The 230,686-nt window shown below is 40.6% G+C and carries 180 protein-coding genes and 2 pseudogenes (2 of these 182 only partly in view); 79 read left to right on the top strand and 103 right to left on the bottom strand.

Annotated elements, in window-relative coordinates; translation table 11 throughout:
* The 4 genes from WH223_RS05460 to WH223_RS05475 form a co-directional block, all read right to left on the bottom strand.
* Positions 1–291, bottom strand: the beginning of a protein-coding gene (locus WH223_RS05460; RefSeq protein WP_340046527.1) for a DUF2891 domain-containing protein. It extends 810 nt beyond the left edge of the window; only the first 291 of its 1,101 coding nucleotides appear in the window; the start codon lies at positions 289–291; its stop codon lies off the left edge, out of view.
* A gap of 135 nt (positions 292–426) precedes the next feature.
* Positions 427–2,154, bottom strand: a complete 1,728-nt coding sequence (locus WH223_RS05465) for a hypothetical protein (RefSeq protein ID WP_340046528.1) — start codon at positions 2,152–2,154, stop codon at positions 427–429.
* Between the two features lie 3 nt (positions 2,155–2,157).
* Positions 2,158–3,135: a FecR family protein gene (locus WH223_RS05470; protein WP_340046529.1), complete on the bottom strand. Its 978-nt coding sequence runs from the start codon at positions 3,133–3,135 to the stop codon at positions 2,158–2,160.
* Entirely contained in the window at positions 3,132–3,665 is a 534-nt protein-coding gene (locus WH223_RS05475) for an RNA polymerase sigma-70 factor (RefSeq protein ID WP_340046530.1), read from the bottom strand. The genes WH223_RS05470 and WH223_RS05475 overlap by 4 nt, the downstream gene beginning before the upstream one ends.
* A 317-nt stretch (positions 3,666–3,982) precedes the next feature.
* Between WH223_RS05475 and WH223_RS05480 the strand changes: the two genes are divergently transcribed.
* Positions 3,983–4,342 (top strand): DUF2200 domain-containing protein, encoded by a 360-nt coding sequence (locus WH223_RS05480; protein ID WP_340046531.1) that lies wholly within the window; start codon positions 3,983–3,985, stop codon positions 4,340–4,342.
* A gap of 60 nt (positions 4,343–4,402) precedes the next feature.
* On the opposite strand, the gene WH223_RS05485 is transcribed toward WH223_RS05480, so the two are convergent.
* Entirely contained in the window at positions 4,403–5,053 is a 651-nt protein-coding gene (locus WH223_RS05485) for an HD domain-containing protein (protein ID WP_340046532.1), read from the bottom strand.
* Between the two features lie 69 nt (positions 5,054–5,122).
* Entirely contained in the window at positions 5,123–5,944 is an 822-nt protein-coding gene (locus WH223_RS05490) for a helix-turn-helix domain-containing protein (RefSeq protein ID WP_340046533.1), read from the bottom strand.
* A gap of 231 nt (positions 5,945–6,175) precedes the next feature.
* Here WH223_RS05490 and WH223_RS05495 point away from each other — a divergent pair, with 231 nt between their 5' ends.
* The 4 genes from WH223_RS05495 to WH223_RS05510 all read left to right on the top strand — a co-directional run bounded on the left by WH223_RS05495 (position 6,176) and on the right by WH223_RS05510 (position 8,898).
* The gene (locus tag WH223_RS05495; RefSeq protein ID WP_340046534.1) at positions 6,176–6,727 is read left to right on the top strand and encodes a TetR/AcrR family transcriptional regulator; all 552 of its coding nucleotides are present in this window, start codon (positions 6,176–6,178) and stop codon (positions 6,725–6,727) included.
* Between the two features lie 30 nt (positions 6,728–6,757).
* Positions 6,758–7,600, top strand: coding sequence for a sialate O-acetylesterase (locus WH223_RS05500; protein WP_340046535.1), 843 nt, complete (start codon positions 6,758–6,760; stop codon positions 7,598–7,600).
* Between the two features lie 240 nt (positions 7,601–7,840).
* Entirely contained in the window at positions 7,841–8,608 is a 768-nt protein-coding gene (locus WH223_RS05505; protein WP_340046536.1) for a lysophospholipid acyltransferase family protein, read from the top strand.
* A gap of 65 nt (positions 8,609–8,673) precedes the next feature.
* A complete protein-coding gene (locus WH223_RS05510; RefSeq protein ID WP_340046537.1) occupies positions 8,674–8,898 on the top strand; it encodes a hypothetical protein in 225 nt (74 codons plus the stop codon).
* Between the two features lie 245 nt (positions 8,899–9,143).
* Here the strand turns inward: WH223_RS05510 and WH223_RS05515 are convergent, their stop codons facing one another.
* Together WH223_RS05515 and WH223_RS05520 are read right to left on the bottom strand one after the other, a co-directional pair.
* Positions 9,144–10,634 carry an acyl-CoA dehydrogenase family protein gene (locus WH223_RS05515; protein ID WP_340046538.1) on the bottom strand — a complete coding sequence of 497 codons (1,491 nt, stop codon included), beginning with the start codon at positions 10,632–10,634 and terminating at the stop codon, positions 9,144–9,146.
* 425 nt (positions 10,635–11,059) lie between these two features.
* Positions 11,060–12,028 (bottom strand): bile acid:sodium symporter family protein, encoded by a 969-nt coding sequence (locus WH223_RS05520; RefSeq protein ID WP_340046539.1) that lies wholly within the window; start codon positions 12,026–12,028, stop codon positions 11,060–11,062.
* Positions 12,029–12,208: 180 nt separating this feature from the next.
* On the opposite strand from WH223_RS05520, the gene WH223_RS05525 reads away from it, so the two are divergent.
* Positions 12,209–13,414, top strand: a complete 1,206-nt coding sequence (locus tag WH223_RS05525; RefSeq protein ID WP_340046540.1) for a pyridoxal phosphate-dependent aminotransferase — start codon at positions 12,209–12,211, stop codon at positions 13,412–13,414.
* Between the two features lie 70 nt (positions 13,415–13,484).
* On the opposite strand, the gene WH223_RS05530 is transcribed toward WH223_RS05525, so the two are convergent.
* Positions 13,485–14,732, bottom strand: coding sequence for an ABC transporter permease (locus tag WH223_RS05530; RefSeq protein WP_340046541.1), 1,248 nt, complete (start codon positions 14,730–14,732; stop codon positions 13,485–13,487).
* 158 nt (positions 14,733–14,890) lie between these two features.
* On the opposite strand from WH223_RS05530, the gene queA reads away from it, so the two are divergent.
* Both queA and WH223_RS05540 read left to right on the top strand, forming a co-directional pair.
* Positions 14,891–15,940 carry a tRNA preQ1(34) S-adenosylmethionine ribosyltransferase-isomerase QueA gene (gene queA / locus WH223_RS05535; RefSeq protein WP_340046542.1) on the top strand — a complete coding sequence of 350 codons (1,050 nt, stop codon included), beginning with the start codon at positions 14,891–14,893 and terminating at the stop codon, positions 15,938–15,940.
* A 149-nt stretch (positions 15,941–16,089) separates the two neighbouring features.
* Entirely contained in the window at positions 16,090–16,290 is a 201-nt protein-coding gene (locus WH223_RS05540) for a hypothetical protein (RefSeq protein ID WP_340046543.1), read from the top strand.
* A gap of 274 nt (positions 16,291–16,564) precedes the next feature.
* On the opposite strand, the gene rpmA is transcribed toward WH223_RS05540, so the two are convergent.
* The 3 genes from rpmA to WH223_RS05555 all read right to left on the bottom strand — a co-directional run bounded on the left by rpmA (position 16,565) and on the right by WH223_RS05555 (position 19,182).
* A complete protein-coding gene (gene rpmA / locus WH223_RS05545; protein ID WP_340046544.1) occupies positions 16,565–16,828 on the bottom strand; it encodes a 50S ribosomal protein L27 in 264 nt (87 codons plus the stop codon).
* 48 nt (positions 16,829–16,876) lie between these two features.
* Positions 16,877–17,188, bottom strand: a complete 312-nt coding sequence (gene rplU / locus WH223_RS05550; protein WP_340046545.1) for a 50S ribosomal protein L21 — start codon at positions 17,186–17,188, stop codon at positions 16,877–16,879.
* 83 nt (positions 17,189–17,271) lie between these two features.
* A complete protein-coding gene (locus WH223_RS05555) occupies positions 17,272–19,182 on the bottom strand; it encodes an amidophosphoribosyltransferase (protein ID WP_340046546.1) in 1,911 nt (636 codons plus the stop codon).
* A gap of 238 nt (positions 19,183–19,420) precedes the next feature.
* On the opposite strand from WH223_RS05555, the gene WH223_RS05560 reads away from it, so the two are divergent.
* Entirely contained in the window at positions 19,421–19,813 is a 393-nt protein-coding gene (locus WH223_RS05560; RefSeq protein ID WP_340046547.1) for a VOC family protein, read from the top strand.
* A 131-nt stretch (positions 19,814–19,944) separates the two neighbouring features.
* On the opposite strand, the gene WH223_RS05565 is transcribed toward WH223_RS05560, so the two are convergent.
* The 3 genes and pseudogenes from WH223_RS05565 to proS all read right to left on the bottom strand — a co-directional run bounded on the left by WH223_RS05565 (position 19,945) and on the right by proS (position 23,569).
* Positions 19,945–21,090, bottom strand: coding sequence for a cystathionine gamma-synthase (locus tag WH223_RS05565; RefSeq protein WP_340046548.1), 1,146 nt, complete (start codon positions 21,088–21,090; stop codon positions 19,945–19,947).
* Between the two features lie 181 nt (positions 21,091–21,271).
* Complete coding sequence (locus tag WH223_RS05570; protein ID WP_340046549.1) at positions 21,272–22,048, bottom strand: NAD-dependent epimerase/dehydratase family protein; 777 nt, start codon at positions 22,046–22,048, stop codon at positions 21,272–21,274.
* Between the two features lie 48 nt (positions 22,049–22,096).
* A pseudogene (gene proS, locus WH223_RS05575) lies at positions 22,097–23,569 on the bottom strand (proline--tRNA ligase).
* A gap of 175 nt (positions 23,570–23,744) precedes the next feature.
* Here proS and WH223_RS05580 point away from each other — a divergent pair.
* Together WH223_RS05580 and WH223_RS05585 are read left to right on the top strand one after the other, a co-directional pair.
* Positions 23,745–24,956: a hypothetical protein gene (locus WH223_RS05580; protein WP_340046550.1), complete on the top strand. Its 1,212-nt coding sequence runs from the start codon at positions 23,745–23,747 to the stop codon at positions 24,954–24,956.
* 72 nt (positions 24,957–25,028) lie between these two features.
* Positions 25,029–26,582, top strand: a complete 1,554-nt coding sequence (locus WH223_RS05585; RefSeq protein ID WP_340046551.1) for an OmpP1/FadL family transporter — start codon at positions 25,029–25,031, stop codon at positions 26,580–26,582.
* 160 nt (positions 26,583–26,742) lie between these two features.
* On the opposite strand, the gene WH223_RS05590 is transcribed toward WH223_RS05585, so the two are convergent.
* From WH223_RS05590 to WH223_RS05610, 5 genes and pseudogenes are all read right to left on the bottom strand, one after another.
* Positions 26,743–30,138 (bottom strand): DUF1080 domain-containing protein, encoded by a 3,396-nt coding sequence (locus WH223_RS05590; RefSeq protein ID WP_340046552.1) that lies wholly within the window; start codon positions 30,136–30,138, stop codon positions 26,743–26,745.
* 78 nt (positions 30,139–30,216) lie between these two features.
* A complete protein-coding gene (locus tag WH223_RS05595; RefSeq protein WP_340046553.1) occupies positions 30,217–31,485 on the bottom strand; it encodes a Gfo/Idh/MocA family oxidoreductase in 1,269 nt (422 codons plus the stop codon).
* Between the two features lie 214 nt (positions 31,486–31,699).
* Positions 31,700–33,295 (bottom strand): RagB/SusD family nutrient uptake outer membrane protein, encoded by a 1,596-nt coding sequence (locus tag WH223_RS05600; RefSeq protein WP_340046554.1) that lies wholly within the window; start codon positions 33,293–33,295, stop codon positions 31,700–31,702.
* An 18-nt stretch (positions 33,296–33,313) separates the two neighbouring features.
* Positions 33,314–35,197, bottom strand: a pseudogene (locus WH223_RS05605) (TonB-dependent receptor domain-containing protein); the annotation flags it as partial.
* Between the two features lie 15 nt (positions 35,198–35,212).
* Positions 35,213–36,223: a carboxypeptidase-like regulatory domain-containing protein gene (locus tag WH223_RS05610; RefSeq protein WP_340046555.1), complete on the bottom strand. Its 1,011-nt coding sequence runs from the start codon at positions 36,221–36,223 to the stop codon at positions 35,213–35,215.
* Between the two features lie 215 nt (positions 36,224–36,438).
* On the opposite strand from WH223_RS05610, the gene WH223_RS05615 reads away from it, so the two are divergent.
* Positions 36,439–37,683: an ROK family transcriptional regulator gene (locus tag WH223_RS05615; protein ID WP_340046556.1), complete on the top strand. Its 1,245-nt coding sequence runs from the start codon at positions 36,439–36,441 to the stop codon at positions 37,681–37,683.
* Between the two features lie 25 nt (positions 37,684–37,708).
* Here the strand turns inward: WH223_RS05615 and WH223_RS05620 are convergent, their stop codons facing one another.
* A complete protein-coding gene (locus WH223_RS05620; protein ID WP_340046557.1) occupies positions 37,709–38,467 on the bottom strand; it encodes a DeoR/GlpR family DNA-binding transcription regulator in 759 nt (252 codons plus the stop codon).
* 124 nt (positions 38,468–38,591) lie between these two features.
* On the opposite strand from WH223_RS05620, the gene WH223_RS05625 reads away from it, so the two are divergent.
* The 9 genes from WH223_RS05625 (at position 38,592) to glpT (ending at position 53,334) form a co-directional block, all read left to right on the top strand.
* Positions 38,592–40,157, top strand: a complete 1,566-nt coding sequence (locus WH223_RS05625) for a glycerol-3-phosphate dehydrogenase/oxidase (RefSeq protein ID WP_340046558.1) — start codon at positions 38,592–38,594, stop codon at positions 40,155–40,157.
* Between the two features lie 33 nt (positions 40,158–40,190).
* The gene (gene glpK / locus WH223_RS05630) at positions 40,191–41,684 is read left to right on the top strand and encodes a glycerol kinase GlpK (protein WP_340046911.1); all 1,494 of its coding nucleotides are present in this window, start codon (positions 40,191–40,193) and stop codon (positions 41,682–41,684) included.
* A 24-nt stretch (positions 41,685–41,708) separates the two neighbouring features.
* Positions 41,709–42,434, top strand: a complete 726-nt coding sequence (locus WH223_RS05635) for an MIP/aquaporin family protein (protein ID WP_340046559.1) — start codon at positions 41,709–41,711, stop codon at positions 42,432–42,434.
* A 254-nt stretch (positions 42,435–42,688) separates the two neighbouring features.
* Positions 42,689–45,925 (top strand): SusC/RagA family TonB-linked outer membrane protein, encoded by a 3,237-nt coding sequence (locus WH223_RS05640; protein ID WP_340046560.1) that lies wholly within the window; start codon positions 42,689–42,691, stop codon positions 45,923–45,925.
* A gap of 19 nt (positions 45,926–45,944) precedes the next feature.
* Positions 45,945–47,381, top strand: coding sequence for a SusD/RagB family nutrient-binding outer membrane lipoprotein (locus tag WH223_RS05645; protein WP_340046561.1), 1,437 nt, complete (start codon positions 45,945–45,947; stop codon positions 47,379–47,381).
* Positions 47,382–47,392: 11 nt separating this feature from the next.
* Positions 47,393–48,952 carry a DUF5689 domain-containing protein gene (locus WH223_RS05650; protein ID WP_340046562.1) on the top strand — a complete coding sequence of 520 codons (1,560 nt, stop codon included), beginning with the start codon at positions 47,393–47,395 and terminating at the stop codon, positions 48,950–48,952.
* 69 nt (positions 48,953–49,021) lie between these two features.
* A complete protein-coding gene (locus WH223_RS05655) occupies positions 49,022–50,995 on the top strand; it encodes a calcineurin-like phosphoesterase family protein (protein WP_340046563.1) in 1,974 nt (657 codons plus the stop codon).
* A gap of 76 nt (positions 50,996–51,071) precedes the next feature.
* A complete protein-coding gene (locus tag WH223_RS05660) occupies positions 51,072–51,980 on the top strand; it encodes a glycerophosphodiester phosphodiesterase family protein (RefSeq protein WP_340046564.1) in 909 nt (302 codons plus the stop codon).
* A gap of 13 nt (positions 51,981–51,993) precedes the next feature.
* Complete coding sequence (gene glpT / locus WH223_RS05665) at positions 51,994–53,334, top strand: glycerol-3-phosphate transporter (RefSeq protein WP_340046565.1); 1,341 nt, start codon at positions 51,994–51,996, stop codon at positions 53,332–53,334.
* A 73-nt stretch (positions 53,335–53,407) separates the two neighbouring features.
* Here glpT and WH223_RS05670 read toward each other — a convergent pair whose 3' ends face one another.
* Positions 53,408–54,124 (bottom strand): DsbA family oxidoreductase, encoded by a 717-nt coding sequence (locus WH223_RS05670; protein ID WP_340046566.1) that lies wholly within the window; start codon positions 54,122–54,124, stop codon positions 53,408–53,410.
* Positions 54,125–54,301: 177 nt separating this feature from the next.
* Between WH223_RS05670 and WH223_RS05675 the strand changes: the two genes are divergently transcribed.
* From WH223_RS05675 to WH223_RS05690, 4 genes are all read left to right on the top strand, one after another.
* Positions 54,302–54,862 carry a helix-turn-helix domain-containing protein gene (locus WH223_RS05675; protein WP_340046567.1) on the top strand — a complete coding sequence of 187 codons (561 nt, stop codon included), beginning with the start codon at positions 54,302–54,304 and terminating at the stop codon, positions 54,860–54,862.
* Between the two features lie 108 nt (positions 54,863–54,970).
* Entirely contained in the window at positions 54,971–55,630 is a 660-nt protein-coding gene (locus tag WH223_RS05680; protein WP_340046568.1) for a class I SAM-dependent methyltransferase, read from the top strand.
* A 25-nt stretch (positions 55,631–55,655) separates the two neighbouring features.
* The gene (locus WH223_RS05685) at positions 55,656–55,868 is read left to right on the top strand and encodes a heavy-metal-associated domain-containing protein (RefSeq protein ID WP_340046569.1); all 213 of its coding nucleotides are present in this window, start codon (positions 55,656–55,658) and stop codon (positions 55,866–55,868) included.
* Between the two features lie 68 nt (positions 55,869–55,936).
* Positions 55,937–58,594 (top strand): heavy metal translocating P-type ATPase, encoded by a 2,658-nt coding sequence (locus WH223_RS05690; RefSeq protein WP_340046570.1) that lies wholly within the window; start codon positions 55,937–55,939, stop codon positions 58,592–58,594.
* 42 nt (positions 58,595–58,636) lie between these two features.
* On the opposite strand, the gene WH223_RS05695 is transcribed toward WH223_RS05690, so the two are convergent.
* From WH223_RS05695 to fabV, 5 genes are all read right to left on the bottom strand, one after another.
* On the bottom strand, positions 58,637–59,605 hold the full coding sequence (locus WH223_RS05695) for an NAD(P)H-quinone oxidoreductase (protein WP_340046571.1): 969 nt from the start codon (positions 59,603–59,605) through the stop codon (positions 58,637–58,639).
* 4 nt (positions 59,606–59,609) lie between these two features.
* The gene (locus WH223_RS05700) at positions 59,610–62,360 is read right to left on the bottom strand and encodes an outer membrane beta-barrel protein (protein WP_340046572.1); all 2,751 of its coding nucleotides are present in this window, start codon (positions 62,358–62,360) and stop codon (positions 59,610–59,612) included.
* 143 nt (positions 62,361–62,503) lie between these two features.
* Entirely contained in the window at positions 62,504–63,031 is a 528-nt protein-coding gene (locus WH223_RS05705; protein ID WP_340046573.1) for a ferritin, read from the bottom strand.
* A 164-nt stretch (positions 63,032–63,195) separates the two neighbouring features.
* A complete protein-coding gene (locus tag WH223_RS05710; protein ID WP_340046574.1) occupies positions 63,196–63,603 on the bottom strand; it encodes a hypothetical protein in 408 nt (135 codons plus the stop codon).
* 144 nt (positions 63,604–63,747) lie between these two features.
* Positions 63,748–64,947 carry an enoyl-ACP reductase FabV gene (gene fabV / locus WH223_RS05715; protein WP_340046575.1) on the bottom strand — a complete coding sequence of 400 codons (1,200 nt, stop codon included), beginning with the start codon at positions 64,945–64,947 and terminating at the stop codon, positions 63,748–63,750.
* Positions 64,948–65,257: 310 nt separating this feature from the next.
* Between fabV and WH223_RS05720 the strand changes: the two genes are divergently transcribed.
* The 5 genes from WH223_RS05720 to rimK all read left to right on the top strand — a co-directional run bounded on the left by WH223_RS05720 (position 65,258) and on the right by rimK (position 72,738).
* Entirely contained in the window at positions 65,258–68,431 is a 3,174-nt protein-coding gene (locus WH223_RS05720; RefSeq protein WP_340046576.1) for a SusC/RagA family TonB-linked outer membrane protein, read from the top strand.
* 6 nt (positions 68,432–68,437) lie between these two features.
* On the top strand, positions 68,438–69,985 hold the full coding sequence (locus WH223_RS05725; RefSeq protein WP_340046577.1) for a SusD/RagB family nutrient-binding outer membrane lipoprotein: 1,548 nt from the start codon (positions 68,438–68,440) through the stop codon (positions 69,983–69,985).
* A 131-nt stretch (positions 69,986–70,116) separates the two neighbouring features.
* Entirely contained in the window at positions 70,117–71,295 is a 1,179-nt protein-coding gene (locus WH223_RS05730) for an AIR synthase related protein (protein WP_340046578.1), read from the top strand.
* A 9-nt stretch (positions 71,296–71,304) separates the two neighbouring features.
* Entirely contained in the window at positions 71,305–71,745 is a 441-nt protein-coding gene (locus tag WH223_RS05735; protein ID WP_340046912.1) for an ATP-dependent zinc protease family protein, read from the top strand.
* Positions 71,746–71,799: 54 nt separating this feature from the next.
* On the top strand, positions 71,800–72,738 hold the full coding sequence (gene rimK / locus WH223_RS05740) for a 30S ribosomal protein S6--L-glutamate ligase (protein ID WP_340046579.1): 939 nt from the start codon (positions 71,800–71,802) through the stop codon (positions 72,736–72,738).
* 71 nt (positions 72,739–72,809) lie between these two features.
* On the opposite strand, the gene WH223_RS05745 is transcribed toward rimK, so the two are convergent.
* The 7 genes from WH223_RS05745 to thrS all read right to left on the bottom strand — a co-directional run bounded on the left by WH223_RS05745 (position 72,810) and on the right by thrS (position 87,292).
* Positions 72,810–74,768 (bottom strand): OmpA family protein, encoded by a 1,959-nt coding sequence (locus WH223_RS05745; protein WP_340046580.1) that lies wholly within the window; start codon positions 74,766–74,768, stop codon positions 72,810–72,812.
* Positions 74,769–74,792: 24 nt separating this feature from the next.
* Entirely contained in the window at positions 74,793–75,803 is a 1,011-nt protein-coding gene (locus WH223_RS05750) for a PorP/SprF family type IX secretion system membrane protein (RefSeq protein ID WP_340046581.1), read from the bottom strand.
* Positions 75,804–75,838: 35 nt separating this feature from the next.
* A complete protein-coding gene (locus WH223_RS05755) occupies positions 75,839–83,611 on the bottom strand; it encodes a T9SS type B sorting domain-containing protein (protein ID WP_340046582.1) in 7,773 nt (2,590 codons plus the stop codon).
* 504 nt (positions 83,612–84,115) lie between these two features.
* Positions 84,116–84,460 carry a 50S ribosomal protein L20 gene (rplT, locus tag WH223_RS05760; RefSeq protein WP_340046583.1) on the bottom strand — a complete coding sequence of 115 codons (345 nt, stop codon included), beginning with the start codon at positions 84,458–84,460 and terminating at the stop codon, positions 84,116–84,118.
* 96 nt (positions 84,461–84,556) lie between these two features.
* The gene (gene rpmI / locus WH223_RS05765) at positions 84,557–84,757 is read right to left on the bottom strand and encodes a 50S ribosomal protein L35 (protein WP_148907389.1); all 201 of its coding nucleotides are present in this window, start codon (positions 84,755–84,757) and stop codon (positions 84,557–84,559) included.
* Between the two features lie 37 nt (positions 84,758–84,794).
* The gene (gene infC / locus WH223_RS05770) at positions 84,795–85,319 is read right to left on the bottom strand and encodes a translation initiation factor IF-3 (protein ID WP_340046584.1); all 525 of its coding nucleotides are present in this window, start codon (positions 85,317–85,319) and stop codon (positions 84,795–84,797) included.
* Between the two features lie 47 nt (positions 85,320–85,366).
* Positions 85,367–87,292 carry a threonine--tRNA ligase gene (gene thrS / locus WH223_RS05775; RefSeq protein ID WP_340046585.1) on the bottom strand — a complete coding sequence of 642 codons (1,926 nt, stop codon included), beginning with the start codon at positions 87,290–87,292 and terminating at the stop codon, positions 85,367–85,369.
* Positions 87,293–87,867: 575 nt separating this feature from the next.
* On the opposite strand from thrS, the gene WH223_RS05780 reads away from it, so the two are divergent.
* Together WH223_RS05780 and WH223_RS05785 are read left to right on the top strand one after the other, a co-directional pair.
* Positions 87,868–88,992 carry a DEAD/DEAH box helicase gene (locus tag WH223_RS05780; RefSeq protein WP_340046586.1) on the top strand — a complete coding sequence of 375 codons (1,125 nt, stop codon included), beginning with the start codon at positions 87,868–87,870 and terminating at the stop codon, positions 88,990–88,992.
* A gap of 64 nt (positions 88,993–89,056) precedes the next feature.
* On the top strand, positions 89,057–89,251 hold the full coding sequence (locus tag WH223_RS05785) for a cold-shock protein (protein ID WP_340046587.1): 195 nt from the start codon (positions 89,057–89,059) through the stop codon (positions 89,249–89,251).
* A 127-nt stretch (positions 89,252–89,378) separates the two neighbouring features.
* On the opposite strand, the gene WH223_RS05790 is transcribed toward WH223_RS05785, so the two are convergent.
* The gene (locus tag WH223_RS05790; protein WP_340046588.1) at positions 89,379–89,813 is read right to left on the bottom strand and encodes a cold-shock protein; all 435 of its coding nucleotides are present in this window, start codon (positions 89,811–89,813) and stop codon (positions 89,379–89,381) included.
* Positions 89,814–90,135: 322 nt separating this feature from the next.
* Here WH223_RS05790 and WH223_RS05795 point away from each other — a divergent pair, with 322 nt between their 5' ends.
* From WH223_RS05795 to WH223_RS05815, 5 genes are read left to right on the top strand one after another with little or no spacing between them, the layout of a single operon-like run.
* Positions 90,136–91,260, top strand: coding sequence for a porin (locus tag WH223_RS05795; protein ID WP_340046589.1), 1,125 nt, complete (start codon positions 90,136–90,138; stop codon positions 91,258–91,260).
* A gap of 44 nt (positions 91,261–91,304) precedes the next feature.
* Positions 91,305–92,735, top strand: a complete 1,431-nt coding sequence (locus WH223_RS05800) for an anion permease (protein ID WP_340046590.1) — start codon at positions 91,305–91,307, stop codon at positions 92,733–92,735.
* A 13-nt stretch (positions 92,736–92,748) separates the two neighbouring features.
* Positions 92,749–93,399, top strand: coding sequence for a succinate dehydrogenase cytochrome b subunit (locus tag WH223_RS05805; protein WP_340046591.1), 651 nt, complete (start codon positions 92,749–92,751; stop codon positions 93,397–93,399).
* Positions 93,400–93,411: 12 nt separating this feature from the next.
* Positions 93,412–95,328, top strand: coding sequence for a fumarate reductase/succinate dehydrogenase flavoprotein subunit (locus WH223_RS05810; RefSeq protein WP_340046592.1), 1,917 nt, complete (start codon positions 93,412–93,414; stop codon positions 95,326–95,328).
* A gap of 7 nt (positions 95,329–95,335) precedes the next feature.
* Positions 95,336–96,082 (top strand): succinate dehydrogenase/fumarate reductase iron-sulfur subunit, encoded by a 747-nt coding sequence (locus WH223_RS05815; protein WP_340046593.1) that lies wholly within the window; start codon positions 95,336–95,338, stop codon positions 96,080–96,082.
* Positions 96,083–96,591: 509 nt separating this feature from the next.
* Here the strand turns inward: WH223_RS05815 and guaB are convergent.
* On the bottom strand, positions 96,592–98,067 hold the full coding sequence (gene guaB, locus WH223_RS05820) for an IMP dehydrogenase (protein ID WP_340046594.1): 1,476 nt from the start codon (positions 98,065–98,067) through the stop codon (positions 96,592–96,594).
* 219 nt (positions 98,068–98,286) lie between these two features.
* Between guaB and WH223_RS05825 the strand changes: the two genes are divergently transcribed.
* The 5 genes from WH223_RS05825 to WH223_RS05845 all read left to right on the top strand — a co-directional run bounded on the left by WH223_RS05825 (position 98,287) and on the right by WH223_RS05845 (position 104,228).
* Positions 98,287–98,766, top strand: coding sequence for a hypothetical protein (locus WH223_RS05825; RefSeq protein WP_340046595.1), 480 nt, complete (start codon positions 98,287–98,289; stop codon positions 98,764–98,766).
* A 273-nt stretch (positions 98,767–99,039) separates the two neighbouring features.
* The gene (gene secDF, locus WH223_RS05830) at positions 99,040–102,033 is read left to right on the top strand and encodes a protein translocase subunit SecDF (protein WP_340046596.1); all 2,994 of its coding nucleotides are present in this window, start codon (positions 99,040–99,042) and stop codon (positions 102,031–102,033) included.
* Between the two features lie 155 nt (positions 102,034–102,188).
* Complete coding sequence (locus WH223_RS05835) at positions 102,189–102,797, top strand: peroxiredoxin family protein (protein WP_340046597.1); 609 nt, start codon at positions 102,189–102,191, stop codon at positions 102,795–102,797.
* Positions 102,797–103,801 carry a type I glyceraldehyde-3-phosphate dehydrogenase gene (gap, locus tag WH223_RS05840; RefSeq protein ID WP_340046598.1) on the top strand — a complete coding sequence of 335 codons (1,005 nt, stop codon included), beginning with the start codon at positions 102,797–102,799 and terminating at the stop codon, positions 103,799–103,801. The genes WH223_RS05835 and gap overlap by 1 nt, the downstream gene beginning before the upstream one ends.
* A complete protein-coding gene (locus WH223_RS05845; RefSeq protein WP_340046599.1) occupies positions 103,794–104,228 on the top strand; it encodes a GNAT family N-acetyltransferase in 435 nt (144 codons plus the stop codon). The genes gap and WH223_RS05845 overlap by 8 nt, the downstream gene beginning before the upstream one ends.
* A 23-nt stretch (positions 104,229–104,251) precedes the next feature.
* Here the strand turns inward: WH223_RS05845 and WH223_RS05850 are convergent, their stop codons facing one another.
* Complete coding sequence (locus WH223_RS05850) at positions 104,252–105,076, bottom strand: TIGR02757 family protein (protein WP_340046600.1); 825 nt, start codon at positions 105,074–105,076, stop codon at positions 104,252–104,254.
* A gap of 74 nt (positions 105,077–105,150) precedes the next feature.
* Here WH223_RS05850 and rlmF point away from each other — a divergent pair, with 74 nt between their 5' ends.
* The gene (gene rlmF / locus WH223_RS05855) at positions 105,151–106,056 is read left to right on the top strand and encodes a 23S rRNA (adenine(1618)-N(6))-methyltransferase RlmF (RefSeq protein WP_340046601.1); all 906 of its coding nucleotides are present in this window, start codon (positions 105,151–105,153) and stop codon (positions 106,054–106,056) included.
* 81 nt (positions 106,057–106,137) lie between these two features.
* Here the strand turns inward: rlmF and glmM are convergent, their stop codons facing one another.
* On the bottom strand, positions 106,138–107,520 hold the full coding sequence (gene glmM / locus WH223_RS05860) for a phosphoglucosamine mutase (protein ID WP_340046602.1): 1,383 nt from the start codon (positions 107,518–107,520) through the stop codon (positions 106,138–106,140).
* A 172-nt stretch (positions 107,521–107,692) separates the two neighbouring features.
* Between glmM and WH223_RS05865 the strand changes: the two genes are divergently transcribed.
* Together WH223_RS05865 and WH223_RS05870 are read left to right on the top strand one after the other, a co-directional pair.
* Entirely contained in the window at positions 107,693–108,286 is a 594-nt protein-coding gene (locus tag WH223_RS05865; protein ID WP_340046603.1) for a phosphatase PAP2 family protein, read from the top strand.
* A gap of 3 nt (positions 108,287–108,289) precedes the next feature.
* Positions 108,290–109,099: a ZIP family metal transporter gene (locus tag WH223_RS05870; protein WP_340046604.1), complete on the top strand. Its 810-nt coding sequence runs from the start codon at positions 108,290–108,292 to the stop codon at positions 109,097–109,099.
* 19 nt (positions 109,100–109,118) lie between these two features.
* Here WH223_RS05870 and WH223_RS05875 read toward each other — a convergent pair whose 3' ends face one another.
* The gene (locus WH223_RS05875) at positions 109,119–109,586 is read right to left on the bottom strand and encodes a MarR family winged helix-turn-helix transcriptional regulator (RefSeq protein ID WP_340046605.1); all 468 of its coding nucleotides are present in this window, start codon (positions 109,584–109,586) and stop codon (positions 109,119–109,121) included.
* A gap of 129 nt (positions 109,587–109,715) precedes the next feature.
* Between WH223_RS05875 and WH223_RS05880 the strand changes: the two genes are divergently transcribed.
* Genes WH223_RS05880 through WH223_RS05890 form a run of 3 tightly spaced genes read left to right on the top strand, consistent with a single transcriptional unit; the run spans position 109,716 to position 112,227 of the window.
* Positions 109,716–109,952, top strand: coding sequence for a FeoA family protein (locus WH223_RS05880; RefSeq protein ID WP_340046606.1), 237 nt, complete (start codon positions 109,716–109,718; stop codon positions 109,950–109,952).
* 6 nt (positions 109,953–109,958) lie between these two features.
* Complete coding sequence (feoB, locus tag WH223_RS05885; RefSeq protein ID WP_340046607.1) at positions 109,959–112,061, top strand: ferrous iron transport protein B; 2,103 nt, start codon at positions 109,959–109,961, stop codon at positions 112,059–112,061.
* Between the two features lie 7 nt (positions 112,062–112,068).
* A complete protein-coding gene (locus WH223_RS05890; RefSeq protein WP_340046608.1) occupies positions 112,069–112,227 on the top strand; it encodes a hypothetical protein in 159 nt (52 codons plus the stop codon).
* A gap of 45 nt (positions 112,228–112,272) precedes the next feature.
* Here the strand turns inward: WH223_RS05890 and WH223_RS05895 are convergent, their stop codons facing one another.
* Both WH223_RS05895 and WH223_RS05900 read right to left on the bottom strand, forming a co-directional pair.
* The gene (locus tag WH223_RS05895; protein ID WP_340046609.1) at positions 112,273–113,256 is read right to left on the bottom strand and encodes a tetratricopeptide repeat protein; all 984 of its coding nucleotides are present in this window, start codon (positions 113,254–113,256) and stop codon (positions 112,273–112,275) included.
* A 26-nt stretch (positions 113,257–113,282) separates the two neighbouring features.
* Positions 113,283–114,056: a C40 family peptidase gene (locus tag WH223_RS05900; RefSeq protein WP_340046610.1), complete on the bottom strand. Its 774-nt coding sequence runs from the start codon at positions 114,054–114,056 to the stop codon at positions 113,283–113,285.
* Between the two features lie 78 nt (positions 114,057–114,134).
* Between WH223_RS05900 and WH223_RS05905 the strand changes: the two genes are divergently transcribed.
* The gene (locus WH223_RS05905) at positions 114,135–114,599 is read left to right on the top strand and encodes a universal stress protein (protein WP_340046611.1); all 465 of its coding nucleotides are present in this window, start codon (positions 114,135–114,137) and stop codon (positions 114,597–114,599) included.
* On the opposite strand, the gene WH223_RS05910 is transcribed toward WH223_RS05905, so the two are convergent.
* The 3 genes from WH223_RS05910 to guaA are packed head-to-tail and all read right to left on the bottom strand — an operon-like array spanning position 114,596 to position 118,591.
* Positions 114,596–115,789 (bottom strand): RsmB/NOP family class I SAM-dependent RNA methyltransferase, encoded by a 1,194-nt coding sequence (locus WH223_RS05910; RefSeq protein ID WP_340046612.1) that lies wholly within the window; start codon positions 115,787–115,789, stop codon positions 114,596–114,598. The two genes, WH223_RS05905 and WH223_RS05910, sit on opposite strands and share 4 nt — an antisense overlap.
* Positions 115,789–117,084: an ABC transporter substrate-binding protein gene (locus tag WH223_RS05915; RefSeq protein ID WP_340046613.1), complete on the bottom strand. Its 1,296-nt coding sequence runs from the start codon at positions 117,082–117,084 to the stop codon at positions 115,789–115,791. The genes WH223_RS05910 and WH223_RS05915 overlap by 1 nt, the downstream gene beginning before the upstream one ends.
* Positions 117,041–118,591: a glutamine-hydrolyzing GMP synthase gene (gene guaA, locus WH223_RS05920; RefSeq protein WP_340046614.1), complete on the bottom strand. Its 1,551-nt coding sequence runs from the start codon at positions 118,589–118,591 to the stop codon at positions 117,041–117,043. The genes WH223_RS05915 and guaA overlap by 44 nt, the downstream gene beginning before the upstream one ends.
* Before the next feature lie 271 nt (positions 118,592–118,862).
* Here guaA and WH223_RS05925 point away from each other — a divergent pair, with 271 nt between their 5' ends.
* Entirely contained in the window at positions 118,863–119,759 is an 897-nt protein-coding gene (locus WH223_RS05925; RefSeq protein WP_340046615.1) for a 3-hydroxyacyl-CoA dehydrogenase, read from the top strand.
* Positions 119,760–119,831: 72 nt separating this feature from the next.
* Here the strand turns inward: WH223_RS05925 and WH223_RS05930 are convergent, their stop codons facing one another.
* The 4 genes from WH223_RS05930 to WH223_RS05945 all read right to left on the bottom strand — a co-directional run bounded on the left by WH223_RS05930 (position 119,832) and on the right by WH223_RS05945 (position 122,700).
* A complete protein-coding gene (locus WH223_RS05930) occupies positions 119,832–120,815 on the bottom strand; it encodes a lipoate--protein ligase (protein ID WP_340046616.1) in 984 nt (327 codons plus the stop codon).
* 148 nt (positions 120,816–120,963) lie between these two features.
* On the bottom strand, positions 120,964–121,512 hold the full coding sequence (locus WH223_RS05935) for an NADPH-dependent FMN reductase (protein WP_340046617.1): 549 nt from the start codon (positions 121,510–121,512) through the stop codon (positions 120,964–120,966).
* Between the two features lie 43 nt (positions 121,513–121,555).
* Complete coding sequence (locus WH223_RS05940; RefSeq protein WP_340046618.1) at positions 121,556–122,059, bottom strand: DUF2480 family protein; 504 nt, start codon at positions 122,057–122,059, stop codon at positions 121,556–121,558.
* A gap of 17 nt (positions 122,060–122,076) precedes the next feature.
* Positions 122,077–122,700 (bottom strand): superoxide dismutase, encoded by a 624-nt coding sequence (locus tag WH223_RS05945; protein WP_340046619.1) that lies wholly within the window; start codon positions 122,698–122,700, stop codon positions 122,077–122,079.
* Positions 122,701–122,899: 199 nt separating this feature from the next.
* On the opposite strand from WH223_RS05945, the gene WH223_RS05950 reads away from it, so the two are divergent.
* Positions 122,900–123,532: a helix-turn-helix transcriptional regulator gene (locus tag WH223_RS05950; protein WP_340046620.1), complete on the top strand. Its 633-nt coding sequence runs from the start codon at positions 122,900–122,902 to the stop codon at positions 123,530–123,532.
* A 32-nt stretch (positions 123,533–123,564) separates the two neighbouring features.
* On the opposite strand, the gene WH223_RS05955 is transcribed toward WH223_RS05950, so the two are convergent.
* The gene (locus WH223_RS05955; protein WP_340046621.1) at positions 123,565–124,356 is read right to left on the bottom strand and encodes a hypothetical protein; all 792 of its coding nucleotides are present in this window, start codon (positions 124,354–124,356) and stop codon (positions 123,565–123,567) included.
* Positions 124,357–124,988: 632 nt separating this feature from the next.
* On the opposite strand from WH223_RS05955, the gene WH223_RS05960 reads away from it, so the two are divergent.
* The 3 genes from WH223_RS05960 (at position 124,989) to WH223_RS05970 (ending at position 127,020) form a co-directional block, all read left to right on the top strand.
* On the top strand, positions 124,989–126,014 hold the full coding sequence (locus tag WH223_RS05960; RefSeq protein ID WP_340046622.1) for a tetratricopeptide repeat protein: 1,026 nt from the start codon (positions 124,989–124,991) through the stop codon (positions 126,012–126,014).
* A gap of 36 nt (positions 126,015–126,050) precedes the next feature.
* Positions 126,051–126,293 carry a helix-turn-helix transcriptional regulator gene (locus WH223_RS05965; RefSeq protein WP_340046623.1) on the top strand — a complete coding sequence of 81 codons (243 nt, stop codon included), beginning with the start codon at positions 126,051–126,053 and terminating at the stop codon, positions 126,291–126,293.
* A gap of 91 nt (positions 126,294–126,384) precedes the next feature.
* Complete coding sequence (locus tag WH223_RS05970; RefSeq protein WP_340046624.1) at positions 126,385–127,020, top strand: NAD(P)H-dependent oxidoreductase; 636 nt, start codon at positions 126,385–126,387, stop codon at positions 127,018–127,020.
* A gap of 163 nt (positions 127,021–127,183) precedes the next feature.
* Here the strand turns inward: WH223_RS05970 and WH223_RS05975 are convergent, their stop codons facing one another.
* The 4 genes from WH223_RS05975 to WH223_RS05990 all read right to left on the bottom strand — a co-directional run bounded on the left by WH223_RS05975 (position 127,184) and on the right by WH223_RS05990 (position 131,030).
* A complete protein-coding gene (locus WH223_RS05975) occupies positions 127,184–128,146 on the bottom strand; it encodes a helix-turn-helix transcriptional regulator (RefSeq protein WP_340046625.1) in 963 nt (320 codons plus the stop codon).
* Between the two features lie 91 nt (positions 128,147–128,237).
* Positions 128,238–129,056 (bottom strand): heme ABC transporter ATP-binding protein, encoded by an 819-nt coding sequence (locus tag WH223_RS05980; protein WP_340046626.1) that lies wholly within the window; start codon positions 129,054–129,056, stop codon positions 128,238–128,240.
* 51 nt (positions 129,057–129,107) lie between these two features.
* Positions 129,108–130,139: a FecCD family ABC transporter permease gene (locus WH223_RS05985; RefSeq protein ID WP_340046627.1), complete on the bottom strand. Its 1,032-nt coding sequence runs from the start codon at positions 130,137–130,139 to the stop codon at positions 129,108–129,110.
* Positions 130,140–130,175: 36 nt separating this feature from the next.
* A complete protein-coding gene (locus WH223_RS05990; protein WP_340046628.1) occupies positions 130,176–131,030 on the bottom strand; it encodes a heme/hemin ABC transporter substrate-binding protein in 855 nt (284 codons plus the stop codon).
* Between the two features lie 327 nt (positions 131,031–131,357).
* Between WH223_RS05990 and WH223_RS05995 the strand changes: the two genes are divergently transcribed.
* The 6 genes from WH223_RS05995 (at position 131,358) to WH223_RS06020 (ending at position 138,647) form a co-directional block, all read left to right on the top strand.
* A complete protein-coding gene (locus WH223_RS05995) occupies positions 131,358–133,745 on the top strand; it encodes a TonB-dependent receptor (protein WP_340046629.1) in 2,388 nt (795 codons plus the stop codon).
* A gap of 34 nt (positions 133,746–133,779) precedes the next feature.
* Complete coding sequence (locus tag WH223_RS06000) at positions 133,780–134,532, top strand: HmuY family protein (RefSeq protein WP_340046630.1); 753 nt, start codon at positions 133,780–133,782, stop codon at positions 134,530–134,532.
* 25 nt (positions 134,533–134,557) lie between these two features.
* Positions 134,558–135,232 carry a hypothetical protein gene (locus WH223_RS06005; protein ID WP_340046631.1) on the top strand — a complete coding sequence of 225 codons (675 nt, stop codon included), beginning with the start codon at positions 134,558–134,560 and terminating at the stop codon, positions 135,230–135,232.
* Positions 135,233–135,382: 150 nt separating this feature from the next.
* The gene (locus WH223_RS06010; RefSeq protein ID WP_340046632.1) at positions 135,383–136,150 is read left to right on the top strand and encodes an HmuY family protein; all 768 of its coding nucleotides are present in this window, start codon (positions 135,383–135,385) and stop codon (positions 136,148–136,150) included.
* Between the two features lie 150 nt (positions 136,151–136,300).
* Positions 136,301–136,861 (top strand): biliverdin-producing heme oxygenase, encoded by a 561-nt coding sequence (locus WH223_RS06015; protein ID WP_340046633.1) that lies wholly within the window; start codon positions 136,301–136,303, stop codon positions 136,859–136,861.
* Positions 136,862–137,360: 499 nt separating this feature from the next.
* A complete protein-coding gene (locus WH223_RS06020; RefSeq protein ID WP_340046634.1) occupies positions 137,361–138,647 on the top strand; it encodes a sensor histidine kinase in 1,287 nt (428 codons plus the stop codon).
* 14 nt (positions 138,648–138,661) lie between these two features.
* On the opposite strand, the gene WH223_RS06025 is transcribed toward WH223_RS06020, so the two are convergent.
* Positions 138,662–140,731, bottom strand: coding sequence for a TonB-dependent receptor (locus WH223_RS06025; RefSeq protein ID WP_340046635.1), 2,070 nt, complete (start codon positions 140,729–140,731; stop codon positions 138,662–138,664).
* A 351-nt stretch (positions 140,732–141,082) separates the two neighbouring features.
* Here WH223_RS06025 and WH223_RS06030 point away from each other — a divergent pair, with 351 nt between their 5' ends.
* Positions 141,083–141,379 (top strand): hypothetical protein, encoded by a 297-nt coding sequence (locus WH223_RS06030; RefSeq protein WP_340046637.1) that lies wholly within the window; start codon positions 141,083–141,085, stop codon positions 141,377–141,379.
* Positions 141,380–141,485: 106 nt separating this feature from the next.
* On the opposite strand, the gene WH223_RS06035 is transcribed toward WH223_RS06030, so the two are convergent.
* The gene (locus tag WH223_RS06035; RefSeq protein WP_340046639.1) at positions 141,486–142,463 is read right to left on the bottom strand and encodes a DUF4377 domain-containing protein; all 978 of its coding nucleotides are present in this window, start codon (positions 142,461–142,463) and stop codon (positions 141,486–141,488) included.
* A 242-nt stretch (positions 142,464–142,705) separates the two neighbouring features.
* Between WH223_RS06035 and WH223_RS06040 the strand changes: the two genes are divergently transcribed.
* On the top strand, positions 142,706–143,560 hold the full coding sequence (locus WH223_RS06040) for a peroxiredoxin family protein (protein WP_340046641.1): 855 nt from the start codon (positions 142,706–142,708) through the stop codon (positions 143,558–143,560).
* Between the two features lie 21 nt (positions 143,561–143,581).
* Positions 143,582–146,173, top strand: coding sequence for a zinc-dependent metalloprotease (locus WH223_RS06045; protein WP_340046642.1), 2,592 nt, complete (start codon positions 143,582–143,584; stop codon positions 146,171–146,173).
* A 186-nt stretch (positions 146,174–146,359) separates the two neighbouring features.
* Here the strand turns inward: WH223_RS06045 and WH223_RS06050 are convergent, their stop codons facing one another.
* The 6 genes from WH223_RS06050 to WH223_RS06075 form a co-directional block, all read right to left on the bottom strand.
* Positions 146,360–146,938, bottom strand: a complete 579-nt coding sequence (locus WH223_RS06050; RefSeq protein WP_340046643.1) for an RNA polymerase sigma factor — start codon at positions 146,936–146,938, stop codon at positions 146,360–146,362.
* Positions 146,939–147,105: 167 nt separating this feature from the next.
* The gene (locus WH223_RS06055; protein ID WP_340046644.1) at positions 147,106–148,593 is read right to left on the bottom strand and encodes a PKD-like family lipoprotein; all 1,488 of its coding nucleotides are present in this window, start codon (positions 148,591–148,593) and stop codon (positions 147,106–147,108) included.
* 13 nt (positions 148,594–148,606) lie between these two features.
* Complete coding sequence (locus tag WH223_RS06060) at positions 148,607–149,434, bottom strand: DUF4843 domain-containing protein (protein WP_340046645.1); 828 nt, start codon at positions 149,432–149,434, stop codon at positions 148,607–148,609.
* Positions 149,435–149,441: 7 nt separating this feature from the next.
* Positions 149,442–150,932: a RagB/SusD family nutrient uptake outer membrane protein gene (locus WH223_RS06065; RefSeq protein WP_340046646.1), complete on the bottom strand. Its 1,491-nt coding sequence runs from the start codon at positions 150,930–150,932 to the stop codon at positions 149,442–149,444.
* A 17-nt stretch (positions 150,933–150,949) separates the two neighbouring features.
* On the bottom strand, positions 150,950–154,324 hold the full coding sequence (locus tag WH223_RS06070; RefSeq protein ID WP_340046647.1) for a SusC/RagA family TonB-linked outer membrane protein: 3,375 nt from the start codon (positions 154,322–154,324) through the stop codon (positions 150,950–150,952).
* A 139-nt stretch (positions 154,325–154,463) separates the two neighbouring features.
* On the bottom strand, positions 154,464–155,642 hold the full coding sequence (locus WH223_RS06075) for a FecR family protein (protein ID WP_340046648.1): 1,179 nt from the start codon (positions 155,640–155,642) through the stop codon (positions 154,464–154,466).
* A 598-nt stretch (positions 155,643–156,240) separates the two neighbouring features.
* Here WH223_RS06075 and WH223_RS06080 point away from each other — a divergent pair.
* From WH223_RS06080 to WH223_RS06095, 4 genes are all read left to right on the top strand, one after another.
* The gene (locus tag WH223_RS06080; RefSeq protein WP_340046649.1) at positions 156,241–157,221 is read left to right on the top strand and encodes a deoxyhypusine synthase family protein; all 981 of its coding nucleotides are present in this window, start codon (positions 156,241–156,243) and stop codon (positions 157,219–157,221) included.
* A 176-nt stretch (positions 157,222–157,397) separates the two neighbouring features.
* Complete coding sequence (locus WH223_RS06085; RefSeq protein ID WP_340046650.1) at positions 157,398–158,468, top strand: sensor histidine kinase; 1,071 nt, start codon at positions 157,398–157,400, stop codon at positions 158,466–158,468.
* Positions 158,465–159,226 (top strand): LytR/AlgR family response regulator transcription factor, encoded by a 762-nt coding sequence (locus tag WH223_RS06090; protein ID WP_340046651.1) that lies wholly within the window; start codon positions 158,465–158,467, stop codon positions 159,224–159,226. The genes WH223_RS06085 and WH223_RS06090 overlap by 4 nt, the downstream gene beginning before the upstream one ends.
* A 205-nt stretch (positions 159,227–159,431) precedes the next feature.
* Positions 159,432–160,169, top strand: a complete 738-nt coding sequence (locus WH223_RS06095; RefSeq protein WP_340046652.1) for a hypothetical protein — start codon at positions 159,432–159,434, stop codon at positions 160,167–160,169.
* Positions 160,170–160,330: 161 nt separating this feature from the next.
* On the opposite strand, the gene WH223_RS06100 is transcribed toward WH223_RS06095, so the two are convergent.
* Complete coding sequence (locus tag WH223_RS06100; protein WP_340046653.1) at positions 160,331–160,861, bottom strand: STM3941 family protein; 531 nt, start codon at positions 160,859–160,861, stop codon at positions 160,331–160,333.
* Between the two features lie 177 nt (positions 160,862–161,038).
* Between WH223_RS06100 and WH223_RS06105 the strand changes: the two genes are divergently transcribed.
* Positions 161,039–162,670: an ABC-F family ATP-binding cassette domain-containing protein gene (locus WH223_RS06105; RefSeq protein ID WP_340046654.1), complete on the top strand. Its 1,632-nt coding sequence runs from the start codon at positions 161,039–161,041 to the stop codon at positions 162,668–162,670.
* 125 nt (positions 162,671–162,795) lie between these two features.
* Here the strand turns inward: WH223_RS06105 and WH223_RS06110 are convergent, their stop codons facing one another.
* The 8 genes from WH223_RS06110 to WH223_RS06145 all read right to left on the bottom strand — a co-directional run bounded on the left by WH223_RS06110 (position 162,796) and on the right by WH223_RS06145 (position 176,134).
* Entirely contained in the window at positions 162,796–165,084 is a 2,289-nt protein-coding gene (locus WH223_RS06110) for a GH92 family glycosyl hydrolase (protein ID WP_340046655.1), read from the bottom strand.
* Positions 165,085–165,158: 74 nt separating this feature from the next.
* Positions 165,159–165,881: a basic secretory protein-like protein gene (locus tag WH223_RS06115; protein WP_340046656.1), complete on the bottom strand. Its 723-nt coding sequence runs from the start codon at positions 165,879–165,881 to the stop codon at positions 165,159–165,161.
* Positions 165,882–165,895: 14 nt separating this feature from the next.
* The gene (locus tag WH223_RS06120; protein ID WP_340046657.1) at positions 165,896–168,223 is read right to left on the bottom strand and encodes a GH92 family glycosyl hydrolase; all 2,328 of its coding nucleotides are present in this window, start codon (positions 168,221–168,223) and stop codon (positions 165,896–165,898) included.
* A 23-nt stretch (positions 168,224–168,246) separates the two neighbouring features.
* Positions 168,247–170,064 carry a RagB/SusD family nutrient uptake outer membrane protein gene (locus WH223_RS06125; protein ID WP_340046658.1) on the bottom strand — a complete coding sequence of 606 codons (1,818 nt, stop codon included), beginning with the start codon at positions 170,062–170,064 and terminating at the stop codon, positions 168,247–168,249.
* Between the two features lie 23 nt (positions 170,065–170,087).
* On the bottom strand, positions 170,088–173,198 hold the full coding sequence (locus WH223_RS06130) for a SusC/RagA family TonB-linked outer membrane protein (RefSeq protein WP_340046659.1): 3,111 nt from the start codon (positions 173,196–173,198) through the stop codon (positions 170,088–170,090).
* Between the two features lie 46 nt (positions 173,199–173,244).
* Positions 173,245–173,805 (bottom strand): discoidin domain-containing protein, encoded by a 561-nt coding sequence (locus WH223_RS06135; protein ID WP_340046660.1) that lies wholly within the window; start codon positions 173,803–173,805, stop codon positions 173,245–173,247.
* Positions 173,806–174,010: 205 nt separating this feature from the next.
* Positions 174,011–174,718: a response regulator transcription factor gene (locus WH223_RS06140; RefSeq protein ID WP_340046661.1), complete on the bottom strand. Its 708-nt coding sequence runs from the start codon at positions 174,716–174,718 to the stop codon at positions 174,011–174,013.
* 9 nt (positions 174,719–174,727) lie between these two features.
* Entirely contained in the window at positions 174,728–176,134 is a 1,407-nt protein-coding gene (locus WH223_RS06145; RefSeq protein ID WP_340046662.1) for a sensor histidine kinase, read from the bottom strand.
* A gap of 117 nt (positions 176,135–176,251) precedes the next feature.
* Here WH223_RS06145 and WH223_RS06150 point away from each other — a divergent pair, with 117 nt between their 5' ends.
* Positions 176,252–177,988, top strand: a complete 1,737-nt coding sequence (locus tag WH223_RS06150; protein ID WP_340046663.1) for a thiamine pyrophosphate-dependent enzyme — start codon at positions 176,252–176,254, stop codon at positions 177,986–177,988.
* Between the two features lie 42 nt (positions 177,989–178,030).
* Entirely contained in the window at positions 178,031–179,290 is a 1,260-nt protein-coding gene (locus WH223_RS06155) for an MFS transporter (protein ID WP_340046664.1), read from the top strand.
* Between the two features lie 171 nt (positions 179,291–179,461).
* Here WH223_RS06155 and WH223_RS06160 read toward each other — a convergent pair whose 3' ends face one another.
* From WH223_RS06160 to WH223_RS06195, 8 genes are all read right to left on the bottom strand, one after another.
* The gene (locus WH223_RS06160) at positions 179,462–180,628 is read right to left on the bottom strand and encodes a metallophosphoesterase (RefSeq protein ID WP_340046665.1); all 1,167 of its coding nucleotides are present in this window, start codon (positions 180,626–180,628) and stop codon (positions 179,462–179,464) included.
* Between the two features lie 10 nt (positions 180,629–180,638).
* Entirely contained in the window at positions 180,639–182,093 is a 1,455-nt protein-coding gene (locus WH223_RS06165) for a RagB/SusD family nutrient uptake outer membrane protein (protein WP_340046666.1), read from the bottom strand.
* 13 nt (positions 182,094–182,106) lie between these two features.
* The gene (locus tag WH223_RS06170) at positions 182,107–185,439 is read right to left on the bottom strand and encodes a TonB-dependent receptor (protein ID WP_340046667.1); all 3,333 of its coding nucleotides are present in this window, start codon (positions 185,437–185,439) and stop codon (positions 182,107–182,109) included.
* Between the two features lie 201 nt (positions 185,440–185,640).
* Entirely contained in the window at positions 185,641–186,822 is a 1,182-nt protein-coding gene (locus WH223_RS06175) for a FecR family protein (RefSeq protein WP_340046668.1), read from the bottom strand.
* A gap of 393 nt (positions 186,823–187,215) precedes the next feature.
* Positions 187,216–187,794: an RNA polymerase sigma factor gene (locus tag WH223_RS06180; protein ID WP_340046669.1), complete on the bottom strand. Its 579-nt coding sequence runs from the start codon at positions 187,792–187,794 to the stop codon at positions 187,216–187,218.
* A 246-nt stretch (positions 187,795–188,040) separates the two neighbouring features.
* Positions 188,041–188,547, bottom strand: a complete 507-nt coding sequence (locus tag WH223_RS06185; RefSeq protein WP_340046670.1) for a GNAT family N-acetyltransferase — start codon at positions 188,545–188,547, stop codon at positions 188,041–188,043.
* A 106-nt stretch (positions 188,548–188,653) separates the two neighbouring features.
* Positions 188,654–189,373: an FAD-binding oxidoreductase gene (locus tag WH223_RS06190; RefSeq protein WP_340046671.1), complete on the bottom strand. Its 720-nt coding sequence runs from the start codon at positions 189,371–189,373 to the stop codon at positions 188,654–188,656.
* 195 nt (positions 189,374–189,568) lie between these two features.
* Positions 189,569–190,303, bottom strand: coding sequence for a DUF3667 domain-containing protein (locus tag WH223_RS06195; RefSeq protein ID WP_340046672.1), 735 nt, complete (start codon positions 190,301–190,303; stop codon positions 189,569–189,571).
* Between the two features lie 202 nt (positions 190,304–190,505).
* On the opposite strand from WH223_RS06195, the gene WH223_RS06200 reads away from it, so the two are divergent.
* Positions 190,506–191,408 (top strand): PhzF family isomerase, encoded by a 903-nt coding sequence (locus tag WH223_RS06200; RefSeq protein WP_340046673.1) that lies wholly within the window; start codon positions 190,506–190,508, stop codon positions 191,406–191,408.
* Between the two features lie 61 nt (positions 191,409–191,469).
* Here WH223_RS06200 and WH223_RS06205 read toward each other — a convergent pair whose 3' ends face one another.
* The 8 genes from WH223_RS06205 to WH223_RS06240 form a co-directional block, all read right to left on the bottom strand.
* On the bottom strand, positions 191,470–193,827 hold the full coding sequence (locus WH223_RS06205; RefSeq protein ID WP_340046674.1) for a TonB-dependent receptor: 2,358 nt from the start codon (positions 193,825–193,827) through the stop codon (positions 191,470–191,472).
* Positions 193,828–193,834: 7 nt separating this feature from the next.
* The gene (locus tag WH223_RS06210; RefSeq protein ID WP_340046675.1) at positions 193,835–196,198 is read right to left on the bottom strand and encodes a TonB-dependent receptor; all 2,364 of its coding nucleotides are present in this window, start codon (positions 196,196–196,198) and stop codon (positions 193,835–193,837) included.
* A 33-nt stretch (positions 196,199–196,231) separates the two neighbouring features.
* On the bottom strand, positions 196,232–197,494 hold the full coding sequence (locus tag WH223_RS06215) for a hypothetical protein (RefSeq protein ID WP_340046676.1): 1,263 nt from the start codon (positions 197,492–197,494) through the stop codon (positions 196,232–196,234).
* A gap of 84 nt (positions 197,495–197,578) precedes the next feature.
* The gene (locus tag WH223_RS06220; protein WP_340046677.1) at positions 197,579–198,796 is read right to left on the bottom strand and encodes a hypothetical protein; all 1,218 of its coding nucleotides are present in this window, start codon (positions 198,794–198,796) and stop codon (positions 197,579–197,581) included.
* A gap of 14 nt (positions 198,797–198,810) precedes the next feature.
* Positions 198,811–199,908, bottom strand: coding sequence for a hypothetical protein (locus WH223_RS06225; RefSeq protein ID WP_340046678.1), 1,098 nt, complete (start codon positions 199,906–199,908; stop codon positions 198,811–198,813).
* A gap of 30 nt (positions 199,909–199,938) precedes the next feature.
* Positions 199,939–200,835 (bottom strand): hypothetical protein, encoded by an 897-nt coding sequence (locus WH223_RS06230; RefSeq protein ID WP_340046679.1) that lies wholly within the window; start codon positions 200,833–200,835, stop codon positions 199,939–199,941.
* A 101-nt stretch (positions 200,836–200,936) separates the two neighbouring features.
* Positions 200,937–201,644, bottom strand: a complete 708-nt coding sequence (locus WH223_RS06235) for an HmuY family protein (protein ID WP_340046680.1) — start codon at positions 201,642–201,644, stop codon at positions 200,937–200,939.
* Between the two features lie 171 nt (positions 201,645–201,815).
* Positions 201,816–202,376 carry a biliverdin-producing heme oxygenase gene (locus tag WH223_RS06240; RefSeq protein WP_340046681.1) on the bottom strand — a complete coding sequence of 187 codons (561 nt, stop codon included), beginning with the start codon at positions 202,374–202,376 and terminating at the stop codon, positions 201,816–201,818.
* A gap of 131 nt (positions 202,377–202,507) precedes the next feature.
* Here WH223_RS06240 and WH223_RS06245 point away from each other — a divergent pair, with 131 nt between their 5' ends.
* From WH223_RS06245 to WH223_RS06260, 4 genes are all read left to right on the top strand, one after another.
* Positions 202,508–203,353 (top strand): heme/hemin ABC transporter substrate-binding protein, encoded by an 846-nt coding sequence (locus tag WH223_RS06245; RefSeq protein WP_340046682.1) that lies wholly within the window; start codon positions 202,508–202,510, stop codon positions 203,351–203,353.
* Positions 203,354–203,360: 7 nt separating this feature from the next.
* The gene (locus WH223_RS06250; protein ID WP_340046683.1) at positions 203,361–204,401 is read left to right on the top strand and encodes a FecCD family ABC transporter permease; all 1,041 of its coding nucleotides are present in this window, start codon (positions 203,361–203,363) and stop codon (positions 204,399–204,401) included.
* A gap of 43 nt (positions 204,402–204,444) precedes the next feature.
* Entirely contained in the window at positions 204,445–205,263 is an 819-nt protein-coding gene (locus WH223_RS06255; protein ID WP_340046684.1) for a heme ABC transporter ATP-binding protein, read from the top strand.
* A gap of 78 nt (positions 205,264–205,341) precedes the next feature.
* The gene (locus tag WH223_RS06260) at positions 205,342–206,319 is read left to right on the top strand and encodes a helix-turn-helix transcriptional regulator (RefSeq protein WP_340046685.1); all 978 of its coding nucleotides are present in this window, start codon (positions 205,342–205,344) and stop codon (positions 206,317–206,319) included.
* Positions 206,320–206,428: 109 nt separating this feature from the next.
* On the opposite strand, the gene WH223_RS06265 is transcribed toward WH223_RS06260, so the two are convergent.
* Complete coding sequence (locus tag WH223_RS06265; protein ID WP_340046686.1) at positions 206,429–206,722, bottom strand: putative quinol monooxygenase; 294 nt, start codon at positions 206,720–206,722, stop codon at positions 206,429–206,431.
* A 3-nt stretch (positions 206,723–206,725) separates the two neighbouring features.
* Positions 206,726–207,331 carry an NAD(P)H-dependent oxidoreductase gene (locus tag WH223_RS06270; RefSeq protein WP_340046687.1) on the bottom strand — a complete coding sequence of 202 codons (606 nt, stop codon included), beginning with the start codon at positions 207,329–207,331 and terminating at the stop codon, positions 206,726–206,728.
* A 97-nt stretch (positions 207,332–207,428) separates the two neighbouring features.
* Here WH223_RS06270 and WH223_RS06275 point away from each other — a divergent pair, with 97 nt between their 5' ends.
* On the top strand, positions 207,429–208,340 hold the full coding sequence (locus WH223_RS06275; protein WP_340046688.1) for a LysR family transcriptional regulator: 912 nt from the start codon (positions 207,429–207,431) through the stop codon (positions 208,338–208,340).
* Positions 208,341–208,731: 391 nt separating this feature from the next.
* Here the strand turns inward: WH223_RS06275 and WH223_RS06280 are convergent, their stop codons facing one another.
* Positions 208,732–210,042, bottom strand: a complete 1,311-nt coding sequence (locus WH223_RS06280) for an MFS family transporter (protein WP_340046689.1) — start codon at positions 210,040–210,042, stop codon at positions 208,732–208,734.
* Positions 210,043–210,392: 350 nt separating this feature from the next.
* Between WH223_RS06280 and WH223_RS06285 the strand changes: the two genes are divergently transcribed.
* From WH223_RS06285 to WH223_RS06295, 3 genes are all read left to right on the top strand, one after another.
* A complete protein-coding gene (locus WH223_RS06285; RefSeq protein WP_340046690.1) occupies positions 210,393–211,958 on the top strand; it encodes an AMP-binding protein in 1,566 nt (521 codons plus the stop codon).
* Between the two features lie 186 nt (positions 211,959–212,144).
* Positions 212,145–213,194: a PDDEXK nuclease domain-containing protein gene (locus WH223_RS06290; RefSeq protein WP_340046691.1), complete on the top strand. Its 1,050-nt coding sequence runs from the start codon at positions 212,145–212,147 to the stop codon at positions 213,192–213,194.
* 258 nt (positions 213,195–213,452) lie between these two features.
* Positions 213,453–214,049, top strand: coding sequence for a hypothetical protein (locus WH223_RS06295; protein WP_340046692.1), 597 nt, complete (start codon positions 213,453–213,455; stop codon positions 214,047–214,049).
* 37 nt (positions 214,050–214,086) lie between these two features.
* Here the strand turns inward: WH223_RS06295 and WH223_RS06300 are convergent, their stop codons facing one another.
* The 14 genes from WH223_RS06300 to WH223_RS06365 all read right to left on the bottom strand — a co-directional run.
* Positions 214,087–214,986, bottom strand: coding sequence for a hypothetical protein (locus WH223_RS06300; RefSeq protein WP_340046693.1), 900 nt, complete (start codon positions 214,984–214,986; stop codon positions 214,087–214,089).
* Positions 214,986–216,419, bottom strand: coding sequence for a MutH/Sau3AI family endonuclease (locus WH223_RS06305; protein ID WP_340046694.1), 1,434 nt, complete (start codon positions 216,417–216,419; stop codon positions 214,986–214,988). The genes WH223_RS06300 and WH223_RS06305 overlap by 1 nt, the downstream gene beginning before the upstream one ends.
* 44 nt (positions 216,420–216,463) lie before the next feature.
* Positions 216,464–217,711, bottom strand: a complete 1,248-nt coding sequence (locus WH223_RS06310; protein WP_340046695.1) for a DNA cytosine methyltransferase — start codon at positions 217,709–217,711, stop codon at positions 216,464–216,466.
* Positions 217,712–217,858: 147 nt separating this feature from the next.
* Positions 217,859–218,482 carry a hypothetical protein gene (locus tag WH223_RS06315; protein WP_340046696.1) on the bottom strand — a complete coding sequence of 208 codons (624 nt, stop codon included), beginning with the start codon at positions 218,480–218,482 and terminating at the stop codon, positions 217,859–217,861.
* A gap of 237 nt (positions 218,483–218,719) precedes the next feature.
* Complete coding sequence (locus WH223_RS06320) at positions 218,720–219,814, bottom strand: phytase (RefSeq protein ID WP_340046697.1); 1,095 nt, start codon at positions 219,812–219,814, stop codon at positions 218,720–218,722.
* A 21-nt stretch (positions 219,815–219,835) separates the two neighbouring features.
* On the bottom strand, positions 219,836–221,098 hold the full coding sequence (locus WH223_RS06325) for a right-handed parallel beta-helix repeat-containing protein (protein ID WP_340046698.1): 1,263 nt from the start codon (positions 221,096–221,098) through the stop codon (positions 219,836–219,838).
* 13 nt (positions 221,099–221,111) lie between these two features.
* Entirely contained in the window at positions 221,112–223,889 is a 2,778-nt protein-coding gene (locus tag WH223_RS06330; protein ID WP_340046699.1) for a TonB-dependent receptor, read from the bottom strand.
* A 250-nt stretch (positions 223,890–224,139) separates the two neighbouring features.
* Positions 224,140–225,741 (bottom strand): tetratricopeptide repeat protein, encoded by a 1,602-nt coding sequence (locus tag WH223_RS06335; RefSeq protein WP_340046700.1) that lies wholly within the window; start codon positions 225,739–225,741, stop codon positions 224,140–224,142.
* A 506-nt stretch (positions 225,742–226,247) separates the two neighbouring features.
* The gene (locus WH223_RS06340) at positions 226,248–226,532 is read right to left on the bottom strand and encodes a GIY-YIG nuclease family protein (protein ID WP_340046701.1); all 285 of its coding nucleotides are present in this window, start codon (positions 226,530–226,532) and stop codon (positions 226,248–226,250) included.
* A gap of 111 nt (positions 226,533–226,643) precedes the next feature.
* The gene (locus tag WH223_RS06345) at positions 226,644–227,063 is read right to left on the bottom strand and encodes a luciferase domain-containing protein (protein ID WP_340046702.1); all 420 of its coding nucleotides are present in this window, start codon (positions 227,061–227,063) and stop codon (positions 226,644–226,646) included.
* Positions 227,064–228,002 (bottom strand): hypothetical protein, encoded by a 939-nt coding sequence (locus tag WH223_RS06350; RefSeq protein WP_340046703.1) that lies wholly within the window; start codon positions 228,000–228,002, stop codon positions 227,064–227,066. It abuts the gene before it with no gap.
* 222 nt (positions 228,003–228,224) lie between these two features.
* A complete protein-coding gene (locus WH223_RS06355) occupies positions 228,225–228,668 on the bottom strand; it encodes a GNAT family N-acetyltransferase (protein WP_340046704.1) in 444 nt (147 codons plus the stop codon).
* 153 nt (positions 228,669–228,821) lie between these two features.
* Positions 228,822–229,457 (bottom strand): response regulator transcription factor, encoded by a 636-nt coding sequence (locus tag WH223_RS06360; protein WP_340046705.1) that lies wholly within the window; start codon positions 229,455–229,457, stop codon positions 228,822–228,824.
* A 12-nt stretch (positions 229,458–229,469) separates the two neighbouring features.
* Positions 229,470–230,686, bottom strand: the 3' portion of a protein-coding gene (locus WH223_RS06365) for a sensor histidine kinase (protein ID WP_340046706.1). It continues 676 nt past the right edge of the window; 1,217 of the gene's 1,893 nt are visible here — the last part of the coding sequence; its start codon lies beyond the right edge, outside the window; its stop codon occupies positions 229,470–229,472.

Here is a 230,686-nt window from a genome sequence, read left to right on the forward strand (position 1 = left end):
AACAATAGACCAATAGCCATGTACCGACGAATGCCAGTCAAAACAGCCATAAAAAATAGGACGTAAAGCCTTAGGTCCTTTTAAATCTTGTGCGCTACCGAGCACCTGCCCCATTTTGTTCGGATACTCAATGCCCAAGCAGTGCGTGGGCAACTCAAAAATTACAGCAGCAGTTTCCTCCGTCAAACGAAGCGGCTCTACAGCATGTTCTCCCCCCTCCTTATTGGAAGGCTGGCAAGCCACAAAAAAACTTACCGACAGCATCCCGACTAACTTAGCGATACCTTTCATAAAATATTCTGTTTATTAGCGTTTACGAATAACAAGAATAGGCATAAAAACAGCATTTTACAACAAAATCAGGAATTCATCCGCCGAAGGCGAAACAAAAAATAAACGAATAAAGATTACATAGATAGCACCCTACTATTTAAAACGATAGAAAATACCCGCCGTTGCGCTCATATGAAAGCTATCATATTCCGGGTTTGCCTTCCAAGCTCTCCACTCCTTACGTCTCGAGGTTCTGATGCCTTCCGTTGCTTCCGTATAATTAAACGATGGCGCAACAAAAGCGTAGATATTCTTCGACAAAGACCAGGCCGGCATCAGGCGTAAAGCAACAACACGGCTATCATTCACCCGAAAATTAGATTCAAAATGTGTACGCTGCACCAGCTCTACAGCTAGCGAAAAATTAGGCTTTTGCAACAAAGAACTACCAATACCAAACTCAGCACCATACTTCAAAATCGGACGGTCGGTATACATTCCAAAGCCAAGCACACTATAAAGCACACGACCACCAGAGCGGAAATTAACACTCATAAACTTGCTTTCATCATACTGAAAAGCCAATTCTTTACGTCCATTTTTCACCAAGCTCAGTAGTGCTACGGGATAATCACTGCTATCCGCAATATTAATCAAACCAGCCATCTGGATACCCTTCACCTTCTTCGCTACGTTAAAAGCCCCTGCCAACTGGTGGTTTACGTCGCCCCCCGAAAAGTTAAACAAACCAGCCATCTGTGTCCCCTGAGCCGTTTTCACCCGATTCATAGCACCCGCCAGCTGCATCCCCTTTTTCAGGCTATCCGCCGTATTCCAAATTCCGCCGAGTTGAAAACCCTGCACATTATTAACCACCACATTGCCGGCACCAGCCAGCTGAAAGCCCTTCACATTCCCCCCTACAAGGTTGATAACACCTGCCATTTGGTTACCATGCATATCATACTGATTCACATTGAACACACCGCCAATTTCCGTCCCTTCAACACCGGCCGTAGAGCCTCCAATAATATTCAGAGAAAATGTATTTACAATCTGCGCATTAAAAAAACCATGCGTACTCAGCCCAGGCGTCAACGACACCTGAAAAGCACGGTAAGCAAAAAATCCAGCCAAGTTTAAACTCTGAATACGCTGCGAAGAGTTCGTGAAGAAACGACCGAAATAGGTATCATAAACCGTCCTATCCTGCTGATTTGCGGAATAGTAACCTGTAGAATGCCCCTTTTTATTCTTCACCACATCGATAGGCAGCAAGAGCGTAATCGACGTATCGCGATACAATTCCTTACTCAAACCCAAAGCCAACTGCTGGTCGCCGCCGCGCACATCAAGCGTAAAATAACCCTCTTGATTCGAGAGCGTAGCCGACTGGAAAGAGACACGGTCATAAACACTGGCCTGTGGAATAGCCCTTTGCGTACGAATATCGCGCACATAGCCCGTTACCATAGCCCTATTTTGCTCCACCTTCACCTCTACAGAAACATCCATCCGTTGTGGCGCATAAGTAATGATAAGGTGCGAACCTGTCTCTTTGAAGATAAACAAATCGCCAAACAAACGCTCCAAATAACTGACCATAGGACCTTGATAAGCCTTCTGCGTCACTACGCTATCCAAGTTTACCAAATTGCTGTTGTACGAAAAGTGAAAACCCTCCGACTCCTCCAGCTGGTCCAGTAGCTCCCGCAAAGGAACCCGATTGTAAGCAGGCACCTGAATGACACGCGCCAGCTTACTCTGTGCAAAAGCACTAGTATAAAATAAGCTAAGTCCTAAAAAAAACAAAAGCAACCCCAATCTATACCCCATCGCAAGCATAAACGCTTTCAAAGTAAATCTACAAGCTAACGTCATCTATTAATTAATATAGTAGGTATTACCCTTTTTCTCGATTTTCAAATTAAAGGTCGTTAAAATTACCTCGACAATTTCTTTCAAATTTTGCTGCTCAAAACGAGCCGTATACAACAGCTTCTTATGCACCGGGTTTAGCACAAATTGTTGCCCATAAGCTCTACCCAATACCTCAAAAACACGAGGTAAAGGTGTATTTTCAAAAATAAACTCTTGGTGAATATAATAACGATACAACTGGTCGGGAACCGTGTCCGGCTGCACCACCTTCGTTGTCGTATCCGCAATCGTCACATGCTGATTGGCCGTAAGAAACACTTTCTCTTTACCATATTGTACACAGACCTTCCCACTCGCCACGATAACCTCCGTTTGGTTTTCACCCTTACGCACATTAAAACTCGTCCCCAACACTGTAATCGTCTGCTTACCACTCTGTATCACAAACGGATGCGCCTCATCATGCTTCACCTGAAAAAAAGCTTCACCTTTAGCCAAAGTCACCTGTCGCTCACGCCCAAGCCAAGCTTTATGGTAGCGTAAATCACTAGCCTTATTCAGGCTAACGTGGCTACCATCGGGCAAATCCATATGCTCCACCGCACCCCAAGTCGTCAGCTGCTTATCCTCCGTAAGGCCAAAATGTAAAGCCATAAAAGATAAACCACAGACCAATAATACCGAAGCAGCTACTTGAAAAATACGGGTAGCACCTAAGCGACGCACAGGCTTTACAGCCTCCGGAATTTCGTCAGCCCTTTCCGCAGCACGACCGGCCCGCAAGTCGACAAAACGCGACCAAGCCTGGTCAATATCGACAGGCTGATAATCCATTTTCCGCTCCGTAAGGCCCCATATTTTTTTCAATTCGAGGTATTGCGCCTCATGCTCCGGATTTTCCTCAATCCAAGCCGCTATCTTTTTATTATCTTCCGGACTCGTCTCCCCCAGAATATAATTTACAATCCATTCATTTTTCATCGTCCAGCAATTAAGGTTAGTAATAAAACCGTCAGGTATTCCACCAAATGTATACGCAGGTGGCGTAGCGCCTTGCTCATGTGGCCTTCCACCGTTTTTACGGAAAGCTCCAGCAAAGAAGCTATCTCTTGGTACTTAAGCTCGTGAAAACGGCTCATCTCAAAAACGGTGCGTGTCTTTTCGGGCAGTTTAGCGAGCGCCAACTGTAGCTGTTCGCGCAACTCCCCATCCCCTTGGTCGAGCAGAGAAATCCCCTCACCTTGATGCAAAAGATGGTCACTATAACGCTGCTTCACCCGCCTGCGCTGAATCAAATTCAACCCTTCATGGTAAACAGCCTTATACAAATACGCCCGCAAAGAGGTATGAACCTCCTTTTCCCAATCTTTTTCCCAGAGCTTCAGAAATACCTGTTGCACCACTTCTTCCGCCGCATCGGCATCCTCAAGCAGCTTAAACACATAATAATGAAGCTCCTTAAAATGCGCACGAAAGACAGCTTCGAATTTTTTTTCCTTTTCTACGCACATAAAATGTTAACCTAATACATTCAAAAAAAAACAATATTGCGCTTTTTTAAATTAAGACAAACTGAACGGCCCTTACCCTTATTTATTTTGTAAAAAAAATTGCTCTACAGCGCAAAGGTAGAAAAAAGGATTTGGGCGGCACCCTTCGGGTCGGGCTTTCCGCTCTATCTTTTTCGGGCTGCTTAGGCATGCCCGAAAAAGGATGCCGCTCCACTCCCTGCCGCAAGATTGGCCACTGCAAAATAGAATCACAGCCCTACACAAAAGAAGAAATAACTATCTTTAATACGATATTAGCTAAGCAATAGTCCTACAATATGAAAACAACACCTGAACACGACGCGCGCATTGCAAAAATGACCTTTGCTTCCGTGTATCCCCATTATCTTAAAAAAGTAGAAACCAAAGGACGCACCAAAGAAGAACTACACCAAGTCATCACCTGGTTGACCGGATTTGAGGAGCAACAGCTAGCCCAACTTATTACAGACAAGGTAACCTTCGCTACTTTTTTTGATAAAGCAACCCTCCATCCGCATGCCGACCAAATAAAAGGTGTCATCTGTGGGTACCGAATTGAAGAAATAGAAAATCCGCTGACACGGAAAACACGCTACTTAGACAAGCTCATTGATGAGCTAGCCAAAGGCAAGAAAATGGATAAGATATTAAGATAAAAAAAGTCCTCAGTAAAAATACCAAGGACTTACACCTATTAATAAGGAGTAGGTGATTATTTATTCATGCCAAGGCGAATGAAGAATACAATCGCAGAAGTTCTTGCGTTCAAAATTCGGAATCATGAAAGCACATACGTCTGCTTTGATATTTCCGAAAGTTGTATCCGTCTTATGCGCAAAGCCAGAAAAGAAAGTAGGAATAATATTCTTTTTGAAATCCGTACGCGGGAAAGCCGTAATAATCGCTTCGCGATGTTCGGTGGATAGGTGCTCATAGCCCTCACCCATCACATCCAAACCCACCCCCGAATAGAGCAAAGCTACTTCCGCCTCTTTATGTTCTGCAATACCAATAGACGTGTGCAGCGCAATGGTATCCCACACCAACTGCAAGCTTTTATCAGGCAAGCCATAGCTGCGCAGAAAATCGCGGGCCGCATTAGCACCGTCCACCTCAAAGCGCAAATCCGCACTACTATACTGCTTCGTTAATCCCAAATCATGAAATACAGACGAAATGTACAAGAGTTCCGCATCGTGTGCAATATGCTGACGCGTAGCATTTAAAGTCGCAAAAAGATAAACACGCAAAGAATGGTTGTACAAGAATTCTGTACCATGCGTTAACAATAAATCGGTAGCCGCTTTCGCGAGGCTGCTATCAGGAATCGTAATCCCTGCAATCGTTTTTGGATGTTGTAGTGACATAGTTTTTAACAGTTTAACACTGTAAAAGTAACCCAAAAAAGAAAGCATGTAAATGCCTAAACCAACCGATTAGATACCAATTTCTACAAAGCCTTTACGATAACCATCGGGCGATATTTGCATGCACTTCTTAAAGAAGTTGCTAAAGTGATAAGGCGTAGAAAAATGTAAATCCACAGCTATTTCCTTAATCGGTTTATCCGAAAACTGTAGACTTTTTTTAGCCTCCGAAAGTAGATTTGCTGAAATAAGCTCCTTCGCCTGCGCTCCTTGTTTCCTACATATTTGAGCCAACTTGCGCGGACTAATATTCATTTTCTCCGCATAGGCCTCCACCTTATGCCAACGTATCCCCTCTTCTTGAATCAAGGTTAAAAAATGATGATATTGTTTTGTATCAAAATCACCACTATCTGCTTTTATCAATCGATAAATATTAGCAATACGGATAACGATAATTTTCAAAAATGCAGCCAACACATCCGGTTGGTTCGCATAAGGAAGCTCCAGTACATCTGCATAAACCAAAGCCAGCATCGCTTGAAGTTTACTAAAATCAGCTTTCCCCAAATTAAACAATACCTCCTCGCGATTGCTCGTAAACAAAAGCTCCTTACAGTTATTAGCGCTGACGGGCGTTTTCAACCAAAAAGCATCATCAAATTGAAGTAGATAGCCATCGGCAGCAATAGCGACCTCCGTAAAAACCTGCTCTCGCGAAAATAGAAATAAACGATAGGCCCCTACATCAAATGCTATTTTATCTACGACCAAAGAACCGTCACCACGCCTAACCAAAAGAATCTTATGGAAATCACTTCGGAAATCCGATAAAACCGTAGGAACGCCCAGCTCCAATTGGTGAATACTAAAAAATGATGCGATATCCATATGATGTGCCTTCCACTAAAACAACTATTAAATAAAAATCAGCTAAAAAGGCGTGAAGCATTTTCAACCTCCACACAAAACTACAAAATTAAGTACGCTCCCGATAAAACAGAAACACCCCATCCCCAAAATCCAATTTTCAGCCTTCTCCCTAACTACGAACAGACTAAAACAAAATAAAAAAACAAAAATGTCACTATATTGAGACATTTGTTTTACTTTTGTGTCATCATGAGCAAACAGAAGATTATAGAAAGTGCAATTTTCATTTTCAATGCAGATTTTTCAGCATCATTAGATAAAGTAGCTACGCACGCCTCCGTTAGTCGCCGCACCTTGCATCGTCATTTCAAAGACCGACAAGACCTCTTAGATGCCTGCATCTTTGAAATGATGAAAACTTGGCAAGCGGCCATGCTCGTAGCCTTCAAAAATAGTACAGACCCCATCAAGCAATTGGAAGAAATGCTCTATGCAGGTATCGACTGTGGTGTAAAGTATGCCTTCTTGACCAAGCTACAAAACCGCGCCGAGGAACTTAGCGCATTGCCTACCGGCGATAGTGAAGCCTACACAAAAGCACGCGACCGTTGGTTTAGCTTTATCCCGGACCTTGGCGCTAAGAAAATAATAAACAACAACCTGTCGATAGCATGGATTCGTATTCTATTTACCCATATGATTATGGCCGCCGTAGATGCCTTGCAATCCGGTGATGTTGCTCCAAATACAATTAAAGAAAACGCATGGTACTCCTTCCGCAGAAGCATCGGAATGGACTAAAACCCTGTTTAATAGCTAAAATAACACGAAATGAAATCCATATTACTTATAGGCCAATCCAATATGTCAGGCCGCGGATTCCAATCCGAAGTACCCATTCTTTTTAATGCCAATACTAAAGTGTTGCGAAACGGGCGCTGGCAATTTGCTAACGACCCTTTACATAATGACCGTATTTTTTCTGGTGTAGGCCTTGCGCCAGCTTTTGCCGCAGCTTGGCATATTGATGAGCCCGCACAAGAAATAGGCTTTATACCCTGTGCCGATGGTGGTACATCGCTCGACGACTGGGCTGTTGGCGGCGCCCTATTTGACCATGCCCTAGCGCAAGCAAAACTAGCACAACGCAGCAGTGAGTTAGTTGCTATATTATGGCATCAAGGAGAAAATGACGCTATGCCTGAAAAGGCCATTTCTTATGCGAAAAAGTTCAACCAAATTGTTTCCGAATTCCGCAAAGAACTCGGCGTTCCCACGATACCACTTATCGTAGGTGGACTGGGCGATTTCTTACCTACAGGCACCTATGGCGCTTATTTCGCCGGCTACAAAGAGGTTAATGATGCTTTATTTGCTTATGCACAACAGCAAGAAAACTGCTATTTTGTAACCGCAGAAGGCTTAGTCGCAAATGAAGACCAAATACACTTCAATTCAATTTCCTTACGCAAATTCGGCACTCGTTATTACCAAGCTTTTGCGAATCGCACACATGTCGTAGACGTCCCAAAAGAAGAAGATTCGCTACTAAAACAAATACATGAACGTCGGCAAACACAACAGGAAGCGCAGTTATTACTCGAATTTCAGTATGCACTCGGCGAAATAGATGCTACAACTTTAAATGATAAAGTTACAGCGCTGAAAAGCTAATCGATAAGCGGCTACACTAGCCTAACAAACCCCGTTGAACCACAATTCAACGGGGTTTTTATTTTTTTACATTTTCGCTAAGGGTATAGCCTATCTTCCTTGTCTTACTTAAAAACGCCCTACCATGGAACAGATGTTATACATTAGCATAGCGAGCTTTATCGTACTTTTTAGCCTGATGGCTTATGTTGTTTATAGCTGGATAAAATGTATGCACGAAAGTGCCGATTAACGAAAGACATGAGACAGTTTTACAATGCCTTAGGCTTCGTTATCGGCGATTTATTTCGCTATCGCTACCGTGTATCATTACAAAATTTAGCAAGAGCTTTCCCCTCTGCTTCCTATGCAGAAATCAACCAACAGCATCGGCTATTTTATCGTAATATTGCACGCGTGCTCACGGAAAGCCTATGCCCACGCATACAACAGCTAGAGATGGAAAGTGAAAGTATCGACCTGCTGCGTACCGCACAGGCGACAGGAAAACCAATCATCTTGCTCACAGGACATTACGGCAACTGGGAGGTGCTAAATAAGCTGCCGCTACAACTAGGTACACCTATACAGGCACTATACAAACCGCTGAAAAGTAAATTCTGGGACCGCATGTTTCGTAAGATACGCTGCACAAATGGCGTGCGCCTTCTTCCAGCTCAGCAGGCATCACGCATTCTCATTCGTGAGAAAGAGCAGCAGCATATCACCATCTTTATTGCGGACCAATTTCCTGGAAAAAATAACGGGCTAGCGATAGACTTTTTATCGCAAGACACCCATATGTTTACGGGTGCTGAGCAACTTGCCAAGCGATTGGACGCCGCCGTATTCTACCTACAGCTAAACCCTAAAGACACCAGAAGTTGGTCTGTCTCGCTACAAGCAATTTGCACGCAGGCAAGCCTAACAACTGATGGTCAAATCACAAAAAGCTATACCCGAAAGCTGGAGGAAAGCATCCGCCAAAACCCATCATTATGGCTATGGACACATAAAAGATGGAAATAAAATAAGGGTAAAAGCTTCATAAGCTGTCTCTCTCTTAAACAGCTTAAAAACTAAAAATGACGAAGATGAAAAAACAAATTAGCTATGGTATCTTGCTTATTGCGTTAGGTTTTTACATAGCAGAAGTTCACAAAATAACCTTTATCGACCTCGGTAGATTGGTAGAAAAAATCCATAGCTTGCCCGCTTACGAAAATAAAACGACAAGCAACAGCAAGGCATATGCATCCGAGCCACAGCCTGGATTCAAGCATAAATTACCCAGAATATTTCCAAGACCAGCCTTGTAAAAAGGTCTAAAATAGATAAAGAATAAAAGGGAAAAACGAGAAGCCGAAAACTATCTGTAAGGTACAGATTCGGGGTAATCGTTAAAAAATGTTAAGAGAAAAATAGCGAAACAATATCCCTAAACAATAAACGTTTAAAGGGTATAATTTCATAAAATAAGTTAATAATTGGTTTGTAAACATCCTGAAGCTCTCCGCCTCAGGATGTTTCTTTTTATAAGCTTTTCAACTAGCTTATCCTTGCATTACGCAAAAGACAACCAATCAGAATTTTCTTTATATTCTAAAACAGAATTGCTATCGTTGTACGCTAAAAGATTCGTTAACAACTCTTTCAAGTCCATATTTACATGTTTGAATGCATTCAAGTATAAATCCTGACGGAAACCTTTCTCTGCCAATTCATCCACAAACTGCAAACATACTAAACGAGCAATAGCTTTACCCAATACCACCAACTGACGTTGTGCTAAGGTATCGTTCAAACTGAAGTCTAACAGCTCTTTGAAGCGAGGTGCTACACGCGCTGTTAAATCGTAGCCCGTCAAATAACGACCGAAGTGAAGTTCTTTGGTCTTCTTCATTTGCTTCACAACACCTTCTGCAATCTGGCTGTACAACATCTCGTTGGAGCCTTCAAAAATTTGGAAAGGACGGCTATCAACAATACCACGACCAGCAACATGCTCAATTTTGTAACCACTAGAACCGGATAGCTGCACGCAGATTTGCGCTGACTCTTGCATCAAGTCGGTTACTAAAGCTTTCATACTGTTTGCCGCAATACCTTGTCCAGAAACATCATGCTCAATAGAACTCATCGTCGTACTATGCGCACACATACCTGAACATAGAGCAAATGATGACTGAATACGTGACAATTGGAATTGTACCGAATCCATCACGGCTAACTTCTGTCCACCTACTTTACGGTTTTCACAGTGCTGTAAAGCCTCGTCCAGCATACGCTGAATAAAGCCCATTCCCATACCTGGGAACTGTAAACGGCTACGGTGTAATATATCAAGCATCATTTTGATACCTGTACTCGTTTGTTGTAACTTCTGATTCGTTGGTACGGTAAGGTCGATTGTATTTAATCCATAAGGAATCATGTACAAGCCTAAGTTATTAAAGTAATGTTCTACTTTAATATGCTGATCCGACTTACTGTTATCCGTAACGAAGAAATCGATATCACGAGCAAGCTCGCCATTATCCATTTTCTTACGAGCAGCCACGATCCAATAATCAGCCATACCAGTCAAGCCTTGCCAATGCTTCTGCCCTTTTAGGGTGTAGCTATCAGCATCAGCCATAAACTGCGTACGCATGTTTAAAGCATCACTACCATAATCAGGCTCGGTGATCATCAGTCCACCCATAGCCCCCTTCGTCATAAACTGTTTAAAGATATCAGCTTTGATATCCTCATGGCCGTATTTCGCCAATGGTTCTAGAAAAAGTGCTATATTAATTCCAAAAGTTAAGGAAAGTGGTAGCGATTCATAGGAAGCAGCAGCTAGCAATCCAAGACATTCTTTCACCTGCGCACCGCGACCAGCGTAGGCTGTTGGCACAGCTACCGCCAATGGGTTAACATCCATAATGCCTTTCCATACCTCTTCCGGAAGTCCTCTTTGTAAGCTCAACGCATTAATATCAGACTTCGTGTGAAACAATTCCACCAACCGCTCTTTGAAACGGTTTATAAAAACTTCAAAAGTTTCATTCATACAACATTCTTCTTTAAAGATTTATTTTGCATTCAAAAATACAATTATTTTCGGGCGCAAATTATGCAAAAAACCCAAGAATAAAGATGATAATTGTCATTTAATTGTATCTGCACCGCTAATAGTGCTGATAATCTACCCTCAAGTGCTCCAACAGAAGAAACTAGCGACCAAAAAATAGCGAAATAAAAAAAATATAAAAAAGATTTGCCTTAGTGTAAAAAATACACTATATTTGTACTATCATAATTTAGGTTTATAATTGGTTAGTAAAGGTTTCCATTCTCCCCGTTTGGAAACCTTTCTTTTTTTATCGAGACCCCAACCTAAAAACCCCTTTAAAAGCATTTAAAACAAGAAAAGCCGACACGAGGCCGACCTTTCATTTTAGCCTTTCAGCTAAGGAAGTATCTTTTTATAGTCCTTTATTTTTTCTGCGAAGCATAGCGCTGCGCGATAATAGTGACCACTAAAATTTGAAAAGCATGATAAATCATCAACGGCAGAAAGTATAAACCAGCTCCTGCGGCATGCGAAAATATAAACTTACCAAACACGGAACCGTGGGTTAAAGATTTCTTAGACCCGCAAAATAACGCCGTTATTTGGTCTTCTCTATTGAACTTAAAGACATAGCGCGCCAGCAGATAAATCAATCCGTAGACAAATACAAAGAAAACGACAACGCCTAGAAACACAAGAATCAAATAGCTTTTTCCAATACTATCAAACACCCCACTCACAAAAGACTCTGCAAAACTCGCATATACAATTAATAAAATAACGAGCTTATCAAACTTATTCAAAGGCTTACTATACTTCGTTCCCCATTTACCCCAGTATGGCTGCAAGAAAAGGCCTAAAATAACGGGCAGGATAATCTCTAATATCAAACCACCGTAGATATCGCCGAGTACAGCTACCTCTCCAAAATCCATAAAAAACTGCATCCAAAGGGGTGTCACCACGACACCAATTAATCCGGATATACTCGCATTAAAAATAGCCGCCGGAATATTACCTTTCGCTATCGACACCATCACCACCGAAGAAGATACCGTAGAAGGTAAAGCCGCCAAGAAGAAAAATGAAAGCCAAAAGTCATGCTGAATACTACTTTTCACCAAGGGATAAAAAGGAAGCAAGACCAATGGAAAAAGTATAAACGTAGAGGCCTGCACCAAAAGATGTAAACGCCAATTTTTCAACCCCGCCTTAATTTGTGGGAAGCTAAGCTTCAAACCGTAGAAAAAGAAAATGAGCGAAACACCGATGGTCGTCGCCCAAGAGAGCACTTTTCCATCTTCCCACGTGTAGAGCTGCGGAAAGAAATAAGCTAAAGCAATGAATAGAAACAACGCTAAAATAAAGGTATCAAACTTACTTTTCTTCATGATTTTACTAGATTATAAATCGAAGATAGGACATTTCAGTAAGTGTTTTTGCAACATTTCCGTTGGTTTGAGCCTTTGAGCAACATAGCCATTAGCATTTTCATTTAAACTACTTAAATATTTTTTGTTTTTATCAATAATTTATCCAAATAAATGAAGAGGATGTAATATCTTTGTACTATGAGTACGACATCATATTTATCGGAAAGGATTAACAATTTATCCGAGTCCGCGACTTTAAAGATGACCAAATTAGGTCGTGAATTAGCCTCTAAAGGTATTAATGTTATTAGTCTAAGTGTGGGTGAGCCCGACTTTAATACACCGGACGATGTGAAGCAGGCAGCAAAGCAGGCATTGGATGATAATTTCACCCGTTACTCTCCTGTTCCTGGTTATCCGGAATTACGTCAAGCAATCGTGCAGAAACTGAAAACTGAAAACGGATTGGATTACGATCCTTCTCAGATTGTTGTTTCTACTGGTGCTAAGCAATCCTTATCGAATGTCATTCTAACATTAATTAACCCAGGCGACGAAGTTATCATCCCTACTCCTTATTGGGTTTCCTATTCGGAGATGGTTATATTGGCAGAAGGAAAATCGGTGTTTATCAATACAGATATCGATTCAGATTTCAAAATTACGCCGGCACAACTAGAGGCCGCGATTACGCCGAAAACGAAACTTTTCATGTTCTCTTCGCCATGTAACCCTACAGGTTCCGTATATAGCAGAGAAGAATTAGCCGCTTTAGCAGCTGTTTTTGAGAAGCATCCAAACATCTTTATCCTTTCGGATGAGATTTATGAGCACATTAACTTCGTGGATAAACACGAGTCTATCGCTCAGTTTGCAAGCATCAAAGATCGCGTAATCATTGTAAATGGCTTCTCTAAAGCTTATGCAATGACTGGATGGCGCTTAGGCTACATTGCCGCTAGCAAAGAGATTGCAGCAGCAAACGATAAGCTTCAAGGACAAACGACTTCAGGTACATGTTCAATCGCACAGCGCGCAGGTATCGTTGCTTACAACGGTGGCTTAGAAAGCGTGTTGAAGATGAAGGAAGCATTCGCTCGTCGTCGTCAATTGGTATACGACCTATTGAATGCTATCCCAGGTGTTAAAACAAACCTTCCAGAAGGAGCTTTCTATTTCTTCCCACAAATCAGCTCTTTCTTCGGCAAGAAAGATTTGCAGGGCAATGTAATCAGCAACTCTTCGGAACTAGCGTTATACCTATTAAATGAAGGTCACGTAGCAACAGTTGGCGGTGACTCCTTCGGAAATGACAACTACATCCGTCTTTCTTATGCAGCGTCAGACGAAAGCTTAGTAGAAGCATTACGCAGAATTAAAGAAGCATTAGCGAAACTTAGCTAATACCTAATACACATATAAAAAAAGGGTTTTGCACTGCAAAACCCTTTTTTTATGTAGGTTAACTATCTTTTTACTTACTACGAATTGCTTCTACGGGATCTAGACGCGAAGCATTCATGGCCGGAATAATGCCGGCAATCAACCCGATAAAGGTAGACAGTAAGGAGGTGATAACCACCATCTTCATACTTACCACCACGGTCACATCAAAAGCCAACTTCGCTATACCTGCTAGACCAAAGACAAAACCTAAGCCGATTGCTCCACCAATAAGACACAGCAGAATACTTTCAATTAAAAACTGAGACAAGATAAAGAAGTTCTTCGCTCCTAACGCTTTCTGTATACCGATTAAGTTTGTACGCTCTTTCACGCTCACAAACATGATATTAGCAATTCCAAAGCCTCCTACCAAAATGGAGAATATACCAATACAAAAGCCGGCTAAATTAATAACGACAAATAGCTGATCCAGCTGTGCTGTAATTAAGGTCGTCTTGTTGACGGAAAAATCATCCTCTCGCTGTGGAGGCAGGCGGCGCGTAGAGCGCATCAAGCCTATCAGCTCGCTCTCCGCCTCTTCAAGGCTATACTGTGGTTTTACTTCAATAGAGATACTCGGCGAGTTCTGCTCGTAGTTCACTAAGTTACGCCCCAAGGTAAAAGGAATATAAGCAGCATCGTCATTAGATACATTAATCAAAACTCCCGACCCTTCTTTCTTTAGCACGCCGATAACTTGAATCTTACGCCCCATAAGCGTAATATATTGGCCTATAACATTGCCGTGTGGAAATAGACCCTCGGCAATAGTAGCGCCTAAGATAACGGCATTACCACCCGAACGAGATTCCTGCTCCGTAAAATAACGGCCTTCAACAATATCAAGGTTTCTAATTTTATACAAATCATGTGTGCCCGCTACGACATTGATATTCGAGGCCGAGTTATTATTAAACTTGGCCGTCTTACCTCCAATATTAATAAAATAACCAACCGCCTCGGCAGTTGTCATGCGATCACGAACAGATTCATAGTCGGAAAACTTGGGTTCCGGTCTATTTAAGTATTTCCACCAAGGAAAATCAGGACCACCATCCCACGGCCATTTTTCAACGTACAGGGTGCGGCTACCTATTTTTTTGACAGATTCCTCCAGGTTGTTGCGCAAGGTATCAACAGCGGAAAAAACACCAATAATCGTCATAATACCGATTGTGACCCCTAAGAGTGATAAAAGTGTACGTGTACGGTTATCCTTGAGTGCCGATAACGCAAACAAGAAGCTTTCCTTAAGCAATCGAATGACTAAAAACATAATACCAATAAATATAGGTTATTTCCGGAATAGTTGAATAATAAAGTGAAAATAGCTTTTTTTGTTTTATTTTCGTATCTTTGTAAGCCTTTTTGAAACCTTTTAAACAGGTAGTTTGTTAAGTTTTCAAAAACATTAAATATAGCTAAGAATAAGAGATGAAGTTATCACAGTTTAAATTCAACTTGCCCGAATCTTTGTTAGCATCAGAACCATCCGAGCAGCGCGATGAGTCTCGCTTAATGGTCTTGCATAAAGATTCAGGAAAAATAGAACATAGAATTTTTAAAGACGTCTTAGAATACTTCGATGATCAGGATGTCATGATTTTGAATGACACTAAAGTTTTCCCTGCCCGTATGTACGGAAATAAGGAAAAAACAGGTGCTACAATTGAAGTGTTCTTATTAAGAGAATTGAACAAAGAGCTTCGCCTTTGGGATGTATTGGTTGATCCAGCGCGTAAAATCCGTGTAGGTAATAAATTATACTTCGGTGACGATGATTTATTGGTTGCTGAGGTTGTGGACAATACCACATCTAGAGGTCGTACAATCCGTTTCCTTTTTGATGGTACAGACGAAGAATTCCGTCGTAACATCGAGATTTTAGGTGAAACACCTCTTCCTAAATACATCAAGCGTAAAGCTACACCAGAGGACAAGTTCCGCTACCAAACCATCTACGCAAAGAATGAAGGAGCTGTAGCAGCACCAACGGCTGGTTTACACTTCTCGCGCGAGTTGATGAAGCGTTTAGAACTTAAAGGAATTAACTTTGCTGAAGTTACTTTACACGTAGGTCTAGGTACATTCCGTACAGTTGAAGTGGAAGATTTAACGAAGCACAAGATGGATTCAGAGCAAATCATCATTACGGATGAGGCTGCTCGTATCGTAAATAAAGGTATTGACCAAAAACGTCGTGTATGTGCCGTAGGTACTACATCTATGCGCGCTATTGAATCTTCTGTATCTGCAGATAGACACTTAAAAGCTGCTAACGACTGGACAAGTAAATTTATTTACCCTCCTTACGATTTCAGTATTGCAAATAGCATGATTACAAACTTCCATACGCCAGAATCTACCTTATTGGTAATGATTGCTGCATTCGCAGGCTATGAAAATGTAATGAACGCTTACGAAGTAGCGGTTAAAGAAAAATACAGATTCTACTCCTACGGAGATGCGATGTTAATTATCTAATTAAATTCGTACCCATAAAATATAGAAGCCTGAGATCTTGATCTCGGGCTTTTTTTGTGACCTAAACTCCCCGAGTATACGGTAAAATGTATAAAATTTGTTCTTGTGAAAAAAAACTTTATATTTACGTAACACGTATAACCCTAAAGATGAGTACCACAGGAAAAATATTAATAGCAGCCAGTATGGTATTGTGCTTTACTTGGCTATCGCAGTTCAATAAGATTAATGAACATCAAACGATAGAAGCAGGCCGATTGTACTTATACAGTGCCTTTCCCCTCTTCCTCACAGGCCTTCTTGTCTATTTCAAAGGCAAAGCCAACTTGAGCAAGAAGTCTAGCCTATAAAGAGCGCTAAGAGCTTATACAAGGTAAAGAAAGATAGGTTCGTTACTTTATTGGATGGAGAATCCTACGTAAAGATGTAATCATGTAGCTGTTTTAGCGAGAGCAGCTCGGGTAGCGTACATAATTTTCAAGCCTGTGCTTATCCCAAAACAGGCTTCTTGAAAAAAGATAAGTTATACAACAAAGACTGAACACCATAAACTAAACAAAAATACAAACAACAAAAAAGGGTTACTGCATGCAGTAACCCTTTTTATTAAAGATCTTATTTTCCTTAGTTTTGCTCTACAGGAAGTACAGAAACGTACGACTTGTTGTTAGCTTTCTTACGGAAAACTACTGTACCATCTACTAAAGCGTATAATGTGTGGTCTTTACCTACACCTACGTTAGCATCTGGATTGTGAACAGTACCACGTTGACGAACGATGATGTTACCAGCAATAGCTTTTTGACCACCGAAAATTTTGATACCTAATCTCTTACTATGTGACTCACGGCCGTTTTTCGAACTACCCGCACCTTTTTTATGTGCCATATCTTTATTACTCTTTTAAGACTCCAAAGAGTCAAATTAAAAATTCAATTATAAACTGATACCAGTGATCTGGATTTTGGTGAACTGTTGACGGTGACCGTTTTTCTTCTTGTAACCTTTACGGCGTTTTTTCTTGAAGACAATAACTTTATCACCTTTCAAATGAGACAAAATCTTAGCTGAAACTTTAGCTCCTTCAATGCTAGGCGTACCTACAGTGAATTTACCTCCGTTTTCTGCTAACAATACCTTGTCAAATTCAATACTAGCGCCTTCGTCTCCTTGTAAACGGTGCACAAAAAGAAACTGGTCTTTAGCAACTTTAAATTGCTGTCCTGCTATATTTACTATTGCGTACATTGTTATATAATAAAATTGTTAATATTTAATAAGCTGCAAAGATACAATAAAAAGCATATTATTAAAACTAAAAGTGAAAAATATTAGCTACTGAAGTAAGCACGTACATTTTTACCTTCCACCCAGTTCATAAATGCTTTATTCACGACCTTGTTACCTCCTGGCGTCGGATAATCTCCAGAGAAATACCAGTCTCCCTTATGATTAGGACAAGCTACATGTAGATTTTCCAATGTTTGGTAAATCACTTGCAACTCTGCCTTCAAGTTATGCGGGCGAACGATATTGGCAATTTCTTCTGAAATTTCCTCGTCAGTAAATGGTTCATAGATCGCTTTCACGTAGTTCTCAATCTCTTCCACCGGTTGGGTGATTGACTGCAAACAACGCTGATATACTTCATCCACGATATGTGCAAGACCTTTTCTTTTCAAAAGGTTAATCGCTGCTTCAAAAGCAACAAACTCACCCATACGGGACATATCGATACCGTAACAATCTGGGTAACGAATCTGAGGCGCCGAAGATACGATAACGATTTTCTTCGGGTTCAAACGGTCCAGAATAGTTAGAATACTTTGTTTAAGTGTTGTTCCACGAACGATAGAGTCATCAATAGCGACAATAGTATCTTCATGGTCACGCACAATACCGTAGGTAGTATCGTAAACATGTTGTACCATATCTGTACGGTCAGCATCCTGTGTAATAAAGGTACGAAGCTTCGCATCTTTAACATTCAACTTCTCGAAACGTGGTGTGATACTGATAACATCTTCTAATTCAGCGTCCGAAATTTTATCAGAACGGTTCAATAAGGCGTCACGTTGGAAATCACGTACGTAGGTGTTAATACCTTCCATCATCCCGTAATACGACACCTCTGCTGTATTCGGAATAAAAGAAAATACGGTATTTTTAATATCATTACCAATAGATTCTAAAACCTGCGGGCATAATAAACGACCTAATTCTTTACGTTCTTTATAGATATCGGCATCCGACCCTCTAGAGAAGTAGATACGCTCGAATGAACATGATTTTTGTTCTATTGGCTGACGGAACATCTCTTCTGTTACCGTTCCATCTTTCTTAGCGATTAAAGCATGACCAGGCTTGATCTCTTTCACGGCATCCAATGGAATGTTAAAAGCCGTTTGGATAACAGGACGCTCGGATGCTACCACCAATACTTCATCATCTTGGTAGTAGAATGCTGGACGAATACCTGCTGGATCACGCATTACAAAAGCATCACCATGACCAAATATACCAGCAATGGTATAACCGCCATCCCATGTTTTTGCTGAACGCGTTAAGATTTTAGCAACATCAAGGTTGCGTGCGATATGCGCGCTAATCTCTACGTTAGAAAAACCATCTTGCTTAAATTTATCGAAAAGCTCTTGGTTTTCATCATCTAAGAAATGACCAATTTTTTCCAATACAGTAACCGTATCGGCTTGTTCTTTTGGATGCTGCCCTAGCTCATATAGCTGTTGCAATAATTCATCCACATTGGTCATATTGAAGTTACCTGCCACCACAAGGTTACGGCTCATCCAGTTGTTCTGTCTGAGGAAAGGGTGACAACTCTCAATACTATTCTTACCATGCGTACCGTAGCGTAAATGCCCTAAAAGCACCTCGCCCGTGAAACTAACATGATCTTTTAACCATTGCGTATCCTTGGATTCCGTTGGATAGGCTTTATTAACGGCAGCGAATTTCTTCTGCACATATTCAAAAATATCTGCTACAGCAGATGACCCCATTGCTCGGTAGCGCGAAATATAACGGTTGCCGGGTTTTACGTCGAATTTAATCGTCGCAATACCTGCTCCATCCTGGCCTCTGTTATGCTGTTTCTCCATAAGGAGGTACAACTTATTGATACCATAATAGGGCGTGCCGTATTTTTCTTGATAATAAGATAGGGGTTTTAACAGTCGAATAAGTGCAATGCCGCACTCATGTTTTATAGCGTCACTCATAGCTTGAATTGATGCTGCAAAGGTACATATAATTTGCAAAATAAAACGAAGAATAAATCCTGCAAACTGTTTTTTTTCATTGTGTTCCTTAGCGCTATTCCCGTATGCCATACGCCTATCCCCCTCCTAGCCTATAAAAATGGAAATCCAAACCAGCGACACCTCCACACGGAATCTCTTTTTTTACATATCTTTGATTTTAAACCTCAACAAAGGCAATATTCTTTTGAGCAACGACATGGTAAAATTTGGATATACAATATTATATGTAGCAGACGTAGCTGCATCGGTAAATTTTTATGAAAAGGCTTTTGGCTTTCAGCGTAAGTTTGTAACGCCCGAAAATGATTATGCTGAGCTACTTAGCGGAGAAACAACCCTAGCCTTTGCTTCCAAAACATTGGCCAGCAGCAACCTCAAGAAAGGTTTTATAGCGAGTGATAAAACACAGCAGCCTTTTGCGATAGAGATAGGCTTCGTGACCGAAAATCCAGCAGCTGTATTGGCACATGCCGTAGAACAAGGAGCTACTATCGAAGAAGATGTGCTCACCAAACCGTGGGGACAGACCGTAGCTTACCTTCGCGACATCGATGGTTTTCTTATTGAGCTCTGCAGCCCGATGGGCTAGTGTTCAGAGGAAAAATGAATCCCTGATTAATACGAAAAACTACAAAAGCCTCAAAACAGCTCACTTTAAGCGGCTATTTTGAGGCTTCTATAGCATAAACAAGCGCTACAAAAGCTTGCTATTACACCAATTTAGGCTAATACCTGCTCTAAATCGGCGATTAAATCATCGACATCTTCAATACCTACCGACAAACGAAGTAAGTTGTCCACGACACCCACACTTTCTCTAATCTCTTTCGGAATTGAACCATGCGTCATCGTTGCTGGATGATTGATCAAAGACTCTACGCCACCTAAGGACTCCGCTAAAGTAAACACCTTGAAACGTGATGCTATGCGGAACGTTTCCTGCAAATCAGCTCCTTTTAATACGATAGAAATCATACCACCGAAATCACGCATCTGCTTTTTAGCAATTTCATGCCCCGGATGGTCCGTAAAACCTGGCCAGTAAATCTTGTCTACTTTAGGATGATCTTTCAAGAAGGCAGCAATTTTATGAGCATTCTCGCAATGTGCTTTCATACGCACGTGCAATGTTTTCAATCCGCGTAGCGCTAAGAAGGCATCCTGAGGGCCTGGTGTTCCACCAACAGCATTGTAGTAAAACCACAATTGCTTGTATAGGTCTTCATCATTTAAGATTAAAGCGCCCATCACCACGTCAGAGTGTCCATTTAAGTATTTCGTTGCGGAGTGCATAACAATATCAGCTCCTAAATCCAATGGATTCTGTAAGTAAGGAGAAGCGAAAGTATTGTCTACAACATATAAAACCTTATTTTCCTTAGCAATATCGCCTACGGCTTTAATATCGGTAAGTTTCAAGGTCGGGTTGGATGGTGTTTCAATCCAAATTAACTTTGTTTTCGGTGTAATAGCCGCACGTACCTCTTCCGCATCAGCGGTATTTACAAAGACGAAGCGAATACCATATTGCTCATATACCTTCGTAAAAATACGGTATGAACCACCATATAAATCATCACCTGTTACGACTTCATCACCTGGTTTTAGGAGACGTAGAACGGTATCCGTTGCCGCCATACCACTCGCGAAAGCTAAGCCAAAACGGCCATTTTCAAGCGCTGCCAAACAATCTTCTAATGCTTTACGTGTAGGGTTGGTACCTCTAGAGTACTCATATCCTTTATGATCACCAGGGGAAGCCTGTTTATAAGTGGATGTTTGATAAATTGGCGTCATCACAGCTCCTGTTGTAGGATCTGCTTCTTGCCCTGCATGAATTGCCTTTGTTGCAAATTTATAGCTCATGATAATATAAAAATCAATGTATTTACGATATAATTAAACGACAGACCATTTCATTAATAAATGGAATATGGAGTGACTACCGTAAAGGTATCAAAAAAACAAAGGCCTTACAAAACAATTGCTAAATCATATTCTCAACTGAATGTCAGGTTTTAAGAGCTAATAAATGAATGGGTATTTTTTAGAAATCTAAAGGCGACACATATATATAGGTATAGCGTAAAGCATTTGTGAGTGCCTCTCCCAACACCAGCTTTTGAAAACTGTCCGTAGGCTCAAATGCTGCTGGCTCTTGGAAGCCATACTTCTTTGCGGATGCTAGAATGACTTCTTCTTTTGTGGGATGTGCTGGTGCAACGACATTATAAACAGCATCGGCTAAATGCTTCTCAAAACCGAGTAGTAGCAGCTCTACGACATCATCTTGATGTACAAAATTGGCCAACTGACCGCCTGTGGTACATACCTTACCTTGAAAATATTTAGCAAAAATACGTTCCTGCCCAAATAAGCCTCCCAGGCGGTATACATGGGTACGGGGCAGCCTAAGCATAGCGCTTTCAGCATGCGCCAAATTGCTATCCACCAAAAGTGGCCCTAACTCCGTGAAGGTAGCATCGGTATCGGGGTAGATACCAATAGAACTCAAAAAAATATGCTTCTTATAAACTAAGATGTCAAGAAGCCTTGTTACCTCTTGAAAGCGAGAATCTAAAATAGCCGATTCAAAGCGCTGGCTAGCGGGAACAGAATTTAAAACATAGTCCACCTCTGCTGGAAATTGACCGAGGTCTACCCCTGCATCAAAGTTGGCCTGTATAGCAAAAATACCATCGGCTTGCAGCCGATGGTATTTCTCTACTTGGGTCGTTGTGGCATATACTTCATGTCCTCGTGCTTTCAGCTGTTTCGCAAAAGCCTCACCTATCCATCCACAACCTAAAATTAAATAACGCATAACGAACCCTATATCAAAGACTGATAATTTTGTCTTATTCTATTTATATTAATAAGCTTTAGCAAAAAGAACACGTTTTGTAGAAGGCTTACCGGTGAAGATACAAACGCCTTCTTCATCTTTCGCATCCAAAGGAATACAACGAATTGTCGCTTTAGTCTCGTCTTTCACACGTTTCTCTGTTTCTACTGTACCGTCCCAGTGGCAAGAGATAAAACCTGCTTTACTTTCCAACACTTCTTTAAATTCTTCGTAAGAATTTACTTCCGTTGTATGCTCCGCTCTGAAGTTTAAAGCTTTGTTGTAAATATTGTCTTGAATTTCTACTAACAACTGCTCAATTGTAGCTGCTAAACCATCTTGCTGTACTGTTTCTTTAGTTTGCGTATCACGTCTCGCCAATTCCACTGTACCATTTTGCATATCACGCGCACCGATAGCTACACGTAGTGGCACACCTTTCAATTCCCATTCTGCAAATTTGAATCCTGGGCGTTGCGTATCACGGTCGTCATACTTAACGGAGATATCTTTACCTTTCAATTACGCACGTAAAGCGTTTACGAACGTATCAATTTGTTCTTTCTCTTCGTCTGTTTTGTAAATCGGAACGACAACAACTTGAATAGGCGCTAATTTTGGAGGCAATACCAAACCTTGGTCGTCAGAGTGCGCCATAATCAAAGCCCCCATTAAACGTGTAGATACTCCCCAAGAAGTAGCCCATACATATTCTTGCTGTCCTTCTTTAGAAGTAAACTTCACATCGAAAGCTTTAGCGAAATTCTGTCCCAAGAAGTGAGAAGTACCAGCCTGTAGTGCTTTACCATCTTGCATTAACGCTTCAATACAGTACGTATCTAAAGCACCTGCAAAACGCTCATTTTCTGTTTTACGTCCGCGTACCACAGGAACGGCTAAGTATTGCTCGGCAAAGTCAGCGTAAACGCCCAACATTTTCTCCGTCTCCTCAATAGCTTCCTCTTTAGTAGCATGCGCTGTATGGCCTTCTTGCCATAAAAACTCTGCCGTACGCAAGAATAAACGCGTACGCATTTCCCAACGCACAACATTCGCCCACTGGTTTACCAAGATTGGTAAATCACGGTACGACTGAATCCATCCTCTATAGGTATTCCAAATAATTGTCTCCGACGTAGGACGAACGATAAGCTCTTCATCCAATTTAGCGTCCTCATCTACGATGATATTACCATTACCATCATTTTTCAAACGATAGTGTGTTACCACCGCACATTCAGTTGCGAAGCCTTCTACGTGTGATGCCTCTTTAGAGAAGAAAGACTTGGGGATAAACAAGGGGAAATATGCATTACTATGACCTGTTTCTTTAAACTCTCTATCAAGAACAGCTTGCATACGCTCCCATATCGCATAACCGTAGGGCTTAATGACCATACATCCTCTAACAGCTGAATGCTCTGCTAGATCGGCCTTAACCACTAAGTCATTGTACCATTGTGAATAATCCTCACTACGACTTGTTATTCCTTTTCCCATTATTAACCTTTAATTTTACTGTAACAATCTATGTAATATTATCGTCTAATTCTGAAGATAAATAGCCTAAACTAAATTTTATATATATTTTTGATTAGGGATTAAACCTCTCCAGAAAAGATGGGTCTAAGATAGTAATAAAGACTTACATTATCGAAGTTTAACTGTATTGGAAATGATGAAAACAAATAGATTATTATTCGGAAGTTTGACATTAGTAGCGGCATTGGCCCTTACTTCTTGTTCGACAAGTAGACAGGTTGTCTACCGCGATGACGTATATAATAATCAATCCAAAGCTCCGCAAAATTATCAGAGTCCGGATTATTATTATACCAACGGACAAGCGGAGCAATATTCACAAAATAATTACTACGCAGATGATTATTCCGACCAGGATTATGTGGAAGGTTACTCAACTGACGGCGATTTAGAATATGCAAGCCGCATTAACAGATTTTATTACTCAAGTCCAGCAATGGGCTACTACGACCCTTGGTTTGACCCTTGGTCTGGCTACGGTGGCATGGGAATGGGCTTAGGCTATTCCAACTGGGGCTGGGGATCAAGATGGTCAATCGGCATCGGTTTTGGTTTCGGCGGTGGTTATGGTTGGGGCAACCCGTACTATGGCGGACGTTGGGGCTGGGGCTACCCTTATGGTGGTGGTGGATACTGGGGTGGTTACAACTCTTGGGGACATCCATACTATGGTGGTGGTTACTGGGGCGGTGGTGGATACTGGGGCGGAGGCTACTATAGTGGCGGCCACGGTGGAAATCGCTACAGCGTAAGACCAGCGAACTCATCTGTTCGTTCTGGCACTCGCGATGGCTACAACTCTAGAGTTGGTGGCAGTTCATCACGCGTTGGTGGTGTTAGTAGAGATGGCAATGGCCGTATTGTTACTGGCGACCGCGTATCAACAAGAGGTGGAAACGGAGCGCCTAGCCGTGGTGATGGCACGAACTCTCGTATTGGCGATCGTTCCACAACATCAGGACGTTCACGCGATAATGATGGTGGATTCAGCAGACCTACTCGCGAAGGTGCTGGCTCCCGCGTAGGAACGCGTGAAAACACACGTGATAATAATGGTGGTTTCACTAGACCTACTCGTGAGAGCTCAGGTTCTGGCGTAACAAGACCAGGTGGTTCCGATTACCCATCACGCAGCACAACACGTAGCTCTGGTACAGCAGCACCAGCACGTAGTGTTGAACCTAGTAGAAGCTCAGAATCAAGCAGAGGTTCTTCTTACACACCATCACGCAGCAGCGGCTCCATGTCTAGTGGAGGCGGTATGTCAAGAGGCTCGAGCTCTGGTAGCTCTGGCGGTGGTGGCGGCGGCGGCGCAAGATCAAGCGGTGGCGGAAGAACTAGATAATATTTCATCTTATCGAGTAGCCAATATATTTTTGTATTGGCTACTCTTACTTTATAATCACACTATAAATTTATGCAGTTAAAAAATATACTCTTTACATCGCTATTGGTTTCTGCGTTAACCTATTCTGCAAAGGCACAATTTGTTGGAGACGCATTAACCTTTTCACAAGAAAATAATGGCGGAACTGCGCGTTTCAAAGGTTTAGGAAACGCAAAAACAGCGCTTGGTGGTGATATAAGCAGCATCACAGGTAACCCTGCCGGTTTAGGATTCTTCCGTCAATCGGATATCTCTGTGACAGCAAATTACCTGAACGCAAATAATAAAGGCACATACTTCGGTACAAATACGACGAAAAACAAAGGTCGTGTAGGTATTGAAAATGCAGGTGTTGTTTTCTATTTCCCTACCAACGAAGGCTACCACGGATGGCAGAACTTTAACGTAGGTATCTCTTATGAGAACACAAATACTTTTACAAATAATGTACGTTATGAAGGTGTTAACCCGAATAACACCATTGTACAGCGTTATTCTGATTTAATGGAAAACCCGCAAAATGGTGCTTGGGGTGATAAACTATTCAAGACCGTTTTAGTCGAGGAATCGCTAGATCCAAAAAATGGCTACTTCCCTGTTGTTGGTGAAGCCGTAAATAAAAATCAAGTTAGCGACATCCTAACAACGGGTTACAACTCCAGAACAGCTTTAGCTTTTGGTGCGAACTACAACAATAAATTGTATATCGGTGGTAATATTGGATTCACCGCATTCCGTTACGATACATCACAGCAGTTTTCTGAAGGTGGATGGACTAAAAATCGTGCAGAGATATTGGCTAAAAATCCAAACTCAACGATTGCTGACCCTACTCATGATGACTACAAATATGTGGAAGCAAACTATGAGTTGCTTGACGACTATTCGCAGCGCACAGAGGGTTCAGGTATTGATTTCAAAATTGGTGCTATCTATAAACCAACCACAGACTGGAATATTGGTGCTACCATCACCTCTCCTACTTGGCTGACGGTTGATGATTATACAAGCAGCTACATACGCGTAGACTACTACGATAAAGAAACAGATGCAAAACCATTCATCACAAAAGAAGTGCTTACTGATCCTACGGAAGATTCTTACCGCTTGATTACGCCATGGAAATTTAGCGTAGGTTTATCAAAATTCTTTAGCCGTGGTTTATTATCTGCGGACGTAGAATATGTTGACTATAGCACGAACAAACTTAGAACAATTGGTGGAAGCAATAGATCGCGTGAAAAAGCATGGGATCAGGACATGAAAGATAGCTACAAAGCAGTAGTGAATGTACGTGTCGGTGGTGAGATTTTGTTAACAAATACGGTAAGTGCACGTGCCGGCTTTAACTATTTTGGAAACCCGTACAAAAATGCGGATAACAAACAATACAGTGGTAGCTTAGGTCTTGGATTTAAATTATCGCAAAATGTTTACATGGATTTAGCCGTTGTTCATTTAGTAAACGACTACAAAGTTAGCCCTTACGCTATCGATGAGAACCACTGGAAATCACAATCTCCAGTAGCCGACATCAAACATCAACGTACTAATGCCGTACTTACTTTAGGTGCTAAATTCTAATTAGCCCTAACCAGATAAAAAAGAGGTAAACAATGTTTACCTCTTTTTTTATGGATTTATTCCAGAGCATAAAAGCTTACAGAAATCCGTATCGGAAATGCTCTACTAAAAATGGCCAGACTATTTTACGAGTCTGGCCATTATATAATTCATTAGGCTTTTATAAAGTTTTAACACGAATGTTGCGGAAGAACACCTCCGAACCATGCCCTAAGAAACCGATATGTCCTGATTTACGTGATAAACCGGGATGATTTTTCTTGTCTAGCGTTCCATTTTTGGATGCTTCGCGCAAATCGCCTGTTAAAATCAAGTGCCCGTTTAAGATAACTTTAATCTTATCTCCTTGCACATGTATCTCCTCTGTATTCCATTCGCCGATAGGCTTCATTCCTGAGCGTGCTGCAGGAATAATGCCATAAGCCGATCCATGGTATTGGTAAGGCTGTAGGCTTTTGTAAATATCAGCATCATTATCTAAGATTTGAATTTCTGTACCTACGTAGGCAGCATCGCCCTCCAAAGGAGTACGAATACCGACACCATTGTTAGCGCCTGGGGTAAGCTTAAACTCAAAGCGGTACACAAAGTTTGCGTACTCCTTTTTTGTATATAGATTCTTACCGAACTTCGCATCTGGATTTGCACGTAGGTATCCTTCAGGATTAATCTCATAGGCAGGGCTTTCGGTCCATTTATCAAGATTAGTACCATCGAACAACATTTCGAAGCCTTCTGCTTTTTCAGCTGCGCTTAAGCTATATACCTCTTTGCGCGGAAGCTCCTTGATATATAAATCACGGTACCATACACGAGAGCCATGCGCTTGCAATTCAATCTGCTCTGTAGGGAAAATAGATTGGTTACGATCCCAGTAGTTCTCCAACGTTACATTGTCTACTACAAGCTCACCGTTTAACCAAACCCATACCTTCTCGCCTACCATGCGTATTTTAAAAGTATTCCATTCGCCAAGCGGATTGTCGGCTACCTTCAACGGATCTTTAGCATTCGTCTTATTATTGTAAAGACCACCAGACCCTACTTGAGCACCAACATTGGTACGAGAGATATCCCAAATTTGTACCTGTGGTGTGCCACGCAGATAAATACCGGCATCAGGCTCTTTACCTTTAGGATCAAGCTTCCAGTCGACTAGCATTTCGAAATCGCCATATTTCTTTACCGTAGCCATGTTATCGCCATGCCCGCTAAAGACAATATCGCCATCAATGGCAGACCATGTTTCGCGCATCTTCTGATCGGCTACCGCTTGCTTTTCCGCAAGTTCTTTAGCGCTCATCTGTGCACGTTTTATTGGGTTCTCCACAAGACCTTTCCAGCCCGTCAAGTTTACGCCATTAAACATAGACACGAAGCCATCGCCTTGAGGCATTTCCGCCAAATGACGAACAATAGCTTCTCGAAGGTAGGAACTTTCGCCCCCCGATAGGTTAGCCATAGCACCTTCTAGAACACGACGTACATCTGGACCGACAAAGCTTTTATCATCCATCGCAATATTCATGGCTGTATTTGTCGCTGTGCCCTTCAGCTCGGCATCGTTCAAAAATTTGGATGCGAACAACATCGCTTGGTATGTACCTGTTGCTTGCAGACTTCCCAATACGGTTTTCTTCTGCGCAGCATTTGCTGCTAATGTAAAAGCATCTTTCAAGAACAGGGTTTTCTGATCAGCAGTATGAGCGCTAGCATTGATTTGAGAAATTAAGCCCTTAAATATACTATCGAAATTCGCCGTTCCCTTTTCTTTACGTGATAAGTCAACCAAGGTTGGTAGAACCTCCGAATTCGACCAATTTGATAAAGCTACAATCGCTTGGTTCTTCAAAGCGTCTTGATCCAGTCCGTTCTTCACCACCGCCAAAGCATCAGTCCCCCCTACACCAGCAAAAACTGGAAAGTATTTCCCCGCACTAGGTGAAGCAGAAATGGTAATATTTTTCGCTAGACGTTGAACTTTAGCATCTTTATCGGCACTTTCTTTTAAAGCGGTAACAAGTGCACGCTGCACATAAGGTGCATCAGACTCTGCGGTATTAGGTAGTAAACTAACCAATGCCTCAAAATCATCAGCCTGCACCACATTTGGTAAAGCCAAGAAAGCAGCTGTTTTCACCGAATTATCGGCTACGGACAGCAAAGGCAATACTACTTTTGAAGAGGCTGTATTGGTACGTTTAGCCAAGACACGCAATAGGACAACCTGCGTTTTAGCATCTGCCTTAGGCAATGCTTCATTAACAGCAGTTATCGTATTAGCATCAGGTGCCGAAAGCAATAATGTTTCTATAGCTGACGCTGTTACTTCATCGGCACCAGCGATAGCTTTAATTAGGCTATTGCTATTCGTGCCGCCCGTCAATTTTGACAAGGTCGTTAGCGCTGCGATTTTCGCTTGCACGGCACGAATGCTACCTAGATTTTTTTCAATAGCAGGTGCATCAGCACTTGTTCCTTTGTTAGCCAAAAAGTGAAGGATACTTTCTTGCACATCAGGCGCCGCACCTTTTAGGCTGCTGATTAGTTTTTTTGTATCGGCAACAGAGCCATGCTTACCTAAAAGCTCTAAAGCGGTAGTTCTGTATAAGGCGTTATTGCTCGTCGCGGCTTTCATCAGCTGCTTGCGTGCTGCCGCAGGGTCTACCTGTGCCAACAACTGCAAAGCTCCAACTTGCACCGTCGTTGCTCCCGCAATATGCGCTTCGCGCGATACCGTATTGATAACGGATGTCGCCAAGGCTGTTTGCCCGTTGTTTAGTAAGTTATGTGCATAGTCTAGCGTTAAACCGCCGATATTACTTTTATCAAACTGATAATTAACCGCCTTTAGTTTCGCCAACAAAACGGGGGCAGATTTAGCACCTGCAATTTTACTTAGCGCCGTATAAGCTGTAAACTGATAGTTATCCGAGGTATAAGTACTTAAGCTCGCGATGATGGCTTCTTCGTCATCTTTCGATCTTAAATCTCCTAGAGCAGCGGCAATAGCGGTAGCTGCTTGTTCATTTTTAGCGTTGGCAAACGCTTTAGAGAGAGCTAATCGAGCTTGTTCAGAACGTATACCATTCAGCGCTAAAGCAGCTTTATCGACAAGATAAGGATCGCTCAAATAAGGCACAATAGCAGCGATAGCCTCATCGCGCGAGTTTTGTTTCATCAACTGCAAGACGAAACCTTTATTATTTTTATCGGTAAGTTTATCTAGCGCTTGCACTAAGCCTTGAGAAAACACCGTACGCTGTCCATCTCTTCCGGGTTGCATGCTGTAAAAACCGTAGGAATTTGCGGCATATTCAATGGCTGCATTATCACCACCTTGCGGTTTAAGTCCGAGCAATAGTTGCGTAATATCATCGGCTGTAAAACTTTCTATTTCACGCATTGCGGCCAAAAACTTGGCTTGCTCTTCAGCAGGCTGCTGCGCTAAAACATCGGCAATCTTCGTCGCCGAACTTCGGTTAGCGGGCTGCTGTGCATATGCCGTTACCTGCAATAATAAGAGGGCAGATAAGGTATTATATACTTTCTTCATTAGATACATTATTTAGGCTTGAATCCGATTGTGTCGCCTGCTTAAAAAGCGGGGCATTGGATTCATTTATCGGGTCTATTAAATTGTCCAAGGTCCACGCATCGGTTGATCAATCAGGCGATTTGCGGCATCATCATTAAGAAACACTTGCTTCTGCGAATCAAAATGCAAGGTTCTGTTAAGACGTAAAGCCGCTAAGCCTAAATTCACTAAAGTTGCGGAGTAATAACCATTCTGCTCATTTAAGGCAAATTTCTGACGCGTGCGACAAGCTTCAACAAAGTCTGTCACCTGCGGCGCAGGGTCTGGATATTGTGCTAATTTGCGCTCCATATCAGGGATATCACAGATAAAGCCTTTAAACAATTTTCCTTTAGGCCCTTCAATATAAGCCTGACCTTCTTCAGTACCGGCTCCATCCAATATGATTTGGCAGCCATCGGCATAGGTATAGGTAATTTTACGCCATGTCCCTACCGCATCATAATGTTGCTGTGGAGCATCAACTTCTACCTTGATTGGGCTTTCTTCATCTTTACCTAAGAAATACTGAACAGGATCTAGGTAATGTTGGCCCATATCTCCTAAACCACCACCATCATAATCCCAGTATCCTCTAAATGTAGTGTGTACACGATGCGTACTGTAAGGCTTGTAAGCTGCAGGCCCCAACCACATTTCATAATCTAATTCTTTTGGTGCTTGCTCAACAGGCAAGTTCTCTTTTCCCACCCAATAGAATTTCCAATCAAAACCAGTATGCTTGCTAATGGTTACTTTTAAAGGCCACCCTAACATACCTGTATCGACTAATTTTTTAACCTTTTTTACGGGTACATTTAAGCCATAAAAATTGGAATCAAAGCGGAACCAGGTATTCAGACGGAAGATATTGCCATGTTGAGCAATAGCTTCTTTAACTTTTTTACCCTCGCCTATGGTGCGTGTCATTGGTTTTTCACACCAAATATCTTTACCCGAGCGGGCAGCTTCTACAGCCATAATACCATGCCAGTGTGGCGGCGTTGCGATATGTACAATATCGACTTCTGCATTTTGGATAAGATCACGAAAATCGTGGTGCTCCTTTACACCTCCCCCAAGTGCATTTTGTGCTAAAGCGAGATGGCGGGTATCGACATCACAAATAGCAACAGTTTTTGTTCCAGCGTAATTGAAATGTCCGCGTCCCATGGATCCAACGCCGATCACTCCTTTTGTCAGATGATCACTTGGCGCCAAAAAGCCCTGACCGCCCAACACATGTCGAGGAACGATCGTAAAAGCTGCAGCACCAATCAATGATTTTTTGATAAAATCACGTCTAGAATTGGTTGATTCTTTCATTATTAGATTTATAGTTATAAGTTTACTGCCCTAATTTAGCATATTTTATAGTCAATACCTAGATTATCAAATAATTGTTGCAATAAATTACGGCCTTTTTTGCAAGAGCTGTAATTAACGACGAGAATGGTGAGTATATACAAAAAAACAATCATCCGTTCCTGGTTATGCTATATGCTTATCGCACATCGTACACTCGAAAAAAGTTTAAGCCCTAATATCCAGGATTTTGAACTAAACCAGGCTCCACACGCAGGCTATTTTCATGAAATGGCCACAAGTAGTTATAAGATTTAAAAGATCTATCTTCAATTTTCAGCGACTCGAGTTTATCGTTCACAAGCCTTGTATGCCCTAGAGCAGGCTCATTAAGCACCTTTTCGGCAATCTGCCAACGAAGGATGTCATCATAACGAATACCTTCGCCTGCCAATTCTGTACGTCGTTCGTTACGAATTAGCGCAATCCACTCCTCTTGCGTTTTCGCCGTCAGCCCTACGTTGGCCACCGACATATCTAGCCCTGCCCTACTGCGAACAGCGTTGATAGCGCTTTTGGCAAGGTCATCAACATCGTTCAGCATGATTTTAGCCTCCGCATAGGTTAACAATACTTCAGCATAACGCAGCAAGGAGAAATGCATATTCCCTCCTGTTTTAAAGGCGTCGGTCTCATCGACAAGCTTCTTAAACCAAAACCCCGATTTACTGCTCCTTTGATTCTCGAAATATAAAGGACTACTCGGGTTGTAAACATCAATTTTATCACCATAAAAAATATCCCCTTGCCCGAAGATACTTGCCGCATAGCGAGGGTCTCTGTTGAGTTTAGGATTGAGTTCATAAACGCTTTTGGTATGCAATGGGCAAGTAGCAATGGGTCTTCCTTGTAAAGTCCAATACGAATCAACCAAAGATTTTGTAGGTACAAGATAAGATTGCCCATTGCCTGTACGATACTGAGGGGCTAAATCACGAAATGAATTCGTTGCGGAATTGGCATGGCTCTCCATATCGAACTTCATAATAAACTCTTTGTTCACTTTATCCGCTTTGTAGGAAAACAAATCAGAATAGACAGGGTGCAACTGATATTTCCCGCTATCCATTATCTCCTTTGCTATTCGCGCGGCCAACTCAAATCGTCCATTATATAAGGCATAGCGCATAATCAAAGCTTTAAATGAATACCTATTAAACATATAGGCGTCAGACCCATATTCATTTTCAGGCAGGCGATTAGCGATTTCCTCAGCCAATGGGAATAACGTATTCAAGATTTCTTCTTTTGACTTTGGCGGCTGTATCGCCGACTCTATCGTTGCAGGTTCCAAATAAAAAGGAACATTAGCCCAGCGACTGGTCAGCTTAAAATAATGCCAAACACGTAGTGCTTCCAAGATACTTTTAAACTTTACCCGTACCTCTTCATTTTCCACATAAGGCACATGCACGTTAGCAATGAACGTATTCAACCGACCTAAATGCTTCATCTGCAATTCGTAGTAATATAAAAAAGCAGCCGTATTTGCATTAAAATTCCCGTTGGCTATGCGTTGATGATGGTCTCCGTCAATTCTACTGTAGGCATTATCGGTTTTTCCATCTTCCATATAGAAAAGGATAGCACGGTCGCCGACAGACGTAAACACATCCACATAACTACTGTACACCACACGGCGCAAATCTTCTTCCGTATTAAAAAACTCCTCAAATGAAGTTGCTGTAGGGTCTGTTTTATTTAAAAAGCTCTCACAGCCGTACCATAGCACCGTGGTAAGCAATAGTATAACAGTTATTAATTTTTTCATCTTTATACACTTTTAGGTTTAAAAAATAGTTGCCTTTATGCCAAAGCTATAGGTTGCCATTCTGGGATAATTACCACTACCGCCATTACGCTCAGGCTCCAATCCTTCATATTTCGTAAACGTTATGGCATCCTGCGCATTTACATAGAAACGTACATTACGGAAGCTGCTGCCAATCTTTGCGACGGTATAGCCTAGCTGGAGCATTTTCACCCGAAAGAAAGAGGCGTCGCTCAGCCAAACATCACTAAGGAACGCATTGGTGCTAGCACCCGTCCACACCCGTGGAAATCGGCTATCTTGGCTGTCTGGTGTCCATCTGTTATCGGCATATTCAACGCGGGGTGTACCCAGCGCATTGCTACCTCCATCGACCAAAACGGGATAGCCCTCAAGCCCATTTAAACGACCGAGACGCCTGCCTACCCCTTGTCCGAGCATAGCAAAGTCCCATTTTTTATACGACAAATTAAGGTTAATAGCATAATTTAAATGCGGGAATGGATCGCCTAGATTTACGCGGTCGGCATCATTAATGACGCCATCGCCGTTCTGATCAACATATTTAATATCTCCGGGCAGGGTGTTAGGCAGCTTAGCGACCGTTCCGTCGACATCCGCTTTATCGCTAAAAAAACCATTGCTTTTAAAGCCGTAGAAGTTATCAATAGCAATGCCGTTGTACCATATTTTATCGTTGTTATCTTTAAAGATTAAGGTATCACTACTGTTGTAACCAGCTTTTAAAACGGTATTTTTATTATCGAAGAACATACCGCCAATGGTATAGGATACATTACCAATTTTATCAGACCAATTGGCAGAGAACTCATACCCTTTGTTTCTTACCTCACCGATATTGATAGCAGAATTCAAGTAGTACGACCCTGTAAGTGGAGGAACAGGAAAATTAGCATAGATTAAATCGTAGGAGAACTTATTATAAAACTCTGCAGTGAAACTCAACCTATTGTTCAGCAGCGCCACATCGGCACCTACGTTCCACTGTCTTTGTTTTTCCCATGAGAAATTAGGATTAGGTACACGCATGGTCCATCCCCAGGTGTTAACGACCTCCTGCCATAAATAAGGGTTTACGTTTTCATTACCTATCAATCCATAGGAGCCTCGAATCTTTAAGTTTGAGATGATACCACCCTCACGAAGACCAGCCATAAAGGACTCGTTGTGCATATTCCATGCGACCGCCGCAGATGGAAAAAAGCCCCATCTTTTACCAGGTGCAAATTTAGAGCTCTCATCAGAGCGTCCTGTTAACTCCAGCAGGTACCGGTTATCAAAAGCATAGTTCATCTTTCCGAAGAAAGAAACTTTATTTACCTCTCTATAATCGGTATAGGTGAAATTCATGATTTCTGCCCCTGCGGTGAAGTAAAGCTTATCCTTATTTTCACGCAGATCTTTCGTGTAGTTTAAGAGGGCTCTTGCCGTTAGCTGCGATTCGCTCACTCCTTGGTTTGCGGAGACTTCATTGCCCCAAATCGTTGTCGGTTTTCCTTTGGCATCATAGAATTTAAAGGTGTTGCGAACCGCCTTGTCTGCCGACTTATTTATCATGTAGGAGACGTTACCTTCAATATTTAAGTTTTCATTGATAAAATATTTAGGACGAAGGTTTATGGTGCTACGATCGTGCATATAATTTTTTGTGCCGCCTCTATTTATGGATGCAATAGGATTCATATTGTTATGCAATATATAATGCTCATCAATGTCGGAATCATAATAGATTTGTTGTGTAGGATTCATCCGCCATGCGATTTGATAAAGCCCATTACCATCGTCATTAGCCTTTAATCGGTCCACCTGTAGGCGGTGGGCATAGAAGTCGGCAAGAAGCACAAACTTATTTGCGATGTTCACATTGGTATTAAATCGGGCCGAAAACTTACGTGATCAATCTATTGAATTTAATCCGCTTTGCTGAAGATGGCCAACCATCAGGTTAAAAGTACCAACCCCACCGCCGCCAGAGACACTCGCTGTCTCATTTTGTGCAAACGACCTTTTCTGTATAACCTCGTCCAGCCAATTGACACTGCCCGTTTCGCCGCTTTCAGCTTTGCGTATATCCTCGTCAGTAAAAAGAGGCGCCTGCCCTTGGAAGTTCTTCGCCTCGTTGTTAAGCTTCATATAGCGTGTGGCATCGACAAAATTCGGCAGGTCAATTGGATTATCAACGGCGGCCCATGCATTCAGATCAACTTTAAACTGCCCTGTGCTACCACGTTCTGTTTCAATAATGATAACTCCATTTGCTCCGCGCGAACCATACATAGAGGCCGATGCCGCATCTTTCAAAACCGTAAGGCTTTTTACCTGCGCGGGATCAATGTCGGTCAACGACTGCTCCATACCGTCAACAATAACTAAAGGAGCCGCATTTTGTAAGGTGCTGACTCCACGTATCGTAATATTGCCGGGAACACTGCCTGGGAGGTTGTTTCCTTGCATCATCGTTACACCGGCAATGGTGCCACTAAATGCTTGTTGCATTTTAAAAATAGGTCTTGTTTTGACAACCGTCATATCCATCTGTGCCACGGATGAGGCTACGTGCTTCTTGTCGACCGTGGAATACCCCATAACGACGACTTCATCAATACCCATATTTTTCTCCTGGAGGATAACATTGATATTATCTTTTCTAGCGACGGAGACTTCCTGATCTTCATAACCAACTCCAGAAAAAATAAGGATGCCTGTAGATCCAGCCATTGGAATTTTAAAATTCCCACCAGCATCAGTCATGGCACCAATATTAGAGCCTTTTACGAGTACACTTATGCTAGGAATGGGTCGATTTAGATTGTCTTTTACTGTTCCGGAAATCAGTTTCTCTTCTTGAGCATGCAGCTTTGGTATCCACAATACTGCGAATAACATAAATAACAATAACCTTCTCATAATCTGGTAGTAATTAAAAATTTATAATTAGTTCATTAGGTAGTAGTTTGATGTATAGGGGAAAAATCAAACTATTAAATTGTAAAATCAAAATAAAGTTAATCTATTTTTTATTAAAACAACAAAAACTTTAAACAAATTTTTATAAAAGTAAACATTAGCTTTTAATTACCTTAGTCCTATTCTAGATATTATTAACATTTTCTATGCTCTTAATGAAAATCCTCTTTAGCAATGAGGTAGCAAACACGCCTAAAAAAAGAAAAAACAACATTCTAAAACTTAAGGTCCTCAAAACCATCTTTGAGAACCGCACAATAGCAATTAATGAGATTGCGGCTAAAGTAAACCTAAGCCTACCAACGCTCAACTTAATAGTCAATGAACTCATCAATGAGGGTCTTTTAGAACAAAAAGATAAAGGTGATTCTATAGGTGGTCGTAAGCCAAATCTATACCAAGTTAAGAATCAAACATTAAATGTTTTAAGCATTGAAATTGATCGGTTTAATATCCGGATTGTAGTTATAGATAATAATAATTCAATCGTTCATAAGTCTAGAAAATACCAACACCAACTATCGAAAGAAGCTATTGACATTCAAAATGTTGTAGACCTTATTTACCGTTACGCTTCTGAAGAAAATATTGATTGGACAAAGATTACGGTTATGGGCATCTTAATGCCTGGCCTGATCAACGCTGAGACGGGCGAAAACCTTACCTATTATCAAGGAGCAGGCTTCAACCTCCAAAAGCACCTAGAAAAGATATTCAGAAAGGATGTTTACCTTCTTAATGATGTGAAATCCGCCGCTTTAAGTGAACTTAAATATGGGGCCGCGATTGGCCAGCGGAATGTGCTTATTATACAAATGGACTGGGGGATCGGCCTTGGCATTATTATAAATGGCGAGGTTTACATGGGCAACGAAGGCTTCTCTGGCGAAGTAGGCCATATGATGTTTGCGGAAGATGGCCAGCTCTGCTACTGTGGGAAAAGAGGCTGTTTAGAAACTGTTGCATCGGGCATTGCCCTAGTTAATACGGCAAAAAGGGATATCTTGGCAGCAAAACCAACGCTCCTTAGCAGTAAATATGATGTCGATAATTTGTTGCCTACTGATATTATTGAAGCGGCAAATTTGGGGGATCAATATGCTATAGACTTAATCAACACATTGGGAAGCAACCTTGGCAAGGCCTTTTCTCAGCTTATTCAGCTTTTTAATCCACAGCGCATCGTGATTAGTGGAAAATTCGTAGAGGCAGGCTCGCTGATTACGCTTCCTATACAGTTAACTATCGAAACGTACACTATGAATGCCCTAAAGAAAAACTGTACTTTGCATCTCTCTACTTTAGGAGAAAACGGAGCTGTAAAAGGTATTATCTTATACAGTATAAATAAGTATTTCGACGATTTGATAAGAAAAATGGAGCATGAACCACTGCATTAAGCCACGACCTTAACGTGGCTTGGTTTTAGCATATTTTATATTCAATCCCTAGGTTGTCAAACAATTGTTGGTACTTAAGGGGGATATTGTCACTGATAATCATATCAATCTTCGATAGATCAGATATTTTACCTAGACTTTTACGGTCAAATTTCGAAGAATCGGCCAGCACAATGGTTTTATGCGCCGAGTTCATCATCTTCCGATTCAGCAAGGCTTCATGTGCATTTGTTGTCGTGATACCAAAGTCAAAGTCTATACCATCAACCCCGATAAAAACCTTTGAACAGAAAAAATCGCTCAATAGATCTTCGGCATAGCTACCTATTATAGAGGAAGAAGTTCTTCGTACAGGTCCGCCAAGCTGAATAATATCGACATGCTCATGCTTGATCAGCTCAAGTGTCACATTAATAGCAGATGTAATAACAGTTAAGGCTCCTTGAGGATGAATCTCTTTCGCAAAATATTGCATCGTTGTACCTGAAGCGATAATAATAGAGTCGTTAGGTTCCACCATTTTAGCAGCCTCCCGACCGATGCGTTGCTTAACGTCGGCATGAATATTTGCTTTTTCATTGATTGGTCTATCCTTCTGGTAAGGATTTACGTTTGTTGCACCGCCATGCGTACGGAATAAGATACCTGCATCTTCCAAAAACTGTAAGTCCTTCCGTATGGTTACAGACGAAACTTTTAAACTATCGCAAAGGTCAACAACCGAAACATGGCCGTTTCGTTCAATCTGCTTGAGTATATACTGGTGTCTCTCAACGTTATTCATCGGTACAAGATAAAGAAAGGATTGGAGATGCGTATATTAAAAACAAAATTCTTCACAATATTTCGTTTGTTTACGTTTTTTACTATATTTACTATATAATTATAAACAAACGAAAGTATTCAAAATGAATTTTAGACGCGACGACGCTATAAAAGCCGTTAAATCAACAACGGAATGGGATATCACCATTATTGGAGGTGGTGCAACAGGTCTTGGTATTGCAGTTGATGCTGCTTCTCGAGGATACAAAACTTTGCTTGTGGAGAAGCATGACTTTGCGAATGGCACATCGAGCAAGAGCACCAAGCTGGTGCATGGCGGTGTACGCTACTTAGCCAATGGAGATGTCAAACTGGTATACTCAGCTTTAAAAGAAAGAGGGCTTATCTTTCAGAATGCGCCTCATGTTTCCTTTGTGCAGAGTTTTGTTATTCCTTCCTACAGCTGGTTTAACAAGCTAAAATTCCTCATAGGCTTGAAGCTTTACGACTGGATGGCGGGGAGCCTTCGTATTGGTAAATCGGTATTACTAAGTAAAGATCAGGTGGTAGAAAAGCTACCGCACATAAAAACTAAAAAACTAATTGGAGGTGTCCAATATTTTGATGGTCAATTTGATGATGCTCGCCTAGCGATCAACCTAGCACAAACAGCATCCGAATATGGAGCGACCCTTATAAACTACAGTGATGTTATTGAAATTAGTAAAAACGAAAGCGGACAGGTCAACGGCCTTACTTTTCGGGATCGTGAAAGCCAAGAAAGCCATACCGTAAAGTCCAAATCTGTCATAAATGCGACAGGAATTTTCGTTGATGATATTCTAAAATTAGATACCCCTACCCATAAAAACCTCGTACGGCCAAGTCAAGGGGCACATATTGTTGTTGACAAGCATTTCTTAGGGAATGTAGATGCCTTGATGATTCCGGAAACCAGTGATGGACGTGTTCTATTCGGTGTGCCATGGCATGACAAAGTACTGCTTGGAACAACAGATACGCCTATTGATGCGCATCAAATTGAGCCACGCCCACTGGAAGAGGAGATTAATTTTATTCTAACGACGGCACAACAATATTTGGAAAATGCGCCTACCCGTAAAGATATACTGAGTATATTCGCCGGTTTACGACCATTAGCTGCGCCGACCAATGGAGATGGTAATAGTACGAAAGAAATATCACGTGATCATAAGTTGATAAAAAGCGACTCTAACCTCATCACAATTACAGGAGGTAAGTGGACAACCTATCGAAAGATGGGTGAAGAGACCGTTGATCTATGTGTCAAAACAACAGGCTTAGCAGCGAAGCCATGCAAAACAACGCATTTAGCTATTCACGGTAGTACGACCATTAAAAACGAAGGGCATTGGCAGGTGTATGGTAGTGACCTACCCCATATACAAGCGCTTATGCGCGATCAACCGGAGCTAGCGGAAAAGCTACATGAAAATTATGACTTCCGCCTAGCTGAAGTTGTATGGTCTTGCCAAGCGGAAATGGTCGTAAAATTAGCCGACTTTATGGCCCGTCGTATTCGCTTTTTACTCTTAGATGCACATGCTTCTTTAGCGGCGGCACCTAAGGTAGCGCAAGTGATGGCTCAACAGCTCGGTAAGGATGACCAATGGATAGCTAAAGAGCTTAATGACTACACGACATTGGTTAAGAATTACACGATATAACAGAATAAAAACCTAATAAACCAAGATAATATGATGAAAGAGTATATTCTAGCACTCGATCAAGGAACAACCAGTTCACGCGCCATACTTTTCAATAAATCAGGGAATATTGTGCATACCGCACAACAAGAGTTTACGCAATTTTTCCCTAAGTCGGGATGGGTAGAACATGACCCAGCCGAGATTTGGTCTACACAATTGGAAGTACTTAAGGAAGCGCTAGCGACCGCAAATAAGCAAGAAGCAAAAATCAGAGCCATAGGTATTACCAACCAAAGGGAGACAACTATCGTTTGGAATAGGAAAACAGGCCTTCCGATTTACCATGCTATCGTATGGCAAGATCGCCGTACGGCGGACTATTGCAAAAGCTTAGTAGAAAAAGGTCTTGCACAGCAGATACAGGAAAAGACAGGCTTACTTATCGACTCTTATTTCTCGGCATCCAAAATCAACTGGATCTTAAAGCATGTCGATGGAGCTCGGACTTTGGCCGAACAAGGCGATTTGGCCTTCGGCACGGTAGACTCCTGGCTCGTATACAACCTAACGGATAAACAAAAACATATTACCGATGTGAGTAATGCTTCGCGCACGCTACTCTTCAATATTCATACCCTTGAATGGGATAAAGAATTACTAGACATCTTCGAAATACCGGCTTCCATGCTTCCTACAGTATGTAGCAGCTCTGAAGAATACGGAGATACAACGACGGAACTAACAGGCTCCCCTATTCCTATTGCTGGCATTGCCGGCGATCAGCAGGCAGCACTATTCGGGCAGCTATGTACACAAAAAGGAATGGTTAAGAACACCTATGGAACCGGCTGTTTCATGCTGATGAACATCGGTAAAGAGCCCGTTATCTCCACCAATAAATTAGTAACGACGATTGCTTGGAAAATAGGAAATGAAGTTACCTATGCCTTGGAAGGCAGTGTTTTTATTGCTGGCGCCGTGGTGCAATGGTTACGTGACGAATTGGGGATTATCACGCAGTCGGATGCTGTAGAGTCGTTGGCGACACAGGTGGAAGATACACAAGGGGTATATTTTGTACCTGCCTTCTCAGGCCTTGGCGCTCCACACTGGAATGCAGAAGCACGAGGCACTTTACTAGGGCTATCGCGTGGGACGAGCGATGCACACATCGCGCGTGCGGCACTGGAAAGTATCGCCTATCAAACATATGACATCCTTAAAGCGATGGAGGAAGACGCCCAAACAACCATTACCGAGCTACGTGTTGATGGTGGAGCAACAGCCAATACCTTCTTAATGCAATTTCAAGCCGACATCCTGCAAACGGCAGTGATACGCCCCGCTATTACGGAAACTACAGCCCTGGGTGCTGCATTTCTGGCTGGGCTTGCTACGGGTTTCTGGGATAACATAGCGGCGTTGCAGCAGCTATGGGAGGAAGAGAAAGTATTTAAAGCGCAATCAGATTCACGCCTTAAAGAGCGTCTACATGAATGGAAAAGAGCAACAGAAACGGCAAACTTCTGGGCTAATTACCAATAATAACTAACCTAATAAACTAAAATTATGAATGCATTTACAGCAGAACTTATAGGCACTGCTGCCATGATTCTTCTAGGTGGAGGAGTTGTTGCGAACGTTGCCCTTCAAAAGACGAAAGGCAACAACGGGGGGTGGATTGTTATTTGTACAGCCTGGGCCTTAGCGGTGTTTGTGGGCGTCACTATTGCTGGCCCTTATAGCGGTGCGCACCTAAACTGCGCCGTTACGCTAGCCAACTTAGTACTGGGGAAGATGACGCTGGATATAGCGCTCTCTTATATGCTGGCTCAGCTTATTGGTGCCATGCTTGGTGCCTTTCTAGTGTGGCTCGTCTACAAGGATCATTTTGACCAAACGGATGATGCTGGAGCAAAGCAGGCTGTTTTTTGTACAGCCCCTGCGATACGCAACTTGCCAATCAACTTAATCAGCGAGGTGGTGGGCACCTTGGTATTAATATTCACCATTTTCCATTTTACGGAAGCCAAAATTGACGCTTCAACAAGCATCGGATTGGGATCTATAGGCGCTATTCCGGTTACCTTTGTGGTATGGGTAATTGGTCTTTCCCTAGGGGGAACAACAGGCTATGCTATTAATCCAGCACGTGATTTGGGGCCACGCATCATGCATGCGCTACTTCCCATTAAAAATAAAGCCGATTTTAACCTTAGCTACGCATGGGTGCCCGTTGTAGGCCCTTTTATTGGTGCGTTGCTAGCTAGTTTACTATATATGATATTGTACTAAAGGCACAGAGATATTCCTAAAAAAATAACGCCAATTTCTATTTCATGAAGATGAACAGGAATTCCTATGCCTAAAAAGTCACACCTATTTATGAAGAAAAACCGACGATAAACATAATTTATCGTTTTAAGTCAACACTATATTATTGGTTATTTATGCCTCGAATTTGCTCCTATAGCCAATTTGAGCTATAAGTAATCAACTAAAGCCATGCTACCAATTTTATAAATCATAATTATTAAATGGATATCCCTATGTCACAAAAAAAGCACAACAAGGTAAAGCCATCCACAAAGCTTAACAGCATATTTTGGCTTGCCTTAGCCAGTTCATGCTATTCCGGAAGCCATGTGTATGCCAATCAATCCCATTCTTTTGAAAGAACAACGTTTCAAGAGAAAATCAAAATCCAAGGCCTCGTCGTCGATAAAAATACGAACAAGCCTCTGGCCAGTACCTCCATCCTAGTGAATGGAAAAAGTATAGGCTCGACCGATTTAAAAGGAGCCTTCTCCATCGAAATCACTAGCGGTTCACTCGTAACCTTTCAGCTTATCGGCTATGAAAACTTTACGCATAAATACCAAACAGCAGCGGATAATATCACCATCCGATTGGGTGAAAACATCGAAGGAATTGAAGAGGTAATCGTTACTGCCCTAGGAATTAAAAGAGAGCAAAAATCTTTAGGTTATGCTGCTACAGAAGTTAAGGGCGAACAGCTGACGGATGCTATCTCCAACAACTGGACGGATGCCCTATCTGGAAAGGTGGCTGGTGTCAACTTGGTTCGTTCGGGTGGTGGTCCTGCTGGTACTAACAAAATCATATTAAGAGGAGAAAACAACCTAACAGGCGACAACAATGCCTTAATCATTGTGGATGGTATTATTACGAGTTCAAGCAGTGGCAAGATGACTGGGGGAAGCAGCGGTGCTTATCTATCGGACGACTCTCCTACCGACTACGGGTCGGGCCTATCGGACATCAATCCCGAGGACATAGAAAACATCACCGTCCTAAAAGGACCAAATGCGACGGCACTATATGGTGAGCGTGGTGCTGGTGGGGCCATTATTATTACGACGAAGTCGGGAAAAAATAGGAAAGGAATTGGGGTTACGCTAACGTCCAACACCACCATTGAATCTATATCGCGATGGCCAGACTATCAATATGAGTATGGTCAGGGTGATGAAGGTATTAATTACTACTCTTTCTTAGCTGGTGGCGGACTAGCCAGCACACGAAGCACTAGCTCCGCTTGGGGTCCTAAATTTGATGGGCAGTCTTTTTTTCAGTACGACCCCGTTACGCAGGCACGTGGCAAAGAGGCTACCCCATGGGTACCTTATCCAAATGCGCGTAAGGATTTCTTCGATAACGGAAGGACGTTCACCAATTCGGTAACATTGGATGGCGGTAATGATAAAACAACGATGCGTTTTTCGTATACCAACCTCAACAACAAATGGATAATCCCAAACACAGGTTTCGACCGCAATACGGTATCTATCAATGCGAGCCATAAAGTCACCGATAAATTAAAAATACAAACTCGCGTAAATTATAAACAAAACCAAAGTGACAACCTGCCATCGACAGGCTACAACAACCAATCCTTGATGTATTGGAACATATTTTGGGTTCCTAATGCACCACTCAGCTACCTGACAGACTATTGGATAAAAGGCAAGGAGAATGAGGTACAAAGTTATCCCTTCAGCTCTTACCCCGACAACCCTTATCTTATAGCTTATGAGATGCTTAACAAAAATAAGCGTCAAGGTATAACAGGAAATGTAGAAGCTACTTATACCATCTCGGATAATTTAAGCATCATGGCACGCACCAACTTAGATTTCGGCATTGAAAGGCGCTCACAACAACGTCCTTTTGACACCGAGAAGTTTAAGAAAGGTATGTTCCGTACACAATCTATTCAAAACCAGGAGGCAAGTACGGACTTCATGGTGAATTATAATAAGGATATCAACCCGTCTATAAAAACCTCACTATCCGTTGGCGGAAGCACCCTACGCAACGAGCGCTATCAAGAAAGAAACTCGGCGGATTCCCTTTCTGTTCCGGGTAACTTTACCCTCGCTAATGCTTCGGGAATTGTTGTTGCCTCCCCTTATCAGGAGCAATTTGTGATGAATAGCTTATATGCCTTGGGAACATTTTCATACAAGGAGTTTGTTTTCGTCGATGTATCGGCGCGTAATGACTGGAACAGCACCTTAGCGACGCCTGAACGTAAAGGAAACTCCTCTTTCTTCTATCCTTCTGCCAATTTAAGCTTAATTCTAAACGAGATGTTCACCTTGCCTAAAGAGGTTTCTTACTTAAAACTAAGATCTTCTATCGCTAGTGTTGGAAGTGGAGGAACGGTTCCTTATCAAACGTCGTATACCTACAACCCTGAAGTTATATTTCCCGGAGGAGCCTCCAACCCTACGCTCCTCCCCAATCCGGACCTAAAACCACTGCGAACGGTAAGTTTTGAAATTGGAACGGACATGCGTTTGTTCAAGAATAGATTTACGCTAGGGCTGACTTATTACAAAGCGAACACCTATAATCAACACCTACGTGCAACGACAGACCGCGGTTCGGGCTATTCAACAGTACTTCTAAATGCGGGAGAGATTCAAAACTCCGGAATAGAAATCGAGGCTGGTGCTCAAATCATTAGGAAGAAGGATTTCCAATGGAATGTCAATGGAACCTATACTGCTAATAGAAACAAGGTAATCGAACTGACAGATATCCTTCCACAGATCATCCTACAGAACGGACCTGGTAGCCGTGGTGCTATTATAGCAAATGTTGGTGGTAGTATGGGGGATTTATATGGGCGAGGTTACAAACGCTCTCCTCAAGGTGACATCATCTATCAAAATGGTATCCCTATGCTTGATGAAAATATGAAATATATTGGTAATACCAATCCAAAATGGAAAGCTTCCTTGAACAATGAGTTTAAATACAAGCAGTTTAGAGCAAGCTTCCTCTTTGATGTTCAGCTTGGTGCTGTTGCTTATTCCCTAACCGCAGCAAACCTAGCCGAGCAAGGGAAGACGAAAAATACCTTACCGGGTCGATACAACGGCATCATTGGTAACGGTGTTGTCGAAAATGGAGATGGCAGTTACAGCCCTAACACCTTTATCACGGAGAATATATGGAACTACTATGCGGCACATCTAGGTAAAGACAATGTCGAAGGGACAACCTATTCTACGGACTTTTTAAAACTGAGAGAAGCACGCTTAGACTATTCCATTTCAAAAAGACAACTGGAAAAAATTGGTCTGCAAAGAGCTACAATAGGTGTTTTTGGTCGTGATTTATTTATGTGGACCAAGTGGCCAATATTCGACCCTGAATTTGGAACATTAAGTGGTTCAGACATCAATAAAGGTTTTGAGCTAGGGCAATTTCCTGCTACACGAACTTTTGGTCTTAACATAGTTATTGGTATTTAACCTGATAGGAGACAAAAAAATGAAAAAGATACATATACTTTTTGCATTGCCTTTGCTATTTGCGCTAAGCTCTTGCAACAAAAATTTTGAAGATATTAACACTAATCCCAACGGATTAAGTAAAGTGACACCAGCCAACTTACTGGCTCCAGCCTTAAAAAAGACCGTTGAATACAACATGAGCCGTTCACAACGTGTAACCAATGAATTAATGCAGGTGACGGTAAATATGGGCGATGGTGACGGAAAAATATTTAGGTATGAAATTCGCGCCAGTGAAGCAGACTACTTGTACAACAACCTATTCCTTCAATTAACAAATTTTAAAGATATCTACGACCTTGCCGAAAAAGCAGGCAACAAATCCTATATGGGCGTATCTTTAATATGCCAAGCTTGGTTATACGCGATACTGACCGATACCTATGGTGATATCCCCTACGCTAATTCGATAAAAGGAAGAGAGCTCAACATCAGTCCTGAATTTGACCGTCAGGAAGATATCTACAAAGGGCTTTTTCAATCTTTAGATAGTGCCAATGTTTTCCTTCAAGGGGCCGCGAACCTAGACAATGGATCCGACCCTGTTTATGGCGGAAATGTGACGCTATGGCGAAAATTTGGGAACTCCCTATACCTACGTCTGCTGATGCGCGTTTCGCAAAAAGCAGCTATGGATGCCCCAAGACAGATTAAAAAAATGATTGATACACAGGCGGCAAACTATCCGATCATTGGTAGCAATAGCGAATCTGCTATTCTTCGTTGGACAGGCTCAGCACCTTATACGTCACCATTCTCTACCTGGCGCCCTGGCGACTGGTACACGCCTCGACTAACAACGTTCTTCGTCAACAATCTGAATGAATGGTCGGACCCGCGCATCCAAAAATGGGCTTCACTATATGATGGTGAATATGCTGGTGTACCGAGTGGATACCCTATTGGCACAAATCCGGTTGGAAAATCGGCCTTACTGACCACCTTGATGACAGAGCCATTACTAGGCAATATCCTAAACTACAGCGAGCTACAATTCACATTAGCGGAAGCCGCAGTAAAGGGATGGATAAATGCTAAAACCGCTAAGGAGTATTATGAGGCGGGGACAAAAAGTGCCATCGAATTATGGAGCCTAGAGCTGCCTGCCAACTACCTCCTTGGAGAGCATGTGGTATGGAATGAGGCAGCCAGCCTAAGCCAAAAAATGCAACTTATACACCAACAGAAATACTATAGTTTATTTTTCACTGATCTACAGTCATGGTTTGAATTTAGACGTACCGGATATCCAGAACTGCCAATTTTATCGGGCCACTTAAACAATGGTATTATGCCAGCACGTTTGAATTATCCCGTTTATCTTCAGTCTGCTAATCCAATCAATTATAATGCTGCCCTACAAAATCAAGGTCCTGACAATATCAACACGTTGGTTTGGTGGCAAAAACCTTAATGAAACGCACCATGAAAAATAACATACACAAAAAAGCAGTAAAACGTGGGTTTCTGCTGCTTTTCGCCGCTATCGGTATCTTCCAAAGCTGTGAACAAAAAGATAAAGAATATTTGGGTGAACTAAGTCCATACATCGCCTTGGAGGATGTCCGCGCACTGCATAAAGGTGCTGATGTAAATCTAAGTAAACAGGCACTATCGGGGGCATCCATGATTTACGGAACTGTCATTTCGGACCATAAAGGCGGTAATGTCCCTGAGGGTACCATCGTTCTTCAACAATCGAAACGTAACCGTATTCGTGGCATGGCTATTCAAATTGGCCCTACTGCTGCTGATTACAAACCGGGAGACTCTATTGTTGTCAATATTGAAAACAAAACGTTGTCAAGAAACGGCTTTTTAATGGTTACAGGATTAGGAGCGACCGACGTCAAAAAAATATCATCAGGAAATGCGGTTTACATGACGACAACGACGGCTTCCAACGTAAATAACTCGCCTCAAAATTTCGAAGGAACATTGATTCGGATGATTGGCGGACAAATGTATCCTCGTCCTGCCGTGGACGATAAATTTGAAGGTAATAGACGTATGATAAATGGTGCTGATACCATCAGTATCACGACGCGTCCTACTGCCGAATTTGCGGACCTACATGTTCCTCGAAACATTACCGTTACAGGAATTATGCTGGGCGCCCCAACGGATGCACAGGCAAAAAACAGTATTTACCCAAGATACAAAGGCGACATCATTGATGTATCGGACCCTGAAGTACCGGAGTACATCGGTTCGACACCAATTATTATTACAGGTTTTTGTGCGGATCCAACAGGAGCCGATGCGAACTATGAATATGTTCAGCTAAAAGCGAATGTCGACATCGACTTCAGCCAAGTTCCTTTCACGCTTGTCACAAGCACCAATGCTGGAACGGTACTTCACAACGCTGGATGGGCTAGTGGCGGCGGCCGCAGTTATAAATTTAACCTGACGACGGGCTCCGTAAAAAAGGGAGAATACTTTTATGTAGGCGGTCATCAACGCCGTATCAATGGAGCCAACTCTACGGTTATTTCTTCCGCCAATTGGATAAGATACATTCAGTATAGCACCAATGCTGGTGACGGTTTCGGAGACCCTAGTTCAGGACTACTACCTAACAGTGGTAACGCTGGTGGTATCTCCTTATTTATCGGAACCAATATTGCGGAGCAGTCTGTCCCTATTGATGTAGTCTTCTATGGCGGAAATGGAATAGCTTCCATCATCAGTCCGGACAAAACGTTGGGCTATCGCATTGGTAATACCGATAACTATTCACAGTACAACGCAGAAACAGGAGATGCTACTCCATTTTTCTCCATGGGTGATGGCAATAATGATTTTAGATTTCCACATTCAACACCTCCAGATATTGGGGCCTTTTACAAGCTTGGCGGGAAGTTTAATACGACAACACGTAAATGGATAGAAAAAAGAACACAAACATTTGTGGTAATGACGAAACAGTCTGTCTTAACGGAGATTGAAACTGGTGAGGGTATTACTGTCCAAATAGATTAAACGAAATAGCATGGCTAGGTTAGCTTAGCCATGCTATTTTTATGCATCAACTTTTATCAACCTAAAAAAATGAATATCAAAAACATACAAAAAACATTACTTACGCTTTGTGCGTTGGTTATTCTCTTCAATTATTCGTGTAAGAATAAAAATGCAATAGTCCCTAAAGGACATGAAACCACAGTGGTTTCCTTCGAACTCACAAACTTCAACGTCCCTGCAACCTACTATATTTCACAAGATGTAGAATTAGCCATCAAAGGTCAAGGGTTCCAGAAGGACGATATTATTTCTTTTGTACCCAGGGATAGCCAATCGCCTGTAATAAATATTGCGATTAAGACGCTTTCTACAGAAAGCATCATCCTAGCACCAACAAATGAGCTGAAAAATGGCGTATACACGGTCTTAATTCAGCGCGGAAATGCGCAGCGTCAACTAGGGAAAACGACAATATATGCTGTATTCAACCCTAATATTCCGGATAAGGAAGGAATGACGGTAAAAGGAAGTGTCTTTAGCGACGGTAAAGGAATTGCCAATGTTGTTGTTTCCGATGGTAACGAAGTGACAAAAACCGACGATAAAGGAATCTACTATTTACCTTCAAAAAAGCAAACGGGTTATGTTTTCATTTCTGTTCCTGCTAACTATGAGGTTGTAAACAACAATGGTAACCTACCTGTTTTTTATCATTTTTTAAATGCCATAGAAAACTCCGTTGAGATAAAAGACTTTGAATTAAAAGACGTCAACAATGAAAACCACATCGTTCTCAGTTTGGCAGATTTACACCTAGCCAATAGAACGAATGATATAGCGCAATTTCAAAATGGCTTCGTCAAGGATATCAATGCGCAAATAGCCGCTTTTCAAGGCCAAGGCAAAAAGGTATATGGACTTACACTTGGCGACCTGACTTGGGATACGTACTGGTACAGCAATAGCTTTATGATTCCAGAATATGTGAAGCAAATTAGTCATGTGAATGCCCCTATCTTCAATGTAATAGGAAACCATGATAATGATCCTTACATCGCTAACGACTGGGCATCAGAAAATGCTTTTCGTAATGCTTTAGGCCCTACTTATTATTCCTTCAATCTGGGTAAAGTACATTACATCGTCCTGGATGATACAGAATATATTAATGCCGGCGGAGCAACAGGAATAGTTGGTAGCCGCAATTATAATGGTAAAATAACAGACCAGCAGATGGCTTGGCTTGCCAAAGACTTAGAAACAGTAACACCAAATACACCAGTTATTGTGGCGACACATATACAAATACACAATGCGCCTAATGAAAAAAATAACCTACCGGGGTTTAGGATAAGTAATGGTGACAAACTGGTCAGCATGTTAAGCAAATTTAATGAGGTACATATCCTTACAGGACATACCCACGTCAATTATAGAGTGGAGCGTGACAACAAGCTGATGGAGCATAACACGGCGGCAGTATGCGCTACATGGTGGTGGACGGGAAACAAAGGCTACGCAGATAATCATATTGCTCCGGATGGAAGTCCGGGTGGCTATGGCATATGGGAGATGAACGGAGACAAAATTAAGTGGCAATACAAATCTATCGGTTATGAACCGAACTATCAGTTTAGATCCTACGACTTGAACAACGTACATATTACCGCCGACAATTACACCAAAAATGCAAATGACCAATTCAAAAAACTAGTACCTACGTATGCGTTCAGCTTTGCAACAGCGAACAAAAATAATGAAGTACTAATCAATGTATGGGGATATGATCCTAAATGGACTGTGACAGTAAAAGAAAATGGCACGCCTCTGAAAGTAGAAAGAGTAAGCTCACGCGACCCTTTACACATCATATCTTACGGGATGAAACGTTTAGACCTCAATGCAGAACCGTCTTTCGACTCTGCCAACAGCTCACACATGTTCAAAGTAAAAGCTAGCAGCGCCAACAGCACCTTAGATATAAGTGTCACCGATCGCTTTGGAAAAGAGTATACAGAGCGCATGATTCGTCCTAAAGCCTTTTCCTATACGATGCGTTAATAGCGCTATTTATTAACAAAAAGGTAATATACGAGGACTCATATTTTAACTAATTTTCCGGCCCGAAAGGAGATAAATGAAACATTTAGAAAAAACACTACTAATTATTGCAAGTAGCCTAGCCTTGAGCTGCTCTATTCAAAAAGAAAACCTTAACCATGCTGAAAGCCATCCATCGTTCTCTTATGAAGGGCACCGTGGTGCGCGCGGCCTATACCCGGAGAATTCTATCGGTGCTATGAAGGTGGCTATTGATTTGCCTAAGGTGACGACCTTGGAGATGGACTGTCACATCACGAAAGACAACAGAGTCGTTGTCTATCATGATCACTACCTGAATCCTAAATTTGTACAGTACACTAATGGGAAGCCTCTTCAAGGGATCGACGACAAAGGATTAATCTATGCCTACACTTATGGTGAACTGGGTAAGTTCGATATTGGCACAAAATACTACACAGATTTTCCTGAGCAGAAGAAAGTAAAAACCACAATTTCTTTACTTTCCGACTTAATCGACGAGGCGGAAAGCTACGCCAAGGAAAAGCGTAAAAAGCCCATGTTCTACAACATAGAAACGAAAAGTAAAGACGGCAAAGACGGTGAATATCATCCTAGCCCTCAAGAATTTTCGGATCTTATCTTACAGGTGCTTACAGAAAAAGGAATCGTTGCACGAACAGTTATACAGTCTTTTGATAAGCGTACAATCCAATACATCAACAAGGTATATCCGCAGGTTAAACTATCATACCTCATAGATGCCAAGAACGAACAACCTATTCAAGAAATTATTGACGAATTGGGGTTCACTCCTTTTATTATCAGTCCTAACTTTAAACTAGTGACCAAAGCTTTTATGCAGGAAGCGCATAAACATAACATCAAGGTTATTCCTTGGACTGTCAATGACAAGAATGAAATTCAACGCCTACAATCCCTTAAAGTGGATGGTATAATTAGCGACTATCCAAACCTTTTTTAACCTTTTATCTTGCATGTTAAACTTTTTTAAACCAGCGGCTCATCAGCCGCAACTACCTGCTAACCGTATTGATCCGGAATATAAAAAGCTACGCTTTCAGGTCTTCTTAGGTATTTTTCTAGGCTATGCTGCTTATTATTTTGTGCGTAAGAACTTCTCGTTTTCCATTAAAGACTTACAGGACAACCTAGGCTATACGAAGGCACAACTGGGCTTTGCCATGTCTGCCCTATCGATTGCCTACGGACTTAGCAAGTTCTTTATGGGCAATGTATCGGACCGTAGTAATGCTCGTTACTTCTTAGCTACAGGACTTATACTATCGTCGTTAACAATGATTTTCATGGGATTCTCGAGCTTTGCTACTTCTTCGGTAACGATTATGTTTATCCTTCTTTTCATCAATGGATGGGTACAAGGAATGGGCTGGCCTGCATGTGGACGTGTGGTTGTACACTGGTACTCGACGAAAGAGCGCGGCACAGCTATGTCGATTTGGAATTTAGCACACAACGTAGGTGGATTTCTAGTAGGTCCCTTAACCATATGGGGTGTGGAGCTCTTTATGGATTGGCAAGCGCGCCTTTACTTTCCGGGTATGGCGGCTATCGTGGTCGCTTTCATCAGTATATTGCTTATTAGAGATACCCCACAATCCTGTGGACTGCCACCTATTGAAGAGTATAATAATGACTATCCGAAAAGCTATACTGCAGAGCAAGAGAAAGAACTGAGTGCCAAGACGATTTTCTTTACTTATGTGCTCAACAATAAGATGCTTTGGTTTATCGCTATCGCGAATGCTTTCGTCTATCTGGTGCGTAATGGAATCATCAACTGGGCGCCTACTTTTTTACAGGAAGCCAAACATTTTTCCGTCTCGGAAGCGGCTTGGTCAGCTTCCTTCTATGAGCTAGCCGCTATTCCAGGTACTATATTGTGTGGTGTACTCAGTGATAAAGTATTTAATGGGCGTCGTGCCCCCGTAACCATTATCTACATGACGCTTACACTGATAGCGACCTATGTATACTGGACCGCAACAGGCGATAACATTTGGGTGGTTAACATCTCACTATGGGCAATAGGTTTCTTAATCTATGGGCCAGTGATGCTTATTGGTGTACAAGCGTTAGACCTTGTCCCTAAGAAAGCAGCAGGAACCGCCGCCGGATTAACAGGGTTATTTGGCTACTTTATTGGTGACCTACTGGCAAATGCGGCTTTAGGCTCTATCGTTGATAAGACGGGTTGGAATACGGCATTCGAGGTGATATTAGGCGCTTGTGTGCTCGCTATTTTCTTTACCGCCTTAACTTGGAAAAGAGAAAAAAAGCTGCTGCTAAGTAAATAACCTATTGTCCCATCTATAGCAGAACAAGACATCATTAAAATAAAAAAGGGAAGTTTAAAACTTCCCTTTTTTATTATTCACAGCCTTCCGGACCGCAACTAGGTCCTTCAACTACTTCTAAAGTCTTATTTACATTTTCTTTTTGCCATTCGTCGAAAGCTTTATGCATCGTTTGGCGAAATACTTCTTCGTCTTGTGCTCCCGAAATACCATACTTGCGGTTGTACACAAAGAAAGGTACGCTACGCACGCCTATCTGTTGAGCTTCATAGATATCCTCACGCACAGCATCCTGATAGGTACGTGCATTTAGTTCTTTCTCTAACGTGTCGGCATCTAAGCCTAACTCTAGCGCTAGCTCCTTCAATATAGCGATATCGTCGATATTCTTACCTTCGGTGAAGTAGGCTCTGAAAAGGCGCTCTTCAGCAGCATCTTGCTTGCCCTGTTGCTTCGCGTAGTGTGAGAACTCCTGCGCACGGAAACTATTAGCAACAACAGCTTTATCAAAATCGAAATCTAAGTCTACTGCTTTCGCCATCGTAGCCACCTGATCACACATCGCTTTAGCCTGTTCCACAGGCATATTTTTGCTAGATGCCAAATAGGAATATGTTGTCTCTTGCAGATTTGTCTCTAAGTCAGGATTCAGTTGATAACTTTTCCATTCTAGCGTCACTTGGTCAGCAAAAGGAAGGTCTTTTAAGACAGCTTCATAACGTCGCTTACCAATATAACAGAAGGGACACATGATATCGCTCCAAACTTCAATTTTCATTTTATTAGCCATTGCATTTATTTTTCGACAACAAAATTACGCATTCAGTCGTAAACATGCGTTTTATCGAGCGAAATATGACGATAAGAAAAGATAAAAGATGCCCTTGGTAATCTTGATGTCAGATCTTCTCATAATTTTCGCATCACTTTCTTTTTTTGTACTTTTAACTCATTATTACTTCTCTCCATGGAATTATTTGTAAAAAATATGGTGTGCGATCGTTGCTTGATGGCTGTTAAAAATGAATTTAACAAGCTTGGGCTTACGGTATTGTCTATGGAGCTTGGCAAGATAAGTATCCAAGAAGAAGATATAAGTTCCGTAAAGGAAGACCTAGCCCAAAATTTGGAATCTCTGGGTTTTGAGCTTATGGTCGACAAAAAAACACAAACAGTAGAGCGTATAAAAAATCTTATCGTGGAGATGATTCATCAAAACAATGAAAATCTACGCACCAACCTCTCCCAATACTTAGCAGAAAAGCTTGATAAAGACTATAACAGCTTAAGTAGCCTTTTCCGCGAGGTGGAAGACTCCACCATTGAAAAGTTCTACATTAGTCAGCGTATAGAAAGAGTTAAAGAACTGATCAGCTATGATGAGCTCAACCTCAACGAAATTGCGTTGCAGCTTCATTACAGCAGTGTGGCCCACTTGAGTAGCCAATTCAAAAAAACAACAGGCTTCTCTCCTTCAGCTTTCAAAAAGCAAACGGCAACAAGCCGTGTTCCTCTAGACAAATTGTAAAAGTTAGTTTTTCGCTAAATTATATAAACCATCCTATAAATTATATAACATTTCCGACTGTTGATTGTTGACCTTTGTATTAGGTTTAAACGTTAACATCAGCTCGCTATGACTCCTTCGGAAAAGCTTAAAGAAATTGCTAATCAGCTGCGCCATCCCCACGGAAGTAAGGGAATGGAGATGGCGACCATGATGCAAGAGACGAATGCCAACATGACGGCGCAAGCGATATCAGCATTGGCGATTGGAACTCATGATGCTATTTTAGAAATCGGTCATGGTAACGCTGCACATGTCTTAAACTTATGCAACACCTACCCTAGCATACACTACCAAGGATTAGAGGTTTCCACACTAATGCATGATCTCGCAAAAGAAAACAACCTAAAGCTAATCGACGAAGGTCGTGCTGCCTTTACGTTGTATAATGCCGACTCGCCTCTTCCTTATGCGAACGACACATTCGACAAAATATTTACGGTAAACACGCATTATTTTTGGGAAGAACCGCGCCTCATGTTTGCGGATATATACCGTGTATTACAACCGAGGGGGGCTTTTGCGCTTACTTTCGGACTCAAGCATTTTATGCAAGAGCTCCCTTTTACAGCCTATCACTTTAAGCTTTATGAAGTTGAAGAGCTTCAAGAAATGGCGGTGACTAGTGGATTTAAAAATCAGGCTTTCCTACAAGATACAGAACGCATACCGAGTAAAACAGGCGAATGGGTAAATCGTCAATTTGCAACCTTAGTTTTCATAAAATAGATAACATCAATTAAAATATACCACAATGAAAAAATTATATAAAATTCTAGGCATGACTTGCAACGGCTGTCGTGCTACCGTAGAGGATAAGCTTAACACCTTGTCAGACGTTCAAGCTAATGTAAACTTAGAAAGCGGAACGGCTGAAATTGATATGTCCAGCTATTATAGCTTGGATGAGTTGCAAGCGCAGCTTGGTGTAGACAGTCATTATTCCATTTTGGAAATGGATGCTTAAAAGCTAAAGGTCGCCCTTATGCTGACTGAAATAGCTTAAAGAAAAACACAACAATAGGATAAATAATAATGAATAAACAATATAAAGTTTTAGGCATGACTTGTGGAGGTTGTCGTTCCACCGTCGAAAAACAACTGAATGCCTTGCCTGGTGTTCAAGCGAATGTAAGCTTAGAAAAAGGCACTGTAGACTTAACCATGGATCAAGATTACAGCCTTGATGATCTTCAAGCACAATTGGGTGCCGGCAGCCACTACTCCATCGTTGAGCTAGACTCGACAGCAAAGGCCAAAGAGGTAACCATTGATGATTCTCCGAGTAGCACCTACATCTGTCCGATGTTTTGTGAAGGACATGACCACAGCTATACAGAAAAAGGTAGATGCCCGGTTTGTAACATGTTTTTAGTTCCTATAGAGTCTTTAAAAGATAAGCCTCAACATGGGCATCATCATGTTTCAGCTCCCCCAATGCAGGCTAACGCCTCTAATGCGGGCAAGTATTATTGCCCCATGATGTGTGAAGGTGATAAAATTTACGATGAGTTTGGTTCCTGTCCAGTTTGCGGGATGAACTTGGAGAAAATTCCAGCACTAACACTTAAGGTGGAATACAGCTGCCCGATGCACCCCGAAGTTGTGCAGGACCATCCCGGCAACTGCCCAATCTGTGGTATGGACCTTGTGGCCAACCAGATTGATGAGGAAGGCGACGAAGTATACGCAGGTTTAAAGAAGAAACTATGGATTAGTATTGCTTTGACCTTACCTGTTTTCTTGTTGGCGATGGGCGATATGCTCCCTGGAGCTCCCGTTAGTCAGGTGATATCACCAAAGACAAATGGATGGATACAGTTTATACTGACCATACCTATTGTTTTTGGTACCTGTTGGATGTTTTTCCAACGGGCGTGGACTTCCTTTAAAACTTGGAACCTAAATATGTTTAGCCTCATAGGCCTCGGTGCTGGAGCGGCTTTCGTATATAGTGTTATTGCGCTACTCTTCCCGCAGCTTTTTCCGGAAGAGCTGCTTGGCCACCATGGTGACGTAGCCCTCTACTTTGAGTCGGTCGGTGTTATCCTAACCCTTGTGCTGCTAGGGCAGGTTATGGAGGCCAAAGCACATTCTAAAACAAACACCGCGGTAAAGGAGCTTATCAAGCTATCGCCTGCGGAGGCTATTTTAGTGAAAGATGGTGTAGATACAAAAATCGCCGTATCGGCTATTCAAGTAGACGACACCTTGCGTGTACGTCCTGGGGATAAAATCCCGATTGATGGTGTTATTTTGGAAGGATTCAGCAGCATTGATGAGTCTATGATTACGGGAGAACCTATTCCAATGGAAAAAACAGTGGGTGACGACGTTATCGGCGGCACGATTAATGGCAATCAAACCTTCTTGATGCAGGCTAAGCATGTAGGTGGAGCGACGCTATTATCTCAAATCATACAATTGGTGAATGAGGCTAGCCGTAGCCAAGCCCCTATTCAAAAGCTGACGGACAAGGTATCGCGTATTTTCGTTCCTATCGTTATGTTCATCGCTGCCATCGCATTTGTTGCTTGGTATTTCAGCGGCATCGACAATCATATAGCCTTTGCCTTCACGAATCTATTGGCCGTTCTGATTGTAGCCTGCCCATGTGCTTTAGGCCTAGCAACACCAATGTCGGTGATGGTGGGTGTCGGCAAGGGTGCGAAAAATGGAATTCTGATTAAAAATGCAGCAGCCTTAGAGCGACTGCAAAAAGTAGATACCCTTATCGTCGATAAAACAGGAACATTAACAGAAGGTAGACCTAGTGTTTCCAACATCAGCGTCGCTGAAAATGGAAATTTTAAAAGTCAAGATATTTTACAAATTGCGGCTTCCATCAACAATAGCAGCTCTCACCCCTTGGCCGAAGCTATGGTAAAGCAAGCTAAAGACGAAGGCCTAGGCTTATTGGATGTACACAATTTCGAGAACATCACCGGTAAAGGTGTATCTGGAAAAATACACCATATGTCGGTATTGCTAGGTACGAAGAAGCTTATGGAAGAGGAAGGCGTGGAATTGCCGGAGAGCCTGAAAACAGAAATTGTACAAGCACAAAAACTGGGTAACAGTATTTCTATTGTTGCCGTGGATAAGCAGTATGCAGGTCTTTTAACGATTATCGACCAAGTAAAAGCAAGTAGCCAAGAAGCCATTAAGCAAATTCAAGAGCAAGGCATTGAGGTGTATATGTTTACTGGCGACAATGAGCATACCGCAAAAGTGGTGGCCGATAAAACGGGAATCCACCATATCAAAGCGAATATGCTTCCTGCAGACAAACTAAATGAGATAAAAAAACTACAACAAGAAGGCAAAGTTGTTGCGATGGCGGGCGATGGTATTAACGATGCCCCTGCTTTGACACAAGCTGATATTGGTATCGCTATGGGAACAGGTACTGACATTGCCATTCAAAGTTCGGAAGTTACCCTCGTGAAAGGCGACCTCAAAGGTGTCAATAAAGCCATTGTACTGAGTCATAAAATGATGCGTAACGTCAAACAAAATTTATTGTTTGCTTTTCTATACAATGTGATTGGAATTCCTATCGCAGCGGGTATTTTATACCCTAGTTTTGGCATCTTGATGTCGCCAATGATTGCGGCGGCAGCGATGAGCCTAAGCTCTGTATCGGTTATTTTGAACTCGCTGAAGCTCAATGCAGCCTCACTAGACCATTAATAAAAATGGGCGCTAATTTTAGCGCCCATTTTTATTAATGGTCTAAACTACAAATACCAACTTTCCTAGAAAATCGCCTTCCTCCATCTGCGTATGTGCCTGCACAGCTTCATCAAAGGTGTATGTCTGATGAATTTGCGGACGAAAAGCATCCCCCATCAAAGGCCAGACGGCATTCCGAATTTCTTGTGTAAGCTCCGCTTTAAATGCGGTATCGCGCGCACGAAGCGTGCTCCCCGTCACCTGAATTCGCTTCTGCATCAGCTGCATGATATTCAACGTTACCTTTGCTCCTGCCATAGCATTTATCTGTACCAGCCTACCATCAGGTTCTAAAAGGGTCAGGTGTTTTTCAAAGTAAGAGCCACCAATACTGTCTAGCACAACATGCACAGGCTTGCCTTTAAGGGCTTCCACAAAATCTTCCGTTTTATAATTGATTGTAATCGTTGCACCAAGTTTTTTGCAGAAATCTGCTTTCTCTGCACTGCTAACGGTAGTATATACCTGCGCACCGAAAGCCTTTGCCAATTGAATTGCCGTAGAGCCTATTCCGCCAGATCCCCCTTGAATTAAAATACCTTCATTGGCTTTCAGCTTCCCTCTTCTAAAGACATTATCCCAAACGGTGTATACCGTTTCTGGCAAACAAGCGGCTTCAGCAAAGCTGAAACCTTCGGGAATAGGTAAGCATACGGCTGCTGGAGCCTTCACATATTCGGCGTAACCGCCCCCAGCAATTAAACAACAAACGGCATCGCCTAACTGTAGGCCGCTAACATGGCTACCAAGCTCAACAATAATACCCGATACTTCTAATCCTGGAATATCCGCAATAGCCCCTGCTGGCGCAGGATAACTACCTTTACGCTGAATGACGTCCGGAAAATTAATACCGGCAGCCTTCACCTGTATTAAAACCTCCTCCGTGCCTATAGTCGGCTTCTCACGCTCCTGAACAGCCAACACCGATGGTGCTCCTGGTTCGCGCATAACGACAGCTTTCATCATAGTTTTATTTTTTAGGGTATTTTTGCAACCTTATATTTAAACTCACCATAAAGTAACGTCCCAATCGGTTGTTACGTGCTTCATATAAATCGTTACCTATATACTCACTGTAGGTACCCATATTTTTATTTTGGTCTAACAAATCGTACCCTTGAATACGGAGTAGCGCCATTTTATTACGCAAGAAAGAGACCTCTAGGTACGCATTGATAGTCGTCGGGTTGTTATTCATAAAGCTACTTTCGTAACCTACATTAAAACGCTGCGACATCTCCGCCCCTAGTGTGACATAATCACCAATATAACCTTTGGTAGCAGCACCAAGCAACACACTTTGTGCATTGATGGTATTTGTAAAAGGCCATGTATAATGGGCGTTGTTCATCAGGTAGTTTCCATTAAACACCGATTCAAAATAGTCACTCCATGAGTAACGTACCTGCACAGATTGAGAATAGACAAACTGTTTAGTGGTGTTACGCTTATCATTCACGTAGGCCAAATTGTTGTAATAATCTGTGTTTCCCACAACATCTAGCTGTACATTTTCGCTGAACAGCGGGGTATTAAATAAGAAATACCACTTCAAATCATAGTAGCCATCGGTATTACGGAAGGTCGTCTGTTGAATGGTAGAGTTAAGAATCGCTTTTTTATCGGATACAATTTTGTTCGTTACAAAATTATAAGCAAAATTAGTCTCGAAATACTGACCTCGTGAGGTTATAAATCGCCTAAACATGGTCGTAATACGGTTGGAGAACTCCGCTTTCAAATTCGGGTTTCCCACAATAATATTTTGTAGGTTGGTATTATCCGTTACCGGGATGATGTGTAAGAAGCTTGGCTGATTATTCTTACCGACATAGTCGACACTCCAATCTGTTTCTGGATTAAAGCGCCATTTAAATCCTGTGGTAGGTACCAGATTCACATTGGAATATTCATATACCTGATCATCATTAGGCAAATTACCACTCAACACAATAGGCTGCACTGCAAAACCTACATTCGCCCGAAACTTCTTGTTCGGGGTATATTGATAGTTCAGTCCCACACGGCTGCTATTGAAGCTATAGTTATAATGAACGCCTAAGGAATCGACAAAGTAAGGCGTACCCAATTCTGCCGTTTTCAACTTATCCTCCACTTTACGCAAGGTATACATATTCGTCATTTCGTAATCGTAAACGATTTCCAAAAGGCTTGCTGGAGAAAAAGGCTCGATATAAGAAACAGAGGCTTTCACCCCATTGCTGCTATTATTTTGCTGAACAAATAGCTCCTGCGATACATTGGTACGTCTAGGATTAACATGTGACGAATCAATTAACAGGTAGCCATCACTCACATCTTCTGTCTTATCTTGACTATTAAAATTAACAACGAAGCTACCCAATAATTTACGACCTGGCTTTTTAAAGGCTTTGGCATAAACGATATCAACATCCAAGTTGGGACTTTCCGTCAAGGCAGTATCGCGGTAAGTACCAAAAGTAAATACGCGATTGTTGCTAATGAGTCGTTTTTTTGTATTCCCTGTGTATACGCGATTGTAGGACAAAGTAGGTTTAACCTCTAGGACATCATTATTCTTAAAACGATGCTTAAATTCTGTGGCGAACTTATGAAAATGATCGTCATTATTACGCTGATAATTTTCTTCGTTAGAGATCGTATTACCTACGTAAGAAGATCGCAAAACGGAATTACCTTGCGTTACATTTTCACGACGTGTATAACTGTAGTTAGTACTAAACTGTGTTTTTTCGGCAAGGTTGTCCGCAAAGCTAATGCCTAGCGACTTTACATTATTGAGCCCATCTGTAGGATCGACGAAGTCCATCACATCCATCAATGACTTTTCACGCTCGCCGGCTCCATTGGGAGAGCCGAAAGAAAAAAGACTTGTATTCGTGTTATTCACAGAGCCCAAAATAGAAAGCTCTTGCCCATCATTAAAGCGATTGAGGCCGAGGCTCCCCAGATAACGGTCGCGCGTTCCCCCTCCGGCAGTAACCTGACCAAAAGAAATACGCTTACTATCCTCCTTCAGCACAATGTTTAGCACCTTCTCTGGTTCTTCATTACGCATCCCCTTATCGGTAGCATAATCGCCATAATAGTTAATGACTTGTACTTTACGGATGAAATCGGCCGGCAAATTCCGTGTCGCTGTCAGCACATCACCACCGAAGAATTTTTTACCATCGACCTGTACGGAGGAAATGGCCTTCCCATAGGCATAAACAGTACCATCACGAGCCACCTGTATGCCGGGGAGTTGCTTCAAAGCCTCTTCGAGGAGAGAGCCTGTTCGAAACTTGAAGGCATCCATATTATATTGAATGGTATCTTGCGAATAAACGACGGGTATTGTTTTAACGATATACACATCTTCAATCAACGAATTCTGTGGTTCAAGAATCACATTCGGGATTAAGATATTATTTGACTCAGTGGTTACGGGGAGCGTTTTAGAAAATATCTTATAGCCCAACATGCTACAGGAAATCCGTAGGTTGGTTCCTTTCACATTCTTAAAGCTATAATAACCTGCTGCCGAACTGATCATCAATAAGGTATCCGAGCTGGTGGTTAAGCGTACAGTAACCCCCTTGAGGCTTACTCCGGCGGTATCCAACACATAGCCGTGCACTTGCTTCAAATGTGGCTGAGCATCAGCAATACCCCAGTTACAAAGCACCAAGCTACAGGTCAACAGGAATAATATCAGATGCTTCTTTCTTGACACAAAAACGTTTCTAAAACTCCAAAGCTCAATATACAAAAAACTCAGGAAAGACTAAGCTAAGAACGGCAAAATAACAGCTTTTCGTATAAACAAAAGCGGGTTGTCTCGTTGAGACAACCCGCTTTCCCTATTATGGGGTATTTTTATTCACCGTCAAAGGTAACCTTTACTAAGTGTTTGTCAATTTCCCAACGTCCAGTACCGTCTTCACCGATAACATCGAACAACTCAAGGATACGACGTGCTACGTATTCTTCTTCTACTTGTTCCGCTAAGAACCATTGTACGAAGTTGAAAGTAACATAGTCTTTGCTTTTCGCACATTTATCAGCGATATTGTTGAATTGCTCTGTTACGAACATCTCTTGCTCCAATGTTTGTTCGAAAACACCACGGAAAGAATCAAAGTCTACTGGGATATTAGTAACCTCAGGAGAGATAGCACGACCACCACGGTTGCTGATGTAGTTAAACAATTTCAACATGTGTGTACGCTCTTCGTCTGCTTGTTTAGCGAAGAATGAAGCTGAATTATCTAATCCTTGGTCATCACACCAAGCAGACATCGCTAAGTATAGTGCAGACGCATGTGCTTCAACCTTAACTTGTGCGTTTAATATATTTTCGATTTCCTCTGATAAAGATGATTTCAATTTTAATAGATCTTTCATATCTTTTATTTCTTAAGTTCTTAAATTATAATAAAGCCAATACGAGCTCAGCCTTAACTCTTACAAAGATAATGCAGAAAGTGACGAAAGTCATGAAAAATATACAATACAAATTCAGTCTAAATTAGACGAACAAAAAGGTAAGTTATTTGGAATCAATACAATTAAAAGACAAGAACTGCGTCACGGCGAAGTAACTTCTTAAGCTCACTATTAAACTCAATCATAAATTTAGAGCCGGCTAAGATCTCTCTTAAGTTTAAAATATCTTGTACAGACAACATAAAACAACGATCTGTACGGTGTGGCATAACAAGTTCGAAATCGGAAGTGCGCGAAGTATCAGCAAGCATAGCTTCTACATTGATGGAGTCAATACGCTTCTTGAAAAGGAAGAAGTCGGAAACCTTAAAAGCCGTCGTGGTCTCATTAAATTCTAACCAATAGCAATTCTTACGGCTACATTGATATACCGCTCCATGCACTGATGAAAAAACCTCTTCTACTTCTGCTAAAGGACAAACCATCTCTATCTTCTTGTAATGTTGTTGCGCAAATATAGAGCTTATCAAGATTTAATCCAAATAAAAAACCACAATTAGCAAAATGAATATATAGCACAGCGAATTGCAGCTAAATTGGGGGAACAGCACAAAAAAAAGCAGATAACCATGGTGGTTATCTGCTTTTAAAATAAAGTATATTAGGTATACTACTTATGCTTGGATACTTGGCACTTGTACCAACTCATCCGATTCAGCTTCGTAATTTACCGCATCAAAGTTAAATCCAAATAAATGGAAGAACTCATCTCTGTATCCTTCGATGTCAGAAAGCTCCGCTAAGTTTTCTGTTGTGATTTGCGTCCATAAAGCCGCTACTTCAGCCTGTACATCAGCGCGCATTTCCAAATCGTCAACACGGATTCTTCCTTGTGCGTCCAATTGAAGGTCTGCATTATTGTATAATCTTTCTGCGAATAAACGTTGCATCTGCTCGATTGTACCTTCGTGGATACCTTTCTCTTTCATTACTTTGTAAAGTAAAGAGATGTATAAAGGTACTACAGGGATTGCCGAGCTTGATTGTGTAACCAAAGCTTTGTTTACCGAAACATAACTAACACCACCTAAGTCACTCAACAAATCGTTAAGCACAGGAACAGTAGCTTCTAAATTGTCTTTAGCACGACCGATTGTTCCGTTTCTATAGATAGGGTATGTAAGCTCAGGGCCGATATAAGAATAAGCAACAGTTTTAACGCCTTCAGCAAGAACACCAGCAGCTTTCAAATCTTCAATCCAGAATTTCCAGTCTTCACCCCCCATTACAGCAACTGTATGCTCGATATCATCCTCGTTCTCGATAGGCTGAATAGAGATATCAGAAACAACACCTGAGTGGAAGTCTACCGTTTTATCCGTGAATGGCTGAGCAATAGGCTTCAAAACTGAAGCATGTGCAACACCAGTTTTAGGATGTGTACGTCTTGGCGAAGCCAAAGAATAAACAACTAAATCTACTTGACCAAGTTCTTCTTTAATTAAAGCGATAGTTTGCGCTTTGATCTCATCAGAAAAAGCATCACCATTGATACTCTTTGCATATAACCCAGCAGCTTGTGCTTCTTTTTCGAAGGCTGCAGAATTATACCAACCAGCCGTACCTGGTTTGCCAGGAGCAGCAGGTTTTTCGAAGAAAACACCAATTGTAGCCGCTTGCGAACCGAATGCCGCAGTAATACGAGATGCTAAACCAAAACCGGTAGAAGCACCAATAACTAAAACTTTCTTCGGGCCATCTTTAATTTCTCCCTTTGATTTGACGTATTCTATCTGTTCTTTAACATTTTGCGCTGTTCCTTCAGGATGCGAAGTCAAGCAGATAAAACCTCTTACACGTGGTTGTATAATCATATCCTTTTATTGTCTATTCAAAATAACGATGCAAAGTAACTAAAATTAATACAATAATGGCAAAGTTACAATACACTTTATGCACATAGCGCTGAAAAAGAACCTTTTTCAAAAAAACATAAAATAGTTAATCTATTAATAAGGTGGATTTAATATATTTGCACTCTCAAATTAAAAAAAACATGCATACGGATATACACACATGCTTTGTAAAACGAATGTCACTAGGAGATTAAACGACTGTTTTTTTCTCCTATAATCCTTATTTATTCGTTAAACAACCCAGTTTTTCACTTTTTATTTCATACCTATGAATACAAAAATTCATACTATACTTGTTATCTTATTAACTTTTTCGAGCCAGCTCCTTTTTGGGCAGCAAGCGGTCAATGGTCGTGTGGTATCGAACAACAATGAAGCGCTAGCAGGCGTTACGCTTACTTACGCCAATGGAAGCACACAAACGGCTGCGGATGGTGTTTTCCACTTAAACTTCACTTCTTTTCCGCAAACAGTTACTATTTCTTACCTCGGTTATGAGAAACAAACTCTCCAAATCGTTGATAATCGTCCGTTAACAATTAACCTTGTACCTAGTGCTAATTCTATTAACGAAGTGGTGGTTACCGCTTTAGGTATTTCCAGAGAGAAAAAAGCCTTAGGCTACTCGGTACAAGAGGTGAAATCTACGGAATTTCAAACACGCCCAGCAAATGCTATTAGTGCTATTTCTGGTAAAATAGCTGGTCTACAAGTTATCTCGTCGGGAGGTAACATGGGCGGATCTAGCCGCGTACTAATTCGTGGTATCAACTCTATCGCAGGAAATAACCAACCGCTTTATGTGATCAACGGTACGCCTATTGATAACGGAGACTTCAACAACTCTTCAACGGTAAACGGTAGCGCTGGTAAGGATTTAGGAAACGTTATTCAGGATTTAAACCCTGATGATATCGAAAACATATCGGTATTGAAAGGTCCTTCGGCAGCAGCTTTATACGGCTCACGTGCAGCAAACGGCGTGATTTTAATCACTACAAAAAAAGGAACTAAAGGTGATAAGGTCGAAATATCCGTTAATACAGGCCTTGATTTCGAAAATATTGTACGTCTACCGAAAAGACAAAAACTTTATGGTCAAGGTTATTCCACAACATTTGCTAATGCAACGATAAACGGACAGAATTTTAAAATTGTTGACTACGCATCTGACGAAAGCTGGGGGCCAAAATTAGATGGTACGCCGGTTTTACAATGGTATGCTTTAGATCCAGAGAGTCCAGAGAAATACTTAAAAGAGACACCTTGGGAATACCCAAAACACGATGTATCGTACTTCTTCAAGACAGGTATTTCAAATAGCAACAACATTTCTTTAAGTGGCTCTAGCGGTGAAACCAACTACCGTCTATCCTATACCAACAAAAATGTAGGTGGAACAACGCCTAACGCATCGCTAAATAAAAACACCTTAAACTTAGCTGGTAGTACACGTATTGGAAAATTAGTGGTTAACTCCAACTTGACCTACGTGAGAACAGGCTCTACAGGTAAGCCGTGGACAGGTGCTACCAACCGTGGTATCATGTTGAACGCCTTTCAATGGGGTGGCGTACAGGTAGACTTTAAAGAATTATCCAACTATAAACGTGCCGATGGCACACAAATTTCGTGGAACAGAACAAGCTTTGACAATACTGCTCAAGGGGAAGCTACACGCTTCATTGACAACCCATACTGGGCCGCTTATGAAAGCTACTTAGAAGAGAAAAGGGATCGTTTTTATGGAAACTTCGGCTTAACCTATGAAGCAACAGACTGGTTAACAATCGGAGCACGTGTACATGGTGATATTTCCACCTTTGACACGCAAGACCGTATTGCCGTTTACTCGCGTTCTACGTCTCAATATGAAGAGAATAGCAATAAGCTTAATGAATACAATTACGAGTTCCTAGCAACAGCGAAGAAAAACTGGCAAGATATCTCGTTAATTGTTAACGTTGGTGCCAACCTTAGAGATCAACAAAAACAAATAAACAACGCGATTACACAATCGGGCTTGACTATTCCAAATTACTACAATTTAAAGAATGCTGCATCTGTACTTGTTGACAACAACAAATACCATAAGCGTGTAGGCTCTATTTATGGAAGTGCATCCGTAGGTTATAAAGATTTTCTTTACCTAGATGCTACCATCCGTAATGATAGATCGTCTACCCTACCTATCCAAAACAACTCATACGTGTACCCTTCGGCGACAGGAAGTTTCGTATTTAGCCAGTTAGATGCTGTAAAAGAACTTTCGTGGTTATCCTTTGGTAAAGTACGTTTAGGTTGGGCGCAAGTGGGTAACGATACCGATCCATATCAATTGTATAAAGTATACAAAGCACAACAATCTTTTGAAGGCCTTCCTTCCTACGCTTTACCAAAAACACTTAACAATGCTTTGTTAAAGCCTGAGATGACTAAATCATGGGAAACAGGTATCAACCTACAATTCCTTAAAAATAGAATTGGTTTAGATGTTACTTATTACAACAACAACTCACATAACCAAATCTTACCTGTACCTGTATCACAAGCTGTTGGTTATGAGTTTAAGGTCTTAAATGCTGGAAAGATAAACAACAAAGGTATTGAGGTTACGTTAAATGCAACACCTGTTAAGACGGATTCTTTTGAATGGAACAGTACCATCAACTGGTCAAAAAACAGAAACAAAGTGGTTGAGTTGGATGAACTTGTGAACACCTTGACTTTAAGCAGCACCTTAGTAAGCTTAGTGGCTCGTGAGCAAGAGTCCTATGGTCAGATTTTAGGAACAGACTTCGTGTATGCTCCGGATGGTCAACGCGTTGTTAAAGCTGATGGAACCTACATGAATACGACACAATTGGTGCCCTTAGGTTCTGTATTGCCAGACTACTTATTTGGTTTCCAGAATCATTTCCGCTACAAGAACTTCAACTTCGGTTTCTTAATCGATGGTCGTGTAGGTGGTAAATTCTTCTCGCAAACCTATAAAGTGGGTATGTATGCTGGTATTCTTGATAAAACAGCTGCTAATAATGTACGTGAGACTGGCGTTGTCTTAGACGGTGTAAAAGCCAATGTAGACTTCCATTCTGATGGAACCTATACAGTTAGCAATGCGACGAAAAACGAAACCAATGTATCCGCACAGCAATGGGCACGTAACGAGTACAACGGCCCTACGGCATTCTCTGTGTTCGATGCAACCTTTGTAAAACTACGTGAAGTAACTTTCGGTTATACCATCCCACTTAAGCCAAACAAGTTTGCTAAAAACTTAGGTGTATCCGTTTACGGCAGAAACTTATGGAATATTTACACGAAGAGTAAATACATCGACCCAGAGGCTACGAGCGGCAGTGGTAATGTTCAAGGTATTGAAGGCGGAAATATTCCGACACCTCTATCTTACGGTTTCAATATTAACGTTAAATTCTAGTTTACGATGAAAATTTTCAATTCACTCTCTTATATATTTGTCGGTGTGTCCAGCTTAGTAATCAGCAGCTGTTCAGACAGCACATTTACAGACATCAATACCGACCCAAACAATCCACCTGCGGTACCTACGACGACATTAATTGTCAACGCACAAAAACAGGCTATAGATGCTATCCGTAGTGAAGGCATCAACTTGCGTGGCGCGCAATTGTTTTCGCAGTTTTATGCGCAAAATATTTATACAGATCCTTCACGCTATATCATTCCGACGAGTGCGTCGGATGACTTCTGGAAAGACTCTTACTTAGCTTTGAATAATATCAATGAGATTGTCAAGCTGAATAGCGATGAGAAAACAAAAGCTATCGTGAGTGCTGGTACGGCAGGTACAAACAGCAATCAGATTGCAATTGCACGCATCCTAAAATCATTTGTATTCCATCACCTAACGGATGTTTTCGGAAATATCCCTTATGAATCTTATGGTAATAAGGATCCTGAATTTCAGGCTTTGCAGCAAAATCCAGATAACTTAACACCTAAGTATGCTAAGCAAGAAAAAATATACTTAGATATTTTAAACGAATTGGACCAAGCGGCGGACACCTTATATAAGTATCAAGATCAAAATACCTTCGGTAAGGCTGATGTCATCTTCCAAGGGAATAATAAAAAATGGTATAAGTTTGCCAATAGCTTACGTCTACGCTTGGCAACACGCATCCTCAGCAAATCTAACACGATTGCTAAGCAACATATTGACGACGCTATAGCGCAAGGTGTATTTACATCCAACAGCGACAACGCGGTTTTTAACTACTCCGCAACATCGCCTAATCAAGCACCTCTGTTCAAGGCTACAGTTATTGCCAACCGTAAAGATTTTGCAGTATCCAACGTAATTGTAGAGACATTGACTGGTAAGCGTGGTCCTTTTACAACGCTTGACCCTCGTCTAGCGAAATACAGCAATAAAAATGATGAAGATAAATATGTAGGTCAGCCTTACGGCCTTCCACTAGAAGCAGGTAACGTATTACCATTTAACAAAGTTTCTTTACCAGGAACAATCGTTAATGCAGCCAACTTTGGCGAAGTGCTTCAAGAGTATGCTGAAGTAGAATTCTTAATCTCCGAATATAAAAACTGGGATCAAGACCACTACGTAAAAGGCGTTAAAGCTTCGCTTGAAAAATGGGGCGTAGCGCCTGCCGACTACAGCGCTTATGTGCAAGCATTACCAGCGGCAACACAAGCAAATGTGTTAAGCCAAAAATATATCGCCCTATACACGCAGGGTATTGAAGGATGGACAGAAATCAGAAGAACAGGCTACCCTAAATTCTTAGTGAAGAAAGGTGACCTGCTATGGAAAGGACTTGTTGGTGGCGTAGAAAAAAGCTTCTACTTCACACCTGAATTTAGCGATGCTATTCCAAATAGATTAGTATATCCATTGAACGAGCAACGTACAAATAGAAACAACTACCAGGAATCCTTGGCACAGCAAGGCGATGATGTTATCACGACAAAATTGTGGTGGAATAAATAAGCAACACCAGCTTCCTTGTTCGTGGTTTATCCTTATAAAAAGCCCAATATCTACAATGATATTGGGCTTTTCTCGTATTTATCATTTTGGATTACTAGAATATCATTGGGTTTATTATTTTTGCATACGAGATGTCAGATTTAAAATACAACCAAAGAGGTGTATCCGCTGGGAAAGAGGATGTACACAACGCAATCAAGAATATTGATAAAGGGGTATTCCCGCAAGCTTTTTGTAAAATCGTACCCGATATTTTAGGGGGCGACGAAGCTTGGTGCAATATTATGCATGCCGATGGCGCAGGTACAAAATCGTCCTTAGCATACGCTTACTGGAAAGAAACAGGTGATATCTCCGTATGGAGAGGTATTGCGCAAGATGCCATCATTATGAATCTAGATGATTTATTATGTGTTGGTGCTATCGACAATATCCTTTTATCATCTACCATTGGTCGTAACAAAAACGTTATCCCTGGAGAGGTTCTTGCGGAGATTATCAATGGAACGGAAGAAATTTTAAGTCAACTTCGTGCTTTAGGCATTGGCATCCACTCTACAGGTGGAGAAACAGCTGATGTAGGCGATTTAGTACGTACCATCATTGTAGATAGTACAGTTACCTGTCGCATGAAGCGTGAAGATGTTATCTCTAACCACCGCATCCAAGCAGGTAATGTTATCGTTGGTTTGGCTTCTTATGGTCAAGCGACTTACGAAACAGAATATAATGGCGGTATGGGTTCCAACGGATTGACGTCAGCACGTCATGATGTATTCCACAAATATATCGCAGAGAAATACCCAGAGACTTTTGACCCAGCTGTTCCTTACGATTTAGTTTTCGCTGGTGGCTGCAAGTTGACGGATTTAATCGATGTAGAATCAGGAGAACAAATTACTGCAGGTAAATTGGTGCTCTCCCCTACACGTACGTATGCGCCTGTTATCAAATCTATCTTAGATAAATACCGTTCTCAGATTGATGGTATGGTACACTGCTCGGGTGGAGCACAAACAAAAGTGTTGCACTTCGTAGAGAAAGTTCATGTTATTAAAGACAATCTTTTCCCTATTCCGGCGTTATTTGATTTGATTCAAAAACAATCGAATACAAGCTGGGAAGAAATGTATAAAGTATTTAACATGGGACACCGTATGGAGCTTTATGTATCCGAAGAAATTGCGGCTGATATCATCGCTATCTCAGAATCATTCGGTATTCCTGCTCAAATTATAGGCCGCGTAGAGGCTGCAGAAAAGAAAAAAGTAACTATTCGCGCCAATACGGGTGAGTTTATATACGAATAAGTTTTGAAAGTGCCGAAAGAAAAGCGTATCATTGGAAGCATAGAAACGGTAGACCTGCCCGAGCTGGGCCTGTTCCGCATCTATGCTAAAATTGATACTGGAGCAGAAACTTCGGTCTTACATTGCGAAGGTTTTGAAGTTTTTGAAGAAAAAGGTCATCGCTATATACGTTGTTATATCGATGCCCACCCTGAGAAAGAGCAATCAGAGATTCAGCAGTTTGTTTTCCCTATACATCGCGAACGGGTAATCAAGAGCTCTTTTGGACAAGCAGAGACTAGACATATATTTTTAACAAAAATAAAATTATTCGATCAAGAATTCGATATTAAGCTCTCCGTAAGAGATCGCTCATCGATGGCATACCCGATGCTATTGGGTAAAAATTTTATAAGTGGAAAGTTCTTAGTTGATGTTGCTAAGAAACACCTAGCCCGAGGAAACGGCTAGCATCAATCCCACAATCTATACATAAAAAAACAAAAATTCTAAATAAAGTATTCCGTGAATATTGCTGTATTATCAACGAATAGGAACCTCTATTCTACACGACGCCTCGTAGAGGCTGCCGTTTCGAGGGGACATGATTGTCAAGTGATTGACCATAGCAAGTGCTATGTAGGCATTCAGCAAGGCAAGCCAACGATTCACTTTAAAGGACAAGATTTAGCACATATCGATGCTATTATTCCGCGTATTGGTTCTTCATTAACCTTTTACGGATCGGCTATTGTCCGCCAATTTGAAGTGATGAACGTCGTATCGGCCAACCCTAGCCAAGCGATTACACGCTCACGTGATAAGCTGCGCTGCATGCAAATCCTTTCAGGTGCTGGCTTAGGCCTTCCAATAACGGGTTTTGCGCGTTCGGTATCGGATGTAGACGACTTAATCAACATGGTGGGTGGCGCGCCTTTAGTTATTAAGCTATTGGAAGGAACGCAAGGTATCGGTGTCGTACTCGCAGAAACTAAGAAAGCAGCTTCTTCTGTTATTGAGGCTTTCTATGGCTTAGGCAATAACATCTTGATTCAAGAATATATTAAAGAAGCTAAAGGAACTGACATCCGTGCTTTCGTTGTTGATGGCAAAGTAATTGGTGCGATGAAACGTACAGCAAAAGAAGGTGAATTCCGCTCTAACTTACACCGTGGAGGAACAGCAGAAATTTTCAAGCTGACTCGTGAAGAGAAAGCAACAGCCATTTCAGCGGCCAAAGCAATGGGATTAACCGTTGCGGGCGTAGATATGCTGCCTTCGGCACGTGGGCCGTTGATCTTAGAGGTGAACTCCTCTCCTGGTCTACAAGGCATTGAGACTGCTACAGGAAAAGATATTGCTATTGAGGTTATCAAATACCTAGAAAGACAGCATGAAGTACAACAGGCGGCCAAACAAACGTTGAGCAGCACCCGTAAGGTCAAAAAAGAAAGTAAGCTTTAAGCCTACTTTTAAAACATAAAAAAAGAGCACTGTTCAAAAAAACAGTGCTCTTTTTTATTGTCTTTATGCCTTTAGAAAGCCAACACTTCAACTTCTGTACGACGATTTGCCTGATGCTCATCATCAGAACATTTAACGCCATTTGCACAGTGGTTAATTAAGCGTGTCTCCCCATAGCCACGAGCAACCAACCGGTCGCGATCTATACCTTGACTAATGATATAATCTACAGCTGCCTGCGCTCTACGCTGTGATAATGCCATATTGTAATTGTCATTACCACGGCTATCCGTATGACTAGAAAGTTCTATTTTCAACGTTGGGTTATCACGCATCGTGCGCACCAACTGATCAAGCACCAAGGCAGCATCCGGACGGATATTATGCTTATCAAAGTCATAGTAAATATTCTCTAATACAAACTTATCCCCTACCGTAAAGACAGGTTCTAAGGCTAGCGTAACCTTTACTACAGTATCTTTATTCGCTTTTATAGGGCCTACACGTAGCGAATCGGCATGAAAACCTTCCTTCTCAGCGAATAGCTTATAATTTTCATTCTCCTCTATCGGGAAGGTAAACAAGGCACTACCATCGCTCTGTACTTTTCCTAGCAACTGACGATTTGCAGCAAAAAGGGAAACTGTAGCTCCTGGAATAATCTCTTTTGTCTTCTTATTAATCGTTAATCCCTCTAGACGAATGGTAATTTTAGGTCGTACATAACCAAAAGCGTAAATATCATCATTACCTTTACCTCCGGAACGATTGGACGATAAATAGCCATGTGCTTCATGTTCATCTTTGTGGCTCACCACAAAGGCAAAGTCGTCGCCAGCAGAGTTAATCGGGAAGCGTAAATTCACGCGTCCATTGAAACTACCTTTAGCCCCTTTAGCACGGAAGATATCCAAACCACCCATCCCCGCAAAACCATTGCTGGAAAAATAAAAATCATCACCATAAACGGTAGGGAACATTTCATCACCTGCAGAGTTAATAACAGCGCCTGCATTCTGAGGTTTACCCCATGAGCCGTCGGACTGCAATTCGGAATACCATATATCTACTCCACCAAGGCCGCCGGGCATATCAGAAGCAAAGTATAATGTTTGTTCATCAGCACTTAAAGCCGCATGCCCTAAAGAATAATCTTTAACATTGTTGTACGGGAAATTAACTTCCGTCCATCCGTTATTATTCTTTTTATAAATTTTAAGCTCTAAGTTCTTTCTCTTCACTGTTTTGCCGTAAGCACGATAACGTTCTGCATCAGCCCCAGGGTAAGTACGTGTTACAAATAGCACATCACCCTCCTTATTACTGATTACAGGACCAACATGGTATGCCGCTTCATTAAATAAGCCTACCACTTGCTTTCCTTGATCTAGATTGGCATTAGCAGCACCTTTATCCGTAGAGAAAATTTTAAGATAGGACTCTCCCGTCATACCGCTACGCTTTTTATGATCCAATGTAGGTTCTGCAGTATACAACAAGCCTAAGTTTTGACTAGGAAAAGCGCCAAACTCAGCTTTATCTGTATTTAAGTGTTCTTCATTACGAATTACATGTCCTGTTGGTTTCTCAAGCCATACAAGAGCTGAATCGGCCCCTGCAATGGCTAACGTTACCTCTGGCAAGGCACCAAATTCACTTTCATATTTTTGAAATTGAACTTTAGCTTCCCTGTATTTACCATTTTGTTTTAGCGCTTCAGCATAGTTCAGCAGGGACTCTTTTTTATAATCCGTACGTTGCACCACACGTGCATACCAATTTTCGGCAGCCCCATAATTCTTAAGGTACAAGTAGCTATCGGCAAGTCTTTCCAAATTTAAGGTCGAAGGGTTTTTCTTCGACGCTATCGGAAGGAGAACCTTAATGGCATTGGCATACTCATTACGTCGGATATAATTTTCTGCTTTGGAGGCAGCACTAGGTTGTTCCTGCGCTATTGTTTCTCCAGACCATAAACTTGCCGTAAGCAAGCATAGGGCTAAGCATATTTTTATTTTTTTATTTATCATGTTCATATACTTTCTGGATTTATATTAGAAGAAGCGTGGACTCAACAACTGCTTAACCTGGCCGAATGTCACACCCAACGTAAGCTCGTGGCTACCATTTTGCAATCCACTCATTTTATTAAGCATGATATCATAAGAATAACCTATACGCAATTTATCCGTTGCATAAAGCTGAACAATACCGGTTATTGCATTTGTCGCTGACAGCTTCAACGGCGATTGATCAAAATATTCTCTATTAAATATCCGTGCACGTGTGCGATAGCCTGCGCCTATCCAAAATTTATTATTGAAGATAAACATCGCATTAATATCCAAGGAAGTAGGTCCTTTGAAGTCATCCTTCACCAAGAAACTAGGTCTGAAATATAAACCCTGATCAAATTCAAACATCGCTCCACCGATAACATAAAGACTTATCTTTTTGTACAAGCTTTCCAATGAATTTTCATTAAAACGGAATTCATCATTCTTACTAGCATCGGAGAATAAATCCTGTACCGAGGCCCCTAAATACCAACGTGGATTGTAGTAATAAACCCCCAAGCGGATATCAGGTCTCCAGGTGCTAATTTTTCCTGGAGGGATAACAACATCACCTGTTTCTACGGCTTGCAGCTTATTTCCATCCAATCCATACTGCGTAAAACCACCGGCGATACCTAAAGATAAACGTTGTGTATCTTCATCATTCAGCTGCAAGCGCAATGCATAATTCGCATACACTGCCGTCGCCGATTGTGCCCCTAATTGGTCGGCCGTGACTTGTAGGCCTACACCATGACGCTTACCGATAGGGTCCACAACACCATCAATAGATATAGAACCTGTCTTTGGTGCTCCATCCCAACCTGTCCACTGGCTCCGTAAAGCCATCTGTCCAAACCACTCTTCTTTGTATCCGGTATAAGCCGGGTTCACACTTACAGAGTTAAATATATATTGTGTAAACTGAATACTTTGTTGTGCATAACTCTTCCCCAAGAACAGCGCCGTAGCACAGCATAACAAAACTTTTAAACCTTGACTTTTCATATGTATATCTCGTCTTTTAAAGATCATATCCTAAATTATTTTGTTTTGATGATTACCCATCCTTTTACTACCCTTTGTGTACCCGACTTATGCAGGGTAATGATGTAGTAATAGGTACCTTCATTCAATCCGCGTCCTGCCCATTTATTATCATAACTTTCATTACGATAGACCTCGTTACCCCAACGATTTAGAATAGTCAGTGCTACCCGATCAAAGCCTTCAATACCGACAATCTCGAACGTATCATTGGTACCATCACCATTAGGTGTGAAGATATTAGGTATGAATAAGTCGTTCGCTACAATTGTTATCGTTACTGTTGCCTCATTACTCCAGTAGCCCAATTCATCTTTCACGCGGTATACAAAAGTATCTTCACCTACGAAGCCATGGTTTGGTGTATACACCACTTTACCGTTGGCATCAATCGTAATACGTCCATTCTTCGGTTGACTAATAATTTCTACTGAACTAGGTACCAATGGACTATTTGACAATCCAGGTCTATCATTATTCAGAATCAAGATATCAACAGGTGTATTGGCATTCGTTGTCTCCTTATCATCGACAGCTATTGGCGGCGATGGCAATGGCACTGGTGTTACTGAAGACTCGTTATTTGTTAAATCAGGATCTTTCTCATTTCCGGTCACGGTTGCTTGATTCTTGTAGATACCTACTGGTGCTACCTTGACAACAATCGTTAATGTTGCAGATGTTCCCACAACCAGATCACCAACGGTCCAAATTCCAGATGCAGCAACATAACTTCCTTTGGTTGCTGTAGCGTTCACATAGGTATAGCCATTTGGCAATACATCCGTTACTTTCACTCCTGTAGCATCACTAGGCCCATTATTCGTCACCTTAATCGTAAACGTTGTTTCTGTTCCAACTACTGGCTTCGCATTGCTCACCGTTTTTACTACAACTAAATCAGTATTACGATCCGTTAGAATTGTTTCCTCATCATGGTTATTTGTTAAATCAGGATCGGTGACACCATCTGGCACACTTACATCTACCGTATTAACAATACTACTTCCTACGGTCGTTGATGCTAACAATTTAGCTTTTACGATGAGACGTACGAAAGCGCCATTTTCAAGATTCTTAGCCAGCGTCAATTTCTGTGTCTGCGCATTGAAAGTTCCATCAGGTGATGTAAAGGTTACTTGCGTTAATGCGGTAGGAAGCGACTCTTTAACACCAATCGCCTCACCAGCAAGCAAATGACTTAATCCATTATTTGTTACTGTAATGGTATAGGTAACAAATTCACCAGCCACAACCGTAGCTTTATCGGCTACCTTAGTAACAGCAAGATCTACGATTCTATCAACTGTTGTTATTTCCTCGTCATGATTGTTATCTGGGTCAGGATCCGTAACACCATCTGGAACTGTAACATCTACTTTATTAATCAGACTAGCACCTGAAGCTGCAGAACCAAGAACTTTTGCATTCACTATTAGCTGTATTGAAGTACCGCTTAAGAAGTCCTTAGCAAGAGTGAATTCTTGTTTATTAAAGTCATAATCACCATCTGGCGAGCTGAAAGTCACTTGGGTCAACGCCTCAGGTAGAGATTCTTTAATACCGATTACCTCACCTGCATTTAAATGACTTGGCCCTTGGTTATTAACAGTAATAACATAGCTGATAAGATCTCCTGCAATAGAGATGGCTTTATCAGCCGTTTTCGTTACAGCAAGATCTACGGTACGTATCACTTTTGTTGTTTCTTCCGAATGATTATTATCTGGATTAGGGTCTAGAACTCCATCGGGAACTGAAACATCAACTTTGTTAATCAAAATAGCATTCACATTTGCCGAAGGTAAAACTTTAGCTTTTACAATTAATGCTATAGAAGAGCCACTTAATAAATCTTTAGAAAGTGTAAAACTTTGATTATTAAAATCATAAACACCATCCAAAGAGCTAAAGCTTACCTCAGTCAACGAGTTAGGAAGAGACTCCTTAATCCCAATAACCTCGCCCAGATATAAATTACTTAAACCTAAGTTACTAACGGTAATAGTATACGTAATAAAGTCTCCTTCGTTAACTTGCGTTTTATCTGCTTTTTTAATAACGGTAAGATCGACTACACGATTGATTTTCGTTACTTCTTCGGCATGATTATTATTCAGCTCTGGATCTGTAACTTCATCAGGAACAGAAACATCCACTTGATTAACTAAATTAGAAACCAACGAACTAGATGCTGTAAGTTTAGCCTTAACAATCAACGTTAGCATATCTCCATTATTAAAATCATTTGCTAAAGTCAATTCTTGCTTCTGCTCATCATAGCTGCCACTGGTCGTCGTATAGGTAACTTCTGTTAATCCAATCGGAAGAGATTCTTTAATACCAATAACCTCACCCGCATATAGACGACTTGGTCCTTGGTTACTCACCGTAATGGTATAGGTAATAAAATCTCCCTCATTAACTTCTGTTTTGTCGGCTACCTTAGTAACTGCAAGATCTACAACACGCGTTACGGCTGTTGTTTCTTCATCATCATTATTTGTGTCATCTGGATCAATTACATCTACCGGCGGCTCTACATGCACCTTATTGGTGATGGTTGTGCCTTCATAAGTTGGTGCTATCGTAGCAGCAACAACCAGACTTACGGAGTTTGTCGGTAATACATCCGCCGAAGGCGTAAACATTCCGCTAGCTACATCATAGCTACCGTTACTTGCTGTGAATACAGGATTTAACAAACCTGTAGGCAAAGTCTCTTGCAGTAGGAATGGCTCATCTTTAAATAAGGTACCTGGCCCATTATTCGTTACCGTAATGGTATAGGTGATTGTTTCTCCAACTTGATACGTTGTTTTATCTGCTTTTTTATCGACTACTAAATCGGCGATACGTGCAAATTTCAACTGAACGGAGTCCGTAGCCTCACATGTACCGTTGGTAACTGTCCATTTTAAATCTACTGTTGCTCCCACTGGTACCGTAACCGTTGTATTATATAAAGTAGGGTTGGCAATAAGCACCGGTGTCAAGTTTGTACTTACAACAGTCCACAATCCTGTTTGGTTACCTGTAGGCTGGCTTCCATTTAAGGTAAATGTGCCACTGTTATAGCTTACTTGATCCGTACCTGCAGTTACGACAGGTTCTGCATCGAGATTAATCGTTACCGGAATGCGATCGCTAGCGCAAAGTGCACCTTCTACGAAATGATTCGATACATAATATGTTTTACCAGCTTCCAATACCGTTGTAGCAGGCAATTCGTTAAGATCTGCTTGCGAAGCAAACCATGAAGGGTAGCTTGCATCTGTAAGCACGATATCTGCTAAAGTAGCGCCAGCAGTCTCACAGAATACCTGTGTCGATTGTGCTGCAGGTGGCGTAGGCTGTTGCAATACAAAGTCTGTAAAATGCTCTGCCGTCAGCAAGTTCATTTTACAATCGTTTGGTAGTGGACAGTCAGACTCCGGCGTAAACTCGGCCAGTACCTGCTCATGAATACGTCCGAAAACATAACCACATGCTAAAGTCGCGGCGTCATTAGCTCTATAAATAAGGCGAATATGCTCAACATCTATTTCCTGCCCCGCCTCTATTGTTTGGTTAATTTGGAAAGCATAGCCTTTACCAGGTATTTTACCTAGGTAAGTAGCCTTGTTTGGTGCAATAAGCTCCTGCTGGGTATCATCAATTTCCCATCCCGCAGGTAGGTCTATGGCGAAACTATATACAGGTACATTTCCTAGTGGGTTATTAGCACGTGCTGCCTGCCCAGTAATTGGTACGGCAAAAGCTCCTGTACCTGTGTTGGCAACACGCAGGTTGTATTCCGCATAAAGATGTGTACCATCTGTAGCTGCTTTAACATCTACGCTAGAGCTAAACGTAATGACAGGCTCTTCGTCTGGCGCGCCTTTCATAATAATACGATTGGACTGTGCCGAAGAAATACGGTCTTCCGTAATTGGACTACCACAGAAGTTCTTTCCTCCAGGGGTAACATTGATCGCATGGCCACTTTCAAAATCACATTCTTTAACGACTAGCTGGAAGCTAATGTAGAAGCGATTTCCTTGATCCAATTTTGGCAACACCGAAGTAGGAATACTAAGGCGTAGCCCGTTAGCACCATTCGTTACATTACCTTGGTCATCAACAGCCGTGAATGCAGGATTAGTCTGTCCACTTGGATAAGCTCCTGAAACACGTAATGAACCAGGCACATATTCTAAGCCTGCGAGCTCATGAATTGGAATATCTAAGAATAATTCTTTTGCTTGTCCTCCAGCGTTGTTGATTTCAACAACATATTCAAAAGGAGCACATAATTTAGGATTTGAGGCACCTGCCGGTTGCTTCGTAATAACCGTTTGCAAGTTTGCCTGCTCTGGCACGTAGCTCAGTTTCAGTAAATCAGACTTACATTCAACCGTTGCTACATCTGTTGGATATCCGGCACAATCATTTCCGTAAACAACTTCAATATCGCCAGGACCACAGTGGCTGAAGTTCGCAGTCAGCATGTAAAAGACTGTTGCATTAGCAGCTACAGCCCCTACTTGAAATAAATCATCTGTAAGCAATATCGGTGCTCCAATATGTGTCGTATCGGTTAAAGAGGTTATACGCTGTAAGCGAACGCCTTGCGTACTCGCTACTCCGCCTACTTTTGCTAGCCATAAATTTTGGAACGTATGGAACGTCGACGTGTTTCTTACGGTCAATCTCCAATTCGCCTCTGCTGTAATGGTATTAACGCTCGCTTGAGCGGCCGTTACGACTAATTTTTCATTATCGGTGTTATAAACCAAACTTATCGGTCCTGTAGCAACATCTGTTGCGTTATAATAATCGGCACCACTATAACGGAAAGTACCATCGACTACACCATTTACAATGATGGTTTCTGTATTTTTAGCATCACAATTTACACTTACAGTCGGACGTATATGAACGATAAAGCCTTCATCAAGATAACCACCTGTTGTTCCTCCTTTAAGACTTTCTATAATAGGTTTTAAATCAGCTTCATAATTACCACCAGAGAAAGGCGTAATTGGTACATTTTGAGTCAACGTACCTGTAGCAGCATTATTGACAATCTCTACCCTATAACCGGTTAATGTTAACCCTTGAGGTACGGTGAATGTAACTTTTTTCAGTGTTGCCAACTGTCTAAACTCATTGAAAAACAAGGCATTTCTATTACTACGTCCTCCAATACTTAAATTAGTCGTGAAAGCCGGCCCTGCTGTACCAGTAGAACAACCAGGCACATTATAAGAAGCTGCCGTGCGCGAGGTCGTGAGTGTTGTGGATCCATAATAGCCACTCGCCCGATAACCAGCTGCACAACTATAATCTATTCCGTTATAGGTTAATGATGATGTCGCTGGAAATATTTTCAACTCGCTCGTTGCGTTATGTGTTTTTACCTTAACCTGTAAAGCCGACTCAATAATATCACCATTTAAGAAGTTAAAGTTAGCGGGTAAATTATGCGTAACTGCTGGATCAATTAACCAATTGGCAATATTAAAACTTACTTGATATAAATTACCATTCTTTGTGACAGGGATATTGCTCACTGTATAGGTATTTGATCCACGGGTTATTTTTACCGTTCCACCATTTGGCACCTGCTCTACTTGTGGTAGTGCTTGAAAATTAACGACAAACTTACCATTATTCCATATACCGGAAGGGTTTACTTTAAATCCATCATCTCCACCAGCTACGGTACTCTTTTGATATATTTCGATAATATCTCCACCTACGAAAGAACGCTCTTCAATAGCCGAAAGATTACCGTTTGGATCCAACGGTATGTTATTATCTGGTTTAGCATCATTATTCGCGTCAGCGAAGCCTAGTGTAATTCTCTTTAATTTAGCAACCCCATTCGCAAGGCCTCCTCCTGGACAAGTACCATCACAATGTGCTGTAATGTCAACACGTGAAGGACAGTTGAAGGATACAGTAGCACAGGTTCCTCCTTTATTTAAACCTGTCGATATTTCATAATAGAACTCTGGAGCTGGACAGGTAAGCGTTAACGGAAATTGTAAACGCATAGATCCATCGGTCGAGCTAAATGCTTGACCTGAAGGCCAAGCCGGCGTACCATAGTAAACACGCAAAGAATACTCATTATTTCCTAAAGGAATCATTTGAAAACCATTCGCCCCGTTTGGTATAAAATCCTGTCCTTTAAACAATTTAACAGCACTAGGATCAAAATTTTGAATATTAGGGGATAGTTTTATTTTCATCTCAAAGAAAGCTCCTGGCGCTAAGCCTTCAATTGGAATACCTAAATTATCAATTTTAAAGTCAGCCTCATAAGGGGTTCCTTCAACGATATCTACCTCGCCAATATTCCCTCCGGCAAAGCTATAGTCTAACTTTGATCGTAGGTTGGTTTTCGCTATAGTGTATGCTGGTGGGTTTCCCTGCTCGTCACAGGTCATACTATTAACATAAGCCGCCGAATAATAGGTATCGCCGCGCGTATATAAATTTGGTAAGGTGCTACAGTTAACACTGTTCAATACAGGCGTAGCATAATATTGGTCAAACATTAAGGTAACACTTCCTCCAGCCGGAATAAGTGGAATCTTCACTAGCTGAGAAGCATATTGACCTGTGGTACCATATAAATCACCTGCTGCAGTACCAATCAACGTACTTCCAGGACCTGGCACAAGTGTTGAACCATTTAATTTAACCGAGTTACCGACAATATAAGATGAACCAGCGCCATCAGCTGTACCAACGGTAAAATTAACATCTATGGCATCAACGGTTCCTGTGTTTTCGATGGTTATGCTATAGCTATAAAAAGTATTAAAACAGGTTATCTCAGGTAGTACCCCAGTGACAACTCGCAAATTAGGTCGTTTGGTTAAGCTCATTTTTATGGTAGCCGTTACCGGCGTTCCTGATCCATCCACACATTCAGTAGTACAACCATAATAGGCACGATAGGTAGATGTCAGGTTATCACAACTTAAAATTTTCACCCTTTCTACAAACGAAACCGATGAACCGATAGCGCCTGATTGCAAAGTGCCGTTGTAACGGTAAACCTGCTGTGCAGGATCATAAGTCCATCCATTAGTTTCTCCTCCAGAAATACGCTGTAAACCATTGCCATGCGTAGCAGGTACTGTAAATCCCGTGATTGTACCATTACCATTGTTCTTAACCGTTATGGTGCGCACAATTTCATCCCCCAGTATACCTTCGGCTAAATCGGGGGTAACAGAAACCTGTAATACCGCAGATAGAATAGTGATGGCATTACTTGTACCGTTCTGCACACCATTACAACCATTCAGTGTATAAGCTATGGCTAATCCTGATGGTGATGAAAGAGATTCACATTTTGCACGTGCTTGAAACGTAATTTTTACAGACTCCGTACGTGGGCCTGCTGGAACATTAACAGCGATGCTTGCTCCTGTAAGGCTAACGTTAGCCTCCGCAACAGTAAGCCCATCTACCTTGGCGCTTCCCGCCACATATTCTAGACCTGCGGGAACATGAATCACCAATTGTCCATTCGGACAGGCAGCTTGTCCCTTATCTATACGAACGGTAAACTCTTGAGCATCACTACAAGCGGACAAACGTGGGACATCATCATTGACATTCAACGTCTGAGCTTGCAATTGACTAGGGTTAAATACCATAAAGGTGAGCCAAGAGAGCAATAAGAAGTAAAAAAAAGATTGGATTCGTCCTTTTTTACGTTCCAAAGCCAATATACTACAGTCGGCCATTAAAAATGTTCGTTTCATTTCTTCCATATAAGATTAACTTTAAGGATGATTTCATAACCAAAAACGAGTCTTTCCTGATAACAGTAATAACCATTAAACCCAACACAGGTTAATAAGACAGATACATTGGTTCCTTAAATTCATTAAATAATGCTAGTTAGTAAGATGAAGGCTTCTTTTTATTAATTTATTGTAAAACAATTAATCTTTAAGAATTATTCTTTACCTATAAACAACAAACCATCGAAACATGAATTTGTTTTAATTAATATTATTTTTAATTGCAAAACAATAACATTACATAACTATTAACAAAATCAAATAGATATAGTCTATTATAGTACAACGGAGAGCAACAAGAAATTAAGGTAAGTTAGAAAGCGACTAGGCCTATTGAAATGGACAAAACAAGGACTAGAGACAAAAGAGGACAAAAGGGAGGACAACAGTCCTTTCAAACAAAAAAGGGAATCCAAAATGGACTCCCTTCAATATCTAACAAATTGATTGCGGTTTAAAACTTTATTTTACGGCGTCAATTACTGCTTTGAAAGCATCAGGATTGTTTAAAGCTAAGTCAGCTAAAACCTTACGGTTTAAGCCAATGTTTTTAGCTGTTAATTTACCAATCAACTGAGAATAAGAAATTCCGTGTTGACGAGCACCTGCATTGATACGTTGAATCCATAAAGCTCTGAATTCGCGTTTTTTAGTTTTACGGTCGCGGTAAGCGTACTGTAAACCTTTTTCTACTGTATTTTTAGCAATAGTATAAACTTTGCTTCTTGATCCGAAATAGCCTTTGGCTAATTTCAAGATTCTTTTTCTTCTTCTTCTCGAAGCTACTGCGTTAACCGAACGTGGCATAGTAATTAAATTTAGTTTGGTATGAGGCGTTACGTATTTCAGTAAACTTACGACCTAATACCCGGTTACAAATTATTGTTATTAAATTAAGTGGACTTATTTTCCGATAGCAAGCATACGCTTAACGTTACCCATATCGGCATCGTGTACGTAACTTGTAGTCGTCAAATTGCGTTTCTGCTTAGTCGTTTTCTTTGTCAAGATGTGGCTTTTGTAAGCGTTTTTTCTTGCAATTTTACCTGTTCCAGTCAATTTAAAGCGTTTTTTCGCGCTGGAATTGGTTTTTACTTTTGGCATAATAAATTATATTTTATATCAATCTGTTAGATTCTTTTTATTTCTTCGCGAGTTTGGGAGCAATCGTAATAAACATACGTTTACCTTCCAATTTCGGGAACAACTCTACTTTTCCGAAGTCTTCTAATGCCTGTGCAAAGCGTAGCAACAAGATTTCTCCTTGTTCTTTAAAAACAATCGCACGACCTTTAAAGTGTACGTATGCACGTACTTTCTCACCACTCTCTAAAAATTTCATCGCATGTTTCAGCTTGAAATCAAAATCGTGGTCACTTGTATTCGGTCCGAAACGAATCTCTTTAATGACTGTTTGCTTCGCATTCGCCTTGATTTCCTTCTGTTTCTTCTTTTGCTCGTATACAAACTTACTGTAGTCGATAATCTTACAAACAGGAGGAACAGCATTTGGCGAAATCTCCACTAAATCAAGCTCCAACTCATTGGCCAGCTCCAATGCTTTACGCGTTGGAAAAACGCCTTGCTCTACATTATCCCCCACTAAACGTACCTCAGGTACCCTTATTAGTTCATTAATGCGGTGATCTGGTTCTTTCTTTCTCATTGGTGGTCTTGGACCACTCGATCTTTTTAATGCCAAATGTTTAAAAATTAAACGGTTATTTCTTTAATTAATACTTCTCTAAACTCATCTGCGGTCATAGATCCTAAATCTACAGACCCGTGTTTACGAACAGAAACTGTGCCACTTTCGATCTCTTTTTCCCCTATAATCAACATATAAGGTAACTTTTTAACCTCAGCGTCACGAATTTTACGACCTACCTTCTCATCACGAAGATCAATCAGTCCGCGAATATCGGAATTATTTAACGATTCCAAAAGATTTTTCGCATATTCTTCGTATTTCTCTGATACTGGAAGGATGATAAACTGCTCTGGTGCAAGCCATAACGGGAATTGACCCGCACAGTGCTCAATCAATACAGCTACGAAACGCTCTAATGAACCAAATGGAGCACGGTGAATCATCACCGGACGGTGCTTCATATTATCGCTACCCGTGTATTCTAGCTCAAAACGCTCCGGCAAGTTGTAATCCACCTGAATCGTTCCTAGCTGCCATTTACGTCCTAGGGCATCCTTCACCATGAAGTCTAACTTAGGTCCATAAAATGCGGCTTCGCCGTATTCCACCACTGTATTCAGTCCTTTTTCTGCTGCTGCTTCAATGATAGCAGACTCTGCTAAAGCCCAGTTTTCATCAGTACCGATATATTTAGTACGGTTTTCTGGATCACGTAGGGAAACCTGAGCCGTATAATCTTCAAAGCCTAAAGCTCCAAAAACATACAATACCAAGTCGATAACTTTCTTAAACTCATCCTTCACTTGATCAGGACGACAGAATAAGTGGGCATCATCTTGCGTAAACCCACGAACACGTGTTAATCCATGCAACTCGCCCGATTGCTCGTAACGGTATACTGTTCCGAACTCTGCAAAACGCACAGGCAAATCTTTATAAGAACGAGGTTTCGTCTTGTAAATCTCACAGTGGTGTGGACAGTTCATCGGTTTTAGGAAAAACTCTTCTCCTTCAACTGGTGTGTGTATCGGCTGAAATGCATCAGCACCATATTTCTCGTAGTGACCAGAAGTCACATACAATTGTTTATGTCCAATGTGTGGCGTGATAACAGGCTCGTAACCTGCTTTCAATTGTGCCTTTTGTAAGAAATCTGTTAATTTCTGACGTAGCGCAGCCCCTTTTGGCAACCATAATGGTAAACCGGCACCCACTTTTTCAGAAAAAGCAAATAACTCCAACTCTTTACCTAGCTTACGGTGGTCTCTCTTCTTAGCTTCTTCAATAAACTTAATGTATTCAGTCAGTTCAGAAGCTTTCGGGAAAGTTACTCCATAAATACGTGTCAACTGTTTGCGTGACTCATCCCCTCTCCAGTAAGCACCAGCTACGTTTGTAAGCTTGATTGCTTTTATAAATCCTGTATTAGGAATGTGTGGACCACGACAAAGATCGGTAAAGTTACCTTGGGTATAGAAAGTAATTTTTCCATCCTCTAGGTCTTTCAATAAATCCAACTTGTACTCATCGCCTTTTTCTTCGAAATAAGCGATAGCATCAGCTTTAGATACAGCTTTACGCTCAAACAATTCTTTTTGCTTAGCCAAAGCTAACATCTTGTCTTCGATTTGTTTGAAGTCGTCAGAAGAGATTTCGTGATCGCCAAAATCGACGTCATAGTAGAAACCTGTTTCGATAGACGGACCTATACCAAACTTAGCACCTGGGTACAAAGCTTCAAGCGCTTCGGCCAACAAGTGAGCTGAAGAATGCCAAAAGGTAGATTTACCTTTATCGTCATTCCATGTCAATAGTTTTACGGTTGCATCATTCTCGATAGCACGAGAAGCATCCCAAACCTCACCATTTACTTCAGCGGCTAATACATTTCTAGCTAATCCTTCTGAAATCGATAGAGCAACCTGCATAGCAGTTGTTCCTTTTTCAAACTGACGTACGGAGCCGTCAGGCAATGTAATGTTAATCATCAACGAATATGATTTTATTTGTTAAATAAGTAATGTAAAGCGACGCACAAATCGCCAGCATACTAGGCTGTAAAATATTTGTGAAGCTTTTAGTTGAAAACCCTGTTTAGGATAGTCACTAAGCAAAGATACCCAATATCTTTAACAAACGCTAGTTTCCTTTAAAATAAAAGAATACAGCCCTATTTAAGCGGTTCTACATCGGCGCAGGAAAGCAGAAAACTGGACAACGTAAATACCCCAAAGGCTATCACATGCGCAAAACACAAAAGGACGTTCTTTTCTTAGTACTCGTAGACAGCCCCTTACAAAAACAACACATTAATTCTTGTATGTTAATTTTTTAAACTACCTTTGTAGCTTATAATAGGCCACTGCCTTTGCTTTATCTGTTGTAGTTTTAAACTATGTAGTTCAGTTTTCGCTTTTTCAGCTGCCGCTAATTTACATTATTGCATGCGCATTTTTCACGGCAACGTGGTTGGAAAACAACAAACAAAACAGGTTAAATCCTATTCAGCTAATCAGCTGATAAATAGCCAGACGACTAGTCGTGGTCCTTTCTATACATTCTCATGATTTTCAAAGACTTAAATATTATTTCGCCTATTTTACAGGCGATTCAAGCCATAGGCTATAACACCCCTACCCCCATTCAAGAGGCGGCGATTCCCATTATTTTATCCGGAAGTGACATTATAGGCTGTGCACAAACAGGAACAGGTAAGACAGCAGCTTTTGCTATCCCTACTCTACAGCTATTATCTGCAAAAAAGAAAGATAGCAGTAAGCCTCGTGTTTTGGTATTGACACCAACACGCGAACTTGCTTTACAAGTATTCGAGAACTTCGTAAACTACGGTAAACATCTTCCTTTCAAACAAACGGTTATTTATGGTGGTGTTTCGCAAGTAAACCAAGTAAAACAACTGAAAAATGGTGTAGACATTATTGTCGCTACACCTGGTCGTTTACTAGACCTTGCAAACCAAAGACTTCTTGACTTATCGGGTATCGAAACGCTTATCCTTGATGAGGCCGACAACATGCTTGACATGGGCTTTATCCATGATATCAAGAAAGTATTGGCGAAGATTCCGGCTAAACGCCAGACATTGTTCTTCTCCGCTACAATGCCTCCTGCTATTCGTAAATTTGCAAGCTCAATCTTAAACAATCCGCAAGAAATCAGCGTAAACCCTGTTTCTTCGGCTTCAGGTTTCATTGATCAGTCTGTTTATAAGGTTGAAAAAGGAGATAAAACAAGCTTGCTTATCAAGATTATTAAAGAAGAAGGCATTAAGCAATCGCTCGTTTTCACACGTACGAAGCATGGCGCCGACCGTTTAGTAAAGCAGCTGGGCAAAGCAAAAATAAACGCTATGGCAATCCACGGCAACAAATCACAAAATGCTAGACAAAGAGCATTGAATGATTTCAAAAATGGAGCGCTTCAAATTTTAGTAGCAACCGATATCGCTGCTCGTGGTATCGATATCGATGAACTACCGCATGTAGTCAACTATGAATTGCCTGATGTATCAGAGACCTACGTTCACCGTATTGGTAGAACAGGTAGATCTGGAAAAGATGGTACAGCAATTGCATTTTGTAGTTCCGAAGAAAACGGTAACTTAGCTAATATAGAAAAGCTAATAGGGCAAAAAATTGCCATCAAAAAATTCAAGTCAAAACGCTAGGTAGCGTTACGATTATAAAAGAACTGGTTTAAACAGTATTATTAATTATTTAAAAAGCAACAAAATGCAAGAAGGAAAAGTTAAATTTTTCAACCCAACAAAAGGTTTCGGATTTATTACACCTACAAACGGTGGTGCAGATATCTTTGTTCACACAACAGGTCTTATTGACGAAATTTACGAAAATGATACCGTAACTTTCGAGGTTGAAAATGGTAAAAAAGGTCTTAACGCCGTTAAAGTAAAAGTTGTTCAATAAAAACAACTAAAGTTTGCATAAGCACCTGTGTTTATGCAAACTTACCAAAAAAAAGAAGGTACCTAATTGGATACCTTCTTTTTTTTGTGCCTAACCTAAGCTAGGCTTTATTCTTCACGTGTAAACTTTAGTTACCGTCTATAATTACTTCAGAAACCTGATCACCTTGCTTGCTACGAATAGATTTGTAACGTACGCGTTGATCGATTTTTAAGGTCATACCAACCAATTTATCATTAAAGTAAACTGTTTGTTTTGTTTCATTATCGCGGATAAAACCATAATGTCCTTCATGGTTGTAATACGATACTTTACCATGGCGGTACTCTTCTTCTGCCGCTTCTGGTCTTGTTAAGTGCTCTTCTTTGAACTCGTATTTTTTCTCCGGAGGGGTATCCGTTAAGTTACCAAATTCATCAACATAAGCGAACAACTCCTCTAAAGCTTTCCCTTTGTCGTTATTCGACTTGTTTAGTTCTTTTTTCTCAAGCTTTTGCTGTTTCTTCTGTTGTTGTTTCTTTGCTCGTTCTTTTTTGTTTGAAGTGATTTGGTTTCTAGCCATTCATTGAATATAATAAATTAAAAATCAGATATATACTTTTCGTGCAGATGAATCCTTTTTTTAATTCAAAAAAGGCTGTATTCGGGGTATCTCCATCAAAGGTACTATTTTTTTTGACCATAAAAAAACAAACCTGCTCTTCCAGCATTATCTTTAAATAATGACCATGCTCTATTGGGTAAAGATATCATGAGGAGATAAAATTACGGGCTATTAATTAATTGTTTAATAATTAATAAAAACAAGTAAACATTTTTATTATTCACTTGTTATATCATAAAGGAATTACCAAAATACCTTTAGAAAATACCTTTACTCTGCTATGAAGAAGAATATTATTTTGTTTTTGTTGGCGCTCGCCTCTTTACAAAGCTATGCACAAGTACCTGACAGTACATGGGGAAAAGAGTTTGATAACTACCCCACATTTAAATTTAAAGGCCTATTTCAGGCTCGCTACACCTCCAGCCTCGCGAAAGATGTAGACATCAGTGGTTTACACCATGAGGCCGGGAAATACACCAGTAATTCCTTTGCACTTAAGTATATGCGTGTGCAAGTACAGGCTGCAATCAGTAGACGAACTGAAGTTGTAGCTCTTGTTAATTTAGCCGATTTTAAATCGGACCCTAAAACAAAGGTTTTGGAAAACGCCTATATCAAATACACCTTTGGTCCAGCACTAGGAATTACTGTTGGACAGTTTAGACCGTGGTTTGGTATTGAGGAGACCTACCCTGTTGATATTATTAAATCTTTAGATTGGTCCAACCAATACAGCGAGTTCGGAAAAAATGGATGGACGAGCTTCCAAATCGGTGTTTCAGCAAGCGGAAAGACGCTCGTAGGTAAGATGCCCCTACAGTATGCACTATCTCTGGTGAATGGAAATGGTAAAAACCAAATTATGGACAACAATAGTGGCAAACAATACTTGCTACGAACGGTTGCCACCCTATCCCAAAAATATGCCGTTCACTTCGGCTTAAATGGTGGTGTAGGCCATGTACCTGCTGGCGATGTCTATGCTTGGGGACTTGATGTAACAAGCACTATCCCCCTATCAAGGAAGTTCTTTTTCGACGTACAAATAGAAGGAAAACAAGCCCTTAACCATGCGCTACAAGCTGCAACAGAAGACCCAGGGCCACTTGGAGATTATCGTATGCGCGGGGTTTATGTATTACCCAACTTGCGTTATGAAATTAAATACAAAAACCTTGGCGCCATCGAAGCGTCCTGCCGCTATGAATACTTCGACCCTAATTTCCACCTTAATTCTAACCCTCGACAAACCTATACGCCCATGTTAGGTCTGGAATTTCTAAAAAATTATGGAGCCCGCATTCAGGTAGGTCTTCAAATAGATCGCTACAAACATCAATTTAAAAATACCAATACCCATAACGGTAATTTACTCATATTCCAAGTGCAGAGTAGACTCTGACGAAATACAAATATTTATAAAACAGAATGCTAAAATAATGATTGATGAGAGAAATTAATCTTAAAAACGCAGGCATCACCCTTATAATAGGTCTCGTGATAGCCTTTATCCCAGCTCCTGCTGGTGTAACAATTGAAGCATGGCGCCTCTTTGCCATCTTCGCTGCAACCATCCTCGGTATCATTTTAAAAGCTGCCCCGATGGGTACAATGTGTATGCTTGCCGTGGCGCTTACAGCGTCCACACAAGTGTTGGCTCCAGGAAATCCGAGCGCCTCTATCGTAAAGTCACTGAGCGGATTTGGCGACAAAGTAATTTGGCTAATCGGTATCTCCTTTTTTATCGCACGCGGTTTCATTAAAACAGGATTAGGTGATCGCATCGCTTTCCTTTTTATCCGTCTGTTTGGAAAAAGCACGCTAGGCCTAGCTTATGGCTTAGGCTTGGCCGATTTATGCCTTGCTCCTGCGATTCCGAGCAACACGGCGCGTGGTGGTGGTATCATTTACCCCATTATGAAGTCGATGGCGATGAGCTTCGGGTCCGTACCGGAAGACCCAAAAACCCACCGAAAGCTCGGCTCGTACCTCACTTTGAACAGCTATTACATGAACCTCATTACTTCGTCTATGTTCCTAACCGGTACAGCGAGTAATCCGATGTGTCAAAAATTTGCAGCCAACTTAGGTATCAACATCACGTGGTTATCGTGGGCTGCAGCGGGCTTTGTTCCAGGCCTTGTTGCCTTTCTTGTTGTTCCTTTTATTCTGTACAAAATATATCCACCAGAATTAAAGAAAACAGGCGATGCCCCTAAAATTGCTAGCGAAAAACTCCGCGAGATGGGTGCTATTAAACGTAATGAATGGCTAATGCTTCTTGCTTTTGCCATCCTGTTGACGTTATGGATATTTGGCGACAAACTATCTGTGGATGCTACCACTACGGCTTTCATAGGCTTGTGTGTTCTACTATTGACTTCGGTGCTTACCTGGGAAGATATAAAAGCAGAAAAAGGAGCTTGGGATACGATTGTATGGTTTGCGGTACTGGTTATGATGGCCAGCTCCCTTAATGAGCTTGGCTTTATCAGTTGGTTTAGCGAATTGGTAAGAAAAGAAATAGGTATGTTGAGCTGGGTCGTTGCCTTCCCGGTTATCATTTTAGTATATTTCTTCAGTCATTATATTTTTGCCAGTGCCACCGCCCATGTGGCAGCCATGTATGCAGCCCTCTTAGGTGTCGGCGTTTCACTGGGTATACCGCCTATGCTGCTCGCTATGATGCTTGGTTTTATGGGTTCTATCTACGGAGTGTTAACCCATTACGGGCATGGCCCTGCTCCAGTTTTCTTCGGAAGCAACTATGTAGAGCTTAAGGCCTGGTGGGTCAAAGGATTAGAAATAGGTATTGTTCTTTTAATCATCTACATGGGTATAGGTGGTTTATGGATGAAAGTTATTGGTTATTATTAAGCTTAAAAACAGCATGCAGACAACTTTAACACGAAAAATAATCATCGCTATAACGGGTTTATTTTTAGCATTTTTCCTCACGATACATTTTCTAGGAAACATGCAGCTTTTTCTACCTGTAGAAAAAGCAAGGCTACAATTTAATTGGTACTCACAACTGCTATCCAAAAATGGATTAATCAAAATTGTTTCTTATGTGCTTTACTTAAGCATCTTGGCACATGCCTTTTTTGCACTCAAAGTAACGCTAACGAACAAAAAATCTAGTGGCGCTTATCGCCAAGATAAACGTGGGCGAGCAAGTAAATGGTATAGCCGAAATATGGGTATACTAGGAAGTATCATTCTTATATTTTTGGTTATCCATTTCAAAAACTTCTGGTATGTATACAAGTTTGGAACGGTGCCTTTAGATGCCGATGGACAAAAGGACCTCTATGAGATTGTGGTTACTACTTTTAAAGAATGGTGGTATGTGGTGATATATGTATTAGCTATGATTGCTTTATGCTACCACCTTATTCATGGCATTCACAGCGCTATACGCAGCTTTGGTCTTTACCATCCGAAGTATGGCAAGTGGGTACAATATATTGGCATCACCTTCTCCGTGCTGGTATGTACCGGATTTGCACTCATGCCTATTTACATCTATTTACGTTAAGCTACTCAAGCTATGGAATTAAACGCACGTATTCCCGAAGGCTCTCTAGCCGATAAATGGGATAACTATAAAAAAACTGCTAAACTCGTCAATCCGGCGAATCGCAAAAAATTGGACGTTATTGTTGTAGGTACCGGCCTTGCTGGCGCCTCTTTAGCGGCCTCCTTGGGTGAAATGGGCTACAATGTTAGTACCTATTGTTTTCAAGACAGCCCGCGGCGCGCCCACTCGGTCGCTGCGCAAGGTGGTGTGAACGCTGCCAAGAATTATAAAAATGATGGCGATAGCGTCTTCCGGATGTTTGTTGACACCATTAAAGGTGGTGACTTTAGGTCGCGTGAAGCCAATGTATATCGCATGGCTGAATGTTCATTAAACTTAATCGACCAGGCGGTAGCACAAGGTGTTCCCTTTGGTCGTGAATATGGAGGCTACCTAAACAACCGCTCTTTTGGTGGCGTTCAGGTAAGCCGCACTTTTTATGCTCGCGGGCAAACAGGACAACAGTTGCTGCTAGGCTCCTACCAAGCGATGATGCGACAGGTGCAAAAAGGATCGGTAAAACTACATGCCCGTCATGAAATGTTGGACTTAGTGGTTGTAGACGGTAAAGCACGAGGTATTATCGTGCGCAACCTAGATACAGGTGCTATAGAAAGGCATTCCGCTCATGCTGTAGTCCTCGCCACTGGTGGTTATGGAAAAATATACTACCTATCGACCTTAGCGATGGGCTGTAATGGATCGGCGATTTGGCGTGCCCACAAAAAGGGAGCTTACATGGCTAGTCCAAGTTGGATTCAGATACACCCTACCTCACTCCCACAATCGGGGGATTATCAATCTAAGCTTACGCTGATGTCGGAATCACTGCGTAATGACGGAAGGATATGGGTACCTAAGCTTAAGGACGAAAACAGAAATGCGAATGATATACCTGAGGAGGAACGCGACTATTATTTAGAGCGCCGCTACCCTGCTTTTGGAAACTTAGCGCCACGTGATATTTCATCCCGCGCAGCGAAAGAACGTATTGATGCGGGTTTCGGTATTGGGCCCCTCAAGAATGCGGTATACCTTGACTTTGGAAAAGCTATTCGGGAACAAGGGCTTCCAAAAATCAAAGAAAAGTATGGCAACCTGTTCGATATGTACCTTAAAATAACAGGATACAATGCTTATGAAGTACCGATGATGATTTCGCCTTCAGCGCATTTCTCTATGGGCGGGCTGTGGGTAGATTATGACCTAATGAGCACCATTCCTGGTCTTTTCGCACTGGGCGAAGCTAATTTTGCAGATCATGGTGCCAACCGATTAGGGGCAAACTCTTTACTACAAGCATCTGTTGATGGTTATTTCATTGCTCCCTATACGTTGAGCAACTACTTGTCCAATGAAATTCACACAGGAAAAATAAGTACTGATCACCCTGCTTTTCAACAGGCGGAAGCCGATGTGAAAGCGAAGCTCGAGCAGCTACTTAAAATTCAAGGCAATAAAACGGTAGATCATTACCACAAAGCGGTCGGTAAAATTTTATATGACTACTGTGGACTTAGCCGTACGGAGGAAGGTTTAAAAAAGGCCATCCAAAGTATTCAAGACTTACGTCAAGATTTTTATCAACATGTAAAAATACCAGGCACCCCGCAGACGATCAACAATGAGCTCGAAAAGGCTGGCCGTGTGGCCGATTACCTAGAGATTGCTGAATTGATGTGTCATGATGCCTTAAGTAGAAATGAATCCTGCGGAGCACATTTCAGAGAAGAATATCAAACCGAAGATGGCGAAGCTATGCGTAACGATGAGGCTTACCAATTTATATCAGCTTGGGAATGGAATGAAAAACCCGAGCAGCCAATTCTACATAAAGAACAGCTAAACTTCGAATTTATCAAACCAACTGTAAGAAGTTACAAATAAGTACACGATGAAACTCACGCTAAAAATATGGCGCCAGCAAAACCAATCAGATCCTGGCGAACTAAAATCCTACCTATTAGAAGAGCTCAATCCGCATATGTCTTTCTTAGAAATGCTGGACAGTCTTAATGAAAAACTTATTTTGGAAGATGAAGACCCGGTAGCCTTTGACCACGATTGTCGTGAAGGTATCTGTGGGCAATGTGGCATGATGATTAATGGTATCGCGCATGGTCCGCTAGAAAATACAACGACCTGCCAGCTGCACCTTCGTTCTTTTAAAGATGAAGATACGGTTTACTTAGAGCCTTTCCGCTCTGGTGCTTTCCCTGTCCGCAAAGACCTCAGTGTAGATCGCTCGGCAATGGATCACATCATTTCAGCAGGAGGCTACATATCCACCAATACAGGACAAGCTCCCGATGCACTTGCATTACCTATCGGCCATCCGACGGCAGAGGCCGCCTTCGACTCCGCAGCCTGCATTGGTTGTGGCGCTTGTATAGCAACCTGTAAAAATGGTAGTGCGGCCTTGTTCACTTCGGCAAAGATCACTCACCTCAGTCTGCTGCCGCAAGGCGACATTGAAAGGTCAGCACGTGTCACCAACATGGTAAATGCTATGGATGAAGCTGGTTTCGGTCATTGTAGCAATACTGAAGCCTGTGAAGTAGAATGTCCACAAGGGATATCCGTGCTTAATATTGCTCGCATGAATTATGAATTTATCCGTGCAAAACTACGTTCGAAATAAAATAACGAACTATTAATAAAGAAGAGAGAAATCGAATTCATTAGCCTGCGGAGCCTGATCTTAGTATCAACTCTGCAGGCTTTATGCAAAACCCAGCGACAGCTAGAGTCCCCCCTCTCGCTACTTTTATTACCAACAATCAAAAAATCAGCTTACACATCTAATATGGCATACATCGATGCCTCCTTAGCTTCCTTTTCCGAGGTCATCTACCCAGCAAGAACAGCCCAACAATAGGTCTGCTATCCGCAACTTAGCAACGAGTAGACAGCAAAGCTTTAGCCAGCAAAACAAGTACTTAGCATAATAAAACAAGAATAAACTAAGGAAATCCGCTTTAGAACTTATGGCCGAGATAATTAGCCTTAAAAAAAGAAAAGTTCGAGGCAGGAGCCTCGAACTTTATCTAAACCAATTATTAACCTAAATTACGAATCTTTCTTTATGTTAATAACGTTAAACTTTATATAAAATTATATATAACTGAAAGAAAGTCAAACTTTTTTCAATTAGCCTCTACTGTTGTAGTTTGGCGCTTCTTTCGTAATCGAAATATTGTGTGGGTGCGACTCACGTAAGCCAGCTCCTGTGATACGTACAAACTGTGCTTCTTTAAGACGCTCGATGCTTCCAGCACCACAGTAGCCCATTGATGCACGTAAACCACCAATATATTGATAAACAACTTCAGCTAAGGTACCTTTGTAAGGCACTCGACCAACGATACCTTCAGGCACTAATTTTTTAATATCTTCTTCTACATCTTGGAAGTAACGATCTTTCGACCCTTTCTCCATAGCCTCCAATGAACCCATACCACGGTACGATTTAAATTTACGTCCTTCATAGATAATGGTTTCTCCTGGTGCCTCTTCTACCCCTGCGAAAAGTGAACCTGCCATAATTGTGTCTGCCCCTGCTGCGATAGCTTTAGCGATATCACCTGTTTGTTTGATACCGCCATCCGCAATTAAAGGAACTCCAGTACCCTTTAATGCTTTAGCAACTTCATACACAGCATATAATTGAGGTACCCCAACACCAGCAATAATACGCGTTGTACAGATTGAACCAGGTCCAATACCTACTTTCACAGCATCTGCTCCCGCATCAGCTAATGCTTTGGCTGCTGCACCTGTAGCAATGTTACCTACGATAACTTGTAAATCAGGGAATGCCGCTTTCACTTCTTTCAACTTCACAATAACACCTTTAGAGTGTCCATGTGCTGTATCAATCGTTACAACATCTACACCTGCATGTACCAATGCTTCCACACGCTCTAAGGTATCTGCTGTTACACCAACAGCGGCACCTACTAATAAACGGCCGTGGCTATCTTTAGCAGCATTTGGGTAGTGTTTATATTTCTGGATATCTTTAAAGGTAATTAATCCTTTAAGGAAGCCGTTTTCATCAACGACCGGTAATTTTTCGATTTTTTGATTTTGTAAGATTTCCTCCGCTTGGATTAAGTCGGTTCCTACAGGTGCAATAACAAGGTCTGTTTTTGTCATCAACTCCACAATAGGTTTCGTCATATCTTTCTGGAAGCGTAAGTCACGGTTAGTAACGATACCTACAAGCTTACCTGCCGCATCGATAATTGGAATACCACCAATCTTATGGTCGCGCATAATTTTAAAAGCGTCACCTACGGTTGCTCCTTGCTCTAGCGTTACTGGATCTTGGATCATCCCACTTTCTGAACGTTTTACTTTACGCACTTCAGCAGCTTGCTCAGCAATGCTCATATTTTTGTGCAACATACCGATACCACCAGCCTGCGCAATAGCAATAGCCAATTCAGCACCCGTCACCGTATCCATAGCAGCAGATACTAAAGGGATGTTCAATCGAATATTTCTCGTTAATTGTGTACTTGTATCAACGTCGCGAGGTAAAATTTCCGAGTAAGCTGGAATTAATAAAACGTCATCGTATGTAAGGCCTTCGGCTACGAATTTTTGTGGGTCTAACTGCATAGGGCAAATATTTTGGAGTTTCTATTTGCCAGGCAAAACTACACAATTTTCGTGAAAACGCAAACAAAATTCTTTTTTTATCAAAACGATGACATTCAAATTAAAAAAACATCTTTTTTACGTTTTTGTGCATGTTTGGCAAGCTATTTGCAAACAATCCGTCCAAGGATTAACTGAACAACAGGTGTCCCCCTACATTACAAAACAAATTATATACACATGAAAAAAGTAATTTTACCTTTATTAACTGTTACTGCTTTAACTATCGGATTAAATGAAGCAAAAGCACAAACACCATACAAGTCCGCAATTGGTATTGTGTTTGACGGAAGTGACGGCGCTAATGCAGGTATTCAGTACAAGACAGCGTTAACAGGTACTTCAGCAGCACAGTTCCAAGCTGCTTTTGGTAGCAACTGGATCTCGTTGGGTGCTGACTGGTTATACCAAAGAGCAATTCCTGAAGCACAAGGTCTTTCTTGGTATGCTGGTGCTGGTGCGCAAGTAGGCTTCCATACGGGTAGCTATGTAGGCGATAAAGTATGGTTAGGTGTACGTCCACAAGCAGGTTTGGAGTTTAAACTTCCTACGCTTCCTCTAGCTGTTCACTTAGATTACAAACCTTACATCGGTTTCAATAAAGGTACAGGATTTAACGGTGATGGATTCACTTTTGGTGTTAAATACATCATCAAATAAACGTTATTTTAACAAAACAAACACGTACGTAAAGCCCAATTTTTCCAGTGATGGAAGGTTGGGCTTTACAATTTTATAGGCAAGGCTTAACATTTTTTTAACAGCTGTTTATCAAGGGCTAAGGACAAGACAATCCTTTTTATTTTGATAAATAGCCAATAATCTTTTGATTCTGCAAAATTTTTATACCTTTGCCAATCGTGGTTCTTATACCATTAGACTTAAATCAGAAATAGATATTAAACTAAATAACTTAATACACGAATACAGACAATGCAGAGTAAAGGGCTGATTAAATTCTTGGTGATAGTGGTATCAATAGCATGCCTCTATTCCCTATCATTCACGTTTGTTACACGTAAAGTGGAACGCGACGCTGCTGAATATGCGAAAGGCGATATGGCCAAAGAAAAAGCATATTTAGATTCTATGGCTGGTGAAGAGGTTTATAATCTTGGACTAGCGAAGTTTACCTATAGAGAAGCTAAAGCACATGAGTTGGCTTTAGGTCTTGACCTTAAAGGAGGTATGAACGTAACCATGGAAATATCCTTGGACGAGCTTATCAAAAACTTAGCTAATAATCCTAAAGATGAAAAATTCAATGCTTCCGTTGCTAACGCACTTCAGAAGAGTAAGTCTGTAAACAAAAGTGTTGTTGATTTATTTGTTGAAGATTATAAAGCTTCAGGAGCTACAACTCCATTAGCTTCTTTCTTCGCTACAAAAGATAACTCTACGTTAATCAAAGCGTCAAGCTCTGATGCGGAAGTACGTAACTTCTTAACGAAAGAGTCGGACAATGCTATCCAAAATTCATACAAAGTATTACGTACGCGTATTGATAAATTTGGTGTTGCATCGCCTAACATTCAGATTCAACAAGGTACAAACCGTATTTTGATTGAACTTCCTGGTGTAAACGATGAGGCTCGTGTACGTAAATTACTTCAAGGTTCTGCGAAGTTAGAATTCTACGAAACACACAGCAACTTCCAAGTTTACCCATTATTGGAGAACATCAACGGTATTTTAGCATCTTCATTGAAATCTACAACGGCTACTACAGCTACGGCTAAAGATAGCGTTGCTACAGATTCAACGAAACGTGATGATAACTTATTAGCAAACTTAGGTGCTGCTAAGAACGAAAAGAAAGATTCTGCAGCGACAGTTAGTCCTGAGGTTGCAGCAAACAATCCTTTGTTCAGCATCTTAAGCCCTGCTACCTACATGGAGCAAAATGGTCAGCCTCAATTGGCACCAGGCCCAATGGTAGGTATGGCGAACCTTAAAGACACCGCTCGTGTAAACGCCTACTTAAACCGTCCAGAAGTTAAAGCTAACATTCCTGCTAACTTAAAACTTTTATGGGCTGTTAAACCAGAACAAAGAACACCAAACTTCCTTTCTTTATATGCTATTAAATTAGCATCTACAGAAACAGGTGCGGTAATGACAGGTGATGTTGTTACAGATGCACGTGATAACTTTGACCAACACAACAATCCTGTTGTCTCTATGGAGATGAACATGGATGGTGCGCGTCAATGGCGTAGAGTAACGGCACAAGCGGCTCAAAACCGCGAGGCTATCGCTATCGTATTGGATGGTGTTGTATACTCTGCTCCTTCTGTTAACGAAGAAATTCCTAATGGTAACTCACAAATCTCGGGTAGCTTCACCATTGAAGATACGAAAGATTTAGCTAACGTATTGAAAGCAGGTCGTCTACCGGCTACAGCTAAAATCGTTGAAGAGGCTATCGTAGGTCCTTCATTAGGTCAAGCAGCAATCGACGCAGGTATCAACTCTGCGGTAATCGGTATCGTAGTTGTTATGATCTTCATGATTTCTTACTACAACCGTGCTGGTATCGCAGCTAACATTGCGGTATTATTCAACGTATTCTTCTTGATGGGTATCTTAGCATCTTTAAATGCTGTACTTACGCTTCCTGGTATTGCTGGTATCGTATTAACGATGGGTACGGCGGTAGATGCCAACGTACTTATCTATGAGCGTATCCGTGAGGAATTAAGAGGTGGAAAAAGCATTCGTCAAGCAATCAGTGATGGTTACAAACATGCGATGCCTTCTATCTTAGATTCGCAGATTACGACGTTCTTAGTAGGTTTAGTGTTATTCTTCTTCGGTAGTGGACCAATCTTAGGTTTTGCAACAACATTAATGATTGGTATCGCAACATCATTGTTCACCTCTATCTTTATCTCTCGTATTATTTTCGAATACATGTTGAGTAAAGACATGAAGATCTCTGTGTCTTACCCTTGGTCGGCAAACACATTGTTGAACGCGAACTTCCAATTCATCAAGAAACGTAAAACATTCTATGCTATCTCTGTTGTAGCTATGATTATCTGTGTGGCTTCTATCTTCACAAAAGGATTCACATTAGGTGTTGACTTCCGTGGTGGTCGTACGTTCACTGTAGCTTACGAGAAGCCAGTAGATTTAGAAGATGTACGTAAGAACTTAGATGAGACTTTCGCTTCATCTACAGAGGTTAAAACGTTCGGTAGTGAAAACCAAGTTCGTGTAACAACGACTTACCATATCGATGAGACTAGTGACGAAGCTGATAAAGAAGTATTAGCTAAGTTGAACGAAGGTTTATCAAAAATTTCAGGTAACAAGCATGAGATCTTATCTTCACAAAAAGTAGGTCCTTCTATTGCTACAGATATTAAAGACAGAGCGATTTGGTCGGGTATCTTCTCTATCATTATCATTGCTGCCTACATCTTAGTTCGTTTCCACAAATGGCAATACTCTATCGGAGCAGCCTTTGCGACGATCCACGATGGTGTTATCTTGTTAGGTTTATTCTCTATTTTGGATGGTATCGTACCTTTCTCTTTAGATATTGACCAACACTTTGTGGCTGCAATCCTAACGGTACTAGCCTACTCGGTGAATGATACGGTTGTTGTATTTGACCGTATTCGTGAAGACCTTGGCAAGCCAGGTGCACACAGCAAAAACTTCGGTGATGTTATTAACCATGCGATCAACACCACTTTAAGCCGTACGGTAATTACTTCCTTAACGATTATCTTCGTATTGGTTGTGTTATTCATCTTCGGTGGTGATGTTATCCGTGGATTCTCTTTCGCTATCTTAATCGGTATCGTTGTGGGTACGTACTCTTCAATCGTACTTGCTGCTCCTTCGGTTTACGATTTAGGACGTGGAAAACACATTACAGAAGAAAAAACAGAAGAAGCAAAAGTAGTTACTCCATAAGAATACTACCTTCATCATAGAAAACAGGGCTTATCAAATTGATAAGCCCTGTTTTTTTTGTGTAACAATTAATCTCATATTAGCATCATTAAATCATTTCCCCTCCTCCATTCATCTTATTTTGACTAATTTTGCTTAGATAAAAATAGATGGAAATGAAATACATATTTAGTGCTCTTGCTTTATGTGGCTTGGTAAACTTGACCGGCTGTCAATCAAACAATCAAGAAAAAACTGCTCAACAGGAAACTACACAAGAAGCATCGAATGGTGCTCATGCGCAAACTCCAGAACATGCGGAAGGTGCTGCATCACAACAAATGCCTCCTTTAGCAAAAGAAGCGGCAGCAAGTATTCCTGACTTTAAATTTTTCAAAGTTAAATCTGGTATTGGCTTTACCAAAGAGGATATCAAAGCAGGTAGAAATACCGTATTTGTTCTTTTTGACCCTAACTGTGGCCATTGCCAACAAGAAGCTGGAATCTTAGCGAAGAACTATGACAAGCTAAAAAATGTAAACATTTACTTCGTGTCTATGAATGACCCAGCCTTGATGTCTTCATTCTTAGAAACTTTCGGTAAAGAGCTTGTTGACAAACCTAACGTTGAAGTTCTGTACGATCGTAACCAAGACTTTATTCAAAAAATACACGTCCCTAATCAATTTCCTGCAAACTACGTTTACGGTGCTGATGGACAGCTAAAAAGTAATTGGGAGGGTGACAAAACAGTAGATTTTATCCTTTCTAACTACACAAAATAATGAAAATTGCGATCAACGGTTTTGGGCGTATTGGTAGAAATACGTTGCGAAATCTGTACCGCCGTCATGCTGAAGGCAGCATTGACATTATCGCCATAAATGATCTAGCGGACACAAAGACGCTAGCTCATTTACTGAAGTATGATTCGGTACATGGTCCTTTTGATCAACACGTTAATCATGATGATCAACATATCTACATCAACGGTAAAGCTATTCGCATCCTGAGTGAATCGAATCCGGCCAACCTACCATGGGCAGCCATGGATATCGATGTTGTCGTTGAGTCTACCGGTTTTTTCACAAGCAAAGAGAAGGCTTCTTTACACCTGCAAGCAGGCGCTAAGCAGACCATTATCTCTGCACCATCGCCCGATAAGGAGGTACCTACGGTAGTTCTGGGGATTAACGATGCTGATTTTGACTGGCGTACACCACTTTTCTCTAATGCTTCATGCACCACGAATAATGTGGCTCCACTGGTTAAGATTCTCGATGAAAACTGGGGCATCAAAGATGGCTATATCACTACGGTACACTCCATGACGGGCGATCAAAACTTGCACGATGCTCCACACCGCGATTTGCGCCGCGCAAGAGCTGCCTCTTCGTCTATTATACCGACAAGCACTGGAGCAGCGAAAGCCATCACCAATGTTTTTCCTCATCTAGCTGGAAACTTAGGTGGTGCAGGTATCCGTGTTCCCGTTCTAAACGGTTCCCTGACAGATTTCACCTGTACGCTAAAAGCTGAAACAACGGTTGAGGAAATCAATCTGAAATTTAAAGAAGCCGCAGCGGGAGACTTAAAGAACGTACTGTTCTATACGGAAGACCCGATTGTATCAGTGGATATTATCAACAACCCCTACTCCTGCGTGTTTGATGCAGAGCTAACGTCTATTGTAGGCGGATTGGTAAAAGTTGTTGGTTGGTATGATAATGAATATGGCTACTCCAACAGAATGGTAGACTTATTACAAAAAATTCAAGCGCATGGTTAGGTTTATTCATCCTAACCAAACGCTTCCCTTGCGGAGCTTAGTCTTGCGCAATGGCATGGCTGAATCGTCCTGTATCAATGCGGAAGATAGTGAGCCTAGCACCTTCCACCTGGGCTACTTCACCGAGGAGCAGGAGCTCGTTTGCGTACTGAGCTGCCAGTTGGATAAGCATGGAAAGCTGAATGGTACAACCTACCGTCTTCGCGGTATGGCTACACATCCCGACCATATCCGTAAAGGCTATGCTAAGGCTTTGGTAGAGGCGGCAGAGATCCATTTAAGTACGCAACTTGATGCGCGCTATTTATGGTTCAATGCACGCGAGATAGCCTTTCCTTTCTATGAGGCGTTGGGCTATGAATTTATGTCGGATAGTTTTGATATCCCCGGTATTGGCCCACATAAAGAAATGTTTAAATTACTCTAATCGAAGCCTAGGCTTCGATTTTTTTATATCTCCCCTTCAACACCTAATCCAAAAAGGGCGAAATCATATTTAACAGGATCCGAGGGGTCAAAAGCTTTTAAATTATCCGTCAGCTCGACGGCTGTCTTCCAGTTCAGTTTGTCGGCTGTCAGCAGCCCGAAACGACGTGCCACACGCTCTACATGCACATCACATGGGCAGATTAAATCGGCTGGCTGAATGCGCTTCCAAATTCCAAAGTCTACTCCTTGCTGATCCTGACGCACCATCCAGCGTAAATACATGTTCAGCCGCTTGCAGCTTGATTTCTGACGTGGCGCACTGACATGCTTTCGTGTACGAATTGGATAGTCGGGCAGGCTGAAGAAATAATCTTTAAAATGATTTAAGGCGCTCTCCATCGTAAACGGCTGTCCCTCTTCTGTTCCTAACAAAAAAGCATCCTCTAAGCTGTCAAAATGGGTATAGTGAAAACGTAGAAAAGCCACAAAATAGAGCAAATCGACCTCATTAAAGGTGCGGTGTTTGAAGCCTAACAGTTGCTTTAGGTCCTCATCGGCATGGCCAACAATAAATTCATGAGGAGAGCCGTTAAACCGTTCAATCAGCTCCTTACATTTATTGATAATGGTTTTACGCTGCCCCCAAGCCAGTATAGAAGCAAAGAAACCCATGATTTCAATATCCTGCTTCTTCGTGAAAAGATGCGGAATAACGATGGGGTCATTGGGTATAAAATCAGGTTGATTAAATTGTAGAACCTTCTTATCGAGAAACTCTTGTATATTAAAATCTGCCACAGTGCTATATTTCCAACAAACATAAGTAAAAAAATAGTTTTCGTACATTTCGCGAAAGGCACGAAAACCAAATTAGGAATCAGGGATAATTATGGTAACTTTGCAAAAATATTCTTTAACACATGGACATAACGCAATACGATAAACATTTACACCCTAGAAATCTGCATAATAAAGGCTACGATTTTCAAAAACTTCAACGCGTTCATGCCCCGCTAAAAGAGTACATCATTGAAGCACAGCACGGTAACGCATCTATCGACTTTGCAAATCCGGATGCTATCGTTGAATTGAATAAAGCATTACTTAAGCAATACTATCAGATTGACCAATGGTCTATCCCTAAAAATAGCCTTTGCCCACCAATACCTGGTCGTGCAGACTATATCCATTACTTGGCCGACCTTATCAATGAAAATAAAGAAGAGAAACACCCTACAGGTGCAGATATCCGCATCCTTGATATCGGTACTGGTGCTTCATGTATATACCCAATCTTAGGCCAGCGCATCAACCAATGGAGCTTTGTAGCGACAGATATTGATGAATCAGCAGTACAGGCGGCGCAGACGAATGTAAAGTCAAACGGTGGACTTAAAAAACAAATTGAGGTTCGTATTCAGCGTGATCGTACGCATATTTTTCAAGATATCATTTCTAAAACCGACCGTTTTGATGCTGTTATGTGTAACCCACCGTTCTACAAATCGCGTGAGGAAAACTGGCAAAAGACGACAAAGAAGTTTAACAACCTGAACAAAAAAACGGATAAGCTTCCTGTTCAAAATTTTGGTGGACACCCGAATGAGTTATGGTGTGAAGGTGGAGAGCGCCAATTTGTGCGCACCATGATTTACGAAAGTATGCCATTCAAAGATCGTTTAGGATGGATCACGACTTTAATCTCTGATAAAGAAAACTTAAAACCACTTATCGCCGTATTGGAATACAATAAAGCGAGCAAAGTGGAGGTTATCACGATGCGTCAAGGCCATAAAGTGGTGCGTATCCTTGCTTGGAAATGGTAAGTAGTATAACCGAATAGATAATAAACAGAAAGGCCTGATCGATGATCAGGCCTTTTCTATATACGTTATACACGCGGTGGATTAACCAACAATCGCTTGTATTTCTTGCATAATTTTTTGTGCAATAGCATCTGCTGCCTCTTGCGTTGGACCTTCCGAATAAATACGGATGATAGGCTCTGTATTTGATTTACGTAAGTGCACCCACTCGTTTTCAAAATCGATTTTTAAACCATCGATATTAGTGAAGGTTTCATGCTTATATTTTTCTTCCATCTGAACCAATAGCGCATCGATGTCTAAACCTGGCGTCAGCGTAATTTTATTTTTTGACATGTAGTACTGTGGTAAGCTAGCACGGTAAGCTGAAACTTTCACGTTTAACTTCGCTAAATGCGTTAAGAATAATGCAACACCAACAAGTGCGTCACGTCCGTAATGCGAGTCTGGATAAATAATACCTCCGTTACCCTCACCACCAATCACTGCTTCTACCTCTTTCATTTTCGTCACGACATTGACCTCTCCTACTGCTGCTGCAGAATAGGTGCCGCCATGTGCTTGCGTCACATCACGTAAAGCACGTGTAGACGATAAGTTAGAAACCGTATTTCCTGGGGTATGTTGCAAGATATAATCGGCTACAGCGACTAATGTATACTCCTCACCAAAAAGCTCGCCATCTTCCATCATGAAGACCAAACGGTCAACATCAGGATCTACAGCGATACCTAAATCAGCTTTATTAGCGGTAACGGCTTCGGAAAGATCCGTTAAATGCTCTTTTAAAGGCTCAGGGTTGTGTGGAAACTGCCCATTGGGCTCACAGTGTATCTTATAGATGGTCTCTACACCTAGCGCTTCTAATAGCGCAGGAATAAAGGTTCCTCCGGTACTGTTCACCGCGTCTACCGCAATCTTGAAGCCTGCATTTTTAATGGCTGCTACATCGACTAAAGGTAACGCTAAAACAGCGTCGATATGTTTTTGTTGGTAGCTATCATCTATTTTTACCGTGCCTAATTGTTCCACTTCGGCAAAGTCAAAGTCTAGACTTTCGCCCAAAGACAAGACCGCTTGTCCTTCGGCGTCATTAATAAATTCACCTTTAGCATTCAACAGCTTCAAGGCGTTCCATTGTGCTGGGTTGTGCGAAGCCGTCAAGATAATACCTCCCGCCGCCTGCTCAGCAGGTACAGCAAGTTCCACCGTTGGCGTCGTGGATAGGCCTAAATCTATAACGTTAGCTCCAATACTTTGCAGCGTTCCAACTACCAAATTACTCACCATCTCACCAGATAAACGTGCATCACGGCCTACTACTATCGTTTTACTGTTTGATTTCTCTAACAATATTTTGCCAAAAGCAGCAGTGAACTTTACAATATCAATAGGAGTCAAACCTTCACTAGCTCGTCCTCCAATCGTACCACGAATACCTGAAATCGATTTTATTAATGTCATATTGGATTAATTTATGTGTAAAAATAGCTTTATATCCTAAATTATCATATAAATCTTTTCAAATTACAAAGGAAATACTATCTTTGTTGCAACTTAGTTTCATTTAGTTAAATACTAAGGATGTTTAGTTTTATTCATTATTTTTGAAAATTACAAACATCTGCAAAAATCTATGCTGAATCAATTAATTCATTTTGACCAAGAGGTTTTTTTAGCCATTAATCAAGGATTGAGTAATCCTTTTTTTGATTGGCTATTGCCTATTCTTCGAAATCCATATACGTGGGCGCCTTTATATCTATTTCTCATTATCTTCTTTATTAAGCATTATGGGAAAATGGGGATTATCATCGTTGCGTTTACATTAGCGAATTTCGGTATTTCTGATGCTGTTTCTTCGCACTTAATTAAAAAGAATGTCAACCGTGTTCGTCCGTGTAATGACCTTGTTTTTAAGGAAAATGTAAACATCCGCGTACGCTGTGGTTCGGGCATGAGCTTTACCTCTTCCCACGCCACCAACCATTTCGCTATGGCTTTCTTTTGGATTGCTCTTTTCCGTCGTAAATGGAAACATACCCTTTGGTTAAGTATCACATGGGCTTCCTTGATTAGCATTTCGCAAATCTATGTAGGCGTCCATTATCCTGCTGATGTGCTCTGTGGCGCATTGCTCGGCATATTGATTGGAACAGGCGTAGGCTATTTATTTAAGCGCGTTTTCCCGAGCTTTATGGCTACCGAAGAAAATCTCACAACAACATAATATATGAGTTCATTTTTAATCGTATCGATTCTTTTCCTTTCGGCCTTTATCAGTGGTCTAGCGGTTTTCTTTGTAAAAAGAACAAACGCCAGCCTGTTGAAGCTTATTTTATCTTTTAGTGGAGCCTATCTATTCAGTATTACCGTGCTGCATTTGATTCCCCACGTGTATATAAGCAATACCACCAGTCCGGAAGTAATAGGTCTATATATCTTGGGCGGTTTCTTGTTTCAGCTGTTTTTAGAGCAGTTTTCGCAAGGCATCGAGCATGGTCATATTCATCACCACGATTACAATATTTTCCCCTTAGGCATTATGATTAGTCTGTGTCTGCATGCTTTCTTAGAGGGTATGCCGTTAGCTGCAGGCTTGCGCTCCGAATTGGTATTCGGCATCGCTATTCATCATATACCGGCGGCTTTTGCTTTGGGTAGTTTGTTAATTAACACACGCCTTAGCAAGACAAAAATCGGTTTTTTCCTCTTACTGTTCGCTGCTATGACGCCATTAGGTTTCTTGACGAGCAAAGGCATTAGCGACGGTGAGATTGGTAATATCTCGCAGTACTTTGATAAGATCATGGCCATTGTTATCGGTATCTTCTTACACATCTCGACGACAATCTTATTTGAATCGGGATCTGCAGATCACCATCATTTTAACAAAAAGAAAATGCTAGCCGTCTTACTTGGCGTATTGGTATCCCTAGCGAACTTCTTCTTCGATGGCCACAGCCATGATCATGGAGATGGCTCGCATGGACATTCACACGAGCATCACGACCATGACCATAGTCATGATCATAATCACTAAAATTTAGGCTAGCCTCGGGCTAGCCTTTTTCGTTATAATTACCTCTGAATTTATCTAGCAATTCGCTAAGCGCAAAAGCCTCTTCCTCGGATATATGGTTTGGCAACACATCCGTCATCATCATTTCGGTTTCAATTTCTTCCAGTAGTTCCATCCCTTTAGGAGTGATGTATAAATCTACGGCGCGCTTATCTTCTCTATTTTTCTCGCGCGATACCAGTCCTTTTGTAACAATACGATCCACTAGGCGTGATATATCGGGCATACTCGTAATCATACGTGATTTGATGAGGCTATTCGTCGATGGATTGGGGAATTGGCCTCTAAGAATCCGTAATACATTAAATTGCTGTAAGGTTATTTGCTTTTTTGCGGCTCTTTTCTCGAGGATTAGATTCAACCAATTTGCCGTAAAGGCAATATTAATTGAGGCGCGCTGCCAATCACTGGAGAATTTTCTCACTTTTATTTCTTCATCTATTTTCATGCTATTTTCCTAATTAAAACAAAAGTGTGACACCTTTAAACCGTAGAATCAATCTAAATTAACTATATTTGGAACAAACGTGTTTAAATACATCCCGAATATAAAGTATATAATTTTTTAAACGAAAAAATGCAGAAAAGTTTCAGTTTAGCTATACTGGCAATAGGAGAAAAAGCAGTGATAAGTGCTGCTAGTTCGAATGAAATTCCGTCGAAATTTCTAGAAATGGGTTTATTGCCAGGCAGCCTGGTAGAAATAAAACATAAAGCCCCTTTCAATGGTCCAATTGGTATTCATATTCACAGCTCGAATACCTTAATCGCTATCCGTACTTCTGAAGCCTGTCAAATTTTCGTTGAAAAATAAAAAAATATGAGTAATCCGATTATAGCCCTACTGGGGAATCCTAACGTAGGAAAAACATCTGTATTCAACCGTATCACTAAATCGCACCAACAGGTAGGTAACTACCCTGGAATTACAGTCGAAAAAAGAGAAGGAACGGTTAAAGCAAATGGTAAAACCTACACTTTAATTGACTTACCGGGTACCTACACCCTTTTTCCAACTTCTCTGGATGAAGAAATTGTGTACCGTGTATTGGGCGATAAAGAGAATAAATCGCACCCTGACTTAGTGGTAGTCATTAGTGAACCGAACAATATTAAACGTTCTATCGTTCTCTATCAACAAGCGCGTGAGCTTGGCGTACCGGCTCTATTTGTCATCAATATGATTGATGAGGCGAAAGATAAAGGTATGGAGATTGATTACCAACTCCTTGAAAAATACTTAAACACGAAGGTTTACACCACTGACGCACGTAATAAGCATGGTATACAAGAGCTTATCCAAGCTTTTGATGAACGTCCATCCTACTACGTTAGTTCTTTCGGGATTGACCCTAAATATAATGATGCGCTGGAGGAGGCTAAAAAATTATTCCCCCTACAGACAGAATATCAAACGTGGCAATACCTAGCGCAAGAATATGTAGCTTTCTTAAAAGAAGATCAGCAAACAGCGCTTGCCGCCATACGCACAAAATATAACGTTACAACGGCTGAATTACAAAAGTCGGAATCAATCTTACGTAACAACAAGATTGATAAAGACCTTGAAGATATCGTTTTCCGTAAGGAGAACTTACACCTCAGCAAAACAAACAAAATAGATAAAGTTTTATTGCACCCGGTTTGGGGATATGCGATTTTCTTTGCTGTTTTATTTTTCATCTTTCAGATGGTATTCATCTTGGCTACGCCAATTATGGATTTCATCGATGAATCTTTCTCGGACTTCATCAGCTATGCATCAACGGTACTGCCTGAAGGACCAATATCAGATTTGCTTACGCAAGGGGTATTAACTGGTATTGCGGGTATCGTAATCTTCGTTCCACAAATTGCGATCCTCTTCTTGTTGGTTTCCATCATGGAGGAAACGGGCTATATGAGCCGTGTGGTCTTTTTAATGGACCGTTGGCTACGTCCGTATGGATTGAATGGTAAATCTGTTATCCCATTGATGTCGGGTGTTGGCTGTGCTATTCCAGCGATTATGTCTGCCCGTAATATTGAGAACACTAAAGAGCGCTTAATAACCATGTTGGTTACACCGTTCATGACCTGTTCGGCACGTTTACCAATCTACATTGTATTGATTGGTCTAGTTATTCCTGACGAAACATTTTTGGGATTTGGTCTTCAAGGTCTAGTCTTAAACTTACTATATATCTTGGGTGTTGTAGCGGCTTTATTGTCGGCATGGATATTAAACAAGATTATCAAAAACAAACATAAGTCGTTCTTAATTTTCGAATTGCCGTCCTATAAGACGCCCGATTGGATGAACGTAGCGACAAATGTATGGGATAAAACCTCCAGCTTCTTGTTTGGTGCCGGTAAGATTATCCTTTCGATGGCCATCGTACTTTGGGTATTAGGAAGCTTCGGGCCTAACGATAAGTTTGAAAATGCGGAGCAATATGTATTGAGAGATCAGCCTAACCTTCCGGAAGAAGACTTAAGCCAAGAAGTGGCGGCCTACAAATTGGAGCATTCTTTCTTAGGCTATATTGGCATGGGTATTGAGCCTATTGTTAAACCACTGGGCTACGACTGGAAAATGGGTATCGGCTTGGTATCTTCCTTTGCTGCACGTGAGGTATTCGTTTCGACAATGGCTACTGTGTACAGCTTAGGTGACGATGTAGATGTGGAAGATGAAGAGCAGCAGGCTACGATTCTTGCAAAAATGAAAACTGAAATTAATAGAAATACCGGCTTGCCGGCTTATAACTTAGCATCAGGTATATCATTACTTTTATTCTACGCCTTTGCGATGCAATGTATGAGTACGATTGCTACGGTAAAACGCGAAACAGGCTCTTGGAAGTGGACGCTACTTCAAACGGGAATGATGACCGGCTTGGCTTATGTAGTTGCTTTTATCGCCTATCAATTACTAAAATAAAACGCTTATGGACGCTATCAGCATTCAATACGGAATAATCGGCCTTATCTTTATAATAGCCGTTATCTACTTGGTTAAACGTTTTCTACCTAGCAAAGGTGGGAAATCTGGAGGCTGTGGAAAAGGATGTTCTTGTGCTGTAGAAGAGACCGTGATAAAAAAATAGAATAAACAATAAGGGACGATGTAAAAAATCGTCCCTTATTTGTTATTAATCTTCGTCAGCTTCAATTTCCTCATATTTGAGGCGATCGGCTATAGCGCCTTCAACATCGCCTAGCTTCTCCTTTATCTCTGCCCTATAGGCATATAAATCAGAATAATAAGGGTTAAATTCTATAGCCTTATCATAGTCTGCTAAGGCATACTGCCAGTTTTCCATTTTCTCAAATAAATCAGCACGCAGCGCGAAAACATAAAAATCTTCCGGCAAAAGGGTAACTAGGCTATTAAAATCTAGAATCGCCTTTTCGTACACTCCTTTTTCCATCAGGAAGTTGCCGCGCTCCTCATACCCGAGGCTATTCTCAGGCTCCTGTGCTATGGCTGCTGCGAAGTCTACTAGCGCGAGCTCCTGCTCGCGAATAGCTAAGTAGAGCTTAGCACGAGAAATTAACGCATGGAAATGTGTCTCCTGTAGTGCTAGTGCTTCCTGAAAATCGGCTAGCGCCAAATCATACTGCACCAAACGCATATACAAGCGTCCACGATAAACGAGGACGTCAGCATCGGCACCAAAGCGCGTCAAAGCCTCCGTGTAGCAAGCCAAGGCATAGCTATAATCAAACTCTTGCACCGCCCGAAGGGCATGGTCTAGAAGCTCCTTTTGGGAGTTGACTCCAGGAATAGACTCTTGTTCAAAAGGACGGTTCTCTAGCCATTCTAAAAAAGTATAGTAGTTGAAGTCTAGCCCTTTTGCGGCTTGATAATCATAAAAAGCCCCCTCTTCATCGTCTAGTTTCTCATTTATAATCGAGCGACAAGCATAGAAGAAAGCGTGGTCTGGAAACTGCTCGATAGCCTTGCTATAAACGGTCAATGCATATTCAGGTGTTTCCTTAAGGTAAGCATCAAGTGCTTCGGCAGCGACTTTCAAAACAGGGATATCCGTTTGCAAAGAAGATACATCGGCTGCTAACGAAGGAAAAAATTGTGAACTGGCTACTGCCAAATAAGCGTTGTTCGATTCAATCATATCAAAATTAAGGCTTTATTACCTTCTTAAAAATAACGTTTTACAATGCGCAATTTATGCGTATAGCGATTTAATTCTTTATTAAAGATTCCTTCAGAATCCATCTTATCAATGCGTACACGTGCCGAAGCGTGCAAAATCGTCTCCGCATCAATCATAATACCTACATGGGTAATTTTGCCATCCTCATTATCAAAGAAGGCTAAATCGCCGGCTTTTATTTCCGTCAAAAAGTCAACCACTTCTCCATATTCAGCCTGCTGGTAGGCATCACGTGGTAAGTCTACACCAAAGTGGCGATATATCGCTAAGCTTAATCCAGAGCAATCTATTCCATATTGCGAACGCCCGCCCCATAGGTAAGGTACGTTTTTATAATGTGCGATTAACTTTGGAAACTCGGTTTCAAAATCACGCAACGTAGGCATGCGAAGTTTACCATCAAGCTCAAACCAATCGATAACACTGCTACTATAATCGTTGATAACAATCGTTGTACCAGGCACCAAAGTAACGTGTAAATCTTTACTTTGCCCTACAGCACCAGAAAGATCAACCACAAACACACGGCGTCCCTCTTTGCTTCCTCCTTCTACGGGGTCCAATAAGCTGTACTGCCCATTTTGAATCCATCCTTCATAGCCAGGGCTAAACAAACGAATACGTGTCCAATCTTGTGTTTCTTCTAAAATCTCAAACTCTTCACCAAAAAGAACTTGACTTACCATCTCACTACGGTGTGCTGCTTCGGCCCTTAGGGGCACAATAGAAAGGTTACATCGTCCAGATACCATTTTCATATACATTTGATAAAACAAACCACAATCATTTGTTGTTTTTCTAATACGAAGATATGTTTTTCTATAAATCAAACGATCATGAAACAAAGATTTAATCGAATTTTAGTAGCTGTTGATGATAGTCCTTGCACAGAAAAAGCTATCGAATATGCAAAAGATATCGCACAAGAGTTTAACTCTGTTGTAGCCTTGATAACGGTAGTACCCCCAAATACGGTAAGCAATATCGGCGCCGACCCTATTATGGGGCAGCAACCCATCATTATTCCGGAGGCCCTAGAGATTCAAATGGAATCTGCTTCCGATGAACTCCGTAAATTGGCTGCTGAATTTACGGGAGCACAAGAAGTTTTTGTCTTTAATAAGGTGGGTGGTATTCGCGACGAGATTATCGATACTGCCGCCAGCTGGTCGGCAGATTTAATCATCATGGGCTCTAACGGGCGTACCGGCTTTGAGCACCTTATTTCGGGCAGCGTATCGGAGTCTGTCATCCGTAAAGCGAGCTGCCCGGTTTTGGTGATTCCGAACAAGTGCGATTAAGCGTTCGGAATTGATTTTCTTAAACGAGCAATAAACATGCTGTCCGCCTTTTGGGTATAGCCTTGGAGAACTTGTACTTCTTCCACGACAAGACCGAACTGCGCTGTTAGGTAAGCGAGTACGCCTTCATTTTCCTGTTCATAAACTGAGCAGGTGATATAAATAAGTGATGCCCCTGGCTTTAAGAAGGTGACCACATTGGCTGCTATTTCCTTTTGCAAAGCAACGAAGCTTTCTATTTTAGCTGTAGAGAACTGCTGAATCATCTCCGGAGTACGTCCCCAGGTGCCTGAGCCCGAACATGGAACATCCAACAGAATACCATCAAACTTTACGGAGCCTAGCTTTTCGGACAAATCGGACGTCAAGTCGAGCACCTTCTTACGGTAGGAAAATGTCGGAATTCCGGCTTGGTCAAATCGCTCATCTAGGTTGCGTAGAATACTTAAACGTATATCAGAAACCAATAGGTTAAGCTTAGGATAGCGGTCTAATAACATCAGTGCTTTTCCTCCCGAGGCTGCACAGGCATCCCACCAGCTCGCTGTTTCTTCTGTTTGCACAAATTCTGCCGTTCTTTGCGACGAAAAATCTTGTACTTCGTACTTCCCTGCTATTCCTTTAACATCATTCAAGCGACTTCCATTGGCTAAGCGAAAACAAGTGTTTGTTTCTTGCACAAAGGAAATATCATGCTTGTCTAATAGTTTCTTTACCGCATCGACTTCTTTGGCCTTTACGCGGATAAACAAATCGGGCTGCTGCAGCTGGCTCAACGCAAACTCACGCTGGTCGATTGCCGGAGATAGTCCTTCTGTAAACGGAAAAATAGCCACCAGCGCATCGATGCCTAAGCTGGCCAAAAAGGCAACTTTAGCTTCCGTATCCTGCTGAATATGGTTATTCCACTCGGGTTGATGGATAGCTACTAAATCGCTTTTTTCTTCACATAGAAATTCAGCTACGCAGAGACGTTTCAAGGTCTCCATGTCTTTTAGCGCATGCCCCAAGCGGAACCAATTATAGCACAAACGGGAGGTCATCCGTCTATCGGATGACCCCATTTGTTTATTTTCTTTGAAAAATCGTGTTAGATATCGTGCGAAAGGTTCTTGCTCATTATACTCGGCAAGTGCACGCTCAAAACCGCGCAGATGTTGCCCTACGCGATGTGGATTTATTTCTGGCATTAATTTAATTGAAAAGAAGTGCCTTTATACTCTTTGAAAGACACCGCGTTGTTAATATAGCCGGCGTTATTATTTTTCTCAAACTGGTAGGAGCTAAATAAACCATCAAAGGTTTCTTTGCTCAGATGCTTCGCATATTCAGGACCGTATTTATTCAATAAAGAACCGAAGTAGCGCGCTACATCATATCCTTTATACGAATGGTCTGATGGATTCACCCCATAAGCAGTATAATAGCTGTCCTTGAAGTTCTTCACCGCTACTGTCCACGATTTGATGTGGTTCTCCGAAGAGATAGTCGGTCTAAAGTGTTCAAAGTTTTCATAGGCGCTAAAATCGATTTTATCCCATAGTGGGTGTCCAAAGATTTTAAAGCTGTAGAATCCTTCTTTTTCCTTTTTATCAAGATTATTCAAGAAGTTGCGTAGCTCATTCTTATCCGTTGTGCCAATAGCGATAAGGTTGTTACCTACATTTGATAAGGCATCGTTAAGCTGCGTTACATTATTTACAGACTGCAACTTTGCGCTAGGATTCGTTTTACGAACTTCCGCAGCAAAGCCTGCTAGAAATTGCTTTCCATCTGCATCCGTTGTGTTATAGATAAAAATAATATCGCCTGATTTATAATCACGAGCCATTTTTTGCGCTACCGCACGGGTATGTATACTCAACGATGGTGTCAATGTCACCAAGTTTGGAATATTGTAGTCCGTTGGGTTTGATGCTGCCAATGGGTTCACCTGTAAAACAGCTTTATCATTTAAGTTAGCACCAAAAGCGCGTATCTCTTTCGGATAAACAGGACCTACAACTAGGGAAGCATTCACCACATCGGCCGACTTCGCAATAATACCATTGTAGTTTTCATCATCGCGCGAGTCGATAACGTCCAACACAAAAGACTTGCTACGTTTAGCTACCTCATCGAGACCCAACTGGAAACCTTGATAGAAATCCAATGCCAGCGAAGAGCGGGTAACATCATTCTTAGAAAGGTTATTGGGGTCGAGTTTATCCAACTGAAAAGGCAACACTAAAGCGATACCATTGTGGTTACGGCGCTTTTCAAGCATAGCTTCCGCCTCTTTACGCTCTTTCTCTGCTGCTACCTCTGTAGACGATAATACTTTGTTATCGTCTTGTGTTTGGCCAGTTTGGCCTCCCACATGACCTGGAGCCCTTAGGACTCCGGTAGTTTTGGGCGAGCATGCTCCCATTGCGAGGAGCATGCTTAAAGCCACTAATAATTTATTCCCACTCAATCGTTGCTGGTGGTTTTGAACTGATATCATAGACAACTCTGTTGATTCCTTTAACATGATTGATGATTTCATTAGAAATTTTAGCTAATAAATCATACGGTAAGTGTATCCAATCTGCTGTCATGCCGTCTAATGAACCTACAGCACGTAAAGCAACTACATGCTCGTACGTACGCTCATCGCCCATAACACCTACAGATTGAACGGGTAAAAAGATGGTACCTGCCTGCCATACTTTTTCATACCATCCGCTTTCTTTAAGATTGCGCATGTATATGTCATCAGCTTCCTGCAAAATGCGTACCTTTTCTTCTGTAATGTCTCCTAAAATACGAATTCCTAAACCTGGACCTGGGAAAGGATGTCTTCCTAGGATGTTTGGGTCGATTTCTAAGGTCTTACCAACACGGCGTACTTCGTCTTTAAACAATGTTTTTAAAGGCTCTACAACTTTAAGTTTCATAAAGTCAGGAAGACCGCCTACGTTGTGGTGTGATTTGATGGTTGCTGAAGGACCTTTAACAGATACCGACTCGATAATATCTGGGTAAATAGTACCCTGACCTAACCATTTCACCTCTACACCTTCCGGTAATTCTGCTTGAACGGCTTTCGCTGCTTCATCGAATACATCGATAAAAGCACCACCTATAATTTTACGTTTTTGCTCAGGCTCTGAGAAACCAGCTAATTTACCATAGAAAAGTTCTTTAGCGTTTATTCCTCTGATATTTAAGCCCATATTTTTGTACGAGTCTAATACTTGCTCATACTCATTTTTGCGTAACAAACCGTGGTCTACAAACACACAGTGTAAGTTTTTGCCAATAGCATGGTGTAATAATACCGCCGCTACTGTAGAGTCAACACCGCCCGAAAGTGCCATGATTACATGGTCGTTGCCTACTTGTTCTTTCAATTCAGCAATCGTCGTTTCTACGAAAGCATCTGAAGTCCAATCTTGTGCACAACCACAGATATCTACCACGAAGTTCTTAATCAACACTTGTCCATCAGTACTGTGTGTCACCTCTGGGTGAAACTGAATACCGAAAGTCGTTGTTCCTGGAATGTGGTATGCTGCTACGCGTACTTTATCAGTACTTGCGATAATGTTGAAATTGCTAGGCACTTCTTTGATGGTATCACCATGCGACATCCATACTTGTGATTGTACAGGAACTCCTTTTAACAAGATGTTTTCTGCATCAACAAATTGAAGGTTAGCACGACCGTATTCTCTAATCTCTGAAGGTAAAACCTCGCCACCTGATTGCTGTGCGATGTATTGAGCTCCATAACATACCCCTAACAATGGAAAACGCGCCTGAATAGATTGGAAGTCAATCTGTGGCGCATCCTCTTGTCTTACCGAATATGGACTCCCCGAAAGGATAACCCCTTTAACGCTGTCATCAAAGGTAGGTAGGTTGTTGAATGGATGAATTTCACAATAAACATTAAGCTCACGAACGCGACGCGCGATTAACTGCGTGTACTGCGAACCAAAATCAAGGATGATAATTTTTTCAGACATGCCGCAAAGTTACGTATTCGTTATGTAATTTATGAGAGGAAGGCGCTAAAACTTTCTATTTTATAGCTAGAATTAAACTGTTTTTTATAATTGACCAACAAAATGCGTATAAAATTGTAATAAAGGTACAAATGTGACTTTGGTCATGAACCAAAACCCTTGAAGAATGTACATTTACAAATGAGCGATTAAGCGTACATAAGATGTTCTTTAAGGTTTAAACAAAGAATATTTAAGCAAAAACTCAAACGTTAATTTAATAGAGTATATCATGGAAATAAAAAATGTTACCGTTGCGGGCAGCGGTGTTTTAGGTTACCAAATAGCCTTCCAAACAGCCTTTCATGGCTTTCAAGTGACTGTTTACGATATTAATGATGAAGTCCTATCGAAAGCCAAGGAAAAATTCGACATTTTGAGCGACAGCTACAAGCAGGACCTTAAAGCGACGAAGGAACAATTGGATGCTACATTCAAACGTTTAAGCTATTCTTCAGATTTAGGAAAGGCTGTTCAGGATGCCGACTTAATCATTGAGGCTGTCCCTGAAAACCCAGCGATAAAAATTGACTTCTACCACAAACTAGCGGCTGTTGCTCCGGCGAAGACGCTCTTTGCAACGAATAGCTCTACGCTTCTTCCTAGCCAATTTGCGCATGAAACAGGTAGACCAGAAAAATTCCTAGCGCTCCATTTTGCTAATGAAATTTGGAAACACAATACGGCAGAAATCATGGGCCATCCCAACACGGATAAAAAAGTGTTCGACACAATTGTAGCCTTTGCTAAAGCTATCGGTATGATTGCCCTTCCTTTAAGTAAGGAACAACCGGGTTATATTGTAAACTCCTTATTGGTGCCATTATTGGATGCGGCGACCAACCTATGGATTAATGATGTAGCCGACCCGATTACGATTGATAAAACATGGATGGCGGCAACGGGTGCTCCTACAGGCCCTTTCGGCATCTTAGATGTTGTGGGGATCACAACGGCTTATAATATTAATAAAATGGCGGCTGATGCTACAGGCGACCCTTTGAAAGTGAAAACGGTAGAATACTTGAAAAAGAATTTCATCGATAAGAACAAACTTGGTGTCGCTACGGGTGAAGGTTTCTACACCTACCCGAATCCGGCCTACAAAGACCCTGATTTTCTATCTTAATTAAAAAAGGGTTTTAGCTGTTCAACAGCTAAAACCCTTTTTCCTTTACTAAACTACGGTTTAGTTTACCTATTAACTAAAAAGCGCTACAATCTCCTCGGCCGTCACTTTCCCGAAGTACCCTTGTATATCAATACTCTCTAGCAAGGTCGTTAGGGCTGCACGTTCGTGTTTCACCCCTACCAATAGACTTTCCAATTCTTCAATTGGCTTTGCGGCGAAGAAATCGCCGAATATTTTAGCCTGCTTGATATAACCTTTATCGACATCTAAATGGACCTCTATAAATCCGGCTGGCACTTTTGCGGCTTTCTTAAAGTTGTAGTTGGGCGAAAAACCAAAGTTCCAATCCCAAGTATTATATTTTTCTGTCGCTAGACGTTGGATAGCGTCTATATCTTCTGGAGTCAACTGATAGAGCTCTGCGCCAGGATTTGCCTTCACAATTTCGGCAATTAACCATTCTTTCAGCGTTTCAGTATCGGTACCTACAGCCAGGTAGTCTATCAAATTGGTAACCCGTGAGCGATTCGATTTTACGGCTTTATCGATAAACTTCAGCGGATTTACTTTAAGCGCATCGGCAAGTACTTCCATCTGAGAGTTTAGTAGAATAGTTCCGTGCTGAATCATCTTACCGTTTTTCGCAAATTTAGCATTGCCACTGAACTTCTTACCGTCGAGTAGCAAATCATTGCGCCCTTCCAGCTTGGCTGGCACCCCTAGCCCATTGAGCAGGCTTAGCACAGGTGCTGTGAAAGTAGAAAAGTCTAAGAAATCATTCCCTTCAAAAAGGGTATGAAAAGAAAAATTTAGATTACCTAAATCGTGGTAAACGGTACCGCCTCCCGACATACGTCGCACCACCTTAATTCCTTTTTCATCGACATAGTCTAGATTAATCTCGGCTAGTGTATTTTGAAATTTACCTACAATAATAGAGGGCGCATTTACATAGAGTAAAAACAAATCCGCTGTAGGATATTTATATAAAAGATACTCTTCGGAAGCTATATTAAAATAAGCATCATGTGATGGTGAATCAATAATAATCATGGGCTAACGTATTTATACAAACATAACATTTTTAGCAGTCCTATGAAACATGCCTTTATCTGCTATCACAAAAGGTCCTGCAACGAAACAAGCCGATTATTTCTGTAATCGGCTTGTTTGGGTATATATTCTTACTCGCTTGTCCATGCTATTTAAACGCGGGCAATCCTTTTGTCAACAGCTGCAGAAACAAATCAAAACGTTGGTCATACTTCAGGTCTACTTCATCGTTTTCATCAAACAAGTCTTTTCGCTGAATGGGCACATGCAAAGGTAGCGTCCATGCGCGTAACGCTTTGGCTACAGCCTCCATCCCATTGATACCTTGCATGGCTTGCACGCCATCGGCCCAGCAAACTAAGCCGACAATTTTGCCGGTAAGATAAGCTTGTGGCAACCGCGCGCTACACTCCATCCAATCGAGGCAATTTTTCATCACGCCGGTCATGCTACCATGATAGAGTGGCGATAGCCAAATATGAACATCAGCATCACGAAATACGATATTCATGCGTTCGACCGCATTAGGCACTTTATTTAGGCTCATGTCAAACAGCGGAATTCCAGAATCGACTACCCTAAAGGTATCTACTGTTATGCCTAACTTTTCTAATTTAGCCTGCAAATAACGGGTTAAACGTTCGGAGGTTGCATTTTCTCTTCTATCCAGCGCACCATTAAAGATTAAAGCTTTCATATTTTTGTCTCTCGTTTATAAGCTTTTTAAATTTACAATTTAACTACACATTTTTAGCAATAACCTTCGGCATGCCTGCTTCTCCGTACATTAAGGTGGACACCACAGGAAGCAAACGTAACGTCGCTTGCATGTATAGAGCTGGGGCAACATCAGGACGTGCACGCACAACTACTTTTTCACCCTGGTATTTTGCAAGGTCGGCCTCACGCAGGTTTTGCTGCCAACGTTTATTATCGAGCTCTTCGACGGTACAATAATCGACAATGGTGTCTAAGCCAGCCAACTTTTGAGCAAGCATCATGTAAACCCAGGTAGGAATAATGGTATCCTCCGTACAGACTATAGCTACAGCCTTACCTCGCAAATGCTCCCAACCATAGGCAGACAAGGCGGCCTTAAATTCTTTTTCTTTTACAATCAATCCGAGGTAGAGAAAATCCTTAATATCGACCAAAGCTGCGGCCTCTTGTGGTTTAAAGTCATAGAGGTCAAACGTTATAATTCCGGTAGCTTCAACTTTATTGATAAATAGTGGCTCTTCCATATCATCTGCTTTTAACATTAACCTAAACGCTGTATGCTAGTTCTGTAAAGGTCTTCTACAACCGACCAATCCAATACAGACCAAAAGGCATCGATAAAATCGGCTCTTTTATTCTGATACTTAAGGTAGTAAGCATGTTCCCACACATCGATTCCTAAAATCGGGTAACCCTGATTGGTAAGATTAGTATCCATCAAGGGGTTATCTTGATTAGCGGTGCTTGAAACAGCTAATGTACCATTATGCTTCACAAACAACCATACCCAGCCGGAACCGAACTGTGCTAATCCTGTTTTCTTAATCTCTGCTTTCAGCAAGTCTAGGCTCCCGAACACCTCCTTAATCTTTTCAGCAAGTTCGCCTGTAGGCACCAATTTCGGAGCGGGAGCTATTATTTTCCAGAAAAGGCTATGGTTATAATGCCCGCCAGCGTTATTACGTATGGCTGGACTAAATTGACTAACCTTGCGCAAGGTGGTCTCTAAATCAAAACCTTCTGCGGCGGTACCAACGATAGCTTTATTTAAATTATCGATATAAGCTTGATGATGACGCTGGTGGTGAACCATCATGGTTACGGCATCAAAATGAGGTTCTAATGCATTATAATCGTATGATAAGCTTGGCAATATGTAAGTCATAGTGTATATATATTAAGGTGTTCACAAATTTCATGGTTCAAAGGTAGAAAAGGTTTTTAATAAAACAAGTAATTACTTGTTTTATTAAAAACGATAAACCAATATTTTACTACACACCGCTATTTAGAGCGCTATACAGGCTCAAAATAAATCTAAAAAAGAATTGTACCTTTGTATAAAACAAGTATACTATTGCGTAATGAGTAAAAAAGACAACATCAATGAACTGTTAATTACTATCAAAATGAAAGCGGAGTCTAGCCTAGCTAGCTTAGCGGCATCGCTAGGAATTAGCAAAGAAGGTGTTCGTCAGCATCTCGCAAAGCTTACGGACGAGGGATTGGTGGAGGTTTGGCATCAAGCGGAAGGTGTAGGACGACCAACGGCTTACTACCGGTTGACGGCTCAGGGACAAGCACGCTTCCCGGATAGTCATGCGCAAATTACGGTTGACATCCTACAATCGGTAAAAAATTTACTGGGTGATAATGCATTAGACTTGCTCATTGCTGACCGGGAGAAACAAACCTATGCGCGTTACGCTTCGGCAACACGGGGACAAGAAAATATAGCCGATAAATTGCAGACCTTAACGGAGCTACGCACGCAAGAAGGCTATATGGCCACATGGCACCAGGAGGATGACTATTTTTTCTTCACCGAAAACCATTGCCCTATTTGTGCGGCAGCCACGGAGTGTCAAGGCTTCTGTCGGGCGGAATTAAAGAATTTCCAAGAGCTATTTGGTCAAGCTTATGCGGTGGAGCGCACCCAACATATCATCAGTGATGGGCAACGCTGCGTATATCGTATCACACCTAAAATAGCGTAAGCACTAATTGCCAAAAATTACAATTAGCAGGTTTAATTCGTTTTGTAGAATATTCCTTCTAGGGATGCATTATGCCCAAACATACCTGAACAGTCTCCTTTACTATAGCGTATATGTGCAAAATCCTTATAAAACTGAACCTTAACTTCACAATTATCCGTTGAAGGCACCGCATAGGTAAAGCTTGTACCTTTGCTAATAATGGTATCGGTATCTACTAAAGCTATATTTCGGGCAGGTTCGTCTGTTAAAGAAAGAATAGAAAATTCAAGCTTGTCATCATCCAGCCTACGTACTTTTAGTATGCCTTTGCGTCCTTTTCGTCCATACTGATAGTAATATTGTCCCGCTACATCTTTTGGAGAAACGGCTTGTGAAGGAAGAGCTAAGAGGGTATCTATTCTTTTTAAATCGAGTGTATATTCATTTCTCGTCTTCGGTGAAAACCAAGAACCTAACCACTTGTCTTGAATAGGCGTTCCTGACAGAATCCCTATAATATTTCCGGTACTGTCTATTTCCAAAATCCGATGTTCTTCAGATTCTTCAATTTCACCAATAAGCTTTACAGGTTTTCTTTCTGTATTTCCCAAATAAACCAACTCACCCACGAGAAGGCTATCTATCATCTGGTAATGCAAGAGTACAGGAATACGCTCAGCGACCATCCCTGACCAATAAATTTGCTGCTTCAGGCTGTCCGCAGAAGCATTACCTCCTACAGTATCTGTATGTAAGCCTGCTGCTGAAGTCTCACTTTTTGATGCGTTTCTTGTACAAGCGCATATGATAATAAGAAAGAAAAAATAACTGATTTTTTTCATACAATGTTTAACTAATACTTCACAAAATTTAGACTTTTCAGCAACATAAAAGCCGCCTCTCTCGAAGCAGCTTTTTTTCATAAAACATACCCAAAACCTTCCTTTATACCAATTTTTTTATTCAATCGTTACATCAGAACTTTTCTTTGGGTTCCTTTTCATAAACAGTCAATTGGTTAATTGGTACAATGCTTTTATCTAGAATATAGACTGGGGGTTTCGTTTAAAAATTAAACCCCATATCTATTCTTACCTAAGAATCATCTTGTGAGGCAAACTGCTGTCTACCGAATTTATTAACAAAGCTGCAATAAACTACCTAGTATAACAACATTTAACTAGGTAGTTAAAGGGTAGTTTGTACCCTTCCTTTCGGGTAGTATACCCTATCTTTATGGGGGACAAAATAGGGACACGTCCATAAAAAGAATAGCAAAAAGAGGACAACAAGGAGACACAAAAACCTACTAATCAACACATAGAAGACCAAAAAAGACAACAAAAAATTAAGCTAAAAGCAAGATACAATTCTGCCTTACGAAGTTGCCTACTAACATCCGTTCGACGTTTTCATTTTTTTCATATACACGAAAAATTAAGTAATTTAGTAGAACTTAAGAAAACTATTAACCGTGAATTGCCCATTAATAAATAACAGTAAAGAGAAAAAACAATCTCATTCTACCCAGCGTTTGCCTATTTTCCAGACCTTGTGTATACTCCTACTGTGTATTATATTTTCAACCGTATCCGCACAATCGATTGATTCCACGGACTTAGAAGACCAAATTGCCAATTCAAACGATAATCATCGCTACGAAGAGTCTATCCTTTTGTTAGAATCGATTATTAGCAATCCGAAATCAAATCATTACGACCGTAGCAACGCCTATATCCAAAAGGCACTGACTTATAAGAGACTTTACAACTATAATCTAGCTTTAAATAATTTAGACTTAGCTTTCACGGAAAGCACCTTGATTCAACAGCAACGGAAAGAGGTACAGACGCGTATTTTAGTGGAGCGTATGTTTGTCTATTTCGACTTGCAAAGGAATGAGGAATCTCAAGAGCTGCTTGCGCAGATTGACCAGAAAGACCTTAAATATATTAAGCGAGAGACTACGGCTTTTTTCAAATCTATGCTGGGCATCATAGCGATGCGCAAAAAGGATTATCAAGAAGCGGAACAGCTATTTAATGAAGCTATTACTATTTTAGAGAAGGAAAATCCGAAACACCTGCCTAATGTGTATAGGGCTAAGATTATCCTTTATGGGGAGCTTAAAGACCATAAAAAGGCGATGGAGGCATTCGATACGGGGATGTCTTATGCAAATAAGTACAACTCTGATATCTACAAAATTATCATGTATGAGGCGGCTACATTATACTACCGCCACAAAGGAGATTACAAAAATGCGTTGGCTTACCAAGAGAAGGTTAGTGCGCAGCGCACCAAGTATAACGCAAATAATGTGATTGGCAACCTCAATTTGCTAGAAAAAGACTTGCTTAAACAACGCAATAAGCTGGAAATTGAGCTGGAGAAAAAAATACGCTACTATTTAATTGCGATAGCTCTTATCTTGGTTATTCTCTTGTTTACGCTATGGAAGCTCTTGCTAACTACAAAAAAAAAAAAAAAAATTATTTAAAAGCAACACGACCGCGTTCGTAATGCTATTGAGCAGTTGACGAATACGGATGCTATAAAATCAAATATCGCTGTAGACCGCAACATGTATGGCTTGACGGACCGACAACTTGAGGTGATTAACCTGGTGAAGCTCGGTAAGACGAATAAGCAAATTGGTGCTGAATTGTTTATTTCTGAGAATACGGTTAAGTATCACTTGAAAACGATTTATGATAAAATAGGTATTGTAAGCCGGTCGGAACTTGGTTTTATCTCTCCTACCTCAACATCTGTTTAGCCTGCAACAGCAGGAGCCCCCGTGATAATGCATAGCCAGGCTAACAAAATGTCCTAAAATATGTTTATATTAATGAATAAACATATATAACATGGCTTTATTAGAAGACTTACAATGGCGTCATGCCACTAAAGCATATGACCCTTCCAAAAAGGTTAGCGATGCAGATTTACACAAAATTATTGAAGCTGCGCGCCTAGCGCCTACTTCTTCTGGATTGCAACCCTTCAAAGTTATTGTGGTTAAGAATGCTGCTATTCGTGAACAGCTGATTCCTGGCGCGCTTAATCCGGAAGTTATGCGCGATTGTTCGCATGTATTGGTGTTTGCAGCTTGGGACACATATACGGAAGAACGCATTGACAAGGTATACGATTTAACGACTGATGAGCGCGGATTACCTAGGGGTCGTTTTTCAAGCTACACTGACAAACTAAAACAAATATTTGCTGCGCAAAATGAAGAACAACATTTTGGACATAGCGCTCGTCAGAGCTATATCGCGCTGGGCATGGCACTAGCGCAAGCGGCAGAATTACGCATCGACAGCACGCCTGCCGAAGGTTTTAACAATAAGCTGGTGGATGAGGTGTTGGGACTGAAAGAACAAGGCTTAAAGAGCGTATGCCTGCTTTATGTAGGTTATGCTGACCAGCAAAATGATTGGTTGGCGACCATGAAGAAAGTACGTATACCGCTAACGGATTTCGTCATTAATTTCGATTAATCATAAGGTATTGTGGGCTTCGGTCGCGCTAGGGATTGGAGCAACTGTTTGAGCTCTTTTTACACCGCGGTAGCGGATGGAAAAAAGCGAGTGCGGAAAGCCCGCCGTATGGGGCGTTATCAAAAAACGCTCCATACGAAGCGCCCACATAAAGCTATATAGCTTACATCTTTAATTCGCCGGGCGATATACCGTAATATTTTTTAAAGGCGCTACTAAAGTTATTTTGATGGCCAAAGCCGGTCAGTAAAGCGACCTCATAGACCGATAATCGTTCTTCTAAAAGGTATGCACGTGCTTTCTCCATGCGCAGACGGGTCAGATAATCGTGTATCGTAACAGAAAAATATTCCTTAAAGTCTTTACGCAGCTTACTTTCACTCATCAACACCTCGGAGGCCAGCTCCTTTTGCGTTGGTGGATTAGCAATGCGTTGTTCCAAAATTTGGCGTGCCATTTCTAGCCGTTCTATGTCTTCCTCATTAAACATAGACTCTTGATTATTCATCTTCTCGTTGTACTGTTCAAACTGATACATAAGGAGCTCCACAATGCGTGATTCGGTATGTAGGCGGCGTATTTCGCCTGACTTTTTGGACTCTACAAGCTCGGCAATGGTGTGCTGCATCTCGTAGGTGGCCATGAGGTCTTCGGCGGAGAAGGACACGTAATCTCCTTTTTCGATATCTTCGACAAAATGCTTGTGTAGCAGGGAATCTCGTTTTATGAGATTGAGGTAGTAGGACTTGGAAATTACCGCTATAAAATAGGTGTAGGATACGCCTTCACGTACTTCTTGCGATGTTTTTACGGATGGAAAATAGCGTATATTATGACGGCTCATGCCGTATGGCAGCTTGCTATCGGGTGTTTTGAAGAATATAAACTGGCTGGTGATGGCCTCTCCTTCTATTTCGGTATGGATGCGTACGGGCTTATCGAAGGTCATCTGTGCGTGCACAATAAAGAGCCCGCTGGTTGACAACTGAAAATTGCGCAGGTGCACGGGCGACTTGGATATCTCCACTCGCTTCTCAATCAAGGGCTTATCCGGCGAATATGAATCTGGGATTTCTTCGCTGAAAAGCCATTCATCCAATCCCTCAATTTTACTCTTTATCACCATACCTTTAATCCTTCATGGAGTATCTCCAAGCTTAAAGATACGAACTTTAAGACGAAGAAACTAGTTTATTTATATCCTTTCTAAACAATAATTACATCTTGTTGATTTCTCGTTTCCAGATATCTGTTTCGAGCTTCATTTCTTCGAGCTGTACGACGGGTTTTAATATCTTGGGATTGAGCTCTACGGCTGTTTCTACAGAAAAAACAGTATATAGATTTGATTTATTGAGCACTTCAATTGGGGTTCCGTCGTAAAGTTTACGTCCATTTTTCAGCATCAAGATACGGTCGGCGTAGATGGCTGCAAAATTAACATCGTGCACAACCATAACGACCATAAACCCTTTACGGGACAAGGCTTTAGCAATAGCCAACACTTTCTGCTGGTAGTGCATGTCTAAGGCTGAAATAGGCTCATCGAGCAAAAGTAGGCTTTCTTTACTGTCCCAAACTTGTGCCAAAACGCGCGCTAATTGGACACGTTGCTGTTCTCCTCCGGACAGGCTCATGTATACTCGGTCGCTCATCTCGGTGATGCCACAAATGGTCATCACCTCCTCTACGATGTCTAAATCGCGCTGCGAAGGGCTTGCTTTATAATGTGGATATCGGCCCATCAGCACGATTTCGCCTACCTTAAAGGCGAGGGTGACATGCTGCTGCTGGCTCATCAAAGCGCGGCATTTGGCGAGCTCTCGGGTATCGTAGTCGTGCATAGCCTTACCATGCAGCTTGACGATGCCTGTATGTGTTTTACACTCACCACAAAGAATCTGCATGAGTGTTGACTTTCCGGCCCCATTGGCGCCAAGAATTGCGAGCACTTCGCCGGGGCGCACCTGAAAAGATATTTCTTTTAACAGTTTACGTCCTTGTATTTCAAAGGATACTTTCTCAACACGTAGCATAAGGGCACTTTACAATTTTTGATAGACTATATTTCATTGCTGAACTCAACACTATTTTTCCTTTATCAGGATATACATAAACACGGGCGTTCCGAGGAGCGCTGTGATAACACCGATGGGCAACTCTATGGGCGCTACGACCGTCCTTGCGAGCACATCGGCGAGGGTCAAAACGAGGGCGCCCATCAACATGGAGGCTGGCAATACAAATCGATGGTCGACGCCGCCTAGCAAACGAATACTGTGGGGCACGAGGAGGCCTACAAATCCGATGATTCCCGACACGGCCACGGAGGCACCTACCGCTAGGGTTGATAATATAACTACCCAACGCTTGATGGCATCCGTGCGCATTCCCAACAAATCGGCTTGCGTTTCGCCAAGCGCAAATGCGTTAAGTCCTTTTCCATAAAAAGAAAGGGCCACTAGCGCTAGTATAATAAATGGAGCTACGACGGTTACATTTTCCCAAGAGGCTCCGCCAAGGCTACCGAGCATCCAGAAAGTGATACTCCGTAGCTGCTGCTCGCTGGCTAAGTAGGTCATCAAGCCTGTGAGGGCGCCTGCAAAACCGTTGATGGCGATACCCGCCAAGAGCATGGTCGTGACATTGGACCTCCCCTCTTTCATAGAGATTCGATACACCAACAAAGCGGTGAGTCCAGCACCGACGAAGGCTCCAAACACCAATAGATAATAGCCTAGCCAAGCGGAAAGGCTCACGAACAAAACGGTTTCAAAGGCGATTACTAAAACCGCAAATAGAGATGCTCCTGCGGAGATACCAATTAGGCTAGGCTCGGCCAATGGGTTTCTGAATATCCCTTGAATGGCTGCTCCAGACATCCCTAAGGCTGCACCAACGAGCAGACCTAATAGGACGCGCGGTAGGCGGACGACAAAAAGTACATCTTGCTGTAAAGGTTCTACGGCCCCAGCGCTAGCTAAGCCTACCTTTTGCAATAGCAATCGGCATACATCCCATGCGGGAATATGATAGGCTCCTAAGCCGAGCGCCAAAATGGTCGCAACAACCAACAATAACACCAACACCCCAATAATCAATCGTTGTTTCTTCTGCACCTTATCTGTCTTGTATAATAAATATCTTGCATAAAATTAGTCGGCTGTCAAGCTATTGAAACCTTTATTAAGCTCAATAATTGCTTCGGGCAGGCGTGTACTGAAGTTAACCAATAAGGAAGCATTCATGACTAAAATTCGTTTGTTTTTTCCGGCTTGTGTGAGGGCTATACCAGGCATCTTTAGGATAGACTCTTTACCGCCAAGGCTGCTGGCACCAAAATCGAACATTAAGATGATATCTGGATTGGCTTGCACCATGGCTTCGGTGGTATAGGGTTTGAAGTCTGCAAATTCTTGAATAGCGTTTTTACCACCTGCGAGGCTTATCATCGCATCTAGGCTACTTCCTTTTCCTGCAACACTCATTGTTCCCGCTCCGCGGGCATAAATAAAGAGTACTTTAGGTGCTTTTTTGCCTTTCTGCTTTTCTTGTTGTATATTCTCCATGACACGGTCGTAGGTGAGCTTGGTACGCTGCACGACTGTCTTACCTGTTTCTGTAGCATCTACGGCATCGGCAACGTCTTGTATAAAGCGGAATGCTCCTTTTGCTGTGAATTCCTGTTTTAATTGGACAACGTTAATGCCTGCTTGGTGTAGCTGCTGTTGTACTGTTTTTGACATATCACCTTCGGCTACCAAAACGACTGTAGGCTTAAAGGCCATAATGCCTTCGGCAGAATACGAACGATTTTGGCTTACCCGAGGAAGGCCTGCTGCTGCCTTAGGCGAGATACTGGTTACATCGGTGGCAACAATAGACTCGCCTAGCCCTAGTCCGAAAACAGTTTCTGTGATTGCACTGTTTAGGGTTATGATGCGTTGTTCTTTGGCAAATAGAAATTGGCCAATAAATAGGTATACGAATAATAAAAAGCTTCTTAGCATAAGACCATGTGTGTGGGTAAAAAATGCAGATGTACTGGGTAAAGTTATTTAACAGAATAATGTAAATATACTTGCCTTTCCATCATTAATGACACAAAAATCATTAATAATCAGTCTAAATACAAATAAATTCGAAGATTTGACAAATGGTGAGAAATAGAAAACAAAGAGTAAACAAAATGAAAATCAACTATTTACGTAAAATAAAAATGAAATACCGGAATGTAACAAACCAGTTTGCATAGAAGATATGACATTTTTCATATAGAAAAATTCAAATCGAATGACGTCTTTTGTCCTACTATTTAGATTAATTAAAAATAATTAATGCCAAAGCGCATCTATATATCCATTAAACGCATCAGTCTGTTTTGTACAGTGCTGTGTCCCATGTTTGTTCTTGCACAACAGCGAAAGTTGCAGGGCCGCGTGTTTGATTCACAACACCGTGGCCCATTGAACGAAACAACCGTTACCCTCCTTCCCGACAATAAAGTGTACCGCACCGATAAAAAGGGAGGTTTCCAATTCAGCAACCTCTACGATGGCGAATATAAACTAGAAATACAACGCGTAGGTTATCCTAATGAGACCCTAACTGTTGCGCTTGCTGGGCGCGATACCAGCTTAAACATTTACCTTGTTGGTGTTCCTGTTCCTAAAAATATTGAGTCGGTCACGGTAAAAGGGAAAGTTACGGCTGTCGACAACCTTATTCAAGCGGAAAGTGCTGCCATGCCTGTTAAAGTAATCACCCGTAGGGAGATTGAGTTGATGGGTAGTCGCCGTTTGGACGAAGTGATGAAAGAGCAGACGGGTGTTGCTGTTGTGAATGATATTTCGGGTGGCGCGCGTGCTGTTGGTGTTCAGATTCAAGGATTCAGCAGTAACTACGTGATGGTGCTCATCGACGGTCAGCCTATGCTGGGCCGTAACAACGGTAATTTCGACTTATCGCGTATTTCGGTTACGAATATTGAGCGTATTGAAATCATTAAGGGCGCTTCTTCCTGTTTATATGGTAGTGATGCTTTGGGGGGTGCGATTAATATTATTACTCGCCATGGTGCAATACAGCCACAGGCGCAAGCTTCACTCCTTTATGGTAGTCTCAATATTGTGGATGCGACGCTGGAGGCGGAAGCACCTTTCCACAACAACCGTGGTTCGGCGGTATTCTCGGGTAACTACTACCGTACGGACGGTTTTAATACGGATAAAAACTACTTGTCGGGCGGAACTACCGTTCAGCCTTATGATAATTATAGCTTTCAGGGGCGTGTGCGCTACCGCACGAGCAAGGAAGGTACTGTGGGCGTGACAGCCCGCTATGCGGAGCGTTCATCGACGATGCTTAATAGCTGGTCGGAAACGTTGCAACTTCATGATAAACAAAAGGACCAGGATTTAAACTTATCGGTGAATTATGACCATCAGTTTAGTTCGGGCTTACGCAGCATGTCGCGCTATTATTTCACGCATTACCAAACGGAAATGCAGGCGGAATGGATTCGCCAAAGTGCCTTAATTAGTGCGGAACGTTTCGGACAGCAGGTACATCGCTTTGAACAGCAGTTTGCCTATGCGCCGGATAAGGACTTGAAATTTACAGGTGGTCTTGGTGGTAGTCTCGAAATGATGGACAATCAGGACTTGGGTAATAATAAGCACCTGAATAGTGCCTTTGCCTACTTACAGAGTGAGTGGCACCCGATGGAGCGCTTGCAGACAACTTTGGGCTTACGCTACGACTATAGCAATGTGTACAACGGCCACTTGAGCCCTAGCTTTGGCTTGCAGTACCGCATCAGTTCGAATTTATTGGCTAAAGGTGGTATTGGTGCTGGTTTTAAAGCACCTGACTACAAGATGCGCTACCAGGTATTTTTCAACCCTGCGGCCAACTATATGCTTGTGGGTACTGACCGTGTGCGCGATATTATTCAAGCGATGGATGACAATGGTCAGCTGAGCTACAAAAACAGCTACATGCTGAACCTCGTTGCCAACAATTTGAAAGCGGAAAAAAGCTTATCCAACAATGTAGGTTTGGTATGGTCTTCTGCGAATAAAAAGGTTAATGCAGAGGTCTCTGCTTTTTACCACCGCATCGATAATCAGATAAATTCTATTTCGGTGGGTGTAGGTACGCAAGTCGGACAGATTTACAGCTACCGCAACTTGCCTAAAGCGGTAAACAAGGGCTTTGAAGTTTCTGCTTCTTACCGTGTAACGAAGGACTTAGAGCTTTCTGGAGGTTACCAATATTTAGTTGCGAAGGATTTATCGGTATTGGATAGCATTCGTGCTGGCAAATACCCTTACAACCAACTCCTCAACAATCCGGTGACGGGCGAATCGAGACCGGTGACGACGAAAGATTACTGGGGTATTGAGGACCGCTCACGCCATATGGTGAATTTGAAAGCCTTATATGAGTACCAACCTTGGGGCATGAACTTCAACCTGCGTGCTAACATCCGCGGGAAGTATCCTTTCCAAGAAATCAATGGCAACCAGTTTATCGACAAGTATGATGCTTTTGTGCCTGACCATGTGTTGCTGAACTTAACGATTGAGAAGAGCTTGATGAACCGTCGTCTGACGCTTCGCTTAGTGGCCGACAATATGTTGAATTATACCCATCGCTACATGCCGGGACAGCCGGGACGTGTTATCCTTGGCGGTGTAAGCTACCGATGGTTTAAAGATTAAAAAATTAGAGAAGAGTAATATAAATATGCGTAGTATGAGAACATTAACAATCATTCGTGATACCTTCAGCGACTGGACCAACTGGACTAAGCTTTGCTCCTTTGCTGCTTTATTTGTTTCCTTAGCGAGCTTTAGTGCCTGCAGTAAGGATGATAAAGATGAACGTCCTTCCTTGGAAGACGGAAAGAGCACGGTCGTTTATGACCTTGCCGGCGATACAGAAGCTTCTATGGGAAGCACTGCTCCGGGAAAGCAAACGCGTGAGTTTTACACGTTCCTTTACCGTTTTCGCGACCAGCGTCAAATTTGGATTAAGACAAAAGCAGATTCTACACAATGGCTGAAGAGTAAAGACTGGGATTTAGCCTTCACGGGCCCTTACAACTCGGAGGTTTATGTGAACAACGCTAAGCAAACAGGAAATCCAGGCTTCGATGGTGCTGCTACACAAACGGCTGTGGTATTGATTGAAAATGCCTATCCAACGGTGAGTACAGCGCCTAGCGACCAAGATTTTGACCAAAGTACATTAGGTAAAATTGGCGCTGCGGCTTCACTTTCTTCTAAAGGATGGTTTCAGTACAATGAACAAAGCCACTTGATGCAGGCATTACCAAACCGTACGTATGCAATTCGTCTGCCTGATGGCAAATATGCGAAGCTGCAACTGGTTTCGGCTTATAAAGGTAATCCACCTGTCGTTACGAATGTTAACTGGCCTGCGCCCTACTATACGTTCCGCTTTTTTGTGCAGCAAGATGGTAGTAAGAACTTAAAAACTCAATAACACATACACTTTTAACTAATTAAAAATGAATAAACTATTCAAAACTGCCGCTTTTGCTGTTGTATTAGCAATCGGCTTTACTTCATGTAGCAAGGATTCAGACAATGAAGAGCCAGAATACGCGGCGAAAGTGACACTTAAAGATGGTGAAACGAAAGATTTATCAACAGTAGCAAGCGCAAAAAATACAGTCGGTACCATTAACCGTAAAGGAAATGTCTATGGCATTCGTAACTTCAGACAATTAACTTTAGGTCAAGATGGTAAACCAACAACTACTGCTGAAAGAGAATTTTTCTTTGACTTCAAAGAAAATGATGCTACAGCAGCAACTGATGCTATGGTTTCTTTCACAGGCTATGACCGTGCTCCAAACTTAAAATCAAATGTTGCCAAAGGTTTTACTTTATCATACATCGATAAAGCTTTTGATTCTGTTTTGGCCAATGACCAATTTATAGCAGCTAAAGATAATTCTCTAGGTCTTAATTCTGCTAGCGTAGTGGGTTGGGCGAACTATTCAGGAGCTCCAAATCATCAAATACTTCCTGTTGCAAACAGAACTTTCGTTATCATTAAAGATGGAAAGGCTTTATTCAAATTTAAAATTAACAGTGTTTACTCAAATGAGAAACCTGAAAAAGATGTACAACCAACAAACTACTTCTTCTACTCTGTAGATTACAAAGAGTTTAAATAAGAAATATAAATAAGGTTGAGTTTTTAAAAAGCTCAACCTTATTTTTTTACAACGCTATACAACATTCATAAACGAAAAAGCGTTTTTCATAGAGCAACTTTCCAGAAATAACTTACCTTTGTTATTATTTAGAATTAATATAAATAAACCATGAAACAGATTAGTACATTCCGAAGCTCCTTCTCTACGTTCAAATATGTTTTGGCTGCTGGCTTGCTTATTGGCACTTTAGGTTCTTGCAGCAAGAGTAAAGATGATGAGCCTACGGTAACTTACGATGATGACCATACGCCGATTGACGAAAGCATGCTTAACAAAGTTATTTTGGCTAAAAATATAGGCGTTGAGTCTAATTCTTCGAACTCGACCTTGATTACTAAAGTTTTGTTCAGTCTGGAGAAAAACCAACTCATTGACCTTACAAAAGATAAAAGCAACCGTTGGGATATCAGTGTGGGTAGTACCTTCGATAGCTTTATTGGTGGGAATAATGGTAAAGATGCGAAGAATATTGCAGCAGGCGGCTCGGGTATCGGCGGTGTTGTTTGTTTAAAGAAGCCTTTCAATGAGGTTATTGACATCCCTAAAGATGCTGATTTCCAAACAGGCTCTCACCTTATTGGTACGGATGACTTGGGCGACTTGGGTGCTGGTATCGGTTATTATATTTATGACTTTGATGGTAAAATTAAGGGCGACGGCAGTGAGGAGAAAAAACACGTTGCTTATGCGATGCCTGAAGATAGAACAATCGTTGTAAAAACGGCGAAAGGAAACTATGCTAAAATACAGGTTCTTTCGTTATATAAAGACTTAATGAACCCTGCAGACTGGAAGCGTAACTCACCGCATACGTTCCTAACGTTCAACTATATGCTAGCAAAAGCTGGTAGCACAAAATTTGCTACCCTTAAATAGTTTGTTCTAAAAATGAGCCTAGCTTTATTCTGTTGATTATAGGTAGCAGATTGAGCGATTTTCATATACTATTGAGCAAATATCAGCATACAAGCAGGCTAATTAATACGAATCTTTGTATAGAATCGTTTTAAATAAAAATAAAGCATTATGTTACATCATAATATTAAAGAAAACACAACCGCAGCGCACCAGAAGTTAGAAGGTACCGTTGTTAGACAGTTGAAAGCTATACGTTCGAATGCCGATTACGCTGAAGTTCTTAAGAACTTCTACAACTATTTCCAAGCTGTTGAGCAGGCTATCGCTCCTTATATCACGACGGAAGTATTGCCTGACTACAGTGAGCGTAGAAACTCAAGCCATATCAAACAAGACATTATTGAATTGGGTGGTACGGTAGACAACTTACCTGCTGTTCAAGCACCAGCAGTATCCAATGCTTTGGAAGCATTATCAGCACTTTACGTATTGGAAGGCTCTATTATGGGTGGTCCATACATCGTACAGATGCTTAACAAATATGGTATTACACAAGGTACATCTTTCTTCTCTGGTTATGGAGAGGACACTGGTAAAATGTGGGGTTCTTTTACCGCTACTTTAAACAAATACGGTGAGGATGAAAGTACGCATGCTCGTGCTGTTGAAGTCGCTAATGAGACTTTCACGCGCTTTGGCGATACTTTTGCTGTACTCGTTAGCGAGTAAGGCATTGCCTATTTCTAAATTTCTACATGAAAGAAAACAAAAAAACATGGTTAAAGCGCGCCGGTATTGGCGCGTTTTTATTCTTTTTAGCCAAAGGCCTAATATGGCTGGCTGTATTTTACTTTGCGGCGAACTCTTGCTCGTAAAGTAGTGCCTTGATTTTTAGACTTGGATGGTCTTCCTGGAGTCGTAAAAATTCAAGGCTTCTTTTTTCGAATACATGAATTAAGAGAAGCCTCTTCCTTATCCCCGTATACGTTTACTTGATTGGCACACTGCTATTGATAAAATCCTTTTTACAGCTCCCTTAAGCTCACTTTTCATTAATTATTTTATCAATTTAAGCCATATAATTTTCGTTATAGATAACTACTCGATATTCCTTAAAATAAATAAATCGCTAGCCTGCTAGACATGCCTTTTTATCTTTTAAAAGATGTACTTTCGTCTTAACAATACCTGTTGATTATTACCTTAAGCACGCAAATACGAAAACCAAATGAAAAAATTCTGGAAGTATTTGAAGACCATTGAAACCATTGGTGTTCATGCTGACATGTCATATTTAGACATCCGGAAAACAAAGATGCTTAACCAAGTAGTTTTGGTCTGTATCCCTTTAACTTTATTTTTTTCTATTGCGAATTTTATCGAGGACAGACCTGTGCTCGCTTTGATTAACTTTGCCAACTTCTTAACGTCTTCCTCGGTACTGCTGCTCCATGCCTACAACCGCTATATCGCTGCGCGATATGTATTGCTGTGTTTCAACTCTTTATTTTTTGGTTTAGGGGCTTACTTTTTTCATAATGGTGCGGAGTATTTTCTATTTAGCTCGCTCATCTTAGCGATGCTTATTTTTGAAAAACACTGGATACAAATTCTTTCGAGTACCCTATTAATCGGTGCTATACTCATTATCTTGTTCTTGCCTATCGCTATCCCTACAGAGCAAATGGTTCCTAATGGGCGGTTGGTTTTTAATGTGATTGGCTCTTTTGCTTTTATCGCTTTTACCTTGGTCGTTTTTAAAAATATCCAATCGAGTTATCAGCATATCATCGAAGAGCAAAGTGCCAAGCTACAGGATATGAATACCAATATGGAGAAATTATTCTCTATCATTGCACATGACCTCCGTAGCCCTATCAGCTCTACACAAACCTTGCTCACGCTATTTCAGCAGGATATTATCTCTGAAAAGGCTACGCTAGACGGTTTAAATGTCATTAACAACCGCTTAGGACAGCTGGATGAAACGCTGGATAACCTTTTAAAATGGAGCATCCGTAATCGTGTTGGCATTCAAGCAAAAGCGGAGCCTGTTGTATTGGATACGCTCATCGCTAAAGTTTATTCCTTTTTAGAGCCACAGGCCGTGGCTAAAGGTATTCACTTGCACAAAGCTATAGACCCGAATACGATTATCTTGGTGGATGCGGAGCAGCTGATTGTTGTGTTACGCAATATCATCAGTAACGCGATTAAATTTAGCTTTCATGATGGTACCGTCATCACGCGAACCATCACAGAGGCAACAAAAGTGAAAATAGAAATTCAGGATAGCGGCATGGGTATCCCACAGAGCAAAATAGACCAGCTTCTTCATTCTATGCAGACGCCAGCATTCGGTACGGAGGGTGAGCGGGGCAGTGGCCTAGGCTTGCTGCTTTGTCAGGAGTTGCTTCGCATGAATGACGGCGACCTTTATATTCAAAGCAGCCCCGATAAGGGCTCTACTTTTACGATAGAGCTGCCTTTAAGTAGTGAAATCATTATGACGTAGCCCTAAAACCAACTTTACAAGACGAGTTTTACACCACCATAGAAGTTACGCGTTGGCGCTGGATTAAAAAAGCGATTGCCAAAAGCATTGATATCGTTGCCTAGGCTATAACGTTCATTCAACAGGTTATCTCCACCGGCAAACAGCTCCATCTGCACTTGTTTCGTTAACGCAAAGGTGTAACCGACCTTTGCTTGCAAAAGATTATACTTCTCAGCAAAGACTGTATTGGCGTCATTCAAAGGCATACGTGATACCCAATTATGGAGAACATTAAGGTTGAAACCTCCCGCTGCGGCTAAGAAAAGATTATTTGAAGCGGTCCATTTCGGTACGGCTGTTATTTGATTACCACTAAAATCTAATGCTCCTCGCTTGTAGGTATCAAACGTATAAAATTGACGCGCTAGGCTTCCTTGATAGCTTAAACTACGAATAATGCCTTCTTTACGTAAAGGAATTAATTGAGCCGAGAAGGTGGCTTCAATCCCCTTTTGGTCCATTATTCCGCCGTTGAGGTAATAATCTGCTCCTTGCTCATTCACCTGACGGATGATACCGTTTTTCATCTTGTAGCTATAGAAGGCTACATCGGCTGTCCAACGTCTGCTGGCTCCTTCTAAGCGTGCTCCTACTTCGTAATTTGTTCCTTGCTCGGCCTCTAAATCTGTATTTATACGGTTGTCGGAGGCACGTACCTCTGCCAACGTGGGTGGCGAATAGCCTTTAGAAACGGAAGCCCGCAGGGCAAACGTATTTGTCAATAAATAAGATGTGGCTAAGCGAGGCATCCAAATACTTCCGAAATCAATCGTCCCCGTATGGTTATCGACAACAGGATACTGCTGCGTGTAGCCTACAGATGCTGTATTCCAGCTTAACGAACCTTCTATAGTCCATCGTTCATACAATTTCAGCATCGCACGATAGAAAGCCGTATACTGACCATTATTTAGCTTATCCTTGGCCTGCATCGCTGCCGGTTCTCCTTTATCGTTATTAAAGTTTTCAATTTTATTCCATCCCTTCTGTCCTTCAAAACCGAGCTGCATCTGCCATTGAACATGAGCTTGGTCATTATCATGGTAGGAAAAGTAGGTACGTAAGCCTAGATTTTTCTCATCTCTTTTTTCATAATTGGTGATAAAAGGATTTGTGAAATCGGTGATAGACCCAAACACACGAACGCTATGTTGTAATTTTTTCGAAAGCTGCATATCATGCCCTACTCCACCATAGAATGTTTTATTATAGATTCCGGCTTTCTGTTCTTCTGCTCCTGGCGTTGGTCCTGCTTTTGGTCGGGCCATCCTTGGGTTTTCCGCTAGCTGCGCAGCGGTCAGTCCGCCAGGTGTGCGATAGCCTAAATCCGTGTATAAGGCAAGTAGGCTTAGTCGGTAATTCGGGGCATAATCCCACTGATGAGCGGTTTGAAAAGTCTTTTTGTTGACCGAAGAATTGTCACGATAACCATCTGAGCGCAAGAATGACTGATTTATGGAAAACCTATACTTCTCATTCACGTTATGTTGCAACGATAGCTGCTCCTGAAACAGTCCGTAGGCCCCTGCGGTAAGCAGCAATTCGGCTTTATTATCTTGTGCGGTAAGCCCTTTGGGCTCCAAGAGAATAACGCCACCAGAGTTTGCCCCAAACAAGGAGCCGTCGGGCCCTTTTAGCACTAAAATAGAAGCCAAAGAAAGTGGGTCGATGAGATTTAAGTAAGTGTTCCCACCAGCATCGGTTAATGGGAAATCGCCTAAATATATTTTAGTATTACGAACACCAAAAGGAGAACGAATGGTGCTTCCACGAAGTGCAATTCTATAGCTCCCTGGGGAACGCTCTTCCATCCGTAGGCCAGCGACCATATTTAAGGCAGGTAGTAAGGTGGTTGTTTGTTGTTGTTGGATGTGCCCTTCATGAAGCACTTGCGCTGCGCTAGTCAATCCGATAATTGGTTGCTTGGTAAAATAAGCCTGCACGTCGACGGTTTTAATATAGGTCGTATCGACGACGGTTTGCGCTTGAACAAATCCAGCAGTCAAAGAAAAGATTGATAGTAAGCGTAGTTTAATATTCATGATTTTAGGTTACCCTTCCAAGGTAAATAAAAAAGTGTGAAAGGCAACTTTGTCGAGGTAATTTTTATAGTACAAGCAGCACTCATCCCTTTTTACAACTGTTAAAAACGGACTTTTAAAACCCCAAACAATTGCTTATATCATTTATTTTCAGTATATTGTAAAAAGCCCCTGTATAACTACGTTTTTCGTAGCGGTTCTGATTTCCATCAGAATTAAAAAAAGCATCGTAAATGCTATTTTGCCTTATATCTAGCCACATTTATCTGGTTAAGATTGATTTATCGTAGGCAAAAAAACGGAAGGTACTAAAGCGGGGGATTAAAAACATTGTTACATAAATAATTAAATATGAAGTATAGCATTAATGTGAGCTTCCCGAAAGCAAACTCAACACCCATCAACGTACATTACAAAATTACTAAAGAAGGTAACTTAAAGACTATTACCTGTAAAGTAGCCAGTAGTGAGAGTATCCCAGGTTGGTTGGAGTTGACAAAATTCGAATTAGTGGGTTTAAAATCTGAGGACAGCTACGACTTACTTTTTCAAATTAAAAAGTATGAGAAAAATTTAGATACTGTTTTGTTCATGGATAAAGTTTTTGAGCGCATCATCAACACCCAAGACCGTGCGACGATTCAATAAATTTGACAGCTGCTCTCCCCTTTTACGCATTAAACAAGAGCAAGAGGAATGCAAAAAGCCTCGGCCATATGAATGGCCGAGGCTTTTTATTTTCCGTTGTAATTCCTTACTTATCTTTTGGTGCAAAGGCGAACATCGCCACAAGCTTATTGGATTGGTAGAGATTAAACGTTTGCTCAGCGATATCGAATCGCAAATCGTTACTTCCTAAAATACGAAGTACCTCATTCTCTACATTCGCATGTAAACAAGCACGCTCCGTGGAGGCCAATTGTTTAAAAACAATCTGCTCGCCATGAATAGCTACTCCACCGGTGAAATTGTTGCATCCAGCATTACCACTTACACGTGATTCCTTAGCATCAAAATTCATAAAAACGCCATTTTCATCCAAGGTCTTTCCATTCAATTGAATAAGCTTCCACTTATGCTTGCCTAGAAAGGTTAGCGCCTGTGTGTTGGTTGCTTGATTTTTATCTTTATTATGGTTATTAACTTTCTGCTTCTTTAAAACCTCGATAAGCTTATAGGTCTTACTTGAAGCATCTGCCGGTGTATTTACACGGTCCGATTCGCTGATTTTCAACTTATACAGATAGCCTTCTTCATAGGTAAACCCTTCGATGCTACTGTAAAAATAGGTCCACTCTTTTTGTCCAGGGAACTTTACCTGCATACATTTCATAGGACCAACACCGGTACAATCAACCAAGTTCTCTTTCACATCAATCACCAATACACGTCCTTCCTTGGCATTACCATCAATTTTACGTTTACTTTGCACTTTAATCACGCGATAGCTGTAGCTGGGGGCATCTGCTGGAACGTTCTGTTTTTTCGTGCGCTGCACCAGTACCTTATAACGATAGCCCTCTTCATAATTAAAATTATCTATTGGGGCATAGAAATTCTCCCAATCTTTACTGTTATGATACTTCACCAGATAACAGGATTGTTTGACAACACCTGTACAATCGCCTTTATTTTCTTTAATCTCCATCGTAAGCTTATTGCTTTGCGCAAAAAGCGTACTACTTACTAACACACCTATACACAAGGTGAAAATTCTAACTAGTGATTTCATAAGCTATTTTTTAATTCTAACAGTCTAAACAGCATATAGTTTACCCTTTTTATTCATCTATTCCAACTATTTACCGACTAATTTAATAGGAACGTACTGATTTCGTAAACCTATGCTAAACAAATAGAAGCAAAAGGTGAACCACAAATATAAAAACAGGATTTTTCATCCTGCTGTCACCCCATACCAGGGATAGGTCGTATATAGGGTATAACATAATCATACCAAATCATAATCAACTAATGAATTACTCCAAACTAAACCGAATTACAGGCATGTTTATGTTTGTGCTTTTAGGCTATACTGCCGTAGCACAAACGACAGAAAAAAACAAATTGGAGCAGCTTTCTGCCCCTTTTGAAGTACGTATAAAGGAACGTTCCGAAGTATACTATGAAGCGCAGAAAAAGAAAACTGGCTATGACACCATTGGCTTAGCATCTTTCAGAGGCGATATTGCCAAAATTAAAACAGCGCGTAAAACGGCTCTTATCGGTTTTATTAAGAAAAATCCGAAATCTAACTTAAGTCTAGATGCGTTGACAGATGTCATCGGGCATCTTCCTGACGATATCAAAGCATACGATAAACTATACAAAGGACTGAACAAGTCGGTAACCAATAGCGACCAAGGTTTAAAACTGCGTAAGACCATTGATAAATTCTTGACCGTTGCTTTAGGCGCTGTAGCACCAGAGTTTGTGATGAACGACCCTAATGGCAAGGCTGTAGCTTTAAGCAGCTTCCGTGGCAAGTATTTGCTAATCGATTTCTGGGCGAGCTGGTGTGGCCCTTGTCGGGAGGAGAACCCACATGTTGTAGCTGCTTACAACAAATTTAAAGACCGCAACTTTGAAATTCTAGGCGTCTCGCTAGACCAAAGCAATGCTAAAGATGCTTGGCTGGCAGCCATTGAGAAAGATGGATTGACATGGACACAGGTATCAGATTTAAAATTCTGGGACTGTGAAGCAGCGAAGCTTTATGCTGTTCGTTCTATCCCACAGAACTTCCTATTAGACCCTAATGGGGTTATCATCGCGGTAAACTTACGTGGTGATGCTTTAACTGAAAAATTAGCCGAATTACTGAAATAAAACACAATCAACAATCCTAAAATGTTAAAAACGAAGTTCATGTTCATGGTAGCTTTAGGGCTAACGGTGAACACCTATGCGCAAAAAACAACGAAAACTCCGCCAGCGAAAAAAACAAAGGCTGAAACGGTTGTAGCAAAGGATGCAAAAGACACAAAAGACAAGACTAACAAAACCGATAGCGTAGCGAAAGCTACTCCGAAAGCTGGTGCCTTAAAGCCCTATCAGGAAATTATAACCGCCAAAGCGGTTTCCAAATTCGGAATGATTGGTATTCATAAAATTGAAGATAAATACTTCTTCGAGATTGCAGACACGCTTTTAAACCGTGATATTTTGGTTGTCAATCGCGTTGCGAGTGCACCAGCAGGTTTACGCCCACAGAAGCATGTATATGGTGGTGACCAAATTTCGGAGAATGTTATCAGCTTTGAAAAAGGACCGGATAACAAAGTTTTTATCAGACGACGTATTTTTGCGGAGCAATCTAAAGATAGCACAGAGAATGGTATGTATGCTTCATTATTGAAGTCCAATGTACAACCTATTGTTGCTTCATTCCCTATTAAAGCCTTGGGTAAAGATAGCGTAAATAAGTCTTATGTAATTGAGGTTACGGACTTCTTAAATCAAGATACGGAACTTTTATACTTCAATGAAGCTGCTAAGAAAGGGTTAAACATTGGAGGCTACCAAGCTGACAAATCGTACGTCGAGAAAATACAGTCTTTCCCTATGAATGTGGAAGTGCAGGCCGTAAAGAGCTACCTTGTGGCAGGCTCAGCATCTACCCTACCGTTTACCTATGAACTAAATAGCTCGTTGGTATTATTGCCTAAGGTACCGATGAAAACACGCTTTGCCGATGCACGTGTTGGTTTCTTTGGTCGTGGAGTTGTTGATTTCGACAAAAACCCACAAGGGGTAAAGAATGTATACTATGCGACGAGATGGCGCATGGAGCCGAAAGAAGAGGATGTTGAAAGATATCTACGTGGTGAATTGGTGGAGCCTAAGAAACCTATCGTTTACTACATCGACCCTGCTACACCTAAAAAATGGGTTCCTTTCTTGATTGCTGGTGTTGACGATTGGCAAAGTGCTTTTGAGGCTGCTGGTTTCAAAAATGCTATCCGTGCAGAATTAGCACCAACAAATGATTCTACCTGGAATATCAATGATGCACGCAACAGTGCTATTGTATATAAGCCGTCGGCTATTCCTAATGCAAGTGGTCCACATGTGCATGACCCTAGAAGTGGTGAAATCATTGAATCGCATATCAACTGGTACCACAACATTATGTATGTGTTGCGCAACTGGTATATGATTCAGGTGGGTGCTATCGATTCTAGAGCACGCAAAATGGTACTAGACGATGCGTTAATGGGTGAACTAATCCGCTTTGTATCTTCGCATGAGGTAGGTCATACCTTAGGATTAATGCATAATTTTGGTTCTAGCTCTACCGTACCTGTTGACTCTTTACGTAGCCGTACGTTCACGGATAAATATGGCCATACACCATCTATCATGGACTATGCACGTTTCAACTATGTGGCGCAGCCGGAAGATGGTATCAGCGAAAAAGGTATCTTCCCTCGCATTGGTGACTATGATAAATGGGCTATCCAATGGGGATATAAATGGTTGCCTGACTTCAAAAACGAAGAAGAGGAAATAGCCTACCAAAACAAGCTAATCATCGACAGCCTAAGTGCTAACAAGCGTCTTTTCTTTGGTGCTGAATATGAATACTACGACCCTCGCTCGCAGAGTGAGGATCTGGGCGACGACAATGTAAAAGCAAATACTTATGGTATTGCAAACTTGAAGCGCATCCTTCCGAACTTGCTAAGCTGGACACGCGTGCCAAATGAAGGTTACAATGATACAGAGGTAATGTATAAAACCTTGCTTGATCAATTCAAACTGTACAATGTACAGGTCATGAAGAATATTGGTGGCAAATACCGCACACTAAAGAGCGTTGAACAAGCAGGGCCCGTTTTTGAACAAGTTTCTTATGAAAAACAAAAAGCGGCTATGCGCTTCTTAGATGAACAGTTATTCCAAACACCTGAGTGGTTGGTAAACGACACATTAAAGACGTTAATTAACACAGACGCTTATTCACAAATAGCTGGTGCACAGTTTACCGTATTGTTCAGACTTATGGGCACGGGGATGATCTTAAACATGATTGAAAACACAAACAATACCACAAAGAAAAGTACAGAAAAGCTATATGGTATTGATGAGTACATGAATGATTTACGCAGCTCTATCTGGAAAGAATTGTACAACAATCAGGATATTACAACACCAAGAAGAAATCTTCAAAAAATGTATGTAAATCAAGCTTTCAGAAGCTTCTTACAAACAAATGAACTGGTTGGACGTAATGATGGTAATGGTACAATCTTTTATGTGAACCCTGACCCGACTTCAGGTGATGCCATGAGTTACATGCGCACGCACCTAACAGCGTTGAATAAAGATATCAAAAAGGCCGCAGGACGCAAGAAGGGATTGGCGAAAGCACATCTTGAAGACTTGTCTTTACGTATCGAAGAGCAGTTAAAAAAACAAATCAATCAGGTGGGTAAATAATCCGGATGATTTCAAGATAATTTTTTGTTTCAATGTTTAGTTTTAGCAGTTGGCCTTCATGGGCCAGCTGCTTTTTTTATGAAACCTTATTGAGATAAATAGCGACAAGCTGTTATTCTATGAATAATAGCGGATGGACGCCTAGCGAGAGCTAAGGTCAAATTAAGGTCGTAGCTATAGATTTTATTAAGCCGCAGCGATACTCAAGCTATAGAAGCTTAAAATAAGAATAGTCAAAATCAGGAGTTCACTATACGAATCGGATAGCTCTTGACGTAGCTTCTCATAGGCGCGCTTTTTCAAGGTCTTCACGGTGTTGATAGATATATCGAGTTCTCGCGCTATTTCTTCGTTGCTCATCTCCTCCATGCTCAGCTCGATAATGGATTTCTCCCGTGGGCTCAATTGGTTCAACGCATTTTTTATGATTGCCATGCTCTCTATGTAGGTAATATCTTTCAAGAAATTACGATTATCCTCCTCCGCGAAGGGGTTGCTATCAAAATAACCTTGCTTTACTTTTTGGTGTTTTAAATAGTCGAGAGAAAGGTTTTTAGCCACAGTGTAAGCGTAAGCCTTACTATGGATTTCATTTTCAAACTGATCTCTACGTTCGTAGAGCTTCATGAAGGTATCTTGCATAAGATCCTTGGCGATAGCCTCATCATGGACATAACGAGCAATAAATTGATGAATATTTCCAGCCGTTTTTTTAAAAAACAGTCCAAAACCATCCACATCATTTATGTTAGACCACTTAGCCATTACAATTCAAAAAAAATATATGCTAGATTATAGGTTAACACATCTGTCGGCAGACAGATAAAGGTTTTAGCCTAGCTATCAGCGCATAAAAGTACACAATTTTACGCAAAAAGAATGGTCCTGCAAATAATGTTTGCAGGACCATAGCTAAATTCTGTTTTCTACGACTAAAAAGTGCGTGACCCTTCGCCATTTTCGAGATAAGTGACGCAAGTTACGCGTCCAGAACCTTGAAAATCGGGTGTTGTTTTAGGTACCAAGCGTCCTAAACTATTTATACTGAATAACCAAACTTTGTAACGACCATTTGCATATGTGGCTACAGCTAGGTAATTTATTTTATTTACCACATTTGCTCCAGGAACTGGATATTTTATGTGCTGTATTAACGTTATCTTTTCATCTAGTCCAAAAGTCGTTTGCAATGTACTTTCTAATGAACTATAATCCATAGCGAACAACTGATTTCCTTTAGCATAATACAAAATATCATTATCATAACTTCCACCAATGATATCAGCTGATAATATCGGGAATGTACTTGCTATTAATGTATCTTTAGTCACTAATGTCCTTGAGGCAGTACCTACATCAGTTGGATTCGATGCGATTTTAATTAATCGACCAGTCTTGGTTGTTGGATTTTTTAAAAGTAGACTTGTGGAATTTCTTGGATATACATATCCCTCCATCCATAACAAATCCATTCCTGTATTTTTCAACGTATTACCATTTGATAAAAATTCACGAAAATTAAGACCACTTAGATAGATAAGCGATTTACTACGGTCATCAAAATAGATATCAATAGCAGAAATTGCAGCTTTATTAGCAATACGATAGCTATTTATTGCAGCATCACCAAAATAACTTCCTCTATACATGATATTTGCCTGACTATCATTTATCATAACCAAAGTTCCACCCATTGACATATAAAGATTCTCGGGCTTTCTTATCGCAGGTTTAACAAAGAACATATTATCATACCTATACTGAACGGATCCATCTGCTAATTTGTAGATTCCCGCATCTTTGTCCGTCAATACGCCCAGAGCACCAAACAAATCTGTAGAACTGATTTTTGTTTTCATACCAGGGACGAAAATCGTCTTTATGCTATTTCCAGGTAAACTTTTCCCTCCGTTGAAGTAAGCTATCCAGTTACGGATTTCACCTTTAGCATGAAAAAAATCAAGGTCAGTTTCATTATTTTCATCCTTTAATAAATACCATCCATTCATTGTCCGAGTAGATATTGTCACATCATATCTTGTAATATTAATTATCCCAGACTCTTTATGTTTGATGTTAAACGTTAGAATATATTTCCCTGGCTTTTGAACAATAAAATACGCTAGATCTTTGTTATTTCCTAACGTGTCAGCTTTCGCTAATTCCGTATTCGCTGGATTATGATTTGTGGTATACAACAACCACTGATACGTATAAGCATCTGCGTTGACGTCTTCGGCTAAAACTGGCTTTATTTTCAAAGTATCCACTAGAGATGTTAGTATATACTCTGGGTTAACATTACTATAACGCACTTCAGGGATGTTCATTATCGCCGATGTACTCTCATCTTTATAGCAGGACTGCAATAAACTACATAGTGCTATAAATAATATATATAAGAATTTACTATTTTTCATATACGTCTAGATATTAAGGAAAAGTGATTACTGGACTCGTAGGTCCCCCTTCACGTAAAGGAGCTTTACCAGAAGCCAAATTTTCGGGGTTACTATTAAACTCATTAAGGGCTTTTTTTACCATGATTTGATACTGCGATGTTCCTTGAATAGCTAAAACTCCTTGATACCATGCTTCGTCAATTGGCTCCCCTATTACATCATATATAAATTGATGTTTAGCCGTGCTATATTTACCGAAAGTAATAAAGGCTTGGGCTACGCCTGTATCAAACCGCCAAGAATAAAAGCGTTCCAAACCATCGGAAAACCTCAATGTCATCGCTAAACTTTTCTTTTCACCGAGTTCAAATTCTGAATTTGGGGCAAGTGCAATACGTAATCTATAGGAGGCTTTTTTTAAGGAAGGATCTCGCAATAAGATTATAGGGATTTTAGCATCCACACGTCCAGCTTTGATTACCGCTGCAGCTTGCATTTCAGGACTATCAAACGCTACATAATGTACGCCTGCCTGGGCAGGATTAGCTAAAGGAATTTTTACGGTATCAATGGGTAATTTAGTAATAGCATCAAAAACAACTGAATCACGGTATTCCGATTCCTGCACGAGGCGGATTGGTCTATCGGCATTCGTCAAACCGCCTACTGTTCTGACAGGTAAGAAAAAGGTATCTCTTACTACTGTTTGTGGCCGATAAAAAAAAGTGTAAGCTGAAGATAAGGAGTCTAATAATTGAATACGCATAACATCGTTATACATTTGTATTTCAGATTTCTTACAACTCCCAAAGAAACATATCAGGCCTAGTAAAATTAAACTATATATAGAAGTTTTCATTGTTTTCTTATTTATTGTAATCGATTTCACGTAATGGTTTAGGGACAACATATCTAGCTTCAGACCCAACGTAGTAAGTATTCGTCCAAGAGGACGGCAAATTTATTACATTCAAACGTTTGTAGTTAAGGAAACTTTTCCCTTCCGCATAAAACTCACGTACATATTCACGTATTAATTTATTACGACGATCTGTTTCCCAGTTTCCTGCCGTAAAAGCTATAAATGGAAACCCCTTCGCGTCTGCAAAAACACGATAGTATTGCTCTGCAGTTTGTTTGTCAATAGCAAACTCTGTAGCAATAAGATACATCTCACTCAAACGAATAATAGGTATCCTATTTATCTTATCTGCCGAACGAGGCATAAACTTCATGTAACGCACATACCCAGTTTCGCCCGGTTTTGTTTTATTAAACCACATATCTTTAAAACGAATATCATTATTACGTTCATTGGCTGGGAATAGGTTACCTAAATAGAACCAACTAGATGAATTTCCAAAATCTGCACGCATCAAAGAACCATCTTCCCCAAAAATACCATTCATACGTTCGTCCATTTTAAACATATCGATAGCAAAAAGATGCTCTGGAGACATCGTATAATCGCCTGCAACACGATCCGCATCAAGACCTAGACGAACTACCTTTTGTCCCTTCGTAGTGGCATCAATAACCAGCTTAGCATATTTCAATGCCTCAGCACCATACTGAGGATCAGCAGCAGCCATCCATTGATAAACACGCGCTTTTAAAGCTAGAATACTAAAATAATTTAAACGTGTGTCCCGAAAGCTTAAAAACGGATCAATCAAGAATGGTTTATCTCCTTCAGGTCTTAACTCTTTAAAGGTATAGTTACGAATCGGATCATGCTCTGCTAATAATACTTCCGCAGCATCTAAATCAGCAAGTATTGCCTGCATAAAACTGCGGAAGTCTAGACCTTCATGAATATCTTTCGTTATTTCTTTTACATAGGGCAACCACTTTTTACTGGTTGGGTTGGATGGCACGGGTCCAAACATACGCATTGCCTCAAAATGCGCTAAGGCACGCAACGCTAAAGATTCTCCTTTAATAAGTTCATAATAATCTTTTTCAAAGACACTTTGTTTGGCGTCAATCTTAGACAGGATACCATTGACATCAAGTATTACCTTATAATTCTCTTCAAAAATATTATCGAGTATTTCCCTTACTCCTTCATCCGAATATCGACCAGCTCGCAAAGCAATATTCACATTGTTAACATTGGATGCTAAAGGATCCCAATTCAAAGCCATTTGCTCAACTGCTCCCCAACCAAGATTACTTCCATAAAGTCGATCCGATTTAATACGGATATATGCACCTGTCAAGGCATCTTTAAATCCCTTTTGAGTACTAAATAATTTATCTTCTGTAGATTGCCCTTGGGGTTCTACTTCCAGCCATTTACTGCAACTACTCAAAACTAGTGCAGAACTTATCAATAGTATAGCTATTTTTTTCATGAATATATGCTTAAAGACTAAAACAAAACGGATACATTAAGAGCTACTTGACGAGAAAAAGGATAACCCGTACCACGCTCTTGTCGGATACTAGACCAGTAGAATAATTCTCCTGTATTTGCGCCTACAGATAAGGTGTTTATACCTGCTTTTTTAAGCCAATTTCTATCTCGAATATCATAGTTCACATTTATATTCTGCAAAAACAACGAGGTTTCATTTTGCACAAAACGAGAAGAACCTACTTTAACAGAATTATTATTTATACCCCTAAATGGAACATGATCTCCAGGGTTAATCCAACGATCCGTTAATACTCTTCTATCCACATTAAAATATTTATCAGCAAATTCAACCTTATCCATCAGGGTAGCGTTGTACAATTGACCGCCTGCACGGAAACCAAAAGAAGCATTAAAAGTTACTGTTTTATAGCGCACCATAGTACTAAAATTACCACGGTATTTTGGTGTCGAAAGTCCCGCAGCGACACGATAGTCTGCCCGCCAATCGTACGTAATTTCATCCTTATCAGTTAAGAAAAGCTCCTTACCATTACTCGGATCTATCCCCAATGAACGTACCACATAAATTGTGTTTTGAGAAGCTCCTTCTAATATAATCTTGTTTGGGTTGGACGATGTACTCTTCAATAATTTCGCATTCGCATCTTTCATAGCTTGGGAGAGCTTGGTAATACGATCTATATTATGAGCCACATTACCTGTAACTGACCAAGACCAATTAGCCCCTCTATTTGGTAGAATCCAAACGCTAGTACTTAATTCAAATCCATCTTCGCGTAGACCTCCAATATTCTCATTATAGCTTGTAAAACCATTCGAGAAAGGCAAATCTAAAGAAGACAACAGGTTATTCGTATTTTTACGGTACATATCACCAGTAAAGCTCACCCTTCCTTTTAGCACCTGCACCTCTAATCCTACGTTGTATTGATCTGTCGTTTGCCATGCCAAATCAGGGTTTCCTAAAGCATATTGATAAGCACCTAACATACCATTATAGCTGTTGCTCATATAATATTGGTAAACAGACTGCGATTGATAAGCAGAGAACTGGGTAGAACCTGTTTTACCGAAGGATGCTCTAAATTTAAGATGATTGACAACGGGTAAATACTCGCGCATAAAATCCTCCATATGAGCATTCCAAGCAACAGCGGTAGACCAAAATGGAGCAAAGCGACGATTAGCGCCAAATTGAGAAGCACCATCTAAACGGTAGGAAGCATCGAATATATATTTGTTTTTAAACGCATAGTTTAAACTAGAAACTACCCCAACACGACGCGTTGTCGACTCGTTACCATCAGGTTTACCACCACGTTCATACTGCAATGCCATTCCTAAAAAGTCAACACTCTCATCCGGAAACCCTTGCGCTTTAAACGTATAGCCTACACTCTCACTTTGTGCCATTTCGACATTTACACCTAGATAAATACCATGATTTTCAGCAAATACTCGTGAATAGTTTGTCGTAAAACTACCCGTATATTGAGTCCCTTTTCCTGATCCGTAGATATATCTTCCTTTTAAGAAAAGATCATCAGCAGAGTACTCATTAAACATCGAATGATTTGCAGGTTTAAAATTATCTGAAGTTCTGTTTTCATTTGTTAATCCTAAACCACCACGAACAAAAAGACCAACGATAGGACGCCATTCAATCTGAAAATTATTACTAATATTCGTTGTATTGCTATTTTCATAGGTATTTAGTGTCGCATCATACATCGGATTACCATATGGAGCTTTAATCACACCTGCCCAGTACTGCCTTTCATAAGGTTCAAAAGTGCGAACAATATTACCTTGAGCATCATATGGACTCCAATACGGATTTAATTTCGCATAATCGGCAAATGAACCATACGGAGATTCGGTGGTACGTGTATTTCCTATAATAGTATTATTACGAAAAGTGATTTTGTCATACTCGTAGGATAGGTTGATTGAACCATTAAAATTCTTCCTTCCGGAGCCTTTCATTACCCCTTGTACGTCATTATAGGTTGCTCCAAGTGAATAACGAAATGAACGATCACCACCATCAAGGCGTACATTATGATTCTGATCAACTCCATTACGCAACGGTTTTGAAAGCCAATCGGTGTCAACTCCTTCTTCCACATTTTGCTTTACCTTATTATAGTATTGTGTTACTAAAATTTGTTGCCAAGGTTCTTTGGATGGAGTCCCATAAAAGCCTGATAAACGTTCTAATTCCAGCTTATCGCGAGCATTTAATAAATTATAACTACTCAATTCTGGCAAATTCAAGTTTATTCCAGCTTTGTAGTATAAACGTAATTTACCCGCGACTGGCGGTTTTGTTTTTATAACAATTACTCCATTAGCACCGCGCGAACCATACAAAGCCGTTGCAGAGCCATCTTTTAATAAAGTAATGGATTCTACTTCATTTACATCCAGATCCATCATACGACGAATCGTTGTCTCAAAATTATCCAAAATAACTAATGGAGCATTTAAATTAGCAGCAGTAGCATCTTGCAATTGATTTATATTTGGCAGAGAGCTCGTACCACGTAATTGTACGTCAGGAATTAAGTTTGGATTTGACCCTTGATTATTATTCGGAACTACATAAAAAGCCGGATCAATATTACCTAATGTTACAAATAAGTTACGCCCTTTAAACTGTTCCAATTCAACTGCTGTAATTTCTTTTGATGCTCCGGTATATGTAGCCTTCGACTTATTGAAAATACCTGTTACCACGACATCCTCCAAGGCTTGTACCTCATCTTCCAAGGTCACATTTATCTCTTTACGGTCTTTTAGCTCAATCTCTTGCGCTTTTTTACCGATTAAAGAAACACGTATCTTAGCCTGCTGTATATCTTGAGGATAGGCCAATGAGAAACGTCCCGTTTGATCGGTCACTGTTTTTAGTTCAGTCCCTAAAAGGTGGATAATCACACCACTGAGCGGTTTTCCATCTTGTCCTTTTATGGTACCCGAAACTTGCTTTGCCGCTTGGACCGTTATCGTCATCTGCGCAGGTGCAGGCTTCGGTTTGATAATGATAGTTTTACTATCAACGGTATACGTAAAGTTCGTTCCTGAAAGACAAGCGTCTAGCACTTGATTCACGGTAGCATCTTTCAATTGAACACTTACATTTTTCAGTCTTTTGATGGCGTCACTATCAAATACAAAAGAATATTCACTGTTGGATCGGATATGTTGAATGACTTCTACAACAGGGACATTTTTTTTATTGATATCTAATTTTTGTTGAGCTATTGCAAGCGAATTACTAAGCAAGAGCATCGCAGTAGAAACTGCAATTTTTGCGCGTTGCGCATGGGAATCCCGCCAAAATCCCCACAGTTTTTTGTTCATTGATTCGGTTAATAAATCCTTCATGGTTTACCTTAATAATAGTTTAGTTTGTTAGGTTGAAATTAATTTAGAGTTGATTTTTGTGTTTTCTGTTCGTTAAATTGTAGGTTAAGGATTAATGATTTAGGTTGATTTTTTTCTATTCTGTTATGCGCACGTGCTTGCCCGAAATCTGGAAGCGTACACGTCCTGTTTGTTCAATTTTATCTAATAGCGATTGTAAGCTCTCATCACGCTCCAGCTGTAGCGTAAAGCGTGCATTCTTCGCATCCGGCGATATAAAAGCATAGCTTACATCATACCAACGGCTTAGTTTTAGCATGATATCGTCTAGCTTAACATCGGTAAACTCAAAGCGTCCTTTTGTCCATTGAATACGCTCGTTGGCATCTACCTGCTGCTTGCGTACCGAACCATCATGAAGAGCTACCAGCTGCTCATTAGGTTTTAGCAGGATTTTCTGGTTATTGAAATCCACTTCTACTTTACCACGAACGAGTGTCGTCACCGTATTTCTACCGGCATAGGCTTCCACATTGAAAAGTGTCCCCAGTACGGTTACACGTTGCTTTGGCGTATGAACAATAAAAGGTTGTTCTGCATCATGAAAAACATCTAAACAGACCTCTCCTTCGATAGCTATTTCACGATTGCCCCCAGTAAAGCGTGATGGAAAAGATAGTTTAGACTCCGAGTTTAGCCACGCTATGGTACCATCAGGAAGACGTACTTTAAATTCTGCCCCCCGTGGAATGATAAGCGTATTCATCTTCGGCTTTCCCTCTACACGTGTCTCTGTAGCCGCATTATCCGTCAACAAATTATTCAAATCATAAACCGTCTCTTGGTCACCACCTTCAGCAAGCAGCTCTCTGGATTCATCATCACTTAAAAGCACGACACCTTTATACTGCTTCTTGATGGGTGCTTCTACCCGCTTAAACTGCTGTACGATTTCTTGTTGATTATTTCCTGCTAAACGCGGATACATTAAATAGGAACCCACAATAAGCAATACGGCTGCTGCAGAGGCATATGACCATACATTTATACGGAAGCGCTTAGGTTCTTTACCAAGCTTCACTTGCTTGAAATCAGCCCACCATTGTTCTGTCTCATCAACAGCAGTAGTATTCTTAAGTCCTTGTTGAACATCAGATTTTATAGCTTCATAGAGTTGCTTATTATCGATAGATTGTGCTAACCAATGCTGCAAACGTTCTTTTTCTTTAGGACTAAGCAGACCTAAGCGTTCTTTAGCAATTAATCGACTTATGATGATATGTTCTTGTATATTCTCCATGATATAGTCCTTCATAAAAGGGTTATTCTTATCTAATACGACGCTTTGTAATAAAAGGGTGACAAAGCATTATCTTTTTGTAAAAAAAACAGTGATAAATGCCAAACAAACAAGTTGTCTATTTAACAATCCCAAGATTAAAGTCTACAAGACATGGTCGAATAGTATAGAAGACAAAGCCTTCTAAAAAAGAGGTTAATATTTCTTTCAACGGGTAGATTGAAACGGCTTTTAAAGGATAAAAGCATTTTACAAGCAAGAATAACACTTTAAACGGATAAATCGAATCGATTTTACATAAAAAAAATATAGATTTCAGTCTTCATATTGAAACACAATAAATACATAAATAAAAGAGTAGTGCTTAGAAAAAAAATAGTTGCTAAAAACAACTTTATAAAACAATATTTTAGGCTAAAAAGACAACCTTTTACCTAATAATTATTGAAAAAGAAAATTTCACCAAGGGAAAGGCTATTTTTTAACATATGTAAAAAGAAAAACTAATATGAATCAGGACTTTTGTCCATACTATCAAAAGAGGTCAATAATTACGAAGCTGCAGAAAGGCCTTTTTTATAGTTAGCATTCCATTTTAGCAAAAATTAATCAGATGAAACAAAATACAGGTGCTGTTCGCTCCTTTTTAGCGAACAATTTTCTACATTTCAACGCAGCGAGTTTAGTAGATGCCGCCAAAGGCTACGAAGATCATTTGGCCAAAGGCGGTAAAATGTTGGTTTCCCTTGCTGGCGCAATGAGCACCGCAGAACTAGGTATCAGCCTCGCGGAAATGATACGCCAAGATAAAATAGCCATCATCAGCTGTACAGGAGCCAATCTCGAGGAAGATATCATGAACCTCGTCGCTCATTCTCATTACAAGAGAATACCAAACTATCGCGACCTTACGCCGCAAGATGAACTGGAACTATTGAACAACAAATATAACCGTGTAACGGATACCTGCATTCCAGAAGAAGAGGCTTTCCGTAAAATTCAAGGACATATTGAAAAAATATGGAAAGATGCAGAGGCCGCCGGAGAGCGCTATTTTCCACACGAATATATGTACCAGCTACTACGCTCTGGGGTGTTGGAACACGAATACGAGATAGACCCGAAAAACTCATGGATGCTAGCGGCGGCTGAAAAAAATATTCCTATCGTGGTACCGGGATGGGAAGATTCTACTATGGGTAATATCTTCGCTTCTTATGTTATCAAAGGAGAGCTTCAAGCATCAACGGTGAAGAGCGGCATTGAATACATGATTTGGCTAGCAGGCTTCTACCAGACGCACGCACGTAATCAAGGTATTGGGTTTTTCCAAATCGGTGGTGGTATTGCTGGTGACTTTGCCATGTGTGTAGCACCAATGCTAGAACAAGACCTAGAAGTTGAAGGGCTATGCAAATGGACATACTACTGTCAAATCACGGATTCAACTACTTCTTACGGCTCCTACTCCGGCTGTATTCCCAATGAAAAAATAACATGGGGTAAACTAGATGTAGAGACCCCAAGCTACGTCATTGAATCGGATGCAACAATTGTTGCTCCATTAATTTTCGCATGGATTTTAAATCAATAGGTTTGTATCACAGGGTTCTAAAACCCTGTGATACTTCCCCTTCTATTTTTATAAAAACTATTTAACTTTTCATTCGTTATGCTGTAACAAAAAAACGCTTCTAGCGACTTATAGGCAAAGATTTCTCACCTTATTAAAAATACTTTGTGAATAGTCTAGACAGCATATACAACAGCATGAGTAGAACGAAAAACAAGCGCATACTACTAGTTATTTTCAGCTTCATAGGCTCTTACTTAACTTTATTTTTAATTTTCCCGTGGAGCTACTGGGAGGCTTACTTTTCACTTTCTTTCCCAAGATTGTCTTTAGAGTTGTTCATGAATCTCATCTTTTGTGCGCTTATTATCGAGCTCAGTCTTTTCATTGACAAACGCTTAGAAAAGCGCATCCCTTGGTTAAAAAAGCCATTAAAGCGATTAGTATTACAAACTATATTTCAGATCATTGGGGTTATCCTTCTCGTTATTGTCATGGCTATCATCTATCAGTTTGTTGCCAATCCGATTCAAATACAACCCGGCTCAATCAATATTCGACAAAGTCTTTATTCAATTATCGCTATCATCCTCTGGGCGCTGATGATTAGCGCTTTCAACACCGGCGATTACCTACTACGCAGCTGGAAGAAAACAATATTACAGGCCGCAGATTTTGAAATCAAAGCTGCCCAACATAAACAACTAGCAAGTGAAGTAGAGCTGCAAGCCTTAAAACTACAATTAGACCCTCATTTTGTGTTCAATAACTTAAGTGTATTATCAGAATTGATTTTACAGGACCAACAACTGGGGTATGAATACACCGAAAATTTCACAAAAGTATATCGCTACCTCTTACTAAATGCGAAGAAAAAGCTCATCCCTTTACGAGAGGAGCTTGATTTCTTAGAAACCTATATCTTCCTTATCCGTATACGTATGGGCGACGGTAGTCGTTTTAACATTCACATCGATTCCGAGAAACAGGATATGCTTATCCCGCCACTTACGTTACAGCTGCTTATTGAAAATGCACTAAAATATAACCGCACCGATGAGGAGGATCCCTTGCAAATAGATATCTACGTCAATGCGGATGATGAATTGGTGGTATCCAACAGACTGCTTCCGCTTATCCAACGGTCTAGCTCTACAGGAATAGGTCTAAACAACATTATCAGTCGCTATGCGCTGCTGGGCGATAAAATCCCATCTATCGAAAAAGACGACACTACGTTTACAATTAAAGTACCTTTGCTCAGATGAATACATTAAATAGGATTTTAATACTCGAGGACGAAAAGTTAAATGCGGATCGTTTGCAACGATTGATTCTTAAGATAAGACCACAAACGGAAATATTAGGTGTACTCAGCAGTGTCACAAAAGCAGAAAACTGGTTGAATGAGCATGAATCGCCCGACTTAATCATGATGGATATTCAACTCAGCGATGGGCTTAGCTTCGAACTATTTAATCGAGTAGCTATCAGCTGTCCGGTTATTTTCACAACAGCACATGATGAATACGCTATAAAAGCTTTTAAATATAACAGCATCGACTATCTACTCAAGCCTATCGAAGAAGAGCCTTTAGCGGCGGCGTTCGTAAAGTTTGAACAAAGCAAGCAACAATCGCAGACACCACTACTGGAAAAGCTTATGGCACAAATGCTGCCTAAGTCTTACCGTACACGTTTCTTACTTCCTTTTAGAGATGGCTACAGGAAGATCAATGTAGAAGATATTGCTTTCTTCTACTCGCATTTAAACATCAACTATGCGCATCTATTTAAGGAGGAAGAGGTTGTGGTACCACAAACGCTAGAAACCTTAGAACAGGAGCTTGACCCTAAAGAATTTTTTCGCGTAAACAGACAATATATAGTCCACGTTAATGCGATTGAGAAAGTACATAACTACTTCAATGGTAAGCTTAAGCTCCAACTGAAGAATTGTAATGACGATGAAATTTTAGTGAGCCGCACGAAGGCTCCGCTATTTAAAACATGGTTAGACTATTAGTCTGACCATGTTTATTTTACAGCATTTCACTATCCCCATTTCCTTCAAAAAATAATTACTTCAACTTATCTTCACCGGCTAATCGTTTCAACTACCCTACACCGCAATTCACTAGATAATTTAGGCACTTCACTTCTTTTACGCCCTATCCCGACTACTATTCCATCTACTTTTGTTTCAACAAAACGATAAAACAAAATTAGTCATGAAGAAAAAACAGGCAATCGCTTTTACACAAGGATCAACAAAAAGCACCATCAAATCGATACTTACGGTATGCTTTGTTGCAGTAGCTGCTATGAGCGCCTCTGCACAAAAATCAGTGATAGAAGATGCTTTTTCAAAATATCAAATAGATACGAAGCTTTTAGATGCTGAATATTTACAGCAGCCTACTAATTACGCTTACGACATGAAACAAACATTATCTGCCGCAGGCAAAGAGACGGTAACGGTTGCTACTTTTGATCCTACAAGACCAAAAGATGAACAATGGAATGTGCTTTCCATTAATGGCAAGGCGGCGTCAAAATCTGACGTAAACTCTTTCCGCAAGACAAGAGAAAAACCCGCTGAGACCAACAGAGCTGACGATGCCACCTATAAAATAGACAAAGAAACAGCCGATTATTTAGTAATAAGCTTCAAATTAGACCCAAGTTCTTTGCCGAAAGAAGCTTCTTTCATGAAAGACTGTAGAATGGTGATGACCATCAATCTAAAAACAAAACGCTTAGAAAAAACACAAGCATTCAATGAGAAACCTGTACGTATCAAAATTCTTACGGCCGACAAATTTGAGCTTACGGTAAAACATGTATGGAATGACCAAGCACAGCGTTACTTTACTACTGGTGACGATTTAAATATGTTAGCTAAGTTTATCGGTCAGGAGACAAACGTGCGTACAACATCTGAATACAGCAACTTCGCTAAAAAATAAATGCCCTACTTCTATTTTCTAAAAAACAACAAGCACCTTTAGATATATTTTCATTCGGCCTCACGCTAGCTATGCTGACGTGGGGCTTTTCCCTTAAAGTCTATAAAATAACAAAGCCAGAATAGTACGATTATTCTGGCTTTATTATTTTATGTTTTTCTTTACGATACTTGACTTTCTTTCCAGTAGGAAACGAAAGTCTTATACAGCTCGTCGATAGTCATATCTATTTCAGATGCAGAATAACTTACGTGCAGTTCGTTCGTATTTTTGTCATAAGCCATGTTAAAAAACATCTTCGATAGCTTCGTTTTATAGTACTCCGCGTTGATCAAGTTAACAACGACTAAGGTGTCTCCTCCTATTTTAGCCTTATCAATTGCCTGCACATCTTTCCAAAAGAATTCACCCAATGCTTTTGGCAAAGGCGCTGTTTTACCATTTCCTGTCTCTTTGGTTAAAGCGATAATTGGGGATTTATCATTTAAATCTGCAACGGACTTAAACAACAATATTAACATGAAAAGACATAATATCCCACTAACGGCAGCCACTTTAGCTTTAAAAATAGCATCAAACACCCCTAACCCATAAATGAAAGTTAATCCTAAAATTACACAGACACCTGCCGACATCAACAATAAATTCCGTGTTTTCTTCTTGTTTCTATAAATGTTTAAATCTGCCAACATAGGTGCTAAATAGTATTAAATAAGGCTCAAAGATAGTTTTTTGGAGCTACAAATTGAATATTTTCTTACTTGTATTGCTAAAAACCGCTACAAGATAGGTAATAAATAAGGGCAAATTTTCCGCCTAAACTAATTGGATTCGCTTATCTTTGCATTTCATTTTAAAGCGATCATATAGTGATAAATGTAAATAACGTTTCCGTATCGTTTGGCGGAACAACTCTTTTTAGCGATGTATCTTTTTCAATCAATGAAAACGATAAAATCGCACTTATGGGTAAAAATGGTGCTGGTAAATCTACTTTATTGAAGATTATTGCTGGTGCCGGAAAACCAACAACCGGAAATGTCAGTGGTCCAAAGGAAGCTGTTATTGCCTACTTACCGCAACATTTATTGACCAAAGATAATGTTACCGTATTTGAAGAAACGTCGAAAGCATTCGACGAAGTCTATAAAATGCGTGATGAATTGGAAGAACTCAATGAGCAATTGAATATCCGTACCGACTATGAGACGGATGATTACATGAACCTTATCGAGCGTGTTTCTGAATTGAGCGAGAAATACTACTCTATTGAAGATGTAAACTACGATGCTGAAGTAGAAAAGGTATTGAAAGGTTTAGGCTTTGAGCGTACTGATTTCGGCAGACAGACGTCAGAATTTTCTGGTGGCTGGCGTATGCGTATCGAGTTGGCCAAAATCTTATTGAAGAAACCTGATTTAATTTTACTCGATGAGCCTACCAACCACATGGATATTGAGAGTATCCAATGGTTAGAAGATTTCTTATTGAATTCGGCGAAAGCCGTAATTGTCATTTCCCATGACCGTGCCTTCGTTGATAACATTACCAACCGTACCATTGAGGTGACGATGGGTAGAATCTACGACTATAAAGCGAAATATAGCCATTACTTAGAGTTGCGTAAAGACCGTCGCTTACATCAGCTGAAAGCTTATGAAGAGCAACAACGCTTCATCGCCGACAACCAAGAATTTATCGACCGCTTCCGCGGTACATACTCCAAAACATTGCAAGTACAATCGCGTGTTAAGATGTTGGAGAAATTGGAAGTTATCGAGATTGATGAGGTCGATACTTCAGCATTACGCTTGAAATTCCCGCCTTCCCCACGTTCGGGTCAATACCCTGTTATCGTGGAAGACTTAACGAAAGTATATGGTGACCATGTTGTTTTCGAAAAAGCAGCTATGGTGATTGAACGTGGCGAGAAAGTAGCTTTCGTCGGTAAAAATGGAGAAGGTAAATCGACCATGATTAAAGCTATCATGGGTGAGATAGATTTTGAAGGTACTTTGAAGGTTGGTCATAATGCTAAAATCGGTTATTTCGCACAGAACCAAGCGGCTTTACTTGATGAGGACTTAACTGTTTTTGATACAATCGACCAGATTGCTGTAGGCGATGTACGCGTGAAGATTAAAGACCTATTGGGTGCTTTTATGTTCAGTGGCGATGATACGACGAAGAAAGTAAAGGTACTTTCTGGAGGTGAGAAGACACGTTTAGCCATGATTAAACTGCTTCTTGAGCCTGTTAATGTTCTTATTCTCGATGAGCCTACCAACCACTTGGATATGAAAACGAAAGATATCATTAAAGATGCACTGCAAGACTTTGATGGAACGCTAATCTTAGTATCTCACGATCGTGACTTCCTAGATGGGCTTGCTTCTAAGGTTTTTGAATTTGGTAATAAGCGTGTTCGTGAGCACTTTGAGGATATCAAAGGATTCTTGGAATACAAAAAAATGGCGAGCTTAAAAGATATAGAACGCTAAACATAATAGAACTAAGGAAAGGTCTGCATTTGAAGAAAAGCAGGCCTTTTTTTAGCTTTGCCTAAAAATAAAAAGGGCTTCTTTCTCAAGAAGCCCTCTCCAATTTATAAACAACAAACAAATTCTTATTTATGCTTAGCTGCCATTTCGAAGACTAAGTCTCCGCCTTTCACTAAGTCATCATGCTTTAAGATAAAGTTGGTAATTTCCTTACCATTTAAACTTACCTTTTTCACATATACATTTTTATCAGATTGATTTTTAGCGGTTATACGCAATGTTTTCCCGTTACCTAGGTTCATCGTTGCCGCTTGAACTGCTGGCGACCCAATCCAGTATTCATCAGATGCCGGTGACACAGGGTAGAAACCTAAAGAACTGAAAATGTACCAAGCAGACATCTGACCACAATCATCATTACCACCTAGGCCATCAGCCCCATTATGGTATTGATTTTTCATAATCATACGTACTTTCTCTTGCGTTTTCCAAGGCTGTTTCGTGATGTTATATAAGTAAGCTACGTGGTGTGATGGCTCATTACCGTGTACATAGTTACCAATAATCCCCTCACGGGTGATATCTTCTGTATGCTCAAAAAACTCATCTGGCAAGTGCATGGTGAATAAAGAATCAAGGTAACGTACCAAACGTTTCTCCCCCCCCATATTATTCATCATTCCTACAGGGTCATGCGGTACATACAAACTAAAGTTCCAAGTATTCCCTTCGATGAAACCTTGTCCATGCGTATCTAGAACATCAAATTTCTCACGGAATACACCATCTTTCGATTTAGGACGCATGAAGCCGATACGTTCATCATACAAGTTTTTCCAGTTTTCAGAACGTTTGATAAAGGTATCGTACACATCTTGTTTACCTAGTTTTTTTGCCAATTGCGCGATACACCAATCGTCATATGCATACTCTAAGGTATTAGACACGGAAGTACCCGAATTTTCATCAGGTACAAAACCGTAGTCGATATAGGCACCAATACCTTCGTAATCACGTTTGTTGGCCGTCTGCACACAAGCAGCTAAAGCAGCCTCAGCATCGCCAGTATAAACGCCTTTTATAATCGCATCTGCAATAACCGATACGGAATGGTAACCACTCATACACCAGTTATCATTGGCATAGTGCGACCAAATAGGCAACATTTTTAAAACAGACTGATCATAGTGTGCCATCATGGAAGCTACCATATCGGCATTACGCTTAGGATCAATTAAGTTCATATACGGGTGGAAAGCACGGAATGTATCCCACAAAGAGAACGAAGTATAATTTGTAAATCCTTCTGCTTTATGCACTTCTTGGTCCAATCCTTTGTATTCGCCATTGCGATCCATATAAACGGTAGGCATTAATGCCGCATGATACATCGCTGTGTAGAAGTTGACATAGTCTTCTATAGCTGGCAATTGAACTTGAATTTTATTTAATTCATCGTTCCATTTTTGCTGTCCAGCCAATTTAACTTCGTTGAAGTCCCAGCCTGGCACTTCCTCTTCCATATTCGCTAGCGCATTACGCATACTAACTGGAGAAAGAGCAAATTTAATTTGAATTTCTTCTTGATCTTGTGTCTCAAAATCAAAGTGCATACGTAGGTTATGACCAGCTTGATCAGGGAAGTTGTTTGCTTGATCAAATTTACGCCAGAACCCTTGGTAAACCTGCTTACCATCATTCTTCTGCGTACCGTACTTTTTAAATGGCTTAGAGAAGCGCATGGCGAAGTATACAGTCTTTGTGCGTGCCCAACCATGCGTTTGCTTATAGCCCGTAATTAAGGTATCGTTCACCACACGAACAACAGTCCATACATTCTTGCCGTCATAGTTGTAGATACCCGACATTAGGTCTAAAATAATATGCGACTGATCCGACTTCGGAAATGTATACTTGTGAAAACCTACACGCTCGGATGTCGTTAGTTCAGCCAACACATTATAGTCTTGTAGTTTCACCTTGTAGTAGTTCGCATCCGCTTGCTCCTCCTCATGGCTAAAACGCGAACGGTAGCCTGTTTCTGGCGCTGTAGCGGTACCAGGATTCATCTGCACCTTACCAACCGTTGGCATGATTAGAAAATCACCCAAATCGGAATGTCCTGTACCACTAAAGTGGGTATGGCTAAAGCCTACAATGGTAGGATCTGCATATTGATAACCTGCACAATATTTATAAACGTCGCCATTATAGCGACCATTAACGGCATAAGGAATGGTATCGGTATCAGGGCTCAACTGCACTGCACCAAAGGGAACCGTAGCTCCCGGAAAGGTGTGTCCCATCTTGGCTGTACCAATGATTGGCTTTACATATTGCACCAACGGTTTTTGTTGTGCCATGGTCACCAGCGGTAAAAATAACCCTACTAAAATGCGAAGTGATTTCTTCATGTTTTTGCTTCTATATAAGAAAGACATTATGGAATGACTTCCATAATGTCTTTTATCGTTAAAAAGTACTAGACTTAAATTTTAGGATTTTTCTTGTATTCATCCCATAATTGATCTACCGTTTTACCGGTATTAGCTTTCCAGAATTCATCTGTATAGGTTTTCGAACGCATCGCTGCATCTAGTTTCTGTACAAATCCTTTCTTTTTGTTTTTCTCTATCCAGTAAAGAAAACGTGCTGTAATACGGTAAGCATTGGTATAGGATTGTGATTCTTGAAACTCAGGAAGAGACCAATTGGCACCTTTATTATCCACACCCATCGTAAAACGAACATAGTCAGCAATACCTTCGGTGATCCAGCCTGGGCCAGCACCGTTTGGATACGATTGTACTAAGTGCATAGTCTCGTGTGTCACGATATCTACATCACCTGGATTTTTCTTAAACCAAGCAGGATTGAAGCGAATCACCCCACCGCCGGCTGCAGCAATACCATCGTACGCTGGATCCATCACAAAGATGACCTTCTCCATTGTATTTTTGTTGTATAGCTTTGCTTGTTTCGGATAGTTGATAAAGAAGATATCTTCTAACCTTTTCTTTATAGCCAAATCAAAATCTGCTGATTTGTTAATAAAGACAAGGGTGTATTTACCTTTTTTCAAGGTATCTACGGATACCGCCTTTTCGATATCTTTATCAGTCCTACTCCACCCATCTTGCGCAAAAGCACTGCTTACTAAACATAAGCCAAATGCCGCTGCTGCTGCCAGTCTTTTAAAATTTAGATTCATATTAATGGTTGTACTTAAAATTTGTTTTTATCGGTAGTGAAAGAATACGGGTATGCCGACTCTTTTGTACCTCTTGTTTTGTTGGCTTTGCTATCCATATCAAACTTCAACACACCGCCTTTGAAAATTTGGTCGTGCTTAATAAAGTTTTGATCGAAATTTTTACCGTTTAATGTTGCTGCTTTTACGTAAAGATTCTCTTCGTTGTTTGCTGGAGCCTCAATTGTAAATGTTTTACCATTTTCTAAAGTAACTGTCGCTTTTTTGAACAAAGGAGCACCTAATACATACTCATCCATTGCTGGACATACGGGATAGAAACCTAAAGCAGAGAACACATACCAAGCTGAAGTTTGACCGTTATCTTCATCACCACAGTAACCATCAGGTGTTGCAGAATACATACGGTTTAACACTTCGCGTGTCCAGTATTGTGTTTTCCAAGGCTCACCTGCATAGTTGTACAAGTAAATCATGTGCTGAATAGGCTGGTTACCATGTGCATATTGTCCCATATCCGCAATCTGCATCTCACGAATTTCGTGAATAACACCACCGTAGTAGCTTTCATCATATGCTGGAGATTGGTTAAATACAGAGTCTAGCATGTTTACGAAAGTCTTTTTACCACCCATCAAGTCAATTAAACCTTGAACATCGTGGAATACAGACCAGGAGTAATGCCAGCTGTTACCTTCGGTGAAAGCATCTCCCCATTTCAACGGGTTGAATGGCGACTGGAATGAGCCGTCTTTATTCTTACCACGCATTAAGTTTGTCGACGGATCGAATAACTTTTTGTAGTTCTGGCTACGCTTAGCGTACAATTCGATTTCTTCTTTCGGACGGTTTAGCGCTTTCGCCAAACGGTAGATTGCGAAGTCATCGTATGCATATTCTAAACTACGTGCTGCATTTTCGTTGATTCCAACATCGTAAGGAACATATCCTAAATCATTATAGTAAGCTACGCCTTTACGACCTACAGCCGTCATCGGACCTTCATTGTTTGCACCATGTTGTAATGCTTCATACAAGGTATTGATGTCGTAACCACGAAGACCTTTTAAGTAGGCTTCTGCTACTACGGATGCCGAGTTGTTACCCACCATGATGTCTGCAAAACCTGGACTACTCCACTCTGGTAAGAAACCACCTTCTTTGTAGCAGTTTAATAAACCTTCTTGCATCTCCTTGTTGATTGATGGGTATACCATATTTAACAAAGGATATAAAGCACGGAAAGTATCCCAGAATCCTGTTCCTCCGAACATGTAACCTGGTAACACTTTTCCATTGTAAGGGCTCCAGTGTACAATTTCACCTGCAGCATTGATCTCATACAATTTGTTCGGGAAGAACAACGTACGGTACAAAGAGCTATAGAAAGTACGCATCTCATCAACGGTACCACCTTCTACTTTCAATTGACCTAACTTTTTGTTCCAAATATCGCGACCTTTTTGTGCTACTTGATCAAAGCTATCTTGTCCTAGCTCTTTCAAGTTTTGAACTGCTTGCTCAGGACTGATAAAAGAAGATGCTACACGCGCATGAATAATGTCGGACTTTCCTTTAGACTTGAAGCCTACGATTGCACCAACATGCTCTGCTTGTAATTTAAGCACACCATTCTTTTTCTCTTTACCTTCCCAAATGCTGTAGTTCGTAAATGGTTTGTCGAAAACGATAACGAAATAGTTTTTGAAATTGGTTAATTTTCCACGGCTGTAACGTGAAGAGTAACCAATAATCATGTTTTTCTCTGGTATAATCTGCACCTCAGAACCACGATCAAAAGCATCTAATACCACAAAAGCACTATCCGTTTTATTGAACGAGAAGCGGAACATCGCAGCACGCTCTGTCGGCGTAATCTCCGCCGTCACGTCGTGGTCTGCTAAGTAAACGCTATAATAGTAAGGCTTAGCGATTTCTGCTTTATGCGAAAACCAACTTGCGCGTTCATCTTGGTCGAACACACCTTTCCCAGAAACAGGCATCAAGGAGAACTGACCGTAATCATTCATCCAAGGGGAAGGCTGGTGCGTCTGCTTTAAACCACGGATTTTATCCGAAGCGTAAGTGTACTGCCATCCATCTCCCATTTTACCGGTTTGTGGTGTCCACATGTTCATTCCCCAAGGAAGTCCAACCGCAGGGTAGGTATTTCCATTGGATAGCGAACCTTTAGAATCCGTACCCATTAAAGGGTTAACGAAGTCTACAGGATCCTTCTCTTTGACACGAAACGTCTGTGCCACGGCTTGTGAGGCCGTGAAACACAACGTTAGGGCTACTGAGGCATTTAATAACCTCGATTTTAACGTACTTATATTCATTATCTGTTAACTTGTTTCTACGCTTACCAACCTTTGTTTTGTACAAGGTTTTCGTTTCTTAGAATTTCATTGTTAGGTACAGGAAATAAATAATCCCTTTCCTTTTTGAAAACTCTGGTTTCAATTAATGTTTTCTTGTAGAAATCATCGCCATTAGCGGCCATGTTCATACCATAAAAGTCACCAGCATCTGTGTTTTCAGCAATTTTCCAACGACGTGTATCGAAATAACGTACATTTTCAAAGGCCAATTCTACTTTTCTTTCTTTGCGAATCAACTCACGGACAGTAGCTTGATCTGTTGCTGTAGCAACTTGTCCAGCACCTCCTCCATAAATTGGAACCCCCGCTCTTTCACGAATCAAATTTACGTATTTTAATATATCCGCATTACCTGGATCTGACTCATTCAAAGCTTCGGCATAATTTAAGTAAACATTTGCTAAACGCAACAATAAAGCACCTCTGCTATTACCAGTTGTCGCAACATTTTTACGCACCGTATATCCCGTTGGTGTAACATCAGATGTACTTTGTGAACGTCCTGAGTTACCAGAGAAGTTAAACAACGATAACACAGGTGTGCTACTTTGTGCTTGATTTAACCAGTAACTACCGTTATATGTGATACCCACATAGAAACGAGGCTCTCTATTAGTCCAAGGATTATAAGTCGTACGACTTGCCACATCATATGGAGCCTTATATGATCCAAATCCTGAGGCTACATAACCCGATGTAGGATCATCAATAGAACGACCATTAGCTGTAAAATAGGCGTCTACCATCTTTTGTGTTGCCCCTAAAGCACCTCCACCTTGTGCCGCAGAAGGAAAACCAACATGTTTAGGTGTGCGGTCATACTGTGCATTATTTCCACTAATAGAACGTGCAAAGATCCATTCCGAATTCCAGTCTGTCGTCATTACATTACGACATGATAAGTAAGCCGCAATAAAAGGGTCAGCATTCGTCACTTTATATAAGCTATAATAGTTTGGAACGAATTCATCAATGAAGGCTTTAGAAGCCTGAGCAGCTTCTCTCCACTTATTGACGTCATTACTTGTGCTAAACAAAGGTGTTCCGTCAACATTCTTAACACTAGCAAAGTCAGGGTTCCCATTAAATAATGGACTCGCTTTCAACAACAATGCTTCCGCGACATATGCTTTAGCAACTCCCTTTGTGATACGACCATACTCTTCAGATTCAGGCAAATATGGTAAGTTGGCATAAGCTGCATTAAGCTCCGTCACCACAAAATTAATCACATCATCAAAAGGAGCACGAGACAGTTTAAGATCACTCAAAGGTGCGTTAAGGTCTAGATAATTTTCGCCAATCACGGGAACTGGTCCATAGGTACGTGCTAAATAAAAATAATACAAAGCGCGTAAAGCTCTAGCCTCTGCTTTAAAAGTAGCCTTCATGACGTCTGTCACTTCAGGTGTTGCTTTATCAATATTCTGAATAAAATAAGTAGCATTACGAATCCCTTTATAGTAATTAGACCAGTAACTCGCTACCACGCCGTCGGTATTACTCCATACAGAACGGTTCATATTATTACTATAATTGAAATCCCAAGTATATTTAGCCTCATCGGAAGAGGCTGTCCAAACACCGGAGTTCTCATTTGCCGCAAAACGTTGCGTTAACTCATTGGGTAATACGTTATAAATATTCGCGAGAAATTTATCGGTATTATCTTTTGACTTGAAGATATCTTCTACGGTCAATACATCATCAGGCACCTGGCTCAAATATTTCTCACAGGAGCTCATACTGGTTAAAGTTGCACAACCTAGCAGTATATATATAATTTTTTTTATTTTCATGTTTTAAGGCTTAATTTGAGAGGTTAAAAATTAGCTTGAATACCTAACGTAATGTTTCTGATATTTGGATATTTTGTACCATTCCCTGTATTCAATTCTGGATCCCAAAGTTTAAACGGACTCCAATACCATAAGTTCATACCTTGAACAAAAACACGCCCACTACGTAATCCAATTTTATCAAACGTTCCCTTCTTTATATTATAGCCAAAATCTAAGGTCTTCAAGCGAACAAAACTAATGTCTTTTATCCACCATGTAGAGGCTACAGCATTATTTCTATTTGCCGTGTTTCCATAAGCTAAACGCGGATAAAAAGCATTAGGGTTAGGATTTTCAGGTGTCCAACGATCTTCAGCAACCGTGAATAAGTTGGAACGTTCAGCACCCGTACTGTTGTTAAAAGGAATAACACCATCGCCATTCAATTGCGTATCGGCTCCAGAAACACCTTGGAAGAAAGCACCAAAATAAAACTGTTTCCATGAAACATTAAAACCAGCACCAAATACCATTCTAGGCACATCACCATTACCAATACGTGTTCTATCATTCGCATCGACAATGCCGTCACCGTTTAAGTCTTTGTATTTTAAATCACCAACACGAGGGGCTCCTAATGCAGATTGGTTAGCATGTGCATCGATTTCGCCTTGACTCTGGAAGATTCCTTCAGCAATGTAGCCAAAACGGGAAAGGTAATTTACCCCTCTACGCTCCATGTATGAAAATGGTTGTTTTGGTGAATCATTCTCAATTACGTTATCTTTATTGTAGGTAAATGTACCACGCATATCAAGATAAACATTACCAATCTTTGTTGGTGATAACTCAATCGTAGCATCGATACCTTTATTATCTAAAATACCTAGATTTCCCCAAGGACGACTATTCAATCCAACGACATCAGGCAAAGACTCTCTTTGCAAGAAAATACCTGTTCTACGCTCTTTAAACACATCAACGTTAACCGATAATTTAGAATTCAAGGTTTTAAATTCCAAACCTAAATTTTGCTTATGCGATTCAGCCCAGTGAACGTCCGTTCCATAATCTGAAATAGCCGTACCACCAATTGTTCTGTTATTGGTACCATTACCAAAGGTATAGCCAGAAGCATCTGTCTTAACAATCGTCATAAAGCCAAAACGACGTCCGCCATTCCCTCCATCTCCAACGATACCGTTTGAATATCTAATTTTTAAGAAATCAACTTTATCTTTAAACGATTCATAGAATTTTTCATTTGAAATAACCCAAGCAGCACCAAAAGAAGGGAAGAAACCGAATTTATTGCCTGGGGCAAAGTTTTCAGAACCATTATATCCAAAGTTAGCTTCAACAAAATATCGTTCGTCAAATGAGTAGGTACCACGACCTGCCAAACCTTGACTACGATAAGGCAAAGAAGAAGTTACATCATTGGCAAAAGCAAAAACTTGCTCGCGCTGATTGAATAAAAACATTGCCGATAGCTGATGTTTCTCATTAATCGTCTTCGTATAATTTAACGCTGCTTCGGCATAAAACTGTCTTTTTGAATCATTCGCCTTATAAAACTCCAAATTATCTGAACCTGGAGCAATTAAATTTAAAATCAAATTACCCTGGTCATCATAAGGGAACAAACGATTAACCAAATACTGACTTCTACTTCTGAATCTACGAATCGTGTGTGAGTTCCAAATATCAAATGAAAACAAACCATAAGCTGATAAACCTGGAGTTATGAATTTCAAATCTTGAGTCAATTTTGCATTAGACATGACTTGGTTTCCAAACACATTTGATGTACCCGTTTGTGTCACCATTGCATAAGGGTTAGGTTGTGCACCACGTGAACTTACCCCTGGTACCAAATTCCCTGGATACATAATAGGATACAAAACAGGATTTGTTTGCATCACGGCAGCAAAGGCATCATTTGGTCCAATACCGGGTGTATTTGTTCCTGCAATATAACCTTGGATACCTAGGTCAAATTTCGTAGTGGATGTTAAATTCATCGAAGTATTCGATGTGAAATTATAACGTTTAAAGCGTGTTGATGCATCGTACTTTTGAGACTTATCCGTTCTTAACAAACTTTCCTCATCATAATAAGCAACAGAAACATAATAGTTTGCAAAATCAGACCCACCTCGTGCACTAAAATTTGCTCTTCTATTTTGTGCTGTATTTGTAAATAAAGCATCCATCCAGTTCACATTAGGATATAGATATGGATCTTCCCCAAGAATCGTAGAGTTAATATAATTATTAGAATACTCTTTATCCATTCCTGAAGCCAAACGCGCTTCATTACGTAACAGCATATAGCCAACCCCGTCCATCAACTCAGGTCTCTTTGTGAAAGAAGTAATACCTTGATTATAGGACACCATTAAACTAGGTTTCCCATTAACACCCTTTTTTGTGGTAATTAAGATTACACCATTTGCACCAGCCACACCATAGACAGCTGTAGCCGAAGCATCTTTCAAAATGGTAAAAGAAGAAATATCTTCTGCATCCAAACTATTCAAATCTCGGCCTTGCACCCCATCCACAACAATTAAAGGAGAAGCATTATTTCCCGACCCATTGAATGTTGAAATACCACGAATCCATAAGTCAGCACCATCGGACCCTGGCAACCCCGACCTTTGTACGCCTACAAGACCAGAGATACGTCCTGCTAAAGCCGCACTTAAATTTGCCACCGGAACCTTAAGATCTTCGACATTTACGCTAGACTGTGATCCCACAAGACTTATTTTCTTCTGTTGTCCAAAGCCTACAACAACAACTTCGTTAAGACTGTTGCTTAAAGCTTTTAGCACAATATTCAAACTAATAGTTGTATTGATTGCTGTTTTATATTCCTGAAAACCAACATGGCTTACTTGAAGAGAATCACCTCGTTGTGCCAAAATACTGAAGAAGCCCTTTGCGTCAGTGCTAACTGTTACTTTAGAGTTTAAGTTCGTCACGCTGACTGCGATCAAAGCAGCATTCAACTCGTCTTTCACAATACCTTGCACTTGCATATTTGTATTTTGTGCATAGGTTTGTTGAAATGAGCTTGTGCATATAATTCCCAAAGTAAATAGCATAGTAGCTGCTACTCTATGGAGTAAAATTTTATGTTTCATTTAGATTTGATTAGTTTTTGGTTTGAAATGTATTGATTAACGCTAGTTAGTTACCTGGAGCATTGATCAAACGAAATTCGGACAGCTGGAACAAGCTCTCACCACCGTTACTCAAGATGTTAATTCGGTAGAATTTAAAGCTTTCTGTAGTCGTAATTTGAAATCTTCGTGTTTCATTTCTACCAGCAAATTTTTCATCTTTACGTTCATCAACAATTTTCCAAGTCGTACCATCTGCGGAACCAGTAATCGTCCAATCTTTAGGATCACGCCCGGGGGCATCATTTCCCGAAGTCAAGGTATAAGCACCTAACTTAATAGTACCAGGAAAACCAAGCTGGATGTACATATCATTTTGATAAGGGTTAATCAAATACTTTGATTTATAATCCTCATCAACAACCTTTAGCGAACCCTCTCCGCCATCTTTACCATTTGCGTTTTCTCGATTTACTTTGAGCACGCCATAGGCCGTAATATCCATCTCCTTTTCCTGTTCTTCTGGAAGGAGCGGATAATCCTTTGTTTTGTCTTTACTACATGCTGTACCCAATAGGCCTAAAAGCAGGTAAAAAGACATTCTAGTTAACTTTTTCTGTGTATTCATAATTGTAAAATGGTCAGTTTTAACACTTTTCATAATTCAAATCAGCCCATTAAGGCTAATTCGTTTTAGCTTAGTAATGTTAAAATTAGGTATTAATAGAAAAGGAAGCTGTTAACCCAATCCTAACAAAATGTTAATGAAATGTTAAAGAGAATAGAAAATGATAAATAACTTAATAAAAGACAATTACAAGAAAGAAATTAGTTTACACAGATAGTTTGAAAATAAAACCAACACCATAGATATTGTCAATGCGTACGGTTTTAGACTTACTTAAAATTTTGCGTAGCCGAGAAATAAATACATCAAGGCTCCGTCCCATGAAGTAATCATTTTCTCCCCAGAGTTCGGTTAATATTTGTTCCCTTTTAAGGACTTTATTTCTATTTTGATAGAATATTTCGAGAAGGTTCACCTCTCGCTGTGTGAGCACGACATCTTTACCCGCAATACTAAGCTGCATTAAATCGGCATCAAAGACCACGTCATCCGTTTGGAACGAGTTATCATTGGTCGCTTTATTTTCTACTTGTGTCATTTGAAAACCCGAGCGTCTCAAAATCATTTTTATACGTAGGATAAGCTCATCAATATCAAAAGGCTTTGTTATGTAATCATCCGCACCAAGTGCCAATCCATTTATTTTATCTACCTTTTCTTTACGGGCCGTTAAAAATAAAAAACAGGAATCAGCGGCATGTATCTGAATTTTGCGCGCTAACTCAAAACCATCATAATCTGGAAGTTGAACATCAAAAAGCATCAAATCAAAATGTTCGTTCGCTTTGACGCGTTCATAAGCTTCTGTCGCATTAAGCATCCATACAACTTCAAAGTTGTTCAATTCTAAATATTGCTTTACAACATTGCCTAAATCAATCTCATCTTCGACAAATAGTAACTTAGCTTTCATTCTTCTAATTTATTCGACAATTTTCATTTTGATTTCGAAGGTAGACCCCTTCCCTACTTCGGACTGAACGAGTAAATCCCATTGATGTAATTTAACAACTTGCTGCACATAATATAGGCCCAAACCTAAGCCATCGGCTTGAATGGAGTGTTTACCGCGGTAGAATCTATTGTAAATATAAGCTAAAGTTTCGGGAGCTATACCAACTCCATTATCAATAATTGATAAAATCAATTGATTTTCTTCCATCCTTAGGCGCACAACCACTTGTTTTGCCTTACTGCTATTATACTTAATAGCATTATCTAACAAATTGTAAAGCATCGTCGTAAACAAAAACTTATTGAGCAACACCTCTCCATGCGCATCTGTCATTTCAGGATCAAGCTGCACTGTATGATCAAGCTTCAGGCTATAGTCAGCTAAAGACTCCAATAATAGTGGCACAAATTCAACGGTTGTTTTATCCAAATTAACATCCGATAACTTCGTGATAGTCAACGACTGTTTAATCAACTTCTTTAGTCGCTGCGCTTGCCTATCAATAACGGCAGACAACTCTTTAACCTTCCGTGCATCTTTAATAATCTCGTCCTTAAGTAGGCTATGATTTGCGACCAATATCGTCGCTACAGGGGTATTGAACTCATGAGATATGCTATTTAAAAAATCAGAGGTCATCGCCGTAAGCTTCTTCTGCTCCATCCAATTTTTATAGGTCTTATAGTAAATGCCGATTACAAACAAAATTGACCCTACAGCTAAAAGAAAGGTAGGGAGCATATCTTCCAAAATTTGCAACGTACGATTATTATGATCCACATACATAGAGAAAGAAATCTGATAGGAATCTTTTAGTGGCGAGTTGACAATATAGGCGGAAACCAGATTTTGCTTATCAAAATCGCGTAAACTTCCTGCGACAATTTCACCATATATAGCAGATGGATTTTTCGCTTTAGCATCAAAAATGGGAATATAGCTTATCCCATCAAACGTATAACTAATCTGAGAGATGGTAATCGCATAGCGTAGGTTTGGATTTAAATTATTCTCTACTACCATCGCAGAAAATAATTTATCCATATCCTTTCTCGACTTCAACTCTTCGAGAATACCACTGGAAATTTTATCCTTTAACTCTGCTAATCGTGCATTAGCCCGGTTATAGTAGGTATATTTCAGCTCATCCATCAATCCATAAATATGGCGATCAATGATAGCCTGCGCTCCTGGATAAACTTTATCGTTGCGAACGAGCACTGAGTAAGCATCGTTCAGCGTCTTCTTCTCTTTGAGATAATACTGATTATTTTTCAGCTCAAACGTATTGTAGATGAGTTTAAATTGTACAGCAACTAAGATCAAGAGACTTGATATAGCTATAATACGATAAGCCTTTTCAGAAGTTTTCATAAGGGTATACGGTCCACTCGGTAAAGCGAATGTAAGCTATTTTTCTCTTTTGTTTAGAAAAAGAGGAAAACCTTATAGCTCCTTTAACTGTTTTTAAAGTAAAAACAAGGAGAAATCATGAGTAAAATAGTCGCAGAACAATTAGTAGAGATGTTAATAGACGCTGGTGTAAAGCGCGTTTATGCCGTTACGGGCGATAGTTTGAACCATTTTAATGATGCAGTACGCAAGAGTGGGAAAATCAAATGGATTCATGTTAGACATGAGGAAGTAGGCGCTTATGCCGCTGCCGCGGAAGCTGAACTTGATGGTTTTGCGGTATGTGCAGGCAGTTGCGGACCTGGTCATGTACATTTAATCAACGGATTGTACGATGCTCACCGTTCCCATGTTCCGTTACTGGCTATTGCTTCCACAATTAATACCGATGAAATGGGGATGGATTATTTCCAAGAGACGAATACCATTAAACTTTTTGATGATTGCTCCCATTACAACCAGATGATTGTAAATGCGGAACAAGCACCACGAATTATTCAAACAGCTATACAACATGCTTTAAGCAAAAAAGGAGTATCCGTTATTGGCTTGCCAGGAGACGTATCACAATTACCAGCAGTAGAGACACATACTTCTACTCAATTTTTCCATTGCAAGCCGGTTATTAGACCTTCAGACAATGAGCTTCACAGCCTAGCATCGGCCATAAACAGTTGCCCTAAAATCACAATTTACTGTGGTATAGGCGCCGAACATGCACATGCACAAGTTGTCCAACTGGCCAAACATCTGCAAGCCCCCGTTGGTTACTCTTTCCGTGGGAAGATGAGCATACAGCCTAATAATCCTTACGAAATTGGTATGACAGGGCTCCTAGGGCAGCCATCAGCCTACCATAGTATGCATGAGGCCGACCTAGTACTGCTATTAGGTACGGATTTCCCTTACGATAAATTCATGCCGGAGAAAAATAAAATTATACAGATAGACACCAGTGCCGAACGCTTAGGTAGACGTGCGAACCTACATCTAGGACTTTGTGGAGATATTGCCGACACCATTGATGCACTACTTCCGCTCCTAAAAGAAAAAACAGATAGCAGCTTCCTTAATGCACAGTTAGACTTTTATGAAAAGGTAAAAGCAAATATGCTCACCTACGTAAAAGAGCAAGGAAAAGAAGATAATATCCAACCTGAATATGTAGCACACACTATTGATGCTCTAGCCAGCCACAACGCTATTTTTACCGTCGATACGGGAATGACCTGTGTTTGGGGAGCACGATTTATCCATGGCACAGGCGAACGAAAAATGCTCGGCTCCTTCAATCACGGTTCTATGGCCAATGCAATGCCAATGGCTATTGGTGCCGCTCTGGCCCACCCAGAAAGACAGGTGATAGCCATGTGTGGTGATGGTGGACTTTCCATGCTGCTGGGCGATCTAGCAACCATTCAACAATACCAGATTCCTGTGAAAATTATTGTGTTCAATAATAGAGCGCTAGGCATGGTGAAAGTAGAGATGCAAGTAATTGGTTTACCAGACAACGAAACGGATATGGTGAACCCTGATTTCAGCCGCATTGCGCAAGCGATGGGCTTTCAAGGGCTCAATGTACATAGCCCTGAAGAAGTGGAGCCTGCCTTGAAGCAAGCGTTTACTCATCCAGGTCCTTTTTTATTGAATATTTTCACAAACCCGAACGCACTAGCTATGCCTCCTAAAGTAGAGTTTGCACAGGTCGTGGGAATGGCTAAATCTATGACTAAGCTTATGTTAGGCGGAAAAATGGAAGAAGTATTGGATACTATAAAATCAAATTACAAGCATCTAAAAGAAAGTCTTTAAAATAGGTCGCAAAACCTTACCTTCGTTATTAAAAACTATAACATGGAAATAAGTAGCCATAAAACGACTAATAAACTTTACATCATAGCTTGGGTATTCGGCCTACTCTTTTACTTTTTAGACTATGTTATTCGTTCCGCACCAGCGGTGATGATACCACAGTTGTCACAACAATTTAATGTAACATCAGTAGGACTTATCACGATTATCGGAACCTATTACTATACCTATTCCACCTGTAGCTTGGTGGCAGGAATTGCACTCGATAAATTCGGAGCAAAGTATTCCCTCTTCATCGGGACTTTAATTCTGGGTATAGGCTGTTTACTTTTCTTAGCATCGACCGCTTTTGTCGGTACGACAGGGCGACTACTACAAGGTGCTGGATGTGCATTCGCTTTTCCTGGGTGTGTGTATCTGGCCAGTAAAGGATTCTCAGCGAAATCTTTAGCTACAGCTATTGGTTTTACCCAATGTTTAGGGATGCTTGGCGGTTCTGCGGGACAGTTTATTGTAGCTCCAATGCTGGAAAAGGGGATGCACATAGACACTTTCTGGTTAGTGATAGGTGTTATTACTATTGTTGTAGCAATTGGCTTAGGCATCGTTATTCCGGGTCAGAAAAAAAACAACGCAACAGCGGAAACAAAAAATGCTCCGCAGCAGAAAACAGGATTATTACATCCCTACAAAATTGTATTTAGCAATCCACAATCGTGGTTATGTGGTGTAATATCGGGTTTGCTATTTGCACCTACGACCATTTTTGCAATGACTTGGGCTGTGGCCTTTTTTCAGGAAGATCGTGCCTTTGATTACCACAGCGCTTCGATAAGCAGTGCGATGGTAGCCTTTGGTTGGGCCTTCGGCTGTCCAATTTTAGGCTATGTAACCGATAAAATTGGTCGAAGAAAGCCTGTTCTGCGCTTTGGTGCTTTGATGATGATTGGTAGCTTAATACTACTTCTTTACTTCCCGAATCTTATCCCTGAAAGTTACAGTATGTTCTTATTGGGGGTAGGCTCAGGAGCTGCTATGATTCCATATTCAATAATTAAAGAAGCAAATCCGGATGAAGTAAAAGGTAGTGCAACAGGTGCTATCAACTTTATCACTTTCTCTATCACCACGCTATTGAGCCCGCTATTTACCCATCTATTTGGGAAAACATTAGCGACAACGACACATAAAGCCTTGCACTTTCAACAAGCTGGTTTATTTTGGGTCGCCTCAATTGCTTTGGCTATACTTTTGAGCTATATCTTAAAAGAAACAGGAAGAGGTAAAACGGTAGCTGCCTAAAACAGTTATTTCAAACAAAAACTCCGAGCGACAATAAGTCTCTCGGAGTTTTTTATGCCTTATATTTTTTAATAAAAGAAGTATAACCCAGAATCCAAAAATAGAAATACCCACCTAAAATAAATTTTAAGCGGGTATTTTCCTGTTTTTCATAGATAGGATAAATAATTTCTACTTATCTATTTCTATGTTTTTAGTTGGATCATCAAAGATCAGGTAGGTTTTACCTTTTCTAAGTAATAGTCCTCTACTGCGGCCTTTTTCACGGTTGGAACGATTATTTACGTTTACAGCAAATACCCTGTTCGCATAAAAAGTCGTCACCTCTGGAAAGATAGTATGCCCCACATACACCTCTTTCACGCCATAGTACACTAAAAGCTTTTGTAAATCTTGCTCAGCCAAAGGCTCGTATTTTTCCTCATCACGCACCATACCGCGGTACCACAACGGCCCAATACTACCGAAAAGAAACTTTGCGGCGGGAGATTGTTCACGTTCAGCTTTGGTCTTGAAAATATTATTCCTCACCGAATCATTCACAGCAGGAATCGTCCATTTGTCCGTCAAGAGCTGACTACTCAAACCTGCATGAACAAAAAGTCTATCACCAATTTTCTCCATGGTGTTACGAGAAAGTAACCAACGTCCTAGCTCAGAATTAGCAGACCATAAATCACGATACTCCATACCCAGCTTATCTTTCAAAGCAAGATATTTAGATTCGTTATATTTTAAGTTCTCGCGTAAAATCATTTCCTCATGGTTGCCAAATAGGAAATGTACTTTACCTCCTGCTTTCTCCGCCTCTGCTTCCAGCTTATAAATCAACCAAAAGATAGGTAGCACATCGACGCCACGATCGAACACATCACCAATAATTACAAGCTGATTTTTGCCGAATGTCCATTGATAATTGCCCCCAATGACCTGCTGTGCTCGTAAGATGGAATAGAAAGATTCAAAATCGGCATGTGGATCCGACAAGACAAGAATATCACCTTTGGACTTGTAAGACCAATCTGGTTTTTTAATTGGATGTAAAGCTACCTCAAAATGATGCTGCCCATTCTCCGTCATCACGGATAGAGAAGCTTTATTAGGTAATGCTGAAGTCTCTAATTTACCAGCTCGAACCTGGATAAGCTTGCTTGTGCCCTCCCCATACAAAACATAGGGACCATCTTGTTCAGATAGTCCCTCTTTTACTTGGCTAAGTGCGGGCTGGGCGTAGAACAGCCCTACACTTAAACCGAAGCTTAAAATTATGCTTGTACGAATCAACGAGCGGTAGTATTTTTTACTTTTTGAAAGTGTTAAACAAACGCTAGGATTCATATTTTTTTAATTAATAGCCATCATTTTGTGTAATATTCGGATTCGCATCCATCTCAATACGCGGAACAGCCATCAAAATTTTCGAAAATGTACGATCAAATGATTTCGTTTGTGCCGTCAATGAAGGAGAAGAATGACTTGTGCTTTTACGCTCAATACGTAAATTATTACGCATCGCATCAAATAAACGATGACCTTCACCAACCAACTCTCTACGACGCTCTTCCATAACACGTGCCAACGTTACCGTTCCTGTAACCGACTTAGCAGGATTAGCACGCGTAACAATTGCGTTTAAGTATTTCAAAGCATCGGCATTGTTGCCCAACTTAACAGCTGCTTCAGCAGCGATTAAATAAGCCTCCGAAAGACGTAATACCGGAATATCAGCTTGCTCTGGATTTTCACCTAAAGCTGTGTTTCCTGGGTATTTATTCGAATAATAAAAATCTACTTTTTTGCTATCCGTGAATTTCGTGATTACCTTCAGACGTACGTCATTAGCATCTTGGTTTAACAAAGCCATATAGTCTCCTGAAAGAATGATATCGTTGTAACCCGAACGCCAGAACAAGTTGCCGACACCTTCTTTACCTGGTCCACTTTCTGTTTTCGTAACGGACAATTGGAATAAGATTTCATTAGTAAAATCTTTAGCCCACACGGAGGTGTACTCATCATTTTTCCAAAGAATATATTGTCCTTTCGTTGCCGTTTTAACTCCCGCAGCAGCATCAATCATCTTTGTTGCCGTATTGAAAGCTTTCAAATCTTGACCCGTGAACAAGTAGGCTCTCGCCAACAATTGATCCGCAGCAAACTTATTGATTTTACCATCATTACGTGCAGGACTTAATAAGATACTAGCAGCCTCCAAATCACTAATCACCTGCGCATAAACCTCTTTTACCGTATTGCGGCTTGGTTTATTCGTTGGGACATGCTTAGCTGTCTCGATTGGCACCCCCGTAGAAGCTCCCTCATCTTGTGTGAATGGTTTACCATATACTTTAACTAAGTCGAAGTGTGCCATAGCACGGATAGTCAAAGCTTGTCCTTTAACATCATTCAACTCCGCAGATAACGAACCTTCAGGTTGACTATTTACATAGTCAAGAATTCCGTTTGCATTACGGATAGCACGATAAGGCTGGTACCATAAGGAAGAAGGTGCATTATCTTTGTTGTAATCAAAAAGATAGAATTTAGCGGCTCTTTTTGTATCGCCATTCGCCAACATATCTTCCCCCGTTACATCGGCGTAATAGGTCATACGTGCACCGTAGTAGTCACTACCACGTAAGATATCGTAAATACCATTCAACGCATATTGCGCATCACGTGGTGAAGTAATTGCTTTTTCGCTATCTGTAGAGGTACTTGGTTGTGCTTTTTCTAACCAAGAATTTCCACATCCGCTAAATAATATACTGGCAGCAGCTGCCATTGAAAATATATTTTTCATCTCGTTTTAATCTTTAGAACTTAATATCCAAACCAAAAGTTACCGTCTTCATTTTAGGCGACTCAAAATAAACAGAACCATCCACAGGAATCTCTGGATCGTAGTTTTTGTAAGCTGCCAATGTTAACAAGTTCACACCCGAACAGTATGCTCTAATGCTGCTCACTTTAAGCTGACGAGCGATGTCTTTAGGAACCGTTACACCGAAGGTTAGATTTTTCAAACGAATATGATCTGTACTGTGTACACGACGGGTGTTAGCCACACTACTCATGTCGTAAGCATTACCTACCATGAACATTTCGATATCCGTTTCATCACCTGGTTTCTGCCATCTTCTTGAATAATATTGTGGGATATTATCAAATCCTGTTTTTCCAGCCAAGTCAGTTTTACTAGCTCCCTGATCGTAAGAATATCCACCTAAAGAGTATGACATTGTAAAGTTTAGATCAATAAATTTGTAACGGAAACTATTGGTGAAACCACCTACTAATTTAGCATCTACATTTTTGTATAAAATACGGTTTGCTTTACTCGATACCTCTGTGATCTCGCGTGAATCCATATTCGCTGGATCATTCACATAGTATTGTGGAACCCCCGTTTCTTTGTTGATACCCGCAAATTCGATCAAGTAGTAGCTATTCCAAGGTTTACCTACACGGTGAATCAAGGTACCATCTCTCAACTCATCACTTCCATCAGCTAAAGAGATCGTTTTGTTTCTGTTCATACCGAAGTTTAAAGCTGTATTCCATTTGAAATCTCCTTTTTGGAAGATATCAGCGTTCAAATCAACCTCAAATCCACGGTTACGAATAGCACCAATGTTGGTTAAGTACGAAGCGAAACCTGTTGTGTATGAAGTTGGCATACTGTTCAACAAATCTGCTGACTCTCTATTGTACCACTCCAACGTAACATTAACACGGTTTAACAAGCGGAAATCTAAACCTACGTTTACATTATTTTGCTTCTCCCATTTCAACTTCGTATTACCAATTTGTGTCTCGCGGATACCTGGATTACCGAAATAAGGGAAACCAAATCCCGTTAAGTCCATATAGGTAAATAGACTCGATGGTAATGTACCATTTGTACCATAAGATACGCGAACTTTTGCATCGCCAATAATATCTTCAATAGGCTGCATAAACTCTTCATTAGAGAATTTCCAAGCACCAGAAAGTGACCAGAATTTACCCCAACGGCTATCGCTATGTAAACGGGAACTACCGTCCATACGAATACTAGCACCTAAGAAATATTTATTATCGTAGTTATAGTTTGCGCGAGAAAGGTAAGATAATAAACGCCATTCTTGCTGCGCTCCTGAAAAATCAGTAATTACAGAACCGTTAGATGGATAAATCTTATCATACGAAGGGAAATTATCTTTTCCTCCCGAAAGGTCTTCACGCGTATATTTATTTACCTCATAACCGGCTAACAAATCAACATTATGCTTATCAAATTTCTTTATGTAGGTCAAACTATTTTTCCAAACCATTTGGTTATAGTCTCTGTAGCTTGAACTTAAAGAACCGTTTGCTTTCTCACCATCTGATGAACGAGGGTCAGACCAAGCATTGTATCTTGTTGTTGTGTGATCTAAACTGAAAGTCGTATTGAATAATAAACCGTCAATCAATTTATAGTTCATAAACAAGGTATTGAACGAACGGCTAGCTTTTTCCTTACGGTAGTTGTACAGTGATGCAGCTTTAGGATTACGCTCTCCATTAGAGAAGAAATCAGTAAAGAACGTCTTGCTACCATCTGGGTTAACAACATAAACAGGCTCAGAACCCGTTACTTTATGACGAGAAGCATAAATTGGGGAAGTATATGTACCACCTTCAGCATTTACATCTTGCTCTACATTGGAATACAAGATATTAGCTCCTAATTCTACTTTATCGCTCATTTTATACTTCACATTCAAACGGCCTGAAAGACGCTCGAAATCTGATTGGTACGACAAACCTGTTTGGTTCATGTACGACAAAGAGTTGAAGTATGACAATTTAGGATCACCACCAGAAGCAGAGAAATCTAAACTTTTAAATGGTGCTGTCGAACGGAATAATTCTTTTTTCCAATCTACCCAACCATCTTTTGGCTCTGGTGCATATTTATCGATATTATCGGTTGCAAATTGATTAATTAAAGTAGGATCAGTAATATTTTTTAAATAACGGGCTTGATTACGCAAACCTTCCAACAACATCTCACGACGATCAGGGCCGCTCATTACCTCTCTATAATCTGTAGCTTGGCTTGACAAACCATAATCTGCTTTAACGCCAAATACAGGTTTACCTGCTTTACCAGACTTCGTCGTAATTAAAACAACACCGGCCGCAGCACGTGAACCATACAATGAAGCTGCTGCTGCATCTTTGATCACCGTAATCTGCTCGATATCCGCTGTGTTTAACGTAGACATCACATCAAAACCAGCATTATTAGCGGTGCTTGACGCCATATTTCCAGACATAACAGGAACACCGTCAATTACGAATAAAGGCTGGTTGGATGCATTAATAGAACCCATACCACGAATACGGATATCCGTAGAACCTCCTGGCTGACCAGAAAGAGAGTTTACTTGCACACCTGGAGCATTACCTTGCAACATGGTTGAGAAATCTACAGCAGGAATATCACCCATACGATCCGTACGAACAACAGAAGCTGAACCTGTATATTCTGATTTTTTGAACGTACCGTAACCTGTCACGATAACCTCCTCCAAACCAAAATCAACAGCTTTCAAAGAAGCATTTACAACAGATGCCGTAACTTCTACTTCTTTCTTTTCGAAACCGATAATCGTAAAGACAAGAACAGCACCACGGTCAGCGTGAAGGCTGAATGCCCCTTGCTCGTTTGTAGATGTAGCCCCTTTACCACCTTTCACGGTAACACTAACGCCTGAAAGCGCTTTACCATCGCTATCGGTCACTTTACCATGAACCTCTTTTTGCTCTGCCGCAACAACCTTTACAGGTGCTTTTTCTTCTTTAGCAACGCGTGTTACTTCTGGTGCAGCTTTAACTACGATAGATTTTCCTTCAACGGCATACGTTAAACCATAGGTTGGAAGAAACGTGTTCAAAGCTTTTTCCAAACCGATATTATCAAAATTAACACTCACATTAGGTGTATTTTTAATAACATCAGCTTTACATAAAACGGTATATCCCGTTTGTTTTTTTATCTCACGAAAGACATCAACGATGGAGCTATTACTCTTCTTGATAGACAAGGTCTGGGCAAAAGTTGACGCTTGGAGCTGGCTGGCCGTCACAACGATCAGCGCAACAATCATTTTTATCATAATGAGGCATTTACTAATGGGAATAAATAACTTATTTCCCCACGTCAAAAAATTTTTTTTCATTACATTTGATTGGTTTAGTATTATATTAATTAACAGTCACAAAAATTTTTATTGATTCCGAACCGTATGCCGGGAAAGTGCCACCTTTCTCGGTTTTTTTATGCCTTACGGTTACGAAATTCGGGATAAATCCCCCCTCTATTTCATAAGTCGAACCTTCCTCCCATCAAGGTTAATTTTAATGTTATCATCGGTCATTTTAATCACTTTTAAAACCTTATCGAAATTGTCTAGGCGTGATACCGTTCCCCAAAGGGTGATATCAGCCAAGGCTGGATCTACTTGAATATCGATATCATACCAACGTGAAACCTGACGTAAAGCAGTACGAAGTGTTTCATTATTGAACATAAATTCACCATTCTTCCAAGCGATAATCTCATCTAAGTTCACTTCTTGAACACGAATACGCTCGCCACGAACGACTGTTTGTTGCCCCGGATTAAGTACCTTCTCGCCTCCTTGCGGAACTGAAACACGTACCTTCCCTTCCAACAAAGAAACTTTGGATTCATGGTCATCAGCATAGGCATTCACATTAAAGTGTGTACCCATTACTTCTACCTTCTCGTTACGTGTGCTCACAATAAAAGGCTTCAGCTTATTTTTAGCCACCTCAAAATAAGCTTCACCATCAAGTTCTACCTCACGAACATCCCCCGTAAAAGTCTTCGGATATTGTAATTTACTTCCTGCATTTAACCAAACTTTGGTACCATCAGCCAAAACAATCTGATACTGACCTCCTTTAGGTGTGCTCAATATCAACATCACAGCAGCCTCTTTATCGGATAATAAAACAGAGCCATCATCATAGGTAATATCATCGCCCATTACAATGCCGACCTTATCCTCGTTCAACGTCAAGGCCGTTCCATCAGAAGCTGTCAAGACTGCACGGTTGCCACCCGGCGTAAGCTGTCCAGCTAACTCAAGCGTTTCTTCTTCACTATAAACAGGCTTTTCCTTTATTTTTCGAAAGGTCAAACCTATAGCCAACAAAACACAAGCAGCAACAGCAGCATAAAGCAGTAACGTCAATTGTTTGTTTTTAACTTTAGGTTGAGGTGCAACCTCCACTTGTTGTAGGATACGGTCTAGAATACGCTGCTCTTGAACGGCAGCATCTAGTGTATTAAGCTGCTTAAAAGCAACTAAGGTAGACTCCAGCTGTGCTGGATCTTCGAGCTCATTGACGATAAGCAATAAATCAGGATATTTCTCAAAAAGTTGTTGAAGGCCGACATGGCTTTCGGGATGTATAGTCCCTTCCAAGTATCTTTTTAATAATTCGGTAATCTCCGTTATGGTTGTATACATTGTATGTATTGGCGTCGTAAATTTTGTAATAGATACACGGATCAAACACAAACCTTACAGCAAAAAAACACAAAAATCACAAACATCTATATGTCAGGTATTTAATTTTACAATCTATTTAATAATTAGGAGAAATTATATTCTAAAAATACAGCAACGCAACAGAAAAGTAAGCTATATTTCATACATAAAAAAAAATAAATTAGTAAAACACCAAAGAGGACATGCTTTAAAGCGTAGGTAGAAGACAGTAAAAAATACAGTGCTAGGTTTCACTCTTTAGGCAATACAAATTTTAGCGTAATAGATTACAAACATCACCGATAATAAGGCAGAGACGTAAAAACTAAAATAAACCGTAAGGATTGATAATTGTGCTAATAAACGTTCTACTTATCGCACAAAAAAATACAAAAAGGGAAGTACAGGAAGAGCATTTTTCATCTTCATAATTTGACGAACGGTACTAATTGCGCGCGAGCGGTTAGCATAAACGGCAGCATGACTCATCGATAATGCCTCCGCAATCTCGTCGACAGTCTTATCCTCTTGGAACGTTAGGTTAAAAACATCTCGTTGACGTTCTGGCAATCGTTCTACTTCGAGAAAAATAGACTGAATAAGTTCTCCGTGAACCATCTTGCTAAACATATCTGAATCTTCGCACCACAACTCTTCAATTTCAGACAGCGGTGCTGAAGCTAAATTCAGCTTGTCATCACGAATAGCATTCAAACTAGCATTCTTAGCCGAAATGTATAAAAAAGCACGTAGGTTATCAGGTGATTGAAATTCTGTTCTGCGCGTCCATACTTTCATAAAGACATCCGCTAGAATTTCTTCCGCACGTTCGGTACTTTTCACATAACGAAGAATAAAAAAATGCAGAGGCTTATAGAAATGATGATAGACAGCGACAAAGCCCTCTTGATCACCTTTTTGTAAATTTTCTATAAGTATAAATTCATTCATATTTTTAGCAACTAGCGTATCTGCTAACGATTTGTAAAACGACTACGATTCACTAAAACCAAGGTAGACATTGACTTTCGGAGTGCTAAAGTAGAAAAGACTTTCTAATTTAACAACAGCCCCTCCAAAACTTCATATTAATTTAATAAAGACAAAAGGGTTATAAATAGTAATTATATGGCTATCTGTAGGTTCTAAGGAATATTTTCAAGAAATAATTAACTAGCTAATAATTATTAGAAACATCTATTTTACTGTAACGCTCTTTCGTAAAATCAATTTTTCGGTAGGAACATCATCCTCAATACCGACAAAGAAGCTTACAAAACCAAACTTCTCTAAAAGACGTTTCGACGCACTATTTTCGGGATCAATAATACCCAAAATATCCACCTGTGGATACAATCGTTCTGCCCGCTCCAGAAGAATACGGCAAATGGAGGAACCAAAGCCCTTTCCCCAAAAGTCTTTCTTTAAAATATAACCTATCTCCAGAAAACTAGGATCATGTTTATATCGCTCTAACTTGGCATCACCGATAAAAAGTCCTTTATCATCGCTTACCTTAAAGTAGCCTAAATGTTCATCAGCAGCATTAATCTCTAAAATAGAATCAAACTTTGTGCGTGCTTCAGTGACTGTTAAACCATCACCAGAAATATACTGCATAACGTCACCATCGGCCACCAAAACCTGGTAATCATCAAAATCTGCTTGTATATATTTAAATAAGGAAAGATTAGCGTTATTCATTTACTACCATATAAGCCCGCAAATTATGAATTTCCAACAACACTTTCCTTTTTTATGATAAATTTTAAATATATCTCGCTTTCTAAAACATATTAGTCTCTAGATGCTACAGTGCCTTCTTTCCAGCCAACCAATAGCCTTTACTATAAATTTTGTTAGCCAAAGTTTCATTTTTCACAAGCTTTCGTAAGGTTTGCACCGAGTTCACATTACCCGTGATTATAAAATTCGCAGACTGCCAATCAGCGAAACAAAAGTCTGACTGCTGCTCCATCCATGTTTGATCAACCAAAGAACCATCCTTAGGAAAAACTGTATAATTAGACAAACCTAATAATGCAGGGCTATTTTTATTCTCGGCCTCCAGCTCAAAACAATAATGAAAATCATGCTTATGCTTTTTAAAAAAGGGTAAAAGAGAAACGGCAAAGCCTAAGGCCGTTTCATCACCAAAAAACACCTGTTTTTTGACCGATGCATCGTAAAAACTCTTCCCTCTAGGGATACTCACTTGCACCTCAGCACCAAGCTGCAAATGTTCAAAAAAATGACTCGCAGGACCATTTCCATGGATATGTGCTACAATATCTAGAAAACCTAAATTCAAATCGACAAAAGCAGCTGTATAATTTCGAAGCTTGCGCTCCCCCACTAAGACAGCCACCGCATCGCCTAACTGAAAATTAAACCCTTTTAGATTTCCTTGCAACCGTGTTATTTTCACCTTAGGTGTTACAAAACGACTCTCTACAACCGTTAAACGACGCATAAAAGAGCCTATTAAGCCTTCAAAGGCTTGATTCATCAAACTTGTTCCGTTAAACATAAACATGCATTTTTATTGCTAACAAAGTTCGTTTGAAGGCCTCTGTTTATCAAGAGAACTAACGTTGTAATGACTGGACAAATCGTGGTTTTCACCATCAAATATGATGGTAAAAAACATCAAAATAAAGAAAATAAAAAGGCTCATTGTTTTATCAATGAGCCTTCTCAACATCTTAAATAATTTTATAAAAACTTATGCTGCAAAATTCTTAATCAAAAAGTCAATAAAGAGACCAAGAAATGCAACAAGAAAAGAGAAACTAAGCATACCTAAAAGGTAAGCGCCTAATGCTTTAAAATAGTTTTTCTTTTTTGACCCATCAAAGAAATCACCAATAGCCCAAGTGGCATATATCAAAAAGATGACAGACCCAGTAATATAAAAAGAGACATGCGTTAGGCCTTGCAGGACAGTAGCAATTGAAAAAACTAACATACACACCCCCATCACGAAACACAAAAGGATTAAGATTTCATAGAGGTTATAATCATAATTCCTAAAGAACAACCTGATCCACAAACCAATAAAAATGCTCATCATCAGATTTGAATAGCCGTAATGGTCGTTAACCCATTTATCCAAATAATTAACAGCGCTACCCCCATCCGTATTTTGAAAACTGATATAGCTCGTCTCCACATGGAAAGCATGACTCAATAAAGAATAAATCAAAGAGGTAACGATAACAAAAATAATCGGTTTAACCAGTCGGGTTCTATTCTCAGAAATAAAAGAACGCACCGTCTTCCCCGGACGTAAAATCAGCTCCTTCACGGTATAAAAAATTCCTTTTTCTAAGTGTAAAACATGCTCAATCTCATGTTTAATATAATGACCATTAATGCGGTCTAATTTAGCTTTCTGACCACAATTTGAGCAATACTTCCCAGTAATTACTTCATTGCAGCTCAAACAATTTTCGGCCATATAATTTCAAATATGTTAATTTTTTAAGAATGGTATAGTGGGAGCAAATATACTGATTTAGGTAATTCGCTGATATTCGTTTGAACATTAAATCGATAGTTTTTTTCATCAAGAAAATAGTAACACAGCAAAACATGCACGACTAAATGAGTCGATTTATGTAGCTTTACGATAAAAGCCTACAGCGTAATAAAAATAGACCATGCAAAAACCTATCATATACCAAATTGACTCCTTTACAAGACAAAAATTTAAGGGTAACCCAGCAGGCGTTGTGCGTCATGCCGAACAATTGAATGAACATGAAATGCAGGATATAGCACGCGAACTGAATAATTCAGAAACCGCTTTTATCCTTGCCTCTACGAATGCTGATTACGATTACCACATCCGCTATTTCACGCCGACAACAGAAGTACCAATTTGTGGACATGCAACCATTGCGGCCCTCTATGCCGTAGCACTAGAGGATGAGCTATCAACCTGCACCTTGCATATTAAAACACAAATAGGTATCCTTCCAATCTTTGTCGAAAAGATAGACGACGACTATGAAATCACAATGACCCAAGGTAAATTTGAATTAAGCCCAGAGCTTTCACTCGAAAACCAAGCGAGACTCCTACAGGGCTTAGGGCTAGACATCGCCGACCTTGCCGATAATTGCCCTATACAAATTGCCTCGACAGGACATTCGAAAGTCATGATAGGCATTAAAAGCCGTAAAAAGCTAAATCAGCTTCAGCCCAGCGCGGAAGCACTAACAGTACTCAGTGAAGTCATCAATTGCAATGGTTATTTCGTGTTCACCTTAGACACTGATCAGGCCGCTGTGTTTAGCTATGGCCGAATGTTCGCACCTGCGATTGGCATAACCGAAGATCCCGTGACCGGAAATGCGCACGGCCCACTAGGAGGCTACCTCGTGCAGCACGGACTTATCCCTATAACTGGAGATACCGTAAAATTTACTGGTCGCCAAGGCGAAGCTATTCACCGACTAGGTGAAGTACATGTCACTGTAAACCTTGAAAATGGAGTCCCTTCACGTGTACAAATCAAAGGACAAGCGGTTGCGATCTTTAGAACCTCACTCCTATCGTAAAAAGACAAAAGCGTCCTTTCACAAATCGGAAAGGACGCTTAAAATAGAAAAAGAAAAGAGATTAACGTTGTATACGGTATCGTGCACCAACCATCCAAGTTCTCCCTGCCTGTCCAGGCATCAGCTCATGCTTAAAATCAAGTATATTATCCACATTAAAGCGTAAACTCACACGATCACGCAAAATAGACTTCTCTACATAAGCATGAAGTAATAAGTGCTCAGGCACAAAAATATCATAGCGGTCAATAAAACCATTATTATTGTAATCCGCAAAAGGGTACTTACCCCGGTAATTGGCGCGCAAGGAAGCGTTCATCTGCAAAGGCTTAAACTGATAGAATAATCGTGCATTAAACATATGACGCGAGCGATTCAGCATTCCCCAATAATCAGCAGCAGTAGGCTCTTTAGAAACCCCTGTTTTAGGATCATGAATTTTCTGATTGTAAGGCCAGTTTCCGGCACGTATACTATCTTTCACACTCAAATCTTTCGCCATTAAATATTGATAGCCTAGCTGAAATTGCAAATCTTCTGTCACCTGCCACTGCACACTGGTTTCAACCCCTTTATTCGTTGCTTTAGGCAAATTCTGATAACTATAGATTTGACTTATCTGCGTCCCTGTCGCTACAGGAACGGCATCAATCTGGTTACGCAGATAATGGTAGAACAGACCTGCTTCAATCAGCACAGAAGCCGTCGGTTTCCATTGTGTGCCCAAATTATACGAAGTACTGCGCTCCGGTTTAAGGTTTTGATTTAAACGATCCGCCAAATGAAATACCTCACTAATTTGTCCAGCTTCTTGCATCTGCCCTAATGTCTCTTTCAACAGCTCATTACCAATAACCATATAATTGGCCGAAGGGTTATAAAACACCAAGTAGCGCATGCGATAGTCTGGCGCTTTAAATCCAGCACCGATGCCTCCTTTTACGGAGATATGCTCATCAAAATAATATTGAAAACCAAAGCTCGGGTTAACTTTACCACCATAACTATTTGTACGGTCATAACGCAATCCACCGCGTAAGTCTAGCTTTTCACCGATACGCTTATCCGCTTGTAGGTAAGCAAACATCGTTGACAAAGTCGGCACTTTTCCCATAGCGCGGTCGTTCATATCCTCAAGGCTTCCACCAAGCCCCCCCGTAAGATTAAGCCCACTACGGAAGTTCTTCGCAAACTGTTGCTCCACACGATGTACCGTTTGGATAAACTTTAACCCCGTACTTCCCTCCTCACCTTTCCACGTATTATACTGGTCTACATTATAATTGGACAGATAATAGCGACTCACCGAGCGTATGCCCGAACGAAAGGTATGGTCCAAGCTCAAGGAAAAGTTAATATCACGTTCATCTTGGGTATCTTTCGCTTGCCAATCGCTATCCCAATTTTTCTGCATATCAGAACTCCGAGCACCATAACGGATGTTCGTACCGATGTAAGTATTTTTATGTAGCTGATAGCGCACGCGCGACTGTAAGTCCAAATTTCGATACGGAGGACTCGACTGTCCCGACTGTAAATAAGGATTTGTATTGAAGCCATCTGTTCGGTAATAATTGGCACTAAAGTGGGCCGATCCACGCTGATGATCAAAAGGAGTTTCCGCATCCAATGTCGCATCCAACATGTTAAAGCTCCCGTAGTTTAAAGCAAGCTGCGCCTGCGGCTCTATCGCCCCATAGCGGGTAATAATATTAATAGCGCCACCCATAGCATCACTCCCAAAAAGACAAGAAGAAGCTCCTTTGACAATCTCAATACGTTCAATATTGCTGACAGAAATACGTGATAAATCGAAATTACCATTATTACGCCCCACCATCGGTTGGCCGTCAATCAATACCATCACATACTCACTACCGAAACCCTGCAATTGAACACCTACCGATCGGCTGCCGCCGGAAATATTATTCACGATGGCAATACCTGTTTGTTCCTTCAGCACCTCGTCTAGGCGTCGGCTTCCCATCAGCTCAATCGTACGACGCGTTATCACTTGCACCGGCATAGCCGAACGGCTAAGCTTCAACAATTGATCGGGTGACTCCTGCTCATTCATCTTTTGCTTGACAAGAACCTCCTCGATACTTTTACCCTGACTAGCCACCTGTATCCACTTCACCGCATCCTTCCCCACTTCAATAAGCACCGTATCTACAAAATCCGGATAGTCGATATGACTAATCCGGATGCTATACGTGCCAGGATAAAGATTAGGAATAGAAAAATTCCCATCCTTATCTGTTGTTGTCCAATGTTTATCGGGTTCCAAAGCTACTGTAGCACCCCGAAGCGCTACAGTATGCTGGTTATACACCTTTCCTTGCAAGTTGCCCGTTTGCGCCCAACTCGTTGTTTGCAAACCCAACAAAAACAGGAGACTTAAAAATAATATACGCATCTGTCTCCTAGTTATCTTTATATACTTGATATGTTAACCCAACAAAATATACACGCCCTGGCTGGAAAGGCATCTTCTGATCCACAAAGTTCAACATGTTCTCACTCGATGCACGTATAGCTAAGCGCTGTGCAGGAAACTTCTTCTCTACCCCAGCATTTACCAAATAATGACCACGCACGAACGTATCGAAACGATCTAAATACCCATTATTATTGCGATCCGCAAACGCATACTTACCACGGTAGTTCATGCGTACATTGAAGGTCATGTCCAACGGTTGGTACGTATAAAAAACACGTGCATTAAACATATGGTTGGAGCGATTCTCCATGCCCCAATAGTCTTTAGCGGATGGCGTATAATTCACCGTGCCTCCTTTAGGATCAAACAATGGCGAATAGAATTTCCCACCTTCACGAATCTCGCGTGCAATGCTACGATCTTTCGCAATCAGATATTGGTAGCCTCCACTAATCTGCAAAGCAGGTATAGGGCTATAAGAAAACGAAAAATCACCTCCTTTATAGTAAGCTTCCGGATTGTTACGATACGAATAGATTAATCCGCCAGAAACATCGGTACCAATCAACACACGGTTGATTTGATTTTTGATATCATGATAAAAAGCACTCGCCTCGGCACGCAACTTACGATCTGAACTTTCCCAGATTAAGCTAAAATTATAAGACTTACTCATCTCTGCATTTAGCGCTTTACCCTTGATTTCATCATAAATAGGCTCTAGCTCATACTGACTTACTCTACCGCTTTCGCGTAAGGTATTGATAACATCACGCATCGTATATGTCCCCAACAACATACTATTGATACTAGGATCGTAAGAAACTTGGTAAAGCTTTTTCATATCAGGAGCTTTAAAAGCTGTTCCATAAGCCATTTTTGCCGTTAAGTTGGGCAAAATCTGGTAACGTAAAGCGGCACTAGGATCCAAGCGCCAACCGTAATCTACAATCTGATCGTAACGCAAACCAAGAGTAAGCTCCAATTTTGGTAAGATATTCCAATTGGCTTGCGAATAAGCGAAATAAGCTTTAATCTTATTGTTGTTGGTTAATATATTTTGATCAATCTGCTCCAAAGTACCACCAAAACCAGTAATCACATTTAAACGATCTGGAATGGTATAGGCTACTTGCTGCTCAAAACGGTGTAAATTCTGACCGAAGTTAGTCTGATTAAGACTATCCCCCTGACTTAAAGCTACAAACATATCCACATCAAAACGTGTATAGTAGTAACGTGTCATACTGCGCCAACGTTCGTTAAAACGGTGATCAAAATTGACCATTAAGTTCAAATCTTTCTCGTCCAGCACATCTTGTGATTGATACTTGGTGCCCGAAAAAGCTTTATCCATAAAACTACGTCGTAAACCATAGCGCACACTAGTAGAGAAAGTATTATGCTCATCAAACTTATAACGGAATCGTCCATGCGCCGCATAATTATCATAAGGAGGCAATGTGCTTCCTTTGATTAATCCTTTTGACGTATTGAAACCGCCTGTATGGTAATAGTTTCCTCCTGCGGAGAATGTACCTTTCCCATTAAGAATTGGCGCTTCACCATCCAAAGAGATATCTGCCGTTTCGTTACTGCCGTAGCTTCCCGAGAAAACAGCCTGTGGAGCGGTCACCACCTGGCGGGTAATCACGTTGATAGTACCTCCCAAAGCATCGCCACCATAAATAACAGCAGCCGATCCTTTTGTAATTTCTACCCGTTCGATATTAGTCACACTTATACGCGACAAATCAAGGTTACCATTGTTACGCCCTACGATAGGCTGTCCATCAATCAAGACCAAGATATATTCACTCCCAAATCCTTGCATCTGTACCCCTACGGCACGAGCGCCTCCACCGATATCGTTCACAATAGCAATACCCGTTTGCTCCTTCAGCACCTCATCCAAACGTCGACTACCCATCAATTCGATGGTACGACGATCGATAACCGTTACCGGCATGATAGAGTGTTCGATTTTAACTAAAGTTTCTGTGTTTGCATTGATCTTACGGCCTTGCACCGTCACCTGATCAATTTGTTGCTGATCGACCTGCAAAACAATAGTTTCATTATTTTTCGCACGCGACAAGTTAAGCAGGATACTTTTATAACCTATTGCTGTCACACGGACAGCTTGTGTTGCTTTACTTAACGTCAATGCATAGCTCCCCAGAGAATCCGTCTGTGTAGAAACCGTTGATCCCTCGAGGCTTAATGTGGCCCCTTGAATGCCATGCCCCTGCGCATCAACGACCTTTCCTTTAACCAGTGCCTGCTGTGCCTTTAATGTCGTCGTCATCGAAAAAACGAAGACCAAAAGGGTTATATATAATTTCATAATCTAATCAATTGTTATAGCGATGATTCCCTTTTATTTTTTCGTTTTCAGATTCCTGCTACCATCCTTTTGAATAAAGTAGCGGAAGGTCATAAATGGACTTGGCCAATTAGCATCAGTCAACACCTCTGGCGCTCCTTTATACATACTAATCAACTGCATCTTACCATACAGATAGCTCCCATCAGGCTGTTGTAAACGCAGGTAATACGCACGATATGGATAGGGTTTCGCAATAGACGTGCTCCCCATCTGATACCAAGCATTTACGCCCGTACCAAACTGTGATGCATAGCTAATCAATAAATTATCAGCCGGTCGGCTATCAAAAAACTCATCTTCAGGAGCTTCGTCCATAAAATCATAACCATATTCATACATGATAAGCGACGATTTAGTAATAGGGCTCCCCGTGCTAGGTCCCATTTTGTTACGGCCGTTATTCAAGAAGATGGTGCTATTCATCTCCCCTGTGAAAGCGATATCCCATTCATCCGTTTTCAGGAAACGCGCCGAATCGGCCGCATCACGCACAAAATGTTGCCATCCATCTTTAAATCGGAAAACAAACAAACTATACATCCCGGCAGCTTTACCACTTTTACTAAAATGCAACTGAATAAAATTCTTGTTTTGATTGTAATCTGCATTTTGTGTCATCAGTTCCCATGCCTTCCCGTTGTACATATAAACCCGTAAGTTTTCGTTATCACGGTATGCCCAACCTACAGCAGGCCCCACAGGTGGCGTACTCAAGAAACCTCGCCAATTGACTTTTATATTTTCTTTCTGCGCGGCCTGCGGTGCTACCTTGATCTCCATCTGATACCAGTTGTTGCTCCTACGGATATAGTGTAAGTTGTCGCTCGTGTTTAGATATGCCTCGTTGTTTGCGGCTGTCGCCGGATGCGCGGTCGCATTAGGCAGCCATTTTATAGCTTTCTCGCGAGCACGAACTTCCGCTTTCCACGTTTCTGCAAGCTTTCCTTCCGGATCGACATCACTACCCTCAGCAGCGTTGATAACCTCATTCCCTCGGCCCACAAAACGAATAGAATCCGTCCAGCTCGACGTATAATAACGCTGGCGTAAGTAAAGATCGCCCGCCTCGAGGCGTTCTTCCCAACCATCGGTCGCCAACGTATCACCAGGTAAATCATACACTACCGTGCTATTGGCATCTTCGAAGTTGGGCGTTAAATCTTCTAGCTTATAACATGCACTAGCCAAGATCAGGACCAAGCACATCCCAAACACCTTCTGAAGGCCACGTTGTTTAAAAAATTTGATTTTCATAATCGTAGATAAGGTGTGCCGTCATCATCTATTGATGAGGACGGCACACTTTCGTATAGATAACTTTGAAATAATCCCTACAGCTTAGTTAGCCTTTAAAAAAAAGGTGCCTGCTGGCATCGGGAAAGCCTTCTTTGCAACAGTTGTTCCTTTGATATAGAAAACAAAGTTTACTGCCATCAAAGGGTGTGGAGAATTAAGCAATGGTGCTGTTGCTTTATGCTTCACTTCACTACCATTAATCGTTAAATCCTTCGCTGCAACATTTAAGAACGACATAGACGAAGAGCCTGATGTATGGAATACATACTCCACACGTACTAGATCTTTCAGCTTATAATAGCTTGCTATTTTACCATCATAATCGTCACGTATATTTTCAAAACTTAACAAAACATCATCACCAACACGTAAAGGTGTTTTAAGCGAAGGGAATTTGAAATCTCCTTTTAAGTAAGAAGGTGCTGGCGGGCCAATATTTACTTTATCGCCTTCTACCGTATAACCGTTCATCTTTAGGATCATCTGGTGAATCCCCGTATCTTGTACGGAAGTGAACTTCGGAAACGCCGATACAATTTTGTTCTCCGTAAGCGTCTCTATTTCCGACTCCACCTCAAAACCATCTTTCAAACGCTTGATAAACATGCGGAAATCTTTCTTATCTCCTTGTCCTGTCAAGAAATACTCCCCTTCAACGGTAAATTTTTGAGGCGTAACAAACGTGCTCAATGGCATCGACACCACTTTCCCACTGATGGAATATTGCATATCAACATTTGCAGCCGTTGGGTCATTACCAACAAAGAAATAAAGACCAGTTGGGTTTGGTGCCCGTAGCGTGTAATAACTATCCAACAAGGCATATCCCCAGTTTACCATTGGGCCTATATTCGCCTTACGGTAAATAACAGGTACCGGGTGGTTCGTTTGCGGTGCTAAACGGTAAGTTTTCGTTGTCCCATTTTCTGCAGTCACTGTAAATACAGTTTTGTTATTGAAAGGAACAGATTGTCCAGAAGCTGGAAGTACTGTTGCCCCCGCTGCTACTTGAATATGAGGTGTAATAGATGCTGGCAATGGTGTCGCTGGATCCCAATAAATGCTAATACTATCACCCGATATAACAGCATTTAAAGAGTCAATTCCTTTATATTCACTGGCTATTTTAAAACTTAACACATCCGTGTAAGGTCTTTTTAGTTGTTCATAGTTTGTCTTTTGACAAGACAAGAAGAATAGGGACGAACAGGCTATACCAACACCCCACTTTATTATACTTTTCGTATTTATATTTTTCATCTTTCTTTTGCGTTTTAGTTGGCCTTAGCTTTTATTTCAATATCTCCATTAATAACTACGGTACGTACATCCTTTCCATAACTATGTGCATAGTCGAAGTACATAATCATCTGGTTACCTTCAATTTGATATTGACCTAAAGGCACTTCTGGCATTAATAATTTCACTTCTCTACGCGTCTGACTAACCACTTTTACTGGAATTGCAGTTTTCATAAGCGATGCTGGGAATGTTGAAGGAACTTTCTTAACATCCTCAAATTTTAAATAAACGCGATCTAGCTCAACATAAACACCTTGGCCTGAAGTAGCGCCAAATGCGTTCGGAATGATGGATAAGGTATCGCCAACATGATACGTTTTGGGAGCTGAACTATTAAAGAATGTAGGGAATGGCTGTCTGTACACAATCTTCATATCAGGCAACTGTGTTGTACGACCTTGGTGCTCTACCTCAACTTTGTAATCACCTGCCATCGCTTCGGGAACTAAGGCAACCGTCATTGTATATACATCTGCACTTGGGGCAACGGACACAATGTTGGTAAAATCTTTATATACTTTCCCTGTCGCTTTATCTGTGAACTTGAACTTCGCAAAAGTGCTTGTGGAAGCAAAATTCCCATATACATAAAACCAATAAGTCGGTGCACTTTCTATCGGGTTAGTATCCGCACCCGTCTTTGTATAACCAGCCTTTAATGGTGTATTAAAAGGTAAAAACTGCTGCGTCATCGTGTACGTACGGATGGTATTATCCTCCCCTTTAACACGGTAAGTAGCCTCAGAACCTACCCATACCGGATCTACACCTCCATCTAAGTTGATATCGTTACCTGCCTCATCTACGAGCTTCGCGCCCTTATCTAGCTTAATTGCAGGAACCAACATATCCAAACCAAGATAGTATGGAATATAAACATTGATTGTATTTTTATCTTGATCAATAGCCGCCAAAAGCTGCTGTTGACTATTTGTAATTTTAAATTCTAAAATTTTGTTTGATGACTCTTTTTCGAAATCTATCTCTTTAGTCTTGGTACAAGATAAAAGAGTCATAAATCCAACGATACCAATAAAGGCTATTTGGATACGATGCATTACTTGTTTCATTAATGTTATAGTTAATGTAATTAAATCAGTTTATAGTTTTTCTTTTCCGACCGTCACGGAGTTGTTAGACATATTGACGGTTAATGATTGCTTGCGTGCAACAAAGCCAAAACGAGCTTCATCCGCTTTAATCACCATATAACGGAAGGCATAAATAGGCACTTCATACCCTCTACGCATCTGCAATGGGTCGGTAATCCCTTTGTAGATAGACTGTGTTTCAAGCTTCACATAATTGCCTCGCGCAGTTTTGATGATTAACGTACGCGGACGCAAGGGTTTTCCTTGCAAGTTTTTTGCTTTCGGAAAAGTTTTAATCAAATCTTCAGAAAGACAGTATAACATATGGCGATATTGATTAGCCTCTTGGCTTGCCACAGGATCATTCTCATCGTATCCTGTTACTTTATCAGGACGCACAAAATTTCCACCGAAGGTGTATATAACATGCCCCATCTGGTAGGATATTGTTCCTTGCGCATCCAGTCCAATTTCACCAGGTGCTTGGAACAGCAAATTCTCGGGCACATGGGTCACTTTGCTATAAGGTGTATCAAGCACCGCAATTTCAGCAACTGCCGAACTACCATAGCCAATACCTGCCGTACGCCCGTTATTTACACCAATATTACTTCTGAAGATTCCAGAAAACGATAAATCCCAACGTTCAGTCGTTTTATAAAAAAGATTAATCGAAGAGAATCGCTCTAAGCTAAAGAGCATCGGGTCCATAGCATCCAAAGGATTATGACCTGCAGGCAAATTATCACCATAATTGCGGATATATATTTCTCGATTAAAAACCGAGTCACTCATAGGTGTCTCGGGCTCCCAATCATGGCCATTCAGATCGTAAACTTTTCCACAGGATATAAAAGTTAATATCAGCCCAAATAGAAAAAGGGTAATTTTTGTTCTTGGGTGCATACATTGTTTGTAAAATTTCATGTGTAGTATAGGGTTAATAAGGTCCCAGGTCATGCATAAATGCATAACGATATAGCTCCAGTAACTGGTTTTATCAGAAACTAATTTGTATTTAGATTTTTGCTTCCATCAGCCTGTACAAAGTACTTAAATGTTAAATAAGGAGCTGGCCAAAACATATCTGTCACTGCTGGCGGATTGCCCTTATAAACATTTACCAATTGAAGTTTTGCATACTTACCGCTTGGCAAACGTAAAACATAGGTACGGTTGGAATAGGGCTTAAAGATGTGGCTCGTCATATCATAACTATACCAACCTGTTGATTGTGCTCCCCCTACCATACCAATACTACTGATTTGACTTTTATCAAACTCACTGTCGGCAGGTGCTTGCGTAACTTTCTCATACGCTTCCGCAATCATCACAATAGCAGAACGCTCAACAGGACCACCAAAGCCTGGCGTTCCTTCATATTTACGGTTATTAATTTGCACTTCTCCGTTGTAATTACCGGCAAAAGCAATATCCCAAGTGTTCGTCTTTAGATGCGTCGCCGAATCAGATGCCGTACGAATCCAAATCTGACGCTTCTGCTCCAAGCTGTACAAAAATGTATAGAAAGGACGCTTCTCCTTCCCATCAATACCACTCGCAATCGAAGCTTTCGTATCGCCAGCTAAATCTTTCACCAAGACACTCTTCCCATCCTCAAGCCCACGATCGGTGGATTCGTCTTTCTTACAAGCTACAAGCAAAGTTAATGTAGCGATGGTTAAAATCTTATTTAATCTAATTCTAAATAACATATCGCAAATGTGCTTATTATTCCTAAAACTTTATATATGCAATCCGTATTATTTTATAGACGCATTGTATTAAATCCGCCAAATGCGACCTTTTTTGTCAAAATATGACATAATAAGTCTACATAAGACAGGAAGTACTGCAAGAACAGTACTTCCTGCTTGAAGCTCGTATTAAACAGCTGCTTCGATTAAAAATAGATCTCCAAAGCGAGAGAAAGTATCATCCGCAGACTGTAACATTTCTTGCTCATCCGCCTCACTTTGTGGAATAGCGTTGAAAACGGCCAAAAATGAACCCCACATTTGCCCACTATTTTCGCCGTAGCCTGAGAAGAAGTTAAATCCTTTGCTTAAGCCATATTTTTGCAACATCTGTACAATATAAGGACCACCCATAATAGAACCTTCCAATACGTATAGCGCGCCAAAAGCTTGTGCTACGTTTTGTATAGCTGGTGCTGTGGCAGTAGGCAATTCTTCTACTGTAGATCCTAATTCTTCAATATCCGTCTTTAAATAGCTAGAATCTCTTCTTTCCGCACGATCAGGCAAAATAGCAGCTGTGATAAATGGAGCTACCGCCTGCTCTACAGCACGGAAGTAAGCATAAAACTTTTTCAATACTTCAGCATAGTCTTTATCACTACGAATGCTCTTCAGCTGTAGAATCACAGCTTTCTCTAAGGTTTGGTGGGCTTCTTTCGTTGCCTCTTTGATTTTGGTGCTTATCATGTTACAAAAATGGTCAAGACTTCTCGTAGGCCTTATATGCCATCCGTATTTCTTTATATGCAATCCGTATTATTTTTAATTAGTCTATATAAATCCTTGGTTTTACTTCGCAATAACCATTTCTTTGCAGCATGATGAAGCGATACCTTTTACTCTTTAGCGTACTCATAGGCCTGAGCAGCCCGACGAGTGCCCTCGCACAGAAGCGGATTATCACCTTAAGCAGTGCCTTGAGCGAAACCGTACATGCACTCGGAAAAGGGGCTAATATCGTGGCCGTAGATGTAACCAGTGAATATCCGGCCGCCATCAAACAGAAACCTCGTGCCAGCCGTGACCGTACCTTTTCCTTAGAAGGTTTATTAGCCTTTCGGCCGGACTTAATACTCGCTACAAAAAACGATATCAACTATAATTTAGAAGTTAAATTAAAGCAACTGGGTGTCAAGGTTCAAATCATCGAGCAAGAGTATTCTGTAAAAGGTGCCGAGCGCTTTATCAAAACGGTGGCTGATGCCGTAGCTGCCACAAAAGAGGGAGATGCACTAATCACCCAGTTCCGTGCCGACTTAAAATCCGTGCAAAGCACCATTGCTAGCAATAAGAAGAAACCTACCGTTTTGTTTATCTATGCGCGTGGTGTAGGCGTGATGAGTGTAGCCGGAAAAGGTAGTTCGCTAGATGCTTTAATCACATTGGCCGGAGGCCGCAATGCGGTATTGGAGTTCAACGATTTTAAGCCATATACCACAGAGGCGCTAATAAAATCTAACCCCGATGCACTTTTACTCTTCGATTTTGGAAGTAGCAGCCTCGGTGGTAAACAGGCAATCCTCAATATGCCCGGCGTATCGCTTACCAATGCAGGAAAAACAAAAACTGTTCTTTCCATTGATGGTCCCCTATCGGTGAATTTTTCGACACGCTTACCACAAGCCATCCGAGAGTTGAGTAACCAATTGAATGCCCTTAAATAAATAGCTCTTGAAGAAAAAATTAGTGTTTCTAGGCTTAAGCATCATTTTACTTATAGCCACTTTGTTATCCCTTAGTTTAGGGGCTTTTACCATTCCTATCGCTGATATTTGGAAAAATATGCTACACACCTTGCACCTTTCCAGCCAAGAGCCGCAAGACCCTCTATACAGTGGTATCATCCATTTGGTACGCTGGCCACGCACTTTGCTGGGTATTTTGGTGGGTGCTACCTTAGGCATCTGCGGAGCATCCATACAAGCCGTATTCCGCAACCCGCTCGCTGAACCTGGTCTTATTGGTATTTCGGCTGGTGCCTCCTTAGCAGCAGCAAGCATCATTGCTTTTGAAGGTCTTCTATTTGCGACCTTAGGTCCTCTTTTTGGGCATTATATACTTGCCTTTGGTGCCTTCTTTGGGGCTGGCATAGCTACCTTTTTAGTCTATAGCATCTCCCTGCACGACGGCAAACCACATATAGGCACTATGATTTTAGCCGGCGTAGCTATCAACGCTTTGGCGGGATCCCTAACGGGAATGATTTCCTTTATCTCAGATGAACAACAGCTACGCTCCATCACCTTCTGGATGTTGGGTAGCTTAGGTGGTGCCAACTGGGATACCGTATGGACCGTATTGCCCTGCACAGCTTTAGCCTTAGTAGCTCTCCCTTGGATGGCCAAGGCACTTAACAGCTTTTCGCTAGGTGAGCAAGAAGCTTACCAACTAGGGCAAAGCCCCAGCAAAAATAAAATACGGGTAATCTTTGTCGTAACCTTAGCCGTAGGTGCTGCCGTTTCCGTATCGGGAATTATTGGTTTTGTAGGCCTTCTCGTGCCTCATGCGGTCCGCATGATTGGCGGTGCTGACAACCGCTATGTTTTGCCTGCATCGGCGCTACTAGGAAGTACAATCCTTACTATTGCCGATCTTATCGCACGCACCGTAGCCATCCCTTCAGAAGTACCTATAGGGGTCGTGACAGCGCTGCTCGGGACTCCCCTATTTTTATTTATTTTAATCCGTGACAAGAAAAAAATTGTGGCTTAATGCCTGCATAAGAATCGATACATTTTAAATCTATTCATCAACAATGCTTATTGCAGAAAACTTAACGTATACCCTTAAAAAACACAGCATCCTCAAAGGAATCAACTTTGCCATTCGCCCGGGAGAGATGGTTGCGCTTTTAGGGGCCAACGGAGCCGGCAAATCAAGCCTGATTCATTTGCTCAATGCGGAGAAAAAACCTTCAGAAGGCTGCATTCACTTTTGTGGAACGAACCTTAAAGCCTATTCTCCGATTGCGCTATCAACGATGCGCGCCACACTGGCGCAGCAACCTTCGGTATCATCAGATTTCAGCGTTAGAGAGGTGGTCATGATGGGGCGTTATCCTCATTTTAATCAAAAGCCTGGCGAAAAAGACCTAGCGGTAGTTGAAGAAACGATGTTGCTGTGTGGTGTTCAACATTTGGAAGATAGGTCGATTTTAAGCCTCTCCGGTGGCGAGAAACAAAGGGTCCACCTTGCGCGTGTATTAGCACAAATATGGCATCAGCCCAATGCACTACTCCTTTTAGATGAGCCTATCTCGGCAATGGATATTAAATTTCAACACCAAACCTTAGCTTTAGCAAGAGCTTTGGCCGATAAAGGATGGATGGTGATGGCTGTTTTGCACGATATCAACCTCGCGGCACAGTATGCAGACCGACTTTTCTTAATGAAAAATGGAAGAAAGTTGATGGATGGAACTCCTTCCGAAGTCATAACCGCACGAAACATCTATACTATTTTTGGAATAGATGCAGAAGTAAAGGTTGATCCGGGCACCTTGCATAGCTATATTGTACCCAAACCGGTGAAACCAACGATGTTTGCAAAAGCGTCGGTTGACATAAATTTGTAATATTAAACCAGTTTATTTAGAATCATTTTAAATAACAATTATAATTGTATATTTGTACCGATAGAATGGAATTGTAGCATGTTAATCAAATCACGCATTGAAGGGCTTAGCGACTGGCTTTTTGAAGAAAATGTCCCAGACGCCTATGTGCCAAACTACAGTTTGGCCGAAAAGTCCGTATCTATACAGCAAGGAGCTATTTCATTAGCTAATAAGCAATTCACTTCGGGTGGCTTATTTCTGATGCACTCTGAGATGCGCTTTGATACCCCGACCTCCATTTATACCGAAGTAAACGGAGAAACGATTACCAGTCAATTTATATTTTATAAAAAAGCCGCTGAGCAGAGCAAAGGAAAATCCAATGCGCTCTATGGACGTAGCCGTCATAACATACGCTACATCCCGACCACGAGTACCGAGCATGAAGTAAAAGAAGGCATTGACTATATGTATTTCCTGATAGTGCTCAGTAAAGATTACTACTTTAATTTAATCGACCGCCATTCTATCTTACATGAAGACTTTGTTCGCGAAATCGAACAAGGAAACTACACTTCTTTTTCATCGGAAGACTTCTTTGTCACACTGGAGATGCGCAGGGTGATAGATGATATGATTACCTGTAAACAAATTGGCGAACTGAAACGTATGCATACCGAAGCACGCATCTTAGAGTTGCTCATGTACCAACTGGAACAGCTGGGCGGCAATGGACAAGAACAAGAATTAATTAAAGGAGATGATATCCTCAAGCTTGAACAAGCGCGTGAACTGCTGAAGCAACGTTATGCAGCTCCGCCTACGCAAAAAGATTTATCACGCGCGGTAGGGTTGAACGAGTTTAAACTACGTCGTGGTTTTAAGGAATACTTCGGCATCACGGTTTACGATTTCATCACACGACTGCGTATGGAAAAAGCCCGCAAACTACTTATCGAAGAACAATTACCCATTGCCGAAGTGAGCTCCTTCGTCGGATTTTCACATCAAAATAATTTTAGTATTGCCTTCAAAAAATACTTTGGCCTACCGCCTAGCGAATTTAAAGGCTAGAAAAAGTACCTTTATAGAACGACAAAAAAAGCCCGATGATACATCGAGCTCCCTTAAAAGAGTTTCTACATTCGTGTATAACACAAACTTCACCTATCGCTAAAAACAATTAGGCTTCCCACTTCTTCGTGAAGTGTAATACAGGTTTTTCTGCCAATTTATCTGCGGCCAAAGTTTGAAAAGCTTTAATATAAGGCTTCTCGTTATGGACATCTAGCCCTGCTTGACTTTGCCAACGCTCATGGAAGATAAATACATCTTGATCGTCTCTTCCTTGGTGCAAATCATACTGTAAACAAGCTTCTTCTTTATGCGATTCACGCACCATATTTTGCAAAGCTGCTGCCACTTCTTCTCGAAATTCAGGCTTCGCCTTGATGATAACCGTTAATTCAATTTCCATATTTTATAGTTGAGGGATAAGTACCTTATTTATATGTTCAATATAAGCTTTTCGATAGTTTTCTATACGCTCTGGCGTTGCATTTTTTTCTAAATCATGAAAATGCATTCCTGCGATACGTGTCAAGCCGGCAAATTGATTCATCTTGTGAAAGCCAAACAAGATACCTTCATCAGGTGTATGCTGATCAAAAAACTCATCGGGCAAGGTAAAAGCAGTATCTGGCGCATTCCAGCTGCTGGTCACCATATACTTTTTGCCTTGCATTAATCCACCCGTACCATAATTAATTTCTGGATTACGACGGCTACGTCCATCACTACTGTAGATACCGTTGTTGTGACCAGCAGTAAATACTTCGTCGATGTATTTTTTTAATAAATAAGGTACTTGGAACCACCAAATCGGTGTGTGGTAAACAATTACATCTGCCCATTTAAAATTTTCAGCCTCATCAAAAGGATCATATGCATCATTTACAGAAGTCACTCGAACAGAAAACCCTTGTTCCTCAAAGGTTTCCTTGGTCCAATTTGTCAAGCTATTATTAAATAATCCACCAGAATGGGCGAAAGTTTGCCCACCATTGATAATAAATATATTCTTCATTTCTATTACTTTTCTAATTAATGATACAAATTTCTATCATTTTTATACACAATCAAAATAACTTAAGTTGTATATTTGTATCATAATAATGATAACTATGCGTTGGAATTTAGAATGGATTCGCACCTTTAAAGCGATTTACGAAACCGGAACATTGTCTGCAGCAGCACAAGAGTTGTTTATATCCCAACCGGGTGTGAGTCTACATCTCAACTCCTTAGAAGCATTTACAGGCAGTAAGCTTTTTGATCGTGCAGCACGAAAGATGGTGCCTACCGAAAAAGGAAAAATATTATACAATTGCATCCTAGAGCCGATGAAAAAGATGGAAGTAGCGGAGCAACATTTCCACAAACGGGCCCAGAATGAGCGCGTTACTATTAGTGTAGGTATGTGTTTTGAGACTTTTCAATATACACTAGAAGAGCATATCGCATCGCTTCCCTTCAACTTGATTATTGAGTTTGGTGAATACCCTAAAATGCAACAGGATTTGGACAATGGATTACTAGACTTAATTATCACACCACAAAAAGGAAATCAGCAAAATTTGATGTATGATGCTTTCTCTAAAGAGCGAATCGTGCTCGTTGCAGGGGCAGAAACAGATACTTCAGCCATAGAAGAACTGCTGGAAGCCAACAAAATAAAAGAGGTAGCAAAGCTTCTGAGACAACAGTTGTGGTATAGCACTGCTGCCGACATGGAGCATCTTAAAAACTTCTGGATGAAACACTTTGGGGTGCATCCCGACTTTAGCCCCAACTTTATCGTTCCAAACATCAGCTCTATCATCCGCTGCCTAAGTGGTGCCAACGGTTTCTCTGTTGTACCCGACTTTTTATGTGCGGAAGCTATTGCCTCGGGCAAAATAAAACTTATCTGGGAAGGTGAAAACCCACTAGAAAATACACTCTACTTCGGTACACGCAAGAAAACAATGTATCAAAAAGAAATTGAACAACTCGAAGAGCTTTTAGAAAATAAATGGGAAGCAATTGCGCAATAAGCGCTAATAAAAAAATATACCTTTCCTGCTTCTTTCTATCCAGTCACATTCCATTGTCAGGATAAATAGAAAATAGCAAGATTTGCAAGACAAAAAAGAAGGTTTTCAATTCAGCAGATACTGTCTGCTGAATTGAAAACCTTCTTTAAACATTACTACTTCGTGAAATACTCAAAAAGAGAAGTGATGACTTTGTAGATAAGAATACCTAAAGCCGCGTAGATAAACTTAGTCTTTGTTTCTTTCTTCATTAAATAATTAGGTGTTTGATTAAATTAGATTCATAAAATCCGTAAACAGAAACAAAATTAATAAATTTATCTAAACCGCCTCCTGCTGATTAACGACGAGAATACAAAAAAGAAGTCTAATCTTGTAGGTCATCATCAACCTATCGATGTTCGTTATCATGCAAGTATACTGCTTTCTTAGGTATGCGTAAGCTCACAAAAAAGGCGATAACGAGCATAACCGTAATATAAAGATAGAACAGATTCTCGCTACTATGCTCTTTCAAACTCAAGGCCACAAACTCAGCACTACCTCCAAAAACAGCATTAGCAATGGCATAAGACAAACCAACACCTAAGGCACGAATCTCCACCGGAAACATTTCTGACTTTACAATTCCTGCAATAGAGGTGTAAAAACTGATGATGCAAAAAGCTAATGCGATGAGTACAAAAGCGAGGTAAGGATTTTGATTAATATGATTTAGGCATAAAATAATCGGATAGGTAAAAACGGCACCCAAACTGGAAAATAACAACATGGATTTTCTTCGACCGATATGATCGGAGAGTATCCCGAATAAGGGCTGCACCAACATAAATACAAACAAAGAAGCCACCATAATCCGCGTTGCGGTGGTTACCTCAAAATGCACTGTATTGATTAAATACTTTTGCATATACGTAGAGAAGGTATAAAAAATTAAAGACCCACCTGCCGTATAACCAAGCACCGTAAAGAAAGAACGGCTATGTTTCGTAAAAAGCTCTTTTAGCGTGCCTGCACCTTCATGTTTACGAGCCTCTTCGGGCGCAGTCTCTTTGAGGTGTCGACGTAGATAAAGCGAAGCGAGCGCCGCTAGTGCCCCCACAACAAAAGGAATACGCCAAGCCCAAGTAGTCATATCCTCTTTACTGACGGTAAGCTCCAGTATCAACAAAACAAGCGAGGCCAATAGCTGACCTCCAATAAGAGTTACATATTGAAAAGAAGACAAAAAGCCACGCCGCTTAGGCAAGGCTACCTCACTCATGTAGGTGGCTGTAGCTCCATACTCACCACCAACAGATAAACCTTGAATCAATCGGGCTACAAGTAGCAGGATAGGTGCAAAAATGCCTATCTGTGTATAGGTAGGTAAACAAGCAATCATCACAGAGCCAAAAAACATCATGACGATGGAAGTAACCATCGACTTTTTACGACCATGCCTATCGGCTATCCTTCCGAAAATCCAGCCACCAATCGGTCGCATAAGAAAACCTACAGCAAAAATAGCTGCTGTCTTTATTAACTGTGAGGTACTATTGTCTTCGGGAAAGAAGAGATGTGCGAAGTAAATAGAGGAAAAGGCATAAATGTAAAAATCGAACCATTCAACCAAATTTCCAGAGGAGGCACTAACGATTGCTATAATACTTTTTTTTTCGAGTTCGATATAGCTTTTGTCTTTGTCAAGCGTTGTTTTCATAACCTGCTATGCTATTAAATAAATTTAAGAGATAAATAAGCATCTCTTTTTCATTAGCCTGCTGCGGGCACAGCAAAATATCACCAACTAAAAACAAATTAGCTATAAAAAATAAATAAACAAATTCTTTTAAACTACCTTCAAAAAAACAGTTGTATCGATTATATGAGCACCTTATCAATTTCCCTTTGTAACAAAATTCAAATAAACGATAAACAATTTAAAACAGCATACATCATAGGATTAGCATTTGTTAAAAACCTTTTTATCAAAAATAAACCGTAACTTCCTCTTAGCAGATGCACTCCGCCCGGCCTAGCATCTAGCGTTGACCATTAAAAACGTATCCTATGTTAAACCTAAATAGCTTTCTAAGTTACAACGCCCGCAATCACCCCAACAAAATTGCTTTTATACAAGGAGATCAATCCATCACCTATGCTGAGCTAGAAAAACAGATAAATAAAGTTGCCAACGGACTAGTGGCTTTGGGTATACAACCTGGAGATAAAATAGCTGTAAGCTGCCCCAATCGGTTCTATTTTCCAATCATCAATTATGGTGCTTTGAAAATAGGAGCTATAGCCGTACCCTTTAGCATCTTACTAAAAGCGCACGAAATCAGCCATCAGCTTAAACATTCAGATAGCAAAGTGTATTTCTGCTATGAAGATACGCCACAACTCAGCATGGGGACTGACGGCCTTGAAGGTTTCAAAAGTAGCCACTCTTGTACACATTTTATTTCCATTCCCGTAGACGTTGGTAATCCTCAACATATAGAAGGTTATAAAAACTATGTCAATCTCATTGAAGGACAATCGGATGAATTTACATGTTACCCAACCACAGAAACTGATACAGCGATTATCCTTTATACCTCCGGTACAACGGCCGATCCAAAAGGTGTTGAAATTAGTCACTCTGCCATCGTGTGGAATGCACGTGCTTGCCTAAGCACCTTCAGAGGTACGGTAGACGATATTATCCTGACAGCACTGCCCCTCTTCCACATCTTTGGCTATAGCTGCAATATGAATGCTGCTATCATGGGTGGATTAACGAATGTATTACTCGAGAGGTTCAACCCTGTAGAGACATTAAAAGCAATGTACAGCCACAAAGTAAACATATTGACAGCCGTCCCGACCATGTTTTGGCAATTGGTACACTCGGGAAGAACTGACGAAACGAAAGATTTAATCCCCTCCATTAAAAAGAATATACGCCTCTGCGCAGGTGGTGCTGCCAAGGTTCCACCGCAACTCAGTAAGGACTTTCAAGAGCTTTTCGGTATTAAAATATATGAAGGCATGGGCATTTCCGAGAGTGCTGGTATCGTCTCCCTTTGCGACATCAGTAAAGAACCGATATTAGGATCTATTGGCATCCCAATTGTAGGCACAGAATTTAAAATTATTACTACGGACTTCTTGGAGGCCTCCCCTCAAGTCATTGGTGAATTGTGCATCCGAGGTGTTTCAGTGATGAAAGGTTACTATAAAAATCCTGAGGCTACTTTTGCTAACTTCCTGGAAGGCGGTTGGTTTAGAACTGGAGATTTAGCATATATGGATGAACATGGCAATTATTTCTTAGTAGACCGTATTAAAGATTTGATTATTCGTGGAGGCCGTAATATCTATCCTAAAGAAATAGAAGAAGTCTTAATGACTCATCCTGCTATATCCATGGTTGCCGTTATCGGCATTCCAGACCAGCAATATGGAGAAGAGGTTAAGGCTTTTATCGTCCTGAAGCCACACACAAACCTTTCCGAGCATGATTTAAGCCTTTGGGCCAGGAAGGAACTTTCTGCCTACAAATATCCGCGAATTATAAGCTTCGTAGATAGCCTGCCACTTACGGCATCGGGAAAGATAGCTAAGAAAGAATTAAAAGCTAGAGAAGCCTAATTTATACATATTTCCGTTCTTCATCCTCGTAGATAACAAACATAAAGAAGAGAAATACAAGATATAGGTACCTTGCTATACTACATGCCCAATAGTATAAAGATATAAACCAAAAGAAGTAGAATCTGCCCCACCTCTTCTTGAATACATCTAAATTCATTTAAACCAATTTTAAACTACCTTTCCATGGATAAGAATTATATACAGTTGTTAAAAAACATCAAAGAGAAAATTCACCAAGCCCAACGCAAGGCTGCACTATCTGTAAACACAGAAATGCTACAATTATACTGGACTATTGGTAATGAGATTTCTACAAAAATTAAAGAAGCTGGTTGGGGTACAAAAGTTACAACACAAATTGCTAAGGATTTAAAATCTGAATTCCCTGAAATGAGTGGCTTTTCACCACGCAATCTTCGCTACATGCGGAGCTTCGCAGAGGCTTATCCTCTAATTTTGCAACCGTCGGTTGCAAAATTACAAACATCTAACAATCAATTACATACAAATAATTATGATGTTATTTGCAAAATTCCGTGGACGCATCACACCATCATTTTAGATAGAATAAAATCAGCGGACCAGCGCTTTTTTTACATCAGAAAAACAGCTGAAAATGGATGGACAAAAAACATTCTATCTCTCCAAATAGAAGGGAAACTTCCTGAAAGACACGGACAAGCTATTACAAATTTTGACAGTACTCTCCCCTTATCACAATCAAACTTAGCTAGAGAAACCTTAAAAAACCCTTACCTCTTTGACTTTTTAAGCATTGGGGAAAACATGCAAGAACGTGAGTTAGAAAAAGCACTAGTTCAACATATGAAAAAATTTCTTCTCGAACTAGGTAAAGGGTTTGCATACGTTGGAAATCAACAACATTTACAGGTCGCAAATGAGGACTTTTATATGGATTTACTATTCTACAACTTTCACCTTCACTGCTTCGTAGTTTTTGAACTGAAACTAGGAGACTTTAAACCGGAATATGTAGGGAAACTAAATTTTTATGTTAATTCAATAGACGAACAAATCAAAAGTGAAATAGATAATCAAACAATTGGCGTATTGCTTTGTAAGACACCTAACGAAACAGTAATTAAATACTCCTTACAAGGGCTGAAATCGCCTTTAGGAATAGCCGACTACCAACTACCAAAAAATCTAAAGACAGACCTACCAACAATAAAAGAATTAGAATCAGCATTGAAGTCTCTTAAAGATTCCTAAACAAAAACCACAAACCTTACTTCTAAAGATTATACGAGCTCAAAATAGTAATCCCTACCTTAAAGAGTCTAAATACAAGAGGTCAAAAATATGTTGGCTACGCAAAACCAAACTAAAACGGTGGTTTACAAATTATCAATTATGTATGAATACTAAACTGTTGCTACCACTAATTTGTATATTATAAAACAACAGCTTAAGAAGAGTATAAACCAAATTACTAAAATAGATATGTACAAAAGTTTTAGAAAAAAAGACATGAAACAAGAGCGCATTGTCGCGGACTTCTTGGACCAAAAGCTCTACACTATAAAAACTATATTTGACAGTGTACAAAGAATAAATGATTATACGAATCAGCTATTAGGTTGTGATGTAAAAATTTCAATCAAAAGTGAGAATATGATAAATTCAATTGTAGATGAAAAAGCTCAATTATACTATTTAAATGGAGGTCTACCCACATTCGCTTTTGAATTAAGCTTTTTCATAAGCACTGGAAAAATAGTAGAAGGCTGGCTAACTAGTCAGAGCAAAACAACGGAGTTTTATCAATTGCTTTGGCTTACTGCAGAAGAGAATTTTGATGAAGTAACTAAAATCAAAAAAATAGAATACGCACTATTGTCTAGAAACAGACTTTTGAAGTATCTTGAAGAAGAAGGGTTAACTATTAAGGACTTAAGAGAAAAAGCAATAACCATTTCTAAAATGGAAGCTGGTGCTCATGAAAAGGAACCTCATAAACATTTTTGGTTTTTTAATTCAACACATCTAGCCGAAAAGCCTGTAAACATAGTGATTAAGAAAGAGGTTATAAAAAAACTAGCTATACGTTCTGGCTTTGTAGAATAGCATATAATTAAACAATCCTTTTATTTGAACAAATTTTTTAGTTCTTTTTATCAATGATAAGTACCAACATTAAATTTTCTAGAGTATACCTTCTGTAAAATTTAAGATATCCAAGATAAAAAACATAAGTCATTGAACAAATAGAAAAAAGACAGACTAGAAAAAGAAAAAAATTTTTCAATCCATCAAAGTTAAACAGAAATGGATGAGCATACATATACTTAATTACGATGCAGTTAAGAAATAAACATGAAATCAATGTAATAACTCGTAAGAAGCCATATAAAGAAACGTAATTCATTAATTTGTGACCATGATATTTCGTAAATTCATAATTGTAATGAATTAATAATTGATGAAAATTATTTTTAGAATCTTCAAACAAATTTCCCTTATATCCAATTTCTGCAAATACCTCACTAATTCGTTTCTTTACAAGTAAATTATATGGCTCGTCTATTCTCTTTAAGTAAGTATGATTAAACTTTAACATGCGAACCATGAAGATGTCATAAATAATTAAAGGCCATATTAAAAGAAACAAAATAAACCTCAATACGCTAAAATTTTTAAAACACTTCTTTTTAAATCTAAAATTTCTAAAACTATCTTTTTTAAATTTGAAAAGACTTCTTTGTTGAAAATCGTCATTCGCTAAAAGTAATTTTGAAGGGTCGTCATATATTATCCTTGTGTATTTCTCAATAGTCAATGCAGAGAAAAAACTTAAAAAATGGCCTAAGCAATAGGATATAATTACATAAAAAAGAACTATGTATATTGGTAATTCAAGAAAAACTTTATTTTTTTCATAAAAAAAGTCTTTATTAAAGTAATACTGAATATCACTTTGAAATAAAACAAATAGGTATAGAGCTAAAGCTCCTGGGATAAAATATCCCATAAAATCATAAAGTGAGAAAGGTCCTTTTTCCATTATTTTAAAATACGTTTAATATAGCCTGCATTTAACCAATAAGCCTTTTTTTTCTCCATGCGGCCTAAAGCTGTTTCCATCAGATCGGCAGCATTTTGCGCTTTAGGGCGGATATGACAAATTTGATTATCAGAAATCTTAATAAAATTATTAAAATCCTCATCAACAATTTTTTGCTTAGTATCCTGCCAAAAATGTTCAGCTACTTCCAAATCATGGTTAGGCATTGTCCAAAATAAAACCTTCACTAATCGAGGTACATTACGGTCATCTTTTTGAAAAACAACAAAGAAAAAACGTTTAGTTAAAACTTGATAAAAATAAGACTCCTCCCAACTTTCCAATACGATTTCTTTGTACTTTATCTGCTGAAAGGACATACTTTCCCTCAATGTGCCATTATTTTGAAGAACAACCGTTTTAAGGACAACATCTCCTTTTTCAAATTCTTCAATTTTCTTCCCAGTTACGCCCATTATTCGATTGCAGATTACCTGATATCGATTCTTTGCTTGTGGATTAATTTCAATTTCAAAGTGATTGATTAACTCAATTTCTGACCATCCTTTAAATTCATCAAACTTAGTAATTACTAATTCTTCAAATGTTTGTCCATCTTTATAATCTTGTATCGATTTTACAATAGGCTCAAATCCATCGGTTGCTACTTTTTTAGAATATTCGTAATCTTCCCTACTTAATTCGGATTCGCTCAACAGGTAAGCATACTCAGATTCATCAATTTGCTGCTCAATTCCTTGAAAGGATTGTTCAATAATAAAATTAAGATACTTCGATTTAAGGGAAAATGCTCGCTGCATAGCTTTCTCTTCAGAGAAAGGCTGAGCACGTAAACTTGCCTTTGAAGCTCCCTTCGTGCAAGCACCTAAATAAATTGTGTCTCCTTCAGATAATTCGTGAGCTTTACCCTCTCGAATTTTGGTAACAATCGTATTCCAGTCATCGATGATAATTTTAAGATCCATGGGCGGAAAACGCCATAGTCGAACAATTTTAAAAATGTAATCTACAGCATTCTTGTCATTATCATGAAGATAGAATAACAAAAGAAGTTCCGCGTTTTTTTTACAGAAAGAGCTAGTTTTAAAAACTTCTTTATGCTCTTCCATGTAATTTATTATATTAAAAACAAGGCGTTCTTTAGATACCAGTCCATTCTTCGAAACCTTTAGAGGAGTTGTTTTTAGCTCAATACCTACTTCAGGAAAATCTGCTTGTGCATCACTATTAGGAGCATAATGAAAATAAAACTCTTCAACCATATTTCCAAATCCTCCTTTTCCTGCACGATGAGCCTTCGTTTCATCAAACTTATCACCCAAAACTTCTCTTAGCGACTTATCCTTTAATTGGCTAGCATATTCAAATATTGATGTCTTCTCATTTTTATTATAAGGGAATATATCGGTCATTTTTAATTGGCATCTTTTATTGAAGATAATAAAAAAAGGATTTCTTACGAAATCCTTTTTTCTAATACTTTTCCAATCTTCTCTATTACCCCTACGACAAGTGCGTTTCCCATAAAAAAAGCTCTTTTAACATCAGTTCCTTCTTTCGTGTGATTATCAGGAAACATATTCAGTCGTTCCAATTCAACAGGTGTTAATCTTCTTAATCGCCCTGTTTTAGTCGTTACTACATGTTTAAATCTTGAAGGAGAAGCTCCACCTTCACCCGTAATAATAGTTCTAGATGGCTTATCTAAAGCATCAGGGAAAATCATCGGTCCTTCAGCATAGTTATACGTAAATCCACTGGCCTTGTTTACACGTTGCTCAGATTTACCTCCTTTTAAATAATTCCATTTATCTAAATCATCCGCATTAATAAAATAAGATACCGGAACCTCGTCCTCTGGAATAAGTATATCGGATAGCTTTACATAAGCCCCATTATAATCAGGTAATGATTTAAAGGTAAATACATGGCGATCAATCATCACCCCTGCATTTTCAAAAGGACTTTCAGCAATACTCCGATTTTTATTAAAATCTTGCGTTACAATATCCAGATTACCTTCAATATCAAACTCTCTAACATTAGTATATTCAGTTGATGCAGGGAAAGCCTCACCAATAATTCCTTCAGTCAAAATCCAATCTTTCTTATCGCGCGTAGCTATTTGATCATACAACGTCGTTCCTTTCAAATAAGCCATTATAAAAATACGGCGTCTACGCTGTGGAAAACCATACTCTGCGGCATTGATAATACGCCACTCTACAGCATAGCCTAAATCGGATAATGATGCGAGCATAATAGCAAAATCACGTCCTCTTTGCTTAGCTGGAGATTTTAAAAGACGATCTACATTTTCTAAAAACAAATATTTAGGTTTATCCTTACCTTTTTTATTTATGATATTATAGATAGACCACCATAAAACCCCTTTTTTCCCTTCAATTCCTCCTGAACGATTTAAGGTACTAGCGACAGAATAATCTTGACAAGGAAACCCTCCTACTAACAAATCATGATTAGGAATTTCTTCAAACTTATCTTCAATAACCGCAGCTATATCTTCGTTAGCGTGATTAGTTTCTGGAAATCTTAATCTATAGATTTCAGAAGCAGGTTGACTCTTCGTTGAAGGTTCCCATTGATTGCTCCAAACCACTTCAAATTTTTTGGAGGCTTGAGTTAACCCCAAATGAAATCCACCAACACCAGCGAATAGCTCAATTACATTAATCTTCTTCATATTTGTACGACAAATATAAAGAAAATAAACATTCATAAGTCAATATAAATGCTAAAATTATTAGCAATTCAAGTCTTTTATTTTCACGTTTAAGACATCCCTTGATACGGACTTACAGTAATTGGTTAACGATGAGTATATTCTAGCCTACTGTCCTAAATTTTCTCTTTCTACTCTTTCCATATAAAACCTGGTTTTCGTCTGGCTCCGGTTTAGTTTTATAAAGGAAGTGAGTAAAAGGTATAATAATATACATATAACCAAAACGAAAGGATCAAACCATTCATCGAGCACCTCAGTAGCGCCATCAATGTTACGGATAAAACCAAAAGAAAACCCTCCCTCTTGAACAAAAAAACCGGTCTGTGCAGGAAATAATATACGAGCAATGACGAGTACAGCAACAGAAAAAACCAAAATATAAAGCACAAAAAAAACAGTATACTTCAGACTAGTTTTTGCCGACTGAAACAGCTGTAACAAAATAGGCCCAAGATTATAGGATTTGAGCGCTTTATCCAATTTATTGTCCACGACAAATTGTTTAAGGTAAACATAAGGACTGCCAAGTTCGTGGATAATCTGCTCCATTTTTACAAGCTCCCTATCCTCTTCCATTTTGTCCATACCTTTTTGAATATAGTTATGCACTTCTACGAGAATCATATTCCGAAATTCCTTTTCCGTCCCTTCCATTGCATTTGATACTTTAGACATATAGCCTGCATACATATCTTGGGCAGCATTATCCGTAAATAAGATTGCTTTCATTGGTCATTTTTCATTGGTTGAATAATCAATGTACACAATAAAACAAGACAAAATTCACAAAGAGGCCTCCATTCATAAAAGAAGCATATTAGCTGAAACGAAGTGTTACATTTCGGGGCTTAACCCACCATTAAAACCTTTTTAGGTAGTTACAAAACAAGTGAAAACAAATTCTTAGCATATAAAAAAAGGGACAAACGTTGCCGTTTGCCCCTTTAGTAAATATGGGTAAAAATGTTATTTCTTTACTTGTAATTCTTTTCCCGCGATATCTTCCCATCTGTAGTAGTGGAATGTTTTATCATCGCTCATAGCAACAAACAATCCATGTTTAAAGGTATCGTTAAGACGTACATTTACCACATCAGAACCATCACTCTGGCGTGCTGCCACAGGAACAGTTTTCAGCAGTTTATGATCGTATGGGTTCTCTTTCGTCCCTTGGCGGCTAAACACTTGGAAACGGTTGGCTCCTTGATCTGACACCAAGATATAACCCGTGCTATCCGTTAGTTTATAGATAGAAATACCTTCATGATCTTCTTTAAAGCCTGTTGTGCCAAAAAGGGCCAATTGCTTATTTCCTTTTTCAGGATCAGCATAATACTGACGGATACCTGTTTGCTCATCAGAATAGTATATGTAACCAAGCTCATTATCGACAGCGATAGCTTCGATTTCTTTCTTACCGGAGTATTCACCAAACTTACGAACTAAAGTAGCCTTCACCTGTCCTTTACCATCATCCTCCAATAAGTATTGCCATAAGTAACCATCTTTAGGACCATTTTTACGGCCTACGATTGCATACATTTTGCCTGTTGGCGCAGTATATATAGCGATACCCATTAGGTCACGGTAATCTTTTCCCGTTTCCCCTTCGAATACAGGTATACCACCGTTATCTACAGGTTTCATATCAGGCAGCGAGAAGATACGTAGTTTATGCGTAAAACGCTCCGTCGTGATAGCAATATCCGTAGGCTTACCATTCAACGATAAGCCGTAAGCTAAATCCACATTGTTAGGGCGCTTAAGGTCACGTACCACTTTGTCGTGCACAATTTTACCCTGCAAGTCGAACACATACAATGCGCCATTCTCGTCTTTATCCGTTCCTAAGATTAAGCTTTTGGAAGGATCTTCTTTATTAATCCAAATGGCAGGATCGTCCGAATCAAACTGCACGGTATCCGTGATGATAACCGGTTGCACCTCGCTGCTATCTGTCGCAACTACCGCAGCCTCTTGTTTTACCGCTTGCTGGCACGCAGACTGGCTCATTAAGATTAATGCCAGTGCCGCCACATTTAATTTTTGTAATTTGTTCATGGTGTTATGCTGTATTTCTTCTTATAATTTTGCGCCGTAAGCACCTACATAAGTAGCTGGTTCTGGCGAGCTGTAACGTGTTCCGTTTTCAAGGACTAAACCATCTTTGAAATGACGTTTGAAATTCGTGACACCTTTCATCAATGCAGGCGAGTTTCCTTGTAAGTGGAAGTCCCACGCTTTGTTGTAGTCGGCTTGCGTCATCGAAGTATTCATTGGATAGTTCACAAACTTAGGGTCGTTATCGCCGGCTTTTTTTACGATAATATCGTTAACACCACCTACTACATCATTCTTACCGGGTTGGAACTGATCTACCGTTGCTTGATCGAAGCCATAGTACCAATTATTGCTATATACCGAACGGTTATCTTCAGGTTTCTTTGGATCGCGCTTCACACCGAAACGCGTATTCGCAAATAGGTTGTTGTACAAATCAGCACGTACCGTCGACTCCAACCATACCGATCCACCTTTAGCCGTAGGGCGTCTCCAGCCTGTCACCACCATCGTATTGTTGTAGGCAATGATGTAAGCCTGTGGCGTACGATCTCCAGCATTAGACAATTTCAAGGCATTAGAGTTCATGCCATAAACCATATTATAAGCCACGTCGGCCAAAGAACCCGACTTAAAGTTCATCGCGTCACCACCAGTCAAGCCATTTGTATAAAATTCATTGTTAGAGAAAATAATCTTCCCACCATCGATATAAGTACAGTCCTCTTGGAAGTGACGGAAAATACTGTGCTGTACGATAAGCTTACCATTCACGTTAGAAAACCAAATAGCAGGTAGGTTTTCTCCTGGTTTACTTTTGTACAAGCCCATCTTCACAGATGTGGAAGCATCTGAAGTGGTGCTACCACCATATTCTAAAATTGTGTAGTCCAATACTAATTCTTTACACGAGGGTGCAGCCAAAATCCCGCCCCATAGCTTACCAAATTTATTAGCATCAGTGCGATAAGGCTCCGAAATTGTGAACTTAACTGGATTTTCGGCTGTACCGAAAGCGTACAAGTTACCTTTCACAATGATTTCTGGCTTCGCAACCGTATCCATAATGATCGTAACCCCTTCCTCAATCGTCAATGATTGCCCTTCGGGAATGATAATATCACCTTTAATAACTTGTGTACTTCCTTTTGCCCATACACCTGACACTTCACCCAAAGCGGAACCGTCGGCAGGACGCGTGTCGACATCAATATTTGCTTTTTCACAGCTCGCTAATCCTAGGACAGCAGCAAAAACAGCGATTAGTTTAAAATACTTTTTCATGATCTATGACAGATTAGTTTAATTTATAACGAAGACCTACTAAATAACTCTGACCGTAGTAATCACTACGAATTAAAGTTTGACCATTGGACACCAATTTCTCGGCAATCTTATCGTTTTCTGGGTTGGTACCTTTTATAAATAATTTCATTGGTGTATTCAACAAGTTGTTAGCTTTAACAAATACGGTTAAGCCATGACCAAAACGTTTCTCAGCAGAAAAATCCATCTGAATAAATCCTTTTTGCCAAAGGTCATTATTCAAGAACTGCGATACCGTATTGATACGTGGACCTGTAAATGCTCCCGCTAATTGGGCATCCCAACCTGTCTTAGTATCCTTAAACAATAGGGCTAGGTTGGCAATGTGGGCCGACTGACCGAATAGAGGACGCGACTGATCAACAGAAAATGGCTCAATATCGCCCGATTCTGGGTTGATACGTCGAATAGTTTTAGGCGTTGTGATACGCGAATGTGTATACGTGTAGTTCGCTTTTATTCCGAACTTATTGATGTACTTGATATAGTCAATCTCAGCACCGAAGTTTTTCGCATTGCCGAAGTTTCTAGGGCTATAGTAGATATCTTGACCACGTGTAGCATCTGCTTGGAACGTATATTCAATTGGGTTTTTAATCTTCTTGAAGAAAGCACCTATTAAAAGTTGCTCCGATGCACCAGGAAACAGCTCATAGCGTAAGTCGAAGTTATCCGCTAAAGCACGTTTCAACTCTGGGTTTCCACGCTCTTGGTATTCTTCATTAACAATCTTGCTAGGCACAATTTCGTAAAATCCTGGTCTATTTAAAGATTTAGCATACGAAGCGTGCAACTGCGACTTACTATCGAACAAGTATTTCAAAGTTAAGCTCGGCAAGAAGTCTGTATACACCTGGCTTCCAACAGGGTTTTTCTCCCCTGCGGGGAATAGAAGATTATAACCTTGGTTATTGTGCTCTACACGTAACCCACCAATCGCTTGAATACGCTCCGTCTGGTAGTTAAACATCAAATAACCTGATGTCGTCTTCTCGGTAGCATCATACGTCAATGGATTGCTTACTGCTCCGGTAGGATTGGTGACACGTAGTTTCAGGTCGGTATAATTTTGGTAGTCTACGCCATATACTTTACTAGTATCGCTCTCCGCAGGTGCCAATGTATAGTTATTGTAGAAGCTACTTCTTTGCTTATTACGGTAAAGACCACCTGCAGAAAGCTCTAACTTAGCATCTTTAACATCTAGCTTGTATTTTAAATCTAAGTAAGCCGCTTTGTCCTCATCTGTATTACGCTCCCAACGGTAGCTAACGGGTGCAGTGTTTACCAAAGTCGTTCTACGACGCTGAAAGTTTTCTTCCAAACCGTTTAAGCTTATTTGTGTGTTTTCTGGCACATCATTCATCGCTGAAGAGTAAACTGCAGCCCAACGGATATTAAATTTATCGTCTAACAAGTTGTGGTTACCCTGTAATGTTCCGTTGTAAATTTTTTGATCAGTTTTGCGACTACGTGTTTGATATACCAATTCCGCTTTTCCAATTGTTGGGTTATAAACACCGTTATAGTTTGTCGTAACTGACTCACGTACTTGGTCGTTCACTAAGTTAACGTACATATTGTAGAAACTGAACTTATTGTTCTTATCCAATACGTAATCTACTTTAGAGTGTAAACCTAGACGTTTTTGTTGTTCTGAATATTGACGTTCTGCTTTACTGGTAACTACCGCATATTCATCTTTACCCGTTACTGCATTATTATAGAAAGTACTGGTGCTTCCACGGTAGGTATTTTGGTAACTACCAGCGACGATAACGCCTAATTTATTATTTAAGAAACGTTGTCCGATGGATAGGCTACTTAAAATATTAGGCGCTGGATTTTTACTCGTGTAGTCTAATGTTCCTTTGCTAAAGTCTGCTTGTGTAGCTTTATAATCACGTCCGTTTAACTCCGATGGTGATTTAGCATGCGTACTTCCCGCATTGAACGAAGTAAACTTGTTATCAATGAACAACTGGCTATAGCCTGTAGAAATATTAGCATTAATTTGTAATTTCTCAGGGGCATTCTTCATCAACATATTTACCGCTCCACCGATAGCATCTCCTTCCATATTAGGCGTTAAGCTTTTGTATACTTCTAAACGCTCTAATAAATCAGAAGGAAAAATATCCAAAGGAATATAACGGTATTTATTATCTGGCGAAGGTAACTTCACGCCATTCACCAACGTATAGTTGTAACGCTTATCCATACCACGTAGAATAGCATACTGACCATCACCATTGCTGTTACGCTCTAGAGAAACGCCTGATACACGCTGCATCACGTTAGCCACGGTTAAGTCTGGCGACAGTTCTATGGCTTTACCCGAGATAATGTTCATCACTTGGGATGCATTTTGCTCAATACGACGCGCTTCACCATCGCTAGAGCCCGCTCCTTTACCTTTGATGGAAACCTCCATCAACTGAATAGATTTCGATACTAAATAGAATGCAAGTGGTGGCGTATCTTCCTTCAACACTTCTACTTCTTGCACAACGCCTTCATAATTTAAATAAGAAACCTGTACGGTTTCCTTCCCTGCCGACAAGCCTTTGATCTCGAAAGATCCATCTAAGCCTGTGCTGGCAGATTTACCACTCTTTTCTAAAACAATAGTAGCACCCACGAGGGCTTCACCACTCTGCTTGTCGAAAACTTTACCTTTTATCTTTGTGGCATGCGCGAGGATGACACAAAAGAATAATGGAATAAAAACTGCAAATAATTTCTTCATTGCTTTTTGAATAATGGTCTGTTAAAAAAGACGACGCAAAGGTGAAAAAACATTTGGAACTGCAAGAATATCTAACGTTACAGGAAGGCAACACCGTTACAAAAGGCGTATACAAAACAGCAACAACAATAATTAAATATCTAAAAATCAATATTTTATGATTATAAAAAATCTCCATTACCGTTACATGATGTTTACGTTAAGAAATTATTAATAACCGTAAATCGCTAAAAAAAGCCCCTAATGGGGCTTATAATGATTGTATAAAAAAGGTGAGGTTATCCCCTTGTTCGATGTTTAGCTTCTTTCGTAAACGGTAGCGTGCCACACGCAAACTGTCTGTAGAGATGCCGAGCATCACCGCTATTTCTGCCGAGCTAAGATTCATCTTCATTAACGCGATTAAGCGCAAATCGGCAGGTGTCAAGTCGGCGCTGTAGCTTTTCAGTTTATCGAAAAACTCTTGATGCACCTGATCGAAGGCTTGTGCAAATTCTTTCCAATGTTGCTCCTCACCAAATGAATTATCTATCTCCTGAATCAGCTGTTTAATTTGTTTTTTCTGATCACGACGGTCATCCTTCACCATGGCTAACAAATCGCTACGCAGCTGTTCTAATAACTGTTTATTCTTAATCAAGTTGAGCGTATGCGCCGAGAGTTCACGTCCTTTTACAATGAGCTGCTCCTTGAGGAGCTCCTCTTCCAACACTTTATTTTCAAGCTGAAGCTGCACCAAGGCATGTTCGGCCTCTTGCTTCTCGGTGGTAATTTTCTGGTCTCTAATTTTTAATCGCTGTCTACTAAAGGTCAAAAAGATTAAAACACCAACCAGTATGGCACCTATCCCAAAAGAAATCATCAAAATACGATTAACCGTACGTTCTCCGTTAAGCCTCTCAATTTCGTCCGCTTGCTTATTCATGTCGTAAAGCACTTGCAGAAAAGACGTTTGTTTCAATACATCTTGCGAATAGACGTCTAGACTAAGTGTGCGACTACGCTCTGCATAGTGGTAGGCACTATCCAATTGCTTCATCAATCCATAGGTTTTCCCTAAATCCTTAGCCGCAGAAGCCATTTGATAGGTATTTTTTGTTTTCTCCGCTAAGTGTAACGCTTCCTTCGTTTTGGCAATACTAGCGCTATACTGCCCTGTCTTGCGCAAAATATCACCCAAATTATTAATGACCTCAATGGTGCCCACTTCATTATTTGCAGCTGTATAAAGGGCTAAAGACTGCTGAAAGTTGGTTAACGCTTCGCTATATTTTTCTAAATCTTCGTAGATACTACCTAGGTTTTCATAAATCTTTGCTGCACCTTCTTTATTATTGCACAACTGAAACTTACTTAACGCCAAATTTTGGTAATAAAAGGCGCTATCGTACAGCTGTCGCTTCTCATACACCTGACCAATACTTCCTAAGATATGAGCCTGTCCCTCTTCATTATTTGTCTTCTTGTACAATTCAAGAGCCTGAGTAAACACTTCCTGTGCTTTATCGTGCTGCTTATTATAAAAGTAAAGGATGCCCATCTTCCCAAAAGTCTGCGCTATCTTATCCGACCTCCCCGCCTTATCGAAAGCCTTTTCGGCATCAAAATAAAACTCCATAGCTTGCTGATAATGGCCTTGATGGAAACATATCTCCCCCATTGCTTGTAGGTACTCCCCTTGCATTGACGTGTCTCCCGCCTTCTTCGACTCCCCATACAGTTCCCGTAGCGAGCGTAAAGCGGTATCAGGCTGTTGCTGAGCGAGCTCCTGCAATCGAGATAACCTATCCTGCTGACCATACAACATATGCCCCAACAGCAACAAGAAACAAAAACTATAAACGCGAATCATAAACCTGCCTGTTAATTTTATGCAAAGTAAGGGATACAGTATGAAGTTAATGTTAAGTTGTGTGTTTACGGAAAACATGTCACCTAAAGTCAGTCGAAGGACAGCATGACAATTTGGAAAAGTCTTTGCAGGAAAAAATAGTCGTTTCTATAAATCAAATTCAATCGAAGCATGTCACCCTGAGCCTGTCGAAGGGTCTAGCATTAATTACGCTAAAAATCTTTATAAATGATGCTTCGACAGGCTCAGCAGGACAATTTGGAAAAGCCTCTGCAAGAAAAAATAGTCGTTTCTATAAATCAAATTCAATCGAAGCATGTCACCCTGAGCTTGTCGAAGGGTCTAGCATTAATTACGCTAAAAATCTTTATAAATGATGCTTCGACTTGTCATCCTGAGCCTGTCGAAGGACAGCATGACAATTTGGAAATGCCTCTGCAAGAAAAAATAATTGTTTCTATAAATCAAATTCAATCGAAGCATACCTCCCCCAGCCTGTCGAAGGGTTATGAATGTTTCGATAATCCTGGCAAATCCTCCCATCGATCATTAATAAGAGCTTCTTTTTTCCTACGACTCCATCCCTTAACTTGTTTTTCGAAGTTTATGGCTTGGTTTACATCCTGAAATCCAAGAGAAAACAAAAGAACAACTGGTCTTCTTTTAAACGTATAACTCGCGGGCTTAAACTCAGTATTATGCTCATACAACCGCTGTTCTAGATTATTTGTTATTCCTGTATAATAAGAACCATCCCTACACTTTAAAATATAAACAAAATATAAATCCATAAGCCCCTTTTTAAATCACTACATAGAAGATAAAATTACTATTTACATTATTCTTAACGTTACAAAAGAGAACGATATGGCCAACAACTTTTCGTTCCTTCGACTCAAAGCCTAACGTGCTACTTTTAGGTCATAGGCACGTCTGAGTAATTCTATAGCATAAGCAACATCACATTCGTTCTTTACATAAAAACTAATCCAACCAGAGTTCTCAAAAACATGGTGGTCTTGTATTCGTCCTTCACGTAGGAGTTCTTTTTTCAACTTTTGCGAAAATAAAATATCCAATAGGCCATTGCTATGGAGATGCGCAAATTCCTTATCGCAGTAATTAAATTGCGTTCCACCATATTTATGGAGTTGTATATCGGTACCTGGGAATTGTAGTACCTCATCTTCAATAGCATCAATCCAGTTCAACATCTGGGGATTGGCAACAAGTATCCAAAGTTTAAGCAGGCTATCGTAGAAGATGGCCAGGAAGGGAATATGCTTCAGAAATCCGAGTCTGTTTACAACAAAAGAAAACATCTACTTTGCTTCAGCTAACGTTTTAATATGTTTCATCACACGAAAGTGAACATTACGTGTAATACTTTCTGCCCATAAATCATAATACCATGATGGAAACACATGGAGCTTATACCAGCTGTTACCAATTAAAGTTGTCGTGCCATCACCATTATCTTGTAATAAAAACTGGCCCCGTTTGATATCGATATGTCCCATAATTTCAGGATCCTGCGGTTGACCAATAATATCGAACGTTAAGTCCTTATTAACATCGTAGCGAACGATGGTTTCATCAAAAATATAACCATTGCTAAAAATACATTTGCGATTAGCACCAAGTTCGCGAGCAGAAACTGTGGTTGCCATCGGGCTAGGCATACCTATATTAAAAAGCCAGTAATCGGCTGGTTTTTCTATTTTATCAAAAGCGACAACATGGGACCATATTTCTGCCGGAGAGGCATTAATAAGAAGTTCATCTGACACTAAATTCTCATGATCATGATCCGACAAAGAATCGGCTACAAACACTAAAACTAATAGACTGATAATACTTACATTCACCGTTTGGTTACGTTTTTTGAACATTACCTTACCCATAAAAGCTCCTGTGATGACAAAGCTAAAAATCAAAGGTGACACAATAAGCAAGCATATAATACCTTCACCCAAAAAGATACTACTCAGCAAAATACCTAGCAAGCCGTTAAGAACCGCATACCCAACGATAGTGCTACTTTTCAGTCCTAGATTGCGCCAATACCAAGCGGTGATAATACCCATTAATACGGGCACGATAACAAACTCCGAAAAGACGAGTACGCCCGCTCCGCTACTATTCTCCTGTATAAAAGCATTCTGCAATCCGATAATCGTCATTGCAAAAACATTAGCAAGCAATATCCCTTGCACAATTGGAGAAGGGATGAAACGGTCAATTATCTTTTTAAACTTCATATAATTCTATCGCGGTAATTCGGTACTATTAGCGGTCTAAAGATAAATGAAATTCTAGGTTAAACAACATAGCCAAGATTTAAAAGAATCATTTTAACGGACAACATCTACTAAAATGATTCTTTTACCTTATATTTTTTTCAGCTTTACAAAAGCTATACTCCTGCATCCTCGTTTACAACGAGGACAGTTAAAGATGACTATTTATTTAAAACAACAACCTTAAATCACGTAGTTATAAAATTTAAAAGTACTTTGCTTGAAGCCTAATTTTTCATACAGAAATTGTGCTGTATTGTCTTTCGCGGTGCTCAACGAAACACGCGAACATCCTTCTTGGCGCGCTATCTCTATCGCCTCTTCTATGAGAAGCTTGGCGACTCCCCTTCCACGCTGGTCTTCCCCAACGAAAAGATCATTCAAGATGTATACTTTCTTCATAACGGAAGATGAAAAAGTAGGAAAAAGCTGCGTAAAACCAACGACTTCAACTCCTTCTTTTGCATAGATGATAATAGACTCTTTGTTCGTCAGTCGAGCTGTCAAAAATTGGCTTGCTCCTTCTTTATCACTTTCCATACCATAAAATTCACGGTATAGATTAAACAAAGGTTCGATAGATGGAATGTCTGCTAAAGTCGCTAAGTGTGTACTAACTGTCGCCATATTAAAAGATTAATTACGTATAGAAAAGGTTGTTCAACCCATCATATTGGGGTGCAATCTAATTTAGTAATTAAAAGAAAAGAGACACGTATATTTTTACAAAACTATGGATAGCCACGCATCATTAAGAAGCGGCACCTAGGAACCTTTCCGCTAAAATTGAAATTTATGGGCGAAGGCAATAAGCTCCGCGGTACTCTGCACCTGCAGCTTACGATTAATATTTTTTCGATGCGTTTCTACTGTATAAGTACTTAATTCCAAAATCGCAGCAATTTGCTTCGTTGCATTTCCTTCTCGAATAAGTCTTATAATATCAATTTCCCGTTGAGATAACTTATAATTACGTAAAAAAGGATCTGCATTAGCCAACTCATTATCCAACGCAGCATTCGTTGCAGACACCAAGAAAGTAGGTATTCCTTTTTTTGTATTTAGTATAGACTCCTTTAGCACCGAAGCTGTAATATCTTTCATCACATAGCCCATGGCTCCAATTTCCTTTGCTTGCTTGATAAGCTCTGCATTATGATACATGCTGATGAACAAAATTTTCACCGATGGATATAGCTGTAAAATACGCTTCGTAGCTTCAATACCATTCAAATGCGGCATATTGATATCCATCAGAATAATATCGGGCACTGTCGCATTTAATTTCTGCATCAGCAATTTGCCATCAGTCACCTTTGCAATAACCTCAAATCCATCTAGCGACTGCACAATCTGCTCAAGTCCGTCTGCAAATAAAGCATGATCATCCGCAATTATAATTTTTGTATTCTCCATACTAGCTACTATTTACAAAGGAATATCAATGATAATCGTCGTTCCTTGGTTATTGTTATCAATGTTTATTTTCCCATTTAGAAAAGCTACCCGTGAATGTATATTCTTCAAGCCTATACCTTTCTGAGATTGACTTTCTGTAAAACCTATACCATCATCTTCAAAAACTAAGGTTATTTCCTTATCTGCGATTACCAAATCAATATTTACCTGCGAAGCTTTAGCATGTTTGATGGCATTATTAATAAGCTCATTAACGATACGGTACAAGTTGATAGATTGGTTTTCATGGAGGAAACGGTCGTCACCATCCATATTAAGCCAAAATCGGGTAGCTGTAAAGTTGTACAACTCGTCGACACGATTACGTAGCGCTTGAAATAGATGGATAGTTGCAAAATCTTTAGGCAACAAGTCATGCGAAATATGCCGTAGGTCGACCAATGCTTTTTGCGTAATAGCAAGCGTACGCTCTTGATAAGGACTATTTAACCAAGGTTCCGTTTTATTCGTAATATGAAGTAATAAGGTGCTTAATGTAGCGCCTAAATCATCATGTAAATCTTGTGCCAACCGTTTTCGTTCTTCTTCCTGTGCGGCCATGATATTCTGTGTCATCGCAATCTTTTGATCGATTAGCTTTAACTCTAAGTTCTCGCGTTCTTTTTTCAAGACAGCGTACCGGTAAATGATACTCGCAAAGATGATTAAAGACTCGACAATTAACCCAATTTGTATACTGGTGGGTGGCGACATCAATATCGATAAATTATTGGTTACTAAAATCACATAGCACACGCTAATAATATTAAGGGTTAGGTAAACGATGGCCGCCAAATAAAACCATGCTGGTTTAAATCCTTTCCGAACGCAAATAATAGCTGCCCAAGTAATGGAAAAAGCAATCCCTGCAATAGCTAACATATAGGAATTACTAATAACCTTATTAAGCAACCCTTGCTGCGGATGTAACATATACAAACCCACTTTAGCCAGTAGGACAAGGATCAATAAACCTTTAAATACATATAAAGAATAATAAGCGACAAGGCTATGCTGCTTCAATTTAAGAAAAACAACAGCAAGCTGTGCCATCAGGAGCATGGTTATAGCGCCTGCCACGAACTGAGAAATCTTAAAGATTGCTGGATAATCGGGAAAAAGAAATTGATAGTCTAAACCGACGCTGCTGAACACCCAAGCGAGTGTCGCTAAAACATAGGCCGCAT

This window comes from Sphingobacterium sp. MYb382 (assembly GCF_037572665.1).
Classification (GTDB): Bacteria; Bacteroidota; Bacteroidia; order Sphingobacteriales; family Sphingobacteriaceae; genus Sphingobacterium.

Coding starts and splice junctions, on each gene's coding strand:
- WH223_RS05465 (WP_340046528.1), bottom strand. CDS start 2,154: ATGACGTTAGCTTGTAGATTTACTTTGAAAGCGTTTATGCTTGCGATG.
- WH223_RS05470 (WP_340046529.1), bottom strand. CDS start 3,135: ATGAAAAATGAATGGATTGTAAATTATATTCTGGGGGAGACGAGTCCG.
- WH223_RS05475 (WP_340046530.1), bottom strand. CDS start 3,665: ATGTGCGTAGAAAAGGAAAAAAAATTCGAAGCTGTCTTTCGTGCGCAT.
- WH223_RS05480 (WP_340046531.1), top strand. CDS start 3,983: ATGAAAACAACACCTGAACACGACGCGCGCATTGCAAAAATGACCTTT.
- WH223_RS05485 (WP_340046532.1), bottom strand. CDS start 5,053: ATGTCACTACAACATCCAAAAACGATTGCAGGGATTACGATTCCTGAT.
- WH223_RS05490 (WP_340046533.1), bottom strand. CDS start 5,944: ATGGATATCGCATCATTTTTTAGTATTCACCAATTGGAGCTGGGCGTT.
- WH223_RS05495 (WP_340046534.1), top strand. CDS start 6,176: ATGAGCAAACAGAAGATTATAGAAAGTGCAATTTTCATTTTCAATGCA.
- WH223_RS05500 (WP_340046535.1), top strand. CDS start 6,758: ATGAAATCCATATTACTTATAGGCCAATCCAATATGTCAGGCCGCGGA.
- WH223_RS05505 (WP_340046536.1), top strand. CDS start 7,841: ATGAGACAGTTTTACAATGCCTTAGGCTTCGTTATCGGCGATTTATTT.
- WH223_RS05510 (WP_340046537.1), top strand. CDS start 8,674: ATGAAAAAACAAATTAGCTATGGTATCTTGCTTATTGCGTTAGGTTTT.
- WH223_RS05515 (WP_340046538.1), bottom strand. CDS start 10,634: ATGAATGAAACTTTTGAAGTTTTTATAAACCGTTTCAAAGAGCGGTTG.
- WH223_RS05520 (WP_340046539.1), bottom strand. CDS start 12,028: ATGAAGAAAAGTAAGTTTGATACCTTTATTTTAGCGTTGTTTCTATTC.
- WH223_RS05525 (WP_340046540.1), top strand. CDS start 12,209: ATGAGTACGACATCATATTTATCGGAAAGGATTAACAATTTATCCGAG.
- WH223_RS05530 (WP_340046541.1), bottom strand. CDS start 14,732: ATGTTTTTAGTCATTCGATTGCTTAAGGAAAGCTTCTTGTTTGCGTTA.
- queA (WP_340046542.1), top strand. CDS start 14,891: ATGAAGTTATCACAGTTTAAATTCAACTTGCCCGAATCTTTGTTAGCA.
- WH223_RS05540 (WP_340046543.1), top strand. CDS start 16,090: ATGAGTACCACAGGAAAAATATTAATAGCAGCCAGTATGGTATTGTGC.
- rpmA (WP_340046544.1), bottom strand. CDS start 16,828: ATGGCACATAAAAAAGGTGCGGGTAGTTCGAAAAACGGCCGTGAGTCA.
- rplU (WP_340046545.1), bottom strand. CDS start 17,188: ATGTACGCAATAGTAAATATAGCAGGACAGCAATTTAAAGTTGCTAAA.
- WH223_RS05555 (WP_340046546.1), bottom strand. CDS start 19,182: ATGAGTGACGCTATAAAACATGAGTGCGGCATTGCACTTATTCGACTG.
- WH223_RS05560 (WP_340046547.1), top strand. CDS start 19,421: ATGGTAAAATTTGGATATACAATATTATATGTAGCAGACGTAGCTGCA.
- WH223_RS05565 (WP_340046548.1), bottom strand. CDS start 21,090: ATGAGCTATAAATTTGCAACAAAGGCAATTCATGCAGGGCAAGAAGCA.
- WH223_RS05570 (WP_340046549.1), bottom strand. CDS start 22,048: ATGCGTTATTTAATTTTAGGTTGTGGATGGATAGGTGAGGCTTTTGCG.
- WH223_RS05580 (WP_340046550.1), top strand. CDS start 23,745: ATGATGAAAACAAATAGATTATTATTCGGAAGTTTGACATTAGTAGCG.
- WH223_RS05585 (WP_340046551.1), top strand. CDS start 25,029: ATGCAGTTAAAAAATATACTCTTTACATCGCTATTGGTTTCTGCGTTA.
- WH223_RS05590 (WP_340046552.1), bottom strand. CDS start 30,138: ATGAAGAAAGTATATAATACCTTATCTGCCCTCTTATTATTGCAGGTA.
- WH223_RS05595 (WP_340046553.1), bottom strand. CDS start 31,485: ATGAAAGAATCAACCAATTCTAGACGTGATTTTATCAAAAAATCATTG.
- WH223_RS05600 (WP_340046554.1), bottom strand. CDS start 33,295: ATGAAAAAATTAATAACTGTTATACTATTGCTTACCACGGTGCTATGG.
- WH223_RS05610 (WP_340046555.1), bottom strand. CDS start 36,223: ATGAGAAGGTTATTGTTATTTATGTTATTCGCAGTATTGTGGATACCA.
- WH223_RS05615 (WP_340046556.1), top strand. CDS start 36,439: ATGAAAATCCTCTTTAGCAATGAGGTAGCAAACACGCCTAAAAAAAGA.
- WH223_RS05620 (WP_340046557.1), bottom strand. CDS start 38,467: ATGAATAACGTTGAGAGACACCAGTATATACTCAAGCAGATTGAACGA.
- WH223_RS05625 (WP_340046558.1), top strand. CDS start 38,592: ATGAATTTTAGACGCGACGACGCTATAAAAGCCGTTAAATCAACAACG.
- glpK (WP_340046911.1), top strand. CDS start 40,191: ATGAAAGAGTATATTCTAGCACTCGATCAAGGAACAACCAGTTCACGC.
- WH223_RS05635 (WP_340046559.1), top strand. CDS start 41,709: ATGAATGCATTTACAGCAGAACTTATAGGCACTGCTGCCATGATTCTT.
- WH223_RS05640 (WP_340046560.1), top strand. CDS start 42,689: ATGTCACAAAAAAAGCACAACAAGGTAAAGCCATCCACAAAGCTTAAC.
- WH223_RS05645 (WP_340046561.1), top strand. CDS start 45,945: ATGAAAAAGATACATATACTTTTTGCATTGCCTTTGCTATTTGCGCTA.
- WH223_RS05650 (WP_340046562.1), top strand. CDS start 47,393: ATGAAAAATAACATACACAAAAAAGCAGTAAAACGTGGGTTTCTGCTG.
- WH223_RS05655 (WP_340046563.1), top strand. CDS start 49,022: ATGAATATCAAAAACATACAAAAAACATTACTTACGCTTTGTGCGTTG.
- WH223_RS05660 (WP_340046564.1), top strand. CDS start 51,072: ATGAAACATTTAGAAAAAACACTACTAATTATTGCAAGTAGCCTAGCC.
- glpT (WP_340046565.1), top strand. CDS start 51,994: ATGTTAAACTTTTTTAAACCAGCGGCTCATCAGCCGCAACTACCTGCT.
- WH223_RS05670 (WP_340046566.1), bottom strand. CDS start 54,124: ATGGCTAATAAAATGAAAATTGAAGTTTGGAGCGATATCATGTGTCCC.
- WH223_RS05675 (WP_340046567.1), top strand. CDS start 54,302: ATGGAATTATTTGTAAAAAATATGGTGTGCGATCGTTGCTTGATGGCT.
- WH223_RS05680 (WP_340046568.1), top strand. CDS start 54,971: ATGACTCCTTCGGAAAAGCTTAAAGAAATTGCTAATCAGCTGCGCCAT.
- WH223_RS05685 (WP_340046569.1), top strand. CDS start 55,656: ATGAAAAAATTATATAAAATTCTAGGCATGACTTGCAACGGCTGTCGT.
- WH223_RS05690 (WP_340046570.1), top strand. CDS start 55,937: ATGAATAAACAATATAAAGTTTTAGGCATGACTTGTGGAGGTTGTCGT.
- WH223_RS05695 (WP_340046571.1), bottom strand. CDS start 59,605: ATGATGAAAGCTGTCGTTATGCGCGAACCAGGAGCACCATCGGTGTTG.
- WH223_RS05705 (WP_340046573.1), bottom strand. CDS start 63,031: ATGAAAGATCTATTAAAATTGAAATCATCTTTATCAGAGGAAATCGAA.
- fabV (WP_340046575.1), bottom strand. CDS start 64,947: ATGATTATACAACCACGTGTAAGAGGTTTTATCTGCTTGACTTCGCAT.
- WH223_RS05720 (WP_340046576.1), top strand. CDS start 65,258: ATGAATACAAAAATTCATACTATACTTGTTATCTTATTAACTTTTTCG.
- WH223_RS05725 (WP_340046577.1), top strand. CDS start 68,438: ATGAAAATTTTCAATTCACTCTCTTATATATTTGTCGGTGTGTCCAGC.
- WH223_RS05730 (WP_340046578.1), top strand. CDS start 70,117: ATGTCAGATTTAAAATACAACCAAAGAGGTGTATCCGCTGGGAAAGAG.
- WH223_RS05745 (WP_340046580.1), bottom strand. CDS start 74,768: ATGATAAATAAAAAAATAAAAATATGCTTAGCCCTATGCTTGCTTACG.
- WH223_RS05750 (WP_340046581.1), bottom strand. CDS start 75,803: ATGAAAAGTCAAGGTTTAAAAGTTTTGTTATGCTGTGCTACGGCGCTG.
- WH223_RS05755 (WP_340046582.1), bottom strand. CDS start 83,611: ATGAAACGAACATTTTTAATGGCCGACTGTAGTATATTGGCTTTGGAA.
- rplT (WP_340046583.1), bottom strand. CDS start 84,460: ATGCCACGTTCGGTTAACGCAGTAGCTTCGAGAAGAAGAAGAAAAAGA.
- rpmI (WP_148907389.1), bottom strand. CDS start 84,757: ATGCCAAAAGTAAAAACCAATTCCAGCGCGAAAAAACGCTTTAAATTG.
- infC (WP_340046584.1), bottom strand. CDS start 85,319: ATGAGAAAGAAAGAACCAGATCACCGCATTAATGAACTAATAAGGGTA.
- thrS (WP_340046585.1), bottom strand. CDS start 87,292: ATGATTAACATTACATTGCCTGACGGCTCCGTACGTCAGTTTGAAAAA.
- WH223_RS05780 (WP_340046586.1), top strand. CDS start 87,868: ATGATTTTCAAAGACTTAAATATTATTTCGCCTATTTTACAGGCGATT.
- WH223_RS05785 (WP_340046587.1), top strand. CDS start 89,057: ATGCAAGAAGGAAAAGTTAAATTTTTCAACCCAACAAAAGGTTTCGGA.
- WH223_RS05790 (WP_340046588.1), bottom strand. CDS start 89,813: ATGGCTAGAAACCAAATCACTTCAAACAAAAAAGAACGAGCAAAGAAA.
- WH223_RS05795 (WP_340046589.1), top strand. CDS start 90,136: ATGAAGAAGAATATTATTTTGTTTTTGTTGGCGCTCGCCTCTTTACAA.
- WH223_RS05800 (WP_340046590.1), top strand. CDS start 91,305: ATGAGAGAAATTAATCTTAAAAACGCAGGCATCACCCTTATAATAGGT.
- WH223_RS05805 (WP_340046591.1), top strand. CDS start 92,749: ATGCAGACAACTTTAACACGAAAAATAATCATCGCTATAACGGGTTTA.
- WH223_RS05810 (WP_340046592.1), top strand. CDS start 93,412: ATGGAATTAAACGCACGTATTCCCGAAGGCTCTCTAGCCGATAAATGG.
- WH223_RS05815 (WP_340046593.1), top strand. CDS start 95,336: ATGAAACTCACGCTAAAAATATGGCGCCAGCAAAACCAATCAGATCCT.
- guaB (WP_340046594.1), bottom strand. CDS start 98,067: ATGCAGTTAGACCCACAAAAATTCGTAGCCGAAGGCCTTACATACGAT.
- WH223_RS05825 (WP_340046595.1), top strand. CDS start 98,287: ATGAAAAAAGTAATTTTACCTTTATTAACTGTTACTGCTTTAACTATC.
- secDF (WP_340046596.1), top strand. CDS start 99,040: ATGCAGAGTAAAGGGCTGATTAAATTCTTGGTGATAGTGGTATCAATA.
- WH223_RS05835 (WP_340046597.1), top strand. CDS start 102,189: ATGAAATACATATTTAGTGCTCTTGCTTTATGTGGCTTGGTAAACTTG.
- gap (WP_340046598.1), top strand. CDS start 102,797: ATGAAAATTGCGATCAACGGTTTTGGGCGTATTGGTAGAAATACGTTG.
- WH223_RS05845 (WP_340046599.1), top strand. CDS start 103,794: ATGGTTAGGTTTATTCATCCTAACCAAACGCTTCCCTTGCGGAGCTTA.
- WH223_RS05850 (WP_340046600.1), bottom strand. CDS start 105,076: ATGTACGAAAACTATTTTTTTACTTATGTTTGTTGGAAATATAGCACT.
- rlmF (WP_340046601.1), top strand. CDS start 105,151: ATGGACATAACGCAATACGATAAACATTTACACCCTAGAAATCTGCAT.
- glmM (WP_340046602.1), bottom strand. CDS start 107,520: ATGACATTAATAAAATCGATTTCAGGTATTCGTGGTACGATTGGAGGA.
- WH223_RS05865 (WP_340046603.1), top strand. CDS start 107,693: ATGCTGAATCAATTAATTCATTTTGACCAAGAGGTTTTTTTAGCCATT.
- WH223_RS05870 (WP_340046604.1), top strand. CDS start 108,290: ATGAGTTCATTTTTAATCGTATCGATTCTTTTCCTTTCGGCCTTTATC.
- WH223_RS05875 (WP_340046605.1), bottom strand. CDS start 109,586: ATGAAAATAGATGAAGAAATAAAAGTGAGAAAATTCTCCAGTGATTGG.
- WH223_RS05880 (WP_340046606.1), top strand. CDS start 109,716: ATGCAGAAAAGTTTCAGTTTAGCTATACTGGCAATAGGAGAAAAAGCA.
- feoB (WP_340046607.1), top strand. CDS start 109,959: ATGAGTAATCCGATTATAGCCCTACTGGGGAATCCTAACGTAGGAAAA.
- WH223_RS05890 (WP_340046608.1), top strand. CDS start 112,069: ATGGACGCTATCAGCATTCAATACGGAATAATCGGCCTTATCTTTATA.
- WH223_RS05895 (WP_340046609.1), bottom strand. CDS start 113,256: ATGATTGAATCGAACAACGCTTATTTGGCAGTAGCCAGTTCACAATTT.
- WH223_RS05900 (WP_340046610.1), bottom strand. CDS start 114,056: ATGAAAATGGTATCTGGACGATGTAACCTTTCTATTGTGCCCCTAAGG.
- WH223_RS05905 (WP_340046611.1), top strand. CDS start 114,135: ATGAAACAAAGATTTAATCGAATTTTAGTAGCTGTTGATGATAGTCCT.
- WH223_RS05910 (WP_340046612.1), bottom strand. CDS start 115,789: ATGCCAGAAATAAATCCACATCGCGTAGGGCAACATCTGCGCGGTTTT.
- WH223_RS05915 (WP_340046613.1), bottom strand. CDS start 117,084: ATGATATCAGTTCAAAACCACCAGCAACGATTGAGTGGGAATAAATTA.
- guaA (WP_340046614.1), bottom strand. CDS start 118,591: ATGTCTGAAAAAATTATCATCCTTGATTTTGGTTCGCAGTACACGCAG.
- WH223_RS05925 (WP_340046615.1), top strand. CDS start 118,863: ATGGAAATAAAAAATGTTACCGTTGCGGGCAGCGGTGTTTTAGGTTAC.
- WH223_RS05930 (WP_340046616.1), bottom strand. CDS start 120,815: ATGATTATTATTGATTCACCATCACATGATGCTTATTTTAATATAGCT.
- WH223_RS05935 (WP_340046617.1), bottom strand. CDS start 121,512: ATGAAAGCTTTAATCTTTAATGGTGCGCTGGATAGAAGAGAAAATGCA.
- WH223_RS05940 (WP_340046618.1), bottom strand. CDS start 122,059: ATGGAAGAGCCACTATTTATCAATAAAGTTGAAGCTACCGGAATTATA.
- WH223_RS05945 (WP_340046619.1), bottom strand. CDS start 122,700: ATGACTTACATATTGCCAAGCTTATCATACGATTATAATGCATTAGAA.
- WH223_RS05950 (WP_340046620.1), top strand. CDS start 122,900: ATGAGTAAAAAAGACAACATCAATGAACTGTTAATTACTATCAAAATG.
- WH223_RS05955 (WP_340046621.1), bottom strand. CDS start 124,356: ATGAAAAAAATCAGTTATTTTTTCTTTCTTATTATCATATGCGCTTGT.
- WH223_RS05970 (WP_340046624.1), top strand. CDS start 126,385: ATGGCTTTATTAGAAGACTTACAATGGCGTCATGCCACTAAAGCATAT.
- WH223_RS05975 (WP_340046625.1), bottom strand. CDS start 128,146: ATGGTGATAAAGAGTAAAATTGAGGGATTGGATGAATGGCTTTTCAGC.
- WH223_RS05980 (WP_340046626.1), bottom strand. CDS start 129,056: ATGCTACGTGTTGAGAAAGTATCCTTTGAAATACAAGGACGTAAACTG.
- WH223_RS05990 (WP_340046628.1), bottom strand. CDS start 131,030: ATGCTAAGAAGCTTTTTATTATTCGTATACCTATTTATTGGCCAATTT.
- WH223_RS05995 (WP_340046629.1), top strand. CDS start 131,358: ATGCCAAAGCGCATCTATATATCCATTAAACGCATCAGTCTGTTTTGT.
- WH223_RS06000 (WP_340046630.1), top strand. CDS start 133,780: ATGAGAACATTAACAATCATTCGTGATACCTTCAGCGACTGGACCAAC.
- WH223_RS06005 (WP_340046631.1), top strand. CDS start 134,558: ATGAATAAACTATTCAAAACTGCCGCTTTTGCTGTTGTATTAGCAATC.
- WH223_RS06010 (WP_340046632.1), top strand. CDS start 135,383: ATGAAACAGATTAGTACATTCCGAAGCTCCTTCTCTACGTTCAAATAT.
- WH223_RS06015 (WP_340046633.1), top strand. CDS start 136,301: ATGTTACATCATAATATTAAAGAAAACACAACCGCAGCGCACCAGAAG.
- WH223_RS06020 (WP_340046634.1), top strand. CDS start 137,361: ATGAAAAAATTCTGGAAGTATTTGAAGACCATTGAAACCATTGGTGTT.
- WH223_RS06025 (WP_340046635.1), bottom strand. CDS start 140,731: ATGAATATTAAACTACGCTTACTATCAATCTTTTCTTTGACTGCTGGA.
- WH223_RS06030 (WP_340046637.1), top strand. CDS start 141,083: ATGAAGTATAGCATTAATGTGAGCTTCCCGAAAGCAAACTCAACACCC.
- WH223_RS06035 (WP_340046639.1), bottom strand. CDS start 142,463: ATGAAATCACTAGTTAGAATTTTCACCTTGTGTATAGGTGTGTTAGTA.
- WH223_RS06040 (WP_340046641.1), top strand. CDS start 142,706: ATGAATTACTCCAAACTAAACCGAATTACAGGCATGTTTATGTTTGTG.
- WH223_RS06045 (WP_340046642.1), top strand. CDS start 143,582: ATGTTAAAAACGAAGTTCATGTTCATGGTAGCTTTAGGGCTAACGGTG.
- WH223_RS06050 (WP_340046643.1), bottom strand. CDS start 146,938: ATGGCTAAGTGGTCTAACATAAATGATGTGGATGGTTTTGGACTGTTT.
- WH223_RS06055 (WP_340046644.1), bottom strand. CDS start 148,593: ATGAAAAATAGTAAATTCTTATATATATTATTTATAGCACTATGTAGT.
- WH223_RS06060 (WP_340046645.1), bottom strand. CDS start 149,434: ATGAAAACTTCTATATATAGTTTAATTTTACTAGGCCTGATATGTTTC.
- WH223_RS06065 (WP_340046646.1), bottom strand. CDS start 150,932: ATGAAAAAAATAGCTATACTATTGATAAGTTCTGCACTAGTTTTGAGT.
- WH223_RS06070 (WP_340046647.1), bottom strand. CDS start 154,324: ATGAACAAAAAACTGTGGGGATTTTGGCGGGATTCCCATGCGCAACGC.
- WH223_RS06075 (WP_340046648.1), bottom strand. CDS start 155,642: ATGAAGGACTATATCATGGAGAATATACAAGAACATATCATCATAAGT.
- WH223_RS06080 (WP_340046649.1), top strand. CDS start 156,241: ATGAAACAAAATACAGGTGCTGTTCGCTCCTTTTTAGCGAACAATTTT.
- WH223_RS06085 (WP_340046650.1), top strand. CDS start 157,398: ATGAGTAGAACGAAAAACAAGCGCATACTACTAGTTATTTTCAGCTTC.
- WH223_RS06090 (WP_340046651.1), top strand. CDS start 158,465: ATGAATACATTAAATAGGATTTTAATACTCGAGGACGAAAAGTTAAAT.
- WH223_RS06095 (WP_340046652.1), top strand. CDS start 159,432: ATGAAGAAAAAACAGGCAATCGCTTTTACACAAGGATCAACAAAAAGC.
- WH223_RS06100 (WP_340046653.1), bottom strand. CDS start 160,861: ATGTTGGCAGATTTAAACATTTATAGAAACAAGAAGAAAACACGGAAT.
- WH223_RS06110 (WP_340046655.1), bottom strand. CDS start 165,084: ATGAAGAAATCACTTCGCATTTTAGTAGGGTTATTTTTACCGCTGGTG.
- WH223_RS06115 (WP_340046656.1), bottom strand. CDS start 165,881: ATGAATCTAAATTTTAAAAGACTGGCAGCAGCAGCGGCATTTGGCTTA.
- WH223_RS06120 (WP_340046657.1), bottom strand. CDS start 168,223: ATGAATATAAGTACGTTAAAATCGAGGTTATTAAATGCCTCAGTAGCC.
- WH223_RS06125 (WP_340046658.1), bottom strand. CDS start 170,064: ATGAAAATAAAAAAAATTATATATATACTGCTAGGTTGTGCAACTTTA.
- WH223_RS06130 (WP_340046659.1), bottom strand. CDS start 173,198: ATGAAACATAAAATTTTACTCCATAGAGTAGCAGCTACTATGCTATTT.
- WH223_RS06135 (WP_340046660.1), bottom strand. CDS start 173,805: ATGAATACACAGAAAAAGTTAACTAGAATGTCTTTTTACCTGCTTTTA.
- WH223_RS06140 (WP_340046661.1), bottom strand. CDS start 174,718: ATGAAAGCTAAGTTACTATTTGTCGAAGATGAGATTGATTTAGGCAAT.
- WH223_RS06145 (WP_340046662.1), bottom strand. CDS start 176,134: ATGAAAACTTCTGAAAAGGCTTATCGTATTATAGCTATATCAAGTCTC.
- WH223_RS06150 (WP_340046663.1), top strand. CDS start 176,252: ATGAGTAAAATAGTCGCAGAACAATTAGTAGAGATGTTAATAGACGCT.
- WH223_RS06155 (WP_340046664.1), top strand. CDS start 178,031: ATGGAAATAAGTAGCCATAAAACGACTAATAAACTTTACATCATAGCT.
- WH223_RS06160 (WP_340046665.1), bottom strand. CDS start 180,628: ATGAATCCTAGCGTTTGTTTAACACTTTCAAAAAGTAAAAAATACTAC.
- WH223_RS06165 (WP_340046666.1), bottom strand. CDS start 182,093: ATGAAAAATATATTTTCAATGGCAGCTGCTGCCAGTATATTATTTAGC.
- WH223_RS06170 (WP_340046667.1), bottom strand. CDS start 185,439: ATGATAAAAATGATTGTTGCGCTGATCGTTGTGACGGCCAGCCAGCTC.
- WH223_RS06175 (WP_340046668.1), bottom strand. CDS start 186,822: ATGTATACAACCATAACGGAGATTACCGAATTATTAAAAAGATACTTG.
- WH223_RS06180 (WP_340046669.1), bottom strand. CDS start 187,794: ATGAATGAATTTATACTTATAGAAAATTTACAAAAAGGTGATCAAGAG.
- WH223_RS06185 (WP_340046670.1), bottom strand. CDS start 188,547: ATGAATAACGCTAATCTTTCCTTATTTAAATATATACAAGCAGATTTT.
- WH223_RS06190 (WP_340046671.1), bottom strand. CDS start 189,373: ATGTTTAACGGAACAAGTTTGATGAATCAAGCCTTTGAAGGCTTAATA.
- WH223_RS06195 (WP_340046672.1), bottom strand. CDS start 190,303: ATGGCCGAAAATTGTTTGAGCTGCAATGAAGTAATTACTGGGAAGTAT.
- WH223_RS06200 (WP_340046673.1), top strand. CDS start 190,506: ATGCAAAAACCTATCATATACCAAATTGACTCCTTTACAAGACAAAAA.
- WH223_RS06205 (WP_340046674.1), bottom strand. CDS start 193,827: ATGCGTATATTATTTTTAAGTCTCCTGTTTTTGTTGGGTTTGCAAACA.
- WH223_RS06210 (WP_340046675.1), bottom strand. CDS start 196,198: ATGAAATTATATATAACCCTTTTGGTCTTCGTTTTTTCGATGACGACG.
- WH223_RS06215 (WP_340046676.1), bottom strand. CDS start 197,494: ATGAAAATCAAATTTTTTAAACAACGTGGCCTTCAGAAGGTGTTTGGG.
- WH223_RS06220 (WP_340046677.1), bottom strand. CDS start 198,796: ATGAAAAATATAAATACGAAAAGTATAATAAAGTGGGGTGTTGGTATA.
- WH223_RS06225 (WP_340046678.1), bottom strand. CDS start 199,908: ATGAAACAAGTAATGCATCGTATCCAAATAGCCTTTATTGGTATCGTT.
- WH223_RS06230 (WP_340046679.1), bottom strand. CDS start 200,835: ATGCACCCAAGAACAAAAATTACCCTTTTTCTATTTGGGCTGATATTA.
- WH223_RS06235 (WP_340046680.1), bottom strand. CDS start 201,644: ATGTTATTTAGAATTAGATTAAATAAGATTTTAACCATCGCTACATTA.
- WH223_RS06240 (WP_340046681.1), bottom strand. CDS start 202,376: ATGATAAGCACCAAAATCAAAGAGGCAACGAAAGAAGCCCACCAAACC.
- WH223_RS06245 (WP_340046682.1), top strand. CDS start 202,508: ATGATGAAGCGATACCTTTTACTCTTTAGCGTACTCATAGGCCTGAGC.
- WH223_RS06255 (WP_340046684.1), top strand. CDS start 204,445: ATGCTTATTGCAGAAAACTTAACGTATACCCTTAAAAAACACAGCATC.
- WH223_RS06260 (WP_340046685.1), top strand. CDS start 205,342: ATGTTAATCAAATCACGCATTGAAGGGCTTAGCGACTGGCTTTTTGAA.
- WH223_RS06265 (WP_340046686.1), bottom strand. CDS start 206,722: ATGGAAATTGAATTAACGGTTATCATCAAGGCGAAGCCTGAATTTCGA.
- WH223_RS06270 (WP_340046687.1), bottom strand. CDS start 207,331: ATGAAGAATATATTTATTATCAATGGTGGGCAAACTTTCGCCCATTCT.
- WH223_RS06275 (WP_340046688.1), top strand. CDS start 207,429: ATGCGTTGGAATTTAGAATGGATTCGCACCTTTAAAGCGATTTACGAA.
- WH223_RS06280 (WP_340046689.1), bottom strand. CDS start 210,042: ATGAAAACAACGCTTGACAAAGACAAAAGCTATATCGAACTCGAAAAA.
- WH223_RS06285 (WP_340046690.1), top strand. CDS start 210,393: ATGTTAAACCTAAATAGCTTTCTAAGTTACAACGCCCGCAATCACCCC.
- WH223_RS06290 (WP_340046691.1), top strand. CDS start 212,145: ATGGATAAGAATTATATACAGTTGTTAAAAAACATCAAAGAGAAAATT.
- WH223_RS06295 (WP_340046692.1), top strand. CDS start 213,453: ATGAAACAAGAGCGCATTGTCGCGGACTTCTTGGACCAAAAGCTCTAC.
- WH223_RS06300 (WP_340046693.1), bottom strand. CDS start 214,986: ATGGAAAAAGGACCTTTCTCACTTTATGATTTTATGGGATATTTTATC.
- WH223_RS06305 (WP_340046694.1), bottom strand. CDS start 216,419: ATGACCGATATATTCCCTTATAATAAAAATGAGAAGACATCAATATTT.
- WH223_RS06310 (WP_340046695.1), bottom strand. CDS start 217,711: ATGAAGAAGATTAATGTAATTGAGCTATTCGCTGGTGTTGGTGGATTT.
- WH223_RS06315 (WP_340046696.1), bottom strand. CDS start 218,482: ATGAAAGCAATCTTATTTACGGATAATGCTGCCCAAGATATGTATGCA.
- WH223_RS06320 (WP_340046697.1), bottom strand. CDS start 219,814: ATGAACAAATTACAAAAATTAAATGTGGCGGCACTGGCATTAATCTTA.
- WH223_RS06325 (WP_340046698.1), bottom strand. CDS start 221,098: ATGAAAAAGTATTTTAAACTAATCGCTGTTTTTGCTGCTGTCCTAGGA.
- WH223_RS06330 (WP_340046699.1), bottom strand. CDS start 223,889: ATGAAGAAATTATTTGCAGTTTTTATTCCATTATTCTTTTGTGTCATC.
- WH223_RS06335 (WP_340046700.1), bottom strand. CDS start 225,741: ATGATTCGCGTTTATAGTTTTTGTTTCTTGTTGCTGTTGGGGCATATG.
- WH223_RS06340 (WP_340046701.1), bottom strand. CDS start 226,532: ATGGATTTATATTTTGTTTATATTTTAAAGTGTAGGGATGGTTCTTAT.
- WH223_RS06345 (WP_340046702.1), bottom strand. CDS start 227,063: ATGTTTTCTTTTGTTGTAAACAGACTCGGATTTCTGAAGCATATTCCC.
- WH223_RS06350 (WP_340046703.1), bottom strand. CDS start 228,002: ATGAAGTTTAAAAAGATAATTGACCGTTTCATCCCTTCTCCAATTGTG.
- WH223_RS06355 (WP_340046704.1), bottom strand. CDS start 228,668: ATGGCGACAGTTAGTACACACTTAGCGACTTTAGCAGACATTCCATCT.
- WH223_RS06360 (WP_340046705.1), bottom strand. CDS start 229,457: ATGGAGAATACAAAAATTATAATTGCGGATGATCATGCTTTATTTGCA.